The 230,686-nt window shown below is 71.3% G+C and carries 164 protein-coding genes, 1 tRNA gene and 3 pseudogenes (1 of these 168 cut by a window edge); 61 read left to right on the forward strand and 107 right to left on the reverse strand.

Annotated features, from left to right (window positions below):
• On the forward strand, positions 1-1,416 hold the full coding sequence (gene dnaA / locus WMF28_RS00005) for a chromosomal replication initiator protein DnaA (protein ID WP_437599911.1): 1,416 nt from the start codon (positions 1-3) through the stop codon (positions 1,414-1,416).
• An 84-nt stretch (positions 1,417-1,500) separates the two neighbouring features.
• On the opposite strand, the gene WMF28_RS00010 is transcribed toward dnaA, so the two are convergent.
• From WMF28_RS00010 to grpE, 3 genes are all read right to left on the reverse strand, one after another.
• The gene (locus WMF28_RS00010; protein WP_437599912.1) at positions 1,501-5,424 is read right to left on the reverse strand and encodes a serine/threonine-protein kinase; all 3,924 of its coding nucleotides are present in this window, start codon (positions 5,422-5,424) and stop codon (positions 1,501-1,503) included.
• 120 nt (positions 5,425-5,544) lie between these two features.
• A complete protein-coding gene (gene dnaK, locus WMF28_RS00015) occupies positions 5,545-7,407 on the reverse strand; it encodes a molecular chaperone DnaK (protein ID WP_437599914.1) in 1,863 nt (620 codons plus the stop codon).
• 188 nt (positions 7,408-7,595) lie between these two features.
• Positions 7,596-8,180 (reverse strand): nucleotide exchange factor GrpE, encoded by a 585-nt coding sequence (gene grpE, locus WMF28_RS00020; protein WP_437599915.1) that lies wholly within the window; start codon positions 8,178-8,180, stop codon positions 7,596-7,598.
• A gap of 238 nt (positions 8,181-8,418) precedes the next feature.
• Between grpE and WMF28_RS00025 the strand changes: the two genes are divergently transcribed.
• The gene (locus WMF28_RS00025; RefSeq protein ID WP_437599917.1) at positions 8,419-9,681 is read left to right on the forward strand and encodes an aspartate aminotransferase family protein; all 1,263 of its coding nucleotides are present in this window, start codon (positions 8,419-8,421) and stop codon (positions 9,679-9,681) included.
• A 1-nt stretch (position 9,682) separates the two neighbouring features.
• On the forward strand, positions 9,683-12,118 hold the full coding sequence (locus tag WMF28_RS00030) for an HAD-IC family P-type ATPase (RefSeq protein WP_437599918.1): 2,436 nt from the start codon (positions 9,683-9,685) through the stop codon (positions 12,116-12,118).
• A 32-nt stretch (positions 12,119-12,150) separates the two neighbouring features.
• Here the strand turns inward: WMF28_RS00030 and WMF28_RS00035 are convergent, their stop codons facing one another.
• From WMF28_RS00035 to WMF28_RS00045, 3 genes are all read right to left on the reverse strand, one after another.
• The gene (locus tag WMF28_RS00035) at positions 12,151-12,663 is read right to left on the reverse strand and encodes a Fur family transcriptional regulator (protein ID WP_437599919.1); all 513 of its coding nucleotides are present in this window, start codon (positions 12,661-12,663) and stop codon (positions 12,151-12,153) included.
• An 83-nt stretch (positions 12,664-12,746) separates the two neighbouring features.
• On the reverse strand, positions 12,747-13,817 hold the full coding sequence (locus WMF28_RS00040; protein ID WP_437599921.1) for a hypothetical protein: 1,071 nt from the start codon (positions 13,815-13,817) through the stop codon (positions 12,747-12,749).
• Between the two features lie 70 nt (positions 13,818-13,887).
• A complete protein-coding gene (locus WMF28_RS00045) occupies positions 13,888-14,682 on the reverse strand; it encodes a hypothetical protein (RefSeq protein WP_437599922.1) in 795 nt (264 codons plus the stop codon).
• Between the two features lie 304 nt (positions 14,683-14,986).
• Here WMF28_RS00045 and hrcA point away from each other — a divergent pair, with 304 nt between their 5' ends.
• Complete coding sequence (hrcA, locus tag WMF28_RS00050; RefSeq protein ID WP_437599923.1) at positions 14,987-16,030, forward strand: heat-inducible transcriptional repressor HrcA; 1,044 nt, start codon at positions 14,987-14,989, stop codon at positions 16,028-16,030.
• Here hrcA and WMF28_RS00055 read toward each other — a convergent pair.
• Positions 16,023-17,096 carry an RluA family pseudouridine synthase gene (locus WMF28_RS00055; RefSeq protein WP_437599924.1) on the reverse strand — a complete coding sequence of 358 codons (1,074 nt, stop codon included), beginning with the start codon at positions 17,094-17,096 and terminating at the stop codon, positions 16,023-16,025. The genes hrcA and WMF28_RS00055 overlap by 8 nt on opposite strands.
• A 185-nt stretch (positions 17,097-17,281) precedes the next feature.
• Between WMF28_RS00055 and WMF28_RS00060 the strand changes: the two genes are divergently transcribed.
• Positions 17,282-18,112, forward strand: coding sequence for a response regulator transcription factor (locus tag WMF28_RS00060; RefSeq protein ID WP_437599926.1), 831 nt, complete (start codon positions 17,282-17,284; stop codon positions 18,110-18,112).
• Positions 18,113-18,230: 118 nt separating this feature from the next.
• On the forward strand, positions 18,231-20,945 hold the full coding sequence (locus WMF28_RS00065; protein WP_437599927.1) for an ArnT family glycosyltransferase: 2,715 nt from the start codon (positions 18,231-18,233) through the stop codon (positions 20,943-20,945).
• A gap of 324 nt (positions 20,946-21,269) precedes the next feature.
• On the opposite strand, the gene cobA is transcribed toward WMF28_RS00065, so the two are convergent.
• Positions 21,270-22,928: a uroporphyrinogen-III C-methyltransferase gene (cobA, locus tag WMF28_RS00070; protein ID WP_437599928.1), complete on the reverse strand. Its 1,659-nt coding sequence runs from the start codon at positions 22,926-22,928 to the stop codon at positions 21,270-21,272.
• Positions 22,929-23,071: 143 nt separating this feature from the next.
• Between cobA and WMF28_RS00075 the strand changes: the two genes are divergently transcribed.
• The 3 genes from WMF28_RS00075 to WMF28_RS00085 all read left to right on the forward strand — a co-directional run bounded on the left by WMF28_RS00075 (position 23,072) and on the right by WMF28_RS00085 (position 25,117).
• Positions 23,072-23,443 carry a DUF4339 domain-containing protein gene (locus WMF28_RS00075; protein WP_437599929.1) on the forward strand — a complete coding sequence of 124 codons (372 nt, stop codon included), beginning with the start codon at positions 23,072-23,074 and terminating at the stop codon, positions 23,441-23,443.
• A 174-nt stretch (positions 23,444-23,617) separates the two neighbouring features.
• Complete coding sequence (gene hemB / locus WMF28_RS00080) at positions 23,618-24,601, forward strand: porphobilinogen synthase (protein WP_437599931.1); 984 nt, start codon at positions 23,618-23,620, stop codon at positions 24,599-24,601.
• A 3-nt stretch (positions 24,602-24,604) separates the two neighbouring features.
• Positions 24,605-25,117 (forward strand): hypothetical protein, encoded by a 513-nt coding sequence (locus WMF28_RS00085; RefSeq protein WP_437599932.1) that lies wholly within the window; start codon positions 24,605-24,607, stop codon positions 25,115-25,117.
• Here WMF28_RS00085 and WMF28_RS00090 read toward each other — a convergent pair.
• Genes WMF28_RS00090 through nusG form a run of 3 tightly spaced genes read right to left on the reverse strand, consistent with a single transcriptional unit; the run spans position 25,114 to position 30,291 of the window.
• Complete coding sequence (locus WMF28_RS00090) at positions 25,114-27,030, reverse strand: ABC transporter ATP-binding protein (RefSeq protein WP_437599934.1); 1,917 nt, start codon at positions 27,028-27,030, stop codon at positions 25,114-25,116. The two genes, WMF28_RS00085 and WMF28_RS00090, sit on opposite strands and share 4 nt — an antisense overlap.
• A 29-nt stretch (positions 27,031-27,059) precedes the next feature.
• Positions 27,060-28,856 carry an ABC transporter ATP-binding protein gene (locus tag WMF28_RS00095; protein WP_437599935.1) on the reverse strand — a complete coding sequence of 599 codons (1,797 nt, stop codon included), beginning with the start codon at positions 28,854-28,856 and terminating at the stop codon, positions 27,060-27,062.
• A 25-nt stretch (positions 28,857-28,881) separates the two neighbouring features.
• Positions 28,882-30,291 (reverse strand): transcription termination/antitermination protein NusG, encoded by a 1,410-nt coding sequence (gene nusG, locus WMF28_RS00100; protein ID WP_437599936.1) that lies wholly within the window; start codon positions 30,289-30,291, stop codon positions 28,882-28,884.
• A gap of 387 nt (positions 30,292-30,678) precedes the next feature.
• Between nusG and WMF28_RS00105 the strand changes: the two genes are divergently transcribed.
• Positions 30,679-31,281 carry a zinc-ribbon domain containing protein gene (locus WMF28_RS00105; RefSeq protein ID WP_437599937.1) on the forward strand — a complete coding sequence of 201 codons (603 nt, stop codon included), beginning with the start codon at positions 30,679-30,681 and terminating at the stop codon, positions 31,279-31,281.
• A 117-nt stretch (positions 31,282-31,398) separates the two neighbouring features.
• Here the strand turns inward: WMF28_RS00105 and WMF28_RS00110 are convergent, their stop codons facing one another.
• From WMF28_RS00110 to WMF28_RS00120, 3 genes are all read right to left on the reverse strand, one after another.
• Complete coding sequence (locus tag WMF28_RS00110) at positions 31,399-33,291, reverse strand: serine/threonine-protein kinase (protein WP_437599938.1); 1,893 nt, start codon at positions 33,289-33,291, stop codon at positions 31,399-31,401.
• A gap of 182 nt (positions 33,292-33,473) precedes the next feature.
• Positions 33,474-34,328 (reverse strand): HAD hydrolase family protein, encoded by an 855-nt coding sequence (locus tag WMF28_RS00115; RefSeq protein ID WP_437599940.1) that lies wholly within the window; start codon positions 34,326-34,328, stop codon positions 33,474-33,476.
• Between the two features lie 10 nt (positions 34,329-34,338).
• Positions 34,339-35,538, reverse strand: a complete 1,200-nt coding sequence (locus tag WMF28_RS00120; RefSeq protein ID WP_437599941.1) for a class I SAM-dependent rRNA methyltransferase — start codon at positions 35,536-35,538, stop codon at positions 34,339-34,341.
• A gap of 236 nt (positions 35,539-35,774) precedes the next feature.
• Here WMF28_RS00120 and WMF28_RS00125 point away from each other — a divergent pair, with 236 nt between their 5' ends.
• Both WMF28_RS00125 and lnt read left to right on the forward strand, forming a co-directional pair.
• The gene (locus WMF28_RS00125) at positions 35,775-36,707 is read left to right on the forward strand and encodes a hypothetical protein (RefSeq protein WP_437599942.1); all 933 of its coding nucleotides are present in this window, start codon (positions 35,775-35,777) and stop codon (positions 36,705-36,707) included.
• Positions 36,708-36,824: 117 nt separating this feature from the next.
• On the forward strand, positions 36,825-38,600 hold the full coding sequence (lnt, locus tag WMF28_RS00130; RefSeq protein ID WP_437599943.1) for an apolipoprotein N-acyltransferase: 1,776 nt from the start codon (positions 36,825-36,827) through the stop codon (positions 38,598-38,600).
• Here the strand turns inward: lnt and WMF28_RS00135 are convergent.
• The 5 genes from WMF28_RS00135 to WMF28_RS00155 form a co-directional block, all read right to left on the reverse strand.
• Entirely contained in the window at positions 38,587-38,895 is a 309-nt protein-coding gene (locus WMF28_RS00135; protein ID WP_104976744.1) for an HU family DNA-binding protein, read from the reverse strand. The two genes, lnt and WMF28_RS00135, sit on opposite strands and share 14 nt — an antisense overlap.
• Before the next feature lie 64 nt (positions 38,896-38,959).
• On the reverse strand, positions 38,960-39,568 hold the full coding sequence (gene ybeY, locus WMF28_RS00140) for an rRNA maturation RNase YbeY (protein WP_437599944.1): 609 nt from the start codon (positions 39,566-39,568) through the stop codon (positions 38,960-38,962).
• A gap of 8 nt (positions 39,569-39,576) precedes the next feature.
• Positions 39,577-40,227, reverse strand: a complete 651-nt coding sequence (fsa, locus tag WMF28_RS00145) for a fructose-6-phosphate aldolase (RefSeq protein WP_437599945.1) — start codon at positions 40,225-40,227, stop codon at positions 39,577-39,579.
• 125 nt (positions 40,228-40,352) lie between these two features.
• Positions 40,353-43,388, reverse strand: coding sequence for a preprotein translocase subunit SecA (gene secA / locus WMF28_RS00150; RefSeq protein WP_437599946.1), 3,036 nt, complete (start codon positions 43,386-43,388; stop codon positions 40,353-40,355).
• 354 nt (positions 43,389-43,742) lie between these two features.
• A tRNA-Leu gene (locus WMF28_RS00155) sits at positions 43,743-43,827 on the reverse strand.
• 550 nt (positions 43,828-44,377) lie between these two features.
• On the opposite strand from WMF28_RS00155, the gene WMF28_RS00160 reads away from it, so the two are divergent.
• Positions 44,378-45,013: a response regulator gene (locus WMF28_RS00160; protein ID WP_437599947.1), complete on the forward strand. Its 636-nt coding sequence runs from the start codon at positions 44,378-44,380 to the stop codon at positions 45,011-45,013.
• On the opposite strand, the gene WMF28_RS00165 is transcribed toward WMF28_RS00160, so the two are convergent.
• Entirely contained in the window at positions 44,967-45,179 is a 213-nt protein-coding gene (locus WMF28_RS00165; RefSeq protein ID WP_437599948.1) for a helix-turn-helix domain-containing protein, read from the reverse strand. The two genes, WMF28_RS00160 and WMF28_RS00165, sit on opposite strands and share 47 nt — an antisense overlap.
• Positions 45,180-45,522: 343 nt before the next feature.
• On the opposite strand from WMF28_RS00165, the gene rpoN reads away from it, so the two are divergent.
• The 3 genes from rpoN to WMF28_RS00180 are packed head-to-tail and all read left to right on the forward strand — an operon-like array spanning position 45,523 to position 49,147.
• The gene (gene rpoN, locus WMF28_RS00170) at positions 45,523-47,043 is read left to right on the forward strand and encodes an RNA polymerase factor sigma-54 (RefSeq protein WP_437599949.1); all 1,521 of its coding nucleotides are present in this window, start codon (positions 45,523-45,525) and stop codon (positions 47,041-47,043) included.
• Positions 47,044-47,102: 59 nt separating this feature from the next.
• Positions 47,103-48,089 (forward strand): hypothetical protein, encoded by a 987-nt coding sequence (locus WMF28_RS00175; protein WP_437599950.1) that lies wholly within the window; start codon positions 47,103-47,105, stop codon positions 48,087-48,089.
• Between the two features lie 59 nt (positions 48,090-48,148).
• Positions 48,149-49,147 carry a hypothetical protein gene (locus WMF28_RS00180; protein ID WP_437599951.1) on the forward strand — a complete coding sequence of 333 codons (999 nt, stop codon included), beginning with the start codon at positions 48,149-48,151 and terminating at the stop codon, positions 49,145-49,147.
• Between the two features lie 52 nt (positions 49,148-49,199).
• On the opposite strand, the gene WMF28_RS00185 is transcribed toward WMF28_RS00180, so the two are convergent.
• Positions 49,200-50,462: a bifunctional nucleoside/nucleotide kinase/histidine phosphatase family protein gene (locus tag WMF28_RS00185; RefSeq protein ID WP_437599952.1), complete on the reverse strand. Its 1,263-nt coding sequence runs from the start codon at positions 50,460-50,462 to the stop codon at positions 49,200-49,202.
• Between the two features lie 10 nt (positions 50,463-50,472).
• On the reverse strand, positions 50,473-51,285 hold the full coding sequence (gene pgeF, locus WMF28_RS00190) for a peptidoglycan editing factor PgeF (RefSeq protein ID WP_437599953.1): 813 nt from the start codon (positions 51,283-51,285) through the stop codon (positions 50,473-50,475).
• Between the two features lie 86 nt (positions 51,286-51,371).
• Here pgeF and WMF28_RS00195 point away from each other — a divergent pair, with 86 nt between their 5' ends.
• Both WMF28_RS00195 and WMF28_RS00200 read left to right on the forward strand, forming a co-directional pair.
• On the forward strand, positions 51,372-52,559 hold the full coding sequence (locus WMF28_RS00195) for a serine/threonine-protein kinase (protein ID WP_437599954.1): 1,188 nt from the start codon (positions 51,372-51,374) through the stop codon (positions 52,557-52,559).
• A gap of 120 nt (positions 52,560-52,679) precedes the next feature.
• Positions 52,680-55,466, forward strand: a complete 2,787-nt coding sequence (locus WMF28_RS00200; RefSeq protein ID WP_437599955.1) for a PBP1A family penicillin-binding protein — start codon at positions 52,680-52,682, stop codon at positions 55,464-55,466.
• Positions 55,467-55,569: 103 nt separating this feature from the next.
• Here WMF28_RS00200 and WMF28_RS00205 read toward each other — a convergent pair whose 3' ends face one another.
• The 15 genes from WMF28_RS00205 to fadI all read right to left on the reverse strand — a co-directional run bounded on the left by WMF28_RS00205 (position 55,570) and on the right by fadI (position 74,169).
• Entirely contained in the window at positions 55,570-56,901 is a 1,332-nt protein-coding gene (locus WMF28_RS00205; protein WP_437599956.1) for an alkaline phosphatase PhoX, read from the reverse strand.
• Positions 56,902-57,059: 158 nt separating this feature from the next.
• On the reverse strand, positions 57,060-57,767 hold the full coding sequence (locus tag WMF28_RS00210; RefSeq protein ID WP_437599957.1) for a hypothetical protein: 708 nt from the start codon (positions 57,765-57,767) through the stop codon (positions 57,060-57,062).
• A 239-nt stretch (positions 57,768-58,006) separates the two neighbouring features.
• Positions 58,007-59,188 (reverse strand): zinc-dependent alcohol dehydrogenase, encoded by a 1,182-nt coding sequence (locus tag WMF28_RS00215; RefSeq protein WP_437599958.1) that lies wholly within the window; start codon positions 59,186-59,188, stop codon positions 58,007-58,009.
• Between the two features lie 6 nt (positions 59,189-59,194).
• Positions 59,195-59,995 carry an SRPBCC family protein gene (locus WMF28_RS00220; RefSeq protein WP_437599960.1) on the reverse strand — a complete coding sequence of 267 codons (801 nt, stop codon included), beginning with the start codon at positions 59,993-59,995 and terminating at the stop codon, positions 59,195-59,197.
• A 281-nt stretch (positions 59,996-60,276) separates the two neighbouring features.
• Complete coding sequence (locus WMF28_RS00225) at positions 60,277-61,290, reverse strand: tetratricopeptide repeat protein (RefSeq protein WP_437599962.1); 1,014 nt, start codon at positions 61,288-61,290, stop codon at positions 60,277-60,279.
• Positions 61,277-62,731 (reverse strand): protein kinase domain-containing protein, encoded by a 1,455-nt coding sequence (locus WMF28_RS00230; protein WP_437599964.1) that lies wholly within the window; start codon positions 62,729-62,731, stop codon positions 61,277-61,279. The genes WMF28_RS00225 and WMF28_RS00230 overlap by 14 nt, the downstream gene beginning before the upstream one ends.
• Positions 62,732-62,903: 172 nt before the next feature.
• Complete coding sequence (locus WMF28_RS00235) at positions 62,904-63,263, reverse strand: hypothetical protein (protein ID WP_437604393.1); 360 nt, start codon at positions 63,261-63,263, stop codon at positions 62,904-62,906.
• Positions 63,169-63,564, reverse strand: a complete 396-nt coding sequence (locus WMF28_RS00240) for a M14 family zinc carboxypeptidase (RefSeq protein ID WP_437599965.1) — start codon at positions 63,562-63,564, stop codon at positions 63,169-63,171. The genes WMF28_RS00235 and WMF28_RS00240 overlap by 95 nt, the downstream gene beginning before the upstream one ends.
• A 163-nt stretch (positions 63,565-63,727) precedes the next feature.
• Entirely contained in the window at positions 63,728-64,708 is a 981-nt protein-coding gene (locus tag WMF28_RS00245) for an SDR family oxidoreductase (protein ID WP_437599966.1), read from the reverse strand.
• A 252-nt stretch (positions 64,709-64,960) separates the two neighbouring features.
• The gene (locus WMF28_RS00250) at positions 64,961-66,322 is read right to left on the reverse strand and encodes a cytochrome P450 (protein ID WP_437599968.1); all 1,362 of its coding nucleotides are present in this window, start codon (positions 66,320-66,322) and stop codon (positions 64,961-64,963) included.
• 135 nt (positions 66,323-66,457) lie between these two features.
• Positions 66,458-67,522, reverse strand: a complete 1,065-nt coding sequence (locus WMF28_RS00255) for a terpene synthase family protein (RefSeq protein WP_437599969.1) — start codon at positions 67,520-67,522, stop codon at positions 66,458-66,460.
• 55 nt (positions 67,523-67,577) lie between these two features.
• Complete coding sequence (locus tag WMF28_RS00260) at positions 67,578-68,606, reverse strand: hypothetical protein (RefSeq protein ID WP_437599970.1); 1,029 nt, start codon at positions 68,604-68,606, stop codon at positions 67,578-67,580.
• 522 nt (positions 68,607-69,128) lie between these two features.
• Entirely contained in the window at positions 69,129-70,181 is a 1,053-nt protein-coding gene (locus WMF28_RS00265) for an STAS domain-containing protein (protein ID WP_437599972.1), read from the reverse strand.
• Between the two features lie 446 nt (positions 70,182-70,627).
• A complete protein-coding gene (gene fadJ, locus WMF28_RS00270) occupies positions 70,628-72,862 on the reverse strand; it encodes a fatty acid oxidation complex subunit alpha FadJ (protein WP_437599973.1) in 2,235 nt (744 codons plus the stop codon).
• The gene (gene fadI, locus WMF28_RS00275; RefSeq protein WP_437599974.1) at positions 72,859-74,169 is read right to left on the reverse strand and encodes an acetyl-CoA C-acyltransferase FadI; all 1,311 of its coding nucleotides are present in this window, start codon (positions 74,167-74,169) and stop codon (positions 72,859-72,861) included. The genes fadJ and fadI overlap by 4 nt, the downstream gene beginning before the upstream one ends.
• Before the next feature lie 264 nt (positions 74,170-74,433).
• On the opposite strand from fadI, the gene WMF28_RS00280 reads away from it, so the two are divergent.
• Positions 74,434-74,658, forward strand: coding sequence for a hypothetical protein (locus tag WMF28_RS00280; RefSeq protein ID WP_437599975.1), 225 nt, complete (start codon positions 74,434-74,436; stop codon positions 74,656-74,658).
• Complete coding sequence (locus WMF28_RS00285) at positions 74,655-74,864, forward strand: hypothetical protein (protein WP_437599976.1); 210 nt, start codon at positions 74,655-74,657, stop codon at positions 74,862-74,864. The genes WMF28_RS00280 and WMF28_RS00285 overlap by 4 nt, the downstream gene beginning before the upstream one ends.
• A 281-nt stretch (positions 74,865-75,145) precedes the next feature.
• Here the strand turns inward: WMF28_RS00285 and WMF28_RS00290 are convergent, their stop codons facing one another.
• The 4 genes from WMF28_RS00290 to WMF28_RS00305 all read right to left on the reverse strand — a co-directional run bounded on the left by WMF28_RS00290 (position 75,146) and on the right by WMF28_RS00305 (position 80,837).
• Positions 75,146-77,089, reverse strand: a complete 1,944-nt coding sequence (locus tag WMF28_RS00290) for a CBS domain-containing protein (protein WP_437599977.1) — start codon at positions 77,087-77,089, stop codon at positions 75,146-75,148.
• Between the two features lie 77 nt (positions 77,090-77,166).
• On the reverse strand, positions 77,167-78,060 hold the full coding sequence (locus WMF28_RS00295; RefSeq protein WP_437599978.1) for a hypothetical protein: 894 nt from the start codon (positions 78,058-78,060) through the stop codon (positions 77,167-77,169).
• Positions 78,061-78,104: 44 nt separating this feature from the next.
• Positions 78,105-78,923 carry a hypothetical protein gene (locus tag WMF28_RS00300; protein ID WP_437599979.1) on the reverse strand — a complete coding sequence of 273 codons (819 nt, stop codon included), beginning with the start codon at positions 78,921-78,923 and terminating at the stop codon, positions 78,105-78,107.
• A gap of 102 nt (positions 78,924-79,025) precedes the next feature.
• Complete coding sequence (locus WMF28_RS00305) at positions 79,026-80,837, reverse strand: hypothetical protein (RefSeq protein WP_437599980.1); 1,812 nt, start codon at positions 80,835-80,837, stop codon at positions 79,026-79,028.
• Positions 80,838-80,916: 79 nt separating this feature from the next.
• On the opposite strand from WMF28_RS00305, the gene WMF28_RS00310 reads away from it, so the two are divergent.
• The 3 genes from WMF28_RS00310 to WMF28_RS00320 all read left to right on the forward strand — a co-directional run bounded on the left by WMF28_RS00310 (position 80,917) and on the right by WMF28_RS00320 (position 84,227).
• Positions 80,917-82,245 (forward strand): hypothetical protein, encoded by a 1,329-nt coding sequence (locus tag WMF28_RS00310; protein WP_437599981.1) that lies wholly within the window; start codon positions 80,917-80,919, stop codon positions 82,243-82,245.
• 240 nt (positions 82,246-82,485) lie between these two features.
• On the forward strand, positions 82,486-83,322 hold the full coding sequence (locus WMF28_RS00315) for a DUF4215 domain-containing protein (protein WP_437599982.1): 837 nt from the start codon (positions 82,486-82,488) through the stop codon (positions 83,320-83,322).
• The gene (locus WMF28_RS00320) at positions 83,226-84,227 is read left to right on the forward strand and encodes a lamin tail domain-containing protein (protein WP_437599983.1); all 1,002 of its coding nucleotides are present in this window, start codon (positions 83,226-83,228) and stop codon (positions 84,225-84,227) included. The genes WMF28_RS00315 and WMF28_RS00320 overlap by 97 nt, the downstream gene beginning before the upstream one ends.
• A gap of 34 nt (positions 84,228-84,261) precedes the next feature.
• Here WMF28_RS00320 and WMF28_RS00325 read toward each other — a convergent pair whose 3' ends face one another.
• The 6 genes from WMF28_RS00325 to WMF28_RS00350 all read right to left on the reverse strand — a co-directional run bounded on the left by WMF28_RS00325 (position 84,262) and on the right by WMF28_RS00350 (position 91,946).
• Complete coding sequence (locus tag WMF28_RS00325) at positions 84,262-84,930, reverse strand: hypothetical protein (protein WP_437599984.1); 669 nt, start codon at positions 84,928-84,930, stop codon at positions 84,262-84,264.
• A 413-nt stretch (positions 84,931-85,343) separates the two neighbouring features.
• Complete coding sequence (locus tag WMF28_RS00330) at positions 85,344-87,008, reverse strand: SBBP repeat-containing protein (protein ID WP_437599985.1); 1,665 nt, start codon at positions 87,006-87,008, stop codon at positions 85,344-85,346.
• Positions 87,008-87,994 carry a tetratricopeptide repeat protein gene (locus WMF28_RS00335; protein ID WP_437599986.1) on the reverse strand — a complete coding sequence of 329 codons (987 nt, stop codon included), beginning with the start codon at positions 87,992-87,994 and terminating at the stop codon, positions 87,008-87,010. Before WMF28_RS00335 ends, WMF28_RS00330 begins: the two co-directional genes overlap by 1 nt.
• An 8-nt stretch (positions 87,995-88,002) precedes the next feature.
• A complete protein-coding gene (locus WMF28_RS00340; RefSeq protein WP_437599988.1) occupies positions 88,003-89,511 on the reverse strand; it encodes a protein kinase domain-containing protein in 1,509 nt (502 codons plus the stop codon).
• Between the two features lie 275 nt (positions 89,512-89,786).
• Positions 89,787-91,142 carry a cyclic nucleotide-binding domain-containing protein gene (locus WMF28_RS00345; RefSeq protein WP_437599989.1) on the reverse strand — a complete coding sequence of 452 codons (1,356 nt, stop codon included), beginning with the start codon at positions 91,140-91,142 and terminating at the stop codon, positions 89,787-89,789.
• A gap of 129 nt (positions 91,143-91,271) precedes the next feature.
• On the reverse strand, positions 91,272-91,946 hold the full coding sequence (locus WMF28_RS00350) for a dienelactone hydrolase family protein (RefSeq protein ID WP_437599990.1): 675 nt from the start codon (positions 91,944-91,946) through the stop codon (positions 91,272-91,274).
• A 322-nt stretch (positions 91,947-92,268) separates the two neighbouring features.
• Between WMF28_RS00350 and WMF28_RS00355 the strand changes: the two genes are divergently transcribed.
• Positions 92,269-93,009 (forward strand): hypothetical protein, encoded by a 741-nt coding sequence (locus WMF28_RS00355; protein ID WP_437599991.1) that lies wholly within the window; start codon positions 92,269-92,271, stop codon positions 93,007-93,009.
• A 30-nt stretch (positions 93,010-93,039) separates the two neighbouring features.
• Here WMF28_RS00355 and WMF28_RS00360 read toward each other — a convergent pair whose 3' ends face one another.
• The 4 genes from WMF28_RS00360 to WMF28_RS00375 form a co-directional block, all read right to left on the reverse strand.
• Positions 93,040-93,867: a hypothetical protein gene (locus WMF28_RS00360; RefSeq protein ID WP_437599992.1), complete on the reverse strand. Its 828-nt coding sequence runs from the start codon at positions 93,865-93,867 to the stop codon at positions 93,040-93,042.
• 185 nt (positions 93,868-94,052) lie between these two features.
• Positions 94,053-95,237, reverse strand: a complete 1,185-nt coding sequence (locus WMF28_RS00365; RefSeq protein WP_437599993.1) for a PLP-dependent aminotransferase family protein — start codon at positions 95,235-95,237, stop codon at positions 94,053-94,055.
• A 377-nt stretch (positions 95,238-95,614) separates the two neighbouring features.
• Positions 95,615-96,433: a cellulose binding domain-containing protein gene (locus WMF28_RS00370; protein ID WP_437599994.1), complete on the reverse strand. Its 819-nt coding sequence runs from the start codon at positions 96,431-96,433 to the stop codon at positions 95,615-95,617.
• Between the two features lie 560 nt (positions 96,434-96,993).
• Positions 96,994-97,797 carry a nucleotidyltransferase domain-containing protein gene (locus tag WMF28_RS00375; protein WP_437599995.1) on the reverse strand — a complete coding sequence of 268 codons (804 nt, stop codon included), beginning with the start codon at positions 97,795-97,797 and terminating at the stop codon, positions 96,994-96,996.
• Positions 97,798-98,465: 668 nt separating this feature from the next.
• Between WMF28_RS00375 and WMF28_RS00380 the strand changes: the two genes are divergently transcribed.
• Together WMF28_RS00380 and WMF28_RS00385 are read left to right on the forward strand one after the other, a co-directional pair.
• Positions 98,466-100,091 carry an FAD-dependent monooxygenase gene (locus WMF28_RS00380; RefSeq protein ID WP_437599996.1) on the forward strand — a complete coding sequence of 542 codons (1,626 nt, stop codon included), beginning with the start codon at positions 98,466-98,468 and terminating at the stop codon, positions 100,089-100,091.
• An 87-nt stretch (positions 100,092-100,178) separates the two neighbouring features.
• Positions 100,179-100,814, forward strand: coding sequence for a TetR/AcrR family transcriptional regulator (locus WMF28_RS00385; protein ID WP_437599998.1), 636 nt, complete (start codon positions 100,179-100,181; stop codon positions 100,812-100,814).
• A 31-nt stretch (positions 100,815-100,845) separates the two neighbouring features.
• Here the strand turns inward: WMF28_RS00385 and WMF28_RS00390 are convergent, their stop codons facing one another.
• The 3 genes from WMF28_RS00390 to WMF28_RS00400 all read right to left on the reverse strand — a co-directional run bounded on the left by WMF28_RS00390 (position 100,846) and on the right by WMF28_RS00400 (position 108,095).
• A complete protein-coding gene (locus tag WMF28_RS00390) occupies positions 100,846-101,712 on the reverse strand; it encodes an Hsp33 family molecular chaperone HslO (RefSeq protein ID WP_437599999.1) in 867 nt (288 codons plus the stop codon).
• A 270-nt stretch (positions 101,713-101,982) separates the two neighbouring features.
• Positions 101,983-106,254, reverse strand: a complete 4,272-nt coding sequence (locus WMF28_RS00395; RefSeq protein ID WP_437600000.1) for a hypothetical protein — start codon at positions 106,252-106,254, stop codon at positions 101,983-101,985.
• Between the two features lie 14 nt (positions 106,255-106,268).
• Entirely contained in the window at positions 106,269-108,095 is a 1,827-nt protein-coding gene (locus WMF28_RS00400; RefSeq protein ID WP_437600001.1) for an OmpA family protein, read from the reverse strand.
• A 361-nt stretch (positions 108,096-108,456) separates the two neighbouring features.
• On the opposite strand from WMF28_RS00400, the gene WMF28_RS00405 reads away from it, so the two are divergent.
• On the forward strand, positions 108,457-109,053 hold the full coding sequence (locus WMF28_RS00405; RefSeq protein ID WP_437600003.1) for a superoxide dismutase: 597 nt from the start codon (positions 108,457-108,459) through the stop codon (positions 109,051-109,053).
• A gap of 289 nt (positions 109,054-109,342) precedes the next feature.
• Here WMF28_RS00405 and WMF28_RS00410 read toward each other — a convergent pair whose 3' ends face one another.
• Entirely contained in the window at positions 109,343-110,683 is a 1,341-nt protein-coding gene (locus tag WMF28_RS00410; protein WP_437600004.1) for an acetylglutamate kinase, read from the reverse strand.
• Positions 110,684-110,688: 5 nt separating this feature from the next.
• Complete coding sequence (locus WMF28_RS00415; protein WP_437600005.1) at positions 110,689-111,690, reverse strand: N-acetylornithine carbamoyltransferase; 1,002 nt, start codon at positions 111,688-111,690, stop codon at positions 110,689-110,691.
• A 590-nt stretch (positions 111,691-112,280) separates the two neighbouring features.
• On the opposite strand from WMF28_RS00415, the gene WMF28_RS00420 reads away from it, so the two are divergent.
• Entirely contained in the window at positions 112,281-112,592 is a 312-nt protein-coding gene (locus WMF28_RS00420; protein WP_437600006.1) for a hypothetical protein, read from the forward strand.
• A 61-nt stretch (positions 112,593-112,653) separates the two neighbouring features.
• Here the strand turns inward: WMF28_RS00420 and WMF28_RS00425 are convergent, their stop codons facing one another.
• The 3 genes from WMF28_RS00425 to WMF28_RS00435 form a co-directional block, all read right to left on the reverse strand.
• Positions 112,654-112,941 (reverse strand): hypothetical protein, encoded by a 288-nt coding sequence (locus WMF28_RS00425; RefSeq protein ID WP_437600007.1) that lies wholly within the window; start codon positions 112,939-112,941, stop codon positions 112,654-112,656.
• Between the two features lie 248 nt (positions 112,942-113,189).
• Positions 113,190-113,816 (reverse strand): Uma2 family endonuclease, encoded by a 627-nt coding sequence (locus tag WMF28_RS00430; protein ID WP_437600008.1) that lies wholly within the window; start codon positions 113,814-113,816, stop codon positions 113,190-113,192.
• Between the two features lie 80 nt (positions 113,817-113,896).
• Complete coding sequence (locus WMF28_RS00435) at positions 113,897-117,523, reverse strand: UvrD-helicase domain-containing protein (RefSeq protein WP_437600009.1); 3,627 nt, start codon at positions 117,521-117,523, stop codon at positions 113,897-113,899.
• A gap of 381 nt (positions 117,524-117,904) precedes the next feature.
• Here WMF28_RS00435 and WMF28_RS00440 point away from each other — a divergent pair, with 381 nt between their 5' ends.
• Genes WMF28_RS00440 through WMF28_RS00455 form a run of 4 tightly spaced genes read left to right on the forward strand, consistent with a single transcriptional unit; the run spans position 117,905 to position 121,233 of the window.
• The gene (locus WMF28_RS00440; RefSeq protein WP_437600010.1) at positions 117,905-118,864 is read left to right on the forward strand and encodes a prenyltransferase; all 960 of its coding nucleotides are present in this window, start codon (positions 117,905-117,907) and stop codon (positions 118,862-118,864) included.
• Positions 118,861-119,604 carry a ferrochelatase gene (locus tag WMF28_RS00445; RefSeq protein WP_437600011.1) on the forward strand — a complete coding sequence of 248 codons (744 nt, stop codon included), beginning with the start codon at positions 118,861-118,863 and terminating at the stop codon, positions 119,602-119,604. Before WMF28_RS00440 ends, WMF28_RS00445 begins: the two co-directional genes overlap by 4 nt.
• Positions 119,601-120,518 (forward strand): prenyltransferase, encoded by a 918-nt coding sequence (locus WMF28_RS00450; protein ID WP_437600012.1) that lies wholly within the window; start codon positions 119,601-119,603, stop codon positions 120,516-120,518. Before WMF28_RS00445 ends, WMF28_RS00450 begins: the two co-directional genes overlap by 4 nt.
• Before the next feature lie 13 nt (positions 120,519-120,531).
• Complete coding sequence (locus tag WMF28_RS00455) at positions 120,532-121,233, forward strand: lycopene cyclase domain-containing protein (protein WP_437600013.1); 702 nt, start codon at positions 120,532-120,534, stop codon at positions 121,231-121,233.
• 115 nt (positions 121,234-121,348) lie between these two features.
• On the opposite strand, the gene WMF28_RS00460 is transcribed toward WMF28_RS00455, so the two are convergent.
• Positions 121,349-123,868, reverse strand: a complete 2,520-nt coding sequence (locus WMF28_RS00460) for a glycoside hydrolase family 31 protein (RefSeq protein WP_437600014.1) — start codon at positions 123,866-123,868, stop codon at positions 121,349-121,351.
• A gap of 222 nt (positions 123,869-124,090) precedes the next feature.
• On the opposite strand from WMF28_RS00460, the gene WMF28_RS00465 reads away from it, so the two are divergent.
• Both WMF28_RS00465 and WMF28_RS00470 read left to right on the forward strand, forming a co-directional pair.
• Entirely contained in the window at positions 124,091-124,264 is a 174-nt protein-coding gene (locus tag WMF28_RS00465) for a transposase (RefSeq protein ID WP_437600015.1), read from the forward strand.
• A gap of 537 nt (positions 124,265-124,801) precedes the next feature.
• A complete protein-coding gene (locus WMF28_RS00470) occupies positions 124,802-125,833 on the forward strand; it encodes a rhamnogalacturonan acetylesterase (protein WP_437600016.1) in 1,032 nt (343 codons plus the stop codon).
• Between the two features lie 51 nt (positions 125,834-125,884).
• Here WMF28_RS00470 and WMF28_RS00475 read toward each other — a convergent pair whose 3' ends face one another.
• The 4 genes from WMF28_RS00475 to leuC all read right to left on the reverse strand — a co-directional run bounded on the left by WMF28_RS00475 (position 125,885) and on the right by leuC (position 131,213).
• Positions 125,885-126,349 (reverse strand): hypothetical protein, encoded by a 465-nt coding sequence (locus WMF28_RS00475; RefSeq protein WP_437600017.1) that lies wholly within the window; start codon positions 126,347-126,349, stop codon positions 125,885-125,887.
• Between the two features lie 269 nt (positions 126,350-126,618).
• Positions 126,619-128,517 carry a hypothetical protein gene (locus WMF28_RS00480; RefSeq protein ID WP_437600018.1) on the reverse strand — a complete coding sequence of 633 codons (1,899 nt, stop codon included), beginning with the start codon at positions 128,515-128,517 and terminating at the stop codon, positions 126,619-126,621.
• Positions 128,518-129,158: 641 nt separating this feature from the next.
• Positions 129,159-129,776, reverse strand: a complete 618-nt coding sequence (gene leuD, locus WMF28_RS00485; RefSeq protein WP_437600019.1) for a 3-isopropylmalate dehydratase small subunit — start codon at positions 129,774-129,776, stop codon at positions 129,159-129,161.
• Between the two features lie 27 nt (positions 129,777-129,803).
• Positions 129,804-131,213 (reverse strand): 3-isopropylmalate dehydratase large subunit, encoded by a 1,410-nt coding sequence (leuC, locus tag WMF28_RS00490; RefSeq protein ID WP_437600020.1) that lies wholly within the window; start codon positions 131,211-131,213, stop codon positions 129,804-129,806.
• Between the two features lie 216 nt (positions 131,214-131,429).
• On the opposite strand from leuC, the gene WMF28_RS00495 reads away from it, so the two are divergent.
• Complete coding sequence (locus WMF28_RS00495; protein ID WP_437600021.1) at positions 131,430-132,341, forward strand: LysR family transcriptional regulator; 912 nt, start codon at positions 131,430-131,432, stop codon at positions 132,339-132,341.
• Between the two features lie 113 nt (positions 132,342-132,454).
• Here the strand turns inward: WMF28_RS00495 and WMF28_RS00500 are convergent, their stop codons facing one another.
• Positions 132,455-133,999, reverse strand: coding sequence for an IMP dehydrogenase (locus WMF28_RS00500; RefSeq protein WP_437600022.1), 1,545 nt, complete (start codon positions 133,997-133,999; stop codon positions 132,455-132,457).
• Positions 134,000-134,526: 527 nt separating this feature from the next.
• On the opposite strand from WMF28_RS00500, the gene WMF28_RS00505 reads away from it, so the two are divergent.
• Positions 134,527-135,447 carry a transposase gene (locus WMF28_RS00505; protein ID WP_437600023.1) on the forward strand — a complete coding sequence of 307 codons (921 nt, stop codon included), beginning with the start codon at positions 134,527-134,529 and terminating at the stop codon, positions 135,445-135,447.
• 399 nt (positions 135,448-135,846) lie between these two features.
• Here WMF28_RS00505 and WMF28_RS00510 read toward each other — a convergent pair whose 3' ends face one another.
• The 3 genes from WMF28_RS00510 to WMF28_RS00520 all read right to left on the reverse strand — a co-directional run bounded on the left by WMF28_RS00510 (position 135,847) and on the right by WMF28_RS00520 (position 138,383).
• A complete protein-coding gene (locus WMF28_RS00510) occupies positions 135,847-136,968 on the reverse strand; it encodes a DUF4185 domain-containing protein (protein WP_437600024.1) in 1,122 nt (373 codons plus the stop codon).
• Positions 136,969-137,094: 126 nt separating this feature from the next.
• Complete coding sequence (locus WMF28_RS00515) at positions 137,095-137,433, reverse strand: four-helix bundle copper-binding protein (RefSeq protein WP_437485296.1); 339 nt, start codon at positions 137,431-137,433, stop codon at positions 137,095-137,097.
• A gap of 293 nt (positions 137,434-137,726) precedes the next feature.
• On the reverse strand, positions 137,727-138,383 hold the full coding sequence (locus tag WMF28_RS00520; protein WP_437600025.1) for a ferritin-like domain-containing protein: 657 nt from the start codon (positions 138,381-138,383) through the stop codon (positions 137,727-137,729).
• A gap of 79 nt (positions 138,384-138,462) precedes the next feature.
• Between WMF28_RS00520 and WMF28_RS00525 the strand changes: the two genes are divergently transcribed.
• Both WMF28_RS00525 and WMF28_RS00530 read left to right on the forward strand, forming a co-directional pair.
• Positions 138,463-139,446, forward strand: coding sequence for a hypothetical protein (locus WMF28_RS00525; protein ID WP_437600026.1), 984 nt, complete (start codon positions 138,463-138,465; stop codon positions 139,444-139,446).
• A gap of 311 nt (positions 139,447-139,757) precedes the next feature.
• Positions 139,758-140,585 (forward strand): MOSC domain-containing protein, encoded by an 828-nt coding sequence (locus WMF28_RS00530; RefSeq protein WP_437600027.1) that lies wholly within the window; start codon positions 139,758-139,760, stop codon positions 140,583-140,585.
• A gap of 466 nt (positions 140,586-141,051) precedes the next feature.
• Here WMF28_RS00530 and WMF28_RS00535 read toward each other — a convergent pair.
• Together WMF28_RS00535 and WMF28_RS00540 are read right to left on the reverse strand one after the other, a co-directional pair.
• A pseudogene (locus WMF28_RS00535) lies at positions 141,052-141,360 on the reverse strand (dienelactone hydrolase family protein); the annotation flags it as partial.
• Between the two features lie 95 nt (positions 141,361-141,455).
• Positions 141,456-142,440, reverse strand: a pseudogene (locus tag WMF28_RS00540) (TauD/TfdA dioxygenase family protein).
• A gap of 341 nt (positions 142,441-142,781) precedes the next feature.
• Here WMF28_RS00540 and WMF28_RS00545 point away from each other — a divergent pair.
• Together WMF28_RS00545 and WMF28_RS00550 are read left to right on the forward strand one after the other, a co-directional pair.
• Positions 142,782-143,360 carry a Uma2 family endonuclease gene (locus WMF28_RS00545; RefSeq protein WP_437600028.1) on the forward strand — a complete coding sequence of 193 codons (579 nt, stop codon included), beginning with the start codon at positions 142,782-142,784 and terminating at the stop codon, positions 143,358-143,360.
• A 720-nt stretch (positions 143,361-144,080) separates the two neighbouring features.
• A complete protein-coding gene (locus WMF28_RS00550; RefSeq protein ID WP_437600029.1) occupies positions 144,081-145,742 on the forward strand; it encodes an amidase in 1,662 nt (553 codons plus the stop codon).
• Positions 145,743-145,763: 21 nt separating this feature from the next.
• Here WMF28_RS00550 and WMF28_RS00555 read toward each other — a convergent pair whose 3' ends face one another.
• From WMF28_RS00555 to WMF28_RS00570, 4 genes are all read right to left on the reverse strand, one after another.
• Positions 145,764-146,624: a class I SAM-dependent methyltransferase gene (locus WMF28_RS00555; protein ID WP_437600030.1), complete on the reverse strand. Its 861-nt coding sequence runs from the start codon at positions 146,622-146,624 to the stop codon at positions 145,764-145,766.
• A gap of 152 nt (positions 146,625-146,776) precedes the next feature.
• Entirely contained in the window at positions 146,777-147,190 is a 414-nt protein-coding gene (locus WMF28_RS00560) for a PilZ domain-containing protein (RefSeq protein WP_437600031.1), read from the reverse strand.
• 271 nt (positions 147,191-147,461) lie between these two features.
• The gene (locus tag WMF28_RS00565) at positions 147,462-151,562 is read right to left on the reverse strand and encodes a DUF3344 domain-containing protein (protein ID WP_437600032.1); all 4,101 of its coding nucleotides are present in this window, start codon (positions 151,560-151,562) and stop codon (positions 147,462-147,464) included.
• The gene (locus WMF28_RS00570) at positions 151,559-153,412 is read right to left on the reverse strand and encodes an OmpA family protein (RefSeq protein WP_437600033.1); all 1,854 of its coding nucleotides are present in this window, start codon (positions 153,410-153,412) and stop codon (positions 151,559-151,561) included. Before WMF28_RS00570 ends, WMF28_RS00565 begins: the two co-directional genes overlap by 4 nt.
• 841 nt (positions 153,413-154,253) lie before the next feature.
• Here WMF28_RS00570 and WMF28_RS00575 point away from each other — a divergent pair.
• The 3 genes from WMF28_RS00575 to WMF28_RS00585 all read left to right on the forward strand — a co-directional run bounded on the left by WMF28_RS00575 (position 154,254) and on the right by WMF28_RS00585 (position 155,896).
• Positions 154,254-154,385 (forward strand): hypothetical protein, encoded by a 132-nt coding sequence (locus tag WMF28_RS00575; protein WP_437600034.1) that lies wholly within the window; start codon positions 154,254-154,256, stop codon positions 154,383-154,385.
• 33 nt (positions 154,386-154,418) lie between these two features.
• Entirely contained in the window at positions 154,419-154,565 is a 147-nt protein-coding gene (locus WMF28_RS00580; protein WP_437600035.1) for a hypothetical protein, read from the forward strand.
• Between the two features lie 452 nt (positions 154,566-155,017).
• On the forward strand, positions 155,018-155,896 hold the full coding sequence (locus WMF28_RS00585; RefSeq protein WP_437600036.1) for a hypothetical protein: 879 nt from the start codon (positions 155,018-155,020) through the stop codon (positions 155,894-155,896).
• Between the two features lie 467 nt (positions 155,897-156,363).
• Here the strand turns inward: WMF28_RS00585 and WMF28_RS00590 are convergent, their stop codons facing one another.
• The 4 genes from WMF28_RS00590 to WMF28_RS00605 all read right to left on the reverse strand — a co-directional run bounded on the left by WMF28_RS00590 (position 156,364) and on the right by WMF28_RS00605 (position 162,914).
• Positions 156,364-157,527 (reverse strand): IS481 family transposase, encoded by a 1,164-nt coding sequence (locus tag WMF28_RS00590; RefSeq protein WP_437600037.1) that lies wholly within the window; start codon positions 157,525-157,527, stop codon positions 156,364-156,366.
• 215 nt (positions 157,528-157,742) lie between these two features.
• Positions 157,743-159,116: a hypothetical protein gene (locus tag WMF28_RS00595; RefSeq protein WP_437600038.1), complete on the reverse strand. Its 1,374-nt coding sequence runs from the start codon at positions 159,114-159,116 to the stop codon at positions 157,743-157,745.
• 133 nt (positions 159,117-159,249) lie between these two features.
• Positions 159,250-161,352: a methionine--tRNA ligase gene (gene metG, locus WMF28_RS00600; RefSeq protein ID WP_437600039.1), complete on the reverse strand. Its 2,103-nt coding sequence runs from the start codon at positions 161,350-161,352 to the stop codon at positions 159,250-159,252.
• A 149-nt stretch (positions 161,353-161,501) separates the two neighbouring features.
• Positions 161,502-162,914, reverse strand: coding sequence for a serine/threonine protein kinase (locus tag WMF28_RS00605; protein WP_437600040.1), 1,413 nt, complete (start codon positions 162,912-162,914; stop codon positions 161,502-161,504).
• 200 nt (positions 162,915-163,114) lie between these two features.
• Between WMF28_RS00605 and WMF28_RS00610 the strand changes: the two genes are divergently transcribed.
• Together WMF28_RS00610 and WMF28_RS00615 are read left to right on the forward strand one after the other, a co-directional pair.
• Positions 163,115-164,041 (forward strand): hypothetical protein, encoded by a 927-nt coding sequence (locus tag WMF28_RS00610; protein WP_437600041.1) that lies wholly within the window; start codon positions 163,115-163,117, stop codon positions 164,039-164,041.
• Between the two features lie 8 nt (positions 164,042-164,049).
• On the forward strand, positions 164,050-168,057 hold the full coding sequence (locus tag WMF28_RS00615) for a serine/threonine-protein kinase (RefSeq protein ID WP_437600043.1): 4,008 nt from the start codon (positions 164,050-164,052) through the stop codon (positions 168,055-168,057).
• A 25-nt stretch (positions 168,058-168,082) separates the two neighbouring features.
• Here WMF28_RS00615 and WMF28_RS00620 read toward each other — a convergent pair whose 3' ends face one another.
• A complete protein-coding gene (locus WMF28_RS00620; protein ID WP_437600044.1) occupies positions 168,083-169,048 on the reverse strand; it encodes a hypothetical protein in 966 nt (321 codons plus the stop codon).
• 160 nt (positions 169,049-169,208) lie between these two features.
• Here WMF28_RS00620 and WMF28_RS00625 point away from each other — a divergent pair, with 160 nt between their 5' ends.
• The 3 genes from WMF28_RS00625 (at position 169,209) to WMF28_RS00635 (ending at position 172,694) form a co-directional block, all read left to right on the forward strand.
• Positions 169,209-170,375, forward strand: a complete 1,167-nt coding sequence (locus WMF28_RS00625) for a hypothetical protein (RefSeq protein ID WP_437600045.1) — start codon at positions 169,209-169,211, stop codon at positions 170,373-170,375.
• Positions 170,372-171,475 carry a metallophosphoesterase family protein gene (locus WMF28_RS00630; RefSeq protein ID WP_437600046.1) on the forward strand — a complete coding sequence of 368 codons (1,104 nt, stop codon included), beginning with the start codon at positions 170,372-170,374 and terminating at the stop codon, positions 171,473-171,475. Before WMF28_RS00625 ends, WMF28_RS00630 begins: the two co-directional genes overlap by 4 nt.
• A 73-nt stretch (positions 171,476-171,548) precedes the next feature.
• Positions 171,549-172,694, forward strand: coding sequence for a trans-sulfuration enzyme family protein (locus WMF28_RS00635; RefSeq protein ID WP_437600047.1), 1,146 nt, complete (start codon positions 171,549-171,551; stop codon positions 172,692-172,694).
• Between the two features lie 234 nt (positions 172,695-172,928).
• Here WMF28_RS00635 and WMF28_RS00640 read toward each other — a convergent pair whose 3' ends face one another.
• The 3 genes from WMF28_RS00640 to WMF28_RS00650 all read right to left on the reverse strand — a co-directional run bounded on the left by WMF28_RS00640 (position 172,929) and on the right by WMF28_RS00650 (position 176,556).
• Positions 172,929-174,848 carry a hypothetical protein gene (locus tag WMF28_RS00640; protein WP_437600048.1) on the reverse strand — a complete coding sequence of 640 codons (1,920 nt, stop codon included), beginning with the start codon at positions 174,846-174,848 and terminating at the stop codon, positions 172,929-172,931.
• A gap of 370 nt (positions 174,849-175,218) precedes the next feature.
• Entirely contained in the window at positions 175,219-175,833 is a 615-nt protein-coding gene (locus WMF28_RS00645) for a LysE family translocator (RefSeq protein ID WP_437600050.1), read from the reverse strand.
• 126 nt (positions 175,834-175,959) lie between these two features.
• Complete coding sequence (locus tag WMF28_RS00650; RefSeq protein ID WP_437600051.1) at positions 175,960-176,556, reverse strand: hypothetical protein; 597 nt, start codon at positions 176,554-176,556, stop codon at positions 175,960-175,962.
• A gap of 164 nt (positions 176,557-176,720) precedes the next feature.
• On the opposite strand from WMF28_RS00650, the gene WMF28_RS00655 reads away from it, so the two are divergent.
• Entirely contained in the window at positions 176,721-177,038 is a 318-nt protein-coding gene (locus WMF28_RS00655) for a putative quinol monooxygenase (RefSeq protein WP_437485370.1), read from the forward strand.
• On the opposite strand, the gene WMF28_RS00660 is transcribed toward WMF28_RS00655, so the two are convergent.
• Entirely contained in the window at positions 177,019-177,966 is a 948-nt protein-coding gene (locus WMF28_RS00660) for a LysR family transcriptional regulator (RefSeq protein WP_437600052.1), read from the reverse strand. The two genes, WMF28_RS00655 and WMF28_RS00660, sit on opposite strands and share 20 nt — an antisense overlap.
• Positions 177,967-178,422: 456 nt before the next feature.
• Between WMF28_RS00660 and WMF28_RS00665 the strand changes: the two genes are divergently transcribed.
• The 3 genes from WMF28_RS00665 to WMF28_RS00675 all read left to right on the forward strand — a co-directional run bounded on the left by WMF28_RS00665 (position 178,423) and on the right by WMF28_RS00675 (position 182,388).
• Positions 178,423-180,105 carry a DUF1588 domain-containing protein gene (locus WMF28_RS00665; RefSeq protein ID WP_437600053.1) on the forward strand — a complete coding sequence of 561 codons (1,683 nt, stop codon included), beginning with the start codon at positions 178,423-178,425 and terminating at the stop codon, positions 180,103-180,105.
• Positions 180,106-180,127: 22 nt separating this feature from the next.
• Positions 180,128-181,507 carry a DUF1552 domain-containing protein gene (locus WMF28_RS00670; RefSeq protein WP_437600054.1) on the forward strand — a complete coding sequence of 460 codons (1,380 nt, stop codon included), beginning with the start codon at positions 180,128-180,130 and terminating at the stop codon, positions 181,505-181,507.
• A gap of 107 nt (positions 181,508-181,614) precedes the next feature.
• Positions 181,615-182,388 (forward strand): DUF6748 domain-containing protein, encoded by a 774-nt coding sequence (locus WMF28_RS00675; RefSeq protein ID WP_437600055.1) that lies wholly within the window; start codon positions 181,615-181,617, stop codon positions 182,386-182,388.
• A gap of 292 nt (positions 182,389-182,680) precedes the next feature.
• Here WMF28_RS00675 and WMF28_RS00680 read toward each other — a convergent pair whose 3' ends face one another.
• Complete coding sequence (locus WMF28_RS00680) at positions 182,681-183,685, reverse strand: hypothetical protein (protein WP_437600056.1); 1,005 nt, start codon at positions 183,683-183,685, stop codon at positions 182,681-182,683.
• A gap of 113 nt (positions 183,686-183,798) precedes the next feature.
• Positions 183,799-184,440 (reverse strand): lamin tail domain-containing protein, encoded by a 642-nt coding sequence (locus WMF28_RS00685; protein ID WP_437600058.1) that lies wholly within the window; start codon positions 184,438-184,440, stop codon positions 183,799-183,801.
• A gap of 251 nt (positions 184,441-184,691) precedes the next feature.
• On the opposite strand from WMF28_RS00685, the gene WMF28_RS00690 reads away from it, so the two are divergent.
• Positions 184,692-185,891, forward strand: coding sequence for a hypothetical protein (locus tag WMF28_RS00690; protein ID WP_437600059.1), 1,200 nt, complete (start codon positions 184,692-184,694; stop codon positions 185,889-185,891).
• A gap of 36 nt (positions 185,892-185,927) precedes the next feature.
• Here WMF28_RS00690 and WMF28_RS00695 read toward each other — a convergent pair whose 3' ends face one another.
• From WMF28_RS00695 to WMF28_RS00710, 4 genes are all read right to left on the reverse strand, one after another.
• Complete coding sequence (locus WMF28_RS00695; RefSeq protein WP_437600060.1) at positions 185,928-186,242, reverse strand: rhodanese-like domain-containing protein; 315 nt, start codon at positions 186,240-186,242, stop codon at positions 185,928-185,930.
• Between the two features lie 185 nt (positions 186,243-186,427).
• The gene (locus WMF28_RS00700; RefSeq protein ID WP_437600062.1) at positions 186,428-188,377 is read right to left on the reverse strand and encodes a family 2A encapsulin nanocompartment cargo protein cysteine desulfurase; all 1,950 of its coding nucleotides are present in this window, start codon (positions 188,375-188,377) and stop codon (positions 186,428-186,430) included.
• Positions 188,364-189,272, reverse strand: coding sequence for a family 2A encapsulin nanocompartment shell protein (locus WMF28_RS00705; protein WP_437600063.1), 909 nt, complete (start codon positions 189,270-189,272; stop codon positions 188,364-188,366). Before WMF28_RS00705 ends, WMF28_RS00700 begins: the two co-directional genes overlap by 14 nt.
• Positions 189,273-189,876: 604 nt before the next feature.
• Positions 189,877-190,971, reverse strand: a complete 1,095-nt coding sequence (locus WMF28_RS00710; protein ID WP_437600064.1) for a CAP domain-containing protein — start codon at positions 190,969-190,971, stop codon at positions 189,877-189,879.
• A gap of 230 nt (positions 190,972-191,201) precedes the next feature.
• Here WMF28_RS00710 and WMF28_RS00715 point away from each other — a divergent pair.
• A pseudogene (locus WMF28_RS00715) lies at positions 191,202-192,080 on the forward strand (PA4780 family RIO1-like protein kinase); the annotation flags it as partial.
• A gap of 806 nt (positions 192,081-192,886) precedes the next feature.
• Here WMF28_RS00715 and WMF28_RS00720 read toward each other — a convergent pair.
• A complete protein-coding gene (locus WMF28_RS00720) occupies positions 192,887-193,678 on the reverse strand; it encodes a hypothetical protein (protein WP_437600065.1) in 792 nt (263 codons plus the stop codon).
• 265 nt (positions 193,679-193,943) lie between these two features.
• Between WMF28_RS00720 and WMF28_RS00725 the strand changes: the two genes are divergently transcribed.
• Entirely contained in the window at positions 193,944-194,936 is a 993-nt protein-coding gene (locus tag WMF28_RS00725) for an amidohydrolase family protein (protein WP_437600066.1), read from the forward strand.
• A 23-nt stretch (positions 194,937-194,959) separates the two neighbouring features.
• Here WMF28_RS00725 and WMF28_RS00730 read toward each other — a convergent pair whose 3' ends face one another.
• From WMF28_RS00730 to WMF28_RS00745, 4 genes are all read right to left on the reverse strand, one after another.
• A complete protein-coding gene (locus tag WMF28_RS00730; RefSeq protein WP_437600067.1) occupies positions 194,960-196,597 on the reverse strand; it encodes a hypothetical protein in 1,638 nt (545 codons plus the stop codon).
• A 75-nt stretch (positions 196,598-196,672) separates the two neighbouring features.
• Positions 196,673-197,707, reverse strand: a complete 1,035-nt coding sequence (locus WMF28_RS00735) for a hypothetical protein (RefSeq protein ID WP_437600068.1) — start codon at positions 197,705-197,707, stop codon at positions 196,673-196,675.
• A gap of 65 nt (positions 197,708-197,772) precedes the next feature.
• On the reverse strand, positions 197,773-199,047 hold the full coding sequence (locus WMF28_RS00740) for a FecR domain-containing protein (RefSeq protein WP_437600069.1): 1,275 nt from the start codon (positions 199,045-199,047) through the stop codon (positions 197,773-197,775).
• Positions 199,038-199,670, reverse strand: coding sequence for an RNA polymerase sigma factor (locus WMF28_RS00745; RefSeq protein ID WP_437600070.1), 633 nt, complete (start codon positions 199,668-199,670; stop codon positions 199,038-199,040). The genes WMF28_RS00740 and WMF28_RS00745 overlap by 10 nt, the downstream gene beginning before the upstream one ends.
• A 488-nt stretch (positions 199,671-200,158) precedes the next feature.
• Between WMF28_RS00745 and WMF28_RS00750 the strand changes: the two genes are divergently transcribed.
• Positions 200,159-202,735, forward strand: a complete 2,577-nt coding sequence (locus WMF28_RS00750) for an ATP-binding protein (RefSeq protein ID WP_437600071.1) — start codon at positions 200,159-200,161, stop codon at positions 202,733-202,735.
• Positions 202,736-202,850: 115 nt separating this feature from the next.
• Here the strand turns inward: WMF28_RS00750 and WMF28_RS00755 are convergent, their stop codons facing one another.
• Positions 202,851-204,275 (reverse strand): M20 family metallopeptidase, encoded by a 1,425-nt coding sequence (locus WMF28_RS00755; RefSeq protein ID WP_437600072.1) that lies wholly within the window; start codon positions 204,273-204,275, stop codon positions 202,851-202,853.
• A 450-nt stretch (positions 204,276-204,725) separates the two neighbouring features.
• Between WMF28_RS00755 and WMF28_RS00760 the strand changes: the two genes are divergently transcribed.
• Positions 204,726-207,737, forward strand: a complete 3,012-nt coding sequence (locus WMF28_RS00760; RefSeq protein WP_437600073.1) for a PEP/pyruvate-binding domain-containing protein — start codon at positions 204,726-204,728, stop codon at positions 207,735-207,737.
• A 152-nt stretch (positions 207,738-207,889) separates the two neighbouring features.
• On the opposite strand, the gene WMF28_RS00765 is transcribed toward WMF28_RS00760, so the two are convergent.
• From WMF28_RS00765 to WMF28_RS00790, 6 genes are all read right to left on the reverse strand, one after another.
• A complete protein-coding gene (locus WMF28_RS00765; RefSeq protein ID WP_437600074.1) occupies positions 207,890-208,483 on the reverse strand; it encodes a hypothetical protein in 594 nt (197 codons plus the stop codon).
• Positions 208,484-209,351: 868 nt separating this feature from the next.
• A complete protein-coding gene (locus tag WMF28_RS00770; protein WP_437600075.1) occupies positions 209,352-210,380 on the reverse strand; it encodes a hypothetical protein in 1,029 nt (342 codons plus the stop codon).
• Positions 210,381-210,530: 150 nt separating this feature from the next.
• Entirely contained in the window at positions 210,531-211,403 is an 873-nt protein-coding gene (locus WMF28_RS00775) for a single-stranded DNA-binding protein (RefSeq protein WP_437600076.1), read from the reverse strand.
• A 526-nt stretch (positions 211,404-211,929) separates the two neighbouring features.
• Complete coding sequence (locus tag WMF28_RS00780; protein WP_437600078.1) at positions 211,930-213,081, reverse strand: hypothetical protein; 1,152 nt, start codon at positions 213,079-213,081, stop codon at positions 211,930-211,932.
• A gap of 187 nt (positions 213,082-213,268) precedes the next feature.
• Complete coding sequence (locus WMF28_RS00785; protein ID WP_437600079.1) at positions 213,269-214,489, reverse strand: IS4 family transposase; 1,221 nt, start codon at positions 214,487-214,489, stop codon at positions 213,269-213,271.
• 736 nt (positions 214,490-215,225) lie between these two features.
• A complete protein-coding gene (locus WMF28_RS00790) occupies positions 215,226-218,645 on the reverse strand; it encodes an AgmX/PglI C-terminal domain-containing protein (protein WP_437600081.1) in 3,420 nt (1,139 codons plus the stop codon).
• Between the two features lie 284 nt (positions 218,646-218,929).
• Between WMF28_RS00790 and WMF28_RS00795 the strand changes: the two genes are divergently transcribed.
• Positions 218,930-219,445 carry a GFA family protein gene (locus tag WMF28_RS00795; protein WP_437600082.1) on the forward strand — a complete coding sequence of 172 codons (516 nt, stop codon included), beginning with the start codon at positions 218,930-218,932 and terminating at the stop codon, positions 219,443-219,445.
• Positions 219,446-219,540: 95 nt separating this feature from the next.
• On the opposite strand, the gene WMF28_RS00800 is transcribed toward WMF28_RS00795, so the two are convergent.
• Positions 219,541-220,869: an amidohydrolase gene (locus tag WMF28_RS00800; RefSeq protein WP_437600083.1), complete on the reverse strand. Its 1,329-nt coding sequence runs from the start codon at positions 220,867-220,869 to the stop codon at positions 219,541-219,543.
• 168 nt (positions 220,870-221,037) lie between these two features.
• Here WMF28_RS00800 and WMF28_RS00805 point away from each other — a divergent pair, with 168 nt between their 5' ends.
• The gene (locus tag WMF28_RS00805) at positions 221,038-221,889 is read left to right on the forward strand and encodes a dienelactone hydrolase family protein (protein WP_437600084.1); all 852 of its coding nucleotides are present in this window, start codon (positions 221,038-221,040) and stop codon (positions 221,887-221,889) included.
• A gap of 282 nt (positions 221,890-222,171) precedes the next feature.
• Positions 222,172-223,224 (forward strand): protein-glutamine glutaminase family protein, encoded by a 1,053-nt coding sequence (locus WMF28_RS00810; protein WP_437600085.1) that lies wholly within the window; start codon positions 222,172-222,174, stop codon positions 223,222-223,224.
• 38 nt (positions 223,225-223,262) lie between these two features.
• Here WMF28_RS00810 and WMF28_RS00815 read toward each other — a convergent pair whose 3' ends face one another.
• The gene (locus WMF28_RS00815) at positions 223,263-223,658 is read right to left on the reverse strand and encodes a type II toxin-antitoxin system PemK/MazF family toxin (protein WP_437600086.1); all 396 of its coding nucleotides are present in this window, start codon (positions 223,656-223,658) and stop codon (positions 223,263-223,265) included.
• Between the two features lie 78 nt (positions 223,659-223,736).
• On the reverse strand, positions 223,737-224,300 hold the full coding sequence (locus WMF28_RS00820; protein WP_437600087.1) for a hypothetical protein: 564 nt from the start codon (positions 224,298-224,300) through the stop codon (positions 223,737-223,739).
• 500 nt (positions 224,301-224,800) lie between these two features.
• On the opposite strand from WMF28_RS00820, the gene WMF28_RS00825 reads away from it, so the two are divergent.
• Complete coding sequence (locus WMF28_RS00825; protein ID WP_437600088.1) at positions 224,801-226,153, forward strand: serine hydrolase domain-containing protein; 1,353 nt, start codon at positions 224,801-224,803, stop codon at positions 226,151-226,153.
• Positions 226,154-226,213: 60 nt separating this feature from the next.
• Here the strand turns inward: WMF28_RS00825 and WMF28_RS00830 are convergent, their stop codons facing one another.
• The 3 genes from WMF28_RS00830 to WMF28_RS00840 form a co-directional block, all read right to left on the reverse strand.
• Positions 226,214-227,782 carry a PAS domain-containing protein gene (locus WMF28_RS00830; RefSeq protein WP_437600089.1) on the reverse strand — a complete coding sequence of 523 codons (1,569 nt, stop codon included), beginning with the start codon at positions 227,780-227,782 and terminating at the stop codon, positions 226,214-226,216.
• A 282-nt stretch (positions 227,783-228,064) separates the two neighbouring features.
• The gene (locus WMF28_RS00835; protein WP_437600090.1) at positions 228,065-229,801 is read right to left on the reverse strand and encodes a glycoside hydrolase family 43 protein; all 1,737 of its coding nucleotides are present in this window, start codon (positions 229,799-229,801) and stop codon (positions 228,065-228,067) included.
• Between the two features lie 95 nt (positions 229,802-229,896).
• A protein-coding gene (locus WMF28_RS00840; RefSeq protein WP_437600091.1) for a DUF1552 domain-containing protein crosses the window boundary here: on the reverse strand, positions 229,897-230,686 show its 3' portion. The gene runs 587 nt beyond the window's last position; the window shows 790 of its 1,377 coding nt (coding positions 588-1,377); its start codon lies beyond the right edge, outside the window; its stop codon occupies positions 229,897-229,899.

Below are 230,686 nucleotides of genomic sequence, written 5' to 3' on the forward strand. Positions count from 1 at the left end.
ATGACGATTCCGAAACACGAGCCGCGCGAAGTCTTCGATCAGGCGATCGAGCATACGCGGACGCTTTCGCCCGCAACTTTTGATCAGTGGTTCGGGGGAGTTCAGTTCGATGATCTGACCGACGGCGTGCTCACGCTGCGCGTCCAGAACGAGTTCGTCCTCGAGTGGGTCAGGGACAACTTCCTGCCGTCGCTGACGGACAAGATCCGCGAGCTCACCGGCTGGTCGGTCCAGGTGGCGTGGACGGTCGATCAGCACCTCGACTCGCCGATCGCGAAGCGCGTGGAGCTCACCCCGGTGCGCCCGCGGGCGCTCGTGGTGCGTCCGACGAGCACGGCGCCGGCGCCGGTGCCCCGGCCCGAGCCGTCGCTCCGGCGCGTCTCGTCGCTGCCGGACGACCTGAACCCGAAGCACACCTTCGCGAGCTTCGTCGTGGGCCCGTCGAACCAGCTGGCGCACGCGGCCGCGATCGCGGCGGCGGGCGGCGGAGGCCGCCGGTACAACCCGCTCTTCATCTGCGGCGGCACGGGGCTCGGCAAGACCCACCTCATGCACGCGATCGCGCACCGCGTCTTCGAGGGCAGGCCGGACGCGCGGATCATCTACGTCTCGGCCGAGAAGTTCACGAACGACTTCATCACGGCCATCCAGCACCACCGGATGGACGAGTTCCGCGCGCGGTACAGGTCGAACTGCGACGTGCTGCTTGTCGACGACATCCAGTTCCTGGCCGGACGCGAGCAGACGCAGGAGGAGTTCTTCCACACCTTCAACGCGCTCCACACGCTCGACCGGCAGATAGTGGTGACGAGCGACAAGTACCCCCAGAACCTCGAGCGCATGGAAGAGCGCCTCGTCTCGCGGTTCTCCTGGGGGCTCGTCGCCGACATCCAGGTGCCGGAGCTGGAGACGCGCGTCGCGATCGTCCGGAACAAGGCGGCGCTCGAGGGCATCGCGCTCACCGACGACGTGGCGCTCTACCTCGCGCAGATGGTCCGCTCCAACGTCCGCGAGCTCGAGGGGACGCTGATCCGGCTGGCGGCCAAGAGCTCGCTCACCGGTCGCCCCGTGGACCTCCCGTTCGCGCGCGCCGAGATCACGGCCACGTCGCCGCCGCGGGCGCAGATGATGAGCGTCGAGGACATCCAGCGCGCGGTGTGCCACCACTTCCACCTGCGCTCGATCGATCTCACGTCGAAGGACCGCCACAAGAGCGTGGCCTTCGCGCGCCACGTGGCGATGTACCTGTGCAAGCAGCGGCTGAAGTGCAGCTTCCCGGAGATCGGGCGGGCCTTCGGCAACCGCGATCACACGACGGTGATGAGCGCCGTCCGCAAGATCGAGGCGCAGCGCGACTCCGATCCGCAGGTCCGCGCCCACCTCGAGGCGCTCGAGAAGAAGCTCGCCGACGAATAGGGCGCGCCGCGCGCCGAAGTAGGCGCGCCGCGCGCCGAAGTAGGCGCGCCGCGCGCCGGAGATCCTGCCGCAGCCGCTGGGCGGTCAGAGCTCCGACAGCGCGGTGCGCGCGTCGTCGGCGACGAGCTTGTTGCTGTACGCGGAGGCGAGCGCGAGCACCTCCGCGAGCTCGCCGCGCGCCTCCTCGACCTGGCCCCGCTGCTTCAGGAGCGCGCCGAGCAGGTACCGGCTCTCCAGGGCGTCCGTCCGGTAGGAGCGCGCCTCGGCGTAACGCGCGAGCTCGCGCAGGAGATCGCCGGCGCCGGCCGCGCCGCTCAGGCCGTCGAGGTAGGCGAGGTGCGCGCGGTTGATCGAGACGAGGCGCTCGTGGCCGCTCTCCTCCGCGAGCTCCTTCGACTCGGTGAGCGAGGCGTAGGCGCGCGGCAGATCGCCGAGCCGGCGGCTCGCGTCGCCGAGGTTGTGCAGCGCGGCGGCGGTCTCGAAGCGCAGGCCCGCGGACCGGGCGAGGTCGACGGCGCGCGCCGAGGTCTTCACCGCCGCGGCGAAGTCGCGGAGGAAGACGTGCACGAGGACGCGCTGCTTCTCGCGCTCGCTCGCCGCCGCGAGATCGCCCGGGTTGCCGAGCGCCTCGGCCAGATCGAGCGCGCGGATCGCCGCCTCGATGTCGCCCGTCGCCGCGCGCGTCTGGGAGATCGCGAGCAGCAGCCGCTCGTCGTCGATGTCGCCCATCGCCTCGAGCTGCTCGACCGCGCGGACCGCGCGGGTGAAATCGCCCGTCCTCACGCCGATCTCCGTCTCGCACGCGAGCGCCTTGCGGCGGAGGTCCTCCCGGTCGCCGGTGAGGGCGTACGCCTCCTCCAGCCGCGCGTACGCGTCGGCGAAGAGGTCCACCGCGCCGAGGGCGCGCGCCACGTCGACGCGCGCCGAGAGCTTCTGCTCGGGGGTGCCGGCCTCGTCGATGCGCCGGAGCGCGCGGGCCGCGACGTCGCCGAGGTCGGGCGCGGAGCGCACGCGCACGACGACGTCCGCGAGCGCGCCGAGCCACGCGGAGAGCTCCGCCGGCGAGCGGTGGGCGTGGTCGCCGAGGTCGAGCGCCTGGGAGATGAGCCGGAGCGCCGGGTCGAGCTGGCTCGCGCGGATCTTGTGGAGCGCCGCCCGCGCGTGGAACGTGGCGGCCCGGTCGCGATCGCCGGCCTGGTAGAAATGCTGCCCGATGCGCTCGGCGTGCTCGGCGCTGTCCTCGCCCACGACCGCGAGGTACGCCGCCGCGGCCGCGGCGTGCAGCTCCCGGCGGAGCTCCGGCGGGATCGCGTCGAGGACGATCTCGCCGTGCATGGGCGACGCGAAGCTCGCCTGCTCGGGGCCCTTGAGCCGCAAGAGATCGCGGGTCGCGAGCCCCGAGATCGCGCGGTTCACGAGCGAGAGCTTCTGCTGGAGGAGCGCCGCGAGGACCTCGGTCGGCACCGGATCGCCGAGGATCGCCGCCGCCTGGAGCACGGCGCGGTCGCTCGGGTCGAGCCGCCGCACCCGGGTGGCGATGAGCGTGCGCAGCGAGCGCGGCACCGCCGAGGCGCCGTCGAGCCGGGCCTTCACGGCGCCGCCGACGACGCTGAGCGCGCCGGAGTCGCTCAGCTCCTTGATGAGCTCCTCGAGGAAGAGCGGGTGGCCGCCGGCGCGCTCGCGGCAGAAGGCGAGCACCTCGGGCGGCAGGAAGGTCGCGCCGATGCGCGCCGACATGAGGCGCGCGCTGTCGCTGTCCGAGAGCTCGCCGACCTGGATCCGGTAGAAGTGGGGGTGCGCCTCGAGCAGCGGCGGCGGGTCGCTGCGCGTCGCCAGGATCAGCACGGCGCGGAGCCCGCCGGCGCGGCCGGCCGTGGCGAGGAGGGTCTCGGCGGTGAGGTGGTCCATCGCCTGCGCGTCGTCCCAGGCGAAGCAGTGGAGCCGATCCTCGCAGAGGCTCTGCACCATCCGCGGGAAGGCCGCGCGCAGGATCGCGGTCGTCCCCTGCGGCGCCCGCTGGTCGACGAGCGCCGCGCCGAGCTGGCCGAGCACCGCCGCGGACTCGTCCTCGCGCAGGCCGAGCGCGCGCAGCCGCGGCAGCACCGCGCGGATACGCTCCTCGTCGTCACCCTCCTGGATGCCGCAGAGCACCTGCAGCATCGCGGTGAGGCCGCTCCACGGGACGTCGGCGCCGTTGTGCGGGCACGACGCGACGTAGACCCCGACGTTGTAGTCGCCCTTCGAGAGCCGTCGCTCCATCTCGGCGAGCAGCCGCGTCTTGCCGATGCCGCGCTCGCCCTGGATGACGGCGATCTGCGCGCGCTTCCTCGTGGCGTCGGCGAGGATGTCCCCGAGCTGCTTGAGCTCGTCGCGGCGGCCGACGAAGCGGCCGTACGCGCCGTCCGGGGGCTGCGCCGAGGTGACCACGCGGCCCCCCTCGGGCGCGGTCCGGCCCGCGCCGGGCAGCTCCTCGGTCGTGAACGTGTTGCGGAGGACGCGCCCGGTGAGGTGTGACACGGCCACGTGCGACTCGGTCGCGCGGGCGAGCGCCTGGGCCGAGGCGATGAGCGACGTGAGCCGCTCGTCCCGGATCGGGGCGCCGCCGCTGTCGACCAGGATGCGGGCGAGGTGGATGCCGGCCGAGGCGGCCGCGCCCCCGCCGCGCGAGCGCAGGATCACGAGGGCGGCGCGCACCGCGGCCTCGGTGTCGCGGCCGTCGGCGTCGCCGAGCCCGAAGACCGCGACGAGCTGCGACGCCTCCTGCTCGAGCAGGAGCGCGCCGTAGCGCGCCAGCACCTCGCGGGCCCGCCCGATGCGCCTCGCCGCGTCGTCCTCGGGGCCCGTGAAGATGAGCACGAGCGCCGTGACCTCGCGCCGCTCGCCGAGCCCGCGCGCGGACGGGCTGCTGTCGGCCTTCTCGAGCAGCTGGAGGAGCCCCGACGCCGTGCGGCTGCGCGTGCTGCTCGTCGTGTGCGGCACCTCGACCGGCGTGCGCTCGTTGGCCCCGATCGGCTCCTCCTCGAGCACGGCGCTCGCCTCGAGCGCGGCGCCCGCCTTCTCCTCGTGGAACGGCTCCAGGAACTCGGCGAGGTCGTTCGCCCCGAACCGCTCGCCCGTCGCGTAGAAGAACCCGAGGAGCGCCTCGTGCAGCCGCCCGGCGTCGGGGACCCGATCCTCGACGTTCCTCGCGAGCATCGTGCTCACGATGTCGACGAGCGAGCTCGGCGCGTCGGGGCGCACGAGCGCGAGCGGCGGGTACTCGCTCGCCTGCAGCCGCCGCATGACCTCGAACGCTGTCGGCGCCGCGAACGGGTTCGAGCCGGCGATCATCTCGTAGAGCACCGTCCCGAGCGAGAAGAGGTCGCTCCTGCCGTCGATCGCGTCGGCGCGCGACTGCTCGGGGCTCATGTACGCGAGCTTTCCGCGGATCCTGCCGGCGCGCTTCTCGCCGACCTCCTCCTCGGTCATCGACTGCGTCGCCTTGGCGATGCCGAAGTCGGTGACCTTCACCTCTCCCTCCCAGGAGAGCAGGATGTTCTGGGGCGAGATGTCGCGGTGGACGATGCCGAGGGGGCGCGACTGCTCGTCGCGCCGCCGGTGGGCGTGGTCGAGCGCCTTCGCGATCTCGGCCGTCATGAAGACGGCCATGCCGAGGGGGATCGGCCGCTTCAGCCTCCGGCAGCGGGCGAGCAGCGTCGCCAGGTCGAGCCCGGGGACGTACTCCATCGCGATGAAGTAGCTGGTCGGATCGCCGTTCGGATGGTCGACGCGGCCGAGGTCGAACACCTGCACGATGTTCGCGTGCGAGAGGCGGACGGCGAGCTTGGCCTCGTGCACGAACATGTCCACGAAGCGCCCCTGCTCGGCGAGCTTGGGGAGGATGCGCTTGATGACGAGGACCTTCTCGAACCCCTCGACGCCGAAGCTCTTGGCCTTGAAGACCTCGGCCATGCCGCCTTCGCCGAGGCGCTCGAGCAAGCGATAGCGTCCGAAGGTCTCGTTCAGCATCGTCCCGTCGAAGCCCCGCGCAGCCTAGCGTCTAGAGCGCGCGCGGCGCTCCGGAGGGGACGGCCTCGGATCGGCGAGCGAGCCGGTCTTTGCTCCCCGGCTGCGTCGCCCGGCCGCGCGTCACGTCTCGACCGCCTTGTTCGCGCCGGCGTCATCGTCCCCTCCATACATCGACTCGGCGATCCGGAACGCCGCCCCCTCGAGGCGCGCGTACGCCGCCCGGAGCGTGTCGAGATCGCCGCCGCCGTCGAGCAGCTTCCGCAGCGCGGCGCACTCGGCGTGGACCTCGCCGAGGAGCTCGGCGTCGAGCAGATCGCCGTAGCCCTCGAGGGCCTGCTCGGTCGTGTAGGCGAGGGTCTCGGCCTGGTTGCGGATCTCGGCGAGCTCGCGCCGGAGCGCGTCGGTCTCCTTGAACCGCTGGCCCTCCGAGACGAGCCGATCGACCTCGTCCGGCGTGAGGCCGCTCGTCGGGGTCACCCGGACCTCCTGCACCCGCCCCGTCCCGAGATCCCGCGCCTCGACGCGCACGATCCCGTTCTCGTCGATGCGGAAGGTGACCTGGATCTTGGGCAGCCCGCGGGGCGCGGGCGGGATGCCGGTGAGCTCGAAGCGGGCGAGGCTCCGGCAGTCGGCGGCCATCTCGCGCTCGCCCTGGAGCACGTGCACGGGGACGAAGCTCTGGTTGTCGACGCTCGTCGTGAAGATCTCGCTCCGCTCGGTCGGGATCGTGGTGTTCCGCGGGATGAGCTTGAACATCACGCCGCCGCCGGTCTCGACGCCGAGCGACAGCGGCGTCACGTCGAGGAGCAGCACCTCGTCCACGTGCCCCGAGAGCGCGGCGCCCTGCAGCGCCGCCCCGACCGCGACGACCTCGTCGGGGTTCACGCCCTTGTTCGGCTCCCGGCCGAAGAACTCGCGCACCGCCGCCTGCACCGAGGGCATCCGCGTCATGCCGCCGACGAGGACCACGGTGTTGACGGCCGAGACGGGGAGCTTGGCGTCCCCGAGCGTCGCCCGGCAGACGTCGATGGTCCGCCGGATGAGGCTCTCGCAGAGCATCTCGAGCTCGTTGCGCCGCATCGTGCGCTCGAGGTGGAGCGGCCCGCCGCCCGGGCCGACGGCGATGAAGGGGATGTTGATCTCGGTCTCGAGCGACGACGAGAGCTCGTGCTTCGCCTTCTCCGCCGCCTCCTTGAGCCGCTGCAGCGCCATGCGATCCCGGCGCAGATCGATCCGGTGCATGCCGTCGAACTCGTCGGCGAGCAGGTCGATGAGCCGCTGGTCGAAATCCTCGCCGCCGAGGTGCGTGTCGCCGCCGGTCGACTTGACGCTGAAGACGCCGCTCGCGATCTCGAGGATCGAGATGTCGAACGTCCCTCCGCCGAGGTCGTAGACCGCGATCGTCTCGGCCTTCACCTTGTCGAGGCCGTAGGCGAGCGCCGCGGCGGTCGGCTCGTTGATGATCCGGCGCACCTCGAGCCCGGCGATCCGCCCCGCGTCCTTCGTCGCCTGCCGCTGCGCGTCGTCGAAGTAGGCCGGGACGGTCACCACCGCCTCCGTCACCGGCTCGCCGAGGAACCGCTCGGCGACCTGCTTCATCTGGCCGAGGATCATCGCCGAGATCTCGGGGGGCGAGTAGCTGCGCCCCTTGACCTCGACCCAGGCGTCGCTGTTCGACGCCTCGACCATCTTGTACGGGGCGAGCAGGACCTGCTTGCTGACCTCGGGCGCGCTGAACTTGCGGCCCATCAGCCGCTTCACCGCATAGATGGTGTTCTGCGGGTTCGTGACCGCCTGGCGCCGCGCCACCTGCCCGACCAGGCGCTCACCGCTCGCGGGGAAGCCGACCACGGAGGGGGTCGTGCGCGCGCCCTCGGCGTTCGGGATCACCCGCACGTCGCTGGCCGAGGCGACCCCTGCCCCTTCGACGACCGCCACACACGAGTTCGTCGTCCCGAGATCGATGCCGATCACCTTCCCCATATGCGGCGAAAGATACTACAGACCTGGATGCTCGCTGGGTGGGCAGACGACCGTGGCGCCCGCGATATTTGGGGAGATCGTGCGGTGAGGTGGCGGGGCACAGCAGATCCCGGAGAGGACCACCGCCCTGATGCGCATGAGGCAGGAGGTGTGCGCCGGGGGAACCGGCGCGCGCCGCCGCTGGAAGATCAGCCCGCTTCGGAAGCCGGCTCGCCGGGCGAGCCCTTCGAGACGACGACCATGGCCGCGCGGAGGAGGTAGTCGCCCTGAATGTATCCCGGCTGGACCTCCGCGATCACGACGCCGGCCGGGTGCTCGGTCGACTCGATCTGCTGGATGGCCTCGTGCACGCTGGGATCGAAGGGCTTGCCGACGGCGGCGATGCGCTTGATGCCCATGCGATCGAGCGTGTCGACGAACTGCTTCGCCACGATCCGCACGCCCTCGGCGACCGACTTCGCGTCGGGCGCGCTCTCGGCGTGGCTGGCGGCGCGCTCGAGGTTGTCGAAGACCGGGAGCAGATCCTTCAGGATCGTCTCGCGACCGCGGCGCTGCGCCTCATCGACCTCGCGCCGGGAGCGCTTACGGAAGTTGTCGAAATCGGCGGCGGTGCGCAGCAGCTGCTCGCGCATCCGCGCGGCCTCCGCCTGCGCCTCGCCGAGCTTGTCTTCGGGGGTGGGGGCTCGCTGCTCCGCCGGCTCTGCGCGTTCCGCCTGCGCTTCCGCCGTCTCCCCCGTGTTCTGGTTCGACCCATTTTGTTCCGAATCGCTCATAGGACGGCCGGCACTATAGCCAGCCGCGATCCGCTGGCAATCTCCAGGCCGAAGTCGGCCCGCGGCGGGCGAGCGCCGGCGCGTCCGGCCGGCCGCGCCTCCCGGGACCGGCCGCGGGCGCTCGCCGGTGTCCGTGACCGGGCGCTCTGGACGCGCGTTTCGCCCAGGTCTCGGCGATCAGCAGCGGCCATGCATCCACCGTTTGCTCCGACCCCCTGCCCGGCGTTAGATCGGCCCCATGAGCATCGCCACGAGCCCGGGCGGCGACCCCGCCCCGGCGAACGCCTCGACGCCCGCCAGCTCGCCGCTCCTCGCGGCGCAGAAGCACCTCCTCGGCAACTACCGCCAGCCTGCGTTCGTCCTCGACCGCGGCCGGGGTTGCGAGCTCTTCGACACGGAGGGGCGCAGGTATCTCGACATGTGCGCTGGGGTGGCGGTGGCGTCGCTCGGGCATGCTCACCCGCGGCTCGTGGCGACCATCGCCGAGCAGGCGGGCCGCCTCATGCACGTCTCCAACTACTTCTTCAACGCGGAGAACCTCCGCCTCGCCGAGGAGCTCTGCGCGAAGACCGGCTTCGACCGCGCCTTCTTCTGCAACTCGGGCACCGAGGCGAACGAGGCGATGCTCAAGCTCGCGCGCCGCCACTTCTTCAACCGGGGCGAGACGGAGCGCTACCGGATCGTCGCGTTCGAGAACGCGTTCCACGGCCGCACCCTCGGCGCGATCGCCCTGACCGGGACGCCGAAGTACCGCGAGGGGTTCGGCCCGCCGCTCGCGGGCGTCACCCACGTGCCTTACGGGGACGTGGCCGCTGTGCGCGCCGCCATGGGCCCGGACGTCGCGGGGATCCTCGTGGAGCCGGTGCAGGGGGAGGGCGGCGTCCTGCCGGCCCCGGCCGGGTTCCTCGCCGAGCTGCGGCGCATCGCGGATGAGCACGGCGCGCTGCTGCTCCTCGACGAGGTGCAGACCGGCATCGCGCGCACGGGGCACTGGCTCGGCTCGATGGTCGACGGTGTCCAGGGCGACGCAGCGGCGCTCGCGAAGGGGCTCGGCGGCGGCTTCCCTGTCGGCGCGCTGGTGCTGCGGGAGCGGCTCAACGGCGCGCTGCCCCCGGGCTCGCACGGCTCGACCTACGGAGGCAACGCGCTCGCCTCCGCCACGGCGCGCACGGTGCTCGCGGTCATCGAGGAAGAGAAGCTCTGCGAGGCCGCCCAGAAGCGCGGCGAGCAGCTCGGCCGCGGCCTCGCCGCGATCGCCGCGCGGCTGCCGGGCATGTGCGCCGGCGAGCGCGGGCGCGGCCTGCTCCGCGGGCTCATCCTCGCGCCCGGGGTGGACGGGCGGGCCGCGCTCGGTCGCGCGCGCGACCGGGGCGTGCTGCTCACGATCGCGGGCAGCAACGTGCTCCGGTTCACGCCGCCCCTCATCGTGAGCGAGGCGCAGATCGACGAAGCTCTGGCCGAGGTCGAGGCCGCGCTCGCCGAGACGCCGGCTGCGGGTTGAGGTGGTCGCGTCGCGCGCAGCCGGGCCCACCGTCGCGCCCCTCCCGTGCTCGGGCTGCAGCAAGCTGATCGATCCGCTGCGCGCGGGGCACGTCGCGATCTTCGACCAGCGCTTCCACTATTTCTGCAACGCCCGGTGCCGCCACACCTTCCTCGGTGAGGCGTCGCCCGCGCCGGGCGACGTCCGGCCGCCTGGCCTCGCGGCGCACGGCGCGGCGTTCTTCGGCGCTGCTGCTCGAGGGAGCTCGCCGGGGACGCCACCGGGCGTCGCCGGGCCGTACGCCTCAGCGCCGCGCGCCGAGCCCGCGCGGGCGGGCTCGGACGAGGGCGCCACGCGCATCGCCGATCTCGACGCGCCGATCGTCGACGCGTTCCCGCCCGTGTCGCTCGACGAGAAGCTCCCGGACCTGCCCCTCCTCGACGACGATCGCGCGCTGCTCGAGCCGATCGGGAACACCATCCTGAGCGAGGAGCCGCAGCGCTACGAGGCGGTCGAGGCGCGGGACATCGGCGCGCTCCTGCTCGTGCTCGCGATCATCGCGGGGACGCTCGCCGTCGCGCTCACCCTCGCCGGGGACGCGAAGCTCGTCATCGGCGCCCGCATCGTGCTCGCCACGGTGAGCGCGGGGATGCTCCTCGGCCGCGCCGCGACGACCGCGCGCGACGCCACGGACCCGCACCCGGCGCCGATGCTCGCTCCCGTCCTGGGCGGGCTCGTGGCCGCCGTCTGGGCCCTCTTCGGTCAGGATCGCGCGCTCGCGGCCGAGGCCGCGTCGCTCGCGGGCGTGATCGCCACCGCCAGCGCGATCAGCGCCTGGCTCATCGAGAGCGCCCGCCACCGCGTGTTCGCGGAGCGGGGCTGGATCGCGTCGGTGCTCTCCGCGCCGGCGCGCTGGCCGCCGGGCGCGTGGGCGCCGAGCCCGGCGCCCGCCGACCGAGCCCTTCCGCGCGGCGACGACGGCGCCGCCGAGGGCGCCGGGGTCGAGCTCTACGAGCTGCGACCGGGCGAGAGCGTCCAGGTCGACGCGGGGGATGTCGTCCCCGTCGACGTCGTGGTCACGGGCGGCGACATCGAGGTGCTCCCGTGGATCGGCGCGACCACGCCGGCCCGTCGCCGCGACGGCGACCCGGTCATCGCCGGGGCCACGGTGGTCCGGGGCCGCCTCGTCGGCGCGTGCACCTTCTCCGGCGGCGATCGCGCGGTCGCGCGCGTGCTGCTCGACGCTCGCCGGCGCGCGGACGCCCTCGCGCCGATCGCGCAGGCCTCGCGCGCCCTGACCGAGCGCTGGGCGTTCGGCGCCGCGGCGATCGGCGCGCTCTCCGCGTTCGTCGCCGGGCGAGCGCCCGTCGAGATCGCGATGACCGCGGCCGCCGTGCTCGCCGCGATGGCCACGGCGATCACGGCTTCCATCGCCTCGGTGCACGTCGCGCGGGGCATCCTGCTCGGGCTCCGCCGGGGCATCGTCTACAAGAGCGCCGACGCCTGGGATCGCGCAGGCAGGATCTCGGTCGCCGTGTTCTGCGCGCGCGGCACGCTGCTGCTCGGCGAGCCCGAGCTCGCGGAGCTGGAGGCGACCGGCCAGAAGCTCACGCCGAGCGACGTGCTCGCGCTCGCGGCCGGGGCGGAGCGCACCGAGGAGCACCCGGTCGCCACGGCGATCGTCCGCGCCGCCCGCGTCCGCGGCCTGCGGCCCGACGGGGTGCGCAACCCCAACTTCCACCCAGGCCTCGGCGTGACGGCCGTCACCTCGTCCGGCGAGGAGCTCTGCGTCGGCAACCGCGCGCTCATGCTCGAGCAGCGGATCTCGATCGCCGCGGCCGAGAGCCGCGTCGCCGAGCTCGAGGCGCTGGGGCGCACCGTGGTCCTCGTCGCGGTGGGCGCCCGCCTCGTCGGCGTCATCGGTCTGCAGGACGGGCTGCGCCCCGGGGCGCGGGCCGCCATCCAGCACCTGCTCGACGCGCAGATCGAGCCCGTGCTGATGTCGGGCGACGCGCGCGAGACGTGCGAGGCGATCGGCCGCTCGCTCGACATCGACCACATCCGCCCCGAGGTCCTCCCCGCGGATCGCGGCGCCGAGGTGCGCCGCCTGATCGACGCGGGCACGAGCGTCGCCGTCCTCGGCCACGCCGGCGTCGACGACGCCGCGCTCGGCGCCGCGGACGTCTCGGTGGCCCTGGGCGCGGCCGGCTCCGCGCCCGCCGACTTCTCCACGGTCCTCGCCTCGGACGACGTCCGCGACGCTGCGCTCTCCCTCGCGCTCGCGCACCGCACGCGCCTCGAGGCGCGCGTCGGGCTCGCGCTGAGCGTCGCCCCCGCGCTCGTCGGCGCCGCGGTGATCTCCGCGTTCGTGCTCCCGCCGGCCTACGCCCCCATCGCCTCGCTGCTCGGCGGCGTCATGGCCGTCGTCCACGCCCGCGCGCTCGACGCGAAGAGCTGAGCGCCGCGCGCGGCCTGCAGCGCCGGCGCGGGCTACGAGATGCTGGAGGCCGCGTCCTTTGTGTCGCGGCAGTCCAGGCAGACGCCGTACATCTCGTGCTTGTGCCAGGTCACCTCGAAGCCGTACTTCGCGGCGATCTCCTCCTGGAGGGCCTCGATGCGTGGCTCCTCGAACTCGATGATCTTCCCGCAGCTGACGCAGATCAGGTGGTCGTGGTGCGCGCTGGCGTCGTCCGCCAGCTCGTAACGGCTGAGGCCGTCGCCGAACCGGCGCTCCGAGGCCACGCCGCACTCCGCGAGCAGCTTGAGCGTCCGGTAGACCGTCGCGTACCCGATGCCCCGGTCGTGCGCGCGCACTTCCGTGAGCAGGTCCTCGATGGTCATGTGCGGCGCGCCCGAGAAGAAGGTGTCGACGATCAGCCGGCGCTGCGCCGTCGACCTCAGCCCCTTCTTGGCCATGTACGCCTGGAGACGGGCGCGCAGCCGGTCGAGGGCAACTTTGTCGACCTGGGTCACGCTGTCCCCCTCCCTCGCGATGACGGCCATGACGAGTTTATCCCGTTCGCGGCGAACCGCGTCAAGGCCGGCGACCGCGCCTGCTCGGCGCGACCGGGCAAGCCCCCCTGTCGCTACTCGCCGACCTGCGCCATGTAGCTGACCTGCGCGGCCGAGCCTCCCAAGGGGCTCAGCAGCGTGACGGGCGGCGCCACCATCCCGGCCGCCGACGTGTTGTCGATGACAACGTAGTAGAGGCCCGGGCGCAGCGCATAGCGGCGCGTCTCGATGATCCCGGGCTGGAGAGGGCCGCCCGCCTGCACCGGGCCGGGCGGGGGACCGAGCGGCTTGCCGGTCTGATAGGCCTCGCGCCAGGCGTCGCCCGTCGGCTTGTCGACGATCATGATGTCCACGGGGGCGCCCTGCACGCTCACCTTGAGGTAGAGCGCCTGGTCCGAGTCGGCGATCTCGAACGGCCCGAGGTAGTCGCGCTGGTGCGCGTGCACCTCGACGCTCTCGTTCGCGAACGTGTAGCGCTCGTCGTCCTCCACCTCGAACGGGTGGTGCGGCCGCTGGGGCGGCATGAGGATCCCCAGCGTGAAGTCCTTCCCGGTCTCCTCGTTGTAGAGGACGGTGAACCCGCGGGTCATCTCGCCCGCGACGATCTGGTTGCCGATCAGGTTGGCGATCCCTCCGAACGGCGCGACGTTCGCCATCACGTCGATGACGGGGTTCTCGACGTAGCCGAGCTGGAAGCTCGGGCCCTGCACGATCCGGTTCAGCCGTCCCCACACGTAGACGTCGTCGCCCGCGATCTGGAAGTCGGGCCGGTACTCGACGGACGTCGTGAGGGAGAAGCCCACCCGCTTGGCCGGCTGCATGTAGCCGTACCCCGTGCCGGTGATGTGCACGGTGACCGTCTGGGCCGAGTCGTTGACGTCGTACGAGCACTGCATCGGGAAGAACCGCCCCATGGCCGACGATCGGTCCTGCAGGCGCAGGGAGACCCCGCTCTTCAGCATCTCGGGGCAGATCTTGCTGGCGCCGAAGTTCGAGAACAGAAACCAGCGGAGGCCGGGGCTCGCGTTCACGGGACCGCTGATGCAGGGGCAGCCGACGAACGTGAACGACAGGGCGACGGCGGCGAGCGTCAGCGCGGCAGACGCGGTGGACGCGCGGGGGAGCGGGGAGCTTCGTGCGGGCACGCGGGTTAACATAGCGGGTCGACCTCGGGGCGAGAGCGGGTTTGCGCCGGGGAGGACGGCCGGTCCCGCCTCAGCGCACGAGATGCCATTGGACGCCGGGAGTGACCTCCAGATGCAGGTGATTTTTGTGCGCCCGGTCGTAGTTGGGGGTGAGGATCGACGTGAAGATGTGCTGATCCGCGGCCTCGCACACGATGGAGCGCAGCTCTCGCGCCGTCGTGTCCGCCGGAGGGCTGCCGCTCGCACCCCTGCCGGCCGCCCTGGGCTTCCCGGTCGCCCTGGCGCCCTCGCCGCACACCGGCGCGCCGCGCCTGCCGACGAAGTCGCGCTCGACGTCGAGCCACTCCTCCGCGAGCCCGTCGCCCACGCGCTCCTTGACGAACCGGTAGGGGTCGATGGCGAGCCCGCCCGGGTGCCTCGGGGCCAGCTTGCCCTCGGGCCACATCCTCGACGGAGGTCGCCAGGCCGAGAACATCAGCACCTCGACGATGTCGTGCACGCGCAGGATCCGGCTGAAGTCCGAGAGCGCGAGCGCGAGGCGGCAGTCGAAGACGTCGTTCGGGTTGTCCGCGCGCCGGTGGGTCGGCAGCGCCGTCCGGTAGAGGACCCCGCCGACCCCCTGCATCAGCCGCACCGGCGCGAGCACGCCCGGCGCGCGCGGCACCGGCTCGAACGCGATCTTCCGCCGCGCGAGCGCCGCGCGGCACTGCTCCGCGCTCAGGGCCGCGTAGCGCGCCGACGGGTGCTTCGCCCAGTCCTGATGGAACCGCACCTTCGGCTTGCCCTGCGCGCTCGGCGCGGCGGCGAGCGGGCCGAGCGCGAGGGCGAGCGCGGCGGCGGTGGCGGCGTGACGTACGGACGGCATCGTTGCGGGGTCGGCCTCGCGCGGGCAGGCGAAGCGCCCGCTGGAGGAGGCGGAAAGCTGGAGGCGCCCGCCGGTGAGCGGGGCGCCGCGGAATTGCGCGCGGCGGCGGCGCCCATCCTACCGCGCCATTTGACCGGGCCGTGCGATCGCCTCAAAATAGCTCGCATGCGCATCCGTGGGCCCGGCGCCCGCTCGCGCCTCTTGATGTATGGGAGCGAAGGCCCGGCCCGCACGGCTTCCCGGTCCGGGCGGTCCCTGGGCCAGGTAGCCACAGCAGCGCACGCATGCGCCGCCTGCAGTTGACATGGGAGATTTTTCCAATCGCGCTCGAAAGATCCTTTTCGCAGCGGTCACCGAGTTCATCGCGACAGGCGACCCCGTAGGCAGCAGGACGCTTGCGCGGAAGTACGGGCTCGATCTCTCGGCTGCCTCGATCCGCAACGTGCTCGCGGACCTCGAGGAGGCCGGCTACCTCCACCAGCCGCACACCTCTGCTGGGAGGATCCCGACCGACCGCGCGCTCCGGTTGTTCATCGACGCGCTCGTCGAGCTCCGGTCGCTCTCCCCCGAGCAGCAGGCCGAGCTCAGCGCCAGGTTCACCGAGATCTACACGGTGGCGAGCGATCCGCTCCGCGAGACGGGGCGTTACCTCTCGGAGCTGTCCGGCGCCGCGGCGGTCGTCGCTGCGCCGCGGGCGGAGATCCGCGCCCTCTCCCAGCTGCGCTTCATCCCGACGAAGCCCGGGCAGCTGCTCGCCGTGCTCGTCTTCGCCGACGGCTCGGTCGAGAACCGCTTCCTCTCGATCGGCGAGTCGATCAACGAAGGGGAGCTCAACCGGATCCACAACCTGCTCGCCGACGTCATCGAGGGGCGCACGCTGGGCGAGATCCGGGACCTCTTCGCCCGCCGCCTCGCCGATGAGCGCCTCCAGATCGACGCGCTGAGGCGCCGCGCCTTCGAGCTCGGCAGCAAGGCGACGGCCGACGTGACGCGGCGGAGCCAGGTCGTCATCGAGGGGCAGAACCGCCTGATCGATCTGCCCGAGTACGCCGACGTCGACCGGCTCAGGAAGCTGATGAGGGCGCTCGAGGAGCGCGAGGAGCTCGTCGATCTGCTCGACCGCACCCTCGCCGCCGGCGCGGGCGAGGTCACCGTCTTCGTGGGCAGCGAGGCGGGCGATCTCGGCGGCGGGCAGCTCAGCCTCGTCGCCGCGCCGTACATGGAGAACGGGCGCGTCGCAGGGACCGTGGGCGTGCTCGGCCCGACGCGGATGGACTACGCGAAGGTGATGCCGCTCGTCGACGCCACCGCCGCGGCCATGAGCGAGGCGCGCGGCAAGGTCAAGTAGCGCCCTTCCGGCGCGCCTCGCGGAGCCGCTCGAGCACCTCGTCGAAGTCGGGGGGCGGCGGCGCCTGGAACCGCATCGGCCGGTCGTCTGCAGGGTGATCGAAGCCGAGCTCGGCCGCGTGGAGCATCAGCCGCGGGGCGGGGATCCTCGGCCCGCGGTAGTCCCGCACGTAGACCGTCTCGCCGACGAGCGGGTGCCCGGCCTCGGCGAGGTGGATGCGGATCTGGTGCGTGCGCCCCGTCTCGAGGCGGCAGGCGACCAGCGTCACGCCCGCGGCGCCGGTCCCGTCCTGCGGCCCCGGGAGCGTCTCGATCGGCTCCACGTGTGTCACCGCGAGCTGCCCCTCGCGCCGTCCCCCCCTCGCCGAGCCGCGCAGCCCGTCGCCCCGATCCTCGATGAGGTAGCTGCGGTGGGTGCCGCGCGGGACGGCGCCGTGCGCGAGCGCCAGGTACTGCCGGTGCATCGAGCGGACGCGGAGCTGCTGCGCGAGGTGCTTCTTCGCGGCGAGCGTCCGCGCGAAGACGAGCACCCCGCTCGTCCCCTTGTCGAGGCGCTGCACCACGCCGAGCGGGGCCCGTCCGCGCAGACGGTCGCGCCGGGCCAGCACCTCCCGCACGAGCGCGTCGAGCGTCGAGGCCTGCTCCGCGGGGTCCTCGTCGCCGTAAGGGATGGTGCTCACCCCGGCGGGCTTGTTCACCACCACGACGCTCGCGTCCGCGTAGACAACGAGCTCGCTCTCGAGCTTGCGCCGCCGCACCGTCTCGGGCCGCGGCGCGTGCAGGCGGACCTCGATCGGCTCCCCGCGGAGCACCCGCCGCCGGGCGCTCGTCGCCACCGCGTTCCCGACCAGCACCTTGCCGGTCTCGATCAGCCGGCGCGCGTCGGACCACGAGACCGAGGCCAGCACCCGGACGGCCCCGTCGAGAGGCCTCCGATCCAGCTCTGCCGGCACCGTCCAGCGGCCATCCTGTGGGGGCCGGACCGGGGCGGTCGAGTCGGCGCCGAGCGGTTCGGCGTCCTGGATCTGGGGCGGCGGAGCGGGAGCGGCGGGTCGGAGCGGGCGCATGAGAGCTCGTTGAGGGCGCCTCGGCTCCGCCCACCGGCGTGGGGCCGGGCTCTACCGGCGCGGAAAACGCACATCCGCGGGGCTCGCGAGGCGAAAGACACCGCGAATGTTGACACATCGCGCGACCGGGGCCGAAGATATCGGAGCCGTCATCGCTTTCTCGCCATCTGAGAGGAGACCCGTTCGTGGCCAGCACCCTTCTCGCCGTAGACGACAGCGTGACCATGCGCAAAGTGCTCGAAATCACCTTTGCGGGTCAGGATTTCCGCGTCGTGACGGCGAGCAGCGCCGACGCTGCGCTGCAGAAGCTCAAGAGCGATAAACCCGACCTGGTGATCGCCGACATCACGCTCGAGCCGAAGAATGGCTACGAGCTGTGCAAGGCGATCAAGCAGGCCTCACCGGCGACGCCCGTCCTGATCCTGTCGTCCAAGCAGAACCCGTTCGATCCCGCGAAGGGCTCGAGCGCGCAAGCCGACGACCACATGGACAAGCCGTTCGACACCCAGCAGATGATCGACAAGGTCAAGAAGCTGCTGGCGTCGCGCGGCGAGGCGAAGCCCGCCGCCGCGGCTCCTGCGGCGGCGACGCCTGCGCCCGCGCGCACGCCCGCCGCGGCGCAGCCCGCCGCCGCGGCGAGCCCGCTCCAGCGCGCGAAGACCCTCATCTACACGCCGAACGCGCCCGCCACCAGCGCCGCGCCGGCCCAGGCCTCGGTCAAGACGGCGCCGGGCGGTGCGGGGAGCGTGCCGGTCACGACGACGATGGCGTTCTCGCCGACGCCGGTGTCCGGCGTGCCGAAGACGGCGTCCGGGCCCGCGGCGGTGGCGGCCACCGCCGCGGTCCAGGTCAACGGCCAGATGGCGAGCAAGCTCGAGGGCCTCGGGCTCACGCCCGAGCAGGTGGAGGCCGTGATGGCGCTTTCCCGCGACGTCGTGGAGCGCGTCGTCTGGGAGGTCGTGCCCGTCCTCGCCGAGACGATCATCAAGGAAGAGATCGCGCGCCTGACGAAGTAGCCGCGCGCCGCGGCCGCCGCGCGGCCGCGCTGCGCGGGAGCATGCGCGACCGCTGCTTTGCCCGGCGACGTGGAGTTGCTACGTCAGGGCCGCGCCTCGTTCCGCGTTCGGCGCAGCCATGAACGACACGCACGACAAGAGCAGCGGTGCGCCCGCGGATGCCGGCGACGAGACGGACGCGCTCGAAGCCGACGAGGTGCGCCTCGTGCCACAGGGCAACCCGCTCCGCTGGCGCGGCGCTGCTGTGTCCGCCGTGGGCGCCCTCCTCGCGTTCGTCGTGATGGCGCTCGCGCCTCAGCTTCGCTGGGGGGTCCCGCTCGGCGCGCTCGGGATCGCCGTCGCGGCGCTCGGCCTGCTCGATTTGCTCGGCACGTTCGACGACCCGCCCGAGCGCGTCGCCGCGCGCGTCGGGATCCGCGACCTCCTCGGTCCGCTCGCGCTGCTCGGGGGCGGGCTCGTCGCGTTCTTCGTTCTCATCACGCTCAGCGTGGCGGGCTACCTCTCGCCGAGCTCCCTCTCGCGGGACGGCGCGCCCACGCTGCTCTCGCTGGCGGCGTCCGCCGTCGCCGTCCCTGCCGCGTTCCTCACGGCTGTGGTCGGCGTGTTCCGGCTCGGCGAGCGCCTCGGCCCCTGCCGCGTCGACGAGGCGGGCGCCCCGCGCCCCCTGATCCGGCGGCATGGCTTCTGGCTCGTCTCCCTCGTCACGCTGCTCTACCTGCCCATGCTCGGGAGCCACTCGCTCACCGACCCGTGGGAGACGCACTACGGCGAGGTCGCGCGCGAGATCCTGGCCAGGAACGACTGGATCTCCCTCTGGTGGGCGCAGGACGGCTGGTTCTGGTCGAAGCCGGTGCTCGACTTCTGGATGCAGGCGCTCGCGATGGCGGCCTTCGGCGTCCGCTACCGATCGGGAGAGATGCTCTCGGCGGTCGCCGAGGGGCGAACACCGTGGCCCGAATGGGCGGTCCGGCTGCCCATCTTCGCGCTCACGCTCGTCGCCGTTTACCTCCTCTACAAGGCCATCGCGCGGATCTTCGGCCGCCGCGCGGGGCTGCTCGCGGGGGTCGTCCTCACCACGATGCCGCAGTGGTTCATGGTCTCCCACCAGACCATGACCGACATGCCCTTCGTCGCGACGATGGCCGCGGCCATGGCGCTCCTCCTGCTCGGCATCCACACCGACGAGGCGGAGGAGGCGCGCGTCTACGAGGTCGAGCTCGGCGTGCTCAAGGTGGGCCTCTCGGTCTACCACCTCGTGCTCGGGGCGATCGTCGCCTGCGCGCTGCCGCAGATCCTCTACCTGCTCTCGCGTCACGTCGAGATCCACGCGGCGCCCTTCGGCCTGCGCCTCCACGGCGACGTCTTCAGCTCCGGCTCGCCGGGCAACTGCGGGCTGCCCGGCAACGAGGCCTGCCGGTCGGTGCTGCCCGTGCTCCCCGGCCTGCAGCCGGTGCTCCAGGCGATCATCTGGGCGCAGACGCTCGCGATCGTCCTGTACGCCAGCTGGGGCGAGCGGCGCGTGCAGCGGCTCCTCTTCCTCGCGGCGTGGTTCTTCGCCGCCCTCTCCACGATGGCCAAGGGGCCGGCCGGCTTCGGGCTCCCGGTGCTCTGCGCGCTCGGTTACGTCGTCGTCTCGCGCCGGTACCGCGACCTGCTCAAGATGGAGATCCCTGTCGGGCTGCTCGTGCTCGCGTGCGTCGCGCTGCCCTGGTTCGTCGCGATGTACGCGCGGCACGGCCAGCCGTTCACCGACAGGCTCCTGTTCCACGACATGTTCAAGCGCGCCTTCACCCACGTGCACGACACGAACGAGGGCGACGACGTGAGCTTCCGCTACTACGTGTGGCAGCTCGGCTACGCGATGTTCCCGTGGACGGGGCTCGTGCCCGCCTCGCTCGTGTGGTGGCTCCGGCGGCGCGAGGGGGGACCCCCGGGGGAGCCCGGCTCGGCCGAGGCCCGCCAGAGCGACGCCTCGGTGTTCCTGGCGATGTGGTTCATCTTCGGCTTCGCGCTCTTCTCGCTGATGCTGACGAAGTTCCACCACTACATCCTGCCGGCCGTCCCGCCGGCCGCGATGCTCACGGGGATCCTGCTCGACGACATGCTGCGGCTGGAGCGCGGCGCGGGCGGGCTCGCGCCGCGCTCGGGCAGCGCCTCCGCGCCGGCGCGCTCGCCCTCGACGGTCAGCTACGAGCGCGCGATGCTCGGCGCCGTCGCGATCGGCGCTGCGCTCCTGGTCTTCTTCGTCGGGCGCGATCTCGCGATGGCGCGTGAGGGGCAGGCGAGCCAGGCCAGGCTGCTGCACCTGTTCACGTACAACTACAAGCGCCCCTGGCCGCAGTCGCTCGATTTCTCCGCGACCCTCTGGGCCTTCACCGCCGCCGCGGCCGGCCTGTGCTTCTTGCTCATGGTCGCGCGCTGGCGCCGCCTCGTCCTCTACGCGCTCGTCTCGCTCGCTGTCGCGTTCACGGCGTGGGGGCTCGACGTGTACTTCGTGCGGACATCGCCCCACTGGGGGCAGCGCGAGACATTGCTCGCCTACATGCGCTCGAGCCAGGAAATCCCAGGGCCGCTCGTCGCCTACCAGATGAACTGGAAGGGCGAGAACTTCTATGCTGGCAACAAGCTGGCGGTCTTCGTGTCGAGCGGAAAGAAGTTTCAGGACTACATCAATGAGCAGAAGAAGAAGGGCGTGAAGACCTTCTACTTCGCCACCGAGCATGGGCGCATCAGCTCCCTGTCGAACGAGCTCGGCAATCCCCGCATCTTCGAGCGGCTCACGTCCATCGAGCTCAACAACAAGTTCCTCGTGGTTCGAGCAACATTCGAGTGATCGGGCGCGCCTGAAGGCGTTTATCTCACCGGCGCCGTCCGGCTGTGACGCTGTGTGCCTGCTCCGACCTGAAGACGGCGCTTGTAGATGTTCAACGGTACTGCTGCATCGGGAAATTCCTTGCACCTCTGTCGCGAGGGGAGCGCAGGAGCGCAAGGGAGCTCCGGTTCCGACGTCCTAAGTACCTGAATTCACTCCAGGAAGGTGCAGGCACGCATCGTGCTCTCTGTGAGCTCGAGCGTCGCGGCGGAGACCTCCCCCCCAGGTCCGCTGCGACGCTTTTTTTGCGCCGTGGAGCTCGCCGCACATCGTGCGACAAGCGCCTCAGTTGTCGGCGCTTGTTGGGGCAGCTTGCAACGCAGCGAAATGTCGATCCAGCGCGTCCAGGAGACCTGCTGTGGTGCTCACCTCGGCGGTCACGCCGACCCGGAGCCCCCGCTTCTCGGCGGTCGTGGTCGTGATCGGGCCGATGCTCGCGAGGAGCACGCGGTCGAGGCGCGCTGCGGCGCCCTCGCCGAGGAGATCGCAGAGGCTATCGACGGTGCTGCTCGACGTGAGCAGCACGACGTCGATCTTGCCCGCCGAGAGCGCCCGGAGCAGCTCCTCGCGGCGCTCGCTCGACGCGGGGCGGGTCTCGTAGACGGGCACCACGTCAACCTCGCAGCCGGCGGCGCGGAGGCCCTCGGGGAGCACTTCGCGGGCGACGAGCGCGCGCGCGAGGAGGACGCGGACCGGGGGGCGCGCCGCCCTGCGCTCGGCCAGCGCGGGATCGGCGAGGATGGCCTGCGCGAGCTCCTCGCCGCGGAACTCCTTCGGGACGATGTCGGCGCGGACGCCGCGCGCGGCGAGCGCGGCGGCCGTCCCGACCCCGACCGCGGCGAGGCGGGCCGAGCCGAAGGCGCGCGCGTCCAGGCCGAGCCGCTCCAGCTCCTCGAAGAAGCAGGCCACCCCGTTCTCGCTCGTGAAGACGACGGCGTGGTACCCGGAGAGCCCGCGGACCGCCTCGGTGACCCGCGCGGGGTGGGGGGGCGGGTGGATCTCGATTGTCGCGAGCTCGACCGCCTCGCCGCCGTGGAGGCGGATGAGACGCGACGTCGAGCGCGCCTGGTGACGCGGCCGGGTCACGAGGACCCGCTTGCCGAACAGCGGCTTCCGGTCGAACCAGCGCAGCGCGTCGCGCAGGCCGGTGACGGCGCCGACGACGATGACCGCGGGGCTCTGGAGCCCCGCCTCCCTGACGCGGCGGGGCAGCTCGTCGAGGCGGCTCGAGACGACGCGCTGGTCGGCCCGCGTGCCCCACTGGATGGCCGCCGCCGGCGTCGCGGGATCGCGCCGCCCCGGCCCTATCAGCCCCGCGACCACCGCATCGAGCGCCTGCATGCCCATCAGGACGCAGATGGTCCCGCGGACCGAGGCGAGCTCGCTCCAGTCGAACGCTCTGCCCGCTCGGGTGACGCCGCTGACGATCATCACGCTGGAGGCGATGTTCCGGTGCGTCAGCGAGATGCCGGCGTAGGCCGTCGCGCCGAGCGGAGAGCAGACGCCCGGCACCACCTCGAACGGCACCCCGGCCCGCGCGAGCGCCTCCGCCTCCTCCGAGCCGCGCCCGAAGAGGAACGGATCGCCGCCCTTCAGGCGCACCACGCTGCGGCCGGCGAGCCCGAGCGCGACGAGCTCCGCGTCGATCTCCGCCTGCTTCGCGTCCTTCACCACCCGATCGCCACCGCGCTTGCCGACCGAGCGCACCTCGGCGCCCTCCCGGACGCCGTCCAGCAGCGCGGGGTGGACGAGCTCGTCGTGCAGCACGACGTCGGCCGTGGCGAGGAGTTCTGCGCCGCGCAGCGTGAAGAGCCCCGGGTCCCCCGGGCCCGCGCCGACGAGGTACACGACGCCCGGCCTGGCCGCGGCCGGCCCCCCGCCCGCGGCCCGCAGGGCCGCCACGCCGTGGCCTCCCTCCGAGGGGTCGTCACGCCTGGGAACCATCGTCAAACTCCCGTCGTTCTCTCGTTCATTCATGGCAGACGTTGATTGTCATAGCGATTCTGTAGTCAGGTTGACTCGGTGCGTTAATGGTATAGAATCGCACCCGTTCGATTCAACGTCCGACGGTTTCTGGAGTCCATTCGATGAGATCTGTGAAACTGTTCGAGGAGCTGCGGAGCTCAGAGCGCGGCTTTCCGGACCGATGGTACGTCACCAACGGCGAGCGATCTGTCGGGCCCGTCAAGCTCGACCAGCTCGCGCGCGGCATCGAGAGCGGAATCGTCCCGCTCGATAGCTTCGTCCGCAATGAAACCTGGACCGTGTGGTGCCCGCTGTCCGACATTGCAATGGTCACGGTCGCCGCCGCGGAGACGCCTGCGGAGCAGCCGGACGAGGTCTCGGACGCGGACGACGACGATACGGTCCCGCTCTCGTCCCAGCAGACGCCCCTGACCCCGCCGCGTTCCGGGCCGGCGGCGCGCTCGAGCGCGCGCCCCGGAGCGGCCCAGCGCTGAGCGATCTAGGCGCGGCGGGGCGGGCGCGGCCGGAAGAAGGGAAGTGGATGGCCGGTCTCATGCTGGCGGTTTCGGGCGAACACTAGCCGATTCCTGCGCTCAGGCGATCCACGGATCGCGCGCGGCGAGACCGGAGCGGTCCCCGCGGGCGAAGGGCTGCTATGCTCCGCCGCCGTGTTCCCCACGAAGAGACCGCGCCGGCTCCGCCGCTCGCCCGCCCTCCGCGCCCTGGTGCGGGAGACGTCCCTCAACCCGGGGGATTTCATCCTCCCCCTCTTCTTCAACGAGGCGCTCGACGCGCCTCGCCCGGTCGGGACGATGCCGGGCGTCTCGCAGCTGCCCGTGAGCGCCGCGGCGGCGCAGGCGCGGCTCTGCAAGGAGCTCGGCATCGGCGGGACGATCCTGTTCGGGCTCCCGCGCATCAAGGACGCGTCGGGATCGAGCGCGTACGACGCGGACGGCCCCGTCCCGCGCGCCGTGAAGGCGATGAAGGAGGCGGTGCCGGAGCTCCTCGTGATCACCGACGTGTGCGTGGACGAGTACACAGATCACGGCCACTGCGGCCTGCTCCGGCAGGACGCGTCCGGCGCGGTGGACGTCGACAACGACGCGACGCTGGAGGTGCTCGCGCGGGCGGCGCTCGTCCACGCCAAGGCGGGGGCCGACGTTGTCGCGCCGAGCGACATGATGGACGGCCGCGTCGCCGCCATCCGGCGCGCGCTCGACGCCGAGTCGCTGGCGGGGACGGCGATCCTCTCCTACGCCGTGAAGTATGCGTCCGGCTTCTACGGGCCGTTCCGCGAGGCGGCGGACTGCGCGCCCAAGTTCGGCGACCGGGCGGGCTACCAGATGGACCCAGGGAACGCGCGCGAGGGTCTGCGCGAGGCGGCGCTCGATGAGGAGGAGGGGGCTGACATGCTCATGGTCAAGCCCGCGCTTGCGTACCTCGACGTCATCGCGCGCGTGCGCGAGGCGACGACGCTGCCGCTCGGCGCCTACAACGTCAGCGGCGAGTACGCGATGATCAAGGCGGCCGCGGAGCGCGGGATGATCGAAGAGAAGCGCGCGGTGCTCGAGCTGCTCACGTCGATCCGGCGCGCCGGGGCCGACTTCATCCTCACCTACCACGCGCTCGACGCCGCGCGCTGGCTCGGCTGATCCATGCGAAGCCAGGGCGCGGGCGGAGGTGCTGCGCGGCGCTCGGGGTGGGCCGCCGCCTGCGCGGTGGGGGCGTCGGCCGCGCTCGCGGCGGGGTGCGCGCCGAGCCGGTGCGACCGGTCCGAGAGCGCGAACCCGCCCATCGAGTTCACCGAGGCCGCGCCCGAGGGGGGCGTCTACGAGACGTCGGCGCCGGACGGCGAGCTCCTCTATTTTCCGGGCGGCATGCGGTACGCGCTCAAGCACGGCCTCGGCGCGCGGCCGCGGTGGTGGCAGGTCTACCTGTCGTTCGAGAGCGACGGCACGAAGCGCGGCGGCACGCTGGCGCACGCGGCGGGCAACCAGGCCGAGGTGACCTGCGTGGACGACGAGCACCTGATCGTCATGAACGACAGCTGCTCCGAGTACTGGATGCGGGTGGTCGCCGGAGGCGCGGACGGCGCTGACGAGGGCGCGACGGGAGGCGCCGTCGCCGGCAAGTGCTACGGCGACGACCCGGAGCCCGCTGAACCCTAGGCCTGCGCCACCGCCTGCCGGGCGAACTGGAGCCGGTACAGCTTGCTGTAGACGCCGCCTGCGGCGAGCAGATCCTCGTGCGTGCCCTGCTCGACGACGCAGCCCTTGTGGAAGACGACGATGCGATCGACGGCGCGGATCGTCGAGAGGCGGTGCGCGATGATCAGCGCCGTGCGCCCCTCCATGGCGCCCTCGAGCGCGCGCTGCAGGCGCGCCTCGGTGTCGCTGTCGACGTTGGCCGTGGCCTCGTCCAGGATGAGGAGCGGCGGATCGCGGTAGAGGGCGCGGGCGAAGGCGATCAGCTGGCGCTCGCCAGCGCTGAAGTTGCTGCCGCGCTCGAGCACCGGGGCGTCGAGGCCGTCCTCGCGGCGCTCGAAGAGATCGAGCGCGCCGATGCGGTTCAGCGCGTTCACCACCTTCGCGCGATCCGGGGTCGCGTCGCCGGCCGCGATGTTCGTGAGCACCGTGCCGGGGAACAGGAACACGTCCTGGGGGACGACGGCGAACTTGCGGCGCAGCTCGTCGCGAGGGTACGCGCTCACGTCGCGGCCGAAGACCCGCACGGCGCCCTCCTCGACGTCGTAGAGGCGGAGCAGCAGCGACGCCACGGTGCTCTTGCCGGCGCCGGTCGCGCCGACCAGCGCGACCTTCTCGCCGCTCCTCGCAGCCATCGAGACCTGCCGCAGCACGGGCGCGCCCGGCTTGTAGCCGAACACGACGTTGTCGAGCTCGAACGCGACGCCCTCGTCCGCGGCCTTCGCCGCGCCGCTACAGCTCGCCGTCGCCGTCGCGTCCTCGTCCTTGTTGTCGAGCAGCTCGAAGATGCGCTCCGCGCCGGCCATCGCTGACTGCAGCAGCGTGTACCGAGCCGAGAGATCGCGGATCGGGACGAAGAACATGTCGATGTAGGCGACGAAGGCGAACAGCGTCCCGAACGAGATCTCCTCCTTCAGGCTCTTCACGCCGGCGTACCAGAGCACCGCGGCGATGCAGACGCTCGAGACCATCTCGATGGCGGCGTCGAGCGTCGCGTCGAGCACGATGGAGCGGTTGTTCGCGCTGCGGTAGGCCGCGTTGATCTCGTCGAACTCCTCGGCCGAGCGCTCTTCCCTGGCGTAGGCCTGCACGACGGCCATCCCGGAGACCTGCTCGTTGAGGTACGCGTTCATCCTGGCCGTCTTCGCCCGCACCTCCCGGAAGGCGTCGCGGATCCGGCGCCGCGTCCAGTTGACGCCGAGGGCGACGGGGGGCACCGCCGCGAAGGCGAGCAACGACATGCGCCAGTCGAGCGACACCATCACCACGACGATGACGGCGAGGCGGATCAGATCGCCGAACGCGTTGAGCGCGCCGGACGCGAACATCTCGCCGATCGCGTCCACGTCGTTCGTCACCCGCGTGACGAGCCGGCCGACCGGCGTGCGATCGAAGAACCCGAGGCGCCTCGTATGCAAGAACCCGAAGACGCGCACGCGCAGGTCGGCCATCGCGCGCGCGCCGGCGAGCTGCATCAGGTAGAGCTGCGGGAACGCGAGCGACTGCTCCGCGAGCATGATGCCCGTGAGCAGGAAGCCGTTGCGCGTGAGGCGATCGAGCCCGCCGGGCGAGTCGAAGGCGTCGAGCGCGTCGCGCATGATGAGCGGGCGCATGAGCGCCAGCAGGGCGGTGACGATGAGCAGCGACAGCGAGAGCGCGAGGTGCTTGCTCTGCGGGCGAACGAACGGCCATAGCCGCAGCAGCATGCGCGCGTCGTACGCCTCGCCGAGCTGCGCCTCCTCGTGGAAGCGGCTCAGCACGTCCTCGGTGCGGCTCGCCTTCTTCGCCCCGCGGCCCCTGTCCGCCGCCTGCGCCGGCCGCCGCGGGCTCGCGCCCACCTCTCCGGCGGCCGAGGGGCCGCTCGATTTCGACCGCATCGTCGCGCTTTCTCCGGGGCTCGGTTGCGTCACGAGAGCCCCACCGGCTGCGAGGACGGCGACGCCTCGAGGGTCGCGAGATCCTCTTCGAGCTGCTGCTCCTCGGCGAACGAAGCGTACAGCCCGCCCGCGCGGACGAGCTCGTCGTGCGTGCCGCGCTCGATGACCTGGCCCTGCTCCAGCACGACGATCGCGTCGCACCGCCGCGCGGCCGCCACCCTGTGCGTGATCAGGATGACGGTCCGTCGCGCCGCCTGCCGCTCGATCGCCTCGAGGATCGCCTGCTCGGTCTTCGCGTCGACGGCGGAGAGCGGATCGTCGAGGACGAGGATGTTCGGCTCGCGCACGAGCGCGCGCGCGAGCGCGACGCGCTGGCGCTGTCCGCCGGACAGCTGCACGCCCCGCTCCCCGACCACCGTGTCGAAGCCGTCCGGCAGCGAGAGGATCTCGTTCAGCACCTCGGCCTCGGCCGCGGCGGCGCGGATGGTCTCGGACGAGGCGGGCGAGTCCGGATCGTCGAGCGAGTAGCCGATGTTGCGGGCCACGGTGGTCGAGAAGAGGAACGCGTCCTGCTGCGCATAGCCGATGCTGGCGCGCACGGTCTCCAGGGGCAGATCGCAGATGTCGATGCCGTCCAGGAACACCGCGCCGCGCGGCGTGGGCATGAGCCGGGCGAGCAGCGTGGCGATGGTGCTCTTGCCCGAGCCCGTGCGCCCCACGATGGCGAGCGAGCCGCCCGCTTCGACCTCGAAGCTCACCCCGTCGACCACCTTCCTGGCGCCGTGGGAGAACGTCAGCTCCTTGACGGAGAGGGCGCCGCGGATGACCTCGGGGGACGGCGTCGGGCCGCTCACGACCTCGGGGATGGCGTCGAAGATCGCCTTGAGCCGCACGTAGCCGGCGCGACCGCGCTGGACGATCGCCGCGACGAAGCCGAGGGCGAGCATCGGCCACGTGAGCCGCAGCAGCGCCAGCCAGAAGGAGACGAAGTCCCCCCTCGTCATCTGCTTGTCCAGCACGAGCTGCCCGCCGTACCAGAAGACGATGAGCACGCCGACCGAGCTGATGGCCCCCATGAGCGGCCCCATGGATCCGCGCAGCTTCGCGAGGGTGAGGCTCTTCTCGAGGTAGGCCTGGTTCGTGCTCGTGAACGCCGCCATCTCGGACGCCTCGAGCGCGAAGGAGCGGACCACCCGGACGCCCGCGAGGCTCGCGAGGACGCGGTCGCTCATGGCGCCGATCGCCTCCTGGTTGTCGCGGGTGCGGACGAAGAGCTTGCTCGAGAACGAGCGGGTGACGAGCATCAGCGCGGGCATCGTCAGGAGCGCCGCGAGCGTGAGCCGCTTCGAGATGTGCAGCATCACGTACAGGGCGCTCGCGAACGCGAAGACCGAGCCGACGACGTTCAGCAGGCCGAAGCCGAGGAGGAGGCGCACCTGCGTCAGGTCGTTCGTCGCCCGGCTCATGATCTCGCCGGTCGGCATCTTGCGGAAGAAGGCCGGCCCGAGCTTGTGCAGGCGCGCGAGCAGGATCGCCCGGAGCTCGTACTCGACGTTGCGGCCCGCCGTGAAGATGGTGACCCGCGAGAAGACGCGCATGACCGCGGCGCCCACGCTCACCGCGAGCATGATGAGCGCCGCCCGCGAGGCCTCGTCCGACTGGAGGCCCACGGCGGCGTCGACGGCATCCTTGACCAGGAAGTCGCGCTTGGCCATGAGGAGCTGCTGCATCGCGAGCAGCGCCGCGCCGGCCAGGTAGAACGGGAGTTTGTGGCGGAACTGGGCGGCGAGCCCGACCGGGTAGGTTGAAGGATCGCGTTTGACCATTGAGGAGAGTGCCGCGCGGCGACGCTCAGCGCGCCTTGCGGGGCGTCGGCGCGAGCGGCTTGCGGTGCGACGTCGAGAGCGCAGGCCGATCTCGGGCATCGGCCACGAGATCGAGCTCGTCGAGATCGAGCCTCGTCGAGAGCAGGCCGAGCAGGACGCGCGCCCCTCCGCGCCCGTCGAGCTCGCTCACCACACCGATCTTGTCGCCAAAGGGCCCCCGCCGCACGCGCACCCGGCTGCCCTTCTCGAGCACGCCGCCCTTCGCGGGCTCCGGGGTGGCCTTCGCCGTGGCGTCCGGCTCGCCGGACGGGCCGCGCTGCGCCCGCGGCGCGTGCTCGACCGGCGGCTTCCGCGGAGCTTCGGCCTTCGTCGGCTGCTCCGCCTCGCCGTGCGGCGCTCGCCGGGCCGGGGAGCCGCCCTCTCCGCCGTGCCTCGGCGAGGGCCGCGGCTCTCCTCCGCGACCGGCGCCGGCCGCCGCCTTGAACAGCGTCGCCAGGGTCGGCCGGCGGGCGGGGAGGGCGGCCTCGACGCGCTCGTCGCCGCGCGCCCGCGCCTGCTCCATCGATCGCTCGCGCGCCCGGGCCTGCTCGGAGCGCCACCGCTCGTTCTCGGCCTCGATCTCGGCGTGGGCGCGCGCCCGCTCCTGCTCGATGCCCTCGAGCTTGTGGTCGAGCGCAATGCGGTCGTTCTCGCGCGACCAGGCGACGAGCCGGTAGATGGGGGTGAGCGCGACGAGCGCGTCCTCGAGCTGCTCGTCGAGGATGTCGGCGTGCTCGACCGCGGTCTCGCGCGGGACCGACCAGCCGATCCAGAGCGGCACCTGCCCGTCGGCGGCGCGGCGGAGCATCTCGGCGATCGCGTCGGGCGTGGCCGCGCTGCAGGCGACGCGATCGCCCCCGCCGGCGCCGAAGGAGAACTGCTCCGGGAGCGCGTGGAGGGCGCTCGTGAGCTCGGCGGCGAGCGGCGAGGCCGGCTCGCCCGTCGCCTCCTCGGTCGCCGAGAGGCGGGCCCGGAGGTTGTCGACGTCGACCTTCGCGTCCGGGTGGACCGCGAAGCACACCTGCACCTCGCCCTCCGAGATGCGCAGCGCGAGGAACGCGTGCCGCGTGTAGGGGCTCGGATCGTCGATCGCGTCGGAGATCGAGCGGCCGCGGTCGAGCAGGCGGTCGAGCTCGTCGCGCGCCGCCTGATCACGCCAGAAGAAGACCCACTGGCAGTCGGCCCGGTGCTTGTTGCGGATCGAGGGGTGCTCGTCCGAGCCGTGAACGTCGACCGAGATGCCGAGGTCGCCCAGCCGGGCGACGACGCAGCGCGCCCAGGCGAGCGCGCGCTGCTTCACCTCGAGGCGCGGGCGTGAGTAGGCCTTCGAGGTCGCTTTTTCGGCGGCGTACGCGTCGAAGTCACGAGCGGTGAGATGCAGGGAGGGATGGCTCATTGCTTCGACTGGCTGCGAGGCGCGGCGTGGGCGGGGGCTGCCCTTGGTGGGTCACGGGAGTCGCGGGAGGAGCTGCGCTCCTCGTGAAAGTCGCGCGGATGGTATCGTGAGGAGCTTCGAAATCAAAGCCTCCGCGCCGCGCGATCGATCCCGGCGATGCGTGGAGGCGGCACGCTTGACCGCCATGACAAGCATGTCACCGTAGGCACTCCCGTGCCCCATCAAGAGGGCGATCCCACCAATATCACCTAGATCCCCGCGTAAATTGCGCATCTCCGGCGCAGCGGGGCCGCTCCCGGGCGCTCCTGTTCCCCGCGTTATCCGAGCTTACCCGAGCACCCGAGCCCGTGAGCCTGCGAGGCCCGTCGGCCTGACGAAAGAGGAATCATGGAACAGCATCGAGACGAGCACATTGTCTGCGCGAGCTGCGGCACGTCGTTCCTATTCTCGGCTGCGGAAGCCGCCGTCTACGCCGAACGGAAGCTCGCGGCCCCGCCGAAGCGGTGCCGGACCTGCCGCCGCGCGCGCAAGGACAACCGAGGGGAGCACGAGAGCGCGCCGACCGCTCGCGCGGCACAGAACCAGCGCCCTGGGCCGGCCCGGAGCGCCGGCGGGTACCGCGGCGCGGCGCGCGGTGACGGTCGGCCCCGGAAGCCCCACTACACGGGCGACGTGAACGAGTACCGCAGCCCGATGCAGGACGCGTACTCGGGGCTTGCGCCCGCGTGGACGGCGCCGAGCGCCTACCCGCACCGTCCGCGCGCCGGCGCGCCCGTCCGCGACGACGGCAACTACCGCGCGCCGTCGTTCGCCGGCGAGCGCCGAGCCGTGCCGCAGGGCCGCGGCGCGCCGCAGCAGCAGCAGCGCAACCGTCCGACGTTCTCGATCACCTGCAAGTCGTGCGGCTCCGAGGGCGAGGTCCCGTTCAAGCCTGTCGAGGGCCGCGACGTGTTCTGTCAAGCGTGCTACCGCGCGCGCAAGCCCTCCTGAGAATCCCGTCAGCGCAGCGGCCTCGAAGCGGCGCAGAGGCCCGGCCATCGTTGGCCGGGCGCCGGGCGCCGGGCGCCGGGCGCCGGGCGCCGGGCGTCGGGCCTCTGGCGAGCGGAGCTAGAGGCTGATCTCGCAGGCGAGCTCGGAGGTGAAGCCGAGCTCGCCGAGCGTGATCGTGACCTTTACGCCCCCGCCGGACGCGCGGCGCGCCGTCTCCTCGACCATCCCCACGACCCACAGCCGGAGCGGCAGCGAGGCAGGGTCGAAGTCGCCGATGTGGAGCGTCACCCGCCCGGTCGGTCCGGTCGCCACGCGCCATGAGCCGAACGTGAAGAGCCGCGACCAGATCGAGGTCCCGCGGCGCATGAGCGACGCGATGTCGGTCAGCGGGCGGGCGAACAGCGTGCGCACGAGGCTGTGCAGCTCGCCGCCCACGCCGAGCCTGCCGATGTCGCGCCAGCGCTCGAGATCGCGCAGGACCAGCGACGTCGCGAGCTCCATGTACGCGTCGAGCGCCTCGAGATCGTATCCGACGAGCGCGTTGATCGAGTCGTGCTTGAAGTCGTCGGCGTAGCGGAGCGGCATCTGCGCGACGACCTCATCGCGGGCGCTCCTCCCGTACTCGTCGACGATGGTGCGATCGACGCTCCGCAGGACGGGGCCGCGCACATGGTACTGCCCCGCGAAGCGCGCCGGCAGCGGCCGGACCGGGGTGACGTTGGGCCGCCGCGTGTCGCGCTGCCGGTTGAGCAGGGCGCCGAAGTCGGCGCTGCGCACGGTCGGCTCGGCGCGGAGCCCGAGGTCGGCGCTGCGCACGGTGGGCAACGACTCGCCGCGCTGCGAGAGCATCGAGGGCTCCGAGCCTCGGTTCCGCAGCGCGTTCGAGAGCGTCGCGCCGGGCGCGGGCTTCGCCGGCTCGGACGACGGCCGCATCATGGGCGGCGCCTCGGTGACGCGCCCGCCCGACACGAGCGGCGGCGAGATGCGCATCGGCGGCGGAGGGTTCATGTCGAACGCCGTGCCCGCGCGCGATCGGTCGCGCGAGGACGAGAGCCGATCGCGCTCGTTCTCCAGGGCGCCCCCGAGGCTCAGGGCCATCCGCCGCTGCACGTTGATGAGCCTGCCGAGCGCCGCCGTCCGTCGCGGCGGATCTGGCGCGACGCGCTCGAGCTCGCGGACGACGTCGCCGGCCGTCTGGAAGCGCTTCGCGGGATCCTTCTGCAGGAGCCGCTGCACGATCGCCTCGAGCCGCGGGTCGACGGTCACGCCCGCCGAGGCGAGCGTGGGCACCTCCGCGTGCACGACGCGGAACGCGGTCGCCACGGCGGTCGGCGCGCGGAACGGCCGCGTGCCCGTGAGCACCTCGTAGAGCAGGACGCCCACGGAGAAGAGATCGCTCCGCCCGTCGAGCGGCGACTCCCCCGTGGCCTGCTCCGGCGACAGGTAGTCCGGCGTGCCGAACACGACGCCCGTGCGCGTCCGCGGCGAGGGGCCGTCGGAGTCGAGGACCTTGGCGATGCCGAAATCGAGCAGCCGGACGACGGCCGAGCCGCGGCTGGGATCGAAGGCGATGAAGATGTTCTCGGGCTTGAGGTCGCGGTGGATGATCCCCGCGCGGTGCGCGGCGTCGAGCGCCTCCAGCACCGGGAGCGCGACCCCGACGGCGGCCTCCATGTCGAGGCGGCCGAAGCGCGCGAGCGCCATGCCCAGCGACTCGCCGTCGAGGTGCTCCATCACGATGTACGGACCGAGCTCGCCGACGCCCGCGTCGATCACGTCGACGATGTTCGGGTGGCGGATCCGGTTGACCGCCTGCGCTTCCTGGAAGAACCGGTGAGAGAGCTCCGAGTTGTCCGCCAGCTCGGGGTGGAGGAATTTGATCGCAACGGCGCGACCTGCGAGCACGTGCTCCGCCCGGAACACGTCGCCCATGCCGCCCCCGCCGATGCGCTCCGCGAGGCGGTACTTGTTGTCGACGAGGAGGCCGGGGGTCGGGGGTCGAAACGCCATCTGCTGCCGCTGGCGGGCGAGGGACCAAGATCATGGTCCCCGAGAACACGCGCCCCTGTAAAGGGTTGGGAGGCACGCCCCTCCCGAAAGCTCGATCCTATTCCTTCGGTGCACGTCGCGGCTAGGTTACCTGCTCCAGGTGTGGGGCGGATCGCAGCGTGAGGCTCCTTGCCGAGGGGAGATCACGGCTCAGGTGCATTCTTCCGCAGTTCGACGATCCGGTGGGTGATCTCCGCGAACCCGCGGCCCATGGGATGGGAGGCCACGAACCGCGGCGGCACCGACAGCTTGCCGAGGTGGGCGCGCACGTTGGCCACGCCGAAGGTCAATGTAAATGCAGCGAAGGCGACGCCGTCGTTGCCGCTGTCGCCCACGAAGGCGTAGCGGTACCGGGCCCGGGTTGGATCCTCTCCGAACCGGGTCGAGAGCAGGCGTACGGCGCCCGTGGCCTTGTCGGCCGGGTCGCGGGTGAGGTGGAGGTGGACGCTCGAGACGAGCGTCCTCACCCCCCGCTCGCGCAGCATGGCGCGCATCTTCTGCACGTCCTCCGGCGGGACGCGCCGGTGCTCTCCGATGTCGATGGTAACGTCGGTCACCCTCTGGTCGTTGTCGTCCGCGAGCGCAGCCGCAGGAAAACGACGCACCATGTCATCGGCGAGCGCGACGAGCTCGGCCCGACGGGCCCGCCGTGTGTCGCGGTCCAGCGCGTCGAGCTTGACGACGCGGCCTGCGCCGGCGCTCGGGGCGAGCCCTTCTCCATGGCCGGCGATCGGACCGGCCTGCTCACGGACCAGCGCGACGGCTCCGTTCTCGACGATCGTCGCGTCGATCGGCCATTGCCGCTGGATCACCTCGCCCCATCCGGCGGGCCTGCCGGTGCAGGCGATCAACGCGAGCCCCGTCTCGCGCAGACGGAAGAGCGCACCGTAGGCGACCTCGGTGAGGGCGCCGTGATCCAGCACGGTGTCGTCGAGGTCGAAGATCACCCCGGCGAGGCCGCGCGCGTCGTCGGGGGTCAGCAGGGAGAGTGGTTTCATCGGGCGATCGTCAGAGCGCGTCGATGCGCGCGATGAGGCTCTTCAGGTAGAGCCCCTCGGGGAAGGCCGCGGGGACGGGGTGGTCGCCCCCCTGGAAGTGCCGGTCGAACACCGCTGCCTGCATGCGGGCGTCGCGCGCGCCGAGCGCGAGCGCCCGGGTGAGGTCGTCGAGGCTCACGGCGCTGGAGCAGGAGCAGAGCACGAGGATGCCGCCCGGTCGCGTGGCGCGGCACGCCCCGGCCGCGAGGCGCCGGTAGGCCGTGAGCGCGGCGTCCTTGGACGCGCGCGTGCCTGCGAGCTTCGGCGGGTCGCAGAGGACGAGGTCGAAGCCGCCCTGCATCGACGCGCTCTGCAGCGCCTTGCGGGCGTCGTCGCGCGTGAAGCTGATCCGGTCGAGCAGCCCGTTCTCCCGCGCGCACTCCGCCCCGACCTCGAGCGCCGTCGCGCTCTCGTCGATCGCGAGGACCTCGCTCGCCCCGCCGCGGGCCGCCGCCATGGCGAACGTGCCGACGAAGCAGAACGCATCGAGCACGCGCCGGTTGTGGGCGAGCTGCTCGACGCGGGTCCGCAGCGTCCGCTGGTCCAGGTAGAACCCGGTCTTGTGGCCGAGCGCGAGCGGGATCGTGTACCGCAGCCCTCGCTCGACGAACTGCAGCCGATCGAGCCCGGGGTCGCCGCGCACCACGCCGGTGTCGGCGGTGAACCCCTCGAGCTTGGCGAGGGATTCCGGGGTCCTGTCCACGATCGCGCGCGGCGAGAGGGCCGCCTGGAGGGCGTCGAAGATCACCCCCTCGCGGCGCTTGACCCCGATCGTCCCGAGCTGCACGACCACCGTGTCGCCGAACAGATCGACGATGAGCCCGGGCAGTCCGTCCCCCTCCGCGTGGATCAGCCGGAAGGCGTCGGTCTCGTGGCCAGGCGCCCGGCCGGGCAGGCCGAGCTCGCGGCGGTGCGCGATGGCGCGCTCGATCCGGTGCCGGAACAGGGCCGCGTCGATCGGCCTGTCCTCGCGCGTGTACATGCGCACCGGGATGGCCGAGCGCGGGGTGTAGAGCCCGCGGCCGAGCACGCTGCCGTACGGATCGGTGACCACGACCTCGTCGCCGGCCACGGCGCCGCCCTCGATGCGCGCGATCGCCTGAGCGAACACCCAGGGATGCCCCGACCACACGGGCCGAACATGACCCTGCTTCAACGTAACCGTAGGCATGATGGAACCCGATTGCTCTCGATGTTGGCAGGGCTGCCGACGGGGGCGGCCGTGCCGTGACGTTTGCCGTGGGAGCTAGTACCCTGCGGGACGGCGCGCGTGTGAACCTTCCGCCACAGCGCGCCGTGGCGGCCTATGCACGCCGGCGTGCTTCGCGGCCATGGTGACGACAATTCAGCGAGATGGTCGATGGCATCCCGGTTGCTAACTTCCCTGCACCGAAGAGGAGTCGCCCGATGCGCCGTTGCTTGACCCATGCCCTTGTTGCGGTGGCGATGACCGCGCCGATGAGCGCGCTCGCCCAGGAGAACAACAACTGTCCTCCTGGCGCGTGGTTCTGTGAGGACGTGGAGCCGCCCGGCGATCCCGCCGCGGGGCCGCCTTCCGCCGCCCCTGCCGAGGCCCTCCCGGCCGAGGCGCTGCCCCCCCCATCGCCGGCCCCACCCCCGCCGCCGGGCAGGCGCGCGACCCGTCCGGCTCCGCCGATCGTCGTCTACCAGACCTCGCCGCCCGGCCAGCCGCCGCAGGTCATCGTCGTGACGCCCGGGTCCGCTCCTCCGCCGCGTGTGATCGTGCGCCGCGTGGCCCCGCCGGCTCCGCCTCCGCCGCCGAAGCTGCGCTGGCGGCGCCAGTGGGGCGTCAACTTCCGCATGCAGGGCCTCATGATGAGCCGTGAGCACGGCGGCGCGGAGGACGCCGGCATGGGCGGCGTCGGCATCAGCCTGCGTTACCGGCCGGTCCCCGCGTTCGCGCTCGACCTCGGCGCCGACATCCTCGCGGGCAACGACTACCACGGCTACCAGCGGACCGAGGTGCCGCTCTCGCTGAGCGGGATGCTGTTCGTCAACCCGCGCAGCCGCACGCAGTTCTACTTCATGGGCGGCCTGAACATGTCGCACGCCGACGTCGAGCGACCCCTGAGCGAGGCGGCGGCCGGCGGCGAGGCGTACGTCTCGACCACCGAGTACGACTACTTCGGCGTGCAGGGCGGCATCGGCCTCGAGTTCCGGCTCTCCCCCCGCCTCGCGCTGAACATCGACGCGCTCGGCTTCGTGCGCAGCCGCACGGACGACGGTGTCGTTCCCGAGTTCAGGGATCCCGTGACCGGGCGAACGACGGATACGTCGGGCGGTGGGCTCTTCCGCGGTGGGCTCAGCGTCTACTGGTGAGCGTCTCGTCCTAGCCTCCTGTCCGCCCTGACCGTGCAGGGCTCGCGTCGGCCTCGATCTCCTCGGGGCTGCCTCCTCCGCGGTCCGGGCTGCTCCCACGCGGTATAACGCCGCATCGTGCCCCAGGCCTCGACCCTACGCGCCCGTCACAGCCGCGCTCCGCTGCTCCTCTCCGTCGCCGGCGGTGCGACGTTCGCCCTCACGGCCCCGCCGACGGATCTCTATCCTGCCGTCATCGCTGGCCTCGCCCTGCTGGCGGCCGCCGTCCACGACGCCCCGACGGTCTGGCGCGCATTCGGGCGCGGCGCCGCCTGGGGAACGGCGGCGGGCATCGTGGGCCTGCGCTTCGTGCCGGAGGTCATCCAGCGCTTCACGCCGCTCGGCTCGGCGGCCTCGTACCTCGCGCTGGTCCTGCTCGCCGCCGCCCAGTCGCTCGTCTGGGCGGTCTGCGGAGGCATCACGAGCGTGCTCCTCCGGCGCTTGCGCGCACCGCTCGAGCTCGCCTTCGCGGCGGGCGTGTTCGCCGCCGTGGGCCTCCCGACGGTCTTCGGGTGGACGCCGGCGGGCCTCATGAGCCCATGGCCGGCGCTCGTGCAGCTCGCCGATCTCATCGGCGAGCGCGGCGTCTCGGTCCTGTTCGCCGTGGGGGCAGCTCTGCTGGCCCGTGCGGGGCTCGCGGCCTTCGGGGTGGCGCCGGGCGGGCGTCCGCTCGCGCGCGCGCCTGCGCCGGAGCCGCGGTCCGCCCGCCGTCGGCTGCCGCGCGCGATCCTCTACCCGGCGCTCTCGAGCGCCGCGCTCTTCGGGCTGCTCGCGGCGCACGGCGCGCTGCGGATGGCCGCGGTGGAGCGCGCCAGCGCGGGCCTGCCGACGGCGCGGGTCGCGCTCGTCAACCAGGCCGTGGGGCCTCACGAGCGCTGGCAGGCGAAGAACCACCGGCGGATCCTGCGGACCCTGCACGAGCTCACCCGGAAAGCCGAGGCCGGCGGCGCCGAGCTCACCCTCTGGCCCGAGGCGGCATATCCCTACCCCCTCCCGCACAGCGCCCGGCAGGCGCCGCGCGGCGGTCGAGCGATCCTCGGGCCGGGCGTCCGCGGTCCGGTCCTCGCCGGGCTCATCACCCATGCGCCGCCCGTGACGGCCGCCGACGGCGTGGAGGAACGGAACAGCTACAACTCTGCCACCCTCGTGCTCCCTGACGGGACCATGCAGCCGACGCAGGACAAGCTGCAGCTGCTCTGGTTCGGCGAGACGGTCCCGGGCGGCGCCTACCTGCCCTGGCTGCGGCGCATCTTCCAGAAGAGCGGCGGGCTCGTCCCGGGCGCGGAGCCGCGCGCGCTCACGCTTCCCCGAGAGCAGGGGCCCGCGCTCCGGATCGGGGTGCTCAACTGTTACGAGGACACACTCACCGGGGTGGCGCGGCGGATCACCGGGACGCTCACCCCGAACCTCCTCGTCAACATCACGAACGACGCCTGGTTCACCGGGAGCGCCGAGCCCGAGCTGCACGCGCGGCTCGCGGTCATGCGCGCCGTCGAGCTGCGCCGCGATCTCGTGCGCGCCGTGAACCTGGGCGTCGTGTCATGGATCGACGCCCGCGGCGTGGTGCGCAGCCGCGAGGAGAGCGCTGCGCCGGGGGTGACCTTCGCGACCCCGGCGGTCAGGGACACGCCCCTGACGCTCTACACCCGCCTGGGCGACGTCCCGCTGGCGTCGCTGCTCGCCCTCGCGATCGTCGTGTGCGCGCTCAGGGCGCGACGCTCCACGACGAAGGCGTCGCGCAAAGCTCGGGGCCTGGGCGCGGAAGCGCGCCCGCTCGCAGGAGCACCGGAGCTCGCGCCGCCGGATGCGGCCACGCAAGCTGCGGTTACCGACGTCCCGCTCAGCCGTCCTTGAGCGCCTTCACGGGCGCCGCGCGGAGCTTGCGGCTCGCCGGCTTGCCTTTGATGGTCATCGGCTGCTTGGTGAACGGATTGATGCCTTCCCGGTCCTGCGTGGCCGGGATCTCCTTCGCCTTGATCTTCACGAGGCCCGGGACCGTGACCTCACCCGGCCCCTCCGGACCGAGCTCTTTCTTTACCAGCTCGCCGAGCGCATCGAGCACGCTGGCCACGGACTTCTTGTCGAGGTTGGTGGCCTCGGCAAGACCAACGATCATCTGCGCCTTGGTCAGCTTGTTCGAACCGGGCATGTTTCCTCCAAGTCGAAAGGGGGCGTCCGTTTAACAAGCGAGGTTTCGTATCGCAAGCGATAAGTCATTGTGCCCCCGTCTTATTCGGCCTCGCGACGCCGCTGCGGGGCCGGATTCCAGTGGAACTGCTGCCCCGCAACGCCGCGGCGGCCTCGAGCTCCCGGGTCAAGGCCGTCATCTCCCGCTCCTCCGCGTCGGTCTTGTGGTCGTAGCCGAGCAGGTGGAGCAGGCCGTGCCCGAGCAGCATCGTGATCTCGTCGAGCAGCGGACGGTCTCGCTCGGCGGCCTGCCGGGTGGCCGTGTCGATCGAGACGATCACGTCGCCGAGCAGGCCGTGCCACACCGACGGATCCACAGGGCCTCGCCGGCCGCGCCGGCGTGACGTGGCTCCGTTCTGGTCGATCATGGGGAACGCGAGCACGTCGGTCGGCTTGTCCTTGCGCCGGTAATTGCGGTTCAGCTCGTGGATGGCCTCATCGTTCACCAGCGCAACGGAGAGCTCCACGCCCTGCAGCGCGAGGTGGGCGAGCATCTTGCTCGCGCGCCGGCGTACGACCGCCGCCGACACCCCCTGGAACGGCCCGCCCTGCGTCGTGATGGACACGACCGCGGGGGCCGCTGGGCGGCTCCCGCGTCGCTTCGTTCCCGCGCTCCCCTTGTCCTTCTCGGCCACGGGATCCGCTATACCAGCTCAGGGATCTTCTTCGCATCCGCCAAGAACTGCGCGAGCCCGACGTCGGTCAGCGGGTGCCTGGTCAGCTGCTTGATGACCTTGAGCGGCAACGTCGCGGCGTGCGAGCCGATCATGGCGGCCTGCACGAAATGGACGGGGTGCCGCACGCTCGCGGTGAGCACCTGCGTCGGGAAGCCGTAGTTCCTGTAGATGGTCACGACCTGAAGGACGAGGTCCATCCCGTCGCCCGCGGCGTCGTCGACCCGCCCCACGAACGGCGAGATGTACGTGGCCCCGGCCTTGGCCGCGAGCAGCGCCTGGGCGGCCGAGAAGCAGAGGGTGACGTTCGTCCTGACGCCCTCGGCGGCGAAGATCCGGACGGCCTTGAGCCCGTCATCGATGAGCGGGACCTTGACCACCACGTTCGGGTGAATCCTGGCGAGCTCGCGACCCTCGCGGAGGATCGCGTCCTTCTCGACCGCCACCACCTCGGCCGAGACCGGGCCGTCGACCACCTCGCAGATCTCGGCGATCACCTGCCTCGTCGGCCTGCCGCCCTTGGCGAGGAGCGACGGGTTCGTGGTCACGCCGTCGATGACCCCCATCGACTGTGCTTCCTTGATTTCCGCGATATCCCCTGAGTCGATGAACACCTTCATGGTCCTGCCTCCCGAGCCGATGAATCGGCCCTCCGGCAGTGTTCATGCTGGGATCAGACGCAGGAGCAAGGGCCCGGCGGGGGCCCTTGCTGCCACGTCGCGGTTCTCGGGCGAGCGGCGCCGGCTCAGGCCGTCGCCTCGTCCTCGACGCCGTGGCACGTGTTGAACGGCTTGCCGCTGCCGCAAGGGCACTCCTGCTCCTGCATGACGGCGGGCTGCGGCCGCGCCGGCGCGGGGTTCGCGCCGATCGGGAGGGACTCGTCGTGCTGCGCGACCGCGTCGAGCAGCGCCGCCGCGTGGCGCTGGCGATCCACCGCCTCGATCTGCGCCTCTTCCTGCTCGGCGCGCCGGACGTTCACGCTGAAGAGCTTCGTGACCACGTTCGAGGAGACGCGGGCCACCATGTTGACGAACATGTTGTAGCCCTCCTTCTTGTACTCCTGCTTCGGGTCCTTCTGCCCATAGCCGCGCAGGCCGATGCCGTCGCGGAGGTGGTCCATGTCGGTCAGGTGATCGACCCAGGCCTTGTCGAGCTCCTCCAGGTAGAGATGCCGGAAGATGCGCAGCGACAGCTCGATCCCGATCTCCTCCTCGCGCTTCTCGTAGGCCTTCTCGGCGCGCTCGTAGAGCTCGCGCGCCAGCGTCTCCTGATCGCCGATGTGCGAGACCTCGTCCGGCAGGTCGACGCCGAAATGCTCTCGGAAACCCTGGAAGATGCCGCCCCAGTCCCACTCCTCGGGCGGCTTGCGCGATGGGCACGACTCCTCGACCATCGCGCCGATGATCCGATCCATCAGATCGAGCAGGCGCTCCCGCTGCTCCGTGAGCGCCTGGGGCACGAGCGCGGCGCTCTCGTCGTAGATCTCGAGGACCTTGTCGGCGCGCGACTCGAGCTCGACCTTCACGCCCCAGCGCGTGTAGATCTCGCGCTGCAGGTTCTCGAGCTCGACGAACCGCTCCGTCTCCTCGAAGTCCTTTCGCACGATCTCACGGCGGTTGCCGTCCGCGTCGAGCGGCATCACCGGATCGTTCGCGAACATGCCAAGCAGGTAGCCGACGTCCGGCCGGACCAGCTCCACGATCGACGCGAGCGGCTTGATGGCCCGCTTCTCGCCGGTCGGCTTCCCCTCCTCGTCGAGGATCTCGGGATAGTAGCGGCCGACGAGCAGCGACTGGCGCATGTCGTAGATCGTCTTGCGCTGCGCGCTCATCACGTCGTCGTACTCGAGCAGGTTTTTGCGGATGTCGAAGTTGCGCTCCTCGACCTTCTTCTGCGCGTTCTCGACGCTCTTCGTCACCCAGGGGTGCTCGATGGGCTCGTCGTCGGGCATGCCCATCCGCTCCATCAGGTTCTTCACCCGATCCCCGGCGAAGATGCGCATGAGATCGTCCTCGAGGGACAGGTAGAACTTCGACGTTCCGGGATCGCCCTGGCGGCCGGCGCGGCCGCGCAGCTGGTTGTCGATGCGGCGCGACTCGTGCCGCTCGGTGCCCAGGATGTACAGCCCGCCGAGCTCGCGGATCTCGTTGCCCTCCGCGGTGCACTCCTTCCTGATCTCCTCGATCAGCTCCTCGAACGCCTCGGGCTCCGCCTCGGGCTGGCGGTTCTGCTCCTTGAACTTGAGCTTCGCGAGCATCTCCGCGTTGCCGCCCAGGATGATGTCCGTCCCGCGCCCCGCCATGTTGGTCGACACCGTGATGGCCCCTTTGCGGCCCGCCTGCGCGACCACGTAGGCCTCGTTCTCGTGGTGCTTCGCGTTCAGCACGTTGTGCTTCACGCCCCGCTTCGTCAGGATCCGGCTGATCGCGGTGCTCTTCTCGACGCTCGTCGTGCCCACCAGGATCGGCTGGCCAAGCTCGTGCTTCTCGAGGATCTCGTTGATGACCGCCGTGAACTTCTCCTTCTCGGTCTTGTAGACGAGATCCTCGTAGTCGACGCGGACCACCGGCTTGTTCGTGGGGATGATGACGCAGTCGAGCTTGTACGTGCTGTGGAACTCCGCCGCTTCCGTGTCCGCGGTGCCGGTCATCCCGGAGAGCTTCTTGTACAGCCGGAAGAGGTTCTGGAAGGTGATCGTCGCCATCGTCCGGCTCTCCTCCTGGATCCGGACGTTCTCCTTCGCCTCGACGGCCTGGTGCAGGCCGTCCGACCACCGGCGACCCGCGAGGACGCGGCCGGTGAACTCATCGATGATGAGCACCTTGCCGTCGCGTACCATGTAGTTGACGTCGCGCTTGTAGAGCGTGTGCGCGCGCAGGCACTGGTTCAGGATGTGCAGCGTCTCGAGGTTCACCGGGTCATAGAGGTTCGTGCCCTTGAGCACCGTGAGCGCCGTGAGCAGCCGCTCCGCCGTCTCCACGCCCTCGTCGGTCAGCGTCACCGAGTGGCCCTTCTCGTCGACGGCGTAGTGCTCCTCGTTCCGGAGCTGGGGGATGACCTCGTTGATCGAGCGGTACTTGTCGCTCGAGCGCTCCCCCTGGCCGCTGATGATGAGCGGAGTCCGCGCCTCGTCGATGAGAATGGAGTCGACCTCGTCGACGATCGCGTAGTGCAGCGGGCGCTGCGCGTACTCGAGCGCCGAGAACTTCATGTTGTCGCGCAGGTAATCGAAGCCGAACTCGTTGTTCTGGCCGTACGTGATGTCACAGCGGTACGCGTCGCGCTTCTCCGCGTCGCCCTGCTGATTGACGACCACGCCCGTCGACAGGCCGAGGAAGCCATAGAGCTTGCCCATCCACTCGGCGTCGCGCCGCGCCAGGTAATCGTTCACCGTGACGACGTGGACGCCCTTGCCCTCGAGGGCGTTCAGATAGCAGGGGAGCGTCGCGACCAGCGTCTTGCCCTCGCCGGTGCGCATCTCGGCGATGCTGCCGTTGTGGAGCACCATCCCGCCGATGAGCTGCACGTCGTAATGGCGCATCTTGAGCGCGCGCTTCGACGCCTCGCGGCAGACCGCGAACGCCGGGACCAGGATGTCGTCCAGGGTCGCCCCGTTGGAGAGCTTCTCCTTGAACTCCGCCGTCTTCGCCCGAAGCTCGGCATCCGAGAGCTTCTGCAGCTCCGGCTCCATCCTGCCGATCGCCTCGGCGCGGGGTCGCAAGCGGCGGATGGCACGCTCGTGCGAGGTGCCGAAAATCTTCTTCATCGCCCAAGTGAACATCTTACGTGCCTTGGCTCCGCGGCGGTCAGGTGGGAGGAAAGGGTCCGGCCGAGGAACGCGAACGTAGTCGCGCCGCGGGCGTCGCGCAATTCCTGGACCGCGCGCTCCGTCGACGACGCCGCCGAGGCGATCCGCCCGAGGCTCCGCCGCCCGGCCTCCGCCTCCTCCGCCGTCGGACACGCGCTCCGGCGCATGCTCGCTCCCGCACGCCCAGCGGGCGGCGTCCACGCACCCGGCCGACCACGCCCGCGCACCGGCGACCCCGCTCGGCCCGAGCCGCCCCGGCGAGCCGCCCCGGGAAACGACGGGGCGCGTCGCGCCGCAGGGAGGTCGACCCCTCCAGGATTTAAGCCGTGGTGCACGAGGGGGGACTCGAACCCCCAAGCCTCGCGGCGCCGGAACCTAAACCCGGTGCGTATACCAATTCCGCCACTCGTGCGCGCGCACGCTTGTGGCACCCCACGCCAGCCTCATCAAGCGGGAAAATGAGTTTGCTGCGCTGCGTCGATCGCATCAGGGCGGAGGGGCAGGAGCAGCCCGGACGGGAGGCCCCGGCCCTGGAAGCCGAGCCTGGAGCAACGGGCGGATCGGCGGACAGCACCGTCCTGGAGGGGTCGCAAACCTGGGCTGGCCCGTGCGCACGAACCGCGCACCGGCGGTCGGGGACGCGGTGGGCAAGCCGACAGCATGGGGGGGCGCTCTTCGCCGGGGCGGAGAGGCCTTGCGGAGGGAGCGCGAAATGGGCACAGCGCCGGCCCCGGGAGCGGCGGGGCGGCCTCACCGGCGGCGTCGCTCGAAAGGGCCGCGTTGACGCCGAGAACCGGGGCCGACGAGGGGCGGGCGACGGCGGCGCCACGCTGTCGGCACGTGCGTTGCGAAGAGGGAGGACCGTCCGCGGACGCGGATGCTGCCGCTGAACGGTGGGGCGCGCGCGCGTCGCCGTCCCCGTCGATGCGGCGCAATTCGACTGCAAGCCGCAGGGAACCCCGATGACGTACCAACCGAACGTTCTCCTCTTGGATCAGGACCATGTCCTCCGGAGGGCCACGGGGCTCCTCCTCGGCAACCGCGGCGCCCTCGTCAGCCCGGCCGCGACGCTGGAGGAAGCGATCTCCCTCTCCCTCGAGCGCGTCTACGACGTCGCGCTGATCGATCTCGCTCCCGGGACCCAGGGCGCCCGGGAGATCCTGGGCCGCCTGCGGCGCGAGGGCACGATGCCGCGGCGGGTCGTCTTCTGCGCCGACGAGCCGATCTCGTGCGACGGAGCGGACGACGTGAGCGAGGTCCTCCTCAAGCCGTACGCCTTCGGCCGGCTGCTCAGCACGATCTTCGTCGACCTCAGCCCCCGGCCATCCACGAGGTCCGGGGTCTTTCCTCGCCTCCGGCTGGTCCGCGGCGGGCTCGACAATCCAGAGCGGAGCGGACCGGGCGAGCGAGGCGCGTGCGCACCCGGCCGGGCCGCCCCCGGCGCGGTAGATCGCCCGGCCGAGCCGCGCGGCGGCGACGTCGTCGGGGCGAGCGGCGCCGCCGTCGTCCGGCTCCAGCGCAGGACGCGCAGCGGCCCCTCGGGGCGCACGCTCAGGTCGCCGCGGCGCGCGCCGCGAGGTGCGCGCCATCCCGGATGACGATCCGCCGCCGGTCGAACGAGATCAGGCCGGCGCGCTTCAGCTTGCCCAGCAGCAGGGGGACCGCCTCGCGCGTGGACCCGATCCGCCGCGCGATCTCGGAGGAGCCCGTCCCCGTCGTCGAGCACGGTCGCGCTCTCCGACGCGACCGGCGGGCCCATCCCATCGCGCCGTCACCCAATTTTTCGGGATTTCAAGCCTCCCGATCGGGAGCCGATGGTGCAACGATCCATTGGCGGGGGCCAATTCTAACAGGCCGAGATCGCGCTCCGGGCAGGGCGGATAATTCCACCATGGTGGAGCCTGATACCGTGTTCAGCGGTACAGGAGGCAGGCCCTGCGCTATTTTTTGGTGCAGACGTGAAAGCAAGACCCGGGCCGCTGCCCAGTTCGATGCTACGTTGGGGGTGAGGCCACCAATGAAACACTCGATGGCACGAACCTCGCGCAATGCCCCGGCCCCCGTTCGGCGGGTGGCGCAGGCGGCGAACTGAGAGAAGGAGCTCCTCATGGGCATGGAGATGAAGCTCCAGTTCAAGCTGTCCCAGCAGCTTGTGATGACCCCGCAGCTGGTGCAGGCCATCCGGCTGCTCCAGCTCTCGCGGCTCGAGCTGGTCGACGAGATCAGGAAGGAGCTGGACGGCAACCCGGTCCTCGCCGACGACATGACCGACCCGAAGGCGCGGGACGGGGAGAAGGGGGATCAGAGGGGGAGGAACGCCGACCTGCCGACAGAGCAGCGGCTCGAGAACGGCGAACGGTTCGACCGCGACACCGACATCGCGGCGCGCGAGACGGAAAAGCGGGTCAAGGAGGTCGACTGGGAGCAGTTCCTGGAAAACCGCCAGCTGCAGCAGGCCATGCCCGCGCACCGGGGCGGCTTCGAGGAGCTGCCGCCGATCGACCAGAACCTGACGAAGCCGTCGAACCTGCGCGACCACCTGCTCTGGCAGCTCCAGATGAGCGATTTCGTCGAGAACGAGCGGCAGTTCGCCCTGCTCGTCATCGGCAACATCGACGAGAAGGGATACCTCGACCTCAAGGGGGGAGAACGTCCCGACGGCACGAAGGGCCCCGACATGAGCCTCGCCGACCTGGCGCGGGAGGCGGAGCTGCACCCCGAGGACGCCGAGGAGGTGCTGGCGATGATCCAGCGCTTCGATCCGGTCGGGGTCGCGGCGCGCGATCTGTCGGAGTGCCTGCGGGTGCAGGCCGAGGTGCTCGGCTTCGACGAGATCGAGATGGCCATCATCAAGGACCACCTCCACAACGTGGAGCGGCGCAACTTCCCCGCGATCTCCAAGGCGCTGAAGATCCCGCTGGAGGAGGTCTACGACGCGGTCCAGGAGATCCAGAAGCTGGAGAGCGTGCCGGCGCGCAACTTCGCCGAGGTCGACGAGAAGACGATCGCCATCACCCCGGACGTGTACGTCATCAAGGACGGCTCTCAGTTCGTCGTCACCGACAACGACAAGGGGCTCCAGCGGCTCTACATCAACGAGAACCTCGCCCAGCGGATGCTCAAGGACCCGAAGGCGAAGGAGTTCATCAGCGAGAAGCTCCGGAGCGCGCAGTGGCTGATCCGGGCCATCGAGCAGCGGCGGCGCACGATCATCAAGGTGACCGAGTGCATCGTCGAGAAGCAGCGCGAGTTCCTGGAGCGCGGCGTGGGCTACCTGAAGCCCATGATCCTGCGGGACGTCGCCGAGTCGGTGGGCATGCACGAGTCGACCATCTCCCGCGTGACGTCGAACAAGTACGTGCACACGCCCCAGGGGCTCTTCGAGCTCAAGTACTTCTTCAACTCGTCGATCCACAGGGTGGCTGACGAGGACATCGCTTCGGAGAGCGTCAAGCAGGCGATCAAGAAGATCATCGCGGCCGAGGACAAGTCGAATCCCTACAGCGACCAGGCGATCGTCAAGATCCTCGAGGAGACGGACGGCATCAAGATCGCCCGCCGCACCGTGGCGAAGTACCGCGAGATGCTCGGCATCCTGAGCTCGTCGAAGCGCAAGAAGATGTTCTGAACGGCGCCGGACGCGCCCGCTCGACCCCCGTTCCAGCCCCCCTTTCCCGGCCTCCTGCCATGCCCGCCGAACCGATCACGGCCGCCCAGCTCTTCGAGCGCTTCTTCGCGCCGCACTACCCGCCCGACGCGCTCGCCGACCTCGCGGCCGTGCGCTCCACCGACGCAAATCCGGCTGGAAACCCGTCGATCTTGGCCCAGATCGAGCACGCGGCGGAGGTGTTCGCCCGGCTCGCGCCCGGGGCGTTCGACGTGCCCGACCTCGGGCTCGATTTCTCCGATGCGTCGGTCCACCGGCTGGGCGCGGCGCTGACGCGCGAGCGGCGCGACGCCTGGCTCTCGCCGGCAGGAGGAGCGGGCGGCGGGACGCGCGGCACGTCGACGGCGAGCGGGGCCGGCGAGCCGTCCATGCTGCTCACGCTCGTGACGCACGGGGCGCTCTATGTCGGCGCGTGCGTCGTCAAGAATCACGGGGGGAAATGGCAGGTCCGGAGGCCGCTGTGGGAGTCGCTGGTCCGGCTCGAGTCGAGCGCAGGGACCGGCGATCTCGCGCTCTTCCAGTGGTGGCTCAAGGCGCTCAGCGACGAGGAGATCGGCCGCGGCAGGCTCGTGGATCGCTACCGCACCCACGTGGAGGTGCCGACGTTCGACGCGGAGCGGTTGCCGGTCATCGCGGCGGGCGACCGGCGGATCCCGAGGCTCGCGAAGGTGCGCTACGACACGCTCTACAAGCACCTCCGCGCGCACCTGCCGGAGCTCAGGTCGGTGGGGGAGGACTTCCCGTCTCCGGAGCGCTTCGAGGAGATGGCCTTCAAGAGCATGGAGTTCGCGCTGCTCGGCGGCGGGCGGATGCTCCTCATGCACGGGGCGACCGCGGAGGGGGTGCACCTGTTCTGGCTCGACGCGAACGGCTTCGCGAAATCCGTGTACTACCCGGCCGACAGCTTCCCCGCCCACGTGGTCCAGGTCGAGGGCCAGAAGATCCGGGTGATCGTGCCCGTCCGCGGCGAGACCCAGGCGCACGAGATGCTCTGGTGGGGGGCGTAGCCGGCCGCGTCGCCGCGCGCCGGGCTGACCGGCGCGCGTCCCGGGAGTAGGCTCGCCCCGTGCTGTCGCCCGACGTCCGCTTCGAGGGGTTCACCGCGACCGACTGGATCCGCGTGCTGTCGTTGTTCCGGCCCAGACGCACGGGCATCGACGAGCGCGAGGCCGACCGGCCGCGCGGCGGCGTCGTCGCGGTCCGCGCGGGCGGCAAGCTCAGGAAGCTCGTGCACACCGACGCCGGCCGGCTCCGGATCGACGACGCGCAGCGCGCGGCCACGCTCTCCGCGGAGGAGCTCGCCGCGTCCCACCACGCGAGCTGGGCCGCCGTGATCGAGGCGGGCGCCCTCGAGGCGATCGTGGAGCGGTTCGGGGCGCGGGTGCGGCGCGGCGACGACCTCATCGCCCAGACGCTCCTCCTGCTGCAGCTCGCGCGCGAGGAGCTCCTCGTCGGGACGATCGATCTCTGGCCGGCTCGGCTGCGCGGCGTGCCGATCCCGTCGCCGGGCGTCGTGCGGGGCACGCTGGAGTCGCTCGCCGGGGTCGGCAAGACGACGGTGATCGGCCTGTTCGAGGGCGGGGAGCTCTGGACGAGCGTGGCGCTGCGCCGCGACGCGCGCGGGATCAGCCTGATCCTCGGGCCGGACGAGGTGCGCGAGGACATGGGGCTGCTCGCCGGCGACTGGCGCCGCGACTACCGGCACCTGTCGCGCGCCATCGAGGAGCGGGCAGGGGAGCTGTCGCTCGGCTGCTTCGCCGAGGCGGAGACCATCCGGAAGCTCGAGGTCGATCCGAGCCCGGGCGCCTGGGCCCGGGCGGTCGCGGTGCGCGACGTGATCCTCGCGCCGGTGCCGGCGGCGCTCGCCATCCCGCTCGGGATCGACGCGGGGCGCGCGGCGCTCAGCGCCCTCCGCGCGATCGCGGAGCGGATCGATCCGATGGGGATCGTGGGGCCCGCGATGCGGGCGGTGCTCGAGCGGGCCGGGACCGACAGCGAGATGGCCGCGATGCTGCCGTTCCACCCGCTGGAGCTGCTCCGCAAGCTCATCAGCCGCGAGCGCTGACCCGGCGCGGCCGCGCGTCGCCGCGGCCGCGCGCGTCGCCGCGATGGAAGCCTCAGGGGTGCGCGGTGCTCGAGTCGCCGCCCTGGACCGCCGGGGCGAGCTGGAAGCGGCGCTCCTCGCACGCGTACGCGGTGGGGGTCAGCTCGATGACGGTGTGCAGCGGGATCGGCAGCGTCGGACACGAGGGCGCGGGGCGATCGACGAGGTAGGCGTAGAGCGCGCGCAGCACCGCCTGGTGGCCGATCACGAGCACGGGCGAGCGCTGGCGCTCGAGCTGGATGATCAGCGGGTCGAGGCGCTGGATGACGTCCTCGTACGACTCGCCGCGAGGGTAGCGGTAGCGGAACTTGTCGGCCGCGCGCGCGTTGAAGACCTCGGGCATTTGCTGGCGGATCTCCTCGTAGGTCATGCCCTCGCAGACGCCCGCGTCGATCTCGTCGAGGGCGCGCCACGCGACGTGGTTCTGCGTTATCGGGCGCGCGGTCTGGATCGTGCGGCGCAGGGTGCTCGTCCAGACGTTGACGTGCTCGTCGTCGGAGCGCTCGCGGATGAAGCCGGCGAGGTTCTTCGCGTACTCGTCGCCGCGCGCGCTGAGATCCGAGTCGCCGCCGAGCAGGCCCTTCTCGTTGAACACGCTCTCGCCGTGGCGGGTCAGCCAGATCGGGTGCGGCGTGAGGTGCATGTTCATCAAGAGCGGGACGAGGCGCGCCGGCAGGTAGCCGTGGATGCGGTTCAGCACGACCTGGCGGCCGACGTCGATGATCTTGATGTAGCTCTTCTCGGGTTCGCCGAGCGGCTCGTACGCGCGGGCGTAGTGCGCGATGCGCGCGCGGAAGTCGCGCAGCGCCGCCTCCGGATCGACGCCCTGGTAGTCGGGCGAGCGGAGCTTCGTCTCGCGGACGTTGGTCTCGATGATCGACTCGTCGTTGCAGATCGACTCGATGAAGACGACCGGGAAGCCGTGCGCCTGGCAGCGCTCCATCACGAGGTTCCGGCGGGCGCGGGTGCTGTTCGTGGCGTCGTAGATCGCCACCTCGCCGCCGGAGCTGAGCCAGCCGATGAGATCGTCGAGCGCCGTCATCGCCATGCCGAGCAGCGCCTGGCGGCCCTCGGAGTTGTCCGGGTCGAAGAACTGGTGCGGCTGCGCGGTGCCGAGGTGCGCCCGGCGGTAGTTGCCCACGTTGAAGAGCCGCGTGGGGTGGCCGAGCCACGAGAGGTAGCGCGCGATTTTGCGGGCGATGGATGTCTTTCCCCGCGCGGGCAGGCCCACCATGGCGAGGACGATCGGCGACGAGTCGCGCGCGAGCGAGACCATGGGGAGCGTTCTAGCCGATGACGGTACGGCCGGCGACGACGACGGAAAGCAGCCGGCCGCTTCGCTGTCCGTCGCGCCGGTACGAGAAGAAGCGGGCGGGGTCACACGCGGTGCACCCCGGGACGTCATCGACCGAGGTTGCGTCGAGGCCGGACTCGGCGAGCTGGGCCTTGAGGATGCGCCGGACGTCCGCATGCGGGCGCGCGCCGGGGGCGCCGCGGACGATGGCGGCGTCGCCGGCGCTGGAGCAGGCGGCGAGATCGGCGGCGACGTCGTCGCCGATCTCGAAGCAGCAGGCCTCGATGTGCGGGCCGATCGCCGCGACGAGATCCGCGCCGGGGCCGGCGAGCGCCCTGAGCGCGCGGGCCGCCTCGACCACGACCCGGAGGACGGTGCCGCGCCAGCCGCTGTGGACCGCGGCGACGGCGCCGCTCCGGCGATCGGCGAGGAGGATGGGGGCACAGTCGGCGCTGCGAACGCCGCAGCCGACGCCGGGCACGCGTGCGAGGGTAATGTCGCCAACCTCACGGACGACGTCGTCACGATCCTCGTCTCCGGTGAGCACCCGCGCCGCCACGCCGTGGACCTGGCTGAGGTAATAGAGCCGCGCCGCCGGGATGCCGAGGCGCCGCGCGGCGCGCTCCAGGTTCTGGCGGACGGCGGCGGGGTCGTCCCCGAGCGCCACGGCGAAGCTCAGGGTGTCCCAGGGGGGGGCGCTGGCGCCGCCGCGCCGGGTGAAGAAGGCGTGCGAGAAGCCGGCGGAGGCGAGGAGCGGGCTCTCGAGCGCCTCGGCCGCCCCGGGGATGTCGATTTTTACGGTCATTTGGGGCGCCACGAACGATCGGATGCGTCGGCTGCTTCGGTCATAGACGATACGGGTGGGTTGCGTGGTATTTTCCCGCTCCACGCATGGCCGCCGGTCCGGACCCGAATATCGGTCGAGATCTGCTCGGGGGGCAGTTCCAGATTCTTCAGAAGATCGGCTCCGGTGGCATGGGGTCGGTCTACAAGGCCACGCAGCCGGCGATGAACCGGATGGTGGCGGTGAAGATCCTCCACCCGAAGCTCGCGAACCGAAAAGATCTTGTCTCTCGCTTCCGCCGCGAGGCGCGGGCGATGAGCCACCTCACGCACCCGAACACGGTCAAGGTGCTGCTCTACGGCGAGCTCGAGGACGGCTCGCTGTACATCGTGATGGAGTACCTGGAGGGCAAGAACCTGAACCAGGTGGTCCGCAAGGAAGGGCCGCTGCCCGTCGAGCGCGCGATCCCGATCCTCATCCAGGTCTGCGGCGCCCTGCAGGAGGCGCACATCCAGGGGATCGTGCACCGCGATCTCAAGCCCGAGAACATCTTCCTGTCGACCAACGGCGGGCTGAAGGATTACCCGAAGGTGCTCGACTTCGGCCTCGCGAAGGTGACGGAGCGCGAGCTCCGGCCGGGGTCGGTGATGCTCACGCAGGAGGGCATGGTCTTCGGGACGCCGGAGTTCATGTCGCCCGAGCAGGCGCAGGGCAAGGTGCTCGACGCGCGCAGCGACATCTACTCGCTCGCGACCATCCTGTACGAGGTGCTCACGGGCAAGCTGCCGTTCGAGGCGCGGACGCCCATGGAGTACATCCAGCACCACGTGACCAGGAATCCGATCCCGCTCGACGAGCGCGTGGCCGGGAAGCACTTCCCGCCGGGGCTCGGGGTGGTGCTCGGCAAGGCGCTCGAGAAGCGCCCCGAGGATCGGTTCGAGTCGGCCGCGGAGTTCGCCGACGCGCTCAAGCCGTTCGCAGGGGGCGCGGGCAAGGGCTACACGGCGATGATGCCGAAGAAGGCGAACCCGGCGCTCGAGCAGGCGGCAAAGCAGCACGCCGCCGCGCTCCAGGCGAGCAGGCCGCCCGGGTCGCCGCCGTTCAAGTCGCCTGCGAAGACGGTGCAGATGGCCCAGCAGCCGCAGGCGCCCGCCGCCAGGCCGGCGCACGCGCCCCTCGCCAAGGCGCCGGCCAGGGCGGAGGCGAAGCCGCTGCTCCTCGTCGGCATCGCAGCGGGGTGCCTGATCGCCGGCATCCTGATCACCATCGTGGCGATGCGGCTGTTCCACGGCTGAGCCTCCGCGGCTGCGCCCTGGATCGAGGCGAGCCTCCACGGGCGTGCTAGCGTCGCCGCTCCGGCGCGCCGGGCGCGCTGGATGCGCATCGCCTGCGCCAGCGTTCACGGGGACGTCGTCATGGCCTCGGAGCAATCAGGGAACCCAGGAGGAAACGAGAACGATCCGGCCAGGAGGGCCGATTCGCCGCGGCAGGCGTCGGAGCCGCCGCGGCGGGCGTCGGAGCCGCCGGGGCGGGCGTCGGAGCCGCCGGCGCGGAGGTCCGGACCGCCGGGGCGAGGGAGCGAGCCGCCGCAGCGGAGCAGCGCGGCGGCGCGGCCGGTGAGCGCGCCGCACATCGATGTCCCGTCGCGCCCGTCGCGCCCGCCTCCCCCGCCGGACGACGCGGCCGCACAGGAGCGGAGCGCCAGGATCGCCACCTGGGCGAAGCGCATCGGGATCGCGCTCGCGGCGCTGCTCGTCCTCGCCGCCGCCGCCGTCGTGCTCGTGGTCCGACATTACGAGGCGGATCTCCCCTCGACCCGCGAGCTCAAGGACTACCGGCCCCCGCAGGTGACGCGCATCCTCGCGCGCGACGGGACGCGCCTCGGCGAGCTCTTCACCGAGCGGCGCACCGTCGTGCGCATCGGCGAGATCCCGAACCAGGTGAAGCTGGCCACGCTCGCCGCCGAGGACGCGGGCTTCTACGAGCACGCCGGGCTGAACTACCTCGGCATGCTCCGCGCCCTCGCGGTGAACCTCCGCTCGACCCAGACCCGGCAGGGGGCGAGCACGATCACGCAGCAGGTCGTGAAGAACGTCCTGCTCACGCCGGACCGGACCTACAAGCGCAAGGCGCGCGAGATCATCCTGGCCCGCAGGATCGAGCAGGAGCTCACGAAGGACGAGATCCTGGAGCTCTACCTCAACAAGATCTACTTCGGCCACGGCCGCTACGGGGTCGAGGAGGCGAGCCGCTACTACTTCGGCAAGAGCGTGCGCGACGTGACGCTCGCCGAGGCCGCGCTGCTCGTCGCCGTCGTGAAGGGGCCGTCGGTGTACTCGCCCCGGGCGAACCTCGAGCGCGCCGTGGGGCGGCGCGACTTCGTGCTCGACCAGATGCAACGCAAGGGCTTCGCGGACGAGATCCAGGTCGAGCAAGCGAGGCGGGAGCCGGTGGTGCTCGCCATCGAGACCGAGTCGCTCGCCGAGCTCGCGCCCGAGGTGGTCAGCGAGGCGCAGCGCGTGCTGCGCGAGGTCGTCGGGCCCGCCGCGCAGCAGGGCGGCTACACGATCACGACCACGATCGATCCGGCGCTGCAGGCGGCGGCGCGCGCGGCCGTCCGCAAGAACCTCGACGCCTACGCGAAGCGGCACAAGCTGTTCGGCCCGCTCGCGCGGACCAAGAAGGAGCCGCCGCCCTTCGATGGGACACCGGCCGGCCACAAGGTCTTCCGGGGGATCGTGACCGGCGCCGACGACGCCCGAGGGACGCTCTCGGTGCGCGTGGGCACGCTGGAAGGCACGGTCGCGCTCCGCGGCGCGCAGCGGTACAACCCGAACGGGCTCGCGGCGAGCAAGTTCGCCGACGTCGACAAGGTGGTGCGCGTCAGCCTGATCGGCCCCGCGCCGGAGCCGGTCGTCGAGGCGGTCGCGCCGGGACAGGAAGAGGACGAGGACGCCGCCGCCGGCGAGGCGGCGCGCGCCGCGCCCGCAGGCAACCCGGCGAAGCCGGCGGCGCCGGTGCCGCTGCGGCTCGAGCTCGGACCCGAGGGGGCGCTCGTCGCCGTCGACGTGCGGACGCGCGAGATCGTCGCCCTCGTCGGCAGCTACGAGGCGGTGCGCGGCGGGCTCGACCGCGCGACGTTCGCGCGGCGGCAGCCCGGGTCGACGTTCAAGCCGTTCGTCTACGGCTACGGGATCCACGCGCGCACGCTGACGCCGTCGACGATCCTCGAGACGAACCCGCTGTCCATCGTCGATTACAAGCCGCAGAACCACGACGAGAGCGAGGGGAAGTCGCCTGCGCGGCTCCGCGAGGCGGTGGCGCACAGCGTGAACGTCGCCGCGGTGTCGGCGCTGTCGCGCGTCGGCGCCTCGAACGTGGTCGCCTTCGCCGGCGCGCTCGGCATCCAGTCGAAGCTCGGCGCGGACCTGTCGCTCGCGCTCGGCGCCTACGAGGTCACGCCGCGCGAGATGGCGGCCGCGTACGCGAGCATCGCCGCGGGCGGCGTCTACGAGCAGCCGGTCCTGATCACGAAGATCGTCGGGCCGGGCGGGGCGGAGATCCCGCTGCCGCCGCGCCCGCCGGCGCACCGCGTGATGGACGAGTCGGAGGCCTACGTGCTCACGAACCTGCTGACGTCGGTCGTGCAGAGCGGGACCGGCAAGCAGGCGCGCGCGCTCGGGCGGCCGATCGCCGGCAAGACGGGGACGACGAACCAGTCGAAGGACACCTGGTTCGTCGGTTACTCGACCGACATCGCGTGCGCGGTGTGGACCGGCTACGACGACGCGGCGCCGCTCGGCAAGGGCGAGGCAGGCGCGACGTCGGCGCTGCCGGCGTTCGTGGATTTCATGAAGCAGGCGCACGGGAAGCGCCCGGTGGCCGACTTCCCGGTGCCGAACGGCGTCGTGCGCGTGAAGATCGATCCGCTGACGGGCCTCCTCGCGCGCGAGGGGCAGGAAGACGCCATCGAGGAGGTGTTCGTCGCCGGGACGGAGCCGGCCGACGAGGCGCCGGTCCCCGAGGCGGACGCGGGCGCGGAGGGCGCCGGCGGCGGAGCGCCGGAGGAGCTGCAGGGCGTCGTGCCGGCGCCAGGCGAGGGGCCGCGGCCGCCAGAGCCGGGGACGGCGCCGATCGAGCCGGAGCACGCGCCGGAGCCAGGACCGCTGCCGGCCGGCGACACGGCGCCGCCGCCGTTCTGAGCGACGCGCGGCGCGTGAGCGCCCCGGATCGGCTCGAGCGCCGGAGCGCCGGAGCGCCCGGAGAGCTCCTTCATCTCCCGGCGCACCGGCCGTGGTCGCCGCTCTACCCGGCGCCCGGTCTCGCCGTCCCTGTCGGGATCGAGCCGCTGGCGCCCGCGGCGACCTCGGGGAACGGGCCCGTGACGGCCAGCGTGAGCCCGTCTTCCTGCAGGTTCACGAAGAGCGCCTTGCCGTCGGGCGAAAAGCACACGCCGGCGAGCTCGCTCAGGCTCAGCGCGTTGCGCGCGAAGTCGAAGATCTGCCCGTCCTCCGTCACGCCTCGAAGATAGTTCCCCCGGCTGCCGTCCTCCGCCAGGAAGAGCTCTCCCCAGGGAGCAAGCGTGATGTTGTCGGGCGCGTCCAGATCCTCCGTGTCGGTCGCGTGGGCGATGACCTGGAGCGTGCCGCCGTCCTCCGCAGGGACCAGCTGGAAGATCTGCCCAGCGCCGGCCGGGCCGCCGCTCGTCGCGCAGAGGTACACGACACCTTGCGAGAGGCAGATGCCCTCCCCGCGCCGGAAGACGGCGGCCCCCTTGGCCTGGGCGTCCTTCCGGACCGTGTCGTCCTGCGGATCGGGATCGTCGACATCCACCCACGCGATCTCGCGGGGCTCCCCCAGCGCCCAGCCCGACGTATCGACCTTGCGGGCCCCGACGACGGCGAGCGCCTGGAGCCGACCCTCGAACGGAGCGGCGGGGTCCGTCGGCTTGAAGCGGTAGAAGCAGCCGTCCGCCCGATCCTCGGTCAGGTAAGCGATGTTCGTCGCGGGGTCGACGACCGCCGCTTCGTGGACGAAGCGGCCATAGCCGCTCAGGCGCTGCGGCGGCGCCACCCTGGACGCGTTCGCCGCGCACACGAAGACATAGCCGTGGCGAGCGTCGAGGTTCTCCTCGCAGGTGAGCCAGCCCCAGGGGCTCACGCCGCCCGCGCAGTTCCGGTTGGTGCCGACGAGCACGAGGTTGCTCGAGCGGCGCTCGAACGTCGCGGCGTCGAGCACGAGCCTCGTGACGCCGCCCATGCTCGCCGCGTCGTACGCCTCCGCCGGCGCATCCTGGCCGGCTCGGTACGGTCCGATCTTCTTGTCCGCCGGCTCGTTCTCGTGATTCCTGAGCAGAATCAACGTGTTATCCGGACCGGAAAAGCACCCCATTCCATCCGGACGGCCGGGCACCTGGTAGCCGTCCTCCATGTCGCCGCCGGCGCGCTCGAGGATCCGGTAGGTGAAGCCCGCGGGGAGGTCGAGGATGCCCGCTGGATCGGGCACGAGGGGCCCGAACCGGCCGGCCGCCTTCTTGGCCGTCCTCCGCGCGAAGATCAGGGAGAACGGCAGGGCCAGGGCCGCGGCGGCAGCCCCGCCGATGCGCAAGAAGGATCGCCTCGGGACGCGTCGCTTCATGACCATGATCTACGTCGAGCGACCACCGCGCGAAAGCCGTCGAGCGGGCGCGCCATGAGGCCGCCGCCGGGGTGATGCACAGGACGAGCGCCGGCCCGCGCGCGTTGACGGTTCGAGTTCGCGACAGCGCTCGTCAGGACGCGCGCCGCCGCGCGGCGTCACCCCACCTGGCTTCCGTCGGGAACGGGACGGATCAGGATCTTCGAGGACACTCGGCCCACGAACCGTCGCAGGAGCTGCTTCGCTCCGATCGCGCCGCCCGCGCCCACCGCGAAGACGAGCGGCGCCGCAGCGCCGCCGGTGACCGCGACGAGACCCGCCGCGAGCAGCACGCCGGCGCCGATGGCCACCGCGCCCGTCGAGGCCTCCTGGGCCGCGTGCGCGATCGCTTCGTTCTTCGTCATCTTGCCGCGCTGATAGGCCGTGACCCCCTCGTACGCGCCGAAGGCGCCGTCGATGACGAACCCGATCCCGGCCGCCTTGCCCGCGCCTTTCAGGACCTCCCGGCCCGCGGTCTTCATCACCTCGCGGGTCAGCGCCCTGGCGACCGCAGCCGACGCGCCGTCGGTGAGCGCCGCCTGGCCCACCTGCCGCGCCGCCTCCTGCGCGACGAGGGCGCCTGCCTGCTTTCCGCCCTGATCCACGATGATCTTCGCCGTTGCCTGCGCCCCCAGCGAGAGCCCGGGCGCGAACACGTCCACGATCGCCGTGGTGTTCTCGACCATCGCGCGCCGCAGGCCCTCCCGCGCGCCCTCGTCGAGCAGCCCCTTGCCCGCCGCCGAGAACAGCGCCTCTGCCGCCCCGCGGACGGCGACCGCGCCGCTCCCTGCCACCGAACCAAGGATCTTGTCTCGCCGTGAGCTCATCTCGACCTCGCCGTCTGCCTGCGCGCGCCCGTGCCTCGTCAAGGGGTAGCGTCCCGGGGCGGAAAGACAAGCTCAGCGCCGCGCGCTCTCACGTCGCGGCGCGGCCAGATCCGTCCCGGCGCGCGCCTGCGACGACGCGACGAAGCGCTCGACCGGCGGCGAGCAGAGGTCGCGGTCGCGGCGCGCAGATCGATCTGCGCAGCCTTGCTCGTGCGCTCGTCGTGGCTCGCAGCGCTGGCTCAGGCGCTCGCCGCCGGCGTGAAGACGACGCGCATACAGCCATCCTGCTTCTTCTTGAAGAGCTGGTATCCGCGCGGGCCCTCCTCGAGGCTCATCGGGTGTGTCACGAGGAACGACGGATCGATCTCGCCGCGCTCGAGGTGCTCGAGCAGGCGCGGGATGTAGCGCTGGCCGTGCTGCTGCCCCATCCGGAAGACCAGGCCCTTGTTCATGGCCGCGCCGATCGGGAACTTGTCGATGAGCCCGCCATAGACGCCGACGATCGATACCGTGCCTCCCTTGCGGCACGCCATGATCGCCTCGCGCAGCACGAACGGGCGATCCGTCTCGAGCCGCATCGCCTGCTTGGCGCGGTCGTAGGCGTACTCGACGCCGCGCCCGTGGGCCTCCATCCCGACCGCGTCGATGCACGCGTCGGGGCCGCGGCCGCCCGTCATGTCGCGGAGCGCCTCGCGGACGTCCACCTCCTCGTAATTGAGCACCTCGGCGCGGCCGCGCTCCCTGGCCACCCGGAGGCGCTCGGGGAGCCGGTCGATCGCGATGACCCGCTCCGCTCCGAGCAGGTAGGCGCTGAGGATCGCCATCTGTCCCACGCCGCCGGCCCCCCAGATCGCGATCACGTCGCCGGGGCGGATCCCGCACATGTCCGCGGCCATGTAGCCCGTCGGCAAGGCGTCGGCCGCGAACACAGCGCGGTCGTCGGGGATCGCCTCCGGGACCTTGAAGGCGCCGTGATCGGCGAACGGGACGCGGACATACTCGGCGTGGCTGCCGGCAATGCCGCCAAAAGCATGGCTGTAACCGAAGATGGCGGCGGTCGTGTCGCCAAATGCCTTGTCGAGCACGGCGTGGCTCGGGTTCGAGTTGTCGCAGAGCGACCAGAGCTCGTGCTCGCAATAGAAGCAATGCCCGCAGCCGACGATCGAGCAGACGACGACGCGGTCGCCCTTTTTCAGCTTGCTCACGTCAGGGCCGACGTCGACGACCTCGCCGACGAACTCGTGCCCCAGGATGTCTCCCTTCTTCATCGTGGGCACAAACCCGTCGATCAGGTGCAGATCCGAGCCGCATACGGACGACATCTGGACGCGAACGATGGCGTCGTGCGGGGCGAGGATCCCCGGATCCGGCACCGTCTCGACGCGGAGATCGTTCACGCCATTCCAGCAGAGCGCGCGCATGGAGCCTCACCCCCCCAGCGCGGCCGATCTCCGGCCGCTGGGCTGTCCTTCGATCGTCGGTATCTCGCCGGCCTCCATCAGCTGCTTGAAGTGGCGGAGATCGTCCCTGAGCTGCTGATCCGGCGCCTCGCCGAAGACCTTCGCGATCGCCCGGCCGAGCGCGCCGGCAGGCGCCTCGTGGTCGATCGTCACATGGACCTCGGTGCCGCGGCCGCCCGGCGCGGGGACGAACCGGACCGAGCCCGCGTTCTCGATGTCGGCCGGCTCGCGGGAGCGCCACGCGATGAGCTCGTTCTCCCGATCCTCGATGATCTCGGCCCGCCACGACACCGAGCCGCCGGGCGCCCTCGCCTTCCACCGCGAGCGGCTGCCGTCGATGACCTCGACCTCGGTGAGGTGCTCCATGAAACGTGGTAAGTTCTCGAAATTACGCCAGAATTTGTAGAGCTCGTCCGCGGGCCTGGCGACGGTCACGGTGCGCGCGACGCGCGTCGCCGCGGGGGCCAGCGCGTCGAACAGGCGGCCGGCGCGATCGCCGGCGCGGAGCAGCGGCGCGCGCGGGGCGGCGCGATCGCCGGGCGATCGAGCGGCACCGCGGCGGCCCGAGACGCCGTGCTGGATCAGCGCTCCGCCCGCGAGCGCGAGGACCAGGCCGGGCACGCTGCGGCGAGCGAACCCGTACGCCACGAGGGCGCTGCCGCCGATCGTGGAGAGCAAGCGCTCCGCCCTTCCAGCGGCTCTGTGCGCCCCAGCCTGGTCTCGCTCGGCCAGCGGCGGCACCTTGGAGATCGGTTCGAGCATCGTCATGGCATCACTCCTCCGCAACCTCGGTCAGCTCGCCTGCGCGCGCCGATGAGGGCCTCCGCCAGCCGAGCGCGCGGCCCTACGCCGCCGCGCGGGGGCGCGACCTCGTCCGGGGCGCGGCTCGATGAGGGCGAGGCGCCCTGTGCACACGCAGACGTCAGCTCGTGTTCACGGCGAGGTGAGGCAAGGCCCGCGCCTGCTCCGATCCAACCGCCGGGGGGGCTCCGGTCGTGTCGCGAACGCGCGGCCCGCCGCGTGTGCGCCGCCGCGCCGTGCGCCGGACCTCAGAACCTCATGAGGAGGCGCGAGCCGAGGCCGCCCGGCGACGGCGTGAGCGAGAGCTCCGCCACGGGCGGCTTGCCGGGCGCCGGCGAGGCAGCCTCGGAGGGGCTCAGCAGGAGCAGCGTGACGCCGGCGCCGATGCCGACCAGCCCGACGCCGGCGAACACGCCCGCGAGCGTCGTGGCGGTCATCCCCGTCTCGTAGTCCCCTTGCAGCGACCGCGGGCACGTGTAGCCCCCGCCAGCGGCAGGGGAGCACCCGTCCTCGACCGCGGACAGCGCGCCGGCGCGCACGACGAGCGCCACCACGGTCGCGATCGCGCCCGCGCCGCCGACGCCGAGCGCGATGTAGCCGCCCGTGCGAAGACCGCTGGAAGCGGGCGGCGCGGCGGGGCCCGGGGGGGCGTCCGCGTCGCGCGCAGAGAGCGGCGCGGGCACGGTGAGCGGCACGTCCCGATGGGCGCCCGGGGTGAGCTCGATGCGCTCCGTGATCGGCGCGGCGCCGCCGTAGAAGAGCTCGACCGTGTGCGCGCCCAGATCGCGCTCGAGCGCGACGCCGAGGAGCCTCGGATCGAGCGGCTTGCCGTCCAGCACCACCCGCACCGACGACCTCCCCTCGGCGCCCTGGAGGCGGACGGTCAGCGTCCCGACCTTGTTGCCGAGCGCCCGGTAGCGGAGCTCGGCGTCCTCGCTCCACCCGGCATACTTCGCTTCATTGGACTGGAGCGCGGCGCGCCGGAGATCCCACCAGTCCCGCCTCGCCGAGGCGTAGCGGCCCATCTCCTCCTCGCACTCGGCGATGTTCCGCAGCGCGCCGAGCCCCTCGGGGTAGATCTCCAGCGCGCTCCGGAAGGCGATGACCGCCTGCTCGCACTGGCCGGCGCTCCGCAGCTCGCGGCCGCGGGCAAACAGCGTCTTCGCGTCCTCCTCGGCCCCGATGGCGAGCGCCGGGGCCGGCGCCGCCGCGAGCAGGGCGGCGCTGCACAGCGTGATGAGCTGTCGCTCAAAGGATCTCACTCTTGTCGATCTCCTTGCGGCGCCGGGGCACGGGGGGCGGCGGCGCGGACTTGGCGGGCGCCGTGGCGCGGGGAGCGGCCCCGTCAGGACGAGGCTGGGTCGAGCGCGGCCGCGAGGACGCGGGCGCCGTGGCGCGGGGAGCGGACCCCTCCGCCGGCGCGACGCCGGCAGCCGGCTCTGCCGGCGCGACGCCGGCAGCCGGCTCCGCCGGCGCGACGCCGGCAGTCGGCTCCGCCGGCGCGACGCCGGCAGCTGGCGCCGCCGCGTCGGCCTGCGGTTGCGGCGGCGGCGAGCGCGGCGCCTCCTGGAGCGCGCCGCGCATGCCGGGGGACAGGTGCCGCGCCGCCTGATCCGGGCGCGGCCGATCGAGCAGGCGAAACGCGAGCGCGGCGGTGCCCACGAGCGTGCCCAGGCAGGCGACGACCACGGCGGCGAGCGCCGCCGGCCGCGCCGCCGGCCACCGCCTCGGCGGCGCCTCCGCGGGCTCGGGCGGCGGCGCCGTGAGCGCGGCGCGGTAGGCCCGCACCATCTCGCGGATCGAGGCGAACCGCTTCGCCTGCTCCTTCGCGAGGGTGCGCGCGAACCAGCCGTCGAGCCCCCGGGGAAGCGACCGCCGGACCGCCGTGGCAGGCTCGAAATCGCGGGTGCTGACCGCCACGATGAGCTCGGCGATGGTGTTGCCCTGAAACGGCGGCCAGTCGGTCAGCACCTCGTAGGCCAGCACGCCGAGCGCCCAGACGTCGGCCCGCGCGTCGACCGAGAGCGGCGTGGAGAGCTGCTCCGGGCTCATGTAGTTCGGAGAGCCCAGCATGACGTCGGCCTCCGTCTCACGCGGCCGATCGAGGCCGAGATCGCCGTGCAGCGCCTTGGCGATGCCGAAATCCGCGACCTTCACCGTCAGCTCCGCGCCGGGATCGTCGATGAGCATCACGTTCGAGGGCTTCAGGTCGCGGTGCACGATGCCCATGTCGTGCGCGACGGTGAGCGCGTCGGCGATCTGATCGAGCATGTCCGCGAAGCGCATCGGATCGAGCGGCCCCCGCTCGCGCACCTCCGCGAACAGCGTTCGACCCCGGATGTACTCCATCACGAGATAGGGGATGTCGTCGTGAATGCCGGCGTCGTGAACGGCGACGATGTGCCGCGTGCGCGCGCCCAGGCGGGCCGAGATCTGGGCCTCGAACCGGAACCTCTCGAGGACGGTACGGCTCCGCGCGGGGTCGCCGGTCAGCGAGGCGCTGAGGAACTTGATGGCGAGCTCGGTCTTGAGCGTGACGTGTACGGCGAGCCACACCTCCGCCATGCCCCCGCGCCCGAGCGGCCGGACCAGGCGGTACTTGCCGTCGACGATCTCGTCGGCCTCGTGCTGCCAGTGGTCCGACTCGTCGGCGCCCGTCGGGCGCTCCACCGCGCTGGGGCTGACCCTGACGGTCGTCGGCATGCGGGGCGAGTCAGCGTCCACACGCGAAGGATAGTGGATGCAGCGTGCGGGACTGGCACTTTTTCACAGGGCCCGCTGTCGGTCCGTGTCCGCGTGTCCGCGTGTCCGCGCATCCGGCGAGCGCGAGACCGCGGTCGCGGTCCGCCGCGTGTCGGCGGCGAGCGCGGCCGTGTCACTCGGCGGCGTCGGCGAAGAGAGCCGCCGGCGGCTGCTCGAGGTGCGGCGGCGCCTGCGGGGCCGCCCGGCCCACGCCGCGGTCGAGCGCATCGCGGAGGAGCGCGCCCACGCCGGGGACGACGTTGTCGATCGCCGCGTCGGCCTCGCGCGGGTTCAACCACCAGAACGGGTTGAGCAGCCGGCGGAGATCGCGGAGGGAGCGCGTTGGGCGGCTGACCTCCACCGTGAGGGCCAGCGTTCCCAGGTTGGCATCGAGCCAGTCATCCATGTCGCCGACCGTGGGGTACCAGTGCGCCGCCTGCCGGACCTCGTACCGCTCGCGCGGCAGCGCGCGGCAGCCCGCGGCAGAAGGCATCCCCGAGCGCCCGATACAGCGGTGCGCGCGGGTTGGGCGCGCCGGTGTGCGCCCACGGATAGAGCAGGAGGTTGCCGCAGCTGTGGAAGCCGAGCGCGAGCGCAGGCCGCGTCTCCAGCGCGACGTCGCGCAGCGCGCGCGACTCGGGCTCCGAGAACGCATGCGGCCCCGTGTCGTGCGGCGACCACCTGAGCCGCGAGCCCGCGAACGGGTGTAGCGCGCTTCCGAAGAGCGCCGCCTCCAGTTCCATCAGCGTCGAAAAGTCATCGCTTCGGAGCGTGCGCGCCACATAACGGCTCATCGTTGCGCCTCCTTATTTCAATTGAATCGTTGATCGGGGCGCAGCATGCCGGTGCTCGGTGGAGAACACGTCACAGAACCCCCGAGGTTGAGAGACACCCCGGGGACGCGGGCGCGTCGGAATGGCCGGGAGATCGCATACGGAAGGTGCCAGATCGGCCACGTCATCGTGGCTTGAGGCGCCCTGCCACCGCGGCCGGGACCTCGAGCGCGAGGCCGGCGAAGGCCCGGGCGGTGTCGAGGAGCGCGGCGAGGCCCGAGGACGCGCGCCACCCGCCGGTCACGCCGGTCCAGTGCTTCATCGGAAAGAAGATGTTGCCGTCGGTGTGCGGCGCCGCGCGATCCAGGAAGGTCGCGCGGGTCGTGTACGCGGCGAGCAGCCGCTCCGTGAGGGCCGGGAAGGCGACGAACGCCGCGGCGGTGATGCGGCCGGCGACGCCGACGTACGTGTCGCGCCGCGGCCGCTCGGCGAGGGAGACCATCGCGGCCGCGACCCGCTCGGGGTCGACGATCGGCCGGATCGGCTGGACGGCGCGGCCCGTGTAATTGCCGGCGTGCTGGTAGATCGGGGTGTCGACCGACGCGGGAAGGAGCGTGCAGACGTGAATGTCCGGGGTGCCGGCGAGCTCCTGTCTCAGGCAGGACGCGAGCCCGAGGATCCCGAACTTGGAGATCACGTAGGCGCTCATCGTCGGCGCGCCGAACTTGCCGAGGGCGGAGACGTTGTTGATGAGCACACCGGCGCCCTGCGCGCGGAAACGGGGCAGCACGGCCCGCACCCCGTGCACGTAGCCGAGCAGGTTCGTCTCGATGACCTGGCGGTAGGTCTCGTAGGGCGCCTCGTCCGCGCGCGCGTAAAGGAACACCGCGGCGTTGTTCACCCAGACGTCGATCCTGCCGAACACGTCGATCGCGGCGCGGGCGAGGGCCCTGACGGCGCACTCGTCCCGCACGTCCGTCGGGACGGCGAGCGCGCGCGCGCCGACGCTGGCGCACTCGGCGGCGACCTCCTCCAGGGCCGACGCGTTCCGCGCGGCGATGACCACCCTCGCGCCGCGCCGCGCGAACGCGATCGCCGCCGCCCTGCCGATCCCCGAGGACGCCCCGGTGATAACGACCACCGAATCGCGAACGCACTTCCGCATGACTGACAACCTCCCGCGCGGTCTGCTGCTCGCCGAGAGGAAAGCAACGCGCGGGCCACGCTGGCTCGGATCGTGTACAGGGAATCCGAGGTAGCGCGCGATTCCTCGCATGCCGCGGGGGGACGTTTGCGCCCGTCACGCCATGCGCCGACAGAGGGCATGTCGTCGACACCGCGCCGCTTTCTCCAGGAGGATGGGTGGCCCGGAGAAGGGGTGCTCCGCCCGCGGAGGACCCCTGGGCCGCGTGCCCGCTCAGGGCGGGCTGCGCCGCGTCACCCGGAACGGCGTCCCGTTCTTGATGCGCAGGGCTATCGACAGCGCCGGCACGGCGGTCTGGCGCGGCGAGCCGGCGGCGAACGTGTAGCGCTGGACGAGGCGCGCCAGGATGAGCTGCGCCTCGGCCAGAGCGACCGTGCTGCCAATGCACTGGCGCTGGCCCGTTCCGAAAGGGATCCAGGCCAGCTTGTGGCGCGACGCCGTGCGCTCCGGCGTGAAGCGCCCCGGATCGAAGCGTTCGGGATCCTCCCAGCAGTCCGGATGACGATGGATGGCGTACGTCGGGGCGAGGACGAAGGTGCCCGCCGGGACATGAAAGCCGTCGATCTCGTCATCGACGACGGCGACCCGCACCAGCCACCAGAGCGGCGGGCGCACGCGCAGCGCCTCCTGGAAGACCATGCGGGTATAAGACAGCCTGGCGAGGTGGGAGGCATCCGGTCGGCTCCGGCCGACCACGCCATCGACCTCGGCGCGCAGCTCCGCCATGACGGCGGGCTCATGCAGCAGCAACTGCAGTGTCCACGCGAGCCCGGTCGAGGTCGTCTCGTAGCCAGCCAGGAACAGGGTCACGACCTCATCGCGCAGCTGGTCGGCGGTCATCCGCTGGCCGGTCTCGGGATCGACCGTGCTAATGAGCGTCGCGAGCAAGCCCCCGCTGTCCCCGGCGCGCTGCTGCCGGCGCTGGCTGCGCTCGATGATCTTGAGCAGGACCGCGTCCATGTCGCGGAGCGCCTGCTGGTAACGGCGCCTCCCGGGGACAGGGACCCAGGCAGGCAGCTCCTGCGCGACGATGCCGCGGAAGACGTAGTTGAGGGCGAACGTCACGCGGGCGGTGAGGAGCTCGATCTCCTCGCGGTCGATGTCGCCTCCGAGCACCGCTCTCGTGATCAGCTTCATGATGATCGGGCTGACGGCGTGCATCGGGTGGAGCGGTGAGCCCGTCCTCGCGGCGATGTCCCAGACCTCGAGCTCGTCATCGATGGCATCGACCATCACGCCGACGAGCTCGTCGATCCGCTCGCGGTGAAAGTGCGGCTGCATCATGCGGCGCTGGCGCAGCCAGTAGTCCCCTTCGCTCACGCCCAGGCCGTTGCCCAGCAGGGTCCTGATCGAGTCCCACAGCGCGCCGCCCTTCCCGTACTTCGAGCTGCAGTCCCGGAGGACATGCTGGACGTGCCTCGGGTGATTCACGACGATCATGCTCAAGGGACCGAGCCGCAGCCTGTACACGTCTCCGTGTCGCGCGCGGGCCCTCGGGAAGAACTCGGCTTGCTGGCTGAGCAGCGCCGGTAGCGACCCGAGCAGCGGCAGCCCGCCGTCCACGAGCGGCGGCATACGCGGGGCAGTGAGCGGTCGGCTGTCCGGAAACAGCGCAGAATTGGCTCCGATGTTCAAGGCCACTCGTCCTCCTGTTCCCTTTCCCTGCTCCGCCGACGGGGCCCTCCTCTCGACGGAGGGCCGGCGTGCGCTTCACAGCGAGAAATATTTCTCGTTCGAGTACCGGTGGGTGATCATGTACCAATCGAAGGTGCCGCGGATGACCGTGTACCCCGTACGAACGTACCTCGTGATCGCCTCCGCCATCCCCTCGTACCCGTCGACGAGCTCCGGGAGATCCCTCTCTATCTGGACCATGGCCTTCACCATGTCGTCGGCGAGCTTGCCCGCCAGGTCGCAGGCGCTCTGCAGCCCGATGCCGTGCTCGCGCTGAAGGAGGGCGACGAAATTGGCCTCCCCGCTCTTCACGTCCTTGTAGAGCCCGAGGAGCTCGTTGTGGATCACGATGACGAAGGCGACGAGCTCGGTGATGCTCTTGATGTATTGATCCTCCAGCACGGGCTGCATGCGCAGCCCGTGCGCGCGCTCGAGGAACACCGCGGCGAGCGGCATGAAGTAGCTGCTGCCGATGTTGTCCCGCCTCCGCATCAGGTGGGTGGTGGGTCCGAGGACGGTGCGCCGGTCCTGGAGCGCCTGGACCCTCAGCCCTTTGAGGTGGAACTGGAGGGCCCCGGCGAAGGCCTTGAAGAGCGGCGGCGACGCGAACGCCTCGATCTCCTTGAACCACCGGTGCCACGCCCTCACGATGTGATCGTCTCCCGCTGCAGGCGAGTCTCCGCGGGCGATCTGTCCGACCCTCCGAATGTAATCCAGCTTCTTCGAGGCGTCGGCGTTCACGTTGTCAATGACGTCGTCGATCGCGAAGAACAGCGCGAGGGATATCGCCCCGTACAGCACGAGCTCCTTCGGATGATCTGGGAAGATCAGCGCAGAGCAGTCGTCTAGCTTCATGCCCACCAAGACGTCATGACCGTCGGTCCCCCGTTCGATGAGCTCCGCGCTCACCATCCAGTCAATGTACGGGGCCCGTATCTGCTCCAGGTGCTCGCTCACCTTGTACTTCCCCGGGAGGAGCAGCTCCGGGGGCCTGATCTTCTCGAAGTCCGGGAAGTCGATGTCCATGCCACGCAAACGTTCGCCGAACTCCTCGGCCCTGTCCGATCCCTGGATCGCCCCAAACGCGGCTCGCTCGTTCATCTCGTTCTCCTCTCGGCGGCGCCACCCCGCGAGCCCGCCGGTCGTGCGTTCTGGCTCAATCGCCGTCGAGCGCCTTCAGGGCGAACGCGGTGACCAGGGCCTCCGAGCCGACGTAGATATCGGAGCGGCCCAGCTTGTAGATGGGTGATATAGGCCACGAGCCGTCCGACTTCTGCGCCCTTCGCAGGGCGTCCCTCTCGGATGCGTTGTCGACACGCAGGCGGTTGGCCGCGATGACCCTGAGCGCGAGCTCCAGGGGGACGCCGCTGCTCCCGATTCGCGCCCTCAGCAAGCCCTCGACGACGTGCGCATACTTCTGCGTGAACCTCTCGAAGTCCAGCAACCTCGACGCCCAGTAGAGGAGCACGTCCGGAGTTAGATAGTAATAGAAGGCGTCCGGACGCGCGATCTTCTCCGGGCGCAGGGAGTCGATCAGGTACTCCTCCGTGGGCCGCGCCTCGTCCTCCCTCCCCAGGAGGTAGGCCAGGTACAGCGCATTGGCGCAGGGGATCGGGTCGATCCTGCAGCGCCCTTCCCGCTCGCCCCTCGGGGGCATGTACACGTGGATGATGCCGGCTTCGTCGACGTTCTGCAGCACCTTCGAGACGGCCGAAAGAGCGACTCCGATGGGAGCGGCGCCGACCTTTATCAGGACCGACAACGCGAGCCCAGTGTCGTCCACGTCGCGGGGGAGCAGGCTCGCATCAACGAAGTACGAGAAGAGCCCGTCATCGTGGCTCTCGCCGAGAAACTCCGTGAGACGGCGCTTTACCCTGGAGCTCAGCCTGCTGTTCATCAGGAGGTCCAAGATGATCGCGGAGGTGAAGATCTCATCCGGCATCTCGATGCGGGACGTGAAATCCGGCGCCCGGCTCAGCGTGGCCTGGTAGCAGCGGTCGACGTCGAAGGTCTGGCTGAGGTAGCGATAGCCCCGGTCGATCGGGTCTTCATCTCTCCTGCCCAGCGCGCTCAACCGCTTCAGTATCCCTGCCTCCCCCTCTCGCGGGCTCAACATGTCGGCCTGTGTCGAGCACATGCTAACGGTTGACTGTCCGTCGGTGTGAAACGCGCGATCGCTCAGCATAGACGAGCCTCCTGCGGCATGCTGCGGATGCTGACAGCTCCATTCAGTCCACGACAAAATCGCGGAACGAACCACCAATGTCAACGCCCATGCGTGGGCTTGTGGTCGATGCCTACATGTCCGCTCAGCTGCGTCTACGAAGGAGCCAATGACGGCGCCTTCGTTATTTGTGTTATGATAACGTGGGCTTGTGCGATGACTCGCCGCAGGTCATTTCAGCGTTCTGGACACTGAAATGTTCTGGCGCTGAACGAGCGCCGCGCCGCGAGTCATGCATCTGGGACGGGAGCGCTCGCGCGATGTTGCCCGCCCGGGATGGGTGCGCATCACGTTTGCGGCTTCGGGGCGTGGCCCAGTTTGCCTTGGACAGAATCGATTTGCGGGGCGGACGGCAGGCGGACGATGGATCGATCGATCCTGACCGCATGCTCGAACCCGGTCACCGCCGGGCGTCTCGTCGCGCGCGTCCGCGGAGCCGCGGTCGGACCGCGGCGTCGGCGCTGCATCGCGCGTCGGCGGGCCTCAGCGCCGCGCGGCGACCTGAGGCCGGGACACGACGGCGTGGGTCACATCCACTTCCGCCTGCATCATGCGCAGGCAGGTCTGCAGGCCGTGCCGGAGATTGCGGAGCGTGAGCATGGGGCCGAGATCCACGCGCAGCGCGGTGAGCGTCTGCGCCACCGCAGGCCGGACGCCGGTCAACATGCACCGGGCGCCGAGCAGCTCCACCGCGCTCACCAGCCTCAGGAGCCGATCCGCCGTCGAGGAGTCCATGATCTCGACGCCGGTCACATCGATGATGACGAAGCGGGACTGCTTCCGCGCGATCTCCTCGAGCAGCTGGTCCGTCACCTCGCCGCTGCGCCGTGAGTCGAGCATGCCGATGATGGGCAGGACGAGGACGTCATCCCAGATCTCGAGGATCGGAGTCGAGAGCTGCTGGACGGTGAGCCGCAGGCGCTCGAGCGTGTCATTCCTCTCCTTCTCGCGGACGAGCTGCTGATCCATCTCCTGCTCCCACCGCTTGCGCTCGCTGACGTCACGGAACACGGCGACGGCGCCGACGAACGAGCCCTCGGGATCCAGGACCGGGCGCGCGCTCACGAGGAGCCAGCCGCCCTTCGGGTTCTTGTTGTTCCGGAAGAAGATCTCCTGCGCGGTGATGATCTCGCCTCGGAGCGCGCGGGCGAGGGGTAGATCGGTCGGGGGAAACGGCGTCTCCCCATCGACGTGGTAGAGTCCGTACCGCTTGCTCCACTCATCCGGCGAGCTATCGGCGATCGTGAGGTTGATGACCAGCTCGGCCGCCTGGTTGGAATACACGATCTTCCCGTCCTGCTGGCTCACCACCACGCCGTCGACGATGTTGTCCAGGATCGCCTGCTGCGCCCGCGCACGGTTCTCCAGCTGTTCAAGCGTGCTGGCTAGCTCCGCCGGCGAGGCGCGCTTGCCCTTGTCAGCTACGCGGCCGGCGGCCTTCTTCGCGCTGGTGCGCGCCTGCTTCTTGACCTCATCCGACTGGCGGGTGGGATTGGGAGAACGGTCCTTACCTTCGTTTCGGCGAACAGGTTTCATTCCAACGTCTCCTGCTGGCTACGGCACGAAGCTTTAGATGGGTTTCCAGGGCCAGCTCCATCGACCGGGACCTTCAATCCAGACGCAGGATCATCGAGAGCTCTGCCCTTCTGATGACGTACGCGGCTCACGCTATTATCGGCGTTCTGAGCCTTCCAAGACCGCGTCCCAGCTTGCCTCAATTCGAAAGAGGCTAAACCAGTGATGGTACGCGATCAATGGGCCATCTTACAAAAAAAGGTGTGTGGAACCCGGCTCTATGGCCGCGCGTTGACCACACCCCGGCTCGCACGTCGTCCGCATAGATCGCGAAGGTTTTGCCGGTCGAGGAGCGCGCAGCCCGGCAATGCATGGCTGGCGGTGCGCAGGTTCCTCACCTCGCTGGTGCGCCTCCGCGCGGCGACTGCCAGCGCGAAGGCGAGCGGCCACGCCGCGCCCAGGAGGCGTCAGGCGTAGAAGGGCTTGCCGGTCCTCGCCGCCTCGACGAGGGCCGGGGCGGGCGTCCAGCGCTTGCCGAAGCGGCGCTCGTAGACCTCGATGCGGCGGAGCACCTCGGCGGCGCCGAGGGCGTCGACGTAGCGGAACGGGCCGCCGCGGAAGGGCGGGAAACCGAGGCCGAAGATCGCGCCGATGTCGCCGTCGCGCGGGCTCCGCAGGATGCCCTCGCCGAGGCAGTACAGCGCCTCGTTCACGAGCTGGAGCGAGCACCGCATCTGGATCTCCTCGACGGCCACCGGCGGCTTGTCCTTCGCCCTCGGCACCGGCAGCCCGAGCACGGCATAGACGCTCTCGTCAGGGTGCTTCCCCTTGCCCTTCTTCCTCGCCGCCGCGCCGTACAGGTACATCCCGCGCTCGTTCTTGCGGCCCCGGCGGTCGTCGGAGAGCAGCTTGGCCATCGTGGGCGGCGGGGACATGCGATCGCCGAACGCCTCGATCATGATCGGGCCGATGTGCGCCGCCACGTCGATGCCCACCTCGTCGAGCAATGCCAGCGGGCCGACCGGCCAGCCCCACGCGACGAGCGCCCGGTCGACCTGCTCGATCGCCACCCCCTCGGCCAGGAGCCAGCTCGCCTCGTTCATGTACGGCCCGAGGATCCGGCTCGTGTAGAAGCCGACCCCGTCGTTCACGACGATGACCGTCTTGCCCTGCCGCTTGCCGACCGCCACCGCCGTCGCGACCACCTCGGGGGACGTCGCCTCCGTGCGGATGACCTCCAGCAACGGCATCCTGTGCACCGGGCTGAAGTAATGCATCCCCACCACGTTCTCCGGCCGCCTCGACGCGGCCGCGATCCGGGAGATCGGGATCGAGGACGTGTTCGACGCGACGATCACGCCGTCCTTGCCGTTCGCCTCGATGTCCCGCACGACCGCGTGCTTCACCGCGAGATCCTCGAACACCGCCTCGATCACGAGATCGGCGCTCCTCAGGCCCGAGCTGTCCGTCGTCGTCGTGAGCAGCGCGAGCTTCTGGTCCCGCTCGATCGGCGTGAGCTGCCGCTTCTTCACCCGGTCGCCGAGGATGTCGGTCACGACCTTGAGCCCGCGGCCGAGCGATGCGTCGTCGCGATCCCGGAGGCGCACCGCGATGCCGGCGTTCAGGCTGACATAGGCGATGCCGGCGCCCATCAGGCCGGCGCCGATCATCGCGATCTTCTCGACCTTCCTCGGCTGCACGGACGCATCGTCCACGCCGGTGTCCTTCTTCATCGCGTTCGTCGCGAAGAAGAGCTCCATCAGCCGGTGCGCCGTGCTCGACACGACGAGCTCGCCGAACGCCCGCGCCTCGACCTCCCTCGACGCGTCGAAGCCCCGGTCCGCATAGGTCCTCAACACCTCGATGATCCGCTCGGGCGCCGGATAGTGCCCGCCGGTTTTTTCACGCGTCTTCTTCTGTGCTTGATGGAAAAGTACGGTCCTGCCGAGCGGGTTCTGCTCGAGGGCCGCGCGGGTGAGCGTGGCGGCGTCGAGCTTCGGCCCCTTCTTCGCGGCGCCGCCAGGGCGGAAGGGCGGGCCGCCTCCGACACGCGCGAGCTCCAGGGCGAGCGCCGCGGCCGTCTCCTTCAGGATGGGCGCGGGGACCACGTCGTCGGCGACGCCGAGCTGCCGCGCCTTCGAGGGGCGCATGTTCTTGCCGGTGAGGCCGTGGTCGAGCGCCGCCTGCAGGCCGGCGCGCTCCGCGAGCCGCTGCAGCCCGTTGATCCCGGGGAGCAGGCCGAGCTGCACCTCGGGCAGGCCGAGCACCGTCTTCCTGTCGTCGCTCAGCACCCGGGCGTGGCAGGCGAGCGCCACCTCGAGGCCGCCGCCGAGCGCGGCGCCGTGGATCGCGGCCACGATCGGCTTGGGCGAGCGCACGATCCGCAGGATCGCCTCGTGGCCGGCCCGGCACATCGCCTCGGCCTGGGCCGCCGTTGTGACGCTCTTCAGCATGTCGATGTCGGCGCCCGCGATCCAGGTGTCGGCCTTGCCGGACACGAGGACGGCGGCCTTGATGAGCGGGTTGCTGGCGATCTGGCCCATGATCCGCTCGAGATCGCCGGCGAACGTGGGCTTCAGCGTGTTGACCGCCTCGCCCGGGACATCGTACGTGACGACGCCGACGCCGTCGGGGCGCACCTCCAGGGAGACGGGGCTCTTGGCCGCGGGGGCCGGCGTCACGGGGTCGATCGTCGTCGTCATGCTGCCTCCAGGACCACGGCGGCGCCGAGGCCGCCCGCCGCGCAGACGGTGAGGAGCGCGTGCTGGCCGCCGCGCTTCTTGAGCTCGCGGAGCGTGGAGAGCACCATGCGCCCCCCCGTGGCCGCGAACGGGTGGCCGAGCGCGATCGAGCCGCCGTTCACGTTGAGCTTCTCCGGGTCGATCTCGCCGACGGCGGCGGACCGGCCGAGCTTGTCCGCGGCGAACGACGGCGACGCGAGCGCCTTCAGGTTGGATGCGACCTGCGCGGCGAAGGCCTCGTGCATGTCGACGAGGTCCATGCGGTCGAGCGAGAGGCCGGCGCGATCGAGCGCCCGCGGCACGGCGAGCACCGGGGCCATGAGGAGCTGCCAGCCCGGGTCGACCGCCGCGTAGGCCCACGACTTCACGTACCCGAGCGGCTGGTAGCCGAGCGCCCTGGCCTTGCCTTCGCGCATGAGGAGCAGGGCGCTCGCCCCGTCGGTGAGCGGCGACGCGTTGCCCGCGGTGATGGTGCCGTGGCGGCGATCGAACGCCGGCGACAGCTTGGCGTAGGCGTCGAGGGTCGAGTCGTCCCGGACCACGTTGTCGCGCTCGACCGGCTTGTCGTAGGGCGGGGGGATCACGTGCATGACCTCGGCCGCGTACGTGCCGTCGCGCCAGGCGCGCGCGGCGTTCGTGTGCGAGCGGTGGGCGATGGCGTCCTGCTCGGCGCGCGTGATGCCGTTCTGCTTGGCCATCTTCTCGGCGGCCTCGCCCATCTGCTCGCCGGTGGTCGGCTCGCGCGAGAAGCCCGGGATCGGCGGCACGATGTCCTTCAGCGAGAGGCGGGAGAGGATCTCGAGCCGGGCGCCGAGCGTCCTGGCCTTCTGGAGGTCGGTCAGCGCGGAGGCGAGCTTCCGGGAGACGCCGAGCGGCACGTCGCTCATGCTGTCGGCGCCGCCGACGAGGGCGACGTCGTGCTGGCCGGCGAGCATCGCCTCGGCCGCGCTCGTCATGGCCTGGAGCGACGTCGCGCACGCGCGCGAGACGCTGTAGGCGTCGATGTCCTTGGGCAGGCCGGCGCGCAGCACGACCTCGCGCGCGATGTTGAGCCAGTCGAGCGTCGGCACGACCTGGCCGTAGACGACAAGCGTGACGTCGCGCGGGCTCACCTCGCTCCTCTGGAGGAGCTCCTTGACGACCGTGGTCGCGAGATCGACGGTGCGCAGCGCCTTGAGCGCCGTCCCCGCCTTGGTGAACGGCGTGCGCAGCCCAGCAACGACCGCCACCCGGTCCTTGCCGCTCTTCCCATTCTTGCCTGAAGCCATGTCGACTCCTCTGCTGCCGGAGAGCCCACCGCGGGCCCGCCCCGCGCGCCCCGCGCAGCCCCCCCGGATCCCGGCTCGCCGGTCGGGTGAAATCCCTTAGGTGCGCTGACGCGACGTGTCAACCTCGCTCGGTCGCTCGGGGATGGCTCGGGGGTGGAGAGAGGGACAGCGCGCTCCAGGAGTGAAGTGAGGATGGAAGATCGGTCGAGTCGTTACTATATCTAATTTGGCCCACACAGGATCTTCCCGATAGCGTTACTTGCCATGGGGAAACTACTTCAGTTCAGTGCGCTGCTCTGCGTCGCTGCGGCGATCGCGGGGTGTGCGACGACGGGCGCCAGCTCCACGGCCCCGGCGACGCCGGGCTATGTGTATGTCACCGGGCACCAGACCACGTTCGGGTTCACCACGCCCGAGGTGTGGAGGTGCCCTGAGCAGGCCGGGAAGGGCGAGTGTACGCGGGTCGAGGTGACGGAGGAGGGCGAATGAAGCGTTCTTTGAAATGGTGCCTGCTGCTCGCGGCGATCGGCTCCACGGGGTGCCAGGCTGTTTACACCGACATCCGGCACGTGGACGGAAACCGGTACATCATCACCCGTAACAAGTCGGGCCCCTTCACCAAGGCCCACGGCACGGTCCTCGACTGCCAGGCGAACGGCGACGCGATGACCTGCGCCGAGATCAGCGACCTTTAGAGCGGCGGGCACCCGCTTCGGATACGGGCCCACCTCGACGTTTTCAATGCTCAGCGCACTGGAGTGCGCTTCCGCGCCGAAAACGCCGATCTGGGCCCGTCTCCTGTGCGGGGGACCGCCGCTCTGGCTAGATTTTTGACGGAGGCGAAAGAACGTAAAGGCGGGGGGAAAGATTCTTTTCTGACCTCCTCTTGCGCCCTTGCGACTCTGCGGCTTTGCGCCTCTGCGTTGAATCCTCTCTCTGCGGCTTCGGCGCGCGACTCGCCGGTAGGCGTGCACGCTCACGCCTCGCGTAGGAAGGCCTCGAGCAGCGTTGCGGATACGTCGAGGAGATCGCGCTCCGTCACGATGCCCACGAGCCGCTCGCCCGCGACCACGGGCAGGCAACCGACGCGCTGCTCGCGCAGGATCCGCATCGCCTCCAAGGTCGGCGTCTCAGGGGTGATCGTCACGGGATCGGTCCGCATGATGGACGCGACCGTGGGCGGGCCGGGACCGTTCGCCGCCGCGCCGCCGCGGGCGACCAGCCGGAGCAGCGCGCGGTGCGAGACGACGCCGACCAGCCGGCCCTGGTCGTCCTCGACCGGCACGTGGCGCACGTGCCGCCAGTCCATCACGCTCGCGGCGAAGTCGATGATGTCCGTGGGCCGCACCGTGAAGAGATCGGTCGACATGAACTGGCCCACGGTCCGGTAGCTGTCGCGCAGGAGGCCCCGGTCCGCATCGAGCGCGGCAGGCTCCCAGGTGTGCACCGGGCGACCCGCCCCGCCGCTCCCGGCCTCCTCCTGCTGGCGGGCGAGCATCGCGGCGCAGAGCGCGCGGCACTGCAGCTCCGAGGTGCCCTGCCCGGCCATCGAGGCGAGCGAGCCGAGCGCCCACTGGGCGCCGGTCTGGCCGCGGCGCACGCGCTCCTCGACGACGCCGAGATAGCGGTCGATGTCGGCGGCGTCGATGCCCGCGGCCGCGAGGCCCCCCCGGGCGGCCGGGAGGAGGCGCGACAGGATGAGCTCCGGGGCGGGGAAGCTCCGCCCACAGGTCCACGCGAGCTGCGCCTTGAGGCCGTGGCGCGCCGCCGCGAAGAAGTTCGTCTTGGCGTCCTCGAACGGCATCTCGAGGTCGATGCGCGGGTGCTCGGCGGCGAGGCCGGACATCAGGCCGAAGAAGAAGGCGGCGTTCGCCACCTCGTCGAGGATCGTGGGCCCCGCGGGCAGCGCGCGGCTCTCGATGCGCAGGTGCGCGACCCCGCCCGAGACGCCGTAGCAGGGGCGGTTCCAGCGGTAGACGGTGCCGTTGTGGACGCGCAGGGCCTTGAGCTCCGGCACCTCGCCGCGCGCGAGCACCGAGAGCGGCGGCTCGCCGGTCTCGGCGGTCATGATCACGCGGAACCGCGCGATGTCCTCGCGGAAGAGCTCGAGCGCGCCGCCCTGCACCCAGCCGTCGCCGAAGTGGACGCGGGGCTTGTGCTGGCGGACCTCGCGCGCGCTCGGGCGGGTGTCGACCGAGCTCTCGAAGAGGGCGATCCGCGTCTCGTGCCAGAGCCGCTGCCCGAGGAGCAGCGGCGAGTTGACCGCGGCGGCGAGGACGGGCGCGGTCACCGCCTGGGCCAGGTTGTAGAGCGGCGCGAACTCCAGCGCCCCGACCTGGAGGTGGACCTGGAAGCTCGTGTTGCACGACTCGAGCAGGATGTTGTCGTGGGTCATCTCGAGCTCGTCGAGCCCGTGGATCGACACGCGGAAGTGGCCCTGGCGCAGCTCCAGGAGCGCGCGGTTGAGCTCGTGGTAGCGCGGCGCCGGCGTGAGGCTCTCCAGGCGGAGGTCGCCGGCGCGCAGCGTGGGGAGGATGCCCGCGAGCAGCACGTCGGCGCCGACGGCGCGCGCGGCCCCGGCAGCCCGGCCGACGACGTCGGAGAGCTCGGCCTCGAGCCGCCGCAGGCAGTCGCCGCCGAACGGGAGCGGGGTCAGGTTCGCCTCGAGGTTGAAGCGGGCGAGCTCGGTCGTGAGCCGGTCGTCGGCGGCCCGCTCGAGCACCTCCAGCGCGAGCGGCGCGGGGCGGAGCGCGCGGTCGACAAGGAACATCTCCTGCTCGGCGCCGATCCGGCGCACGCCCGACTCGATGCGATCTTCCTGGATGAGGCGCTCGAGCGCCTCCACGTCGTCGAGCAGCGCCCGCATGAAGGACCGGAGCTGCTCGTCGTTCGCCTGCTCGGAGACGTGGTGCTCGCCCATGGTGATCCGCCCCCTCCCTTCGCCCGCCCCGCTCCCGCTCCGCCGAAGCCTACGCCGAGCGGCGGCGCGGCGCGCGCTCAGAACCTGTGGCCGACCGCGAGCCGCAGCGTGGCGACCTTGTCCTCGGCGAGGCCGAACCCGAGCGGCGCGTCGAGCGCCACGAGCAGCCCCGCGCGGCCGTAGAAGCCGGGCTTCTCCGGCGTGTAGCTGACGAACGGCTCCAGCGCGAGCTGCGCCATGTCCTCGCGCGTGAGCGTCAGCGCGGCCTGGAGCCGGAGCCCGCCGCCCAGGGCGCCCTTGCCGCGCATCTCGAGCTCGTTGCCCTGCTCGAGCACGAGGTCGACGTCGCTCCCGCTGGTCGGGAGGGCGAGCATCACCGCGGTGTCCGCGCGGTAGACGAGCCGCGTGGCGAGCTCCGCCTCGACGCCGCCGCGGGCCCTCAGGGGAAAATGCTCGGGGATGAGCCGGTGCAGATCGAAGTAGGCGCGCGCCGGGGCGGTCGCCTGCAGCGTGGCGCGCGCGTCGGCGTTGGGGTCGGTGAGGACGGGGATCGAGAGCGCGCCGCCGCCGAAGACGGCGAGCTTGCGCGACATCGCGCGCGCGTAGTGGGCGCCGATCGTGGGGTTGCCGAAGAGGAGGCTGCCGGCGCTGCTGCTCTCGTCGACGCCGAGCCGGGACGACCGGAACGTGGCGGAGACGTTGCCGTAGGCGAGCGGGAGCTCCGCATCGAGGTGGAGCCGCTTGCGCCACTGGAGCTGACCGACGAAAGCGAAGCTCAGGCCGAACGTGCTCACCTCGGACTCGACGTCAGCCATCGACCACCCGGCCGACTTGCTCAGGACGTCCAGCTCGAGCGCCGCGTGGGAGCCCTGGCTTTTGATCCAGCTGTTCTTTTCCGCTGATGTGGCGATCGGAGCCGCCAGCCAGAGCGAGAGCAGGACGGCGGAGGAAAGCAGCGGTTTCGCGTTCAAGCGGTCCCAGCTGCGATGACTAACATGGTCCGGCCCGCCCGTGTTTACCGAACGGCGCGGTCGGCGCCCGCCGTCTCCTCGCCCTCTTCTTCCTCGTCGTCGCTGTCGTCCTCGTCGTCGCCGTCGTCCTCGTCCGCTTCCTCGTCGTCGTCAGCCTCGCTGTCGCCTTCGAAGAGCAGGGAGGGGGCGCCGCCGGCGCCGTGCTCCGCGAAGATCGTGTCGGCGGCGATCACGAGCTCCTGGAGGCGCTCCGCGTCGACGGGGCCGTACACAGCGAGCGCCATGGCGCGGTCCTGCACGAACAGCCACGCGTCGGGGAAGTCGCGCAGCGCATCGCGGACGCGCGCCGAGAGCCACCGGCCGATGGCCTTCGCTTCCGGCCCCTCGACAAGGAACTGCTCCATGAAGTCCGGGTCCTTCTTGAACTGGACGCCGGTGTTGGGGGCGCGGTTGCCGTCGATGATGGGCAGCGGGGAGACGGTGAGCCGGGGCGCCGCCTTGGCCAGCTTCGCGAGGACCACCTGGTACTCGCTGCCGTTCTTCGCGTCCGGCCCGGCGACCACGACGTAGGCGAGCTTCGGGACGAGCTCGTAGCGGGCGACGACCGCGCCGCCGCCCGTCTCCTCCAGCATGCGCTCGAGGCTGCTCGGTGACGAGCGCACCGGGCGAGGGCCGTCGATGTCGGCGATGGTCTTCCGGGCGTCGCGGTACGCCCCGGGGCGGCGAGCGGCCGCCTTCGGGGTCATCAGCGTACGCCAGCGCACGAGCTCGCCGTCGCGCCGCACCTCGTGCCGACCGCGCAAGCCGGTCAGGTACCAGACGACGAGCAACGCAAGGGGACCTACGTACCAGAGCCAGGGCATGGGGCGGCGATGCTAGCAAACCTCGCGGAGCGGCGGTGGGGTCACGCGCATCCGCGGTGGGGTTGCGCGCATCCAGGGCGGCATCGCGGGCGGCGGCGACGCTCAGGGCGCGGCGCCGGGGGCGGCGCCCGCGGGCACCGGCGCCGCGCCCGAGGGCGCCGGCGGCGCGTCGTCCCGCCGCTCGAAGATGCACCAGTAGCCGTTCTTGCTGTGACGGACCTTCCCGGCCACCTCGTAGATGCCCCGGAAGCGCCGGTCCTTGCGGAGCTTCTCCTGCGCCGGGAACGGGAGCTTGTCGCACGTGTCGGCGCCGCCGATGAACACGAAATAGCGCGGCGCCTTGTCGAAGACGCGCTGCACGTAGCCGGGGCCCGTCTTGCGCGTGTAGCCGCCCGGGAGCTTGGAGATCACCGGGTCGACGAGGCCGAGGAGATCGAGCACCGGATAGTCGGTCGCGTACCCGATGTACCCGATGTCGCCCACCGCGACCTCGCCGGGCTTGCCGTGCTGCTGGAACCACGCGGCCGTGCCGCCGGCGGCGCTGTCCCAGAACCGCTTGTCGTCGTCGAGGATCCGGAGCTGGGCGCGATCGAGCCGCTGCGCCCGGAAGGCGCCCAGCGCGACGAGGCCGCCGACGGCGAGCACCCCGGCGCCCGCGGCGAGGGCGATCGCGCCGCCGGCGCGCGACTCGGCGGCGCGGGCCGAGAGCGCGGTGAGCAGCGGCTCGAGCAGCGAGCGGGCGCCGAGGCCGGCGAGGAGGAAGCAGAACGGCTCGAACGGGCTCATGAAGCGGTAGAACGGCATCCAGTCCCCGCCGACGAGGAGCACGTAGCCGCCCACCGCGAGCGCGAGGGCCGCGACGCACAGCGCGTCGCGGTGGCGCGAGACGATCGCCACGCAGAGGCCGAAGAGCGCGAGCAGGAGCACCGGCGAGGTGTGCGCCGCGTACTCCGCGAGGTAGTGCCGCCCGCCGGCCAGCTGCTCCGCGAGGCTGCCGGTCTTGGCGCTCAGCGTGTTCGGCAGCCACGTGCCGTAATAGCTGTACCGCCAGAGCATGTGGCACGCGATCGGCGCGGCGAAGACGACCCCGCGGAGGAGGTTCTGCCGCCCGAAGAAGCGCAGGCCGAGGAACAGCATCGGGATGCCGAGGAACATCGGCGCTTCGGGGCGCGTGAGGCCGGCCAGCCCGAAGACGAGGCCCGAGTACGGGAAGCCCGTCCCCCGGTCGCGCTCGCGGAACATCATCTCTGTGCCCGCGAGGACGAGCAGGAGGAAGAGCGGCGTCTCCAGGCCGAAGACGGCATATCCGCTCAGCACGATCGAGGTCGCGAACAGCCACGTGGCGATGCACGGGATCGCGCCGTGCGGGCGCAGCCGGGCCGAGAGGAGATAGACCGCGCCGAGCGAGCCGCAGGCGGCGAGCCCGCCGAGCGCCTTGGCGACGACGTCGGGGTCGAGGCCGAGCTTGATGCCGACCGCGAGCAGCACGGTCCAGAGGAAGTTCGTGTACCCCTCGATGTGCTCGCCGGTGTTGTAGACGAGCCCGAGGCCCCGGGCGAAGTTGCGCGCGTAGCGATAGGAGATGTACGCGTCGTCGATCGTGAACGAGCGCACCCGCACCATGTTCGCGACGAGCAGGAGCGCCGGCAGCACGAGGCCGAGCGCGAGGTGCAGGCGGCCGGAGAGCGGCGCGCCGCGCAGCCAGTCGCGCAGGCTCCGGGCAGGGGGCGCGTCCTGCGCGTCGCCGCCCGCCTCATCCACCACGTCGCCCACGTCGCCGTCGGCCGCGCCGCCCGGAGGAGCGACCTCGCCGCCCGGAGGAGCGACCTCGCCGCCCGGAGGAGCGACCCCGCCGCCCGGAGGAGCGACCCCGCCGCGCCCGCGCCCTTCTTCGTCCAGTTCCAGGGAAGCCATGTGCGCGTCTCCCTAGCATGGTTGGTCCATGTCCGGGTCGTTTCTTGGTCGAGCCGGTCATCCCAGCTATCCTTGAAACATGCGTGCAGCCATTGTCGCTCTCGTCGCCTCCTCCGCGCTTTTCCTCGCGGCCCCCGCGCTCGGCGCGCGGGGCGTGCCGTGCGGCTTCTATGGAATCGATCCGGGGGCGCCCGTCGAGGAAGGGAAGGTGATCCTCGACGAGGAGCTCGCGGAGCAGCTCGCGCGGGCAGGCGCCGGCGCCGTGCGCGTCGAGTTCCGGCTCGACGACGCCGAGGCGTGGGACCCGGACAAGCTCGACGAGGTCGACGCCGTCATCGACGCTGTCATCGACGCCGGCCTCGAGCCGCTCGGGCTGCTCTCCCACCGCACGCTCGGGGAAGGACAGGATCACTGGAACGACGATCGGGACGGGGACGGCAACAACGCGTATGTGGAGGCGTTCGCCGCGAGGGCAGAGGCGTTCATGACGAGGTACGCCGGGCGCGTCGAGCGCTGGGAGATCTGGAGTCAGCCGAACTGCTTCGAAAACCCCGATTACGCGCTCGATCCCGAGAACGCCGGCTGCACCTACATCCTGCCCCGCGTGCTCGCGCAGATCCTCGCCCAGATCCGCATCCGCAACGAGGCGCTCTTCAACGTCGGCGAGCTCTCGCTGATCACGGGCGGCCTGCTCGCCTCGGACGACGACGCCGTGCCGTTCTCGGGGGTCGATTACCTGCGCGAGCTCTACGATCAGCCCGTGTGGGACGAGCTCGCGCTGCGCTACGGCGAGCGGACGCCGTGGTCGCACCTCGGCCATCAGCTGTTCGTCGATCAGTTCCGCGAGGTCGATCCGAGGGGGCTCGGCGACTATCTCGACGAGGTGCGCGAGATCGCCGAGCAGGAGGGGGACGAGAGCCCCTTCTTCGTGACCGGGATGGCGTGGTCGACGACGCTCGTCGGCGAGGAGCTCCAGGCGGCGAACCTGACCACCTCGCTCGATCTGCTCTCGAAGCGGCGCGACGTCGCCGGCGCGGTCTGGGCCAGCTTTCAGGACGAGCCGCTCGACGACCAGCGCTACGGTCTGACCGACGAGTTCGGCGTCGCCAAGCTCGCGCTCGCCGCGCTCCGCGGGGCGGCCGCGGGCTGCGAACCCGAGCGAGGCGAGGGGACCGGGAGCAACGGCGGCGGGAACGGCTCGAGCAGCGGCGGCACGGTGGGCGCACCGCTGCCCGGCAGCAGCGGCCAGGGAGGGCGACCCATCGACGGGACGCGGCGCGTGAGCTCCTGCAGTTATGCCGCGGGCGTCCCCCGCGCCCGCGGCGCGTTGCCGGATGTCGCCTGGCTCGCGTTGCTCTCGGCATCCGCGATCGCGATCGCGATCGCGCGCTCCCGTCGCGTCATCTGAAGGCAACACAGGCGAGCGCGGGCATCGCTACACTCGAGCCGTGCCTCACAGATCGATGCGCTTCGCGCGGCTGATGGCCGTGCTCGTCGGTGTCTTGTTCTGGAACGGCTGCGGGGGCGACGACGGCGGCGACAACCCCTCCGGGGTGTGCGGTGACGGCGAGGTCGACGCGGGCGAGGTTGCGACGACGGCAACACGGCGGAGGGCGACGGCTGTTCGCCGACCTGCCATCACGAGGAGGTGCGGCCCCGCTGCGGCGACGGCGCGCTCGACCCCGGCGAGGCGTGCGACGACAGCAACGCGGCGGACGGCGACGGCTGCTCGGCGGCGTGCGAGATCGAGGTGCCCCCGCGCTGCGGCGACGGCGCCCTGGATCCGGGCGAGCCGTGCGACGACGGGAACGTCGCGTCCGGCGACGGCTGCGAGGTCGACTGCACGAAGACGCCGGCCCAGGAGATCGTGGGCGAGGCGCTGGCGCCGTTCGCGCAGGGGACGTGCGAGGTGGTCGCCGGCGCGGGCGCCACGCTGATCCGGGGCACCGTGCTCACGCCGGGCGCGGAGAAGCCGGTCAAATTCGACACCTTCCCGCTCGACGACGCGAGCGGCCGCGAGCTCGTGAGCGGCTGCGGCTACCCGGGCGACATGGTGAGAGGCGAGGACATCGACGGAGGGGACGCCTATTGCCCGCACATCGCCGAGGGGATCGAGGCGTCGGCGCGCAACGAGTTCGTCTGCTTGCACGCGGAGCCCAACGACGTGCTGCTGCCGCAGAGCGCGTACATCCACGGGATCGGCCTGACCGCGCCCGACTACGCGGCCATGGCGGCGAAGGGGACGGCGCTCATCTGGTCTCCGCGCTCCAACATCACCCTCTACGGCGACACGGCCGTGGTGACCGCCGCGGCCCGCCTCGGGGTGCAGATCGCGCTCGGCACGGACTGGATCGCGACCGGCTCGATGAACCTGCTGCGCGAGCTCCGGTGCGCGTCCTCGACCCGGTCGAGGCGCCGGCGCTGGCCGCGCTCGACCCCCCGTCGGCCACGGTGGCGCCGGGCGGCACGGTGTCGTTCACCGTGACGCTCGACATCCCGTCGCCGTCGGAGGGCGCCGTCGTGGCCCTCGCGCTCGAGCCGCCGGGCGCTGGCACCCTCCCGGCGTCGGTCGCGATCCCGGGCGGGCAGCAGAGCGCCACGTTCGACTACGTGGACGGCGGTTCGGCAGCCGGCGCCACCGTGACGGCGACGCTCGGGGCGATCTCGCTCTCCGCGACCGTCGAGACGGTCACGGTGACGGGACGACTCGTGATCAACGAGGTGGATTACGATCAGGAGAATACCGATGGTGCCGAGTTCATCGAGATCTACAACGGCACGGGCGGGCCCGTGGACCTCGCCGGTCACGCGCTCGTGTTGATCAACGGCGCTTCGGAGCTTCCGTCCGCCGACCAGACGTTCGATCTGAGCCCTGCCGGGACGCTCGCGGCGGGCCAGTACCTCGTGGTCGGCAGCACGGCGGTGGTCGGCAGCGACACCCTGCCGGAGGGGGCGCTGACGATCCCGTTCTCGGGCGCCCAGATCAACCGGGTGCAGAACGGAGCGCCCGACGGCCCCGACGGGATTGCGCTGGTGAACACGACGACGGGGAGCTTGATCGACGCCCTCTCCTGCGAGGGGAGCATCACCGCTGTCACGATCGGGGAGGTCAGTGTGAGTCTCGTCGAGGGCGAGCCATTGCCACGCCTCCGTGGCGGACGTAAACAATGCTCCTGGCTCGCTCTGCCGCCTGCCCGAGGGGACGGACACGAATCAGGCCGCGGCCGACTGGGCGTTCTCCGCGACGATCACGCCCGGCGCGGCGAACGTGCCGTGAGCCGCGGCCGAGGCGCGCAGCGCGTCCCGGCGGCCCTCACGGGTCCGGCTCCGCCGCGCGGCGGAGCCGGTGTCCTGGTGCTGTCAACTGGATCTGGACAGGAGAAGCCCTGAGCTGCTGCTCACGGGAGAGGCCCTGAGCTGCTGCTCACAGGCAGCCGCAGAGCGGGTCGCCCTGCTTGCACACGCACTTGCCGCCCTTCTTCGCCGACATCCCCGCACGGGCGCCCCGCGCGGCCTTGGTCGGCGCCGCCCGGCCGCGCTTGACCGCGGCCGACTTGGGCGAGAGCTTCGACGTCTTCGCGTCGGCTTCGTCCTCGCCCTCTGCCGCGGCCCTTGCCTCCTCCTCGGCCTTGTAGGCGGTGAACGCCTTCTGCGCCTTCTCGGCGTCGCTCTTGGCGGTGTCGAGCGCGAGGGTCAGCTCGGAGATCTTCTTGTTGCGCTCCTCGATCTGGAGGTTGAGCTGCGCGATCCTGTCCTGCTCGGCGACGCGCGCGGCCACCGCCTCGGCCTGGGCCGCCTCGGCCTCCTTCACCTTGCCGGCGAAGGTGGTGACCGTGACCGCAGCCGCGCCGGCCACGAGCAGGCCCATCACGACCGCGAACCGACCACGCCGCTTCTGCCGCACGCCCTGGGCGAGCGCTTCGAGCTCGCGGTCCAGGTCGTCCGTGGTCGACATGGGCGGCACGCTGGCCGCCACCGGCGCGATGCTGGGAGGCGCCTGGAGCGCCGCGTGAGCGCCCACCCTTGGCCCCTGAACGTACGTATCGACGGGATAGGGGGGGGGCACCCCAGCCCTCTCTTGAGTGTGGTTCATCGCGCGAGACCTCCTCCTCCGTGAGCGGCTCCTCAGCAGGCAAATGTGGTGCCCGGTACGAAGACCTCGCCACGGTATCGCACGCACCGCCCAGGAGCGCGCAGAGAAGGCAAAACGAGGGATCTCGAGGCGCTCCAGGGGCGGGTCGCGCTCGATCCGGTGGATCAGTTGTTCTGGTACATGGAGCTCTCACCGGACCATCGCGTGTCCCCCCTGGTCCACCGGAGGTCCTGCCCTGCGCGGCGGAGCTCCCGCGCTGCTGGCAGGCACGGAGATCCGCCTCTGCTCGGTGCAGCACGAGCAGACCTTTCGTGAGTTTACCGCCTGCCAGGACGTGTCAATCGCCGTGCACCGGGCACCTTCGCGGGGAGCGCCGGCGTGGCGGCGGAGCGCGCCTCGACGTGGGGCGGACGTCAGGGCTGCAGCTTGGCGACGAACGCGTCGCTGCCCCCGGCGCTCGTCAGGGGGGCTCCGCCGAGATCGATGCTGCCGCTGAAATTGCCCGTCAGCGCGATGAACCCCAGCGGATCCACGTCGACGGCCGCGGCGCTCTGCGTCGTCGCGTCGCCGAACGACATGGCCCAGGCCGTCGTGCCGTCCGGTTTGAGCTTCGCCAGGAAAGCGTCGAAGCCGCCGCGGGACTCGAGCTGCGGGGGCTTGAGATCGATGGATCTCTCGAACTCTCCGGCCACGAGGACGTTGCCCGCCGGGTCGACCGTCACCCCGAGCGCCCGCTGATTCTCCGCATCCCCGAACTGACGGCTCCAGACATGCTTGCCCTCGGAGTCGAAGGCAGCGACCACCGCGTCGGACCCTCCGGCGTGCGGCGGGGGTGATCCGTCGAAGCTCATCTGTCCTTCGGTCATCCCCGCAACGAAGATGCTTCCCTGGGCGTCCACCGCGACCGACACGAACTCCTGGTCCATGTTGTCGCCGAAGGTCTTGGCCATGAGCGGCTCCCCGTTCTTGTCGAGCTTCGCCATGAAGGCGTCATAGCCGCGGGGGATGAGGTCCGTCTCCCCGAAGCGCATCGGGCCGGCGATGCTGCCGACCAGGACCACGCTGCCATCGGGCGTGAAGGCGGCGTCCAGTGCGACCTGAGGGCTCGTATTGCCGAAGTTCTTGCTCCAGATGTGTCCCCCCTGCGCGTCCATCTTCACAACGAAGATGTCCTCTCCGCCGAAGCTGACGAGGTTGGCCGCACCCAGCACCTCGGCCCGGTCGGTGAAGCTGCCGGCGACGACGATGTTGTCGTCCGCATCCACCGAGAGCCCGCGGACGGTGTCGGCCCCGGGACCGCTGATGCGCTTGATCCAGTCGAGATCGCCCGCCGCGTCGAGCTTCGCCACGAACACGTCCGTGCTGCCGGCGCTGGGGAGCGACGTCCCGTCGAAATAGAGGGTGTTCCCGTAGGTCCCGGCCAGGACCACGAGGTCGTTCTTGGCGTACGCCACGCGCGTGCAAACATCCGTGCCCGACCCGCCGAACGCCTTGTTCCAGATCGGGGTCCCGTCGGGGGCGAGCTTGACGACGAAGCCGTCGGTCGAGCCCTGGCTGGCGGCGAAATCCACGCTCCCGGAGAACCGCCCCGCGATCAGGATGTTCCCTGCCCTGTCGAAGGCGATGTCTTCACCGTGCTGCTCGCCGTCTCTTCCGATCTTGATGCTCCACTCGAGCGTTCCGGTGCACCTGGGCTCACCGTCGCAGCTCTCGTCGACATCATCAACATTGTCAGCGTCCACCGTGCAGCCCTCGGCCGTGGGGATCACCTGACCGACGCACGACCCGTCTCGCAGACAGCCGCCCTTGCACACGCCGACACCCTCGGTCATGGGGGGGCCTTGATAACAATACTCGCACGGCTCCATGCCGGTGGAAGAGGTCGTCGTCCCGCCGGCGCCGCCCTCCGCGCCGGTGCCGCCGCCGCCGCCGCCGGTGCCGCCGCCGCCCTGGCCGCCCGTCCCGCCTTGCCCGGCGCCGCCGACGTTCGCCGCGATCACGCCCTTGTCGAAGCACCCGCCCAGCGCGCCGGCCACGCCGAGCGCGCCGGAGAGGACCAAGAAGTCGCTGCGTCTCATCAAAACACCCCCGCGATCCCCGCGCCCCACGGCGATATCCACGGACGCGCCGTCGCGCCCCCGGGCCTCGACGCAGACGGCATGGTGAGGAGCAGCGCGACGCCGCTCGCAGCGAGCGCCCCGCCCGCGATGAACGCCGGCGCAGGGATGAGGCGCAGGGTGTTGTACGAGCTCAGCGTGTCGCGCGTCTCCGGCGTGTCCGGGCACACGACCTTCTCGGTACACCCGAGATCGATCAGGTCGCTGTGCAGCGCGCTGGTGACGCCGAACGTGATGCCGCCGAGGACGAGCGCCGCCGCGCCCGTGCCCACCGCGGACCAGCCGAGCACGCGCTGCGCGGTCGGCTGCGCGGGGGCGGCCGGGGAGGGGACGAAGACGGGCCGGCGGACGTCGGGGAACGCGAGCGCGACCGCCGTCTCCTGGCGCTCCTGCAGCGTGATCTCCTGCCGGACGACGCGGCCCCCCCACGCGCCCTCGACAAGGTGCTTGCCAGGATCGACAGGCCGGCTGACCCCCACGAGCGCCGGTGGCATGGGCTTGCCATCGATGGAGATCTGCACCTCGCGCTCCGGGGCGCCGCGCACCCCGACTGCGAGCTTGGGGATCCGTGGTTTGAGATCGCTATACGCCTCCTCGGCGTCGGCGACCGCCGCCCTGAAGACGTCGCTGGCCGAGGCGTCGAGCGGCGTGCGGCTCACGTGAAGGTAGCGCTCGGAGGCCTCGATGAGGCGCCCGAGGTGCTCGAGGCACCGCGCCGCGTACAGGCCGATCGTGGGCGCCTGGATCAGCTCTTCCGCGCGCCAGAGCTTGTCGAGCGCCGCCGCATACTCGCCCTTGTCGTAGAGATCGAGGCCCTCCTCCGCGAGCGCCCGGGCAGCGTTCACGGTGGCGGGGTCGACGTCGGCCGCTCGCGCGGGGGTCGCGAGCGCGATTGCAAATGCGAGCGCGACGGTGGTGGTGCCCAGAGCCCTCAATCGCGGGTGCATTCGTCTCCTCAGAAGCCGAGGCGGTCGGCCTTGGGCCGCGTCGCGCTGGAGGCCGAGGGCGCGGCCGCGGATGAGGAGGTCCTGGTCCGCTGCGCGGAGGAGGCGGCCTTGGCCGGTCGAGCGGGCGCCGCGGTCCAGGAGGCGGTCGCGGCGGGCACCCTGGAAGCCTGCGCCGCGCCGGCGTCGCCCGCAGGCACCGAGGTCGCCGCGGCGGCCGCGTCCCGGGAAGGCGCGATCTCGGGCGCCCCCGTGGCCGGAGCCGTCTCCGCCGGCGGATCGTTCGCCGGAGGAGCGGCCGGCGGCGCCTCGATCGCCGCCGGCGGCGACGCCGCGCCGGACGTCGTCACGTGCGCGTTCGGGTCGCTCCCCAGGGCGCGCCAGCCCACGAAGAGCACCACGCCGACGGCCGAAGCCGCGAGGCCGAGCACGAGGGCGGCGACCGGCGCGGCGCGGCGAGGCTTGCCGTCGACCTCCGCCCCCTCGTCGACGATGGGCGGCAAGGCCGCGCCCCCGCCGGGCGAGACGGAGACCGGCGGGGCGGACATCGGCGGCGCGGACATCGGCGGCGCGGACGCCGGCGGGATGGAGATCGGCGCGGCGGTCGCGGGGGCGGGAGTGGAGCTCAGCGATGCCCTCTCGGGCTCCGGCGCCTCGCCCTCCGGCAGGAGCGCCTCGCGCAGCGCCTCGACCATCGCCGTCGCCGAGGGGAACCGCGCGCTCGGATCGCGGCTGCACGCCTGGAGGAACCAGTCGTCGAACGCCGGCGGCACGGGCACGGACGCCACCCGCGAGGGGACGGGCAGCGGCTCACTGCATATCTCGAGGATCATCGCGCCGGGCGCCTCGGCCTTGATCGCCGCGCGGCCGCACACGCACTCGAAGGCGATGACCCCGAGGGCCCACAGGTCCGACCGGAAATCGACGGTCACCCCCTGCGCCTGCTCAGGGCTCATGTACGGCAGCGTCCCGATCAGCACGCCGGCCTGGGTCCCCATGCCCTCGCTGCCGTACAAGCGCGTCTTCGCGACGCCGAAGTCGAGGACCTTGGCCACCTCGCGGTCGTCGTCGCGGGCGAGGAAGATGTTGTCGGGCTTGAGGTCGCGGTGGACGATGCCGGCGTCGTGGGCCTTGCGGACGGCGCGCGCGACGTCGGCGAAGATGCGCGCCGTCTCGGCCGGAGCGAGCGCGCCGACGCGCCCGAGCCGGTGCGCGAGATCCTCGCCCTCGAGCAGCTCCATCGCGATGAAAGGGACGTCGTTGTCGACGCCGTGATCGAGGATCTGCACGACGTTCGGGCTGCGGAGCGCCGCCGCCGCCTGCGCCTCCTGGTGGAAGCGCGCGCGGACCGTCTCGTCCTTCGCGTACAGCGGGCCGAGCATCTTGATCGCGACCGGTGAGCCCAGCGTGAGATCGGCCGCGCGCCAGACGGTGCCCATGCTGCCCGAGCTGAGCGGGCGGATCAGCCGATACCGGCCGACCAGCACCTGTCCCTCCAGCCCGAACGCGTTCGTCGTCATTGTCGCAGGACCTGTCGTGCGCGCGTGGCCTACCCTACGCTGGTGATTGTTCAGTGCTGGTCAACAAGAACAACGGATAGACCTAAAGTCTACGGGGCATGGCGCGCTGCGTCAACCGGCGCACGCGCCTCGCGCTCGCAGGACGCAGCTAGAGCACCGAACAGGTTGAATCCCCTTGCAAGAGAGAGTTTGAACCACAGAGGCAGAGAGGGAACAACAACAAAAACTCTGCGCAACCGTGGCGTATTTCTCCGTCTCTCGAGCGGTCCGGTGATCTAGATGAGCACAAAATCTTCGGCCACGGAGACCTCCTCCGCCATGATGCTCGTTGTCTCGTCGTCGCGCTGGACGGCGAGCTTGTAGAGTTGTGCCAGCACGGCCGGGTGATCCTCGACCAGCCCCATGAACTCGGTGGCCGGCAGGTACAGCGTCACGGTGGGGTGGACGGCGATCACGTCGGCGTTCGCCGCGCGGCGGAGGACCATCGCGATCTCGCCGGCGACGTCGCCCGGGCCGAGCGTCGAGAGCACGAGCGGCTCGCCTCGGGCGTCGTCCGCGGCGTCGCGCCGGACCACGGCGACCTCGCCGGAGGCGATGAGGAACAGGCCGGGGGGCCGCTCGTCCTGCACGAGCAGCCGCTCGTTCTTCTCGAACGTGCGCGTGCGGAAGCGCTTCACGAGCACGGGCCTGTCGGTCTCGGGGACGACGCGGAGCACGTCGCTCATCCGGACGAGGTTCTCGACCATGCGGTCCCTGCAGTAGGCGGCCAGCTCCAGGCCCACCTCGGGCTCGCGCTGCGCGATCTCGTCGATCGCGTCGCGCTTCACCTCGAGGACGATGGACGGCCGCGTGGCGACGACGCTCCCGGTGCGCGGCGCCCGCGAGAGCAGCGCCATCTCGCCGAACATGGCGCCGTTCGTGAGCCGCGCGAGGAGGGTCTCCTCGTCCCCGCGCCGGCGCCGGGCCACGAGCTCGCCGCGCGCGACGAAGTACGCCTCGCTGCGCGCCGCGCCCTGCTCGATCACGGTCGTGCCCGCCGGGACCCAGATGGGCGTGAACGCGGCGCACAGGGCCCGGAGCGCGTCGCGCCCGATGGACGAGAATACCGGCTGGGGCGCGATCCCGGGGTGGTCGGTCTGGGCGACCAGCCTGCGCGTCGCGTTGTGGATGATCTCGGTCGCCTTGTTGAGCAGGAGCGCGCCCTGGAGCACGGCGGCGAGCGGCTGGAACGCCTCGGCGGTCGGCAGGGGCGGCGGCGGGGGCGCGCCCTCGCCGAGCCGCGGCGAGTCCCTGCAGAACGAGTCGGCGATCAGGTCGAGCCCGGGGCCGGGATCGCCGCCGAAGCGCTCGCTCTCGCGCGCGGCCGCCACGGCGAGCGGCAGGTTCTCCAGGTCGATCGCGCGGATGACCGCGGTGGAGCACGCCTCGCGCGCGGTCTCGTGCCGGTTCAGCTCGCCGAGGAGGCGGCCGCAGAGGCAGAGCGCGGACGGCATGGTCGGGTCGTGCCGGACCAGCGCCGCGGCCCAACGGAGCGCGGCGTCGCGCTCTCCCGCGAGCGCGAGCGCGAGCGCTCGGTCGATCGGCGACTCCGCCTGGTGGGTCGAGCCCGGGAGTACCGGGGGGAGGGCCATGTAAGCGTGTATATCAGGGTTCCTTGAGCGACGGCAAAGAAGGCCGATCCGGTCGCAATGCGGCGGCTCGGCCGTCGCGGCGGCGCGCGGCCGGCGCTGCGCCTCGCGGGGAGGGGCCGGGCGCTGCGCTCAGCCGAGGTGCTGCTTCAGGAACTCGATGCTCCGCTCCCACGCGAGCTTGGCCGCATCGGGGTTGTAGACCTCGGGGCGCGTGTCGTTCGCGAACGCGTGGTCGGCGTCGTAGACGTGGAGCTCCATCGACTGGCCGCGGGCGGCGAGCTCCTTCCGGATCGCCTCGGCGGCGGCCGGCGTCGCCCACGCATCGCGCGAGGCGAAGTGGGCGAGGATCGGCGCCTTGATGCGCGAATAGTCGGGCGCGGGGCTCGGGACGCCGTAGAAGGGCACGACGGCCGCGAGCTCCGGGACCGTCGCCGCGGCGGCGAAGCTGAGCGCGCCGCCCAGGCAGAACCCGATGACGCCGACCTTGCCGTTCGATCGCTCGTGCGCCGACAGGAAGCGGACGGCGCCGGCGATCTCCTCGAGGGCGCGCGGCTTGTCGAGCTCGGTCATGAGCCGGTTGGCCTCGGCCGCGTCCTGGGTGGTCTTGCCGCGGTAGAGGTCGGGGGCGAGGGCGATGAACCCGGCGGCGGCGAGCCGGTCGAGCAGCGAGCGGATGTGGTCGTTCAGGCCCCACCACTCCTGGATCAGGACGACCGCAGGCGCCTTGCCGCCCTGCTTCGGCCAGACGATCGCGCCGGTCGCCGGGGACCCATCCTTCACGGGGAATGAAACCTTCTCGGACATGCGACTCTTCCCTTCAAGGCGGGGCGGCGGCGCCGGCCCCAGTGGACGAACGGGGCTCGGCGTGCGCCGGCCTCTGTGGACGAACGGGGCTCGGCGTGCGCCGGCCTCTGTGGACGAACGGGGCTCGGCGTGCGCCGGCCTCTGTGGACGAACGGGGCTCGGCGTGCGCCGGCCCCTCTGCCGGGCGCAGGATAACCGCGCATCGCGTGATGCGCATCGCGCATCGCAAGATGCCGGGCGCGCGCTCCACGCCGGCGCGCGGGCGATGTAAAATGACGGCGTGGATCCGCTGGCGGGACGATGGAGGCGAGCCGTCTCTTCCTTGAAGGAGCTCCGGCTTCGGGTCGCGTTCGTGCGGAGCGAGATGCTGCGCGCCGAGCCCGCCTCCGTCGCCCGCGCGCTCGACGACCTCTGCCGCGACGCCGAGCAGGCCGACCCCGGCGCGCGCGACGTGCTCGGCGCCGTCGTGCCGGTCCTCGCGGATCCGGCGCTCTCCGAGCGCGTCGCGCAGCTCCGGGAGCTCGCCGCCCCCCTCTCCCTCCTGTCGCTCTCGCGGCTCCTGCGCCGCAAGGCGCGGCGGCACGAGGCGCAGCCGGCCTCGCCGGCGCCCGACGAGCGCCGCCTCGCCACGTCGAGCGCGGGCCGCGCGCTCTCGCTCGGCGAGCGGCGCGCGCTCGCGCGGCGGCCGACGCGCGCAGCCTTCGACGCCCTGCTGCGGGACCCGCACCCGCTCGTCATCCGCAACCTGCTCGCGAACCCGCGTCTGACCGAGGACGACGTGGTCCGCCTCGCGGCGCGGCGCCCGGCGAGCCCGGAGGTCATGACGGAGCTCGCGCGGCACCCCGAGTGGCCCCAGCGCGCGCGGGTGCGCATGGCGATCGTGCAGAACCCGGGCGCGCCGCCGGAGCTCGCCGTGCCCATGGTGCGCCTCCTCCTGCGGCCCGAGCTCCTGCAGCTCGCGGCGGCGGCGGACGTGCCCGCCGTCGTGCGCGCCGCGGCGCGGGAGCTGCTCGAGCGCCGTCCGCCCGTCCCGCACAAGCCGGGCGGCGCGCTGGAGCAGTGAGCGGCCCGCGCGGCCCGGGGACGGCACCCGTCACCGCCCGGGCACGCAGCGGCGCCGCGCTCGCCGCGCCGCGGCCGCGGCGAGCGCCGCCGCAGCGAGGCCAGGCAGCGCGCCGCGCGCAGGGCCGGCGGCGTGCGCGCAGGCCGCCGCCGAGGCGCCGTCCCCGGGCCGCGCGGGCGCCGGGCGGCGCGCGCGCGTGCAGGGCGCGCTGAGGTCGGGCGCCGTCCAGGGCTGGTGGAACGCCATCGCGCGTTCCACCGGGTCGTCCACGTTGCTGAGCTCCTCGCTCGGCTCCTCGCCGATCGCGATCCAGAGCCGTACGCGGCGCGCCTCCGGGCTCCACGCGACGAGGTGATAGCTCCCGGTCTCGGGCACCTCGATCCGCTGCTCGAGCAGGAGCCAGGAGCGGGCGCCGGTGACGGGCTCGCGGACCACCTCCGCGTCGTGCACGCTCCGGGTCGCGAAGATCCGCGCGCCGAGCCCCGCGGGCGCCGCGAAGGGCAGCGCCGCGGGCCGCGGCAGGCCGGGGCCGAGCAGCGCGAGGGAGGGGCGCTCGCGGCGGAGCGCGTCCATCTCCGGCATGCCGAGCTGCACGCGGAGCGTCTCTCCCTGCGCGGCGCCGAGCTTCAGCCACACCGGGCGGCTCGGACACCCGAGCTCGGAATACACGACGCGAGCAAGGTGGAGTTCGGAGAACTCGAGGGCTTCCTCGGCGCTCGAGTGGTCTCCGTAATCGAAGAACGTCTGGCGTGCGCGCGCGGGGGACGCCGACGCGAGGAGGGCCGCCAGCGTGATCGCCACGAGGGCGAGGCGCTCGAGGCGCCCGCGGAGCGTCGCGCGGCGGGTCCGGGGGATCATGTCTCTCGACAGGATCCCTGGGGCCGAAGATCGATCTGTCGACGCCGAACGCGCCGCGCCGCGAGGGGGAAATTGTCAGTTATCGCCAGTTACCGGTGGTTACCGTCAATCGCGGGGAAGGCGCCGGGAAGAGGAGAACGAGCACGATGGGTGGCGCCGGCCGCGCTCGCGGGAGCCGGCGGGGGCTACGCGACCTCGGCCCAGCACCGCGCGAGGCGGCGGACCCCCTCGTCGAGGTCCTCGTCGCGCGAGACCGACGAGAAGCACAGCCGGAGGGCGAACGGGGTCACGGCGCCGTTCGCGCGGAACAGCGACCCTGGGTCGAAGGCGACGCCGTGCTCGATGGCGGCGGCCAGGAAGAACGCCTCGTTCGGCTCGGCGTCGGGCTCGACCCAGAGAGCGAAGCCGCCGGCCGGCGACTCGAACCTCCAGCCGGGCAGGTACCGGCGGAGCGCTTGTTCCATGCGGGCGGCGCGGCGGGCGTAGAACTCGCGCAGGCGCGCGAGCCGCTGATCGAAGTCCTCGTTGCGGAGGTAGTCTTCCAGGATGGCCTGCGGCAGGCTGGCCGCCTGCAGGTCGTCGGCTTGCTTCAGCTTGAGGACATCGGCCCGGAGCGCGCGCGGGGGCACGAGCCAGCCGACGCGGAGCCCGGGGCACAGCGTCTTCGAGAACGTCCCGACGTGGAACACGCGATCGGGCGCCTCGGCCAGGAGCGGCCGCGGGGCGGCGCCGTCGAAGCAGAGATCCGCGTAGGCGTCGTCCTCGATGATCGGCCGGAGGGTCGAGAGGACCTTTGCCCGCTCGTGTGGCGACAGCCTGCGTCCACGGGGGTTGGAGACAGCGGGCATGAGGTAATAGGCATCGACGTGGCTACCGTCGTCGACGAGCGTCGCGCGGCGCGCCTGGAACAGATCGAGCGCGCCGGGGTAGCTCTCGGGGTCGACGCCGATCCTGGCGCCCGGCGCGCGGACCATCTGCGCGGCGAGGGACACGGCCTGCTGCGCGCCGCTGGTCACGATGATGTCGTCGCGAGCGACGCTGGCGCCGCGCCGTCGCAGCTGCCCGGCGATCCAGGAGCGGAGGTCCCCGTCGCCCTCGGGCCAGCCGTACTGGAGCGCCGGACAGCTGGGGATCTGGAGCGCGCGGACGAACGACGCCGCGAGCTTGGACCGCGGGAACTCCCCCGGCGCCGGCAGCCCGCCCGCGAAGCTGATGAGGCCCGGTGTGTCCGCGGCCCGCCGCGTCAGGGCGTCGAACCGGCCGAGGCCGAGCCGCGTCCCGCTCCGCGGCGGATCGCGCGAGATCGGGGCCTGCGACGGCCGGGTGTGGGATGACGGAGGCGGATGGGTTGCGCGCGCGGTGACGTCCATAGATTTCAGGATCCGGACGCGTCCCATTCAAGGATGGTGCCGCCTGCGCTGTCCGTCTCCAGACGGAGTGGAGACTCTCGGGCCCCGCGGCAGGACGTATTTCCCTGGAAAATTGGTTACATCGCGGCAACGCCGGATGGGCGAAGGCGCGCTGGTGGGTGTGGCGTGCTCGCGCGGCGTGTCAGGCTGCCACAGCGCGCCGACGGGCCTGCGGGGGTGCCCTCCGGGCGGACATGGCCTGGAAATACGGCCGTCTTCGTCTGGTCGATGAGATGTCCTGCCAGGAGATCTGTATCCGCAGCGCACGCTGCTCCGAGCGTGGCGGGCGCTCGCGAGGTGTTTCGCCCGGGCCGGCCGTCGGGGAGGTGTGCTCTGGGCTAGGGCTCGATGCCCCAGGCGAGCATGCGCTCGTGGTACACGGTGATCTGCATCGACGGGATCCAAGCGGTCGTCGCTTCAAACGAGTAGTCGTCGGTCTGCGTCATGCGGTCGTACACGTCGCGGTTGTGGATGCGGACCTGTACCGGTCCGGTCGTGGCGCCCGGGGAGATGCTGCCTGCGGCGGCGAGGAAGCCGAGCTCCAAGTAGTGATCCGCGTCCGTGCCCGACGCCTTGTCGAACGTGCTGGTGACGACGTTGGCGCATATGCTGGTGGTCAACGCGAAGTCGCAGTCGCTCTTGAGATCCACCTCCGTGACGTCGGCCGTGAACCAGTAGCGAATCGTCAGATCGCTGAGCGCGATGCTCTCATCTCCGGTGTTCTTGACCCGGACCTGGAACGACAGCTCCGAGGACTCGGCGGCCGTCGCTCTGGCGGCGTACTGCAGCTCGAGCGCCGGCGTGGTGATGCCGCCGGTGGTGGAGCTCGCGGTGGTAGAGCTCGTGGCGCTGCCGCCGCCGACCCCCGTCGAGCTGCTCGCCGTGGAGCTGACCGAGCTGCTCGCCGTGGAGCTGACCGAGCTGCTCGCCGTGGAGCTGACCGAGCTGCTCGCCGTGGAGCTGACCGAGCTGCTTGTCGTGGAGCTGACCGAGCTGCTCATCGTGGTGCTCGTCACGTCGGCTCCGCCATCCCCGCCGGCGCCGCCGATGCCGCCAGCGCCGCCCAGACCGCCGGCGCCGCCTTCCCCGCCGACGCCCGTCGTGCTGCTCGTCGCGGAGCTGGTCGTGCTGCTCGTGGTCGAGCCTGTAGACCCCACGCTGCTCGAGCTGGACGAGGACGCCCCGCTCGAGCTCGATGTGGCGCTGCTCCCGCCCCCTCCGCCATCGCCGCCCAGACTGGAGCCTTCGGCACACGCCACGAGCATCAGAAGGGAGGCGGCAGAGAGAGCCCTCGTTCCCTTCAGCCAGGAGCGCGACTCTACAGCTCGATTGCAGCCACTGCCCTGCAGGAGCTGCGTTCCTGAGCTCGTCGACATCCTCATCCGAGGACCCAGGAACCACGCTGCCTCGGACGTCTTCGGGCCGAGCAGCGACGCACACCTTGCCATCGGTCGCATCTTGATGACTCCTGTGAGCGCCCGACCAGGTCCGAAGGTCGAACGGAAGGAAGTTGAGACCAGAAGCTTATACAGATCTCCTCGGCGCCAGCAAGGGGTTTGGGGGCAAGCAAGAGATCTGTCGTGGTAACTTTCTGCTGATGTCGTAGTCGTGTGTGGAGTTTTCCTGCGCACAGGTAGGGCACGAACACTGGCCGACTCCGGGTGTTCTCGCCGTTCTCGCCGCGCTCACCACCTGTGTCCCGGCCCGCGGGATCGCCTCAGGCGTCCTCGAGCGGAGGCGGCGTGTGGAGCCAGTTGAGCTCGGAGTCCTCCATGAACCGTGTCTGCCACTGTGCGGGCTTCTCCCAGTCACGAAACGAGAGCACCGCGCCGCAGAACGCTTCGCCCGTCTTCTTGCCAGGCGCACGGATCAGCTCGTCGGCGAGGTGCAGGAGATCCGCCGGCCTCTCGGGCGCGTCCGCCACGAAGGCCCTCACCCACTTGTGGTACGGATACAGGATGCGGTTGTGCGCCAGGATCAGCCGGTAGCCGAAGAGCACCGCGCGCGCCGAAGCCCAGGTCAGGAGATACCGGTTGTCGTGCTGCTCCGCCGACTCGAGATAATAGCGCATCGCCTCCAGCTGGGCGATGAACCCCAGCATCTTGTGCGCGCGCTCGTGCTCGGGATAGGCCGAGATCGCGCGCACCAGGCCGTCGATGTCCGGGCGCCGCGACCAGGCGACCGTCGCGCCCAGGAACGCCGAGCGCGCCGGCTCACTGCCGCGCTCGCGGGTCTTCTCGAGGAGATCATGGCTGATGATCTTGCCGTCGACGTAGCCGCCTGGATAGTCAACGAGGCCCGGGTCCCAGGCGACGTAGACCAGCTCGCCGGCCGCATACCGCCGCCTGTGCTCCTCGTCGGTGACCACCCAGAAGAAGTCGACGTCCGACGTCTCCTTCCCCAGCCCCTTCGCCTGGGAGCCTCCGATGATGATCGCTACGGAGCAGGGGTCCGCGCTCAGCCGCTCGACGAGGCGCGATACGGTCCGGAGATGGTGCGCGTGATAGTTGGGTTCTCGCATCGAGGTCATCCACTCTTTCTTGAACTGACGAGTCTGCTGCCCGGCGGTCCGTCGCACGGTAGCGCAGCTCCTGGGAAATTTCCCGCTCGGCGCGCCGCCGAGACCCGGACCGGTCTCCCCGAACGCGCCCCTCCCCCCGCGGCAGGCGGCCATGGACGGCACGCTCCAGCGAGGGTAGAGGTCCGCTCTGCCGCAGTTCACGTACAGGGGAAGACCGTCGACGTAGCCGGTGGACGTGGCCCCCCTGCGCCGTTGATGCCGTGCACTTATCCGCCGGCCCAGGAGCGAAGCCGCAGCCCAGGTTCGGCCGCGAGAGGTGAAAGGATGGGGCGCGGGCGCGGCCACATTCGGCGGACTGACGATCCTGTATTTCACCATTGGTGATAATCCCGGGCGCGAAAATGCAACGCATTGAAATGCTACGAATCTGACGTATCCATGGCCTCCGCGAGAGGCCGGTCCCGACAGGCAGGTTGGACCGGCAGGAGGACTTTGTCGTGAGCGCCGCATCCCGGACTGCCAGATCCTCGCGAGCAACGCGAACCAGGACGCCTCGGGATCCTGGCGATCTCGCGCCTGCGGCGCGCCCGCGATCCCGCCCCCTCTTGCCAACCCGGTCGCTCCTGTTATAGTGAGTGAGTACTCACTCACCACGCTGGAGGCGGGTCATGGCGAGAGCACTCGATGCGCTGGTCGTCGGGGGAGGGCCGACCGGGTTGACGATGGCCGGGGAGCTCGCCCGGCGAGGGCTCGCGGTGCGGATCGTGGACAGGGCGCTGGAGCCGCCCGCGGATCACTCGCGGGCGCTCGCCGTGCAGGCGCGGACGATGGAGATCTTCCGCAGGATGGGGATCGTCGATGCTGCCCTGGAGCGCGCCGTGCGCGTGGGAGGGTTCAACGTCCTCCTCGCGAACGGACAGCGCGCCCGGCTGCCGATCTTCGATTTCCCGGAGCTGTCCACGCCGATCCCGGGCATCTTCGTCATCCAGCAGCTCGACACCGAGCGCGTCCTGGCCTCCCGGCTCCCCGGGCTGGGCGTGGCGCTCGAGCGCGGCGTCGAGCTCGCCGCCTACGCGCAGGACAGCGACGGTGTCACGTGCACGCTCCGCCGGGCCGACGGGAGCCTCGAGGAGGTGCGCGCCGGGTGGCTCCTCGGCTGCGACGGCGCGCGCAGCGCTGTCCGCAAGGGCGCCGACATCGCCTTCGAGGGGGACACCTACGACGATCACTGCATGCTCGGCGACCTCGTCCTCGACTGGCCGCTGCCGGACGGCGAGATCTATCTCAGCCCCTCGCGCCGGGGCGTCCTCGCAGCCTTTCCAGTGCTCGGCAGCCACCGCTTCCGGGTCATCCTCATCCGGCCCGAAGCGCCGCCGGAGCACGGCGCGCCGGTCTCGCGCGAGGAGTTCGAGGCCGCGATGCGCGAGATGATCCCGGTCCCGTTCGAGGTCCAGAGAGCGATCGTCCTCTCGCGCTACCGGCTGCACCACCGCGTGGCCACGCGGCTGCGCAAAGGACGGGTGTTCCTCGCCGGAGACGCGGCGCATATCCACAGCCCGGCCGGCGGGCAGGGCATGAACACAGGAATCCAGGACGCCTACAACCTGGCGTGGAAGCTCGCGGCCGTCGAGCAGGGCCGGATGCCGGCGTGGCTGCTGGACACCTACGAGATGGAGCGGCTTCCCGTGGCACGCCGGCTCGTCGACTTCACCGACCGCCTGTTCGGTCTCCTGGCCGGGCACGGTCCGGTGGGCCGGACGCTGCGCGCGGTCGCGCCGCGCCTCATGGCCCGCGCTTTCGGCATCTCCGTCGTGCAGCGCAGGATCCTGGGATTCCTGTCGCAGCTCCAGATCCGCTACCGGAAGAGCCCGCTGTCGGTGCAGATCGGAAGCCCGCCGGAGCACGGGCCCCGCGCCGGGGATCGCGCGCCGGACGCCGTGGTTCGCGGCGCGGCGGGCGAGCAGGTCCACCTCATCGACCTGATGCGCGGCGCCGGATCCACGCTGCTGCTCTTCACCGGCCCGCAGGCGGACGGCGGAGCCCGCGAGCACGCCCGGAAGCTCGCCGCGCAGCTCGGCGGGCCCGACCTCGAGGTCCTGGTCATCGGCGCGCCCGAGGCCGGAGGGTACGCCGATCCGGACGGCCACGCCCACGCGGCGTACGGCGTCTCGTCCTCGGCCGCCGTCCTCGTCCGGCCGGACGGCTATCTCGGCGTGCGCAGCGATCCGCTCGACGAGGACGAGCTCCGGCGCGCCCTCGACCGGCTCTTCACGCGCAGGGCCGGATCCGCCTAGCGCCCTTGCCGATCGCGGCGCGGCGGCGGCCGAGATCCGTCGGGATCGCTGGCGCGCGGCACCAGAAGGTGAGCAGAAGGAACGCCGATGAGCCGACGACCGCGCTCGAGCGACACGTTGACCGAGGCGCAGAAGAAGATCGTCGAGGCCGCGGTGACCGCCTTCGCAGAGCACGGCTTCCACGGGACCGCGACCCGGGACATCGCCCGGCGCGCGGGGGTCGCGGAGGCGACGATCTTCAAGTACTTCCCGACAAAGAGGGATCTCCTCCTGGGGGTGCTCGGGCCCGCCATCGAGCAGCTCGTGGGGCCCGCGATGGCGCGCTCCATGGACCCGCTCTTCAGCGCGACGTACCCGACCTTCGAGGCGTTCCTGCGGGCGCTCCTCGCCGAGCGCGCCGCGTTCGTGCGCGCGCACCCGCAGCTCGTGCGCATCCTGGCGCAGGAGCTGCCCTTCGACGCCGATCTGCGGATCGGCATCGCCGGCCGGGTGTTCGCGCCGTTCCTCGCGAGGGGGATCGCCTTGATCGAGCGCTTCCAGCGCGAGGGGCAGATCGTCGGATGGCCGCCCGCGCTCGTCCTCCGCTGCGTCGCCTCGACGTTCGCGGGGTACATCCTCCACCGCGTGTTCATCGCTCCCGACGCGGCGTGGGACGACGAGGCCGAGATCGAGCAGGTCATCGCCTTCGTGATCCGCGGCCTCTCGCCCGGCCAGCCGGCGTGACCCCGCGCGGCGCGGCGCCGGCGCGCCGCGATCAGCTCGTCATCAGCAGCGAGCGGAGCTGCGACGGCGACACCTGGTAGTCCTTGCCGCAGTAGTCGCAGCGGATGTCGAGGAGCTTCCCGTCCTCGACCATCTCCTCGATGTCGCTCCGCGGCAGGCTCGCCAGCGTGGTCATGACCCGGAGCTCGCTGCAGCGACAGCTGAAGCTGAGCGGCGAGGCGTCGAGCCGCGAGAACGGCATGCCGTGGAGCAGCTCCTCGAGCAGCACGTCCGCCGAGGCGCCCTCCTGCGCGAGCACGTCGTCGAGGCGCTCGAAGTCCTTGAGCCGCTCGGTCATCACCATGAGCGGACCGCGCTCGACCTCCGGGAGCAGCTGCACGAGGTACCCGCCCGAGGTGCCGACGCCGTCCTCGCCGATCAGCGTCGCCACCGCGATCATCGAGACGACCTGCTCCGACTCCTGCATGTACGTCATCAGGCCGCCCGAGATGCCGCCCTCGGCCGGGACCTCGACGACCCCCTGGTGGAGCATGCCGTTCGGCAGCGTGCGCATCACCTGCAGCAGCGACCCCGCGCCGATCTCCACCGCGCTCTTCTTCGTCGCGCCCTTGCCCAGGTTGACGAGGCCGCGGCTCGTGCCGTCCGGGTGCGAGTCCGCCACCAGGGACCCGTGGCCGGCCGCGCCCTTGACGATCGCCTGCACGCGCAGGTTCGGCGCCATCGCCTCACGCACGAGGATGGCGCCCGTGATCAGCTCTCCCAGCCGCTGCGCGGTCGCGCCGGTGGCCGTCTGCACCGCGATGGCCCCTCGCACGGTCTCGGTGGTCAGCGCCGTGATGACGCGAAAGGCGCCATCCATCGTGATGGCGCGGACGACGGAATCAGAAGGTCGGAGCAAGATGCACTCTCCCGTGAGGAAATATCGTTAGGCCACGGACGGCGGATGGCAACCCGCGGCGCATCCGACCCGGGCGGGTCGCGGCGCCCCGGACCCGTCGGCCCCGGCGGCAACCTGGGTCGGGTCCGCCTCGGCCCCGGCGGCAACCCGGTCGGGTCCGCCTCGCCTCGCAGGCAGAGGCGCCTGATAGACGAAAATCTAGTTATTTCAAGTATTTGTTGAACAGGCGCCCCCGGCCTGCTCCGGGCGGGGGCGCCGTCGGGGAGGGGCTCAGCCGCGCCGGCGGCGCCGGTGCAGCGCGGCGGCGCAGGCGCCGGCCGCGAGCAGGGCCCAGGGCACCGACGGGCTGCCGTGGCCGTCCGCGCCTGCCGTGCAGGCGCAGCCGCCGCCTTGCACCACGACGCCGTCGCCGGGCGGCGCCGTGGTGCACGGACCGATGCTGTTGTCCGGGTTGCGGCAACCCGGGACGCACTCGTTCGTCGTCGCCTCGTCGCACACCATGCCGGCGCCGCAATCGCCGTCCTGCTCGCACGCCGTGGGCTGGTCGTCCGCAGGGTTGTTCGGATCGCGCTCGCCCGCGTCGATCATGCCGTCGTGGTCCGCGTCCTCGTCGCCGTCGGCGGCGCCGCCGCCGTCGGTATCGGCCTTCGTCGGATCCGTCGTCGTGTCGCCGCTGTCGCCGTCGGGCACGCAGGTCTCCGCGTCGGCGTCCGTGTCCTCGTGCGAGCAGTCCAGGCCCAGCTCGGTCCCATCGAAGAGCCCGTCCCCGTCGCTGTCGGGATCGAGCGCGTTGATCTTCCCGTCCTCGTCCGTGTCGGCGCCGGGCTCGATCTCGTCGCCGTCGAGCACCCCGTCGTCGTCGCTGTCGGCGTCGTCCGGATCGGTGCCGAGCGTCGCCTCCTCGCTGTTCGAGAGGCCGTCGTCGTCGCGATCGCCGCGGTCGTCCCCGGGGTTGTTCGGGTCGGTCTCGTTGCTGCCCTCGTCGATCGTGCCGTTGTGGTTCAGGTCCTCGTCGCCGTCGCTCTCGCCGCCGCGGTCGGTGTCGGGGTCCAGCACGCTCGTCGTCGAGGCCCCACCGTCGGCGTCCGGCGTGCAGGTCCCGGCGTCGCCGGCGGTGTCCACGTCCTCGCAGCCCTTCCCCGCCTCGGTGCCGTCGAAGAGCCCATCCCCGTCGCTGTCCGCGTCGAGGATGTTCGGCTGCCCGTCGCCGTCCGTGTCGTCGCTGGGGTTCGGCTCCTCGCCGTCGAGCAGGCCGTCGTCGTCGGTGTCGCGATCTCCCGGATCCGACCCGAGGAACGTCTCGAGGTCGTCGCCTACCCCATCGCCGTCGCTGTCGACGGTCTGGCCGTCGTCGTCGCCGTGGCCGGCGGTCGGGTCGGTCTCGTCGGCATCGAGCGCGCCGTTCAGGTTGGCGTCCTCGGAGCCGTCTGTCGCGCCGCCCCGGTCGCTGTCACGGCGCACCGCCGACGTCGTCGTGGCCCCGCCGTCGGCGTCCTCCGTGCAGTGCCCAGCGTCGGCGTCGGTGCCGGGGCCGTCGCAGCCGAGGCCCATTTCCGTGCCGTCGTAGAGGCCGTCGTCGTCGCTGTCGACGTCGAGCGCGTTGATGAGCCGGTCGCCGTCCGTGTCGTCCGACGGGTTCGGCTCCTGCCCGTCGGGCACGCCGTCGTCGTCGGTGTCGGCGTCGTTCGGATCCGTGCCCAGCGTCTCCTCGAGATCGTCGCTCAGCCCGTCCTCGTCCCTGTCCGCGTTGTTGCTGTCGTCGTCGCCGTGCCTGCGGGTCGGGTCGCTCTCGCCGTTGTCCACGACCCCGTTCAGGTTGGCGTCCTCCGAGCCATCGTTCACGCCGCCGTTGTCCGTGTCCGCGTCGAGCGGCGACGTCTTCGTGGCGCCGGCGTCCGCGTCCGGGGTGCAGCGCCGCGACGGCGCGTCGGTGCCGGGGCCGTCGCAGCCGAGGCCGAGCTCGGTCCCGTCGAAGAGGCCGTCGTTGTCGCTGTCGACGTCGAGCGCGTTGATGAGCCCGTCGCCGTCCGTGTCGTCCGCCGGGTTCGGCTCGAGCCCGTCGGGCACGCCGTCGTCGTCGGTGTCGGCGTCGTTCGGATCCGTGCCGAGGTACAGTTCGAGGTCGTCGCTCAGCCCGTCGTCGTCGCTGTCGGCGTTCAGCCGATCGTCGCCTCCCTGGCCCGCCCGGGGATCTGTCTCGCCCGCGTCGACCACGCCGTTCAGGTTGGTGTCCTCGGAGCCGTCGGTCACGCCGCCGCCATCGGTGTCGGCCTCGAGCGGCGACGTCCTGGTGGCGCCGGCGTCGCCGTCGGGGATGCAGTTGCCCGCCGCCGCGTCGGTGCCCGGTCCGTCGCAGCCGAGGCCCATCTCCGTGCCGTCGAAGAGGCCGTCGTTGTCGCTGTCGACGTCGAGCGCGTTGATGAGCCCGTCGCCGTCGTGATCGTCCGTCGGGTTCGGCTCGATCCCGTCGGGCACGCCGTCGTCGTCGGTGTCGGCGTCGTTCGGATCGGTGCCGATGTACCGTTCGAGGTTGTCGGCGAGCCCGTCGCCGTCCGTGTCGACGATCTGGCGGTCGTCGGCGCCGTGCCCGGCCCTCGGATCCGCCTCGCCCTCGTCGAGCACGCCGTCCAGATTCGCGTCCTCCGAGCCGTCGAGCACGCCGCCGTTGTCGGTGTCCTCGTCCAGCGGGTCGGTCGTCGTCGCCCCGGCGTCGCCGTCGGGCACGCAGTGCCCCGCCAGCGGGTCCGTCCCCGGGCCGTTGCAGTCCGTCAGCCCGCGCTCCGTCGCGTCGAAGAGGCCGTCGTTGTCGCTGTCGACGTCGCGCGCGTTGATGAGCCCGTCGCCGTCGGTGTCGAGATCCCAGAGGTCCTCGTCGCTGTCCTTGATGCCGTCGTCGTCGGAGTCGGCGTCGTTCGGGTCCGTGCCGGCGCGCTTCTCCTCGCCGTCGCTCAGCCCGTCGCCGTCGCTGTCGACGAGGATCCTCGTGGGCGGCGCGCCCGGCTCCGCGCCGTTGCCGTCCGTCGGGTACGCCTGGGCGGCCCCTCCCTCCGGGCTCTGCGCGGCGACGGTCGCCTGGTTCGCGATCTCGCCGTCCGTGCCCGGGTCGATGGTGACGCGGAACCGCACCGTCGTGGTCTCGTCGACGCCGAGCGACCCGCCCTGGGCCGCGTCGGCGCCGTCGCCGAGGCGGATGCGGACCGTCCTCGTGCCGTCGATGTACTCGCCCTCGTCGTCGCCGGGGTCGTCGGTCACGCCGCCCATGCTCGGGCCGGCGGTGATCTCGAGCGAGCCCGGGACGTAGGTGACCCCGGGGGGCAGCGGGTCGTTCAGCACGACCGCCGCGGCGTCGTCGTCCCCGGTGTTGGCGACGATGATCGTGTACTCTAGCGTGTCGCCCGGCGTGACGCCGCCGCCGTTGAGGTCCAGGACCCGCTTTGTCGACGTGGTGAGATCCGGCAGGCGCGTCGGCACCGACGCGATGAAGCCGCCGAGCAGGTAGCCGTCGGAGGTGGAGCCGATCGCCTTGATCTGCGCCGACGTGTCGCCGGTCCTGAGCAGGTTGGACGGGACCCGGACCACGTCGATGTCGATGCTGCTCATGCTCAGCGGCGCGCCGGTGAGCCGCGGCAGATCGCCCGCCGACGACGACGGCGCGCCGAGGAACGAGCGGGAGCTGTTGAAGAAGTTGTTCGCCGGGTTCTGCTGGTCGAACAGCGCGGTCCCGTTCCACTGGATCGCGTCGCCGGTCGAGCTGTCGCCGTCGTAGCCGATGACGCCGAGCTTCGCCTCGCCCGCGCCCGAGGGGACGACGAACCCCGAGATCGGCCAGGGCGCCGTCGCGTCGTTGGTCACCGTGTCCAGCCCGTCGAAGACGGCGAGGTAGCGCGCGGGCGCGGTCGTCAGCTCGTAGAGCACGACCATCCACCAGCCGGCGAACGTGAAGGCCTGGTTCTGGTTGTCACCGTCGAGGCGGGCCGCGTTGCTGATGCCGCTCAGGCGATAGGCCCCGGCGCCGCGCGCCTGCACGATGGAGGTGACGTCGGCGACCACCTGGGCGTGGGTGAGATCCGAGCTCGCCTGTCCCGAGAGCGCGCCGGTCACGTTGCTGGTGAAGGTGGTGCCGGGCCGATCCAGGGTCACGCTGAGATCGGCCGTGCCCGTCTCGCGGCTCGCCGCCCAGTAGAGGTACGCGTGGGTCACCCGCGAGCCCGGGGGGAGGTTGAGGACCGCGGTGCTGCGGGCCGCCGAGGGCGCTATCGTGGTGTTCGCCTCGGCCTGCCCCGCGAGCGGGCTGTCGGATCGCCAGTAGATGTCGGGCGCCGAGTCCCCGAGCGTCGCGGCGTCGCCGCACGCCCCGACCGTGCCCACCAGCGGCGCGGGCGTGGAGGGCGCGCAGTCGTGCGCGAGCGTGTTGCCGATGAGGACGAAATCGCCCCGCTGCGCCACCTGGACCCGGTTCACCTGGGCCGCGTGCGAGGTCCCCGAGAGCGCCCCGAGGAGCGCGGCGCCGGTCAGCCCCGTGATTGCCAATCGCTTTGCCATCGACGCCTCCAGCCCTATGGCTGCTTCTTTGCCTTCTCGATGATGTTGAACTGGACGCGCCGGTTCTTCTGGCGCCCCGCCTCGGTCTTGTTCTCCGCGATCGGGACGTCGGGGCCGTAGCCCTTCGCCTGCATGCGATCGGCCGCGATGCCGTGCGCGACGAGCGCCTTCAGCACCGACTCCGCGCGGGCCTGGCTCAGCCTCGTGTTGAACTGGCGCGTTCCGCGGTCGTCCGTGTGCCCCTGGACCTCGATCTTGACGATCTCCGGGTGGTCCTTGAGCACGCCGGCGACCTCCTCGAGCAGCTCGTTGCTGACCGGCCGGATGGTCGCCTTGCCGATGTCGAACTGCACCTGCTGCAGGATGACGATCTCGGTCTCGGTCACCCGGACCGCCGTCGGGCACCCGTGCTGCTTCGGGTCCTCGTTCGGCTTGCCCTTCTCGTTCGGGCAGCCGTCCTGGTCGTCGCGGATGCCGTCACCGTCGGTGTCGCCCGGGCAGCCGTTCGTGGTGGGGTCGGTCGTGGCGATGCCGGGCAGCTCCGGGCACGCGTCCGAGGGATCGGGGATCGTGTCGCTGTCGCGATCGGGCGGCGGCGGGCAGCCGTGCTTCTTCGGGTCGTCGCTGGTCGGGCCGGCCTGCTCCGGGCACGCGTCGACGTCGTCGGTGATGCCGTCCTTGTCGAGGTCCCCGGGCGGCGGGCAGCCGTTCTTCTTCGGGTCGGGGGAGGCGACGCCGGCCACGGCGGGGCAGGCGTCGTCGGCGTCGAGGATGCCGTCACGGTCCGCGTCCTTGGGCGGCGGACAGCCGTTCTTCGCGCGCTCCGCGCTCCGGACGCCCGCGACGTCCGGGCACGCGTCGGCGTCATCGAGGATGCCGTCGCCGTCCCGGTCCTTCACGGGCGGCTTCACCTCGGGCGAGTAGGCGACCATGGCCACCGCGCGGAACGAGGGCGTGCCGACGCCGGCGGTGAGGCCGGGGCCCACGGCGAGCCCGGCCTCGAAGTCGCTGGCGAAGCGGTAGCGCCCGCCGAGCAGGGCTTCGAGGTTGGTCGTGCGCTGCTGGACATCGGAGACCGTGATCGCGCCGGTGATCTCGGGCCCGATCTGCAGCCGCCGCTCGTCGTCGAGCAGCAGCCCGACGCCGGCGCCCCAGTGCACCGTCGTCCCCTGCTCGACGTTGGCGAACTGCCGGTTCGACCTGAACTCGGGCCCCGCGGCGAGCGACCACACCGCGCGATCCAGGTGGCCGCCGAGGACGAGCTGCGGACCGCCGCGCACGTCGCCGTCGCCGGAGTACGCCTCGGGGTCGCCGGTCGGCAGCCACACGTAGCCTGCGAGGGCGATCTGGAACGGATCGAAATAGTCGCCGTAGAGGGTCGCGCGCGCGCCGAGCCGGAGATCCCCGAGCGCGCTGCGGGTCGGCGGCGGGAGCACGGCCCCCGAGGCGGCCCCGCCGTCGCCGGACTGGAGCGCGAGCGGCAGATCGACGTTCACCGTGAGGTGCTTCCAGAGGGAGAGCGAGGCGCTCAGGTGGAGCAGGAACTGGCTGCCGACGACCTTGCCGTCGCCGAGCCCCTCGTTCCCGTCGAGCCGCCGCAGCACGAGCGGATCCTGGGCGTAATCGCCGAGGATCATGATGTGGGGCGATGCGTCTCCTGCTGTGTAGGCGGACTGGACACCGAACATCCTGTCGCCGGCCGGCGCGGGGTGGAACCTGTCGAGCGCGAACCCTTCGGGTCTCGCGGGTTCCTGCGCTTCGGCCTGAGCCGCTGTGCCGAGCAGGCACAGCGCCGCCGCGAGCGCGGCCGTCGGATGGGTCCCCTGTGTACGAGCCGGCATGAACGAGGTCGCCTCCCTGCGCGAAGGAACAGCAAGCCCGAGGAGTATCGACCGAAACGCCTGCGGCGTTCAACGTTTCACCAGGTTTTCACGCGCGCGGCGTGCGATCGAGCCGGCTCGAGGGAGGCGCTGTGTGCGCTGCGGCGCGGGCCTGGTCGCGGCGGCCACGTCGCGCATTCGCGGTGCGCCTTGAGCTGGCGTACGGCGTTTCCCGCATGGAGGTCAGGCCCGCTGGCGTCGTGCGGCCGCGCGGTGTCTTCGCGCACGGCAGGGTTGCTACCGGAGGGCAGCGGCGGTAGAGCGGCCATCTAACCCTGCGGCACGCGTTGGCGTTGCTCGCGGCACTCGTTTAGGAGGCACCATGGCCCGCGAACCCAAGAACTTCGACAATCTCCTCGGCGGCAACGCCAAGGGCTTGAGTGATCTGCAGCTCAAGGCGCATTTCACGCTCTACCAGGGCTACGTGAAGAAGCTGAACGAGATCTGGGAGCAGCTCGGCAAGGCGGATCGCAGCGCGCCGAACTACTCGTACAACGTGTACAGCGAGCTCAAGCGCCGCGAGCCTGTCGCGTTCAACGGCACGGTGCTGCACGAGCTGTATTTCGAGAACATCGGCAACGGCTCGACGCAGCCGAGCGCCCAGTCGAAGCAGCTCATCGAGGCCTCGTTCGGCAGCTTCGACAACTGGCTGGCGGACGCGAAGGCGGCGCTCCTGAGCGCGCACGGCTGGACGGTGCTCGTGTACGACTACCAGGAGAAGAAGCTCTTCAACAACCTCATCCGGACCGAGCACGATGTCGGTCTGTTCGCGAACACGCATATCATGGTCGCCGTCGACGCCTGGGAGCACGCCTACTTCGCGGACTACCAGACCAAGAAGGCGGACTACGTGTCCAACGTGCTCTCGGGCCTGAACTGGGACGTGATCAACGCGCGCCTCCAGCAGATCGGTCAATAGTCTCACGGCGGGGGCACGCGCCCCCGCCGCCCCACCGAGCTAAGCTCGGTGGGGCCCCACCACCCCGCGATCCACACGCGCCACCCGGAGCGTGATGCCGCTTCGGGCCTGACGTTCGTCGCAGCCTGATACGAGCGCCTTTCGGGGCGTGATGCCGCTTCGGGCCTGACGTTCGTCGCAGCTTGATACGAGCGCCTTCTGGTGCGTGATGCCACTTCGGGCCTGGCGTCCGTCGCAGCCTGGTACGAGCGCCTTCTGGGGCGTGGGGTGTCGGGCCTGGCGTTCGCGGTCAGAGCTCGGCTGAGCCGTGCTGGCGTAGGGTCGTCGGCAACGACAGGGCGTGATCGATGCAGGCACGGATGTCGTCGAAGTTGGTCAGGCCGTACCAGAACACCGTCCAGTTCTCGTTGCGGTAGCTGCCCTCGGCCTGCTGAAAATACCAGGGGTTGATCTCGTTGCCGTTCCGGGCGCGCCAGAACAGCTTCGGGTTCTCGTTCTTCATCCGCGTCCAGAGCGAGCCGCCGATCCCCACGCCCTGCGCCTCCGTGGTCACCGCGAACTTGTCGAGGTACGGCGTCAGGGGCGCCCTCTCGCCCGCGTCGAGCGTGAGGATCGCCGTCGCCCGGTACGAGTCGGACAGGTAGATGCGGTAGAACGGCTTCTTGTCGAAGTAGTGCTCGTCGAGCTTCCGCTCGAAGCACGCCTCGAGCAGATCGCGCAGCCGGTCGCGATCGATGCCGTCCAGCGTGTCGTGCCGCAGGATCCGCTCGCCGCGGCGGACCAGCGTGCCGGACCCCGTGTGCGTGAAGAGCTCCTTCGCCAGGTGATCCGGCGATGTGATCGACACCGAGGAGGTCGCCGGCAGCCCGTCGAGCAGGAGCTTGATCTCCTGCAGCTTGAGCCGCATGCCCCCGGTGAGCCAGGGCTGGGTGACGAGGCCCGCGTAGTCCTCCTCGAGGTTGATGGCCGAGATGATGCGCCCATGCTCGTCGAGGAGGCCGCCCGTGCTCGTGAGGAAGATCATCTTGAACGGCTGCGTCGCGAGCGCGAGCTCGCGCGCGGCCACGTCGGCGTTGATGTTGACGATCTGCCCGCCCGGCGTCTCGCCGAGGCAGGCGAGGATGGGCAGGTGCCCCGCGCGGAGGCTGGACCTCACCGCGTCGACGTGGACGCGCTCCACCCTGCCCACCAGCCCGAGGCGCCCCTCGTCCATCAGCGACGCCTCGAAGACGCCCGCGGTGATCGGCCGCGTGCGCGTGCCCATCTCCTCGAGCGCCTCGACGAGCCGCAGGTTCTCGCGGAGGAAGACGCGGCGAGCGATCTCCAGGACGCGGGGCGTCGTGACGCGCAGCCCGTCGACGCGCTCGGTCGGGATGCCCGCCTCGGCGAGCGCCCGATCGAGCTGCGGCCCGGCGCCGTGGATCACGATGGGATACAGCCCGACCTGGTTCAGGAACACGAGCGAGGTCGCGAGCGCCTCGATGTCCTCGTCGAGGATGGCGCCGCCGACCTTGATGACGGCGAACTTCTGCTGATCGACGGCCGCGTACTGCTTCAGGTACTGCTCGACCTCCTTGCGGCTGCCGAGGTTCCTGAGGAGGCGGACGATGACGTCTTGCGTCGAGCCCATCGTGGTCACCACCCGTTGGCCAGCACGTCCATCACGGCCTTCTGCACATGCAGCCGGTTCTCGGCCTCGTCGATGACCATGGATGCGGGCGAGTCGATCACCGCGTCCGTGACCTTGACGTTGCGCCGGGCCGGCAGGCAGTGGGAGAAGAGCCCCCCCGCGGTGAGCGCCATCTTCTGCTCGTCGACGATGAAGTGCTTGTGCCTGTCGCGGATGGGCTTCTCCTGCTCCCAGCGCCCGAAGTAGGGAATCGCGCCCCAGCTCTTCGCGTACACGACGTGGGCGCCCCGGTAGGCGGACTCGATGTCGTGGGTGATCGAGAGCTTCCCCCCGCTCTCGGCGGCGCTCTTCCTGGCGGCGTCGAGGTAGCGCTCGTCGAGGTGGTACTCCTCGGTGGGGCAGAGGAGGGTGACGTCCATGCCGAGCTTGGAGGCGATGAGAACGGCCGAGTTGGCGACTGCGGTGTTGAGCGGGCGCGGGTGGTACGTCCAGGTGAGGACGAACTTCTTGCCGTCGAGGCGGCCCAGGCGCTCCTTCATGGAGAGCGCGAGCGCGAGCTCCTGGCACGGGTGGGTGATGGTCTCGAGGTTCACGACCGGCACGGTCGCGTGACGGGCGAACCCCTGGAGCACCTTGTCCTGGCGATCCTCCTCCCAGCGCTGGAACTTGGGGAACGCGCGCACGCCGATGAGGTCGGCGTAGCGCGAGAGCACGCGCGCGACCTCCTGGACGTGCTCCTCCGGCTCGCCGTCCATCACGGCGCCGTCCTCGAACTCGATGGGCCACGCGCCCCGCCCAGGCTCGAGGATCACAGCGTGGCCGCCGAGCTGCCGGATGCCGACGTCGAAGGAGGTGCGCGTCCGCAGCGAGGGGTTGAAGAACACGAGCGCGATGGTGCGATCCTTGAGGCTCGAGCCGATCGGCCTCCGCTTGAAGCGCTGCGCGCGCTCGAGGAGGCCCTCGATCTCGGCGCGTGTGTAGTCCATCGTGGTCAGGAAGTGCCGCATCGAAAGCCTCCTCGTCTGCGCAGCGCGGAGCGGGCGCTCGCATTGGAGCAATCCTGGCGGCGATGTCAACGATGCACGCAGGCCGGCGCGGCGCGCGCCGTCAGACGGAGTCGAGCGCCGGATCCGCGCGGCGGCCGCGCTCCCCGGCGGGAGCGGCGCACGCCGCCGCCGAGCGGCTGGGCTCAGCCGACGACGTCGGGCCTCGGCGGCAGGTTCGGCGCCACGCCCGGAGGCCGCTCATGATATCACCTCTCGTGCATCGGCACGACGCCGCTGGGTCCTCTGCGCGCCCCGCGCATCCACGGCGCGATCGAAGGCGGCCGCCTCCGGAGGGGTCCCCCCGACCGTGCACGTGCACGGTCGGGAAGAAACAGATGCCCTGTCAGGATTGCACGGGCTGATTTCAGGATCGAAAGGATGGACACACGTCCCCTACGAAAAATGCGCGGAAATCCACGGGGTAACGCTTGGTCCGCATCCTGCTAAACGTGGAGACGGAGCGCCCGTGACGGTTTCCCCCCCCCACCGTCGAATGGGCGCTCTTTTTTTGTGCACCTGCGGCGGCGTGGCGTGAGCACGCGGGGGTTCCGGTGACGCTGGTCGTGATCCTCACGGTGCGGTGCGAGGCGCTCGACGCGTTCCGCGCGTACGAGAGGAAGGCTGCGGCCGTGATGGCCCGGTACGGCGGTGCGATCGAGCGGACCGTGGTGACCGCGCCCGACAGTTCTGGGCGCAGCCTGAAGGAGATTCACCTCGTCACCTTTCCGGACGAACAAGCCTTCTCGGCGTACCGCCGCGACGGCGAGCTCGGCGCGGTGGCGCACCTGCGGGACGCGTCGGTCGTGCAGACCGAGATCCTGCGCGGGGAAGAGGGGCCGGACTACCACGCTGCCTGCGGCTGACCGGCGCCGCGCGGCCGAGCGCGCGCCTCGACATCCCGGGGGTGCAACCCCGGTGAGCACCTCAGCTGCGAACGATCGAGATCCGAGGATCCGAGAGCAACCAGAAGTAGATGCCCAGCTGACCCGCGATGAGGGCGAACGCCACCGCGAGCCCGACCGGCCCGATCTCCTTGAAAACGTCGCGCCCCACCGCGGCGATCAGCCCGATGCCGATCATCGAATAGGATTGAAATCGCCTCACCTTCTGCGCGTGCGCGACGAGCGCGTCCCGGGCCAGGTAGGGGCTCACGAACCCGAGCGCGACGCCGGGCAGGGTGGGCCAATACGACAGCGCATGCACGGTGAGCATGACGGCGCCAATCATTCACCGATCCAGAGCGGCCGGGCTGGAACAAGCGCGCGCTGGATCGCGCTGCGCAGGATGCTGAAGGAAGTCGCCTGGGTGGCGAGGTTCGTCGCCTCCGATCACCGAAACGCTGGCCGGGTTTCGCCGTTATTTGCTGCCGCTTGCGAGGTGCCGAAGAAGCGGCGCTCCAGGGCGAAGCCGGCCGGCCGAGGCGCCCGCGGCCGCGCCACCGCCGGCCTGACGCCCCCGGCTCACCTGTCGCCGCTCTCGTCCCGCTCCGGCGCGTCGTCGTCCAGGAGCGGCGCCACCTCGGCCCAGAGCGCGTCCAGATCGAGCTCCAGCCCGTCCAGCCCCGGTACGCGCACCTTGCCTTCCGATGCGGGCAGCCGCTGCACGTAATACCCGTCGGGGCCGAGCTCGCACAGCTCGAAGAGCTGCGCCTCGGGATCCACGAGCCAGTACCAGCGCACCCCGAAGCGGGCGTACTCGATCGCCTTCTCCATCCGGTCGCGCCGCACGTCGCGCGGCCGCTGCGAGAGCACCTCGACCACCACGGTCGGGGGGATCCGGGAGAGCGCGTCCCGGCCGCGAAGAGGCGCGCCCTGGGCATACATGCACACGTCGGCCTTGCGCCCGCGGCGCGCCGACACGCCGAGCTTGTACTCCGAGCCAAACACCCAGCCGCCCCGCGGTCGGGCCCATCCGCGGAGCACCTCGATCAGCCAGCTGACCACCGCTTCGTGCAGCGTCGTCGGCACCTCTTCCTCCACGAGATGACCGTCCAGGAGCTCACCCGGCTGGTCCTCCTCCAGGTCGGCCCACTGCTCCAGCGTCATCAGCTCAGGTCGGAGGAGCTCCGCTGTCGCTGTCGAACCCATGCCACCCATCGTACCACCCTCGGGCCTCCCGCGACGCGCCACGCATGGCCCACCCCCCGCGCCATGCCCGGTGGCGCCCCTCACACCCGGAGCACCACCCCTCTCGCCCGCTCGCCCGTCGCCTCGGCGATCGCCTGCACGTAGAGCCGCACCTGCGCCTCCTGCGCCGCGTGCGCCGTGCCCGCGTCCGAGCCGGTCTTGAAATCGACCACGGTCCAGACCCCCACGTCGCCCACGCTCTCCCGGAACGAGAGATCGACGACGCCCTCGGCGATCGTCCCGTCCTCGAGCCGCAGGAGCAGCGGCGTCTCCCGCTCGCATCCGCCGCGCGCCGCGCTCTCCGCCGCGCGCCGGAGCAGCGGGTGCTCGAGCGCCGCGACCGCCGCCGCGACCGCCGCGTCGACCTCCTCGGCCGGCGCCCCCAGGAGCCGCGCCTGCGCCGCGGCCACCGTCCTCACCTCGTCCTCGCCCGCCCGGAGGTCCACCTCGGCGAGGACGGCGTGCACAAGCGTTCCGAAGCGCTTGCCGTAGGGCCGGCCCTCGCGCGCGATCGCCGTCTGCTCGAACGAGATCACCGGCAACGCGTCCGCCCGATCTCGCCGCTCCGCCCCGGCCACCGCCGCTTCCGCCGCCTCGTGGCTGATCTGCGTCGCCGTCTTCACGCGCAGCGCCGCCACCGCGCCATCCAGGAGCGCCCGCTGCCGCGCCTCCAGCCACACCTCGTGCCCGCGCTGCCCGAGCTCCCCCGCGCCCGCCGCCGCCGCCCCGGCCCCGCTCGCGTCCGCCTGCAGGATCCGCTGCTGCCGGAGCCCGGCCTCCGGCTCGCGATCCAGGTCGAGCGTGCCCGGATCCCACCACACGACGCGGTGCGACCCCGCCATCGGCGTGTGCTCCCCGGGCGCGACAGCGTCGCGCTCGTCGGCCTCGCACCGCGCCGGGCGCTCCAGCACCGTGTCGGTCCCGAACGGAGGGCAGCCGAGGTCCTCGCAGCGCCGCGCGCTCCGCCGGTCGCGCGGCGCCGGGTAGAGCACGGGGTGCAGCACGTCGAGCCAGCCGTCGCTCGATCCGTCGCCCGGGCGCGCGTCGCCCACCGCGGGCACCACGAGCAGCTCGCGCGCCCGCGTCGCCGCCACGTACGCGAGCCGCACCGCCTCCTCGCGATCGCGGCGCAGCACCTCGTCGCGGCGCTCGCAGAGCTCCGCGGGCACGCAGCCCGCGATCGGCTCCGCCCACAGGCCGAGCTCCTGATCCACGTGCCGCGACGGGTGCTGGTGCACCGCCGGCGACGCCGGATCCGCCAGGATCACCACCGGGAACTCGAGCCCCTTGGCACGGTGCACCGTCATGATCCGCACCCCCTCCGTCCCCTCCTCGACGACAGGCGCCTCGGCGACCTCGCCCCGCTCGGCGTCCACCTCGAGCCGCTCCACGAACGCCCGGAACGACGTCGCGCCGCCCGACTCGAACCGCCGCCCGAGATCCATCACCCGCAGCACGTTCGCGAGCGCCTGCTCCCCCGTCGGCCAGATCGCGATGCCCGCGTGCGCGCGCGTCTCGTCGAGGAGCCCGCCGATCGTGTCCGCGATCGGCCGCCGGTTGCGCTCGCGGTGCAGGCGCCCGAGCACCGCGAGCGCCTCCGCGACCTCCCGGAGCGGCCGCGCCCCGCCCTCGGCCACGAGATCGAGCGCCCCGTCGTCGGGCTGAAACAGCGGGTGCAGGCGCTGGAACCTGTCGCGGTACAGGAGGAGCACGTCGTCGGTCAGCGCGAAGAGCGGCCCGCGCAGCGTCGCGTACACGCTGAGCTCGTCGTCCGGCCACTCGATCGCGAGCAGCGCGCTCCGCACCGCCATCACCTCCTCGCGATCGTGGAACGACCGCCCGCCCACGAGCACGTGCGGGATCCGCCGCGCCTCGAGCGCCCGCACGTAGGCGCGGGTCGCGTCCTCGCCGAACGTCTGGAAACGCTTGAACAAGAGGCAGATGTGCCGCGCTTCGATCGGCACCCGCTGACCCGGGCGCTCGCGCTCGGTCACCGTCCATCGCGGGCGGCTCATCGTGCCCCGGCCGCCGTGGATGAGCTGGTGGACGAAGGCGCCCACCGCGTCCGGGATCGACTGCCGCACCCGGTAATCGGAGATCTTCCCGAAGTCGCCGTACGGCCGCGGCACCGGGAGCGCGATCACCGTCGGCTGGCCCACGGGGTCGTCCCGGAACCGCTCGAGCGCGACGTACCGCGCCTGGCTCGCCGCGCCCTCGCCGGACCCGCCCTGCATCCGCGGCGCGAACGCCGCGTTGACGGCCTCCTGGATCGACGGGGCGCCGCGGAAGCTCGTCGAGAGGTACAGCACGCTCGCGCCGCACGCGACGAGCCGGGCCTTCGTCGCCTCGTAGAGCGCGACCTCGGCGCGGCGGAAGCGGTAGATCGACTGCTTCGGATCGCCGACGACGAACAGCTTGCCGGGCACCGGGCGCGCCCGCGTCCAGTCGATCTCGGCCGGGTCGTCGGCCGCGAGCAGGAGCAGGAGCTCCGCCTGGAGCGGGTCGGTGTCCTGGAACTCGTCGACGAAGAGGTGCGAGAAGCGGAGGTTCAGCTCCTCGCGGACGGCGCGGCTCGAGCGGAGGAGGTTCCTGGCGCAGAGGAGCAGGTCGAGGAAGTCGAGCTTGCCGGCGCGCGCCTTGAGCGCGTCGTAGGCGTCGATCGGCGGCCGGAGCTCGCGCGAGAGGCAGGCCGCGAGGTCGGCGCTCGCGGCCGTGAGCACGGCGTCGAGCTCGGCCTTCACCCGGTCGCGCTGCGCGAGCACCTCGGCGCGCGAGAGGTCCGCGCCGAACGCCTTGCCCGAGCCTTTCCAGCGCCATTCCTTCCAGCGGGCGAGCTCGCCGAGCTCGGCCTCGAGCCCGTCGTGATCGCGCCCGCCCGTCACCTCCTCGCGGCGGCGGAGCTCCGCGAGGTACCGGTCGAGGTTCCTGAGGCTCTGCGCGAGGTAGTCGCCCTCCCGGTCGGCCTCGGCGCCGAGGTCCGCGAGGACCGCGAGGCGGCAGAGGATCTCGTCGATGGCGCGCTCGCGATCGAACGGATCGCGGCGCCAGGGGCGCGTGAAGTCGCGGTGCTCGGCGAGCTTGAGCGCCGCGCTCCGGAGCAGGTCGCGCGGGCCGTGCGCGCCGTCGCGCGGGCGCCGGCGCAGGATCCGGCGCACGCCCTCGGGCGGGTCGTTCAGGGTGCGCTGGAACCAGGCGTCGAAGGCCTGGTCGAAGAGCGCCTCGGCCTGGTCCGCGGCCGCGACCTGGAACAGCGGGTCGACGCGCGCCTCGACCGGCCACTCGCGCAGGAGGTCGGCGCAGAACGAGTGGATGGTGCCGATGCGGGCCGCCTCCAGGTGCGCGAGCGCCTCGTCGAGCCGCGCGCGCTCGGCCGGGCCGGACCTCGCGTCGCCGCGCGCCCGCTCGATCTCGGCCCGGAGGCGCAGCTTCATCTCGCCGGCCGCCTTCTCCGTGAAGGTCACCGCGACGATGCGATCGAGCGTCCCGCCCCCCTCCTCGGGCGCCCTCCGCAGCACGGCGACGATCCGCGACACGAGCGCCGTCGTCTTGCCGGTGCCCGCGGCGGCCTCGACGACGAGCGTCGTCCCGAGATCCTCGCGGATGCGGCGGCGGGCGGGCTCGTCCACGAGCTCCCGCGCGCCGCGCGCCCGGGCCGCGTCGGCGCTCACGCGCGCCTCCGAGCGGGATCAGCGCGCTGCGCGGGGCGGCGCTGCGCGGGGCCGCGCGGCGCCGCGCCGGCCAGGCTCGGGGAGGGGAGGAGTGCGTGCGGCACGAGTCGCGTGTCGGAGCTGTCGGGGGGGATAGGGTGGCTCAGATCGGCGTGGAGGGAAACGCTGCACCGACCGCCCTTCCGGGGCCCCGGTCCGGGCGCCGCGCCGCACCGGAGCGCCGCGCCGGGGAAACCGGAGCGCCGGGACGCATGGGCGCAAAAATACTGAGAAATCTCTGGTTTGCGTCTTTGCGTCTTTGCGTCTTTGCGTTGAAATTCTTCCTCGGGATCCCTGGCCAGATCTCCGGCACGCTGTACTAGCAGCAGGAAGACCTGATCCATGCGCGTCGAGTCGATGAGCCCTGGAGCGCGGTGGTGGTACGCGCTCAAGCCCGCGAGCTGGCCCAAGGTGCTCGTCCCGGCCGTGTGCGGGCAGGCCGTGGGCGCGGCCGTCGCCGGCCGGGTGTCCGCGGGCGCGCTCGCCTTCGGCGCGCTGTGGATGATCGCGGACGTCGTCTTCGTCGTGCTCCTGAACGACTGGGGCGATCGCGAGGTCGACGCCCTCAAGCGGCGCATGTTCCCGGACGGCTGCTCGCCGAAGACCATCCCGGACGGCATCCTTCCGGCCCACGCGCTCCTCCTCGCCGGCCTCGGGGCCGGCGCCGCCGCGCTGATCGTCGCCGGGGGCGCCGGCATCGCGCTCGATCGCCCGCTGCTGCTCCCCCTGGCCGCGGTCGGCCTGCTCGTCTTCGCCGCGTACACGTTGCCGCCGCTCCGGCTCAATTACCGGGGCGGCGGCGAGCTCCTCGAGATGATCGGCGTCGGCGGGGTGCTGCCGCTGCTGCACGCGTATGCGCAGTGCGGCGCGTGGGCGCCGGCGTGGCTCGCGGCGCTCCTGCCGGGCCTGCTCGCGCTCGCGCTGGCGAGCGCCCTGGCCAGCGGGCTGTCCGACGAGGAGAGCGACCGCGCCGCCGGAAAGCGTACCGTGACCGCGCTGCTCGGCAACGCGATCTCGCGCCGGGTCACGGAGGCCCTCGCCGGCCTCGGCCCGCTCCTCTGGCTCGGGGCGCCCCTCGTCGCCGGGGGCGCCCCGCCGACCTGGTCGGTCGCGCCGGCGGCGGCCATTGCGCTCTGGTTCAGGGAGCGGCTCGTCGAGAAGAGCCCGGAGGCGGTGACGAACGCCTTCGCCGCGCAGGCGGCCTACAAGCTCGAGCTGCACCGCGCGATCTGGTGGGGGACGGCCGCCCTGTCGGCGGCCGTGCTCGCCGCCGGGCTCGCCGCCGGCGGGGGGACGAGGTGATCGGCGCCCCGGCCGTCCCCGCGATCCCCGCCGAGGCGCGCGACGAGCTCGCGCGCCTCACGCCGCTCCTCGGCGCGCGGGCCTCGGTCGCGCCGGGCCGGCCGTGCGCGCCCACCCCCGTCGCGCTGGTCGAGCAGGTCCTGGGCGGCAGCGAGGACACCGAGCGCGCGCGGGCCTTCGCGCGTGGGCTCGCCGAGGTGATTCGCGCGGTCGCCGATAACTTCCCCGACAACATCTTCTGGGACCTCGACTACCTGGCGTGCTGCCTGTGGCAGGCCGGGAGCGCCCCCGCGATCGGCGACTTCGCCCGCCGCGTGGTGTCGCTCTGCGTGGGCTTCGGCAACAAGTCGAAGCTGCGCTTCCGCTACGCGCACGACTTCCTCTACGGCTACGACTGGGCCCGCTGGGTGATGCGCAAGCCGGACGAGCGCGCGGGCGTCGGGCCGTTCGACCTCGCGTTCTTCGACTACCTCGACGGCCGGCAGAAGGCGCTCGTCGAGCTCGTGGCCAGCAACGATCGCAAGTACTCCCAGCTGAACGGCCGGGAGTACCGCAACCCCTTCACCTTCCTCCGCGAGCCGCCCGAGGAGTCGCAGCTCCACTACCTGCTCGCCCAGGTCGACCTCATCCCGCTCAAGGCGTGGCGCCTCGACGGCGAGCGCCGGTGGGACCTCCCGTTCACCGATCTGCGCGCCAAGCTGGCCGAGCGCCTCGGCCTGTCGCGGGGCAGCGGACGATGAGCGCGACGAGCGGCCGGCCGGGGGCGCTCCGGGCCTGGCTCGCGGCGTCGCGGCTCCCGTCGCAGCCGACCCTCGCGCTCCCGCTGCTGCTCGGGCAGCTGCTCGGCGCGCGGACGGCCGGCCGCCCGCTCGACCTCGGGACGCTCGCGGCGGTCCAGCTCTTCGGCCTCCTCGACCAGCTCTTCATCGTCTACGCGAACGACGTCGCCGACCAGGAGACCGATCGCCGCAACCGGACCGCCTCCCCCTTCTCGGGCGGCTCGCGCGTGCTGGTCGAGCGGCGCCTCTCGCCCCGCGCGCTCGGTGGCGCTGCCGTCGCCTGCGCCGCGGCGCTCGTGGCCGTCTCGGCGGCGCTCGCCGCGGCGGTGGGCGCGCCGCTCCTCGTGGTCCTCGCGATCGCGGCGCTCCTGCTCCTCTGGGCCTACAGCTACCCGCCGCTCCGCCTCTCGTACCGCGGCGGCGGGGAGCTGCTCCAGATGGTCGGGGTCGGCGCGGTCCTGCCGCTCTACGGCTACCTCGCGCAGGGGGGCGACCTCGAGCGCTTCCCGTTCGCGCTGCTCGCCTTCCTGCTGCCGAGCCACCTCGGCTGCGCGATCGCCACCGCGCTCCCGGACGAGCCCTCGGATCGCGAGAGCGACAAGCGGACGCTGCCCGTGCGCGTGGGCGGAGAGCGGGCCGCGCTGTGCGTGGCGCTCCTGAACGGGCTCTCGCTCCTGCTCGCGCCGGTCGGCCTGGGCGCGGTGGGCCTGCGCCCGGGGCCGGGCCTGCTCGTGCCGGCGGCGGCGGCGCTCGTCGTGCTGCTGGCCCGCCCGGCGCCGCCGGGCTCGCGCCTGCTCCTCGTCCGGGTCGCGGCCGCGGGGACGGCGACGCTGTCGCTTGTCGCCATCACCGCCCTCGCGCTCGCCGCGCGCTGAGGAGGGCGGGGCGGTGACCCACGAGTTCCTGCTGCTCTCGCTCCTCTTTCTCCTGCCAGGGGGCGTCATCTGGCTCGCGCGCCCGGATCTGCGCTCGCTGATGAAGCGGATGGCGCTGGCCTCGCTGCCGTTCGCGGCGACCGAGCGGCTGTTCTACCCGAGCTACTGGACGCCCAAGTTCCTGTTCGACCTGGCCGATCGGATCGGGTTCGGCATCGAGGACGTGCTGTTCGTCGCCGGTCTCAGCGCCTTCTCGTCCACCGCGTATGCCGTGGTGTTCCGCCGCGCGCCGGTGCCCTGCGCCGCGCCGGGCGCGCGACCGTGGTTGCGGGCGGCGGCGGGGATCGCGCTCGCGCTCGCGGCGGCCGTGGCGCTGCTCGCGGCCGGGGTGCCGGTCCTCTATGCCGCGGTGGCGGCCATGGGCGCGGTCGCCGTGGCGCTGCTCGCGACGCGCCGCGACCTGATCGTGCCGAGTCTGCTCGGAGCGCTCCTGTCGGCGACCGTCTATCTCTGCCTGTGCCTCGTCTTCGCGGCGCTCGTGCCCGGCGTGTTCGAGCGCACGTGGCGGCCCAGCGCGCTGCTCCCGGGCAAGGCGCTCCTCGGCGTCCCGCTCGACGAGATCCTGTACGGGCTCGGCGCGGGCCTCGTGGCCACGGTGTTCCCGGCGTGGGCCTTCGGGTTCAGGTACGGACACGCCGGAGGCGCCGGGGATTGAAGTTCCCCCGGCGCTTCCGGCGCGTCTTTTCTTCCGTCGGAGCGGAGTTGCTCAGGGCGGCGGCGGCCGTCGAGCGGCCGCCCCATCCATCAGCCTGAGCGTCAGCAGCTGTTGCTCAGTTTGCGGTTACAACCACCTCTGAGCCGTTGTACGTGACCATTTGATCTGGAGCAGCAGTGACGTCGACGCCGGCGCCATGATCGGAGCCTACCAGCACGACCCTGAACGTCCTGCTGGCCGGCATTCCGGGATAGCTCCCCTTCCTTGCGCCAATGGTCAACGCCTTGGCAGAGTCGTCCCATGTGAGTGGGATTGTCGAGTGTTGACCTTCCTCATAGTTATAGGTGTCGCCCTCGTCCTCATAAATAGTGAAGGACCCGTCTTGGCCTGTATAGATCCGGATCTCCAGCGGGTCGATGCTCTGCGTTGCATACTGGATGCTGGGACCCATGGGAACGATCGAGCCCGCTTTGACGTAGAGCGGCATCTCGCTCAGCGGCGCGGGAGCCGAGACCGTACGCCCGCCGTCTGTCGTCGCGCCTGTCCAGAAATCGTACCAGGTGCCCGCGGGGAGATAAACGGAGCGGCTGGTAGCGCCCGCGGTGATCACTGGATTGACCAGGAAGGCAGGGCCGAACAGGAACTGATCCTTGATGCCGAATACCTTCTCATCATTGGGATAGTCGAAGACCAGGTGCCGCATCATGGTGTAGCCTTCGCTGGTCACCTTCCATGCCAATGAGTAGATGTAAGGCATCAGCCGATAGCGCAGGTTGTCGATCTTGAGGAGATTGGCCTTGGTGGCAGCGCTCCAGCTGTTGCTGTACAGTTCCCTTGTACCGCCGCCATGTATCCGGAAAATCGGGTTGAAGGCGCCATACTGAAACCAGCGGGTAAAGAGCTCATTGTTCGCGCTGGTGGTCCAGTCCACGTTGTGGCCCCAGTACCCGCCTATGTCAGTTGTCCAATAGGGCATCCCCGCGATCGAGAAATTGAGCCCCGCGGGGATCTGCCTGGCAAAGGTTTGAAAATTGCTGTCAATGTCTCCCGACCAGCACGTCGTGGCATATCGCTGCTGGCCGGCAAAGGCGCTGCGGCTGAGGACGTAGACTCGCTTCTGTTTCGGACCGGTGGCGCGCCAATGCTCGTACAACCCCTGGGCGTGTCCCAGGGGATAAGCATTCACGTACAGCGCCCCCTTGCCGAGCTCGGTATCAGCCGCCCGCACATTGACGGGGTCCGGATAGCCCTGAGGCTCGGTGTTGTCGGCCCAGATGCCGTCCCAGCCATGCGGCCCCAGCAGGCGATCATGGATCTGCTGGTACACCAGAGCTCTGGCGTCGGGGTTGAATGTGTCATAGAAATGGTGTGTGCCGCCGCTGGCGAACAGCGCTCCGATGTCGTCGAGCGCATTGAAGTTGTCCATCTCTCCCGCCTTCATCTCCGTGTTCACGCGTTCATACAACGGCCAGATCGATATCATCGTATGAATGTTGGCTTCGTGCATCTCGGAGACGAGAGCTGCTGGATCTGGATAGCGTCTTTGCTCCATGAAGTGGGAGCCCCATGCGTACGGATTCCAGTAATCCCAGTCTTGAACGATGCAGTCGACCGGAATGTTGTTGTTGCGGTAGCCGTCCTTGATCCTTAGCAGCTCAGCCTGGCTACCGTACTTGTCCTTCGACTGGAAGAGACCGTAAGCCCACTTCGGGAACAATGGTGCTGCGCCGGTTGCGGTGCGGTATCGGGCTACGACCTGGTCGATGCTTGGACCATAGAAGAAGTAGTAGTCCACCATCTCGCCGGCTTCGGACGAGTAGCTGTACTTGGTGTTGTTGGACCTGGTCCCGTCGAAGGTCGAGGCGGAATAGTTGTCCCAGAAAATTCCGTAACCCCTGTTGGACACCAGCACCGGAACGTTGATCTCCGTGTTGGCGTTGATGATACGTCGAGTCGTTCCCTTGCGATTCATTGCGTTATCCTGGTGCTGGCCAAGGCCGAACAACGCTTCGTTGGCGGGTGAGTTGAAGGCGGTCTCGACGCGATTCGTGCTGACGCCCTCGACGGTCGCGGGTGTCAAGGTTTTGCTATCTTCCGCCAGGATGACGCTATCGTTCAAGTCGGTATAGGTGACCAGGCCGTTGGTCGTGTCGACGTTGGCCTTCAGGCGTGATGTGGTAATGGTCACGGTCCCCGAGTTCTCTGCGATGCAAAAGCTCGGTGTGTCCCACTTCTTATTGACAGACAGAGAAGCCTTGTCGGGGAGTGAAGGAGCAGTGGCGTACTGGACTCTGATTATGCTCTCGTTGCAAACTTCCAGTCTCAGCAGGCCGGTTTCCAGGTTGAAGGTGATGCCGTTGGCGTCGGCAGTATAGAGCCCAGTCTCCGGAGGTGCAGGCGGGCATTCGAGCTGGTCGCCGCCGCCCTCGCCGCCGGCGCCGCCGCCGCCGCCGCCGCCGCCGATCCCGGTCGTGCTGGACGCACCGCCTCCCATCCCGGTCGTGCTAGCGGCGCTGGTCGTCGTGCCGCCGGCGCCCGGACCGGGGTCGGACCCGCCCGAGCATGCGCCGCCAAGCGGCAAGAGACCGACCAGAGCCGCGTATAGATAATGATTGATCGACTTCAACTTTCGCATGACTCCTCGCGAGCAACCGAGTCCACAATGGTCTTCATTGCATTCGTCGATTTGTGCAAAATGTAAGAGTGTTTGCTGTCGCCGTGCGGTTGGGGCAGGGAGCTGCTTCCGCCTACGCTTCGCACCGCTGACTCAGGGCAAGAGCACCCAACAGCAGCTCGCTGAGACCGCTCCCTTGAGAGGGGCGGAGGGGCGACAGAATACGGCGCGGGCAAGCTGCTGGTGCCGGACGAACTCCGGGGGCGAATTCAACATCTACTGCCGAAGACGGAGCCGAAGCCGCAGGGCGGCCGGCCGCGGGCGCCTGTTCGGAGCGTCCCGACGGGGATCTTGTTCGTGCTCAAGACGGGGATCCCTTGGAAGTACTTACCGCAACATAGGTTATCCCGTTCCTAAGGTTGCCATCCGGCGCGCTTCGCCAGCATCGCCGGAGAAGAGCTCATCTCTGGTGGACAGGCCCCCAGGATTTCATGTCAGTCGTCGAGTGACGGAGGATTGTCGCGTCCTCTGGTGGATCAACCTGACAAAACGCCAATCACCATCGATCCGCAATCGCTTCAGCGACGGCCGAGCGAACGGAATCGGTGCAAAAATCGACCGAAATTCATCAGATGATGAACGTCTCGATGCGCATCACGACCCGAGTAAGGCGGACGAAGAGATGCCCCTCGATCAAAATGTGAACGATCACATGGCCGATGTCAACGCCGATCGACCGGCCCGCGGGTACCCTCGAGCCCGAGCGAGGACAAGGCTGGCGGGGCTCCTCCGGAGCGCCGCGTCAAGAGGGGTGGGCGCCGGACCGCGAGCATCGCGGGATAGCATCCTGGAACAATCTCCTGTCACGGAAATGTGAAGGAGTGGCACGCAGCTTCGCAACTCTTCGCTGATGACTGACCAGGAGCGATGAGTAAGCTCGCGGAGAGGTTGGCGATGACCAAGAAATATCCCGTGATCGGGCGGGCCATGTGCGGTTTCTTGTGCAGCGTTCTCGTGGCTTGCAGTAACGAGCCCGCGGCCGATGGACTTGGCGAGGCGGGCCATGGCGGTTTCGGAGGTGCGGCAGGTGCGGGTGCAGCCGACGGGGGCGGTGCGGCCGGTGGCGGCGGGGCAGGAGGCGTGGCCGGTGGCGGCGGGGCAGGAGGCGTGGCCGGTGGCGGTGCGGGTTCGGGAGCGGACGCTGGTGGCGGAGGCTCGGCGGGTGACGGCGCGGGCGGCAGCGCGGGCTCGGGCGGCTCCGGCAATGCGCTCTGCACCGGGACGGCGGCGAAACCCGTGAAAATCTACATGATCGGCGACTCGACGATGAGCGTTTATGGGAGCGACCTGTATCCGCGCATGGGCTGGGGGCAGCCGCTCGGCAGCCTGTTCGATGCCCGCTGCGCGACCGTCGTGGACAAGGCGCTCTCCGGGCGAAGCTCGAAGAGTTTCTTCGACGAGGGGGCCTGGACGCCGATCAAGAGCACGCTCCAGAGCGGCGACTACGTGATGATTCAGTTCGGGCACAACGACGAGAAGAGAGACGACCCGACGCGCTATACGGATCCGCAAACGACGTACAAGCAATACCTGACCACTTACGTGAACGACACGCGCGCGAAGGAGGCGACGCCGATCTTGTTGACGTCGATCAATCGCAACAAATGGAGCGGGGGCCAGCTGTCAGACACGCATGGCGCCTATCCGCCCGCCGTTCGCGAGCTGGCGAGCTCGCTCGGCGTCGACTTGATCGACCTGACCGCCCTGACCGAAACGTACTTCGAGCGGATCGGTCAGGACGAGACCGCCAAGCTGTTCCTCATCTTGACTGCCGGTCAGTCTCCGAACTATCCGAGCGGCGTCACCGACAACACACACCTTCAAGAGACGGGGGCACGCGCGATCGGACAGCTAGCGATGGCGGAGGCGTACCAGCAGGAGCTCACGCTGGCGAGCAATCTCAAGGCCATACCTGTCGCGCCCTGAGCTCGGTCCTCACGGCGGGTTATCCGACGAGCAGAGCGCCCCGCGGGCGGCTCAATCGACAGATTCGACGCAATCCACCCCGTCGCTCACGGCGTGGTCGGCCACGATCGTGTCGTCCATGGATATCCAGACGTCGTCGCTCGATTCGAAGGAGAAAGAGCTCCCCCGCGCGTAGGTGAACGGCACCTCGAGCTCGACGGTGAAGCCGAAGTTGTGCGCGTAGCCCTCGTTGCCGAAGCCACGGCCGTCGAGGGAATAGGAGCTCCTGCCGCCGAGCTGGCCACGGCCGCTCCGGAGCTCGAGGTGGATGAGCTGGTCGAACGTCTTGTTGACGACCGGGTCGTCGTGGAACCGTTCGTTGAAGCTGTCGTCGTCGCCGCCGGCGCCGTTCGCGGGTGGGGTCCCGACGACAGGCTTGCCGTTCCGGAGCTCTGTATCGGGCTTGAAGCTCTTTCCCCCGGTGGTCTGAGAGGGCCCGAGATCCGGGTGCTTCTCGGAGAAGTCGCGCACGGTCATGGGGAAGCTCGCCGTGCAGAGGCTCGTGTCGGGGGGCCCGGGACGAGGTCTGCCAGGAGCGCTGCCGCCGACCAGGAGAGCTCGGCCGCGCAGGGCCGCCGCGGCTCCCTCGCGGACCGCTGGTGCGCCAAAAAGCGCCACGGGATTGGAATTTCCCGGGCGCTTCTGGTGCTTTTCTTCAGTCGGAGCGGTGAGGGTTCAGGGCGCGGGCGATGCGGTCGTGTTCCAGACGCCTCCCGTGGCCGGGGGGATCGCCCGCGCCCGCCGCGTCACGGGAGCATCAGGACGCACTCGGTCCGGCAGACCGGGGGTGAGCCGCCGCCGGCCGGCTGCTCGCAGATGGTTCGCTCGATCGATTCGGGGGGGCAGTTGGAGCCCTCCACGCACTCGGTCCAGCACTCGCCGGGGTACGCGGCGTCGCCCATGCCGGTGCCGGTGCTGCCCGCGCCGGAGCAGACCTGCTGCTCGATGCTGCCCGGCGGGCAGTAGGGCTCCACGGGCACGCACTCGAAGAAGCAGCCGCCCCAGCCGCCGCCGCTGCCGCTGCCGCCGTAACCCGTGCCGACGCTTTCGCTGGGCTCGGGCATGCCGTCGTAGCAGACCTGCTGCGCCTGCGTGCCCGGAGGGCAGTAGGGCGCCACGGGCACGCACTCGGTCCAGCAGCCGCCCCAGCCGGTGCCGCTGCTGCCGCCGCTGCCGCCGGTGCCGGTGCCGGTGCCGGTGCTGCCGACGGAGACGGCGCTGCCGCTGCAGACGGTCTGCGGGATGGTGTCCGGCGGGCAGTAGGGCTCCACGGGCACGCACTCGGTCCAGCAGCCGCCCCAGCCGGTGCCGCTGCTGCCGCCGGTGCCGCCGCCGCCGGCACCGCCGAAGCCGCCGGCGCCGACGCTGGTGCTGACGTCGACATCGGGGCCGCCATCGCAGGCGGTCTGCGCCTGCGTGCCCGGCGGGCAGTAGGGCTCCACGGGCACGCACTCGGTCCAGCAATCGCCGGGGTAGGGGGGGGCGACCAGGTTGGCCCCGCCGTCGGAACCGCCGACGCCGACGCTGCTGCTGGCGGTGACGGTGGTGCCACCGCAGACGGTCTGCGCCTGCGTGCCCGGCGGGCAGTAGGGCTCCACGGGCACGCACTCGGTCCAGCAGCCGCCGGTGCCGCTGCTGCCGCCGCTGCCGCCGTAGCCGGCGCCGCCGCTGCCGCCGTAGCCGGTGCCGCTGCTGCCGCCGCTGCCGCCGTAGCCGGTGCCGGTGCTGCCGGGGCCGCTGCCGCCGTAGCCGGTGCCGGTGCTGCCGGGGCCGCTGCCGCCGTAGCCGGTGCCGGTGCTGCCGGGGCCGCTGCCGCCGTAGCCGCCGGCGCCGACGCTGACGGAGGAGCCGCCACCGCAGACGGTCTGCGCCTGCGTGCCCGGCGGGCAGTAGGGCTCCACGGGCACGCACTCGGTCCAGCAGCCGCCGGGGTTCGGCGGGATCGCGACCCCGCCGGCCCCGCCGGTGCCCTCCCAGGCGCCAGCGCCGCCGGAGCCGCCGGAGCCGCCGACACCGACGCTGACGGCGATGGTGGTGCTGCCACCGCAGACGGTCTGCGCCTGCGTGCCCGGCGGGCAGTAGGGCGCTACGGGCACGCACTCGGTCCAGCACTCCTCGGGAGGAGGCATCGGCATCATGCCGCCGGTGCCCCAGCCGCCGACGCCGCTGGTGCTCGCGCTGCCCCAAGCGCCGGCACCATCGCTGCCGCCGGTCCAGCCGCTGCACACGGTCTGCTCGATGGTGCCCGGGGGACAGAACGGCTGCGGCGGGACGCACTCGGTCCAGCACCCGCCCGGATCGACCGGCATGGGGCCGCCGCCGGCCATGCCGCCCTGGCCCACGGAGGTGGTGGCGCTGGTGCTGCTGCCGCTGCAGAAGGTCTGCTGACTCCATCCAGGAGGACAGATGTTGTCGGGCACACACTGCTCCTCGCACATTTCGCCGATCTCGCACGGCGAACAGACCGTCTCCCAGTGGAAGCCAGGTCCGCAGTCGGGATCGGGCGGCGGCTCGCTCACGGACCCACAGCCCTGCCCCTTGGCACCGGTGAGCACCACGAGCGCGGAGAGCGCGACGAGCCCTTGGAGCGAGGAGCGAGCGGTCGACGAACGCGAGACAAGAGAGGAGAAGATCGCGAATCGCATGGGAATACTCCGTCCTGCGTGCCGGTGACAGACACGCGATCAAGGAACGATGGCTCTGCGCCGCGGCATGCGGAGCGCTGCTGCTCCGCGGCTTCGCTGCGCCACTCGGAGAGCTCGCGTGGAGCTAAAGCACTGGACGTGCCATGCTCGTCCGCCCGCTCGACGGTGCCTCCGCCGCCGGGCGTAGGCGTTTTGGCGGGCTTTTCGATGGGGTTTCGAGGGAGGAGGGCTCCCCTGTGCGACGCCGCAGAGCGTGGCCGGGCCACAGTGCGACGGAAGGAGCCGATCAAGTGCCAGATTGCGCCAACTGTGCCGCCGGGCCATGGGCGGGCGACCCAACCCAGGTTGAGGTCCGGGCGACCCGGCGACCCGGGGCGACCCGACCCAGCCCAGGTTGAGGTGCCCAGGTGCCCGACCCAGGTTGAGGTGCCCCAGGTTGAGGTGCCCGGCCATGCCGGCGACCCGACCCAGGTTGAGGTGCCCGACCCAGGTTTGAGGTGCCCGACCCAGGTTTGAGGTGCCCCCCGGCGACCCGACCCAGGTTGAGGTGCCCGCCGGCGACCCGACCCAGGTTGAGGTGCCCGGAGGTGCCCGACCCAGGTTGAGGTGCCCCGGTGCCCGGCGCCGATCGAGCCGCGGGGCTACTGCGCCGCGGCGCGCTGCACGTACGGCAGCCGCGCCGCCAGCTTCTGGACCTCGTCCGCCCCCTCGAGCAGCTGGGCGATCGGGTCCCACGTGCCCCGGAGCAGCGACTCGCGCGCCCCCGGCTTGATGGTGAACGGCACCGCGAGATCGCTCCCCGCCCGGACGACCTGCTCCTGCAGGTCGATCGTGACGAGCGTCGTGGGGTCGGCGCTCACGCGGGCCACGAGCGCGGCGCGGTGCTCGGGACCCACCGAGACGCAGGGGATGCCGAGCGTCGTCGAGTTGCCGAAGAAGATCTCGGCGAAGCTCTCGGCGATGACCGCCTTGAAGCCGGCCTTGGCGATCGACTGCGGCGCGTGCTCGCGCGACGACCCGCAGCCGAAGTTGCGGTCGGCGATCAGGATCGCGGCGCCCGCGAAGCGCGGGTCGTTCAGCGGGTGCTCCCGCTTCTCGCCGCGCTCGTCGAAGCGCACGTCCCGGAAGAGGTGCTCGCCGATGCCGTCGAAGGTGACGCACTTGAGGAAGCGCGCCGGGATGATGCGGTCCGTGTCGATGTCGTCCCCAGGAACGTGAACGGCGCGGCCGGTGACGGATTGGATCAAGTCGAGTGCCATGGAGATCTCCCTCGGGTGCGAGCGTCGTCAGATTCCGAACACGTCACGAGCATCGGCGATCTCGCCGCGAACCGCGGCGGCGGCCACCATCACCGGGCTCATGAGCACGGTGCGGCCCGTGGGGCTCCCCTGCCGGCCCTTGAAGTTGCGGTTCGACGAGGACGCGCACAGCTCCTCGCCGATGAGCTTGTCGGGGTTCATCGCCAGACACATCGAGCAGCCCGGCTCGCGCCACTCGAAGCCAGCCTCGCGGAAGACGCGATCCAGCCCCTCCGCCTCGGCCGCGCGCGCCACCTCCATCGACCCGGGGACCGCCAGCGCGCGCACGTGCGCCGCGACCTTGTGCCCCACGATGCGCCGCGCGACCTCCCGGAAATCCGAGAGGCGGCCGTTCGTGCAGCTGCCGATGAACGCGACGTTGATCTTCGTCCCCTCGATCGGCTTGCCGCCCTCGAGGCGCATGTACTCGAGCGCCTCGCGGATCAGCGCCCGCTCGGACTCGTTCGCCGCGTCCTCGGCCGCCGGGACCTTCTCCTTCACCGAGATCGCCTGGCCCGGCGTGATGCCCCACGTGACCGTCGGCGCGATCGCGCTCGCGTCGATCCGGACGACATCGTCGTAACGCGCGTCCTCGTCCGACGCGATCGAGCGCCAGTACCCGAGCGCCTCCTCCCACGCCTCCCCCTTCGGAGCGTACGGACGGCCCTTGATGTAATCGAACGTCGTCTGATCCGGGTTGACGTACCCGACCCGGGCGCCGCCTTCGATCGACATGTTGCACAGGGTCATTCGCTCCTCCATCGAGAACCCCTCGATGGTCGAGCCGCCGTACTCGTACGCGTAGCCCGTGCCGCCGGACACGCCCAGCCGGCGGATGATCTCGAGGATGATGTCCTTGGCGTAGACCCCCGGGCCGAGCTTGCCCTCGACCTGGATCCGCCGGACCTTGAGCCGCTGGAGGCTCAGCGTCTGCGTGGCGAGGACGTCGCGCACCTGCGTCGTCCCGATCCCGAACGCGATCGCGCCGAACGCGCCGTGCGTCGAGGTGTGCGAGTCGCCGCACGCGATCGTCATGCCAGGCTGGGTGAGGCCGAGCTCGGGTCCGATGATGTGCACGATGCCCTGCCGCCCTGACTCGAGATCGAAGAAGGTGATCCCCTGCTCGGTGCACGCCTTCCTGAGGGCGTCGACCATCCCCTCGGCCAGCGAGTCCTTGAACGGCCGCTTGCGGTTGTCGGTGGGGACGATGTGATCGAGGGTCGCGAACGTCCGCTCGGGCATGCGCACGCGCAGGCCCAGGTCGCGGAGCATCCCGAACGCCTGCGGGCTCGTCACCTCGTGGATCAGGTGAAGGCCGATGAAGAGCTGGTCCTCGCCGTTCGGCAACGTGCGGACTTTGTGGAGGTCCCAAACCTTGTCATAGAGACTCTTACCCATGATGGCCTCTCGCGATGCGGCTGAACGCGGCTGAAGGGAACGGCGTGCGAAGCGGGCCGGCCCGAGCGCAGGCGCCGGGGCGCGGCGGCTGCCTCTCCGGAGACGGCCGCCGCGCCCCGAGCCGGCGATCCGGCGTCGGGCAGGCGGGAGGACTATGCGTGCAGGGGAGAATTAAGTCGAATGAAACTTTTTTCACGATGGGTTAAGTAACGCTACATGGATGCGTCGCTCCTCCCCGCGCTCGAGGATGTGCTGCTGGTGGCCCGGTCGGGCTCGGTCGCCGAGGCGGCGCGGCGGCTGCACAAGACACCGTCGGCGGTGAGCCAGCAGGTGCGCCGGGTGGAGGAGCATTTCGGGGTGGCGATGTTCGAGCGCGACGGGCGCGGGGTGCGGCTGAGCCCGGCGGGCGAGGCGGCGCTCGGCGCGATCACGCGGCTGTTCGACCAGGCGGAGGGGGTGTTCGAGCTGCTCTCGGAGCTGGCGGGGGAGCCGTCGACGACGCTGCGCCTCGCGGCGAGCGACTACCTCGGCAAGGGGCTGCTCGTGCCGGTCATCCGGCAGATGCTCGACAAGCGCGCGCCGGTGCGGTTCGCGATCACGACGGCGAACTCGATCGACGCGGCGCGGTGGGTCGAGCGCGGGGAGGTGGACCTGGGGCTCGCGTCGGCGTCCTCGGCGGGCGGCGACCTCGTGAAGCAGCCGCTGTTCGTGCAGCCGTTCCTCTGGGTGGGGCCGCGGCTCAAGGGCAAGGCGCCGGCGCTGCGCGAGCGCCTCCGGCACGAGCCGCTGCTCCGGCTGGCGCCGGGCAGCGTGGGGCGGCGGATGCTCGACGCGTACCTGGATCGCGAGCGGATCCGGCCGATCTCGACGATCGACGTGTCGAGCGTGTCGCTCCTCGTGTCGTACGTGTCGGGAGGGCTCGGCATCGGCCTCGCGCCGGCGCTCGCGCTGACCGAGGTTGCACGCTCACGGCTGGACGTGGAGGTCGCCGAGGTGGAGCCGCTGCCCGTCGAGCTGATGACGCGTGAAAACTTCCGTCGCAATCCGGTCATCGAGCGCTTCATCGACCGGCTGGCGACCGAGGGGCGCCGCGCGGAGCAGCGGACGCGGGCGCTGCTCCGGGCGTAGCAGGCGCAGCGCTCGACGGACGCGCGCCGCGCGTCGCCGGAGGGGACGCCGAGGCGGATCGAGGGCGAGCAGCGGGGGCAGGAGAGGCCGGCGCGGCCGGGGCCTCCGGGGGCTCAGGCCTCGCGCGGGCTGCTGCGCGTGTCCTTCAGCGTCACGTCGTGGACGCCGCCCTCGTGGATGCTGACCGCGGAGGCGACGGTCAGGCGCGCGCGCATGTACAGGTCACGCAGCGAGATGGCGCCGCAGTTGCACATCGTCGAGCGCACCTTGGCGAGCGTGACGTCGAGGGTGTCCTTCAGCTTGCCGGCATACGGAACGTAGCTGTCGACCCCCTCCTCGAACTCGAGCTGGTCCTTCTTCTTGCTGGCGTCGCCGTGGTCGTAGCGCTGCCAGTTGCGCGCGCGGTTGCTCCCCTCGCCCCAGTACTCCTTCATGAACTGGTTGTTCACGCGGACCTTGCGCCCGGGCGCCTCGTCGAAGCGCGCGAAGTAGCGGCCCATCATCACGAAGTCGGCGCCCATCGCGAGCGCGATCGTGATGTGGTAGTCCTGGCTGATGCCGCCGTCGGAGCAGATCGGCACGTAGATGCCGGTCCGCTGGAAGTACTCGTCGCGCGCCTTGGCCACCTCGATCACGGCCGACGCCTGGCCCCGGCCGATCCCCTTCTGCTCGCGGGTGATGCAGATCGAGCCGCCGCCGATGCCGACCTTGACGAAGTCGGCGCCCGCCTCGACCAGGTAGAGGAAGCCCTCGCGATCGACGACGTTGCCGGCGCCGATATAGGCAGGCTTGCTGTGCGACTTCACGAAGGCGATGGTGTCGCGCTGCCACTCCGAGTAGCCATCCGACGAGTCGATGCAGAGCACGTCGGCGCCCGCCTCGACGAGCGCGGGCACGCGGTCCTTGTAGTCGCGCGAGTTGATGCCGGCGCCGACGATCAGCCGCTTCTCGTGGTCGACGTTCTCGATCGGGTGCGCCTGGTGCGACTCGTAGTCCTTGCGAAACACCAGGTATTGCAGGTGCTGTCGCTCGTCGATGACGGGCAGGGTGTTGAGCTTGTGATGCCAGATGAGCTCGTTGGCCTCCTGGAGATCGACGCCGACCTTGCCGCAGTGGATCGACTTGAACGGCGTCATGATCTCGCGCACGGGCGTGCTGAGCGGCGTCTTGCCGAGCCGGTAATCGCGGCTCGTGATGATGCCGACGAACTTGCCCGTGGGGGTGCCGTCCTCGGTGATCGCGATCGTGGAGTGGCCCGTGCGATCGGTCAGCGCGAGCACGTCGCCCAGCGTCGCGTCGGGGCGCAGGTTCGAGTCGCTCACGACGAACCCGGCCTTGTAGTTCTTCACGCGCCGCACCATGGCGGCCTCCTCCTCGATGCCCTGCGAGCCGTACACGAACGACAGGCCGCCGCAGCGCGCGAGCGCGATCGCGAGATCGGCGCCCGAGACCGACTGCATCAACGCGCTGGTGATCGGGACGTTGATCGTGAGCGGCGCGCGCGTCGGGTCCGGCGGGCTCGCGCCCCGATCGGCCTTGAACCGGACGACGGGGGCCGTGAGGTCGACGTTCGCAGGGACGCAGTCCTTCGTCGTCAGATTCGGGACGAGCAGGTACTCGCCAAACGTCCTGCTCGGCTCATCGTAGATGAATGCCATGTCGGCTCGTAGTGCAAGCGTTTCGCCCTGTCAAATGCGACCGGGGCGAGCCTTCGCAGAAATGCATGTAAAATCGTGGATTTGTGGGCGCGTAGAGGCGGCGGGAAGGGGTCCCGGGGGGAGCCGCTCCGGGGCGGCCGGGACGACCGGACGCCTGCGCGGGCGGGGCGGGGGTGGAGCGGCGCGGAGGTCCGGCCAGGGGGCCGGACCTCCGCCGGGCGCAGCTAGAGCGGGCGCATGGGCATGCGGGCGGGCGACCCGACCCAGGTCGGCGACCCGACCCAGGTTGAGGTTAGGCGCGACCCGACCCAGGTTGCGTGACCCGACCCAGGTTGGGGAGGAGGGAGGCGTGACCCGACCGAGGTTGGGGAGGAGGTAGCCCAGGTTGGAGGAGCAACCGCAGGTTGGGCGAGCCCAGAGAACTCCCAGGTGGCGGACCACCTGGCGGCGCCACCCACGGGGCAATGTAAAGCCTTGAAATCATTCGTCGCAACCCCCGGCACGGCCTTTGTCATTGTACGCCGGCCATGAGCCAGCCCCGCGAAATTGCTGCAGGCGCTACCTACCTCATCACCCGTCGCGTCCTGCGCAGGCATCTGCTCTTCCGCCCGGATGCAGCCATCACCCAGCTCCTGCTTTACTCCCTCGCCGTCTCGACGCGTCGCTTCGGCATCGAGGTCCATGCGCTCTGCGCGATGTCAACGCACCTGCACCTCGTCGTGACCGATACGATGGGCGTCTTGCCGCGCTTCTTGCAATTCTTCCATCGCATCGTCGCGCTCGGAACGAAGGTGCTCCGCACGTGGGAAGGGCCAGTGTGGGACCACGAGGCCACGAGCGTGGTGCGGCTGCTGACGCGCGCGGCGGTGGTGGAGAAGATTGCCTACGTCCTCGCGAACCCGGTGGCTGCTGGCCTGGTCCGACATGCGCGTGAGTGGCCGGGCGCCAAGGTGGATGTGGACGAGCTCGGCTGCGGCGTGCTGCGCGCGCTGCGGCCCTCGGCATATCTCGATCCGAAAAACCCCCAGTGGCCCGAGGAAGTAACGCTCACGCTCGCGCTGCCCCCCGCCATCGAGCAGGACGGCGGCGACGGCTTTCGATGCGAGGTCGCTGCGGAGCTCGAGCGACACGAAGCGCAGGCCCGTGCGGAGGTGGAGCGGCAAGGGATGCGCGTCCTTGGCGCTGAGCGCGCCAGGAACGTCTCCCCTTACGAGCGCGCCACGAGCTTCGAGGCGCTGCGCGGTCGCAATCCGACGTTTGCGGTCGGGCGCGAGCAGGGGGATGCATGGCGAATCGCTGCCGCCGCCGTGCGTGCGTTTCGCGCATCGTACCGCGCGGCGCTCGAACGGTGGCGCGGCGGGGTACGCGGCGCTGTATTCCCGTCGGGGACGTGGTGGATGCGCACGTTTCACGGCGCCAGCGTGACCGACGTCGTCTTCACGGTGTAGTCACTGCGTCGGGTGTGGCACGGCGAGGCGGGCGGGGAGGGCGACGGGGGCGACGCGTCGTCGTGGGGCACGTCCGTCGGAAGATGGCGGAGCGGGCCGCTAAACGCGCGCATGGTGTGGAGTGCATGGCGACGTACGAAGGCATGCCAAGCCGAACGCTCACGACGCGGCGCCGGAGGCTGGTTTTTGTAGGCTCGGCTTGATCGAACAGGATCGTGCGTGCCGGTGGCCGGGCCCAATTGATAGATCCACCCAGGTGGGTTCTCCCGACAGCTCAACCTGGGTCGGGTCGCGCTCAACCTGGGTCGGGTCGCGCGGGTCGGGTCCTCAGGTCCGGTCAACCCGGGTCAGGTCCGGTCAACCCGGGTCAGGTCCTCACGGGTCGGGTCCTCAGGGGCCTCATTCGAGCTCCAGCTCGACGAGCCGGATCTCTCCCTCCAGAAATCCCGTCTCCCGGAAGTACGTCACGTACTCCACGCGCCCTCCTTCCCGCGCGAGCTCCGCGTGCCCGAGGCCGGCATACGGCCATGCCTCCGGGTTCGGCGGGGACTCGGCGGTGAACACCACCGCGCTGTCGGACCACGGGCCCTCCGGTGCGGGGGCCGTCCGCAGGGAGATCTCGGACGATACCGGCTTGCTGTATAGCGCGATGTACCGTCTGGCGTGCTCGTTCCAGTGCACCGACATCATCGGCGCTCCCGCCATGATCGGCTCCGCCTCGCCATGGCCCTCCACCCAGCTGCCGTCCGAGAAGAACCGCCACGCCCCGCGCTCGGTCGCTTCCGCGAGCGGGGCGCGCGCGACGAGGCACGGGCACGTGAGCCCCGAGCACGCGCAAGCATAGGCATAGAGCGTCCCGTTGCGCACGAGCGCCGCCGCCGTCAACGGAGGCTCGTCCGCGCCGAAGAGCAGCGTGGGATCCGTGGCGTCCGGGCGCACCTCCGGGCGTTCGAGCGGCCCGTCGAGGCGCTCCCAGATCGCGATGGACGAGCCCAACGCGTCGAAGTTGAACGCGCCAGGCCGCGCCATCAGCTTGCTGTAGAAGACGAGCGCGCGGCCGGTCGCCTCATCGGCGACGATCGGACCAGGCCACAGCGCATAGCGCGCCCCGCAGTCCTCCTTGCACGTCCGTTCCGCCTGAGGACCGAAGTGCGCGAGGTTGAACGCGAGCTCCTCGTCGGTGAACGGCAGGAGCTCCCCCGGCGCGCCGGCCGCGTCGAGCGGCTCGGCGAGCGACGAGAGCCCGTTCGACGCGTCCAGATCGTCGGTCGAGCAGAAGGTGCTCGATCTCCAGTTCGAGCCGTCCGACCCCGGCGCCTCCAGGGTCGTATCGCCGAACACCCACACAGAGCGGTCGCCCCACCGCGCGCTGTACCCGCCGTCCCGACCGCGGATCACCGGCTCGAAGGCCAGCCGGCCCAGGTCGCGCGCCGCGCGCACCCCGGCCTCCGGCGCGCCCGCGCCGCACCCGGCGCACAGGAGAGCGACCCCGGCCGCTCCCATCCTCCTTCGATAGCGCATGCGCGCGAGGGTATCATGGCGAGGCCGATAGCCAGCGTCGCGCTCCGCTGCCGGAACGCGCGGCCGTGAGGGCTCGAGCCGGAAGGCCCGACGCGCAAGGTCGGTGGGCTCCGCCGCTCCGCCGCTTCAGATCTGCCGGCAAGCGGTGGCGCAGCGGCGGCACTCGTCCGCGCACGCCTTCATCTGGGGGTCGCCGGCGAGCTTGTCGCAGCTCGCCGCGCACAGGTCACAGAGGCTCGCGCACGCGCTCGTGATCTGGGCGCGCTGCGGCGAGCTGCGCAGGAGGAGCTTCGAGGCCGCCTCGCAGATGTCGGCGCAGTCCTGGAGCAGCCGCACGTGCGTGGCGTCGGCGTGAGCGCCGCCCATCTCGAGGCAATACTGGCTTGCATGGGTGCAGATCGAACCACAATCCTGGGTGAACCGGGCCACCTCCCGGAATGATCTGTCCCCCGGAAACCTGCTCATGACAATCCCCCTCGGTCAACTGGGCCGCTCTCCGCCGCGGGGGTATCTCGCGACAAAGAGGCAACCTTGGTATCCAGAGGTTGAATGGATCGAGCGGCCTTCGCACGTCGGGCCATCCCGCATATGGGCCTCAGAACAGCGACCGACGCGCCGGGACGCCGGTGTCCCGAACGCGCCGCGCGAGCGGCTCGTCGCCTGGAGACGCACGCGATCGCGGTCCGAACGGCCGCTCCCGCCCGGGTCGCTCGTTCATGCCGAGCCGTGGACGCGGCGTCCTCCGCGTCGCGAGCTGGCTAGCACCCCGGCGCGCGGCAGATACCCATCTTGATGCGCGCGATCTCCTGGAGCTCCTCGGCGATCTCGAGCGTGCGCATCGCGGCGGCGCGCGCGAGCGCCTGGGCCTCCTCGGTGTTCGCGAGGCGCGCGAGGAGCCGCCGCCCCAGCTCGTGGTGGTGGCCCTCGTCGGGCTGGATGACGTCGCGGTAGAGGCGCGCCGTCTCGGCGTCTCCCCGCGCCTCGCAGTACTCGATGAAGGCCTGGTTATGCACCTTGGCCAGCGCCTCCCGCGTGAACTGGCCCGCTGCGACGCGCTCGACCGTGGAGCCGAGCCCCTTCAGGTACACGAACATCGGCGTGGGCGGCCCGAACCTGGCCGGCATCGCCGCCGGATCGACGCCGAGCGCGCGGAGGCGCTCGGCGATGAGCCGGTAGTGCCTCGCCTCGTCGCCGCACTGGCGGGCGAGGGCGAGCTTCACCTCGATGTCGGTCTCGGTGGTGAGCCAGAGCGCAGCCTCCTCGGTCGCCTCGAGCTCCTTCTTGAGCGCGGTCGCGAGCAGCTCCGGGACGCCGAGCCCGCTCCCTGGCTCCGCCGCGCCGGCCGCGGCCCCGATGCGGGCAAGGCGCTCTCCGACCCTCTGGTCGAGATCGTCGAGGAATTCCTCTGGGTTCATGGGAGGTATGATGGGCGTGCCCCGGGCGGCAGGTCAATAGGCCGCCCGTCGACGGGCGAGATGGGTGTACCCTCCCTGAATGGCCTGGCGCTTCCTGCCCCCGTGGCTCGATCTCGAGGCGGTCTCGATGGCGTTCGAGCTTCCCGCGCGCACCGTCCTGAAGCGCACCGGGGTGGCCACGCTCGGCACGTCGAGCGCCACGGCGCTGCGCGTGACGCTCGCGCCGACGCTCCTGCGCGTCGCCTTCGAGCCTTACCTCGTCATCGACCTGCCGCCGCCGCTCGGCGACATGGGGTTGCAGCAGGTCGAGTACGATTTGCGCTCAGGCGCCATGACGCCCAACGTCTTCTACACGGGAGGGCTCGTCCGGGTCGGGAAGGGCTCGGCCGAGGACGAGGCCCGCGCCTTCATGCGCGCGCTCGTCACCTCGACGCCCATGGCCATTCCCCCGTACGATCCGACGAGCGACCCCGATCTCGTCGTGACGGTGCGCCAGTTGCTCCTGAACCTCGAGTCCGACAGCGGCGGCCCCGCCGTGCGCGGCGCCCGCGTGTCCGCGCGGCTGACGCTGCGCGAGGAGCTCGCGGGCGCGGTGGGCTCGGACGGGTTCCGCATCCCGGCCGGCGCGACCATCGCGGCCAGCGTCGACGTCGAGGGGACCCGGCAGGAGATCGAGACGGCGCCGCGCGTGCAGCGCATCGAGGTCGACTGCTCGTCGGCGGTGCTCCGCAAGCACGGGGTCGACCAGGCCGATCTCCGCCGCTTCGTCGTGAAGCGCGGCGGGGAGATCGCCGTCGAGCGGGTCGAGCCGCTCGGCGCCGCCGGCCAGGCCGCGGGCGTCGAGTCGCTCGTGCGCCTGTTCGGCGCGCTGGCCGCGGGCGGCGGCGTCGCGCTCGACCCGCAGCGCCTCGGGCCGAGCGTCGTCGAAGGACTCGTGAAGGAAGAGATCGCGCGCGCCCTGGGCCCCGTGCTGGTCGACTGGGTGCGGCAGAACGCCGAGATCATCGTGGGGATGGACCTGCGGCAGGTGCTCGGGATCTCGGAGGGAGACGGCGTGGCGTGAGCGCGAGGGGAGCGGCGGGATAGGGGCCCGGACGCCGTGCTCGCGGAGGGGACTCGCGTGATCCTCGCGGCGGAGACGCTCGACGACGACGGCTCGACGGAGCACACCGCGCAGGTGGCGGTCGTCCTCGGCGAGACCGAGGCCTGGGGGCGGCCCTCGCATCGACGACACGGAGACCTGCGGCGCCCCCGGCGACACACCGTGTTGCACAGGCTGAGCGATGCTGCCACCGAGGAGAGCGTCACCCGCGGGCGCGGGGGCGCGCGGCGCCGGAGCCCTCGGCGGACCAGAGAAGTGTTATAAGGCCACGAATGCGACTCGCCGCCATCCACGTCTATCCCGTCAAAGGCTGTCGGGGCCTCGCGCTCGACACGGCGGCCGTCGACGAGCTCGGCCTCGCCGGCGACCGGCGGTTCATGGTCGTCGACCTCGAGGGCAAACCCCTCACGCAGCGCCCGCTGCCGCGCATGGCGCTCATCGAGACCCAGCTCTCCGAGAGCACGCTCACGCTCGGCGCCGCCGGCCGCCCGCCGATCTCCGTGCCGCGCGCGGCGCCGTCGGCGCAGGGCGCGCGCCTGCTCACCGTCGAGGTCTGGAGCAGCACCGGCCTCCTGGCCGAGGACTGCGGCGATGAAGCCGCCGCGTGGCTCAGCGACTTCCTGGAGCACCCGGCGCGGCTCGTCCGCGCCGGCGAGGCGTTCCGGCGGCCCGTCTTCAAGGCTCCGGTGGCGCGCCAGGAAGATGTCGTGTCGTTCGCCGACGAGTTCCCGTTGCTCGTGATCTCCGAGGCCACCCTCGCCGATCTGAACGCTCGCCTCGAAGGCAGGGGCGCCGCGGCGTTGCCGATGGACCGCTTCCGGCCCAGCCTCGTCGTGAGCGGCTGCGCTGCCTTCGATGAGGACCGGTGGAGCCGCATCCGCATCGGCGACCTCGTGCTCCGCGCCAGCGGCCCATGCGCCCGCTGCGTCGTCACCACGACCGATCAGCGCACCGCGGAGCGCGGCCTGGAGCCGCTCCGCACGCTCGCCACGTACCGGCGCGATCCGCAGAAGCCCAGCGACTTGAACTTCGGTCAGAACTATATCCACGAAACGAAGTCCGGCACATTGCGCGTGGGCGACGGGGTGACGTTCGTTTGACGGGGCGCGCGAGACGCCCGTGCGCGCCGCCGCCTGCGCTACCGCCGGTAGACCAGGAAGCCGGCGATGGCGTCGAGCAGCGCCCGCGGCTCGTCGGCGCGCACCGAGTGGCTGCTGCGCTCGAAGCGTCATAGGCGAGCTGCGCCCGGTCGGCGAGCGGCGTCATCCTACCCTTGTGCGAGGAGTGATCGGCGCCCGGCCCGCCGTGCACGACCAACAGCACCGGCTTGTCGCGCATCCGCGGGCCGTCGGGGACGAGGCTCATGACCTCGACGTCGAAGTCGAGCACGGTGTCTCTGATCCTCGCGCGCACGGCGTCAGGGTATCCGATCGGCGGCACGGGCGCGGAAGGGCGAAAGGGGGCGCGGGTGCGTGTGGAGTAGCAGCGGAGGCGCAGGATGCTGCCGGGGCACAGCAGCGGCCGCGGCGGCGCGGTCGCGGCTGGCCTGCCCCGGGTCAGCCAGTCGAGCTGGCGCCCCCAGGCGTCAGGGGCGGCCTTAGGACGGTAGCTCGGCCGGTAGTCGGCGCAGAAGGCGTGCGGTACGTCGGGGTAGCCCCGGATCTCGGAGCGCGCGGCACCGGGCGCGCCGCTGGCCTCGGAGGCCGCCTGGAGGGCTTGCAGGTGGCCGACCCGGGTTGAGGTGGCCGACCCGGGTTGAGGTGGCCGACCCGGGTTGAGGTGGCCGACCCGAGTGTAGGTGGCCGACCCGGGTTGAGGTGGCCGAGGTGGCCGACCCAGGTTGAGGCGACCCGACCCAGGTTGAGGCGACCCGATCGCAGTGCATTACCTGAAATTATGTACTGGACGCCACACGCGCTGCCCGTGAGGACCCTGAAACCACGTCCGCTCGGCGCCTGCGCTCGCGGCGGTCACGCCTGCGCCTCCGCCTCAGGCGCCTTGTCTTTCCGGGCGGCCTTCAGCTTGCTGGGAGGCCGCTTGCCGAACGGCTCCCCGGCCACGATCTCGGAGCGGACGCCGTCGACCCCGACCGGGATGTCCCCGGTCAGCGTCACGCGGTAGAGCACGCGCTCGACGTCGAGGTACCCGAGATCCTGCGGGCCGAGGTGCGCGGGTGGCCCGGTTGTCCCAGAACGCGACGCTGCCCGGCTCCCACCGGAACCGCACCGTGTAGGCCGGGCGGCTGATCTGCTCGAAGAGCAGGTCGAGGACCGCGCTGCTCTCGCGCGCGGACAGGCCCACGATGTGGCTCGTGAACCCGGGGCTGACGAACAGCGCGCGCTCGCCGGTCTCGGGGTGGACGCGCACCACGGGGTGGATCGAGATCAGCGGGTTCTCGCGCACCTTGCGCAGGTACGGGCTGTCCTGGTCCTGCGGGGCGAACCGCAGCCCGAAGCGGTGCTCGGCGCGCAGGCCGTCGACGAGCGCGCGCAGCGGCCCGGACAGCCCCTCGTAGGCCGCCACGAGGTTGGTCCAGGTGGTGTCGCCGTCGTAGGGCGGCAGGATGTGCGCCCGCAGGATCGACGCCGCCGGCGGGTTCACGGCCGCGGTGACGTCGGTGTGCCAGCGGTTCTCGTAGCTGAAGCGCTTGCCGTAGCGCCGATCGTAGCGGCGGCTGTCGATGGCGAGGATCTCCGGGTGCTCGTCGAACGGCTCGTCCTCATGCGGGTGGGCGTAGGTCACGTCGCCGAAGCGTGCCGCAAAGGCGATCTGCTCGGCGTGGCCGAGCGTCTGGTTCCGGAAAAAGACGACCTTCCACTTCAGCAGCGCCGCGCGGATGGCCGCCACGGACGCGTCGGGCAGCGGCCTGGAGATGTCGGCGCCGTGGATCTCGGCGCCGGTGTGCCCTGCGAGCGGCTTCACCTGAATGGCTTGATCGGATGGTCTCTGGCTCATGGGTCTCCTCCGCGTGGTCCCCCCGTCACGGTCGACGGCGGCCGGGTATGCGGGTGCCGTGCCAGGGAGCGGGCGGCGGCGAGCGCGCGTGGACACAGCAGGATGGGGGGCGGCCAGCGGAAGCTCGTTTTGCTGGGCGACCGAGGTAGCTGGGGCAGCGCGCAGTGCCGTGGTTGCCGCCCTTTCTCGATCCAGCCTGGCACCGGTGGACGAGCCGAGGAGGAGACGCCGAAGGCGAAGCGGCGATCGGGTCGCACCGGCGGTGGGTTGCCCTGGGAGGGCCGCGCTCGAGCGCCTGCTACCCGCGGCGAACGCCGCTCGCTGTGCCATACTGCGTGGCCATGGTCGCCCCGGCCCATCGCATCCACTACACGTACGCCGATTACCTGGCCCTCGAGGCGTCCAGCAACGTCAAGCACGAGTACCTCGACGGCCAGATCTACGCCATGGCGGGAGGCACGCCCGAGCATGCCGCGCTCGCTGCGGCGGTCATCGGCCTCCTCTTCGCCGAGCTTCGCAGAGGTCGATGCCGTGCTTACGACGCCGACCTTCGCGTGCGCGTGCCCTCGACTGGCCTCGCCACCTACCCCGACGTCACGGTCGTGTGTGGGTCGAGCGAGCGCGACGCCCTGGACGAGCAAGCCGTGACGAACCCCACGCTCATCGTCGAGGTGCTGAGCCGCAGCACCGAGGAGTACGACAGAGGCGACAAGTTCGAGCATTACAAGAGCCTCGCTTCATTGCGCCAGTACGTCCTCGTATCGCACCGGGAGCGCAGCGTGGAGGTGTGGACGCGCGGCGTTGACGGCGGCTTCACGTCTGCCACTGCGCGCGAGGGCGACGTCGCGCACCTCGCGTCGATCGGCGCCCGGCTCGACGTCCGCGAGCTCTACGAGGCTGCGGCCGAGCCGGAGGCCTGAGGAGGGCATTGTCGACAGAGCGCCGTGCCAGACCCGGTGCTCGGGGGCGCATACCCGGTCGCGGGCAAGGACCGGGGCGATGTTCCTTATCGCCAGCGACAGCGCCAGGGGCTATGCCACTGAATATGGTGTCTGCAAAGCTGAATTTTCGATGAGATGATTGGTCGGGTGACCGGCTATGAACATGGAAGCACATGTGATGCTCATCGCGATGCCCGAGGGCAGGCCCGCGATTGTGCCAATGGTTGCGCCGGCAACCATGCTGGCCACTTCTGCTGAGCCGACCAGCGGCGACGGCATAGGTGTCCCAATGGCTGTAAGCGTACTGGGTAGCGGTCCGATGCTGGTCAGTGTGGCTGTCAGAGCTACGAGCGACATTCGTCGCACGTAAGCTGGATGGATCGACCGCTCTCCCTCCGAGGCGAGCCACAGCCGCCATCCGGGATCGCTCGGCTCGTCTGTTCCGCAGGAAAGGAGCCGCCGGCGCAACCTCACGGGCATCCTGAGGAACATCCACAGAAGCTCCCAGTACCCGAAGCTTCGCCCCCTCCCGGCTCACTTCTCCTCCTTGACCCACTCGACCAGCACCTGTCCGAAGGGCTTGCCCTCCTCCGTCGCCGCCCCCCGCCGCCGCAAGCAGCGTCGCCGCGGCGCGATCTCGACGCGCTCCGCGAACGCGGCCCGTCGCGCGACGGGCCCCGTCGAGTAAGCTGCGCCGCCATGAAGGTCCCCCGACTCACGGGCCGCGCGCTCACCGCAGCGCGCCTCGCCGCCGAGGCGCCCGGATCGTCCGTCGCGCTCCGGAACGTGCTGAAGCGCACCATGGGCATCGATCGGCTCTCGTCGCTCCCGGACGCCTGGCGCGACGAGGTCCCCGCGCAGGCCCGGCCGATCCAGGCCGCGGCGCCGCGGAGCTGGGACGACGCCGGGCTCGGCGCGCTCCCGCTCCGCGACTGGCCCAGGACCTCGCTCGCCTATGCCGCGGCGTACCGCCGGGGCGCCACGACCCCGCGCCGCGTCGCCGAGCGCGCCCTGTCCGAGATCGACGCGCTCGCCGCGCAGCGCCCGTGCATGAACATCGCCGTGGCCGCCGCGCGCGAGGCGACCCTCCGGGACGCCGACGCCGCGACCGCGCGCCACGCCGCGGGAAGGGCGCGGGGCCCGCTCGACGGCGTGCCCTTCCTGGTGAAGGACGAGTTCGACGTCGAGGGCCTCCCCACCACGCTCGGCTCGCGCTGCGGCCCGCTCTCCCCCGCGCCGCGCGACGCCGCGGTGGTCGCCCGGCTCCGGCAGGCGGGCGCCGTGTTCCTCTGCAAGACGGTGCTGACCGAGTGGGGGATGTCGCCGATCGGCAACAGCGTCCACCAGCGCATGCCCCACAACCCGCACCACAGCGGGCGCGCGGCCGGCGGCTCCTCCACCGGCTCCGCCGTGGGCGTCGCGCTCGGCCTCGCGCCGCTCGCGGCGGGCGGCGACGGCGGCGGCTCGATCCGCACGCCCGCCGCGCTGAACGGCGTCTTCGGCATCAAGCCGACCTTCGGCCGGGTGAGCCGCGCCGGCGACGGCTTCAAGGGCTCGGTCGCCCACGCCGGCCCGATCGCCTGCAGCGCCGCCGATCTCGCCCTCTTCCTCGACACCGTCGCGAGCGAGCCCGACCCGGACGACGACCTCACCGCGTGGGCGCCCCCGCCGCCCCCCGGCGGCTTCGGCGCGCTCCTCGGCGCCGGCGTGCGCGGCCTGCGCATCGGCGTGGACGAGGCCGAGTGGCGCGACGCCAGCATCCCGGTCGCGAGCGTGTGCCGGGGGGCGCTGCGCGAGCTGGAGCGCGAGGGGGCCGTCCTCGTGGACGTGCAGATCCCCATCGCGCGGTACGCGGCGCAGATCGGCTACCTCGTCATCGGCCCCGAGTCGCTCGCGGCCCACGAGCGCGCCTTCCGGGAGCAGCGCGACCTCATCAGCGAGGACCTGCGCGTCACCTTCAGCGTGCTCTCGGGCGTCACCGCGCGCGAGCAGCGCGACGCCGCGCGCCTGCGCGCGGGGATGCGGCGCGACGTGGCGAGGGCCCTCGCCGGCGTCGACGTGCTCGCGCTCCCGACGACCGCGATCACCGCGCCCCGCTACCTCCAGGCGGAGGAGGAGCGCGCGTTCCTGGATCCCGCGGCCCTCGACGGGCTGTGCCGCTTCGCCTTCCTCGCCAACCTCACCGGCCTCCCTGCCGGCACCGCGCCCGTCGGGAGCGACGCCGAGCGCCTGCCCATCGGCCTGCAGATCGTCGGCGACGCGTGGGACGAGGCGGCCGTCCTCGCCGTCCTCGCCCACCTCGAGCGGTCGGAGCTCGCGGTCGCGCCGCGGCCCCCGGGAGGGATCGACCTGCTCCGGTAGCGGGCCCGCCGCGCCTCTCCGTCAGTCCACGGCCGCCGTCACGACCCACACGGCGCCTCCCATGCGCACGCCCTCGGGGCCCGCATGGGGCGCGATGGCCTCGCGCAGATCGGCCCGCACGCGATCGACGAGCTCCGGCGCGGCGTTCGCCTGGCGCAGCGCGGCGGACGCCGGACCCATCTGCAGGAGGAAATCCACGGTCTCGTCGAGCGATCTCCCGCCTGCCACCGAGAGCTCCCGGTCGATGGGCTCGTGATGCACCCGGACGAACCCCGCGCGCGAGAGGATCGCTCCGATGCGCGCTGCGTCGGCGAACGCGAACGGGCCGGGCGCGTGCGGATCGGGCTGCGGCAGGGGGAGGTGCCTGGCCACGGCCAGGGTCGGCACGAAGAGCCAGGGGTTCTCCTGGAGCGAGCGCCAGCAGACGAACGCGAGCCGCGCGCCGGGCCGCAGCGCCTTCCGGAGGTTCGCGAAGGCCGCCGCGGGGTCGGCGAAGAACATGACCCCGAAGCGCGAGTAGAGGACATCGAATGGCCCGGGCAGCGCCGCGGTCTGCGCGTCCGCGTCCTCGAAGGCCACGTTCGCGGCGCCCGCCGAGAGCGCCGCCGCGCGCGCCCTGTCCAGCATCGGCGCGGACACGTCGACGCCGACGACGGCGCCGCCGGGGCCGACGCGGCGGCCGAGCTCGAGCGTGGTCTCGCCGATACCGCAGCCGACGTCGAGGACGCGCTCGCCCGCGGCGAGCCCGGCGCGATCCATGGCGAGGGCGCCCAGCGGCCGGATCTGCGCCGAGATGACGTCGTGGAGGGCCACCCACTTCGGCCCGGCGACCTCGTTCCAGTACTGGATCTGGTCGGCGTTCGGGCCAGAGACCTTGATCATCGCTCGAGCTCCTTTCGATGCGCGCGCGGCGGGCTTCCCCGGCGGCCCCTGAGAGCTACCTCCCTTCGGCGTCCGGTTCCACGCTCCTCGCGGTCGCGCGCTGCGGGCAGCACCTGCGCCTCGGCCGGAGCAGCGACGGCGCAGAGGAGCGATCAGCTGAGCGAGATCATCGCGGCCGTCGCCGCGTAGTCGACGCGCTGCGCGCGGTACGGGTAGGTCGGCGGGAAGCGCTCGAGCGCCGCCCGGAGGCGCCGGCTCGACGCGCGGTCGAGCGGATCGAAGCGCAGGCCCACGGCGCGGCCCGGGTCGCCCTCGCGCCGGCCGTGCAGGGTGCGCGCGATCGTCGCCGTCGCGTCGACCCAGAGGTCCGTGCCCGGGATCCGGAACGAGACGATCACCGGCTCACCCGTGAGCGCCCGGGCGCCCGTCAGCACGAGCATGCCGTCGATGGACAGGTCGATCGCCCGGGTCCCGAGCAGCCGGAAGCCCCGCTCGCGCACGGCCTGGCACTCCACGATCGCGGCGCGGCGCGTGACGCGGCGCTCGCTGGCGAGCAACATTTCCATGGTCGTCCTCCTCGGTGCGGTACGCTACGGAGGAACGCTACAGGCGGGCAATAAACTTACATGGGAGCCCTGCGCTGCGGCAGCGTCGAGGGCGAACGTAGGTGGGAGCGGGTGGGGTCTCTCGGTGCCTCCTGAGGAGGCCCACCGCGTCCTGAGGAGGCCCACGGCGTCCTGAGGAGGCCCACGGCGTCCTGAGGAGGCCCACGGTCGCTGGAGGGGGCCTCCCCCCGCGAGGCGGGGGGAGGCGCGGCCGTGGGCTCTCTCGTTTCCGCTAGCGGCCCGCGCGGCGGCGCCGGCGCAGGGCGAGGCCGGCGAGGGCGGCGAGCATGGGCAGGAGCGCGGCCGCGCGGAGGTTGCCCGCGGGGCCGGGCCGCGCGGCGCAGAGGCCGTTGCCCTCGGCGAAGATGCCGCTCGGGTCGTTCGCCGCGGGCCCGCAGGTGCCCGGCGAGCTGTCGATCGAGCTGCACGCCTCGCCTGACGGGCAGCTGTTCCCGTCGGCGCCGCGGCAGCCCTCCACGCAGGCGTGGTTCTCGCAGATCATCCCGCTCGTCGGCCCGCCGCAGTTGATGTCCTCCCGGCAGGTCTGGGGCTGATCGTCGGAGCCGTCGTTGGGATCGGTCTCGCCCTCGTCGACGGCGCCGTTGTGGTTCGCGTCCTCCACGCCGTCGGGCACGCCGCCGTCGTCGGTGTCCGCGTCGAGCGGGTTCGTGGTCGTCGTGGGATCCGCATCCGGGATGCAGGTCTCCGCCGCCGCGTCGGTCGCCGCGTTGGCGCAGTCGCGCCCGAGCTCGGTGCCGTCGAACAGCCCGTCGCCGTCGCTGTCCGGGTCGAGCGCGTTGATGAGCCCGTCGCCGTCGTGATCGTCGCTGAAGTTCGGCTCCTCGCCGTCGAGCACGCCGTCGTCGTCGCTGTCGGCGTCGTTCGGATCGGTGCCGAGGTGCTCCTCGAGGTCGTCGCTCAGCCCGTCGCCGTCGGTGTCCGTCGGCGGCACGTCGTCCGCGCCGTCGTTCGGATCGGTCTCGCCCTCGTCGATGGCGCCGTTGAGGTTGAAGTCCTCCTGGCCGTCGGGCACGCCGCCGTCGTCGGTGTCCGCGTCGAGCGGGTTGGTCTTTGTCGCCCCCTCGTCCGCGTCGGCGCGGCAGTGGCCCGCGGCGGCGTTGGTGGCCGGGTTGTCGCAGGGCAGGCCGAGCTCGGTGCCGTCGAACAGCCCGTCGTTGTCGCTGTCCACGTCGAGCGCGTTGATGAGCCCGTCGCCGTCGGTGTCCTCGCCGGGGTTCGGCTCCTGGCCGTCGAGCACGCCGTCGTCGTCGCTGTCGGCGTCGTCCGGATCGGTCCCGATCATCTCCTCGACCGCGTCGGGCAGCCCGTCGCCGTCGCGATCCTCCCCCACCGCGTCGTCGTCGCCGTTGTTCGGATCGGTCTCGCCCTCGTCGATGGCGCCGTTGTGGTTCGCGTCCTCCGCGCCGTCGGGCACGCCGCCGTCGTCGGTGTCTGCGTCGAGCGGGTGCGTGGTCGTCGTGGGATCTGCATCCGGGATGCAGGTCTCCGCCGCCGCGTCGGTCGCCGCGTTGGCGCAGTCGCGCCCGAGCTCGGTGCCGTCGAACAGCCCGTCGCCGTCGCTGTCCGGGTCGAGCGCGTTGATGAGCCCGTCGCCGTCGTGATCGTCGCTGAAGTTCGGCTCCTCGCCGTCGAGCACGCCGTCGTCGTCGCTGTCGGCGTCGTTCGGATCGGTGCCGATCGTCTCCTCGAGGTCGTCGCTCAGCCCGTCGCCGTCGGTGTCCGTCGGCGGCACGTCGTCCGCGCCGTTGTTCGGATCGGTCTCGCCCTCATCGATGGCGCCGTCGAGGTTGAAGTCCTCCACGCCGTCGGGCACGCCGCCGTCGTCGGTGTCGGCGTCGATCGGCGAGGTCTTCGTCGCCCCTCCGTCCGCGTCGGCGCGGCAGTGGCCCGCGGTGACGTCGGTGGCGGCGTTGTCGCAGGGCAGGCCGAGCTCGGTGCCGTCGAACAGCCCGTCGTTGTCGCTGTCCACGTCGAGCACGTTGATGAGCCCATCGCCGTCGGTGTCGTCGGCGGGGTTCGGCTCCTGGCCGTCGAGCACGCCGTCGTCGTCGCTGTCGGCGTCGAGCGGATCGCTCCCGATCGTCTCCTCGAGGTCGTCGCTCAGCCCGTCGCCGTCGGTGTCCACCGGCGGCACGTCGTCCGCGCCGTCGTTCGGATCGGTCTCGCCCTCGTCGACGACGCCGTCGAGGTCGAAGTCCTCGTGCCCGTCGGGCACGCCGCCGTCGTCGCTGTCGGCGTCGAGCGGATCGGTCTTTGTCGCCCCCTCGTCCCCGTCGGCGCGGCAGTGGCCCGCGGCGGCGTTGGTGGCCGGGTTGTCGCAGGGCAGGCCGAGCTCGGTGCCGTCGTAGAGCCCGTCGTTGTCGCTGTCGGGGTCGAGCGCGTTGATGAGGCCGTCGCCGTCGGTGTCCTCATCGAAGCTCGGCTCCTGCCCATCGGGCACGCCGTCGTCGTCGCTGTCGGCGTCGTTCGGGTCGGTGCCGGCGGCGATCTCGGTGGGATCGTCGATCCCGTCCTCGTCCGAGTCGCAACCGTTGTTGATCACGCCGTCGCAGTCGTTGTCGATCGCGTCGCCGCAGACCTCGGCCCCCGAGGGCTCGCACACGCAGGCGTTGCCCGCGGGATCGCACGTCGGCGCGAGCGGCCCGCAGTGGGCGTCGGTGAGGCACTCGACGCACGTAAAGGGCGGCGCCGTCGTGTCGCAGTACGGCGCCGGCGCGGCGCAGTCCGCGTTCGTCTCGCACTCGTCGACGGACACCTCGGTCGGCGGCACGCCGCCCTCTGGGCCGTTGCCGTCGGTCGGCGTGTCCTCGGCCGGCGAGCCCTGCTGCCCGGCGGCGTTGACGATCGCCTGGTTGGCGATGAGGCCCGAGACGCCGGCGTCGACCCTCACCTGGAAGGTGATCGCCGTCGCCGCGCCGGCGGCGAGCGTGCCCCCCGCCGTCCCGTTCGCGCCGGCGCCGAGCCGCACCCGGATCGTGCGCGTCGAGGCGTCGAACTCGCCCTGGTCGTCGCCGGCCGCGTCCGTCTTCGCGCCCGTGTTGGCGCCGGCCGTGACCGAGAGCGATCCCGGCACGTACGTCACGCCCGCGGGCAGCGGATCGGTGAGCACGGTGCCGACCGACGCGTCGTTGCCGCTGTTGACGACCTCGACCGTGTACTGGAGCACGTCGCCCGGGCGCAGCCGCCCGCCGTTCACGTCGGTGACCGTCTTCGTGGAGGACGTGAAGTCCGGCTTGAAGGTCGAGATCGACGTGATGAAGCCGGCGAGGAAGTAGAGGTCCATGGTGCTCGACGCCCGGATGGGCGCCGAGGTCAGCCCTGGGGTCACGCTGGGGGTGATATCGAAGACGTCGATATCCATGCCGGCCATGCTCCCCGCGGTCCCGGCGAGCTGCGGCAGGTCCCCGACGTTCGACACCGGCGCGTTGAAGTACGAGCGCGTGCCGTTGAAGAAGTTGTTGGCCGGGTTCAGGTCGTTGCCGAGGGCGGTCCCGTTGAAGAAGAACTGGTCTCCCTCGTGGGCCACGTCCCCCTCGAACGCGACCATCCCGATCTTCGCGTCGTAGCCCGCGTTCGGCACCAGGAACCCGTCCAGGGTGGCCTCCCGGGCCGACCCGCTGGCCACCGTGTCGAAGCCGTCGAAGAGCGCGAGGTTGCGCGGCGGCTCGGAGGCGAGCTCGTAGAACACGACCAGCCACCACCCGGCGAAGTGGTTGTCGAAGTTGTTGTTCGTGAAGCTCGCGCTGTCGACGCCGCTCACCCGGTACGCGCCGGGCCCTCGCGCCTGCACGAGGGCGGTGATGTCCGCGACCGACTGGTAGTAGACTCGGCCCGAGCTGATCGTCTCGACGCTGTCGATGGCGGTCACCTCCTCGGCGAAGCCGCTCGCGCCGGGCCGCTCCAGGGTGACGGCCGTATCCGCGTCCCCGGTGGTCCCGAGGTGCGCGCCCCAGTACAGGTACGCGTGGGTGACCGCCGCGCCGGCCGGCAGCTGGAGCACCGCGGTGCTGCGCGCCTGGGCGGCGGTGATGCTGGTGCTCGCCTCCGCGTCCCCCTCCGCGGGCGAGTCGGCGCGCCAGTAGGTATCGGGCGCGCTGTCGCCCGTGTTGTTCCCGCAGGGGCCGACATCACCCACCAGGGGCGGGTCGATGTCGTCCCTGCCGCACTCGTTGCCCAGCGTGTTCCCGATCAGGGCGAAGTCGCCCCGCTGGTCGACCTGCACGCGCAGCTCGGGCGCGGCGTGCGCGGTGCCGCCCTGCCCGCCTACCCAGGCGAGCCCGACTAGACCACCTATCGCGTAACGTCTCTTCACGGCGCCTCCTGCTGCTGCTTCGGCTTCTTTTCGAGGATCTTGAACTGCACGCGGCGGTTCGTCTGGCGTCCCTCGTCGGTGTCGTTGTCCGCGATCGGGACGTCGGGCCCGTAGCCCTTCGACGCGAGCCGATCGGCCTCGACGCCGCGCTGGACCAGCGCCTTCGTGACCGACTCCGCCCTCGCCTGGCTGAGCTTGATATTGTACGCGCGTCCGCCGCGCGGATCAGTGTGCCCTTGCACCTCGATCCTGGTGATCTCCGGGTGCTCCTTCAGCACACCCGCGACCTCCTCGAGGAGCTCGTCGCTCGCCTTCTTGATGGTCGCCTTGCCGGTGTCGAACTGCACCTGCTGGAGGATGACGATCTCCTGCTCGGTCACGCGCACCGCGACGGGGCAGCCGTTCTTCGCCGGATCCGAGTTGGGCTTGCCCTTCTCGTCGGGGCACGCGTCCTGATCGTCGCGCACCGTGTCGCCGTCGCGATCGCCGGGGCAGCCGTTCGTCGCCGGATCCGAGGTGCGGATACCGGGGATCTCGGGGCAGGCGTCCTCCGCGTCGATCACACCGTCGCCGTCCTTGTCCGGCGGCGGCGGGCAGCCGTGCTTCTTCGGGTCCTCGTTGCTCGGGCCGGCCTCGTCCGGGCACGCGTCGACGTCGTCGGTGATGCCGTCCTTGTCGCGGTCCCCTGGCGGCGGGCAGCCGTGCTTCTTCGGGTCGTCGTTCGCGATGCCGGCCGTGTCCGGGCACGCGTCGACGCGGTCGAGGAAGCCGTCCTCGTCGCGATCCGAGGGCGGGCAGCCGTTCTTCTTGGGATCGTCGTCGCGGACGCCGGGCACGTCCGGGCAGGCGTCCTGCGCGTTGAGGATGCCGTCCTTGTCGCGGTCGGGGTCCTCGCGCCGGACCTCGGGCGAGTACGCGAGCATCGCGATGGCGCGGAAGTCCGGGGTGCCGATGCCCGACGTGAAGCCGGGGCCGGCGGCGACGCCGAGCTCGAAGTCGCGCAGCGTCGGCGCGAAGCGGTAGCGCACGCCGAGCAGGGCCTCGACGTTCGTGTTGCGCGCCTCCGGCTCCTCCAGCACGGTCGACACGGTCACCTCGGGCCCGATCTGGAGCTGCTCCTCGGGCAGCAGCAGCAGGCCGACGCCCGCGCCGCCGTTGAACATCAGGCCTTGCCGCACCTGCGCGAACGTCTGCGCGGGGCGCAGGTCGACGCCGGCCGCGGCCGACCAGACGAAGCCCGGGATCCGGCCGCCGGCGATGAGCTGGGGCATGCCGCGCACCGAGTCCTCGCCCACGAACGAGCCTTCGCCGCCGCCGGTCGGCAGCCAGACGAAGCCGCCCACGGCGAGCTGGAACGGGTCGAAGTATTCGCCGACCAGGCGCAGGCGCAGCCCGACCCGGAGGTCGCCGAGCTGGGCGCCGCTCGGCGAGGCGAACGAGAGGCCCTCGGCTGCCGGGCTATCGCCCTCCTGCAGCACGGCGAGCGGGGCGTCGACGTTGATGTGCAGCCGGTCCCAGAGCGAGAGCGACGCGTTGAGGTGCAGGAACAGCTGGTGGCCCACGATGGCGCCGAGGTGGTCGTCGGTGCCCACGCGCGTGAGCACGAGCGGGTTGTGGGCGTAGTCGCCGAGCAGCGCGAGGTGGAGCGTCGGGCTGCCGTCCTGGTGCGGCGAGGCCGCGTACGGCGACGGCACGCTGAACATCCGGTCGCCGGCGGGCGCGGGGTTGAAGCGGTTGAGCGCCAGGCCGCGCGCCGGTCCCGCCTCCTGGGCGGACGCTGGCGCGGCCCACGCCGCCGCCGCTAGCACGGCGGCGCCGCAGAACCATCGAGGGGGGAAATGGGCTCTCATGCGCAGGATCACCTTTGAAGTGCATTGGGCGAGCGGCCGTCGGCTGCACCGGCGCGCAGGCACGTTGGGGAAAACACCGCGTCCTCGATGTGGGGGGAGCGGCGTGGAATCCCGGGCCGTCTTATATTCTCCGCCGGACGCCATCGGTGGACTTTTCGATGGGCGGCCGGCCGAATTCGGATCGGCCTCAACTGGGCGGCTCCTCCTGCAACCCGGGCTTCGCAGCGCCGCCCTTGCAAGCGTTGTGCACGCCTCTCCGCGCGCGGCGCCGGCTCGTTCCGGCGACTTCGCGCGTCACAGCGGCTCCGCGGCGGGGCGATAGAGGCCTACAGACATCAGCGCTGCGGCCCGGGTGCATCGGGTGCCGGCGGGGTGCGCGCTTCTCTCGCGGCCGCCGCCGCGCCTGCGCCACGCGGTTTCCGTGGAGCGGCGCCCATCTCGCCAGCCGGCGGGCCGCCCCACGGCGCCTCCGACGAGCGACCCCTCGGGAAGCTCCGCTCCGTTCACGCCGTGCACGGCGCTTCGCGCTGTTCCACGTGGGGAGCGGCGCGCTCCTCCTGATTCACGCGCATCATCGGCGCGGTCATCGCGGGTTGGCAAGGCTTTTTTGCTCTCGTCCCCGTTTGGACTGGCGGGCTCTGCCGTGCTCACGGCCTCTGCGCTGCGCCCCCGGGGCCTGCGGATCGCGCTTCATCAAGCGCGCCATCCCCGGCCGGATATCCTGGCATCGTCTCTCTGCCGGCGGCAGCTCCCGGCGATTCCTCACGACGGAGGTCCTGGCGAGGAACCTTTCCGTGAGGGCGAGGACGGCTCGAAACCTGGGGGAGACTCGTCTCGGATCGTGGAGCGCTTTCGGGGCCTCGACCTGTTCGTGCGGCGCGGGCGCGTGGTCCTTTGCCGCGGCGATTCAGGCGCGAACACGCTGCCCTCCGGCGTCGACCTCGTGGGGAGCTTCGACTGCATGAACGATTGAAAGCGGAGGAGCAACGGCCTCGATCCATGCATCATGGCATTCCCCCTGGGTCTCGCGTTGACGATCGGGCCCGCGAGCCCCGGCGACACGGGGGCCGCGGACGGCGTCTCGACGCTCGTCAACTTGCGGATCGGGAGCGAGAAGGACATCGGGCTCGAGACCTTCCGCTCTCCCGAGTGAGCCGCCTGGGCGCTTGCCCTGATGCGGCTGTTGGGCCGCGGATAGGAGATGTTCGCGCACCTTCCGCGGGTCAGCCGTCGCGGCGCATTCGGCCCTGCGACCCGGCCCGGCGCGGCGTTCCGCGCCGTCGCGATGCGGCCGTCCGTAGGACGCGTCCCCTCGGACGTGGCGCGGCCGGTTCATGGAGTCCCTCGGTGCCGGCAAGGCCCGCATGCGGTGCTCGACGTGCAAACGCGTCGTGACGCGCCGGCGGAAGCGTTGCGCAACGGCGCAATCCGTTGCGGTTCATGGCAGCGCGTTGCGCTCCCCTCCTCGCCGTCTCGAGCCGCTGCGCCGGGACCTCCGGTGCACCTCGCGGAGGCACGTCTGTTGCCGCTCCGCCGCCCCGCAACGACGGCGTGCCGCCGCGGCGGCAGGCCAGATCCCATGAGACATCGCAGGAGGTTTTCCCCGTGAGTGAATCATTTTCGACCATGGTCCTCCCCCCGGAGCTCGTCGCGGACGACGTGATCGGGCTCCGAGATCAGGTGAGCGCGCGGATCGCGGCGGTGCTTCGGCCGAAGGGCGGTAAGCGCAGGGAGGGCGACGCGTCGCTGCCCAAGGGGGTCGAGCCCCTCGCGGCGCTGCCGCCGCACATCGACAGGCCGTGGAGGCGCTTCGACGCGGCCGCGACAGAGCTCCAGGGGTTCCGCGGCGTGCGGGCGAGCGCGCAGGCCGACCAGCGCCATTCGGCGACGAGCGAGGCCGAGCGGGGTGCGGCGAACACCGACAGCGACGACCGATGGCGCGCGTTCGAGAAGTGGAACGCGGGAGCCGCCGGGCTCTCCGACGACGGGGAGACGCCGTCGCCGTCCGAGGCGCGCTGGCTCTACGCGCAGCTCTTCCCGGCGCCCGAGGGGCTTCGCTTCATCACGCGCCGGCCGCGGGTCCAGTGGGCCGCGATGGTGCAGCGGATGAAGACGCTGGAGGAGAAGCGCGCGCAGGCGGTGATCGCGGGATTCGGCGGGACGCGGCATGTTCGGCAGCTCGTCGCCGCCCACGCGCGCTTCGGCGAGGCCTACGGCTTCACGGCCGTTGTCATCGCAAACGATGGCGGGCCGACCGATGGCCGGCCGCAGTGGAGCGCCGCCCGGGATGCGCTGCGGAGCCTGATCCAGAAGATCGAGGGCCACGCCGATCCGGACATCCCGGGGAGCGAGGCGCTGGCCGCGTTCCTGCTGGCGCCCTACGTCGCGATGGTCGACGACCTCGCGAGGCCCCGTCGAAGAGCCCCCGCCAGGAAGCCCGAAGCCGTCCCGGTGCCCCCGCCCGGGGCGGTCGGCATGCCGTGAACCCATCCGCGTGAGCCGGCGCGTCCACGCGGGAGATGGGTGGCACCCGTCTCCGGGTGGACGTGCCTCCAAGAAAAGATGGGTGGCACCCGTCTCCGGGTGGACGTGCCTCCAAGAAAAGATGGGTGGCACCCGTCTCCGGGTGGACGTGCCTCCAAGAAAAGATGGGTGGCACCCGTCTCCGGGTGGACGTGCCTCCAAGAAAAGATGGGTGGCACCCGTCTCCGGGTGGACGTGCCTCCAAGGTACGAGCGGAGCCCTGGTAACACTTCAGACCGGGAGCCGCGGTGACACTTCCTCGAGCCACGGCCCCGTGCTCCGGGAGGACTGGAAACAGGGGCCGGATCCTTGTCGACGCGACACGCTCGCCGCGCTCTCTCGGACCACCAGGATCTATACACGAACCACTCCCCGCGGTCTCGGTACACACGAGCCTCTCCTCACGGTCCGGCGTGCGAGCGCGCAGGTCACCGCCTCTTGGAGAACTGCACCTCCTTGTTCTTCAGGGTGACCTGCGCGAGCAGAACAGGGCCGTAGTACAGTTCCCAGATGTCGTCCGCGATCGGCAGCAGCCCTACGGGCTCGCTGGCGATCAGCGTGGAGACGAAGGTGGACGCGCCCCCGAACTGCAGCTGTCCCGTGGTGCCGATGCGTCGAACGGCCATTGTATCCGGGTACTCCGGCGACGAGGGCTTGCTCGGCATCGAGCGGCGCGACGGCGTGTAGCGCGAAGCCGGCGTCCTCTGGCCGAGCGCCTCGTGGGGGCGCTGGTCATTGTACTCATGCCGAAAACGGTCGAAGACGCGCTGCTGCGCCGCGAGCGTGGCTTCTGGCGGCGAGGTCGCCTCCGCCTTCAGCGTCTTGTGCATGCGCTCGTGGCGGCCGTTCTGCTGCGGTTTACCGGGCTCGATGCGCTCGGGAGACACGCCGAGCTTGATCCAGCTCACCGACAGCGCTGAGAGCCCACCGACGCCCAGCGTGGCGAATGGCGGGCCGTTGTCCGAGCGGATACGGTTCGGCAGACCGAACTCGCGGAACGCGCGCTCGAAGTGGGGTCGTACCGAGGCATGGTCGGGCGTCGCCACGCCCTCACATTTGAGCAAGTACCGCGACGCCTGATCCGTCAGCGTCAGCGGGTAGCACCGGGTCTTATCGCCGAGTGCGAAATGCCCTTTGAAATCGGCGCACCACGTGTCATTAGGCTGCTCCGCAGGAGCCAGCGTCGACGGCATCGCTGACGTCGGCGTCACCACGCGGCGCCGACGGGGCCGAATCAGCCCGTGCTTCTTGAGCAGCTCGCCGATGGTGCTCGTCGCCGGCAGCCCATTGATGCCCAGGCTCTCCAGCCGGGCGCGCAGCTTCTTCGGGCCCCACGTGGGTCGATCCTTCCGCAGCGCGAGCAGCGCATCGACGACCTCTGCAGGCGTTGCATGCGGAAACGTGTGCGCCACGGGCCGCCGCTCCTCCAGGCCGCGAGGCCCGGCCTGCTCGTAGCGCTCCACCCACTTGTACCCCGTCTTCCGGCTGATGCCGAACCGCCGGCACAGCTCCGCGAACGTCTCGTCCGACTCGTTGACCTGCGCGATGAACTGAAGCCTCTCGTCCACTGAACATGTCTCTTTCCAGGGCACCAGCGATCCTCCGTCGCCGGTCCTCTACGACATGTGTCACCTAAGCTCCCGGTTTGTCCGGGTGCTACCCAGGCTCCCGGTCTGAACCGTTACCCAGGCCACCGGTCCGTACCCAAGAAAAGATGGGTGGCACCCGTCTCCGGGTGGACGTGCCTCCAAGAAAAGACGGGTCGCGCCCATCGCCGCGGTCCCCCGGCGACGTTCTGGACGCGGGCTCAGGGCCCCTTCTTCTTCTTCCACTTCTTCTTCGGGCGCGGCGGAGGCTTCACCTTCTTCGGGTCCTTGGGCGCCCACGGCACGCGCGTGTCGACCGGCAGGATGTCCTCGTGCGGCAGGGCGCGCTCGCCCTCGCGCTTCACCGCGAACGACGCCGAGACCACGTTGACCCTGTGCGCCCCTACATCGGATAGATCGGCGTTGATGCGGAGCCCGATAGGGATGCAGAAGAGCCTCTTTCTCTCCTCCTCATCCATGTCGGCCGCCGGCGGCGCCCCGCCGCCCAGGCCGCGCCGATCGCCGAGCATGTTCGGGTTCTCCATCGCCTGAGCGATCTGCTCGAGCACCTCCTCGGCGCACACGAGCTCCGGCTTGGGCTTCTTCCTGCTGCCGGATGGATACTGCACCTTGGACTGGACCTTGACCGTCACGGTCACCGGCTGCCGGTCAGACCCCATCTGCAGCGCGCCCCCCGCGAGCGCGCCCTTGGCCGCGTCCACGATGCGATCCCACGTGGGGCCGTCGCCGGCCGACGCGCTCACCAGCCGGACGCCGAGGACCTGGCCGTCGGCGCCGAGCTTGACCTCGAAGGTCGCGCGCGCGTCGAGGGGCGCGGTCGAGGAGCGCACCGTGTCCGCCAGGGTGCTCGCCACCACGCCCGCGGCCGGGACGCTGATCCCCACGCTCCTGTCCTTGCCGTGCAGCGTCTCGGTCAGCACCTTGCCCGCGATCGCCGGATCCACGGGCAGAGCGCGCGGCGCGGCCGTCGGGGCGGCGCGCGGCGCGTCGGGGCCGGGGAGCAGGCCGGGCACCGTCCAGAGGGGCGTCCCGATCCCGGGCGCGAGCGCGACGTCCCCGCCCGCCGCGGGGGGCGGCCCGCCGTACTCGCCACCGGGCGGCGCTGTTGTCGGGGCACCCGGCGCCTCGGCCACGGGCCCGGACGCCTCGGCCGCAGGCCCGGCCGCCTCGGCGGCGGGCGCCGCGGCCTCCGGCGGTTCGGCCTCCGGCGCCGCCCTCGGCTCGGCGGCGGGCGCTTCAGGCGCGGCCGGCGCCGGCCTGGCGCGCTCGGTCGAGGCGACCTTGGCGGCTGCGGCGCCCGGCGCGGGCGCCTGCGTCTTCTCGGCGGGAGCGGCCTTGCCGACCTCACCGGCCTCCTCCGGATCGCTCGCGACCGCCTCGCCTCCGGCCGGCGCCGCCGCGGCGCCCCGGGAGGCGGGCGGTTCGAGCTCGAGCTCGATGCCGTCCACGAGCGCCGGCGGCCCGGCCGGGGCCTCGGGGGGCCGGTCGGGCGTCGGCGCGGCGAGGATCGCGAGGTGCGCCGCGACCGCCATGGCCAGGGCCACGGCCTCGCGTCCCCGCAGCGAGATGCTCACCGCCTCCTCGAGCCAAGGCGACTACGCATCGAGCAAGGCTAGCATGTCCCCCGGCGCGCGGACCGGCTTCCCCGGGAGGCCCCCGCCCGCCGCCGCGGAAAGCACGATTGCGGCGCGGCGGCCACGCGCGGTGTCAGAGCACCGGTGTGCCCGGCGCGGCGCCGTCGACCGTGAGGGTGCGGACTCGCCCCGCGACCTCGGCGGTCAGCAGCATGCCCTCGGACACGAGCCCTTTGCCGAAGTCGCGCGGCGGCAGGTTGCAGAGGACGACGACCCGCTGGCCGACCAGCTCCTCCGGGGCGTAGCTCGCCGCGATGCCCGAGATGATGCGCCGGGGCGCGCCGTCGCCGGTGTCCACGCGCAGCTCGAGCAGCCGGTCCTTCTTCTTCACGCGCTCGGCGCTCGTGACCACGCCGATCCGGAGGTCCAGCCGGGCGAAATCGTCGAACGCTACAGGCGTCTTGGCCTGGTGTGCCGGCTGGGCGGCCGCCTCGGCGCCGCCGCTCGCCTCGGGCGTGACCTTCGCCTCCGGAGCGGCCTTCGCCTCCGGAGTGCCCTTCGCCTCCGGAGTGCCCTTCGCCTCGGGGATGGCCTGGGCCGTCTCGACGTCCGGCTGCGGCGGGGCGAACCGGGCGAGCAGCTCGGCCTCCTTCTCCTTCTCGAGGCGCGGGAAGATGGGCGCGCCCTTGCGGAGCTTCTCGCCGGGCCTGCGCGCAGGGGCGTTGAACGGCCACTGATCGCTGCCCACCTCGGGCGCGATCGGCGGCAGCCCGAGCTGCTCGCGCATCCTGCTCGCCACAACCGGCATCACGGGGGAGATCATCAGGCTGATCGCCCCGAGCTGCTCGATCAGGGTCCCGACGATCGTCCCGAGGCGCTTCGGGTCGGTCTTCTTGGCCACCCACGGAGCGGCCTTGTCGACGTAGAGGTTCGCCGCCGCGACCACCGTCCAGATCGCGTCGAGCGCGCGCGTCGGCAGGTGCGCGTCGAACGCCCCCGCCGCGGCCGCCGAGGCCTGCTGCTGCGCGCTCCTGAGCTCCTCCTCGAGCGGGCCCGGCGCCCCCTTCTCGGGGACCTCGTCGGCGAACGGGAGCACCCGGTTCAGCAGGTTGCCGAGCGCATTGCCGAGCTCCGAGGCATACCGCGACAGCAGGTCCTGGATGCTGAAATCCCCGTCCTGACCGAACGAGATCGCGCGCATGAGGCAATAGCGCACCACGTCCACCCCGACGGGCGGCGCGCCGGCCGTGGCGCCCGGACCGCCGGGCAGGGCCGCGGCCGCCGCCTCGGAGAGGGCCTCCGCCACCTCGACGGGGCTGATGGTGTTGCGGAGCGTCTTCGACATCTTCTGTCCGCTGTAGGTGAGGAACCCGTGGGCGAAGACCTGGCGCGGCAGCTCCGCCTCGCCGTAGCCGGCCGAGAGCAGGAATGCCGGCCAGTAGACAGCGTGGAAGCGGAGGATGTCCTTGCCGACGAGGTGCACGTCCGCGGGCCAGAAGCGCGTGTTGTCCTCGGGGGCCATGAGGGCGGTCAGGTAGTTCGCCAGCGCGTCGAACCAGACGTACATGACGTGCTTCGGGTCGCCGGGGACGGGGATGCCCCACTGGAACGTGGTGCGGGAGACCGACAGATCCTGGAGCCCCTCGCGCACGAAGCTCGTCACCTCGTTCAGGCGGCTCGCCGGCTGCACGAAGGTCGGGTTGCGCTTGTAGTAGTCGAGCAGCGCGTCTCCGTACCTGGACAGGCGGAAGAAATAGCTCTCTTCCTTGACGCTCTCGACGGGCCTGTGGTGCAGCGGGCAGACGTTGCCGGGCTGCTTCAGGTCCTTCTCGGTATAGTAGGCCTCGCACCCGACGCAGTAGAGCCCCTCGTAGTGGCCGAGGTAGATGTCCCCGCGCGCCTGGATGCGGCGCCACAGCTCCTGCACGGCCTGCTTGTGGCGCGGTTCGCTCGTGCGGATGAAGTCATCCGGAGCGCAGCCGAGCTTCGGCCACGTGGCCCGGAAGACGGCGGCGATCTCGTCGGCGTGGGGGCCCGGCGCGACGCCGCGCGCCTCGGCGGCGCGCTGGATCTTGAGGCCGTGCTCGTCCGTGCCGGTGAGCATGCGGCTCTCGTGGCCGCGCATCCGGTGATAGCGGCACAGCACGTCCGCGGCGATCGTCGTGTAGGCGGTGCCGAGGTGCGGGACGTCGTTGATGTAATAGATGGGCGTCGTGACGTAGAAGCGGCTCGCCATGGGGGCGCTCTCTTACCATGCGGCGCTCTCCCGCGGCGAGGCGGCCGAGCGGCTCACTGGAGAACAGCGGCCCTTGCCATGGGAGCCGTCCTGGATGGAGAGGGACCGAGGAACGGGCGGGCGACGCAAGCGGGGCGCCGTCACCGCCGTCATCGAACGGGCGTCGGGTCTGCCGGGATGCTGATCGTCAGGCCGGCGGTCGCGCTCGGCGTCGCGAACACGCCGTGCACCTCGCCCGCCGGCGCCCATTGCCCCGCGTTCATCAGCGCGCCCCCCGTGATCTCGGGCTGCGGCCCGGGGCGCGCCTGCACCTCGTCCGCGTGGACGCACACGTTGACGTGCACGCGCGCGTCCGCGTCCGGGCGCTGGACAAGCATCTCGTGGAGCGCCGCCGCGGCATCGAGCGCCGCGCGTCGCTCCCGCCGCTCCTCGATCGCGGCGCTCGGCAGGAGGCGCACCCCGAGCACCTCGTTGCCGGTGATCGACGCCAGGATGAAGCCCGCGCGCGCGAGCTGCGCCTCGGTGAGGTCGAGCACCTGCCCGATATCGGCCGCCAGCGCCTCGTCGAGCTCGTCGGCGCCGCCGCGCGTCCGCACCTCCAGGTAGACCGCCACCGCCGGCAGCCTCGGCTCGGGACGGCTCGACACCGCCGACGACGGTCCGCCGATGGCGTCGCTGAGCGCGCGCATCAGCTCCTCGACCGAGCCGTAGCGCCGCTCCCGCTGCTTCTCCATACACCGCAGCACCACCGCGTCGAGCTCGGGAGGCAGCGGGACCCGCACGCTCGGGGGCAGCGGCATCTCCTCCAGATGCTTCCGCACCATCTCGTCCGTGTCATGTGTGTGGAATGGTAATCGACCTACCAGCATGCGATGGAGAAGTACCCCGAGAGCATAGATGTCCACACGCGCATCGATGGGGCCGCCAAGGATCTGCTCCGGGGCCATGATCGATGGTGTCCCGGGCATACGTCCGGCGGTGGTGAACCAGGTCGAGCTCTCCTCGGGTGCCAGCATCTTCGCGATGCCGAAATCGAGCAGCTTCACGGTGCGCGGCTGGCCCGAACTGATGAAGATGTTGCTCGCCTTGACATCCCGGTGGATGATCCCCGCTGCGTGCGCAGCGCCCAGCGCGGTGCATACAGGTTCCATCAGCTCGAGCACATCGCGGAGCGCGAGCCGGGTCTCGGCCTTGATGAAGGCGTCGAGCGTCTGGCCCTCGAGGCGCTCCATCGCATAGAAGGGCCGGTGATCGTCGAGCTTGTCGACCTCGTAGATCTCGACGATGTTCGGGTGGGACATCCTGCGCAGGACCTCGATCTCGCGCGCGAACCGCTCGAGCACGCGGGGCGAGTGGGCCACCGCCTCGTTCAGCACCTTGACAGCGGCCCGCCTCCCCGAGCGGCTGTGCCGCGCCGAATAGACCGCGCCGCAGCCGCCTCGAGCGATGAACTCCTCGAGGATGTACTCGCCGGCCAGGGTGCCCGGCGGGAGCTCGCCGCGCGCGGCGAGCCTTTCAGAATACAAGAAGGTTCTGGTCTCGGCCTCGTCGTCGTCGGTCATGTCGCCTCTTCGCATGGTGTGTTGACGTCGCACCACCTGCGCGTGCGTTGCGCGAGCTGCGTGAGTTTAATAAAGCAATAGTTTTCTGATCGGGTAATAGTTTTTATAAAGTTGTTAAGAAGGCATACACAGGAGCGTTTCCAAATGGTAACTTAAACTTTCCCATAGCTCGACCTCGTTCCAAAAACCCGCGATGAAAGGTGGAGACCGTCATGGAACTTTGCTGTACGCGTCTCGTTGCTCTTCTCGTAGTACCTCTGGTTACCACCGCCTGCATCGGCGCCGAGCTCGACGAGGAGTCGGAGGCGCTGCTCGCTGAGGCCGAGAGCGCGATCGAAAGCAACAACGGCTACTTGCCGAACGCGCTGAGCCTCAACGCGCTGAGCCTCAACGCGCTGAGCCTCAACGCGCTGAGCCTCAACGCGCTGAGCCTCAACGCGCTGAGCCTCAACGCGCTGTCGGCCATCAAGAATCCGGGAGCGAATGGCACAGCGTCGAGGGAGGTTCTGCGCTACGTCGTGAGCTGTGCGCTGCGCCCCGACCAGATGTTCTCGTTCTCGTGGACCGACAGCGCCGGGGTCGTCCGCCAGGAGGTGTACCGCGGCGACCTCGGCTACGCGCACTGGTGGCCGACCACCCCCCTCGGCACCGCCTACAGCGACAACACATATGTTCAGAGCCAGATCACGGCCTGCCTCGCCGCGCGGATGAACTGGTACGGTATCTCGGTGAGCATCTCCCTGCGCAACAACGAGATGACGTCGACTTCGGCGGAGCGCGCGGCCTATCCGGTGAGGGAGGGCGCGTTCTGGGGCAACGTGTTCGCCAACACGGAGGCACCCTTTCTGCGGGCCTGCTACTCATCAGACGCAGGAAGCATCGCGCGCGCGCGCCAGGTGCAACGCGACTGTGCGGTCGGCCACCTCAGCGTCGACCCGGTGACCGGGGCGACAACCGTTCAGCAGTGTGGTCCCATGGTGATCGTGGGCTCCTGCGAGACGGTGTGCAACGGGTCGGACAACACGAACGGCTTCTACAGGGGGTGTCTCAAGAATCCTTCGGTCTCGCCTTGGGAACGCTGGGACCAGGTGATGACCACGTTCTTGACGCCCGCCCCCTCCCCCTAGGAGCGTGAATGCGCTCGGAAGCGCTGCGAGACGAGGAGCCGGAACGCCCGACGAGGGAAGCGGGGCGCTGTCCGGCTTGCGGGCGGCGGAACCAGGGCGCGTGCCCCGAGTGCACGCTGTCCGCCCGGCCGCCCGCCGGGCAGTCGTCGATCCCTCCGGACATCACGGCGATCGTCCCCGTCGCCTTGCCTCGCTTCCCCGGCTACTGGACCCGCAGGACGCTGGGGCAGGGCGGCTTCGGTCTCGTCTTCGAGGCCGAGCCCGAAAGCGGCGGGGCGCGCGTGGCCATCAAGCTCGCGCGCGTCGATCGGCGCGGCGCAGGCCAGCGCCTCCGGGGTGAGATCGAGGCGCTCGCGGCCGTCGGTGCCCCCCATGTGCCGGCCGTGCACGGGTGGGGGGCGCTGGAGGACGGCTCGCCCTACGCGGTGATCGAGCACATCGCCGCGCCCACGCTCGCCGCCCGGCTCGCGGCGCGGCCGGCGCCGAAGCTCGAGGAGGCCGCCCGGCTCGGGCTCGCGACGCTCTCGACCCTCGAGGCCGTGCACGCGCGCGGCTACGTGCACTGCGACCTCAAGCCCGAGAACATCCTCGCCGAGGAGGCGAAGGCGACCCTCATCGACTTCGGTATCTCCCGCGTCGTGGGGCGGCGCTACGACGGGCAGGACGAGGATCTCGCCGTGGGGACGGCCGAGTACATGGCGCCGGAGCAGTCCGCCGGGGGGGTCGACCTCGACGCGCGCGCCGACATCTATGCGATGGGCGTCATCCTGTACGAGCTCTTCGCGGGCCGACCCCCGTTCTGGGGGCCGCGCGCGGCGGTGCTGGAGGACCACCGGAGCCGCAGGCCGCCGCGCCTCTCGGCCAGCGTGGCCGTGCCGCGGGCGGTCGAGGAGGTGGTGCACCGCTGCCTGGCCAAGGAACGGAGCGAGCGGTTCGCGAGCGCGACCGAGCTCCGCGTGGCGCTGGAGCGTGCGCTCCGGGACGAGCTCACGACGAGCGCGCGCGAGGCGCCGCGCTCCGTGGCCGGCATCGAGCGCCGCGTGATGGGGCTCCTGTTCTTCGAGAGCGCGGCCGATCGCGTCGCCGTGCAGCGCAGGCTCCGGGCGCTCGGCGGCGAGCTCGCGCACGCCTCCGGCGCGCGCTACGTGGGCGCGTTCCCCCAGGAGGGCGCGGCCAGCCCCGCGTACCGCGCGCGGCGCGCGGCCGACGAGCTGCTCCGACGCGGGACGTGCGCGCGGGTCCTCATCGATCTCGCGCCCGTGTCGATCCAGGCGCGCCCGGACGGGGCGCGGCGGCTCCTGAGCCCGCTCTTCTCGCGCGCCGAGCGGTGGCCCTCCGCCGCCGGGCCGCCCGGGCCGTTCCTCACGCCCGAGGCATCGGCCGCGCTCCCGGAGCCGTCGCGCGCCCCAGCGAGCGACGAGCTCCCGCCGGGCATCGAGGACCAGTCGCGGGAAGCGACGCGCCCCGGCGCGTTCGTCGGCCGTCGCGACATCCTCGATCAGCTCCTGGAGAGCGCCGAGGAGGCGCTCCGCCTGAAGCATCCCACGGTCGTCTCCGTGACGGGCGGGCCCGGCCACGGGAAGAGCAGTCTCTTCGTCGAGCTCGGCAAGCAGCTGCGGGAGCACCTGCCGCACGCCCACATCATCGACCTCCGCGGGCACGAGCCGACGAGCGCCGCCTCGGACGCGACGCTCCACGAGCTCGTGCGCGAGGCGCTCGGCATGCCCGAGGAGCCCCCGAAGAGCGGCGTCCGCGCGGCGCTCGCGGAGCGGCTCGGCCCCGCGCTCGGCGAGGAGCTCTGCTCGGGGATCGCGATGGCGCTCGGGTGGGTGGACGAGCAGACGGGCGTCGATGTCTTCCCCGAGCTCGAGGCGCTCCGGGCCGCGCCCGGCGCGCTGCGCTCGGCGCGCGTGCGGGCGGCGGGCGAGTGCCTGCGGCGGCGCGCGGCCGCGTCGCCCGTGATCGTGATCCTCGACGACGCGCACTTCGCCCACGACGCGACGCTCGCGGCGCTCGAGTACGCGGCGCTGGCGGACGAGGCCACGCCGCTGTGGATCTGCGCGATGGGGCGCCCGGCGTTCGCCGAGGCGCACCCTTCCTGGGGCGAGCGCGCCGCCCGGCGCGAGGTGTTGCGGCTCGATCCGCTGGACGACGAGAGCGCGCGGGCGCTGTGCCGGCGGCTGCTCCTGCCCGCGCGGGACGTGCCGGAGCCGGCGATCGAGCGCCTGCTCGAGCGCTCACAGCGGGTGCCGCTGCTGCTGGTGGAGCTCGTGCACGGGCTCAAGCGCGAGGGGATCCTGCGCCGGCACCCGCGGGGAGACGCGTGGTACCTGGCGACCGACGAGCTCGATCGGCTCCCCGCATTGCCGGCGCTCGATCCGCTGGCGCAGGCGGAGATCGCGGCGCTCGGGCCCGCGCTCGGGGCGCACGCGCGGCTCGTCTCGCTGCTCGGCGCCGAGGTGTCGATCGACGAGATCGCGGGCGTGCTGCGCCACCTGGACGAGCGCGGCGAGGGCGCGGCTTTCCCGCTCGACGCGCGCGTCGGGACCGAGCGGCTGCTGAGGGCGGGGGTGCTGGTCGGCGATCGGAAGGGCGGGCTGCGCTTCCGGCACGCGCTGGTGCGGGAGGCCGTCGCGCAGGACGTCGCGGAGTCCGAGCGGCGGCGGATCCACCAGGCGGCGTACGAGCACCACCGCGAGGCGAATCACGAGGGCCGGGAGCAGCGGCGGTTCAAGATCGCGCACCACGCGGCCGAGGCGGGGCTCGCGGACGTCGCGGAGGAGGCGTACCTGGCGATGGCCGAGCGGGCGCGGGGGCGGCACGCCTACGTGGAGGCGGAGCTCCACTACAGCCGCGCGCTCGCGCAGCCGGCCACGGAGCGCGGCGAGCGGCGGAGGACGGCGTACCGGGGCCGGGGGCTGATGCGCTACCGGCTGGGTCGCTACCACGATGCGCTCGGGGACCTCGATCGCGCGCGCGCGATGGCAGTCGAGGAGGGCGACGTGATCGAGCAGATCGAGATCCTGCTCGACGAGGCGACGGCGCTCGATTGGATGGACGACTACGGCCGATCCAAGCAGCGCGTGGAGGAGGCGAGGGCGCTCGTCCACGGTGATCTGCCGCCCGCGCTGGCGGCGCGGCTCTCGATGGCGGCGGCGCGCTCGCTCCACCGCGAGAGCCGCGATGAGGAGGCGGCGCATCAGTTCGAGCGCTCGGCGGCGCAGGCAGAAGGCGTGGGCGACGAGGGCTACGAGACGCTCGTGGTGTCGCTGCTCCTCCTGGGCTTCATCTACCCGGGGCTGGGCAAGCTGGACGAGGCAGGCGCGGTGCTGGATCGGGCGATTCGCATGTGCGAGGAGCGCGGCGATCTCCTGCACCTCGGACCGGCGATCAACGGCCGGGCGCTCCTGCGGGCCTGTCTCGGGGACAGCGCGGGGATGATCTTGGATTTCTGTCGACTGCTCACCATCTCGCGCGAGCTGGGTCTCGGGACGGTGGAGCTCGTGAGCGAGTTCAACCTGGGCGAGTACCTTTACCTGATGGGTGACCTGAACGCGGCCGTGCCGCACGTGGAGCGGGCCATGTCGCTGGAGCGCCAGCGGCGGGGGGAGGAGATACGGCCGGTGGTGCAGCTCCTTCAGGCGAGGCTGCTCCTTTACCAGGGCGAAGAGGGCAGGGCGCGGGAGATCATCGAGCCCATCCGGGCTCAGCAGACGAATGCCGCCGCGGCGGGGGGCGAACAGACGGCGATGACCCCCGCGGAAGAGGTGCTGTGGTCGATGATCGACCTGGCGACGCGGGAGGCGAGCGACGAGGAATGGGACGAGCTCGAGCAGCGGTCCACTCGCCATTTCGTGGGGCAGGAGCAGATCGAGGTCATCGAGGCGCGGGCGCGGGCGCGCTCGCGGCGCGGCCGAAACGAGGAGGGGAAGGCGGCGCTCGCGAGGGCGATCGAGGCGGCGGGGAGGATCCCCAACGTGATGCGGGAGCGGCTCGAGCGGCAGCGAGGAGCGTAGTTGGCCGAAGCAGGAGAGGCACGCCTCAGTCGCAGTCGAGGCACCTCCACTCGACCTGGCCATCCGCGGGCACCCCGAACCGCTCGACCGTGTACTTCTCGATGTCGATCAGGAATCCCGAGGGCCGGGCGTTCTCGGTGCAGCACCCGCTGCAATCGGAGTCGGCGCACATGTCGTACACCGTGACGTCGATCTCCTTGCCATCCTTCCGGAGACGCAGGGTCTTCAGCTTGTAGGCCTCGAAGTCCTTGGAGTGGACGGCCGCGATGTTGTGCTCCTGGACCCAGCTCTCCGACTGCTGCCCTTCGAGCGCCGCGAACTGACCTGCCCACATGCACCCGTTGAATTTGATGCACTCCTCGCTGCCTGGGTCGGGGTACGACTCGAACTCTGTCAGGCTGGCCGTGCGCCACACCACGCCGGTGTCGCCCCCTGAGCCGGTGTCGCCCCCTGCGCCGGCGCCGCCCCCTGAGCCGGTGGCGCCCCCTGAGCCGGTGTCGCCCCCTGCGCCGGCGCCGCCCCCTGAGCCGGTGGCGCCCCCTGAGCCGGCGCCGCCCCCTGAGCCGGCGCTGCTCGCTGAGCCGGCGCCGTCACAGCTCGGATCCGTCAGCTCGATGCTCGAGGGGGTGAACGAGGCCGCCGAGGTCGTGGAGAAATGGAACGTGAACGACGCGCCCGGACCCACCGATACGCTGGAGGTCCTCGAATACGTGCACGTGGACCCGGATTGCGTGTGGGTCCAGCCCGCCTCGTCATAATCGCACGTGGCGCCGCTCGGCACCCCGAACGCGACCTCCGGCCTCGTCCAGCCGGTCGATCCGGTATTCTCGATCCCGATCGTGCCCCAGTAGTCCGGACTCCCGTCGTAAACGCTCGTCGTGACTCTGTACGAGCAGGATGCAGGATGCTGCTGCACGTCGGAGGAGGTGCCGGACGGAGGCGCTGGGTCCGTCGAGCAGGCGACGAGCGGAGAGAAGATCGCCGCCAACACGATCGGAAGCCCCGGTACCCGTAAAGTTCGACCCGTACTCATGCGAATATTCCCTTCTTGTTGGATGCAACGTATGGGCTCAAGAAACGATGAAAAGCACATCCACCGCCAGAAATCCGGCGCGGCCGTGCCACGGTAGACGTCCGCCACGCAGAGCTCGATGCTGAGGCCCCCGCGTACGACAGGCCATCTCCACGCCCTGCTGCTCCTCCTCGTGACCGCGCCGGCCCAGGCCGACGCGGGCGAGGGCGAGGCCGCGCCGGGCTCCCCCGCCATGACCGCGCCGGGCGAGGCGCCGGCGACCGCGGCGCCGGCGAGGAAGGACGTCTCCACCGGGCGGCGCGCCCTCGCCGCGGCCGGCGCGGTGTTCCCCGGAGTCCTCGCGCACGGCACCGGGCACCTGATCCTGGGCGAGCCGCGCACGGGGTGGACCCTCCTGGCGCTCGAGGGCGCGGGGGCCGGGCTCGCCGTGGGCGGGCTCGCGGGCGCGGCGGTCTCCGGGGCCTCGCGGCGCGTCATCGCGCCGATCGTGCTCGCCACCGTGACGGGCGTGGGCCTGTTCGGGATCTCCCTTCTGGCGGACCTCTATGGCGTGCTCGCCCCGGAGGGCGGCACCGGCAGCCCTCCCTCGTCGCTGCCCTGGGTCGAGACGCAGATCGGATTGGCCTACGTCCACGACCCCACGTTCGCCTACCGCACGTTTCTCGTGCCGGGCATGGATCTGCGCCTGAGCTCGCTCCGCCTCTCGGGCTCCGGCTGGTTTGGCCTGAACGACGACAATGCGCGCCTCCGCGCCGAGGCCGCGCATCGCTTCATCGGCCCCGGCACGCCGGACGGCCCGCGCGCGGCGGACGGCTCGTTCCTCGAGCTCGAGGGCGCGCTCACCCATCACCGCTACACGTCCGACGACTTCTCGATCACCACCGGCGAGGTCACCCTCCAGGGCCGGCTCGATCTCGCCCACATCGGGCGCACGCTGCGGGGCTCGTTCGCGGAGATGGGGTGGGGGATCGCGATCGAGGGCTACCGCAACGGCGGCCGGCCGTTCGAGGGGAACGAGCTCTTGATTCCCCACTTCGCCTTCGGCATGTACCTCGGGCACGCGGGGTATCCGCGCGGCGAGGCCAAGGTGGTTTACGGCCACCGGCACGACGGGTACGCTGGCGGCGCGAAGATCCCCGGCCTCGGCAGCGGCGTCCCGGGCCACCTCGGCCTGCAGGGCCGGCTCTACGCCTCGCCCCGCTGGGGACTGCTCGCCGACGTGCAGGCGGGCTCCGCGTACGTCGGGCGCCTGTCGCTGCTCTTCCGCCCCGGAGACTCGCCATGATCCCGAGAGACGCTCTCCTCGCGCTGCTCGCCCTCACCGCGCCGCTCGCCCTGTCCTGCCTCGACGTGGCCGAGGGCCGCGCGCGCCGCGATCAGGAGGTAGGAAAGGCCTCACGGGGCCAGGCGCGCGTCGCCGTGGACGAGGGGCTCGCGGCGATCCGCCGCCTCGAGCCGGGAGAGCTCTCGCTCTGGGCGAGCGCGCCCGCGCTCTCGATCCGCCTCACCGACGAGGCGGGCGGGCCGTGGACGGTCACGATCGAGAACATGCTCGCCGACGCCGAGCTCTCGGCCCGCGTCGGGGACGAGCGCGTGCCCGTGGAGCTCGTCGACGCGCCGTTTCCGACCCAGCGCACCTTCCGCCTCTCCCTGCCGCCCGGCGCCGAGGCGACCCTCTCGCTGCGCCCGCCGGACGAGGCGCGGCGCGCGCCGTGGCGGTTCGCGGTCTTCGCCGACGTCCAGGAGGAGATCGACCGCGTTCAGGACATCTACGCGAAGATGAACGAGGCGGAGGGCGTCCGCTTCGCGCTCATCAGCGGCGATCTCACCTCGCAGGGCTCGGCCGAGCAGCTCGAGCGGTTCCAGCGCGAGATGAAGACGCTCCGTTTCCCCTGCTATGCGACGCTCGGCAACCACGAGCTCGGCACGCGGGACGACCTCTACCATGAGTGGTTTGGCCGGGGGAACTTCCGCTTCGTGTTCCGGGGCGTGCAGTTCACGATGCTCGACTCGGCGAGCGCGACGATCGATCCGCTCGTCTACGGGTGGCTCGACGGCTGGCTCGCCGAGGGGCAGGAGCTCTTGCACGTGGTCACGATGCACCTCGCGCCCCTCGACCCGGTGGGCTCCCGCAACGGCGCGTTCGCGAGCCGCGCCGAGGCGAACAAGCTCCTCACGATGCTCGCGGACGGGCGCGTGGATCTCACGTTCTACGGCCACATCCACTCGTTCTATGCGTTCGAGAACGCGGGGATCCCGGCGTACATCTCGGGCGGCGGCGGCGCGATCCCCGAGCGGCTCGACGGCATCGGGCGCCATTTCGTGACGGTCGACGTCGAGCCCCCCGGCACGATAGCGCAGGTCGCCGTCGTCCGCGTGGATTGAGCCGAGGGGCGACCGTCCCGCCGGTCGATCCACCCCTGGGGCGCGCCGCGGCGCCCGCGCTATCCTCGGGCCCATGACCTCTCCCGAGACGCTCGCCGCGCAGGCGCGCCACTTCGTCGACGACGCGACCGGCGCGGTCGTGCCGCCGCTGCACGCGAGCACGACATACGCGCGCGACGAGGGCTACCGCCTGCCCGCCGCGCACGAGTACACGCGCGACGACAACCCGACGTACCGCGCGCCCGAGGGGCTGCTCGCGGAGCTCGAGCGCGGCGCCGACGCACGCCTGTTCGCGTCGGGCATGGCCGCCGCGACCACGGCGGTGCAGGCGCTCTTGCGGCCGGGCGCGCGCCTCGTCGCCTCGCGCGCGATGTACAATGGCCTCCGTCTCTGGATGACCGAGTGGTGCGCGACATGGGGTGTCGACCTCGAGCTCGTCGACGCGACCGACCTCGACGCCCTCCGCGCGGCCGTCCAGCGCGGTCCGACGTCCCTCGTCTGGATCGAGACGCCCGCGAACCCCACCTGGGACGTTGTCGATATCGCCGCCGCGGCCGACATCGCGCGCGCGGGCGGCGCGCGGCTCGCCGTCGACTCGACGGTCGCCACGCCCGTCCACACGCAGCCGCTCGTCCTCGGCGCCGACCTCGTGGTGCACGCGGCCACCAAGGCGCTCAACGGCCACAGCGACGTCCTCGCCGGCGCGATCGTGGCCGCGCGCGACGACGAGGCATGGCAGCGCATCCGCCACCTCCGTCGCGTGCAGGGCGCGGTCCCCGGTCCGTTCGAGGCGTGGCTCCTGCTGCGCGGCATGCGGACGCTCTTCGTGCGCGTCGGCAGGGCGAGCGCCACCGCCCTGGAGCTCGCCCGCCGGCTCGCGGCCCACGCCGGCGTGGAGCGGGTGCTGTATCCAGGGCTCGAGTCGCACCCCGGTCATCCGGTGGCGGCGCGGCAGATGAAGGGCGGGTTCGGGTCGATGCTCTCGGTCCTCGTGCGGGGCGGCGCCGAGGACGCGCTCCGCGCCGCCGGCCGCGTGAAGGTCTTTCTCCGCGCGACCTCGCTCGGCGGCGTCGAGAGCCTTGTCGAGCACCGGGCGACCGTCGAGGGCCCGCGCACGCTGGCGCCGCCGAACCTGCTCCGGCTCTCGATAGGCCTCGAGTCGATCGACGACCTCTGGACCGACCTCGACGAGGCGCTCCGGGCGCGCTACTCGCCATGAAGCTCGAACGACGCGTGCTCATCCGCCGGACCTCGAGCGCCGCCGCCTTGATGTTGCCCATCGGCGCCGCGGTCGCTGCGAGCGCGCCGACTCCACACGAGCCAGGGCGGCGACGAGGAGACGACCTACTCCCCGGGCGTCAGCGCCTGGACGACGGACCAGACGCCCACGATCGACGTCTCGATGTGAGGCGGCCTCGAGCGCTGCCCGCGCGCCTCTCGAGGGGGACCGGCGTCAGCGCGAGCCGAGCGCGATCGCGTCGTGGATCGCCGCGAGGGGCAGCCGCACGCGGGCGGTGACGCGGGCGGCGCCGGAGCCGAGCACCTCGGAGGTGACCGCGAGCGGGATCGCGACCTCGCCGCGCGCCGGCAGCGTCGCGAGCCCGGCGAGCTCCTTGGCGGCTTCGTCGATCGCCCCCGGCGTGTCCCCGCGCGCCGCCAGCAACACGAGGCCCGCCAGCGAGAAGAGCCCGCCGGCGAGCGTCCCGGGCTGCCGCAGCGCCTCCAGGCCCGGCGCCGCGGCGAGCGTGCGCTCGTCGCGCCCCGGGTCGGCGGCGACGCGCAGCCGCGCCACCACGGCGGCGTCGTTCTCGCCGATCCCGAACCACGTTCGCTGGCCGGCGGGCACGACGTAGAAATGGGTCGTGTGCGCGGGCGGGGCGTCCTTCGTGAGCGGTCTGGAGCGCAGCTCGATGTGCAGCGTCCCCGCGGGCAGCGTGGCGGGCGCGCGGACGATCACGGGCGTGGTGCGCTCCTTGTCCTCGTCCTTGCTCGCGCGGCCCCCCGGCGCGCCGCCGGGCGTGCCCGCGCCGCCGGGCGTGCCCGCGCCGCCGGCCGCCTCCGGGCTCGCCTTGAGCCTGTCCAGCTCTTCGCCGAGCAGGAGCAGCTCCTTCATCCCCGAAATCCAGGTCTGGGCCGGCTCCTCGACCGCGACAAGGATCCAGCTCTGCAGCGCGCGGTGCACCGCCTTCTGCGAGCGCGCTGCGCCCTTGCCGCGCTGGTGGGCCGCGAGCGCCTGCTCCGCCGCCGCGCGATCCCCGCCCGCGCCCATCACGATGGGGCCGCCCGTGAGGGCCAGCGTGTCGAGGCGCTCGATGAGCCGATCGAACGCCGCCGCGTCGTAGCCGTCGTCCACCATGTCGTCGCGCAGCGCCGGGAAGATGGCCTCGCGCAGCGGGGTGAGCTCCGCGCGCGACGCGCCCTGCGTGTAGAAGGCGACGGCCGTGTCGCCCGGCAGGCGCAGGAAGGCCGGCGGGGGGGCGGCGTCCGGCGCCACGGCCGGGGCGAAGGCCCGCGTGAGGGGCGAGCGCCGGCTCGCGAAGCGCATGCTGAAGCCGATGTCGACCTCCGCGCGGCCCCACCTGAGGTCCATGCTCATGCTCTCGAGGTCGCGCATGAACGCGTCGCCGATCTCCTGGCCCAGCGCCCCCGAGCGGCCGTCGTCGCCGTCCGCGTCGTCCTGGCTCTTCATGACCTGGCGGAGGGTCCACTCCATGATCTCGATCCGCGCGTCCGCCTCGATCGGCTCCCGGCCCACGACCTCCACGAGGTAGGGCGCGGCGGCGTCGATATCCTTCGCGTCCTTGGCGCAGAGCAGGCGCGCGCCGCCCCGGCGCTCGCCGGGCTCGAAGGCGCAGCTCTGGCGCGGTGTCTCCTCGTCGGGATCCGCGTCGCGCGCGCGCTCCACGCGCAGCATGCCTCGGTGCTCCTCGAGCACGAAGCGCTCGTGCAGCCGCGACACCTCCTGCTCCGCGACCGACAGGGAGACCACGGGGCGCAGCTCCGGGTCCGTGATGCCGAACCAGGCGACGTCGATCGGCTTGTCCAGATCGACCACGTCGGCGAGCGCCGGCCCCAGCGCTTGCTCGAGCAGCATCTCGGGACCCATCGGGCCCGCGCTGAACAGCAACACGCCGAAGGGCGTGCTCGCCATGAGCTGCGTGACGTGGCTCCAGCTCCGCTGCGGGTCGGCGATCCGCAGCACCGCGGAGAGCCCTTCCGGCGCGGTCACGGGCTGCGCCGCCGCGGGGGCGGGCTGGGCGCGCGCCGCGCGGGGCGCCGGAGGCAGCGGCGCGACAGGGCCATGCTGGGGAGCCGGAGCGCCGGCGCACGCGGCGACGAGGGCGATCGGGAGCAGGAGGGCGGCGCGTCTCATGAAGCGCCGATCGTCGCGCCCGAACGGCACGCGTGGCAAGCGATCTCGGCAGGCGCCGGGCGCCGCGCGCGGGAGCTTCATCACCGTGCCGGCGGCGCTGTTCGTCCAGTCATCGAATGCTCGTCTGTCCTGTCGCTACGTCGCGCCGAGGGCCGCGGCGATGCCGGAGCGCTGGGTGCTGAAGGTGGCGATGCCGCGTCGCACCTCGCACGCTCGCGCCGGCCTGTCACGGGCCGATGTGCGGCGGGAGCACCTCGGCGGTCCTGCCCCTGGAGCGCTCTCGCTGGCGAGCTTGCGGTGCGGCGGCGCGAGCGCGTCATGGGACGAGGGCGGCGCGGGCGCGACATCGGCCTACGTGGCCGGGCCTGCGCTATCCGCGGAACAGCACGTACACGCCGGTGCCGAGCATCACCGTTCCGGCGGCCATGTTCAGCCTTCTTCTTGCCGTGGTGTTCTCGAAGAACGATGTCGCCCTCTCGGCCGCGTACGCATAGCCGAGCTTCACCCCGCCCACGACGCCGGTGGCGATCGACATGAGGATGGCCGTGTCGGCCAGGGACACCCTCGACAGGTCCAGGAACGCGGGGAACAGACCCATGTAGAAGAGGATGGCCTTGGGGTCCGCGAGCGTGATGAAGAAGCCGCCGAGGAAAGCAGAGAACCGGGCAGCGCCGGCCGCCCGCCCGGCGAGGGCGACATCGGGCCTGGCCCTCCACAGGCCCGCTCCCAGCCAGATGAGGTACGCGGCGCAGGCGTATTTCGCCAGGACGAACAGGCTGCCCATCGCCTCGGCGATGGCCGTCAGGCTGTAGACAGCCAGCGCGATGAACACGAGGTCGGCGGCGACGATTCCGCCGACCATGAAGAGCGCGCTCGTGAATCCCGATGCAGCGGACCTCGCGACCACCGCGATATCGCTGGGTCCGGGGACGACAGCCAGCACGAGCATGGTTCCGAGCAATGCGACGATGTTGTCAGGGGCCATGGGGTCGGATCCGGATCAAGGAAGAGGCGCCGCGAGGGCTGCGCGACCGTCCGGACGCCGCAGACGACGACGAGACGGCCTTCATGGATACAGGGTCCGGCTTGCCCGAGCCACGAGGCGCGCGCCTCAGCGCGCCGGTTCCGTGCCCCTGTCGTCGAGCTCCGGCCAGGCCGGCCGGAGCGGGATGATGAGCGCATCGAACCGAGCGGGCAGGGAGACGGGGGTCGCGGCGTGCAAGCAGAGCTCCCGGCCGGGCCCGAGCACCATCTGGCGCATCCACAGGCCGGCGCTCGCATGATCCAGGACCGGCGTGAGCTGAGCGAAGAGCTCACCGTAAGACATGCCGTCGGGTTTGCCGAACCAGTGGGCGTACCCGGGCGTGCGCAGCGCTGCTCCGGCCCGCAGGCGATACAGTCCACCGGCCCCGCCGCTGGCCGCTGCGGCCGCCGCGTCGTGCGGCGCCGAGCGGCTGGCGGAGACCGCGGCCTCGTTCAGCGCGCCGAGCGCACCGAAATCTTGCACCAGGTACCAGTCCTCGTAGACGTCGCCGCCGCCGGCCGCCCAGGGGGCCCCTGAGAGCCCGACGCTGAACGACCGGAGAAAGCCTGACGAGGGCGCTGCAGCGAGCGCCGCGTGGAAGGCCCGCTGTCGGCGCTCGTACTCCTCCGCGGCGGTCTGTGGCTGTCGCCAGTGCCAGAACACATAGGCCAGGGGAGGGCTCACGGGCGCCGAGAGCGTAGAGGTAGCCGCCGGGAGGGTCAAGAAGCCGGCCATCGGCGCCGCTGATGGATCCATCAAGAACAGCGATGGGCGGAGCGGCCGCGCGGTCGTCATAACCCTCCCTATCAAGCGCGGCGCGCAGCGCGCCGCAGAACAAGGAGACCCTCATGACGACTACAAAGCTCCCTGCCGTGACCCGCTCCCTCCTGGTCCGGATCGAGGCAAAGCCCGGCAAGGAGGCCGAGGTCGAGGCCTTCCTCCGCAGCGCCATCGGCCTCGCCGTCGAGGAGCAGCGGACCATTCACTGGTTCGCCCTGCGGATCGGCCCGTCGACCTTCGGTGTCTTCGACACCTTCGTCGAGGAGGACGGCCGCAAGGCGCACCTCGAGGGCCCGATCGCGGCCGCGCTGATGGCGAAGGCGCCCGAGCTGCTCGCGACCGCGCCCGTCATCGAGCGCGTCGACATCATCGCCGCGAAGCCTTGACGCCGCTCCCGGGAGGGCGCTCGCGCGGCCGGGCGCCGCCTGCCTGCGGCTCGAGGCGGGCGGCGCGCGCGAGCATCGTGTCCCAGAAGCGCTGGAGCGCGGACGTCGGCGTGCGATCCCCCGAGCGGACCAGCGCGATCGTGCGCTGGAGCGCCGGGTCGATGAGCGGCCGCCGGGACGCCTCGGCGAGCAGCACCGAGTGCTCCGGCATGAAGGCGAAGCCGAGGCCCGCGTGGACGAGGCTCTGGACCCAGTCCTCGCGCTCGGTCCGATACGCCGCATACAGCTCGACGTCGCGGGCCGCGCACGCGGCCGTCACCGACTCGCGCATCTCGCACGCGAGCCGATCGAGGTACGGCTCTCCCCTCAGATCCTCGATCCGGAGCGCCTCGCGCGCCTCCAGCCGATGGCCGGGCGGCAGGACGACGACGTACCGCTCGTCGTAGAGCGGGGCGACGACGCACCAGTCCGGGACGGCGACACCGAGGCTCGTGATGACGACGTCGACCTCCGCCTCCTCCAGGCGCCGCAGGGTCTCCGCGTGCATGGCGACCGAGATCTCCAGCTCCACGCCCGGCGCCTCGCCGTGGAACGCCGCGAGCGCCCGCACGAGCCGCGCCGGCCCGATGGTGCACAGGGCGCCGACGCGGAGCGGGACCTGCTTGAGGCGTCGGTGGTTGTCCGCGATCACCTGCACGGCCTGCGTCTCGTCGTGTAGCCGCTGGAAGCGAGGCAGCACGTGCTGTCCGAGCGCCGTCAGCTTCGCGCCGCCGCGCTCGCGCAGGAGGAGCGCGCCGCCCAGCTCCTCCTCCAGCTTCTTGATCGCAGCGGTGAGCGCGGGCTGCGAGACCGCGCAGCGCTCTGCCGCGCGGGTGAAGCTGCGCGTCTCGGTGACCGCCAGAAAATAGCGGACCTGGTGGATCTCCATGGACGCCCATCTTCGCCCGGTGCCGGAGCGTGCGCCACCGGGTGCGCCCGGTCGAGGTGCGTGAGCCCACCTCACCGTGGGCTGCGTCCGGAGCGGTCACCTGAGCGCGCCGTCGCGCAGGACCCGCGAGACCGCTGGATACTATGCCCGAGCAATAGATTTACGATGCACATGCGCGCATCAATCCATCGGGCTCGAGGAGAGCCGCTGGCGGGCCGATTGGAGTAGACATCGTCCATGGGGTCGCTCACATTCGAACTGAAGGGGCACCGCTCTGCTCGGCTCTGGATCGGTCGTCCTGCGCAGCGGGACCTTCGTCATCCACTACAGCGCGACAATGAGGCTGTACGTTGGTGAGCGGCTACAGGAAGCTTGATTTGCGAATAGCGTTTGGACTCTGGCCTCCTCGAGGGAGCGGTGTCAGTCGAGGCGCGCGTGCGCATGTGGAGATCCGATATGAGTGTTCGATCTCTCGGCTGGATCTGCGGTCTAGGTCTGTGGGCGCTCGCCTGCACAGGGCAGATCGGCGATCCGTCCTCGAACACGGCGGCCGGCGGAACCGGCAGCGACATTCCCGCGCCGCAGGCCGACGGCAGCTTGCCGTACGCGGCGCCTCAGCCGGTCTCCGCGGCGCTGCGCGCCCGCACGTGGCTGCTCACCCCGGAGGAATATGGTCGCTCCGTCCAGAGCGTGCTCGGCGTGCCGGTCGACGTTTCCGACATGGAGCCCGTGCCGGACAACGGCGTCTATCCGAACATGTCCACCAGCGGTCTCGTCCGCGTGACCCTGGCCGAGCAGGTTGCGGCCAAGGCCGAAGCCGCGGTGCTCGCGCTCAGCGAGCAGCAGCTCCGCGCATTGATTCCGTGCGGCAAGGTGGACGCGACGTGCAAGGCGGACTTCCTGCGTGCGGTGGTCAGCAAGGCGTTCCGGCGGCCCGCGACGGCGGAGGACCTGACCCATTATGGCGAAGTGTTCGATCTCGCCGCCGAGTCCGGGGATCCGGCGCTGCCGTTCCGCTGGGCGCTGAAGGGCGTGCTGAGCTCGCCCTATTTCCTGTACCGGACCGAGATCGGCGCGCCGAGCGACGAGGCGAACGCCGCGTTCCGGCTGACGAGCCACGAGATCGCGACCTTCCTTTCGTACAGCGCGCTCGGCGCGCCGCCCTCTGCGAAGCTTGTCGCCGCCGCCGATCGCGGTGAGCTGGCCGATCCCGCGCTGCTCCCTGGTCACATCGAGCAGCTGCTCTCGACGCCGGGCGCCACCGACCAGCTCGGTCATTTCCTCGTCCAGTGGTTGCGGTTGCACACGTTCGAGGCCGAGGTGGAGAAGTTCGAGGACGTGTTCCCCGGCTTCGCGGAGGTGAAGGCGGCGATGTTCGCCGAGACGCAGCGCTTCCTCCGTACGAACGGAGGCATGGAGGGCTCGATCGCGAGCCTGTTCACGGCGCCTGTGCCAGAGGCCGATCCCGCGCTCTCCGCGTTTTATCGCAGCGACGCATCGGGCGCGACGGACACCGCGCGGAGCGGCCTGCTCTCGCTCGGCTCCGTGCTCGCCAAGACAGCCAAGCAGTACCTCACGTCCCCGACGCTCCGCGGCCTGTTCATCCGCGATCAGCTGCTGTGCCAGCACATCACGTTGCCCGAGAACTTCACGCCGCCGCCGATCGAAGAGAGCGAGCAGCGCATGGCCCCGAAGACCACGCGCGAGCTGTACGAGACGCACGCCGCGCAGTCGGCCTGCAAGGCTTGCCACGCGCTGACCGACAACGTCGGCTACATGCTCGAGAATTTCGACGGCGCGGGCCGCTATCGGACGCTCGAGCAGTACAAGAGCCCGTCGCTCACCGCGCCCGTGGCCGGGCCGCAGCCGATCGACGCGGTGGGCCGGCTGCTCAACACCGACGTCGACGGCGAGTATGACAGCGCCGCCGAGCTGGGGGAAGCGCTGTCGCGCAGCTCCTGGGTCCGCGAGTGCGTGGCGCGGCAAGCCTTCCGCTTCTATTTCGGCCAGGCCGAGTCTGCGCGCGGTATCCCGCCGGTCGTGCAGGGCACCGCGGCGCTGGATCGCACCGGTCTCCTGCGCGACCTGCTCGTGGCGCTCCTCTCTTCGCCGAGCACGGTGGAGCGCGTGCGCGAATAGCTCCGGCCATCGAGGATCGAACATGCCCAGGCCCTTCGACGTATCCAGACGAGACATCCTGAAGACGACGCTCGGCGCGATATTCCTGGCGCCGCTGCTGCGCCACCGCGAGGTCGGGGCGCAGACCGTCGTGCCCAAGCGGCTGGTGCTGATCTTCACGCCCGACTCGCACCCGCCCGAGTGGTGGCCGACCGGCAGCGGGTCGACGTTCCAGCTCCAGGAGCCGCTCGCCGATTTCCGCGGCCTGGAGAGCGACATGCTGTTCTTGCGCCGGCTCGACCATGCCTGGACGGTCGGGAACCATCACGAGGCGGGCATGGCGCAGCTGTTCACGGGCGCGCGCTTCAGCGACGACAGCTCACGCCACGCGAACGGTCCCTCGCTCGATCAGATCCTGCTCAAGAGCTCCGACCTGCGCGGCGGCACGCCGATCGCCAGCATCCACCTGTGCGTCGCCGATCGCGGCGGCGCCGACAAGCGCCACATCATCTCGTACAGCGGCGCCGGCCAGCCCATGACGCACACGGCCGATCCCGCGCGCGCGTTCAGCACGATCTTCAGCGGCGTCACCTTCGGCGGCGCCGCGCCGACGCCCACCGCGATGCCGGACGCCGTCGCGGACGCGAAGCGCAGGGCCGACCAGCGCATCCTCGAGATCAACACCGGCGAGCTCAAGACCCTCCAGCGCTTCCTCGGCCAGGCCGAGCGCCAGAAGCTCGAGCTCCACGTGGAGGCGCTGTTCGAGCTGCAGCAGCGCATCGCGGGCATGGGCAGCGGCGCGTCGGTCCCGGCCGGTGGCGCGTGCGAGCGCGTGGATATCTCGGGCTACAACGGCAGCACCAACAACGCGACGACGATCACGCGCTGGGCGCAGATCCAGGCCGACATCATCGTCAACGCGTTCACGTGCGATCGCACGCGGGTCGCGGACTACCACTTCAGCTTCTCGGGCGGCCACCACGAAGGCCTGCTCGGCTTCGGCCAGAGCTGGCACGACGTTGTCGCGCACGTCAGCCGCACGAACGACAGCATCACCGTCGGCGGTCAGTCGATGACCACGCGCGAGGCCTTCATGAAGTTCGATCGCTTCTGGGCGAGCCACGTCGCGTACCTGGCGAAGAAGCTCGCCGGCATCCGCGAGGGCAGCGGCACGATGCTCGACAACACGATCCTGCTCTGGGGCGTGGAGAGCGGCACGAACCACAACCACAGCCCGCGGGACATGCAGTACCTGGTCATCGGCGGGAAGAACCTGGGCGTGAACGTGGGCCAGTACATCAACAACACCACCGCGCAGAGCGCGAACAAGCTGCTCACGTCGGTGATGAATGCGCTCGGCCACGCCGCGACAGGCATCGGCATCGAGCCGAGGTGCGGCCCGCTGCCCGACTTCCTCGCCTGACGCGCGCATCGTGGAGGGCGAGCTTCCTGGAGAACGTGCCCGAGAGCGCGCGCGCTCGCGAGGCGCCCGTGCCAACGTCACCCTGTGTCTGCTCGTGGAGAACACCGATGCTCAATTTCACCCATCACCGCGTCTCGCTGCTCACCCTCGTCGGACTCTTGACCCTGCCAGCGTTGGCCTGCGACGTCTCGGGCGGGGACGTCGTCGTGCGGGACGAACCTCAGGCCGAGCTCGCCGTCGAGGACGCCCCCGGCGCGCTGACCAAGGCCAAGGTCGCCGTGGCCGACTATTACATCGTGACGCACCCTGACTACCGCAGGTGCGTTTCACCGCTCTGCGGCGGCCATTTCGTCGCCCGCGTCAACACGAGCGTGACCCCTTGCGCCGATGGGACATGGCAGGAGGAATGCCATATGTTCGAGCTCGATCTGTCGAGGCTCGGGCTCGACCCATCGACCGAGGACAAGGCCAAAGAGGCGTTCGCCGCGGGGACGGCGCTGGTCCGCGGCGCGCTGAAGCAGGTCGACCTCGGCGACCTCAGGGGGTGGCCGGCCGACGTGCTCATCGCCAGCGAGATCTGGCTCGGGGCGACCGGCAACACGCCCGAGGGCCATTTCTCTCGCGTCGATGAGACCGGGATCGTCTGCATAACCCACCCGTGCCCCTCCCTCTCCGAGCTGAGCCTGAACACAAACCTCAGCGCTTCGCTCGACAGCATCGATCTGTCCGCGTCCGGGGCCACGCCGGCGCAGGTCGACACCGGCATGCGCGCGCTCTACGAGAGCGGTCTCTTGATCGCCGGCGGGCACGCGGTGGTCACCGGTCCGGCCGGCTCGATGAACCGCCTCGACGCGGCGGAGTTCTACCTGCGCCTGCAGTGAGGCCGGCGCGGAGGGCTGTGACCGCCGCGGCGTGACAATCCTCACCTTCATGAGCGCCTCCTCGGGATCATGCGCCTCATCGGACCGGACCCGCGATGACGACGTGGATCCACGGGTGGACGGAGATCCGATGAGACGCGCTCAGAACAACGGGAGGCGGCCCGTGTCGATTCCAGAAGCGGGAGGAGCTACCGTGGAGGGACGGTGGTGGGCGCGTGCGAGAGCCGAGGAAGCGAGCGCGCCCGGGGGCCGCGAGCAACGACCGGCGCGGCCTCGGGACCTCGGGCGCCGCTCAGGGCGCCTGGCAGGACACGCGGTGGACCGGCTCCTCTTTCCCTTCGCCGATCGTCACGTAGTCCCATCCGCCGGGCACCCACGCGATCGCCTCGGCCTGCTCCTCGTCGGGTGACGGCAGCACGCAGGGCGAGCCGGCCAGGGCCTGCGCCACGGTCTGATCCGGTGTCATCGGGTAATAGAGCACGTGCGAGGAAGTCCGCAGCAGCACGCCCGTGCCGTCCGGGCGCACGTCGCCGCCCGTGAAGCGCGCGCTCCCGGCGGGCGGCTCGATGGAGCCGGCTCCGACGAGCGTCGCCGGCGCGCCCGGGGCGGGCAGCGCCGGCAGCTCGTAGATGCGAGAGATGCCCTTGTTGACCTTCGTCACGAGGGTGAGCGCCCCGGTGGTGGGGTGAATGAGCAGCGTCTCCGCGTCGTGCCTCCCGTCGGGGTACGAGAGCACGAACGCCTCGGCGGTCGAGGGGCGCGGCGCTCCTCCGAGCGTGTCCGGCTCCTGCACGCTGTACACGGCATAGCTGTCGCGCTCGCCGTCGTTGTCGCCGATGTCCGCGAGGAACAGGCAGCTGCCCCCGCCCGTACGGCAGGGACCGCGCGCGATGTCCTCCCAGTCGATGGCGGCCGCGCCGGCCACCTTCACCTCGGCCCGCAGCGCGCCGTCGAGCCCGATCGCGAAGAACCGGGGGTCGTCGCCGCGGTCGTTGTGCACATAGAGCGCGTCCGGGTGCAGCCCGCCGGCGACCACGCCGGAGCACTCGTCGATGTCGCCCCGCGGAAGCGCGCCGACCTGCGCCGGCCCGGCGCAACGAGGGCAGCCCGAGACCCGCACCTCCGGCGGCTCCGGGGCCCCGCAACCCGACAGGAGCAGCGAGAGCGCGAGCGCTGGCGGCGCCGAGCGCCGCGCCAGGGCCCCTGGCGCAGGCCCGCCACGCGGACGGGACGCCCGGAGGGGACGCGGCTGCAGCAACGGGGCGCGGAGGATCTCGATCGCAGGCGTCGGTGACATCAGGTCTCCTGTTCGGTGAGGTGCTCGCATGCTTCGCTGCTGCTCGACGCGGCGGGATCGGTGTGTCGACGACCGGCGGGCGCCGGGGGGGGCGCCGCGGCCCCCCCGAGGCGCTAGGGCGCCGCGTTCGCCGCCCCGGGGGTGGGCGCCGTGACGGTGCCCTCGCCGGTCAGATCGGGGAGCCTGCCCCACGTCTGCCCATCCGCTGCCGCCTCGATCGGGTACTCCAGCTGGGTGAGCACCTGGTCGTTCGGCGAGATGAGGGAGACGGTCTCGCCCCTGGAGGCGCTCACCTTCCAGGTCACATAGAAGCAGCTGCTCGGGCCGCCTACCGGCAGGCACGTGGTGTGGGGCCCAAAGCCGGCCTCGACGGCCTGATCGCCGAGGACGAGCAGGTACTCCCCTGGGGCGAGCTGCGTGCCCGCGGGGAACGTGAGCGCGTCGGACGTGTTGCACTGCCCGGTCTCGTTGGCGTCGCAGAGGCCGAACCCGCCGAGGTCGGCCGATCCCGGGCCCGGGTTGCCAAGCTCGATCCAGTCGCCGTCCTTGGCCGAGATCTCGTTCACCACGACGGTCGTCGTCGCGGCCCCGCCGCCCGTTCCCCCTTGCCCGTTGCCGCCGGTGCCGCTCGATCCCTGGGACGCGCTGGTCGCGCCCGTGCCCGGCGCGCCGGTGTCCTCCGGCTCGTCGCCCGAGCCGCAGCCTCCCGCGCAGAGCGCTGCGACACAGAGCAAGGTGAATCGAAGTTGTGCCATCACGATGTTCTCCTCGGCGCACAGCACACGGCGGTCCCGGCGCCATGTCAATGGGGCGGCGCGCGCGGGCTCCCCGGCCGCGGGGCCGCCCCCTGCTCGTTCCGTCACCCGGATCGCGTCGGGGCCATCCCCCATCGGCTCGCGGGGCATCGCCGCGGAGCTTGGGGTACCATGCCTTCAGCCGTGTCGCGGCGAGAGCGGCCCGAGAGCGGTCGACGCCGCTGCCCGCATACTTTCGGGGTGAGGAGGACATGATGCGACGACCGCTGGAGCTGATCTTGTGCCTGTCGATGGGGACCGTGCTCGGGGCCTGCGGGGACGACGCGAGCGGGGGGGAGGGGACGACCGACGCGGGCGGCACCGGCGCGACGAGCGCGTCGGGCGCGGGCGGCGCGGGCGCAGGCTCGGGCGGCGCGGGCGCAGGCTCGGGCGGCGCGGGCGCGGGATCTCCCGCGCATGCGGGGGGCGGCCCGCCGGCGGGCAACCCCGACGGGCGCTGCGCTGTGCCGGCCGAGGCGCGGGCCGCCGACACCTCGTCCCCGACGACGGTGATCGGCGACGGGACGCCGGCGAGCTGCACCTCGGAGGCCGTCGTCCGCGCCGTCGCGGCCGGCGGCATCATCACCTTCGACTGCGGCCCCGACCCGATCACGATCACGCTCGAGGAGACCGCGAAGATCTTCAACGATACCGGCCCCGAGATCGTGATCGACGGCGGCGGGCTCGTGACCCTGAGCGGCGGCGGGCAGCGGCGCATCCTCTACATGAACACCTGCGACGAGGCGCAGGTCTGGACGACACCGAGCTGCGACAACCAGGATCACCCGCGCCTGACGATCCAGAACCTCACCTTCATCGAGGGCGACTCGACAGGCGATGACGACGAGGGCGGCGGCGCCGTCTTCGCGCAGGGCGGGCGCCTGAAGGTCGTCAATTCGCGCTTCTTCAACAACGCGTGCGACGCGGCCGGCCCCGACGTCGGCGGCGCGGGGATCCGCGCCTTCATGCAATACAAGGGTCTGCCGCTCTACGTGGTGAACAGCACCTTCGGCGGCGCCGAGGGCCACGGGAACGCGTGCGCGAACGGCGGCGGCATCAGCAGCATCGGCGTCTCGTGGACGGTCGTGAACAGCCTGTTCTCCCACAACCGCGCGCTCGGCAACGGCGGCAACCCCGCCGAGGCGGGGACGCCGGGCGGCGGCAGCGGCGGGGCCATCTACAACGACGGCAATACCATGACGCTCACGCTCTGCGGGACCCGGATCGAGCGGAACGAGGTGAACGCCCACGGGAGCGCGATCTTCTTCGTGAGCAACGACCACACGGGGAACATCGTCATCGATCGGTCGGTGATCACCGAGAACGCCGGCGGCTCCTGGTACCCGACCTACCCGCAGATCTCGAACCACGACGACACGCCGATCGCGGTGACGGACTCGGTCATCGAGTGAGCCCCGCCCGGCTCGACGGACGCGCTACCCAGCAGCTCAGCTGTGCTCGAGCGGAAGCCCCGCCTTCACCCAGCCGCTCGTGCCACCGTCCAGGTTGTAGAGCTGGTTGAACCCGAGCCGCTCCGCAAGCTTCGCCGCCGTCAGGCTGCGAGCGCCCTTCGCGCACACGAAGACCACCCGATCGCGCGGCAGCGCACGCTGCGGATCCGCCCTCAGCTGATCGAGGGGCACAAGCCGCGCGTGCGGCACGTGCCCGACCGACCACTCGCGCGGCTCACGCACATCCACAACGTCCACCTCTCCGCTCTGGATCAGAACGTCCGCGTCCCTGGGAGAAATCGTCTGGATCATTCGTCCACTATAACGGACATGTGCCCGGCTGGCAACCCGGGGGACACAAGTTCGCCGCCACGACGAAATCCTCCGAAATCCCGTGTTTCTGGCTTGTTTTGAGGATCCCGGCGCGGGGGCCTGCGGCGAGGGCAGATCGGCAGGGAGGGCGTGGCCTCCGTCTCAACGGACAACCGCCGGTCAGGTCAACGCGAGCGCCCGACCTGGATTCGACGCAGTGCGTCAACCAGCGCGTCGATGTCCTCGCAGGTGTTGTAGGGGGCGAGGGACGCGCGCACGGTGCTCTCCAGGCCGAAGCGACGCAGGATGGGCTGCGCGCAGTGGTGGCCCGAGCGCACCGCGATGCCCTCGCGATCGAGCGCCCCGCCCACGTCCTCGGTGCGCTGCCCGTCGAGGACGAAGGAGAGCACGCCCGCCTTGTCGGGCGCGGTGCCGATGAGCCGCAGCCCGGGGACGGTCATGAGGCGGTGGGTCGCGTAGTGGAGCAGCTCGTGCTCGTAGCGGCTGACGTTGTCGATCCCGATCCGCGTCACGTAGTCGAGCGCGGCGCCGAGGCCGACCGCGTCCGCGATGTTGCCGGTGCCGGCCTCGAAGCGGGCCGGCGGCGGCTGGTAGACCGTCCGCTCGAAGGTGACGTCCGCGATCATGTTGCCGCCGCCCTGCCAGGGCGGCATCGCGTCGAGCACCTCGCCCTTGCCGAAGACGACGCCGACGCCCGTGGGGCCGAACACCTTGTGGCCGGAGAACACGTAGAAGTCGCAGTCGAGGAGCTGCACGTCCGCGCGCATGTGCGACACCGCCTGAGCGCCGTCCACGACCACGCGCGCGCCGTGCCGGTGCGCCATGGCCACCATCTCGCGGGCGGGCGTGATGGTGCCGAGCGCGTTCGACACCTGCGTGAGCGAGACGATGCGCGTCCGCGGGCCGAGCAGCTTCTCGTACTCCTCGAGGATCACCTGCCCCCGGTCGTCCACGGGCGCGACACGGAGCCTGGCGCCCTTCTCGGAGCAGAGCTGCTGCCACGGTACGATGTTGGCGTGGTGCTCGAGCCACGTGATGACGATCTCGTCGCCCGGGCCCACGTTCCTCCTGCCCCAGCTCTGGGCGATGAGGTTGATTCCCTCCGTGGTGCCGCGCACGAACACGATCTCGCGCGTGGACGGGGCGTTGAGGAAGCGGCGCACCGCCTCGCGCGCCGCCTCGTACGCGTCCGTCGCGCGGGCCGCGAGCGTGTGCGCGGCGCGGTGGATGTTGGAGTTCTCGTGCTCGTAGAAGTACGAGAGACGATCGATGACGGCCCGGGGCTTCTGGGTCGTCGCCGCGTTGTCGAGCCAGATGAGCGGCTTGTTGTGGACCCGCTCCTCGAGGAGGGGAAAGTCCCGGCGGATCGCGTGGGCGTCGAAGATCCCGGCGGAGGCGCCCAGGCCGCGGACCAGCTCTGGATCGACCGCGCGGATCTCGTGGGCCTCGATCCGGGGAGCGCCGACGGGCGACTCGATGCCCAGCGCCGGCGCGCCGGGCACGAAGTAGGGGTCGGCGCCACGCGCCGCGAGATCGCCCAGCACCGGGATGCGGAGCACCTCGTCGACGGCTCCCAGGCTCAGCGGCTCGGAGCCCACGAGCGGGACGCGCACGAACCCCGCGTGAACCGCCGAATCCGGCAGCGCCGCCTCGCCGGGGTAGGCGGGGGTCGAGCCGGAATGAGCGGGGGCCGAGCCGGGAACCGCGGGGGCCGAGCTGGAATACGCGGGGGTCGAGCTGGAATACGCGGGGGTCGAGCCGGGGACCACGGGGGCCGTCGCCGCGGAGGGCTCCGTGGCAGACAACGGCGCCGCTCCAGGCGCCAGCGCGGGCGGGGCGGGCGACAGCGACGGCGCGGCGCCGGGCAGCGGCGCCGCGGGCAACGCCGACGCCCCCTGCTTGATCGGCGCGCCGAGCATCTCGTTCGCGAGCTGCGCGATCATCGCGGCCATCGCGTCGGCGTCAAAGCCGGGGACGCCGGGCGCCGGCACGTGCGCGGCGCCCGGCGCGGAGAGAGGCGCGGCGAACGGCGCGCCCCCAGAGCTCCCCACGGTCCGGGTCACCTGCGGCAGAGCGCCCTGGAGATCCGTCGTGTGGAGCTCACTTATACTCATAATAGCTGTCCACCTCGACGCCCTCGAGCACGCCGAGCGCATCCTCGGTCAGAACGGCCGCCGAGCAGTAGAGGGATGCGAGGTACGAGGCCGCCCCGGACTGATTGATGCCCATGAAGCGAATGGACAGGCTGGGGCTCACCTCGCCGGGGATCCCCGGCTGGAACAGGCCCACGACGCCGCGCTTCTTCTCGCCGGTGCGGACCAGCAGGATATCGGTCTTGTTGCCCGCGAGGTGCAGCTTGTCGGTGGGGATGAGCGGGAGGCCGCGCCACGTGAGGAACGGCGAGCCGAACAGGGTCACCGTGGGCGGCGGAACGCCGCGCTTCGTGCATTCGCGACCGAACGCCGCGATGGCCCGCGGGTGCGCCAGGAAAAAGGCCGGCTCCTTCCACACCCGCGCGATGAGCTCGTCGAGATCGTCCGGCGTGGGGCCGGCGCCGCGCGGCTTGACCCTCATGCTGCCATGCACGCTGTTGAGCAGGCCGTAGTTGCCGTTGTTGAGGAGCTCGTCCTCCTGCTTCTCCTTGAGCTTCTCGACGAGGACCGTGAGCTGCTCCTTCACCTGATCCATGGGGCTGCGGAACAGGTCGGAGATCCGGGTGTGCACCTGGATCGTCGTGGTCACCGTGTTCAGCACGTACTCGCGCGGCTGCTCGTCATAGTGGATGTGCGCCACGGGCAGATCGGCAGCGTCATCCGGGCTGCAATCGACCGCGAAATCGTTCTCGGCGACCCGGTTGAGCCGGTACACGCCCGCTTCGACCGGCGTCCAGGGAAGCAGGTGTACGAGCCAGCGCGGGGTGGCTCCGGCCCACTGCGGCGGCGTCTTGCTCGTGTTGGCGTGTTGGCGTGCGGCACGCTCGCCAAGCAGGTGGCCTTCATGGTTGCTCATGGCAGGGCTTTTCCTCGAGCTTTGGCACGTGGGGGGAATGTCTACGCCAAAGCTGATTCCATGACTACACATTCCCCACGGGGCACCGCAATGGCGCCGGTGATCTCCGGGACACTTTCCTCCTGTAAAACAGAGGTGACTTCCACGATAGTGGACTGTTGTGACCCGGAGGTAACCCGGAGGTTTCCTCCATGATGCACGACGATAAAGCGCGACCGCGCGCGCCGGGAGGGGGGGACGTCAGCGGATATCGGCGGACGTCAGAGCCCACCGACCTTGCGGCGTCCCTGGGACGTAACTGGGACGTAAAAGGAGAGGCGCCAGGCGAGGGAGCGCCGACCCCGAGCCACGAGGCGCCGTCGACCGGGGCGGAAGGAGACAAATGGCTCGGCGGTGACCGTCCGTTATGTTGGGCGTTATATCCGCTGGTGTTTCAGGTGCCGCATTCGCTGCCCGCTCGACGTCCCCCGAGCTCGGGGCCGCGGGGGCGCGCCGTCGCACCCCAGAGGCTCCATGTCGAACGTCCCACGCGGCTGGTTCGAAGACAGCGAGGGCAAGACGATCGTGGTCATCCTCCCCGATTCGGGCGAGCTTCTGCCCCGCATCACTCGCACGGGATGATCTCGACCTCGTAGTCGATGGGCTCGCTCACGCCGGTCACATGGATGGCGTAGGTGTGACCGGCCTGGGCACTCCAGCCCTGCGGGTTGAAGCGGAGCGCGAAGGCGCTGCCGAAGTTCGGGTCGAGCTGCGTCACCTGGACCGGGAGGTTCTCCCCGGCGTCGGTCACCGTCACCTGCGCGTCGCGGAGGTCGATCCGCGAGCTCTGGATTGTCCAGCCCGTCTCGTCGAGCGGCGCGTAGGAGGCGTGGAGGGCCCCCGAGGGGAAGGGGCCCGGCGCGGGCCATGCGATGAACGGCTTATCGCCGGAGCCCGACCCGCCGAGGACCACGATGCAGGAGTAATCGCTCGTGGAGCCGAGCCCGATCGGGCCGAGCTCCTCGGAGAGGAGCCAGCGGCGGTGGCCGATCGTTGTCTCGTTGCCGGGATCGGCCATGTAGAGGTCGAGGCTCTCGACGCCGGGAGTCGGCGAGATGACGCTGGTCGCGGCCCCCTCGGCGCCGAGCTCGGTGTAACAGGTCCAGCTCCGCGGCGGGCTGTGCGACAGCATGCCGTTCGCGTGCATCATCAGCGCGCACGCCTGCGCCTTCTCGTCGCGGAGCGGCTCGGTGGTGACGGGGGGCAGCCCGGCGATGAAGCGGTAGAGGTTCAGGAGCTTGACCGCGTTCACCCGCCCCGCGGCCGGGACCTCGCCGCCCACGCACGAGCTCACGTCGCCGTTCCAGGCGCCTTCCTTGACGTCGCTCCGGTCGGCGTTCCAGCGAGCGCACACCTGCTCACCCGTCGAGCCGCCGCCACCGCCCGCGCCCACGCCCGCCCCGCCCGCGCCCGCGCCCGCATCGCTTGCGCCCGCCCCGCCCGCACCCGCATCGCCTGCGCCCGCGCCCGCGTTGCCCGAGCTCGCGTCAGTCCCTCGGCCGCCAGCGCCCCTCTCGCCAGCGCCCTCGCCCCCCGTGCCGTCCTGTGGACCCGCGTCTCCCGTGGCCGTCGGGGCTCCCGCGTTGCCAGTGCACGCGGCGGAGAGGGCGAGCAGGAGAAGCGCCGTGCTCGGCGCAACAAGCTCTGTGCGATATCCCATGGTGTAAGGCTCCGGGCCGCTCGACGTGAGCGGGCAGCCATCCAGCCTACATGGGCGCGCGACGGGCGTAAACGCACGGCTCCTCGCGCGCGAGCGCGGCGCCCCGCCTCCTGGCGCCGCCGCGGGGCCGCGGGGCCGCGGAAGCGGGGGAGGACCAATCCAGTTGCGGCGCCCCACGTGGTGCGACTAAAAAGACGGCGAGCGATCCCCGGCGGAGAAGCAAGAACGACATGCGAATTCCCAGCAGCCTCACGTCTCTGGCCGACCAGGGGCTCATCGAGGAGGTCGTGCGCCCGCTGATGAGCGGCAAGGAGGCGGAGGTCTTCCTGGTGCGCGCCGGCGGCGAGCTTCGGGTGGCCAAGGTCTACAAAGAGGCGCAGAACCGGACCTTCAAGAACCGGGCGGAGTACACCGAGGGGCGCAAGGTGCGCAACAGCCGCGATCAGCGCGCGATCAACAAGCGCTCGCGCCATGGTCGTGCGCAGGATGAAGCCGCGTGGAGATCGACCGAGGTGGACATGATCTTCCGCCTGCGCGACGCGGGAGTGCGCGTCCCGATCCCCCACCATTTCATCGACGGTGTGCTGATCATGGAGCTCATCACCGACGCCTACGGCAACCCGGCCCCGCGGCTCGCCGAGGTGAGCCTGAGCCCCGACGAGGCGGTGAGGGTCTTCGACCGATTGCTGGCAGAAGCGGTCCGGATGCTGAGCGCCGGGGTCGTGCACGGCGATCTGTCCGACTTCAACGTGCTGATGGGGGCGGACGGGCCGGTCGTCATCGATTTTCCGCAGGCAGTGGACGCTTCCAGCAATCAGAACGCGCGAAAGCTGCTGCTGCGCGACGTCGACAACCTCCAGCGCTTCCTCTCCCGGTTCGCTCCCAACCGGCAGCCTCGCCCCTACGCGCAGGAGCTGTGGGAGCTCTACTCGTGCAGCCAGCTCACGCCCGAGACACGGCTGAGCGGTCGCTTCCGGGCGTCTTCGAGGCGGGCCGATACCGAGGCGGTCCTGGAGCTCATCAGCGATGCCAACCACGACGAGCGCCGCCGCCGTGAAACGCAGGGGCTGAACATGCGGGGCGTATCGCCCCCGCCTCGCAAGGTCGAGGTGGTGATTCTACCGAGCGGCCCGCGAGACCGGGCGCGCCGGAACGCTCAGGAAGCACAGGCGGGCGGCGGGGAGAACGCGCGCCCAGGACACGCGGGAGGCGGGGCGAACACGCGCCCGGGACAGGCGGGCGGCGGGGCGAACGCGCGCCCGGGACAGGCGGGCGGCGGGGCGAACGCGCGCCCGGGACAGGCGGGCGGCGGGGCGAACACGCGCCCGGGACAGGCGGGCGGCGGGGCGAACACGCGCCCGGGACAGGCGGGCGGCGGGACGAACACGCGCCCGGGACAGGCGGGCGGCGGGGCGAACACGCGCCCGGGACAGGCGGGCGGCGGGACGAACACGCGCCCGGGACAGGCGGGCGGCGGGACGAACACGCGCCCGGGACAGGCTCGCCGCGCGGGCGGATAAACGTAGAGCTTTCGCTCGTGTCAAGCCTCGCGGGGACGGCGCCTGGTGAGCCGTTCTTGGCTCACCGGACACCCGCTTGCCCCGTCGCAGGGCTGGCGCGGCGTGCTCCGAGCGCAGCTGTGGCTCGACGACCGCGGCGAGCGCTCGCCATGACGGGGGTGGGTCGTGTGCCCAGCTACTCGGCGGTGAACCCGAACGCCATCGGTTCCCACGTCGGGTGAAGTGATTGATGTCGCCGACGAGCTACCTCTCGTCCTCCGCGAGCGTGAAGTCGATGACGGGAACAACTTCCGCAGACTCCGGCCACGAGGTGACGAGCTGAATAGCTGCCTGGAAAACAGGGCTCACTCAGGGGGCATGGTCCCGAGCATGGATCTGACCGAGCTCACCGACGCTCAGCACTCGCACTCGTCCTCTCCTTCGTAGGACTTGGCGATGAACGTGATGTCGTACGGATAGCTCGCCTCGGGCGGCCCATAAATGCGGAGGAGCAGATCGTCCGCCGAATCCAGCCCCTCGCCGTCGAGCCACACCCGTCCATGGTCGCTCTGCTCAGATCCGATGAGATTCATCGTGGCAGCGCTATAGACCTCCACGAACAGCGTGTTCTCCGGACGGGATGGGGGAGTGTACTGCTCACAGCTCGCGCCGCAGAGCTCTGCCCCGGCGGCCAGGACGCGAAGCTTCCAGTAGACCTCTTCGAACCCGAGAGACGTGTCGAGCAGGTACCAGTCTTCGTCTCCCTGGCAGAGGACAAAATCGATCCTCGAGAACCACGCGTCGGGAGATCCGCTGCCCCCCGCTGTATAGGCGAGCGGCGCCGCGGAGAGGGCCCCGTCATTCCCCTCGTAGGCGTCATCTGCGCAAGCCGCCGCTCCGCCGCTCCCGGTCTCGGCGCTGCTTCCACCGGCTCCACCACTGTCGCTGCTGCTGCCGCCGCTGCCGCCGCCGCCGCCGCTGGTGCTGCTGCTGCCACCGTCTCCGCCGCTGGTGCTGCTGGTGCTGGTGCTGCCACCGTCTCCGCCGCTGGTGCTGCTGGTGCTGCTGGTGCTGGTGCTGCTGGTGCTGCTGGTGCTGGTGCCGCCGCCGCTGCTAGCGCCTCCAGTGCCGGGGCCCACGTCGTCGTCCGGCTCACGCGAGCAAGACGTCGTTCCCAGCAACAAGGTGTAGAGCGCTGCCAGACCCATGAGACGAATCGAGCTACGGATGGACGACATAAAGATTCCTTTGGGCACGGGTGAATAACGACCTTCAAGGCGAGGCTTCGCTGTCGAAGCGCGAGCGTCGAACGTCGAACGAACCAGGGTTGGATGTGGATTGTCAATCACATCATTTTCTCATGCATCCCTCCATTCCTCGTGGCGCCAGCCCGGCTGCCGCGTATCCTTGTCGGCCATGGATCCGCATCGCTCATGTCGCTCTCGTCGCTCGCGCCGTCGTCGTCCTCTATCGATGGTCTCGCACGCGGAACGCTGGGCTCGCGTACGCGGCGTGGCGTGGGGAGCCGCGCTCGCCGCCGTCCTGGGATGCCGCTCCTCGCCGGCCCCGTCGGCCGGTAAGGAGGTCATCGACGTCCATGTGCACCTGACGCAGGCCGACGCGGTGGCACCATTGCTCGCCCACATGGCCAAGCATCGGATCGATCGCGCCGTCATCCTGGCAAGCCCGGACCTGACCAGCGGCCGCGGCGGATCCGGGCTCTCCGGCTACCGCGCAGGCAACGAGATCGTCCTCGACGCGGCGACGGCTCACCCCGGGAAGCTCATTCCGTTCGTCACCGTGGAGCTGGGGCACGACGACCTCCCGTACCTCGCCGAGCTCCGCCGCCGAGGCGCCTGCGGCGTGAAGCTCTACCAGGGGCACAACCTCTTCCACGAGCGTCCCCTCGACGACCCATCGCACCAGGCGATGTGGCAGGCGCTCGCCGATCAGGCTCTCCCGGTTCTCCTTCATGCCAACACCGTCCGTTACCGGAGCGAGCTCGAGGCGGTCCTGCGCGCCTTCCCCAGCCTGCGGGTGGCGTGCGCACACCTCTGCGGCAGCCGCACCGATCTCGCGCGCGTGGAGTCCTTGATGCAGGCGTTTCCCCGCCTCCTCGTCGATACGAGCCATGGCTCTGCCGGCCCGGCGGCAGAGGGGTTTGCGAACCTCGAGCGCGAGCGCGCCCAGCTCCTCGGGCTGTTCTCTCGCTGGCCCGAGCGCTTCCTGTTCGGGACCGATCTCGTGACGAGCGGGCTGAACCCCACGTCCACGGAGATGTGGGACCTGCAGGCGGAGTCGAACATGGGTCTCTTGAAGGCGGAGAATTTTCGTTTCTTTCGTCGAACCGAAGGTCAATCAGCCCGCGTCCTCGGCACCTATCAGGGCCTTCATCTTCCCCCCGAGCACCTCGACCCCGTCCTCGGTCAGAACGCCGCGCGGTGGCTCGGCCCCTGCCTGCGGTGAATGTCGTCCCGCCGCCCGCGGCCTCAGGGGCCGAACTTCGCGAGGAAAAGATCCAGGGCGAGCCTCGGATTCACCAGCGGCCCCGTGCCAAAGTCGATCGTGCCGAGGAACGGCCCGGCGGCGAACACGTTGCCGGCCGCGTCCATGCCCGTGGAATAGCCGTACTGGTCCCCCCTGTCGCCGGTGTGCTTCACCCAGCGCACGGTGCCCGTCGCATCGAGCTTCGCGACGAAGGCATCGCCATAGGTGCAGGCCATCAGGCCCGTGCCGAAGTCGACGTCGCCGTACATGAAGCCGGTGATGGCGATATCGCCGTCCACGGTCGTCGCGACGTCCAGCGCCGTCTGTGGCCCATGCTGCCCGAGGCGCTTGGCCCAGAGGAGCTCGCCTGCCGGGTTCAGCTTGGTCACGAAGGCGTTGCCGCCCCACGTGATAGAGCCGGACTCAAGATATTCGAACCCTCCTGCGCTCACCAGCGGACCTCCGCCGAAATCCACGCTCCCGAGGAACGTCCCGCTGATGACGATGTCTCCAGCGCCGTCGACCGCGACGCCGTACGCCCTCTGGATCGCGGCGTCGCCGAACCGCTTGCTCCAGAGGTGCTCTCCGGCAGCATCGAGCTTCGCCACGAAGATATCGTCGCGGCCCGCGGAGAACAGCGGCCCGCCGCCGAGGTCGAGCGCCTCGACGAGGTAGGAGCCGAAGCTGCCGGCGAGGACGATGCTGCCCGACGCGTCGAGAGCGACGTTGTGGATCTCCGTATAGCCGTCGAAGTGCTTGCTCCAGAGGCAATGCCCCGCAGGGTCGAATTTCACGATGAACGAGTCGAGCTCATCGGTGCTGGTCAGCGTGGCGCCGCAGAGGCTGATCTGTTGATGGAAGCTCCCTGCCACGACGACGTTCCCGGCTGCGTCCATGGCGATGCTGTCCGCGTATTGATAGGCGTCAGCGCCGAACCGGGTCGACCATACGTGATCTCCGTCTGCCGTGAAGACGGCCACGAAGGCGTCGAGCGATCCGTCCGATCCCACGAGCGGACCGCCTCCGAGATCGATGCTGCTGGCGGAAACCCACCCCGTCGTCGCAATGAGCCCCGCCTGGTTGACCGCGATGTCACGCGCGTAGGTGAAACGGGAGAATTCCTTGTGCCAGAGGACACCTCCTTCGCCGTCGAATTTCGCGAGGGCGAAGGCGTCGCTGCCCCCGGTCGAGAGCGGACCGTCGCCGAAATCGACGCCATCGGCAATCCCCGTCGCGAGGACGACGTTGCCGGCTTCCTCCACGGCGATGCGGCTGCCCGCCCAGAGGCTGGCTCGGTCTGCGTTCGCGCTGAGTTGCCGGCTCCAGAGAGAATCGCCGGTGCCGGGTGCGCCGCCGCTGCCGCCATTGCCGCTGCCGCCGCTGCCGCCATTGCCGCCGTCGCTGCCGTCGCTGCCGCCATTGCCGCCGCCGCTGCCGCTGCCGCTGCCGCCATTGCCGCCGTCGCCGGCGCCGTCGCTGCCGCCATTGCCGCCGCCGGCGCCGCCGCTGCCGCCGCTGCCGCCTCCTCCCGTCGCATCACCTCCGGCGCCATGGCCGTGAATGGGATCGAGCGGGATCCTGTCGCACGCGGTGGCGAGCGCGACGAGTACAATGCATCCAGGTACGATGAGCTGTTTCAAGGAGAACCCTCCGCTCGCGTTTGAACAAGCACGCGTGTCGTGCTTCCATGAATGGCCGCCCGTCGTCGCGGCGGCTCATCGCTGGACGACGACGCCGAGCGAGAAGGACGCGAGCGGGCTGAACGTCGAGATGACCCGCCCTGCGATCCGGATGTCGACAGGCGGGATCGCCGCGCCGCCGAGCGCGCCTGCCGTGAGATACAAGGAGTCGATGAGCCGAAAACGCGCCTCGCCTCGCCCATACACGAGGGCGGTGAACGTGGACTCGTCGCTGTCGACGTAGGGCGGTCTCGCGTCGCCGGACGCGCTCACATAACCGAGACCCAGGCCGGGGGAGAGGACGAGCCCGAAGCGACGGCTCCTCGCGATGGGCGCGAGGACGAGCTCGGCGCCGAAGAGCGCGGGGAGAAAGCCGACCTTGCCCTCCGACGCCTCGATATCCGGGCCGACGACTGGCACTTTCGCCAGGAGCCCGACGCCGATCCGGGCCGAGGGCCAGATCCGGAGCGAGGCGTCGAGCGCCAGCGACGCGCCCGGCGCCTGCCATCCGACGGCGATCGCGACGCCCACATCGACGAGCGCGGCCCTGGGCGCCGCGGGCACCGGGAACGGCGGCGGGGGCGGCGCCCAGGCGCGGAGCGGAGGGCTGCGCCACGCCTCGGCGGGCACAACGGCCGGAGGCGCGACGGGCGCGACGGGCGCGGGCGGGAGCGGCGCCGGCACGACGGCCGGCGGCGTCGCGCCGGCGGGGGCGCGGGCCACCGACCGGAGCGCCCGCACGAGCTCCGCCGCGCGGAGCACTCGGGTGTCGAGCGGGCCGTCGGGCGCCACGCTCGCGACGAGATCCGCCCGTCCGCCCGACTCCGACCAGATCTCGATGGCCCCCTCCTCGCCCTCGGGGACGACGATGAGCAGCCCGCCGGGCGCCACCGCCGTTGGGCTCGCCTCGACCTGCACCCGCAGGCCCGCCGCCTCGAGCTCCTGCGAGAGCCGGTGCGCCAGCGCCCCGCGCGCGCCCGCCACGACGGTGACCGGCGACGGCGCGTCGGCGGCGCACGGCGCCGCGAGCGCCAGGAAGGCGGCGAGCGCGCCGCACGTCGAGCTCGCCACGGCGCGTGCTCCCGGCGAGCTCCGCCGGCGCCGGCCCGACCCCCGTGATCTCCGCGGGCGCAGGCTCAATCCGCCCCACCGGCGAGCGCCGCCGCGAGCCCGGCGTGGGCGCCGTTCGGGTAGGCCGCGAGATAGCGCGCGGCGAGCTCGCGGGCGCGCGCGTGGAGCCGGAGGTTCCTCGCGCACTCCAGGGAGCGGCCGAGCGCCTCCGGCGCGAGCGCGCCGCGGGGCCGCTCCGCGAGGTACACCGCGAACCAGCGCTCGGCCTCCGCCCACGCGCCGCGCCCGTCGAACGCCATGCGGCCGAGGTGGTACGCCGCCGCCGCCGCCGCGTCGCTCCCGGCAAACCGCTGGCGCGCCGCCTCGTAGAACCGGGCCGCCAGGTCCGGCTTGCGCGCCAGCCGCGCCGCGGAGCCGAGATCGACAAGCTCCGCTCCGCCGGCGCGCCCGAGCACCGTGTCGACGCCCAGGAGCTCCACGTCCGCGAGCGCGTCGCCGAGCTTGCCCGCGGCGAGGTGCGCGCGCCAGCCGGCGGAGTGAGCCTCGGCCAGGGGCGCCGCCGCGCGAGCCGGCGGCGAGGCAGGGGAGGCGGGCGCGGCGGCGCTCGCGCTCGGGAGGAGGGCGGGAGCCTGCGCCGACGGGCTCGCTTGCGGATCAGCCGCCGGAGGCGCGGCGGCGCGAGGCGCCGCGCACGTCAGCCGTATCGACTCGGGCGCGGCGACGGCGCGCCCGGACGGCTCGACGCAGGGGCCCAGGACGCGCACCCGGCCGGCGATCATCGAGACCGCGAGCTCCTCGGCTTCCGTGTCCCACGTGACGTCGAACTCCGTGCCGATCACGTGGACCTCGAAGGGCCCGCCCGCCACCACCCACCGGGTGTCGCCGCGGTGCACGACACGCACGCGCAGCGATCCGCGCTCCAGGAGGACGCCCGCGCCCAGCGGGCCGACCTCGGTCACGCGGGCGCGCGTCCCCGGCGCGAGATCCACGCGCGACCCATCCGAGAAGTCGAGCCCGACGCGCGACGCGTCGGCGGCGACCCACCGGCCGACGGCGCCCGGCGACCCTTCGACCCGGTAGGTCAACGGGTCGCCCGGCCGCGACAGCGCGAACACGAAGACGAGCGCGAACGCAGCCGCGACGCACGCCGCCGCGAGCGCGAGGCCGACCCGCCGCGAGGAGGGAGCCGCGCTGGCGCGCAGCGAGAGCGCGGCCTCCTTGCGGTAGATCGCCTGGAGCCGATCCGCGGCCCGGGGCCGCGCCAGCCGCTCGAGCGCGGCATCCTGGTGCGCGGCGATCCGGCGCCCCAGGGCCTCGACGTCTTTGGTCCTCAGGTCCATCGGTCGCCCTCCTCGAGCCAGCTGGAGAGCGCCTCGTCCTCCTTGCAGCGCTCGACGAACGCGAGCTCCGCGCGGTGGATCCGGCGCTTGATGGTCGCCAGCGACACGTTGCACGCGGCGGCCACCTCGGTGAGCTCCTGGCCCTCGACGATCCGCAGCGTGAAGGCGAGCCGCTCGTCGGGATCGAGCGTCTCCAGCGCCCGGTAGAAGGCGCGCACGCCCTGCCGCGCCTCCGGATCGACGCTGGCCGCGATCTCCGGCAGCTCGTCGCTCGCGAAGAACGCGAGCCAGCGGTGACGCCGCTTCCTGCGGATCGCCTCGCGCGCGACGAACACGGTGACGCCGGTGATGAACGGCTTCAGCGCCTCGGGCTCGCGCACGTCGTCGATGCGCGAGAACACCCGGGCGAACACGTCCTGCACCAGGTCCTCCAGGCTCCGGATGTCGCCCAGGATGCGAAACAGCATCCGCTCGACGAGGCCCGCATACGCGTCGAGCAGGCGGCGCTCCGCCGCGGGATTCCGGGCGTGCAGGCCGCGCAGGAGGTCGGGCGAGGTGGGCTGCGCGCCGGCAGGGCGGTCCGGTGGACGAGGCTTTCGGACGACGCGGAGGTGCACGGACATCGCGGTAGCCCGTTAGATGGCCGGACCCCGTCGCGACGGCTCATCCAGGGCGAGCCGCGCCGCCCGCGCCCACGATCGGCGTCCTGTGGCCCGGCCGCTCCCGCCCCACATCGCCCTTCCCCCGCACCTCCTCCTCGCTCATGACTTAACCGGTTCATCTAATGACACGCTCCGCGGGACGCCCCGTCCGGCTCCCCCCGATGCGATGTCTCCCACCACCGCGCCTCCCTGCCGACACACCGCGGCTCGCCGCGCCTGCTCGCGCGTCCCCGGGCCGCATTGCCGCGACGCCCCCGGTCCGCGCGGCGCCCCGGCCCCCGAGGGTTTGCGCGGGAGCCATTGCGTGAGATAGGATGCTCAACGGGTCTCAGATCCATCCCCGGCGGCCCGCGGAGCAGCCAGACTGCAGGGAGGTCGCGTGGGGGCCGCCGGTCAGGAGCGCCGCGCGGACAGCCACGGAGAGCTCCGCCCGTCGTCACGGCCTTCCTATGTCGGATTCGAAAGAGCGAAAGCGCAAGCAGCCGAGCCTGGCCGAAACCCACCAAGAGCAGCTCTTACGGCACATCATCTCGACGTTTCCTTACAGCATCTGGTGGAAGGACCGTGACTGCATCTACCTCGGCACCAACGAGATGAGCGCCCGGGGAGCGGGGCTGAGCCGCGCGGACGACATCATCGGCCTCACCGACCACGACCTGCCCTGGACCCCCGAGGAGGCGGAGAACTACATCCGCCTCGACAAGGCCGTCATGGCCTCGGGCGAGCCGATGCTGAACATCGAGGAGACCCAGCGCCAGGCCGACGGCAGCCAGCGGTACCTGCTCACGTGCAAGGTGCCGCTCAAGGACGAGAACGGCGAGGTGTTCGGCATCCTCGGCTCCTGGACCGATATCACCGATCGCAAGCACACCGAGCTCGCGCTCGCCCGCGCCAAGGACGAGGCGGAGCGCGCCAACAACGCCAAGAGCGACTTCCTCGCCACGGTGAGCCACGAGCTGCGCACACCCCTCACCCTGATTCTGTCCCCGCTGGAGCGACTCCTCGAGACCCAGCACACGGCGTTGCCGGGCGATGTGCGCGACGAGCTGGAGCTCATCCGCCGCAACACGGCGCGGCTCCTCAATGTGGTGAGCGACCTCCTCGACTTCTCCAAGGCGGAGGCGGCGCGCATGGAGGTCGACTGGGAGCCCGTGGACGTTAACCGGTTCACTTCGCTGATGCTGAGCGATATCCGGCCGAGCGCGGTGGCCCGCGGGCGGACCCTGGCCATGACCGGCGACGCGGTCGGCGTCGTCCTGCTGGATCGCTACAAGTACGAGCGCATCCTGCTCAACCTCATCAGCAACGCGCTGAAGTTCTCCCACCCCGGGGGGCACGTCGAGGTCGCGCTGCGCGCGCTCGACGACGCGTGGTTCGAGCTCAGCGTGCGCGACGAGGGGATCGGCATCCCGCGGGGCGAGCTCGGCAAGCTGTTCTCGAAGTTCACCCAGGTCGACGGCTCGGTGAAGCGGAGGTACGAGGGCACGGGGCTCGGGCTCTCGCTGGTCAAGCAGTTCGCGGAGCTCATGCGCGGCTCGGTCGCGATCGAGAGCGAGAGCGACCAGGGGACGACCGTCCGCGTGCGCCTGCCGCTTGCGGTCGACGACGCCGGGCCGGGGTCGCGCAGCGAGAACAGCACCGCGCAGACGCGGCGCTGGCTCAGCTCGCTGCCGCCCGTGGCGATCTCGGCCGGCGGCGGCGGGCCGGAGGAGGGCGCCGGCGCGCCGCGCGACGGGCGCCTGTCGAGCAGACCGCCGGGGCCGCCGTCCGCCGCCCGGCCGGGCGCGGAGGCGGACAGGCCGCTGCTGCTGCTCGTCGACGACAACCCGGACATGCGGCAGTTCATGCGCTCGCTGCTGTCTCCGAGCTACCGCCTCCTGGAGGCGACGAACGGCCTCGAGGCGCAGCGGCTGATCGAGCGCTCGCCCCCGCAGGTCATCGTCTCCGACATGATGATGCCGCTGATGTCGGGCATCGAGCTCATCGCCTGGCTGAAGGCCCACCCCGTGCTGCGCCACGTGCCGGTCATCCTCGTCACGGCCCGCGCCGACGACGAGGCGGTCGCGTCGGGGCTCGACGGCGGCGCCGACGAGTACCTCGTGAAGCCGTTCTCCCCGCGGGAGCTCCTGGCGCGCGTGCGGTCGATGGTGCGGCTGTACCGGTCATACCAGCAGCTCGGCGCGGAGCAGGCCGAGATCGCGCGGCACTCGGGCATGGCGCAGGTCGCGATGGACGTCCTCCACAGCGTGGGCAACACGCTGAGCAGCGCCGGGGTCACGGCCGAGCTCGTGCGGGAGCGCCTCGGGAGGTCGCGGCTCCCGCGCCTGACGAGGGCCCTCTCCGAGCTGATGAGGGGCGGTCCGGAGGTCGCGGATCCGGCGGACGAGCCGCGCAGCGAGAGCCTGCGCCGCTACGTCGACCTGGCGCTCGCCGCCCTGGAGCAGGAGCAGGCGGAGACCGCGGCGGACGTCGAGCGCGTGCGCGAGCAGCTCGACGTCATCCGCGACGCCATCCGCGCGCAGGAGCGGTACGCGTACAGGAACGCGTACCGCACGGAGCGGCTCTCCGTGAGCGAGGTGGTCCAGGAGTCGCTGCACGTGCACGGGGTGGCGCTCGTGAGCGCGCGCGTCGCCCTCCGGCTCGATCTGCGGCCGATCGACGACATCGTCGCGAACCGCCATGATCTGCTGACCATCCTCTACAACCTCCTCGACAACGCGCGGGCGGCGTTCGGCGAGGGGGAGACGCGCGAGCCCTGGATCGAGATCGCGACATGGCAGGACGGGGCCGAGGTGTGCTGCGCCGTGGAGGACAACGGGCCAGGCGTCCCCGAGGGCGCGCGGATGCAGGTGTTCCAGTACGGGTTCACGACCCGGGAGGGAGCGAACGGCATCGGGCTGCACTTCTCGGCGAACCGGATGAAGAGCTTCGACGGATCGATCCGGATCGAGGAAGGCCGCGAGCGCGGGGCGAGGGTCGTGCTCACGTTCGCGTCCGCCCCCGGCGGGGCCGCGCGCGCCCGCTGAGGGGCGTGGTCCTGCCTGAGACCGAAGGCCGGAAATTGGAAGAAAAGCTCAATGATCTTCCCGCCTTCCAGCCTTCATGCGCGCTCTCTCCGGGCCGATGCGACCGCGACCCCGCTCAGCGCGGCCGCGCGGCGTGGTCCGCGATCACGCTCGCCACGCAGCAGGTCAGCTTCTTCCCCATGCCGAGGTGCAGGAACTCGTTCGGACCGTGCGCGTTCGATTGCGGCCCGAGCACGCCGGTGATCAGGAACTGCGCCTCCGGGAACTTCTCCCCGAGCATCGCCATGAAGGGGATCGTCCCGCCCTCGCCGATCCCCATCGCCGGCCGGCCGAAGAACGCCTGCGACGCCTTGCTCACCGCCGCTTCCAGCCAGGGCGCCGTCGCCGGCGCGTCCCAGCCGGGCGACGGCTCGCTCACGTGGAACCGGACCTGCGCGCCGTACGGCGGGTCCTGCTCCAGCGTCTGCTTCAGGGCCGCCGCCGCCTTCCTCGGGTCGACGCGCGGCGGGATGCGCATCGAGAGCTTCGCCCTCGTGAACGGGCGCAGCACGTTGCCCGCGCTGGCGAGGGGCGGGAGGCCGTCGGCGCCGGTCACCGAGAGCGCCGGGCGCCAGGTGCGGTTCAGGAGGAGCTCCGCCACGTCGCCGGTCACCGGGCCCGCGCCCTGCACCCACGGCAGCTCGCTCACGACCGTCGCGCCGAGCACCTCGGCCGCGGCCCGCGCCTGCGCCACGCGCTCGTCCGGGATCTGCACGTGCAGCGCGTCCACGAGGACGCGCCCGGTCCGCTCGTCCTCGACGCGCGACAGGAGCTGGCGCAGGACGCGGAAGGTCGAGGGGACCACGCCGCTGCCGACGCCCGAGTGCACGCCCTCGCGCAGGATGCTCACCTCGAGGGTGCCCTGGAGGAGCCCGCGGAGCGACGTCGTGGTCCAGAGCTGGTCGTAGTTGCCGCAGCCGGAGTCGAGGCACACGACGAGGCTCGGCTTGCCGATGCGGTCCGCGAGCGCGTCGATGTAGGCCGGCAGGTCCTGGCTGCCGCTCTCCTCGCAGCCCTCGATGAGCACCACGCAGCGCGCGTGCTTCAGCCCCTGCTCGTGCAGGAGGCGCAGCGCGGCGAGCGACGCGAAGCCCGAGTAGCCGTCGTCGGCGCCGCCGCGGCCGTAGAGCCGGTCGCCGTCGCGCACCGGCTCCCAGGGGCCGAGCCCCTCGCGCCAGCCCGTCATCTCGGGCTGCTTGTCGAGGTGGCCGTAGAGGAGCACCGTGTCGTCGCGCCGGCCCGGCACCTCCATCAGGATCACCGGCGTGCGGTTCGCGATGCGCACGATCTCCACCGTGAGCCCCGGGATCGGCTGCGCCTTGCACCAGGCGGCGATGAGCGACGCCGCCTTCTCCATGTGGCCGTTCTCGCGCCAGGCGGGGTCGAAGGCGGGCGACTTGTTGGGGATACGGATGTAGTCGTGGAGCGCGGGGACGATCTCCTGCTCCCAGCAGCGCTCGCAGGACGCGACGGCTTCACTCTCGTCGAGCTTCGTCAGCATGGATCTCTCCAGGGGGTTGAGGACGGCGGTGATCTTCGGGACGGACTCTACAGCGCCGGCGACGCGGGGGGGCCGACGACCGGGGAGGTCTGGCATCTTCGGCGGGGCGCCGCGCGGAGCGCGCGCAGGCGGACGGGCTCCGCACGCGCCGAGGTACAGGCATTTGCCCAGAGAGGTTTCGCATGGAAACGGGAGTGATGTACGGGGGAGTCGCTGCTGGCCAATCGAGCGGGGATGCCCCCTGACGGTGGCCGCGCGTGAGCTGGCACAGCTCGGCGCATGGTACGCTGGGTCATGAGTATAAATTATTGAATTTATTGACTTTTGTCGGTTGTGCCGGCCGCCGGCCGCCGTGGCATACACCATGCTGACGGAGCGGGCATGACGGCAAGCTCATCCCTCGATCGCCGCCCCCCTCGTTCGCGCCGTGCGCGTGCGGGGGCGAGCCTCTTGTCGTTGGCCCTCTTCGTCGGCTGCTCGGGCGAGACGCTCGACCCACCGCCGGAGCCGCCGGACCCGCCGGAGCCGCCGAGATGCGACTTCGTGGCTCCTGCGGGCGGCGCGCCCGCGCCGAGCGGCGGCCTGCGCATCAACGAGGTGATGACCGGCAACGACGGCGCGTGGGTCGATGAGATCGGCGAGACGGACGATTTCATCGAGCTCATCAACATGGGCGACCGCGCGCTCGATCTCGGGCAGTACTTTCTGGGCGACAAGCTCGGCAAGGCGACGCGGCTGCCGGAGCTGGCGCTCGAGCCGGGTCGAGCGGTGCTGTTCTGGGCCGACGACACGCCCGATCAGGGCCCGCGGCACCTGCCGTTCAAGCTCTCGAACTCGGGCGCGCGCGTGCTGCTGTGGTCGGCGTCGTGCGAGCTCGCCGACGTGATGGAGGTGCCGGAGCTGCCGCGCTCCGAGAGCTACGCGCGGCTGCCCGACGGCACGGGCGAGCCGTCGATCTGCCGCTATGCCACGCCCGAGCGCGAGAACGGCGAGACCTGCGATCCGCCGGAGCCGCCGAACCTCGACGACGGCATCCACTTCGCGCCTTTCCCGTGGCCCGAGCCGTTCCCGGCCATCGCCGGGCCGCTGGTCATCTCGGAGCTCTCGCTGCGGCCCGCGGGGTTCGTCGAGGTGCTGAACGCGAGCGACGAGGCCGTGACGCTCGACGCCTTCGCGCTGAGCCTCGCGACGCTCTCGCCGGGACAGGCGATGCCCGGCGCCGGCGTGGGCGTGCTGCTCGCGTGGCCAGAGCCGTCGGTCACGCTCGCCCCCGGGGAGCGCGTGAGCGTTCCGGTGAGCGCGGGCGATACGGCCGAGCTCGAGGCCTCGCCGGATTTCGAGGGCATCGTGACGCTGCGGCAGGTGGACCGGCCGGTGCCGAGCGATCGGGTCGACTTCATGGCATGGCCGGAAGGCGCCTCGCTGGCCCGCGTGCCCGACGCCACCGGGACGCCGCGCTTCTGCGCAGCGGCGAGCCCCGGCGCCGCGAACGAGGGCTGCGCCGAGCTGCCGGGGCGTGCGCTCGCGAGCGGGCGCGCGCGTCGGCTGGAGACCGCCGGCGATTTCGCCGAGCTGGCCAGGGGCGGCACCGAGGTCGGCGAGGCCGGCGTCAAGTTCGTGATCGACATGGCCGCGAACGACACCGTGCATCTGTTGAGCACGCGCCAGTGGGCGCTCCACTACACCTTCATCCGCGAGCAGATCCAGAGACTGCCGCACCTCGATCGCTGCGACCCCGAGCAAGCCGCGGAGTTCAACCTCGGCTGGGGGCTGTTCAGCCAGACCGAGTACTTCAGCGTCGAGGGCCGGCGCTACCTCCTCGGCACGCTGGTGGAGCACACGAACGGCACAAAGACCGTCGAGTTCTCTCCCGGCGACAAGATCGTCGGCGAGCAGATGCGACGCGCGTTCTTCGCGGTGATGAAGGCGGTGCCCGACCCGCAGGCGTGGGCGATCCGGCCCACCGAGGCGCGCCAGATCGCCGAGCTGCGCGCGATCGAGGGGAGCGCGCCGCTGGTCGGGCCGAACGCGCCCTACAAGGGGCTCACCTACCAGCCGCTCAACCCGGTCGAGGGCTTCGGCACGCTGACGTTCGTCCCGGCGCGCGACCTGGAGACGGCCGAGCTCGGCCCGAACGTGATCGTGGTGACGGACGACGTGCCGAACGAGACGGCGTTCATGGGCGGCCTCATCACCGAGGCGTTCCAGACGCCGCTGGCGCACGTGAACGTGCTGGCGCGCGGCCGGGGGACGCCGAACATGGCCCTGCGCCGCGCGCGCGACGACGAGCGGCTCAAGGGCCTGTTCGGCAAGCTGGTGCGGCTCGAGGTGCGGGCGTCGGACTTCGACCTCCGCGAGGCGACCGCGCAGGAGGCGGACGCTTACTGGGAGGCGCGCAAGCCGACCGGCGAGCGGCTCGCGCCGGCGCTCGACCTCTCGGTGCGCGGGATCGTGTCGCTCGACGCCGCGGGCTATTCGATGAGCGACAGCATCGGCTCCAAGGCGGCAGGCATGGCCGAGCTGTACCGCGTGAGCGGCGTGGGGCCGTATTGCCCGACCGACCTGGTGCCGCTATACGTGCCGCCCGCTGCGTTCGCGATTCCGTTCGCGCATTACATGGATCATTTCCAGGCGAGCGGCGCGGCGGAGCTCCTGGCCGACCTCGAAAAGGATCCCGAGTTCCGTGCCGATCCGCACGCGCACGCCGAGGGGCTGGCGCAGGTGCGCGCGCGGATGCTGGCGCACCCGGTCGATCGCGATCTCATGGGCGAGGTCACGGCCGCCGTCAAACGACGCTTCGGCGGCGACCGCGTGCGCCTGCGCAGCAGCAGCAACACCGAGGATCTGGCGACCTTCAACGGCGCGGGGCTGCACACGTCGACGAGCGGCGAGCTGGACGCGGCGTCGAGCTCCCTCGAGGGCGCGCTGCTCACGGTCTGGTCGAGCCTCTGGAACACGCGCGCCTACGACGAGCGCGAGTTCGGCCACGTCGAGCAGGCGAGCGCGGCGATGGCCGTGCTCGTGCACCAGGCCTGGCAATCGGAGCGCGCGCAGGGCGTGGGCATCAGCCGCAACGCGCTCGATGCGACCCGCGACAGCCAGTACTACATCAACGCCCAGATCGGGGAGGCGTCGGTCACAAACCCCGCGCCCGGCGTGAGCAGCGACGAGATCGTGTACACGCCGCCGCCCCGCACGATCAAGGCGGAGTACCACGCGCGTTCGAGCCTGTCGCGCGGGCGCGACGTGCTGTCGTTCCCGGAGGTCCAGCGGCTCGGCTGCGTGCTCAAGTCGATCCACGACCATTACAGGCCGCTCGTGGACCCGGACGGGGAGAACCGGCTGTACGCGATGCAGATCGAATGGAAGCTGATGGGGCCGGAGCGCCGGCTGCTGGTCAAGCAGGCGCGGCCCTACAGCTTCGGCGCGCTCCAGGCGCCGGGCGACTGCCGCGAGTACTAGCCCGTTCCCGTCCCGCGAGTCCACGCGAGCGGCGGGCTCGACGTTCGGCCCCGGCTCGCTCACCCCTCCGGCAGCCCGAGCAGCCGACCGATCGCCTCATTCTTGACAGGCCGGAATGGCTCTGCGCGGGCTATCCTGCGGCGGCGCCGCGATCACAACCCGGTGTAGATGGTGGCGAAGGAGGCCGCCTCACCGCGGAGCAGCAGGCTGAGCCGCGGGTTCGGCACCTTGAAGCTGTGAATCTTGGCGTTCCGCACGTCGAGCACCGCGAAGGCGCCGCCCGGCGTGCTCTCCGCGAGTCCGTTCATGAGCAGGTTCAGCACGACCGAGACGCGCTTGGCCGACAGAGGCTCCCCGCGGAAATACATCTTGATGACATGGGGCGTCCCATCGATGACGAGCCCGAGCTCCGGGTTGACGTTGATCTCGAGATCGCCGAGGCGATACGTCGACACCGGCGGCTCGAACCACGTCATCCTGGCCGAGGCGAGGAACTTGCGATATCCGTTCACCACCGACGGGTAGATGCGGCGGCGCCGCTCGTCGTGCTGGGCGGCGAGGAAGCCGTCGAGCACGCTGGTGGGCTCTCCGCTCCTGTGCATGTCGACGATCGCCTCTCGCACCTGCCTGTAAAAGTCCGTGTGGAGCTCGTCCTTCCGGTCCTTGAGGTCCCTGACGCCGGTCAGCTTGGGCGTCCCGGCCTTGAGAACGAAGTCGACAAAGTACGTGAGCGAGATTTTTTCCATGAAGTCTCCTCCAGAACGAAGCATTCCGGCGCGCCATTCGCGCGCGTCGTGCGAGAGACACGCCGTCGCGCCGCGTCCTTGATGTCTACCATGGATAGTCATCTTCGACCCGTCGGGGAAGGGATCGCTCGGACGGACATTGTCCCAACCCGTCAGGGGTGGATGGTGGCGCCCGTGGTCAGAGAAATCGTTGTGATTACGCGTATTTACATCGAGCGATGGCGCCGGTCTCCCCTGCGGCGCGGGGCTCCGCCAGGGGGTGCGAATGGCCATGACGAGGAGAGACACGCGCGGCGAGGGTAATCGACAGAATCCAGCTGTTGTCCAGGGGATGTCCTGTGGAGAACGCCTGTGGAGAACTGGAGAGGAAGGGGGCGCTATCGAGGTGTCGACCCGGTCGGACATGGTCTGTCATAGCCACGCGCTCTTTGGCGCTTGACGCTGCTCGCGGGCGGGGGATGGAGCCGGACGCACTTGTCCGTCAGGGCGGCGGCTCACGCCGTCACATCGCCGCGCGCCTCGCGCCGCCAGGAGGCATGTAGCTCTCGCGCATCCGCGCGAACCCGAGCGCGGCGGAGAGGACGAGAACAAGCTCTCGTACTGGAGAGAGGACTGGGAGATCGACGCGTGGCACAACAACCGCTGTTGACGTCGACTTCGATTCGAGCTGCGGGTACTGGGTCCCTACCGTGGAGGAGACGGACAACAGCTCGTTCAACGAGGACGAGGTGCGCAGGAGCTGGTGGGATGGTGGCCTCCTTCGCTCCTCCTCCTCCTCCGCAGTGACGGCTCCGCTATTGCGCTCGGCCCCGCGCACCACTTCGACCCCTGGGTCTACTCCGCCTGCGCCGCCAGCGAGAAGCGATGGTCAGGGGGGCGGGTCCGGGGCACCCGGGGGCGGGTCGTACGTCATGTTCCCATCGCAGAAATAGACATGCCCGCTGGATCCTATCTCGCGACCGTGCTCGGTGGCGTACCCCCCGGAGCCTTGCACCGTGAAAACCACGCCCGCCACGTTGTCAAGCTTGGATACTCCGATAAAGAATGAGCAGCATCCTTCACCTTTACACGGCCATTCATTCTGCACGAAGCCGATCCATCCGGAGGTCGTGGGCAGCTGCATCGTGCTGAACAGGCTCTGCTCTGCGTGCTTGTTGGTCGTGGTGCGCCTGTTGGCATTTTGCTTGGGTTTGGTATGTGTTGCCGGGGTCCAGCGTTTGCTGTTGTCGTTGTAACGGAACGCGCTGGACCACAGCGTCTCCTTGCTGGGCTTCTTGGGCGACCTGGTGGACTGCTTCTGCTTCCACACCTGTTGGCGGGCGGTCACGGCGTTGTCGAAAAACTTCGCCTGTCGACCGGGGTCATAATTCCTGAAAGCCCCCAGGATCCGATTTTTGTAGGCATCCCAATCTTCGTTGTCGAGCTTGTCGTTGGCCGCGAGGTGAGCTTTGAAGGCAGTGAACTTCCACGTGGCTACGTCGTAGGTCGCTTCCGCCCGCTGAGCCACGGGGGACCGAGCGATGAGGGCCTGATGCGGCGCCTTCGGCTGCGCGACCGTCGCCGGGTGAGGCGGCCGCCCCTTGCCCGGGGCGGACGCGAGACGCGGCGCCTTCGGCTGCGCGACCGTCGCCGGGTGAGGCGGCCGTCCCTTGCCCGGGGCGGACGCGAGACGCGGCGCCTTCGGCTGCGCGACCGTCGCCGGGTGAGGCGGCCGCCCCTTGCCCGGGGCGGACGCGAGACGCGGCGCCTTCGGCTGCGCGACCGTCGCCGGGTGAGGCGGCCGCCCCTTGCCCGGGGCGGACGCGAGATGCGGCGCCTTCGGCTGCGCGACCGTCGCCGGGTGAGGCGGCCGTTTGTTCGGCGCCTGGCGGCGCCCGCTGTGGGTCCCATCGCTCATCGCGACACCTCGACCATGGTCCCGCGATTCTCCTCGCCCCGTCCTCCTGGGTCAACTTTGGCCAACGCCATCCGGCGCTCGAGAGCGCCTCTGGCATGCTTCGTTGGCGGAGCTTCGCGGCGAAGGAGCGCTGGCTTTGTCTCCCGGCGATCAGAACGGGATGTCGTCGTCCTTCCCGAAGCCGCCCCCGCCAGTGTCGTAGTCGTCGGCCGGCGGCGCTTCCTGCGGCGCCGGGCGTCCCCCGCGAGGCGCGCTCCCACCGCCGCCGGCCGGCGCTCGCCCCCCGCCGCTGCCGGTCGCGATCGATCGCGCGCCGCTGCCCGCGCGCCGCGCCAGCTCCGCGTCGATCGCCGCGAGCTGCCCGCGCGCCTTCTCGTGGAACTGGGCCTTCGACCCGTCGGCGAGGTCCCTCTCCAGCGCCCCGCGGAGCCACGAGAGATCCCCGACCTCGCTGATCCGCTTGCCCTTGTCGCGACCGAACTTCACCTCGAAGTCCCCCGCGCTGGCGGCGGAGCCGCCCGCCGAGGAGCCGCTGCTGCGGGCGTATCCGCCGGCCTGGGGCGCGCCTCCACCTCCGCCGCCGCGTGGCGCGTACCCGCCGCCGCCGCCGCCGCCGCCGCCGTAGCCTTCGCCCTCCGCTTCGTACCCGCCGCCATCGGGCACGAAGGTCTCGTCGCTGCTGCCGCTGCCCTTGCCTCGGCCGGTGAGGATGATGTTGTTGGCGTTGATCTCGGTCTTGTAGCGCTTGTTGCCGTCCTTGTCGTCGTAGCTCGACGTGCGGAGCGAGCCCTCGATGAAGACCGACGATCCCTTCGTCAGGATCTTCGCCAGCGCCTCGCCGCGCTTGCCCCACGCGACGACGTTGTGCCAGTCGGTGCGCTCGACGCGCTCCTTGTCCTTGTTGAGGTACGTCTCCGTCGTGGCCAGGCGCATGTTGAGCACCGCCTGCCCGCTCTGCGTGAACCGGAGCTCGGGGTCGGCGCCGAGGTTTCCGAGCAGCATCACGCGATTCAAACCGTCCATGGTAGCGACCCTTTCGTGAGGAGGTACGCACGCCCTCGCCCAGTGCAGGGGGTCCCTGTACGCCGAGAAGCTCGCCCCGGCGAGGGCAAGGTGCAGGCGCTGCGTCACCGGCCTGGCCGGCTCTGCTGCGATCGGGGGGCGACGGGCGGCGCCCCCTCGCTCGGCGCCCTCGCTCGACGGGGCGCTTGACAGGGGCGGCGGTCTCGGTTCTCGCTCTCTCCCCCCCGAGGCTCCCCACGGAGCGCGGGGCGCCGGAGGTCTCGCTCCCGGGAGCGGCGATACCATGAGCCACGACCAGCTCCTCGAGATGAGCCAGCGGGTCAGCGTCCGCCCCGCGACGTCGATTGACGATCTGCATCGCATCGGCGCTCCGCTACAAGGGATATCGCCTCTTCGACAGCGTCACCTCCGCGCTGGATGATCTCGACTTCGCGGCCAACTGCCTGCTGCTCGTCGCGGAGACGCCGCAGCGGGGCAGCTCCCCGCGATCGGCCTTGTTCGTCTTATCCCCCGGGGCGAGGATCCCTCAATCGTCGAGGTCTAGCAGCGTGCTCGCTTCGGCCTCCCACTCGGGGAGGGCTTGGTAGTCGTCGCTCTCTAGGACGACCTCGCAGCGGCAGCCGACGTCACGCTGCCAGACGTCGCCGTGCTTGCTCGCGTAGGCACGGAGCTCCCAGCCCACGCGCGCGATGGCCACCCAGATGGCATTGGGGCCGACGGGGCGGTAGACGAGGTACATGTCCGCGTCGAGCTCGAACCGTATCTGGGCGAAGTCGTCGTCGAACCCCTGAGCCGGGCTGTCGCTGGCCTCCCACCGCCCCACGCCGGCCTCGATGTCCACGGAGTCCCCGTAGGGAACGTCGCTGTCGAGGTAGTTCCTGTTGTTCGCCCCGTCGACGATGAGCGCCTGCCCGTGATCGGGGTGAATCTCCAGGTGATACCGCGTGAAGACCTGGATGCCGTTGAACGATCCGGTGAGGTTGGGGTTCTGGAACTCGAACACGAAATCGATCCCGTGCGGTCCGTGCGGGCTCCCCGCGACGATGTACTCCGTCTCGTCGATGGTCCTGATGTCGACACCTCCCGGCGTGTGGCCGTCGGCCCGGTGGGCGACGGGGCCGGCGACGTCGCACGCCCGCGCCGTCTGGAGCTGGCCCCCGTCGGCCGTCGTCACGGCGACGCTGACCTGGTACTGACCAGGACGGGTCCAGTAGAAGGTGACGATCTGAGCCTCGAGATCGTCGTCGTCGAGCTCGATGATCGAGCCTAGAATGCTGTCGGCGACATATCCGGCGATGGGGTTGCCGCCGAGCGTCCACTGGGCCGACTGGAACACCGCATCGTTGACATCCACCCGGACGCAGATCCGTTGACCGACGTTGTAGAGCTCTTCCTCCGCCTCGTTGCCGTTTGTTCCCTCGCCCAGGATGGTGAGCGTGAGGGAGGGCACCACGTCGGCGCGCTGCACGGCCCCGCCATCGCGCGGCCGAGCGAGCTGCGGCTGCGCCACGGCGGGGTGCGGAGGCCGAAACCGCGCCACCGTGGCCGCGTGCGGTGGCTGCTTGCGCTGGACCGCGGCCGCGTGCGGTGGCTGCTTGCCCGGCTGCTCGTTACGCTGGATCGTGGCCGCGTGCGGTGGCTGCTTGCGCTGGACCGTGGCCGGGTGCGGTGGCTTCACCCCGTGCGCGGGAGCGCCCTTCGGCTTCGTCTGCGCGATGGTGGCCGGGTGCGCCGGGTGCGGTGCGGGGGCCGCCGGCCGCGCCCTGGGCTGGACGACGGAGGCCGGGTGTGGCGGAGCGCTGGGCCTCGCAGTTACGGCGGGTGACCTCGGATTGGCTTTGGGGATCGTGGGCTGGGGAATCCCCTCAAATAATGCCGAAAATCTCGCGGAAGACGGCGTGCTCCCGGACGATGCGATCGAAGGCCGTCATGAGAGGCCGAAGCCAGTCCTCGCGCAGGGTGGGAATGCAGTCGTACCAGTAGAGCCCCTGGCGGTAGAGCGAATGTGTGCGGCGCTTGACGGTGTTGACCTTCAGATACCGATCGAGGCCGGCCTCCTCGCTCGCAGCGCCGAGCAGCGTCAAGAGTGCATGGGCGATGGCCGCGAGCAGCAGCAGGCGATCGCGCCGGTCGGCGTTGTGGATGTGCGTGGCGGAGAGGCCCATCCCGAAGTGGTTGTCCTTGATGTCTCGAAACGTCTCCTCGATCGTGAACCTCTTGCCGTAGAGCTTGACGATATCGCCCGCCTTGCGGCCCGAAAGCGTTGTGGCCAAACACCACGGCTCCTTCATCTTCGGCGCGTGGACAAGGACGACGGCCGGGACCTTCGCGCGGTCGGCGGTGACGCGCACCTCGCGCAGCATCGTGGCGCGGCGGCTCGTCGGCACCCACGCGCTGGCGGACCTCGCTTCCCCGGCCGCGTTCTCGACGACGATACCCCCGCGGAAGCGGATTACGAAGTCCCAGCCCATGAACTCCAAAAAGTCGTAGAGCTTGCGATCGCCGAAGCCCCGGTCGGCGAGCAGAATGACCTCGACCGTCTCGTCGATGGCCCCGTGGAGCCACTCGATGAGCTCGTATTCGTGGTCCTTCTGAGTGCCTTTCAACGCGGACTTCTTCACCGTCTTCCATGCCAGCGGCGTGGCACGACCATGCCGCGTCACAAGGTAGGCGCAGAGCGTCGTGTGATCGTCCTTCTCGAAGTCCGTCCAGTCCAACGCGATAACGATCTCTTTGCGGACCCCGATCACGAACTCTACCCACGACTTCAGGGAATGGAACACGTCGATGCCGGTATTGCTCAGCAGCCGGTCGACCTGCTTGACCCCACTCTTCGGCTTGACGTTTGCGACCTTCGCATACGCTTGGCCGATGGCATGGATGGCCAGCACCGCCGCGTGCAGGACGCCAACGACGCCGTTCGCGAGCGACAGGACGCGCATCGCGTGCAGGTCATCGCCGAACAAATTCTCGACGAAGGTCTGGATGTACTTCGGGTCGACTTTCGGGCGATTGGTCTGCGTAGATGGCGCAGGTGCGGAGTCATGTGTGGCAGGCTGATGCGCGTTCTTCGCGAAAGTCGTCATGATGTCGCTCGGACCAACGGCGCATGCGCTAGGCTCGCTGGTCGCCTCCTACCAATATATATTCCGGTCAGCGACGACGATTTCTCACTCGCACGGCACAATTATTCGTTTCGAGGTCCATGAAGCTCAAGATTTCGATGACTCATGTCACCAATGGACCTACGCATGCCGACCGTGGAGCAGCTCTCTGCGACCACTAATTTCCGCCACGAAAATGAGGGGATCCCTCAGGATCGTGGGAGGTGGCATGGCGTCACTGCTATCGGAGCACCTCGACCGTAGGTCGGGCAAAGTGTCGACGGCTTCCGCAAACCACGACGGGAATACTGCCGCAGATTTTTTGATACCCGCCCGGGTGCCCCGCTTGAGGTCTGCCCGCAGATCCCGCTGCTTCAGCAATTTCCCCGTATTTAAGAGCAAGGCGCATGCCGGTACTGGACCGGGCCTCGCTGCCCTCCCGCGCCGTTTTGCAGCGCCCCGTCCGGCTTCGTTCAACCCGACGTTTGCGGGACTGCGCCGGGACCTCGCCGCCTCTGTTGCTCAGGCGCAGTCCCGCAAACGCCTATTCGTTGGGCCCGGGTTGGGCCCACGCCCACCGACGGGCTGCGATGCGTCGTAACGCCTCGCTGAAACCCGGGCAAAGCACCGGATCGCGACGGTTCGCTCCCGCGGAATCGTCCCGCCGGGAATTGCTGATGCACGGAACGAGACTGGAGAGCAGCGGCGTTCCGGCGCTTCAGCGCGTGACCGCGCCGAGATCCACGAACGCGCGGTCGATCATCACCACGAAGGGCCGCTCCTCGAAGCTCAGGCCGCCCTTGCCGTCGTGATCGACGATCTGCAGCTTGCCCATGCCGTAGCCCATCGGGCCGCGCGAATAGTAATGCGCCTGCAGGGTGTACCGGCTGGCCCGCTGCTCCCGGGGCGCGCGAATGGTGAAGCACTCGGGCCCGTAGCCGGTGGTGACGTCGGCATAGAGGCGCCCGCCGCCCGGCAGCGTCGGGTTCTCGTAGGAAGCGTGGCCGCCGCGGTCGTCCCGGATGTGAAAATCGACGTCGTTGGCGTCGGTCTCCCAGCTCAGCACGAAGCGGAGCGAGGGCGCCCGTTCGAGCGCGGCGCCGGCCTTCGCGAGCCGGCCCAGGACGCTCGCCCGGCGCGCCGGATCCGCCTTGAGCCACGCCGCGGCGATGAGGCCGAGGTCCTCGCGCAGGACGCTCTCCACGCCGGCAAAGCGTCCCGGCGGGTAACGGCGCTCGAGGCCCGCCGCGAGCGCGTCGAAGGCGGCGGCGTGCTCGCCCCGCTTGAGGCGGGCGAACGCGAGCAAGCGGTGGCTGGAGGGGTGGTCGGGGCGCTGCTCGCGCGCCTTCTCGTAGGTGTCGACCGCCAGATCGAGGCCCGCGCCGGGCGGGAGGCGCTCGAGGCGCCCGCCGGCGAAGCGGCGGAGGTCGGCGCGCGCCGGGAACAGGTCGATGAGCGAGCCGTACGCGCGGGCGGCGCCCGGCGCGTCGCCCGCGGCCTCGAGCGCCTCGCCGAGCGCGACGAGGGCGAGCACGTCGCCGGGCGCCTCGGCGCGCCAGGCCGAGGCGTCGCGCACCGCGGCCGGCGCGTCGCCCCGGGCGAGGAGGTCCTGGATCCGCTTGAAGCGGCCGGTATACGGCTCGCTCGGCGGCTCTGGCGGCGGCGCGGCGGCGTCGGAGGCGTCGGGGGCGTCGGGGGCGTCCGGCGGCGCGAACAGGATCGGGTACGCCACGTCGACGCTCCCGGCCTCGGGCGGTGGGAAGCTCAGCGCGTGGAAGGAGCGGAGCACGCAGGAGACCACGGCCCCGTCGGGCAGATCGGAGCCGTCGTCGCGCGCCTTCGCGACCGCACCGCGCTGGTCGATGGTGAAGCGCACGGCGACGCGGCCCTGCAAGCCGGCGTTCCGCTGGAGCCCGCGCTCGTAGCAGAGGCGGAAGCGGCCGAAGTTCTGGCGGACGATGCGCTGGATCACCTCCGGCGGAAGGCGGCCGCTCACCTGGACGGCGCCCATGCGGACCGAGGGCGCCGCGCCCCGGTGGCGGCCGCCGAGGCGGCCGTGCCCGCTGCCGAAGCCCTGGCCGGCGCCCGCGGTCGGCGCGGCGCTCGGCGCGGGCGCGGAGGCCCCGTGGCCCAGGGTGCCGATCGCGCCGAGGCCGATGCCCTCGCCGCGGCCGCCGCCGCCCTCGCCGATGCCCGACAGCCCGAGCCCGCCCGCGCCGAGGGACGCTTCGGCTTGCGCGCCGGGAGGAGATCCAGGCGGCGCGGGGGGCGGGCGCAGGGCCGCGGTCTGGCCCAGGGAAGTCTCGGCGTCCGGGCGGGCGGGCGGCGCGGCGCGCTGCGGCTTCTGGGCCGGCGGCCAGGAGCGCTTCTGCACGGAGACGCGGCCGCCCTCCACGGTCAGGATGTCGGCGAGGCCGCGCCGGGCGATGTCGAAGCGCGCGTAGTCGCCCTCGGTCTCCAGCACGAGCAGCGCGGTGTACGGGCTCAGCACGCGGTGGGTGATCGAGAGGTCGATGATCTGCCTGCGGAGGGCGGTCGGGTCGCCGCCCGACGTCTCCCGGGCGAGGAGGCCGTCGATCTTCGCCCGCGCCCAGGAGCGCTGGAGCAGCGGGCGCTCCACGCCGCGGAGATCGGGCGCGGTGGTGCGGCCGTCCACCGTGATCCGGACCGGCAGCTCGGCGGGCACCTCGGCGTAGACGAGCGCCTCGTCGCCAGGCTGCACGCCGTCCAGCGTGCGGGGCCAGACCCAGCGGGCGCCCTCGACGTTCACGGCGATCCCCGAGCGGGTGGCGGAGGCGAGGCGCCGGTCGAGCTCGGCGACGCCGCGGGCGCCGTCGATCACGGCGCCGTCGCGCGGCAGGCCCGCCGTGACGAGCTGCCGGAGGACGGCCTCGTCGCGGATGCCGCCGAGCGCGACAGCGTCGAGCCGCTCGACGCCCGCGTCGCGCAGCGCCGCCGCGGCGCCGCGCAGGGCGCCCGGCGCGACCTCGCCCGCGGTGGCGATGCCGTCCGAGAGGAGCACGACGCGCCGCTGCCCGCGGGCGGGCGCGCGCTCGCCGGCCCAGCGGAGCGCGCGCCCGAGATCCGAGGCGCCGAGCGCGTGCCGCTCGCGGATGCGCCGGAGCTCCGCCTCGCCGAACGCCGAGGCCGGGCCGTCGAAGATCGGGGTGACGGTCTGGTCGTAGCAGGCGACGGTGAGCGGCGCGCCCGGGCCGCCTGCCCGCGCGGTCGCCTGCGCGACGGCCGCGAGCAGGCCGAGCTGCTCGTCGAGGCCGAGCGCCCGCGAGGCGCTCGTGTCCACGAGGATCACGGCGGAGGCGAGCGGATCGGGCCGCGCTTCCACCGGTGCGCGCACGCGGGCGAGCACGAGCTCGCCGCTGCGCAGGCCGCCCCGCGCCTCCATCGACCCGAGCCGCGCGGGATCCACCGCGAAATCGGCGTCGGGCGCCGCGTCGTTCCGCTTGAGCACGTGGATCGGCGCGGCGGCGCCCGCGACGGTGGCCTCGAGGTCGAGGCGCCTCATCACGGGCAGGCCGCGCAGGGGGACGGTGAAGGGCGCGTCGGGGCGGAGCTCCTGGGAATACGAGAGGACGATCTCCTTCACGCCGCGCGCCGGGATGGGGAACACCCGCGCGCTCACCTCGTTGCCCGCCGCCTGCTCGAGCAGCGCCGGATCCTGCTTGCGATGGAGGAAGTCCTCGTACGCCTCGCGCGCGCGCTGGCGCTCGACCACCTCGCCCTCCTGCCAGCGATCGCCGATCCTCATGGCGAGGCGGCCGAGGCTCGCGCCGGGCGGCAGGGTGACGCGGAAGGTGCCCTCGAGCACGCGATCCTCGGGGTTCTCGAAGGTGAGGTGCAGCTCGGTGAGCGCGAGCGGCGCCTCGATGACCGCGCGGCCGGTGAGGGCGGCGAGGCGCAGCCCCGTGCCGTCGGCAGCGGTGAGCTGGATCGGCGGGGCCTCGGGGCGGCGCGCGGCGAGGGCGAGGGGCGGCACGGCGGGCGCGGCGGGCTCGGGACCGCGCGAGAGCGAGCCGGGTGTCGCGGGCGGCGAGGTGCTGTCGGCGCAGCTCGAGAGCGCGGGGACGAGAACGGCGATCGCGGCGAGCGCAGCGCGGCCGCGGAGGAGGGAGCTTCGCACGGGGGGTCTCCGGTCGTGGCACGGCGGGTCGCGCCTGAACGCGGGCCCGCCGGCTGTGGGGTAGGGGGATCGACAGCCGGGCGGGCCGGAGGTTCCCGTCGCAGCCGCGGTCGAGTCGTCGCCGGCCTCCGCATCGAGCACCGCCGGTTGCCGGCGTGCGCCAGCCTTTGAGCTACGCTGCGACGCCATGATCGCCCGCCGGCCCGCCTACCTTGGGTCGATGCCAGCGCACCGCGAGCAACAGAAGCCCACGTCGCTGGGCGCCACCAGGACAGGACTGACGGATGTCTGAACCGGCGAAACATATCACGACCGCTCGGTGCTCATGCGGGAGCGTCGAGCTCGAGGCCACCGGCGCTCCCATCCTCGGCGCCGCCTGCTACTGCGACGATTGCCAGGCAGGCGCCCGTCAGATCGAAGCGCTGCCGGATGCGCTGCCCGTTCGAGATCCCGACGGCGGTACCGCATACCTGCTCTACCGGAAGGATCGCCTCCGATGCTCGAAGGGAGACCAGCTCTTGCAGGGCCACAAGATCAGAGAGACGTCGCCAACGAGCCGAGTCGTCGCCGCCTGCTGCAATTCAGCGATGTTCCTCCGGTTCGATGGCGGGCCGCACTGGGTTTCGGTGTACCGAGCGCGGTTCGAGGGAGATGCTCCGCCCTTGCAGATGCGCATCAACACGAAGTTCAAGCCGGGGAATGGCGATGTCCCGAGCGATGTGCCCAGTTACTCGACCTTCCCCCTCAGGTTCGTCGCGAAGCTCGTCGCTGCCAAGATCGCGATGCTGCTTCGTCGATGAGGCGCGGCGCCCGACCCATCGATCGGCCGGGAGCCGCCCTCTCGCAGACGACGGTCGCCGCGCGGGCGAACACGGAGATGGCCCGATGGATCACGTCATCCGTTGTACTCGCGCAGCGCCGTGCCCCTCGCGCGGGCCAGCATGGCGAACGCGCGGCGCTCCGCCTCCCAGAGGATCCGCTCCTCGTCGAGCGTGAGGAGCTCATGGTCCTTCATGACGAGCCGGCCCGCGATGATGGAGTGGCGGATATCGCTGGACCTCGCCGAGTACACGATGTTGCCGACGAGGCTGTTGCGAGGGCGGAGGTGAGGGCGGTGGAAGTCGAAGAGGATGATGTCGGCGGCGGCGCCGGGGGCGATGACGCCGCTCGCCTCGAAGCCCAGGGCCCGCGCGCCGTTCCGCGAGGCCAGGCGGAGCACGGCGTCGCCGGGCAGGGCCTCGGCGTCGCGCAGGTGCGCCTTCTGCAACAGGGCCGCGAGCTGCGCCTCCTCGAGCATGTCGAGGTTGTTGTTCGAGCCGGGGCCGTCGGTGCCGAGCGCCACGTTCACGCCGCGGGCGAGGAGCGCGGGGACGGGCGTCACCCCCATCCCGAGCTTCATGTGGCAGCCGGGGCATTGCGCGACGCTCACGCCGCGGCCGGCGAGGATCGCTGTGTCCTCCTCGGTCACCGAGATGCAATGGGCGGCGAGCTTCTGGCCGGGGACGTCGAGGAGCCCGAGCGCGTCGAGGAGCGCGGGGGGCGTCTTCCCGTGGCGCTTCCGCGATGCCTCGACCTGCTCGTCGCTCTCGGCGAGGTGGATATGGATGCCCAGGCCCTCCTTGCGCGCCGTCTCGCCGACGCTCCTGAGGAACTCGGGCGGGCAGGTATAGGGCGCGTGCGGGCCGAGGCACGTCTTGATCCGGCCGCCGGCCGCGCCCTGAAAGCGCCGGGCGAAATCCACGGCCCCGGAGAGATCCGCCCCGACCTCGCTGGAGAGGCCGAAGACGCACCAGGCGAGGAGCGCTTTCATGCCGCTCTTCTCGACGACGTCGGCGACGCGGTGCATATGAAAATAGTGATCCGCGAAGCCGACCGTGCCGCTCCGGATCATCTCGGCCGCGGCGAGATAGGCGCCCCATTCGACGTCGTCTGCGGTGAGGGCGCGCTCCGCGACCCATATTTTCTCATTGAACCAGCGATCGAGCGGCAGGTCATCTCCGAAGCCGCGCACGAACGTCATGGCCGCGTGCGTGTGCGCGTTCCAGAGGCCGGGCAAGGCGACAAGATCGGTGCCGTCGAGCACCTCGCCGGCGAGGAAGCCGGGGGGCGCCTGGCCGACGGCGACGATCGCACCGCCTTCGATCGCGATATCGACGCCGCGGAGCACATCGCCCGCGTCGTTGAGGGTGATCACATCGGCGGCCTTGATGAGGATCGACGGCATGATGCTTTAAATCATTCTTCGCGCGAGGGCTCAAGGCCCGCGCCGGCCACGTGGGCCTGTCGTGGTCTGAGCCGTGGGCTCATGCCGTCGAGCACCGGGTGTGCGGCGTCCGGGACGTAGATGTGCCCCAGGCTTTACCGCGCGCGCGTGCTGTGATGCAGTGTCGCCGTGACCGCACCGAGCCAACCCAGGGCGCCCGAGGGCGATCTCGCCACCTTCCAGCGCGAGCGCGTCGCGCGCGACGGAGAGACGCGCGATGTTTATCGAAAAGGGAAGGGCCCCGCGGTCCTCGTGCTGACCGAGATGCCGGGCATCTCTCCCCAGGTGCTCGGGTTCGCGGACCGGGTCGTGGCGCTCGGCTGCACGGCCGTGCTGCCCGACCTCTTCGGCACCGCTGGCCGCGACCCCCTGCGACCCAGGCTCTCGGGCGTGCTCTACGGCCTCTCGACGATGGCCAAGGCCTGCATCAGCAAGGAGTTCACCTGCTTCGCGGCGGGGCGCTCCTCGCCGGTCGTCGACTGGCTCCGGGCCCTCGCCGCGTCGGAGCACGAGCGCTGCGGCGGGCCGGGCGTGGGCGTCGTGGGGATGTGCTTCACCGGCGGGTTCGCGCTCGCCATGGCCGCAGACGCTCGGGTGCTGGCGCCCGTCATGTCGCAGCCCTCGCTCCCGTTCCCGCTCACGAAGAGCCGGCGGCGATCCGTCGACTGCGATCCTGCGACCCTCGACGCGGTGGCGCAGCGCTGCGACCGAGAGGGCCTCCGGGTGATGGGGCTCCGCTTCAAGGGCGATCCCCTGGTGCCGGAGGAGCGGTTCCAGCTCCTTCGCGAGCGCCTCGGCGACGGGTTCGTCGCCGTGGAGCTGGAGCAAGCCGACGGGCACCCCGAAGGGCCCCTCAGGAAGCATCACTCGGTGCTCACCGGCGCGTTGATCGACGCGCCGGGCGAGCCGACGCGCGCCGCGCTCGACCGCGTCCTGCAGCTCTTTCGCGACAAGCTGCTGGTCACTTCGATCAACGCCTGAACGACGTGCGCTCGGCGACGCGCTCGCCCCAGGGCGGGTCGGCGGGCTCGAGCACGACGGGCACTCTCCTCGCGACGCGTGGTCACGCACAGCAAGAAAACGACGCAGTCGGGGCGATTCGCGTGAAGGACGACCGAGGCTGCCGGCATCCACCAGCCAACCGTCAGGTTTTCATGCGGGTCAGTCTCTCGAGACGGCTCGTATCTCGCACGCTCGGAGAGAAAATTCATGAGACAGCGGTATCTTGCTTTGGCGAAATTATTCTGTATCACGGCAATGGCCATGGCCTCGTCGGCGTGCGGCGGCGACGGAGGGCCCGATTCCGAGCCGGAGCTCGACCTCGAGCGCTCGGATGTGGAGGCGCCGCTCCAGGGAAGCGCCGGGAGCGGGAGCTGCCCGCTGCTCGACGGTCCACACGCGTACAACGAGCTCAAGGGCCCGCTCGAGGCTCTGCCGGTCGACTGCGTCCCCAGCTGGACCGAGGCGCAGCTGAGCCATGGATTTGCCGCGATCCGTGACACGCGGCATCCGGAGCTCGCCTTGCCGGCGCAACCCGGGTTTCCGCGGCGGATTCCCTGGCTCGATCCTGAGAACGGCTGCGAGGAGCGGGCCCCGGCGGCGGCCTACTTCCTCCACCAGTGGGACTATCCGACGCCCTGGTTTGCCAGGGTGACCGGGGATTTGACCTTGCAAACCGAGAACGAGCCGGACGGAGAAGTGTCGTGGAGCGGCCACGTTGCGCCCGTGGTCCGGGTCGGCGGGCAGCTCATGGTCCTCGACCCTGCCATCGAGCCGGCTGGGCCTCTCCCGATCGCGGCGTGGCTCTCTCGGTTCGTCGCCGGCGAGGCCGACATGGCGGTGTGCCGCGATCACGCTCTCGGGGACGGGTGCTTCGCGGCCGAGCCCGTGGCGCCGTCGCTTCCCAGCATGGCGTCCGACTACGAAGGAATACGCATCCGGCTGGTCTCCGAATGGCGAGTTCAGGAGCTCCTCGGACGCGACCCGTACCGCTCCCTCGGCGACTGCCCGCCGTGGGTAACCACCTGCCCGCCCGAGCCCGCGCCCGACCCGAACCTCCCGCCGACCCTCCGGCGATTCGCGTCGGACCGGACCGACATGCCCGTCTGGTATCCCATCTACGTCATCGGAGACAACTTCGTCCCGGGCTTGACGACCGTGCGCATTACCGGGAACGGTATCGACGAGCTGGCTCCCATCTCCGAGATCAACAAGCGCAGGATCCTGATCGAGCAGGAGTATCCGTTCGGCGTCTACCAGGTGACGGCGTCGAACGGAGCGCACGCCAGCCCGCCCCTGTCCCTGACGATCGAGTGATCCGGAGGACCAGGCACATGCGCCGGCGGTCGAGCTATCTACCGCCCGAAGAACGACACCTGCTGGAATCGCAGGCCGGCCAGGATCTGCTCCACCCGCGTGTCGGACAGCGACCCGATCCGTTCCCCCAGGCGGGCCTTGTCGACCGAAGAGATCTGCGACACGACCACGACGCTCTGCCTGGGGAGGTCCCCTTCGCCCACGTCGAGCAGGACATTCCCCGGCTCGTTCGCCCGGTGCAAGTTCGACGTCAGCGCGCACACGACCACGGTCGTGATGCGCGAGTGGTTGAAGAGGTCGTCCTGGACCACCACGTGGGGATGGGAGTAGCTCGGGGCAGGCCCTCGCGAGTCATCTGGCCCTATCCAGAACACGTCCCCGCGGTTGATCTTCACCGGAGGTGTGTCCGCTGGTTCTTCTGCGCTCGCCGTCATGTGCGCTCGCGAAATTGGCCTGAAGAATGCGGCATTGCAAGAATTATGAGCCCGCCGGCCGATGCCGGCGGGCTGCTATCAGAGGCACTCGACGAGGCCGTCGTACAGCGACCTGTCCGTCCCGGGGAGCGCGGTGTCGATCGCCCGATCCACCGGCGCCGAGAGCGCCTTCACGAGGTCGACCACGGCGGTCTCCGGGGCGACGGGCATCTCGCAGAGGAAGACCCTGGCGTCCACCTCCACATCGCCCGTGGAAGGGAGGATCTCCTCGTTGCTCGCCGCGAAGACCCACACGCAGCTGCCTATCGTCCCGGCGTGCTCCTCGACGGAGCAACGGAATCGAAGCGGCTCGTAGTTGCTGTACTCTCCTTCGCAGAAGGTGTCGCCGCACACGGCGTCGAAGTCGTCGTCCAGAACGCGGAGCAGCCCGTACCAGGCGTCGATCTCGGCCGCGCTCGTGAAGTACGACCCGGCGTCGACGAAGCGCTTCGCGCCGGTCGAGCCGGCCGGAGCCCCCGCACCGTCTTGCCGAGGAGCGGTGCTCTCCGGTCGCGGCAGGGCGGCGCCTTGCGCGGCAGAGCAGGCGAGCGCGAGGACAGGGAGAAGCAGGAACAGGGAGCGATGAGAGCGATGAACCAACATGCGTGCCTCCATCCGAGCGCGACGCGCGGCGCCGGCTCGAGCTATCACGCCGCGTCCGGGCCTTTGCGCTGTCCCGCAACGGCGAGGCCAGCGCGAGGTCGGCCCTCGCGGCGTTTCGATAGGCGCTCTTTGCGAGCGGCGTGCCGCGGCGTTTTTGCCGGATCTCGCGGCCCTCGCCGCGCCCCGGGACCTGGCGGCCGCCACGCGTGCCGCCAGCTCCGCCAGCTCGGCGGCGAGCGCCGCCGCCGATGACGCCCTGCCCGGCGCCGGTGGCGTTTTGAAGAGAATCTCGCCTCTGGGCATGAACGATCCTCGCGAGTCCGGGAACAGAGTCACGCACACGAACGGAGCTCTCCAACCGACGCAGTGATGCCCGGCGGCGCGAGCCGACGGCGCGCGGCGGTGACCCGAGGGCGCCCGCACACGACCAGGAGCCGATCATGAATTCCCTGCACCCTCCTTTCACTTCTCCGCGAACGCATGTTGCCGGCGCAGCCGCGATGCGCTTGCGAAACGTCCTCTCGACGGTCCTTGTCTCGACGCTGCTCGGCTCCTCGGCCCTGCTCGCGGGCTGCTCCGACGGCGGCGGGGCGCCGGCGAGCACCGAGGCCGGCAGCGGCGGCGAGGACGCCGGCAGCGGCGGCGAGGACGCCGGCAGCGGCGGCGATGGCGGCAGCGGCGGCGGCGAGGACGCGGGCAGCGGCGGCGATGGCGGCAGCGGCGGCGAAGGCGCCGGCAGCGGCGGCGGCGACCCGTGGGGCGAGTGCACCGACGAGTCCACGAACGGCGCCAACACCGACCCGGACGACCCCGTGCAGCAGGCCGTGGATCGCCTCGGCGACGGCAAGTACCCCGCCGTCCTGGCCACCGTCCGTGACGTCGACGGGAAACTCCGTCACTACGCCGCCGGTGTCCGCGATCTGGAGACCCAGGCGAAGGTGCCTGTCGACGGGCTCGTGCGCATCGGCAGCAACAGCAAGACGTTCACCGCCGTGGTCGTCCTGCAGCTCGTCGGCGAGGGCAAGGTCGACCTCGACGCGCCGGTCGAGACGTACCTGCCGGACCTGGTCCGCGGCGAGGGCATCGACGGCCGCGAGATCACGGTTCGGCAGCTGCTACAGCACACAAGCGGGCTGGCCGACTACGACGACGTGCTCCTCGCCGGCGGCGTCTTCCCGGTGCAGCACACCTACTTCGATCCCCACGCTCTGCTCGACATGGGGCTGTCGCAGCCGGCGAAGGCCCCCGGCTCCGAATGGGCGTACAGCAACACAAACTATGTCCTCGCCGGCCTGATCATCGAGAAGGTCACCGGCCGCCCGCTGAACGAGGAGATCACGAAGCGGGTCATCGAGCGCATCGGGCTGCGCAGCACCTATCTCCCCGGCGTCGGCGAGCAGAGCATGAAGGGGTGCCATCTCAAGGGCTATCACACGGACGTGCCCCTGGAACCGCTGCAAGACGTCACCGAGCTGGACACGTCCTGGGGATGGGCCGCAGGACAGGTGATCGGGAGCCCGAGCGACCTCAACCGCTTCTATCTCGCCCTCTTCGGCGGCGAGCTCCTCGAGCCGGCGCAGCTCGAGGAGCTGCGCACCACCGTCGACGCCGCCATGTGGCCCGGCGCCCGGTACGGCCTCGGCGTGGTCAGCACCCCGCTCAGCTGCGGCGGCCTCGTCTGGGGACACGGCGGCGACATCCCAGGCTACCATACCCGCGGCGGCGTCACCGACGACGGCCGCGCCATCACCGTCGCCGTCACGGTGCTGCCGTACTTCCTGTACGGCGAAGGGGCCGCCGATCAGGCCTACCTCGACGTTCTCGACCTCGTCGACGCCGCGCTGTGCGAGTGAGCCCCCGGGCGCGCCCTTGCGCCTCTCCGGCGGCGGGAAGCGCCCGGACCGCGCCGCGCCTCAGGCCCTTCGAGCCGCGCGCGGCGCGATGACATACCCCTTGCGCGCCAGCGCGTGCCGGAACCCGGCCTCCAGGTCCCGGTGCGTGGTGAGGTTGCCGAGATCGAGGCCGAGGTCGATCACGGTGCGGGCGATGCCGGGCGAGGCGCCGACGACGCTGCACTCGGCCCCGAGGAGCGCCGCGGCGCGCGTGGCCTGGAGCAGGTGGTTCGCCACCGCGGTGTCGACCGAGGTGACGCCGGTGATGTCGATGATGACGAACTCGGCATGGTGCCGCTCGATCGCGCCGACGAGCGACTCCATGAGCTGAGCGCCGCGGGAGCTATCCATCTGGCCGATGAGCGGGACGACGAGGATGCCCGGGTGGATGGGGATGCTCGGCGTCGAGAGCTCCTGGATGAGATCGAGGAGCCGCCGCTGGGTCTCGAGGAGGATCGCCTCGTGGCGCTTGGCGTCCTCGATCTTCTTGCGCTCGGTGATGTCCTCGCCGAGCCCGAGCAGATAGCACCCCTTGCCCTTCGAGTCCTTCATGGGGATCCACCGGGAGTGGCAGATGCGCTCCCCGAAGCGCGCCGAGGGCACGCGGAGCTCGGGGATCTCGACCGGCACGCCCCCCGCCAGGACGGCGCGGCTCTCGGCGTCGATCTTGTCGGCCACCTCCTGCGGCAAGTAGTCAGCGATGCGCTTGCCGATCAGGTCCTCTCGCGCGTGGCCATGAAACTCCTCGAACCTCTTGTTCACCCGCACGTAGCGGAGCTCCGCTTCGTCCTTGACAAAGAGCATGAGCGGGAGGTTCTCGATGATGCCGTCGAGGAGGATGCGCGCGCGCTCGAGCGACTCCTCCGTCGCCCGGCGCTCGGTGATGTCGTCGTAGATCACGGCGAGGCCCCGATCGCCCACGGGAAACGACCAGGTCGTGATGACGCGCGAGCCCGCCTCCGGGGGGAGGACCAGCTCGTCCTCGGCGGAGCGGCCGCTGCGGATCAGCTCCGCCAGGAGCTGAGGAATGCCGAGCTGGCGCAGGCTGGGGGCGCTCTCGTCCACGGTCCGTCCGACGAGCTCCGCCATGGGCCTGGTGGCGAGCCGCGCGGAGGCCGGGTTCATGTAGACGTAGCGGAGCGACCGGTCATCTGCGGGGGTCTCGAGGGAGAGGAACGCGCAGCCGAGCTGCATCGTCTCGATCACCTGCACGCAGCGGCGCTGGTGCTCCCGCGCGCGGCGCTCGTCCAGATCGATGAAGCGGAGCAGCGCGCCGCGGCCGCCGCCGATCGTGCAGGAGAGCCCGCGGAGCGCCCAGCGCGGCGCGCCGGAGCCCTCTCCCGGGAGGTCGCTCTCGCCCCGGTCGCTCTCGCCCGAGAGCAGCGCCTGGAGCCAGGCGAGGTCGACGGCCGCGGGCGCCGGCGGCAAGAGCACGCGATCGCCCTCCGGCGACAGCGGCAGCATGGGCGCCCCGGGCCCCGCGAGGAGCCGCGCGAGCGGCTCGTTCTTGCACCGGACGGCGCCCCGCGCGTCGATGACGAGCGCGGGGTCGTCCAGGGTCTCGACGAGCAGCCGCGGATCGATGCACACCCTCTCTTCTCTGTCTTCAGCTGCCGTATTCACGAATCCACCCCGGCGAGCCTTCCGCGTGAGCCGATCGCGGCCCGCTGTCCTGGAGGCTCACCCCGAGGGCATCATCGCTCCGATCGTGAAATTCTGCACCCCCTGGTGAGCCTCTCCACCGAAAAGACGGAGCGGGCGTCGCGTCCGGAGCCGCCGTCACCACCTCCGCTGGCGCCGAGGTCGGCAGGAGCGCGCCGCCGACCGACATGGTTGTCTGTGGGGGCCACGACGAGCGGCACGACGTGCGGTTTATCCCAGATTCGAGCTCATCGCTCCCGGGCCACGCCCCCTTCGGTCGCGCCGCCGGAGCCCCAGGGACGCCGCGAGCAGCGCTGTCAGCACGAGGGCATTCCCGGACGGGGCGCGGCTCGCCGAGCGGCAGCTACAACCGGCTGGGTCGCCTGATTCCCCGCCGGAGGTCCCCCCCGACGTCTGGGCGGGCGGCGCTGAGCCCGACGAAGCCCCACCCGTACCCACCGTGGACCCTCCGCCGGAGCCGGCTCCACCGCCACCGCCACTGCCGCTGCCGCTGCCGCTGACGGTGCCGCCGCCGCTGGTGCTTCCAGCCGTGCCAGCCCCGCCGGCTCCCTCGCCTCCGATGGGCGAGAATTGCCAGGAGTTCACGTTGAAGAGGTACGACTCGCCACCGGTGAAGACCAGATAAAGGTCGTGCACGCCGGTGGCGCCGTCGACATCACACGACGTATCGCTCCACGTCTGCCAGCCCCCCGTCCCTTCGACCGCGCAGGTCCCCACGAGCATGCCGTCGGGCGCATCCAGGTGGAGCTCGATGCTGCCTCCCGCCGCGGCGCTCGCGACGCGCGCGCTGAAGCTCTCCGCCCCTTCGCCGAAGTCGACGCCACGGAGACGCACCCAGTCTCCGTCGTGGATGTTGGCGAGGTTCATCCCGCCCTCCTCGCAGGGCTCGGTCTCGATGCCCCTCTGTGCGTTGAAGGTCTCGGCTTCGACGCGCGCGTACGGGTCGAGGTGCCCGATCTGTTTGAGCCCGTCCGTCGTGTAGGTCACCGGCACGATCGAGCCGTCGGCTTTGTAGGTGAGCGACTCCAGCGCGAGGTTCCGGCGATAGCTTGTGGGCTCTCCGGCGTCGTTGGCGACGGAGCGATTGTGGTAGGCGTGGTACCAGGAGCCGCCAAACTCGAAGATCGCCGCGTGGTTGTTGTCGCTGTTGTTCTTCGGCGGCTGCTGCGCCACCGTGCCACCGTACGTGAAGCCGGACGTGGGGCTCTTGCTCGTGAGGTAGTCGATCCGTATGCCGTTGGCGGGGTTCGTCGAGTACGACAGATAGTAGACGCCGTCGCGCTTGTGCATCCAGGCGGCCTCGAAGAAGTACGGGACCGTGAGCGCGATGGCCGACCCCGAGACGCTCACCATGTCGTCGTTCAGCTTGCTGATGCGCGCGTTCTGCTCGCCGTTGCCGCCGAAGTAGAGGTACGCCTGGCCGTCGTCGTCGACGAAGACGCCCGGATCGAAGAGCCACATGTTGGGGCCCGAGGCGCCGGGTGTGCTCGACGTGATCAGGGCGCTGCCCTTCGCGTCCTTGAACGGTCCGGTCGGGCTGTCGCTCGAGGCGACGCCGATATTGGACCCGCCATTGCCGAAGTACATGTAGATGGTGCCGTTGCGCTCCGTGAGCGCCGGGGCCCAGGAGAGGTTCGCCCAGGAGGCGTCACGGGGCATGCGCATCACTTCCCCGTGATCGGTCCAGTTCTTCATGTCGCTGCTCGAGACGGCCACGATCGAGGCCATCTTGTAGCCGTCGTCCGAGCCGTCCGCCTTGACGCTGTCGTCGTCGTTCGAGCAGTAGAGGTAAATGCGCCCGTCGTGCACCAGCGAGGCCGGGTCGGCGAGGTAGCGGTGCGAGGCGATGGGGTAATCGGCCAGCGCGGAAGGGCTCGCGAAGAGCCCGGCCAGGACGAGCGCGCCCCCGCGCCATGCCGCTATCGACAATTTTCGTGAGGAATGCATGTTCACCTGATCGGTTGGGGTCCGGAGCCGTCGATCACGGCCGTTCGGGCGGCCGGCGCCGGTTCCTTCGTGTACGAGTGAGGATGCCTTCTCACTCAGGCGATGATCGGGTCGACGAGCCCGCCTGCGAGGCTCTCGTCGCCGAAGTCGTCGAGCGGGCCTCCCTGGCTGTTGGTGCAGCCGACGGCCGCGCCGATCGTGTTGAGCAGCTTGTTGTTGGTGACCTTGACGTCGACGAACTGGCCGGTCTTCAGGTAGCCCGCGGCGCCGCCGGCGAGGATGTACGGAACCTTCTTGAAGGAGTGGAACTTGTCGGCGTTGTCATTGAGCCACACCGCCACGCCGTGGTCGAGCAGCGTCCCCGAGCCGAGCTCGTAGGACGAGAGCCTGTCGAGCAGGTGCTTGAAGTGCCGCGCGTGGATCCGGTCGATCTGATGGTGCAGCTCCTGCGCGCCCTCGATCGGCGGGCCCGAGGTGCCGTCGCTGTCGATGCGGTGGGAGATCTTGTGGAAGCTCTTCTGCCGCACGCCGTTGATCGTGTACTCGGTCCCGTCGTTGCCGTCGCCCACCTGGAGAGTCGCCGCGCGCGTCACGCCGCACGCCATCGCGAGCGCGATGATGTCTATCTGCATGCGGGTGACGGTCTCCACGTTCTCGGAGCTGCCGACCTTCGGCGAGATCGCCTCCATCTCGGCGACCCGCTCCTCCGGCAGCTTGCAGGAGAGCGCTACCTCGAGGTCGCGGATGCTGTCGAAGTGGAGCTTCAGCCGCTCGCGATCGCTCTTGCTGAGGTCCTTCCGGCTCATGAGCGCCTGCATCTCCGCGCGCACGAGATCGTTCACGCTGGTGCGGCGCTCGGTCAGCGACTGCTTGACCTCGGTGTCC

It is taken from the genome of Sorangium sp. So ce590, assembly GCF_051521365.1.
In the GTDB taxonomy this organism is placed as follows: Bacteria; Myxococcota_A; Polyangia; order Polyangiales; family Polyangiaceae; genus Sorangium.

Excerpts from the sequence above, each read along its gene's own strand:
- dnaA (WP_437599911.1), top strand. The coding sequence starts at position 1 with ATGACGATTCCGAAACACGAGCCGCGCGAAGTCTTCGATCAGGCGATC.
- WMF28_RS00010 (WP_437599912.1), bottom strand. The coding sequence starts at position 5,424 with ATGCTGAACGAGACCTTCGGACGCTATCGCTTGCTCGAGCGCCTCGGC.
- dnaK (WP_437599914.1), bottom strand. The coding sequence starts at position 7,407 with ATGGGGAAGGTGATCGGCATCGATCTCGGGACGACGAACTCGTGTGTG.
- grpE (WP_437599915.1), bottom strand. The coding sequence starts at position 8,180 with ATGAGCGATTCGGAACAAAATGGGTCGAACCAGAACACGGGGGAGACG.
- WMF28_RS00025 (WP_437599917.1), top strand. The coding sequence starts at position 8,419 with ATGAGCATCGCCACGAGCCCGGGCGGCGACCCCGCCCCGGCGAACGCC.
- WMF28_RS00035 (WP_437599919.1), bottom strand. The coding sequence starts at position 12,663 with ATGGCCGTCATCGCGAGGGAGGGGGACAGCGTGACCCAGGTCGACAAA.
- WMF28_RS00045 (WP_437599922.1), bottom strand. The coding sequence starts at position 14,682 with ATGCCGTCCGTACGTCACGCCGCCACCGCCGCCGCGCTCGCCCTCGCG.
- hrcA (WP_437599923.1), top strand. The coding sequence starts at position 14,987 with ATGGGAGATTTTTCCAATCGCGCTCGAAAGATCCTTTTCGCAGCGGTC.
- WMF28_RS00055 (WP_437599924.1), bottom strand. The coding sequence starts at position 17,096 with ATGCGCCCGCTCCGACCCGCCGCTCCCGCTCCGCCGCCCCAGATCCAG.
- WMF28_RS00065 (WP_437599927.1), top strand. The coding sequence starts at position 18,231 with ATGAACGACACGCACGACAAGAGCAGCGGTGCGCCCGCGGATGCCGGC.
- cobA (WP_437599928.1), bottom strand. The coding sequence starts at position 22,928 with ATGGTTCCCAGGCGTGACGACCCCTCGGAGGGAGGCCACGGCGTGGCG.
- WMF28_RS00075 (WP_437599929.1), top strand. The coding sequence starts at position 23,072 with ATGAGATCTGTGAAACTGTTCGAGGAGCTGCGGAGCTCAGAGCGCGGC.
- WMF28_RS00085 (WP_437599932.1), top strand. The coding sequence starts at position 24,605 with ATGCGAAGCCAGGGCGCGGGCGGAGGTGCTGCGCGGCGCTCGGGGTGG.
- WMF28_RS00090 (WP_437599934.1), bottom strand. The coding sequence starts at position 27,030 with ATGCGGTCGAAATCGAGCGGCCCCTCGGCCGCCGGAGAGGTGGGCGCG.
- WMF28_RS00095 (WP_437599935.1), bottom strand. The coding sequence starts at position 28,856 with ATGGTCAAACGCGATCCTTCAACCTACCCGGTCGGGCTCGCCGCCCAG.
- nusG (WP_437599936.1), bottom strand. The coding sequence starts at position 30,291 with ATGAGCCATCCCTCCCTGCATCTCACCGCTCGTGACTTCGACGCGTAC.
- WMF28_RS00105 (WP_437599937.1), top strand. The coding sequence starts at position 30,679 with ATGGAACAGCATCGAGACGAGCACATTGTCTGCGCGAGCTGCGGCACG.
- WMF28_RS00110 (WP_437599938.1), bottom strand. The coding sequence starts at position 33,291 with ATGGCGTTTCGACCCCCGACCCCCGGCCTCCTCGTCGACAACAAGTAC.
- WMF28_RS00115 (WP_437599940.1), bottom strand. The coding sequence starts at position 34,328 with ATGAAACCACTCTCCCTGCTGACCCCCGACGACGCGCGCGGCCTCGCC.
- WMF28_RS00120 (WP_437599941.1), bottom strand. The coding sequence starts at position 35,538 with ATGCCTACGGTTACGTTGAAGCAGGGTCATGTTCGGCCCGTGTGGTCG.
- WMF28_RS00125 (WP_437599942.1), top strand. The coding sequence starts at position 35,775 with ATGCGCCGTTGCTTGACCCATGCCCTTGTTGCGGTGGCGATGACCGCG.
- WMF28_RS00135 (WP_104976744.1), bottom strand. The coding sequence starts at position 38,895 with ATGCCCGGTTCGAACAAGCTGACCAAGGCGCAGATGATCGTTGGTCTT.
- fsa (WP_437599945.1), bottom strand. The coding sequence starts at position 40,227 with ATGAAGGTGTTCATCGACTCAGGGGATATCGCGGAAATCAAGGAAGCA.
- secA (WP_437599946.1), bottom strand. The coding sequence starts at position 43,388 with ATGTTCACTTGGGCGATGAAGAAGATTTTCGGCACCTCGCACGAGCGT.
- WMF28_RS00160 (WP_437599947.1), top strand. The coding sequence starts at position 44,378 with ATGACGTACCAACCGAACGTTCTCCTCTTGGATCAGGACCATGTCCTC.
- WMF28_RS00165 (WP_437599948.1), bottom strand. The coding sequence starts at position 45,179 with ATGGGATGGGCCCGCCGGTCGCGTCGGAGAGCGCGACCGTGCTCGACG.
- rpoN (WP_437599949.1), top strand. The coding sequence starts at position 45,523 with ATGGGCATGGAGATGAAGCTCCAGTTCAAGCTGTCCCAGCAGCTTGTG.
- WMF28_RS00175 (WP_437599950.1), top strand. The coding sequence starts at position 47,103 with ATGCCCGCCGAACCGATCACGGCCGCCCAGCTCTTCGAGCGCTTCTTC.
- WMF28_RS00185 (WP_437599952.1), bottom strand. The coding sequence starts at position 50,462 with ATGGTCTCGCTCGCGCGCGACTCGTCGCCGATCGTCCTCGCCATGGTG.
- pgeF (WP_437599953.1), bottom strand. The coding sequence starts at position 51,285 with ATGACCGTAAAAATCGACATCCCCGGGGCGGCCGAGGCGCTCGAGAGC.
- WMF28_RS00195 (WP_437599954.1), top strand. The coding sequence starts at position 51,372 with ATGGCCGCCGGTCCGGACCCGAATATCGGTCGAGATCTGCTCGGGGGG.
- WMF28_RS00200 (WP_437599955.1), top strand. The coding sequence starts at position 52,680 with ATGGCCTCGGAGCAATCAGGGAACCCAGGAGGAAACGAGAACGATCCG.
- WMF28_RS00205 (WP_437599956.1), bottom strand. The coding sequence starts at position 56,901 with ATGAAGCGACGCGTCCCGAGGCGATCCTTCTTGCGCATCGGCGGGGCT.
- WMF28_RS00210 (WP_437599957.1), bottom strand. The coding sequence starts at position 57,767 with ATGAGCTCACGGCGAGACAAGATCCTTGGTTCGGTGGCAGGGAGCGGC.
- WMF28_RS00215 (WP_437599958.1), bottom strand. The coding sequence starts at position 59,188 with ATGCGCGCGCTCTGCTGGAATGGCGTGAACGATCTCCGCGTCGAGACG.
- WMF28_RS00220 (WP_437599960.1), bottom strand. The coding sequence starts at position 59,995 with ATGACGATGCTCGAACCGATCTCCAAGGTGCCGCCGCTGGCCGAGCGA.
- WMF28_RS00230 (WP_437599964.1), bottom strand. The coding sequence starts at position 62,731 with ATGCCGACGACCGTCAGGGTCAGCCCCAGCGCGGTGGAGCGCCCGACG.
- WMF28_RS00235 (WP_437604393.1), bottom strand. The coding sequence starts at position 63,263 with ATGCCTTCTGCCGCGGGCTGCCGCGCGCTGCCGCGCGAGCGGTACGAG.
- WMF28_RS00240 (WP_437599965.1), bottom strand. The coding sequence starts at position 63,564 with ATGAGCCGTTATGTGGCGCGCACGCTCCGAAGCGATGACTTTTCGACG.
- WMF28_RS00245 (WP_437599966.1), bottom strand. The coding sequence starts at position 64,708 with ATGCGGAAGTGCGTTCGCGATTCGGTGGTCGTTATCACCGGGGCGTCC.
- WMF28_RS00250 (WP_437599968.1), bottom strand. The coding sequence starts at position 66,322 with ATGCCGCCGCTCGTGGACGGCGGGCTGCCGCTGCTCGGGTCGCTACCG.
- WMF28_RS00255 (WP_437599969.1), bottom strand. The coding sequence starts at position 67,522 with ATGAACGAGCGAGCCGCGTTTGGGGCGATCCAGGGATCGGACAGGGCC.
- WMF28_RS00260 (WP_437599970.1), bottom strand. The coding sequence starts at position 68,606 with ATGCTGAGCGATCGCGCGTTTCACACCGACGGACAGTCAACCGTTAGC.
- WMF28_RS00265 (WP_437599972.1), bottom strand. The coding sequence starts at position 70,181 with ATGAAACCTGTTCGCCGAAACGAAGGTAAGGACCGTTCTCCCAATCCC.
- fadJ (WP_437599973.1), bottom strand. The coding sequence starts at position 72,862 with ATGACGACGACGATCGACCCCGTGACGCCGGCCCCCGCGGCCAAGAGC.
- fadI (WP_437599974.1), bottom strand. The coding sequence starts at position 74,169 with ATGGCTTCAGGCAAGAATGGGAAGAGCGGCAAGGACCGGGTGGCGGTC.
- WMF28_RS00280 (WP_437599975.1), top strand. The coding sequence starts at position 74,434 with ATGGGGAAACTACTTCAGTTCAGTGCGCTGCTCTGCGTCGCTGCGGCG.
- WMF28_RS00285 (WP_437599976.1), top strand. The coding sequence starts at position 74,655 with ATGAAGCGTTCTTTGAAATGGTGCCTGCTGCTCGCGGCGATCGGCTCC.
- WMF28_RS00290 (WP_437599977.1), bottom strand. The coding sequence starts at position 77,089 with ATGGGCGAGCACCACGTCTCCGAGCAGGCGAACGACGAGCAGCTCCGG.
- WMF28_RS00300 (WP_437599979.1), bottom strand. The coding sequence starts at position 78,923 with ATGCCCTGGCTCTGGTACGTAGGTCCCCTTGCGTTGCTCGTCGTCTGG.
- WMF28_RS00305 (WP_437599980.1), bottom strand. The coding sequence starts at position 80,837 with ATGGCTTCCCTGGAACTGGACGAAGAAGGGCGCGGGCGCGGCGGGGTC.
- WMF28_RS00310 (WP_437599981.1), top strand. The coding sequence starts at position 80,917 with ATGCGTGCAGCCATTGTCGCTCTCGTCGCCTCCTCCGCGCTTTTCCTC.
- WMF28_RS00325 (WP_437599984.1), bottom strand. The coding sequence starts at position 84,930 with ATGAACCACACTCAAGAGAGGGCTGGGGTGCCCCCCCCCTATCCCGTC.
- WMF28_RS00330 (WP_437599985.1), bottom strand. The coding sequence starts at position 87,008 with ATGAGACGCAGCGACTTCTTGGTCCTCTCCGGCGCGCTCGGCGTGGCC.
- WMF28_RS00335 (WP_437599986.1), bottom strand. The coding sequence starts at position 87,994 with ATGCACCCGCGATTGAGGGCTCTGGGCACCACCACCGTCGCGCTCGCA.
- WMF28_RS00340 (WP_437599988.1), bottom strand. The coding sequence starts at position 89,511 with ATGACGACGAACGCGTTCGGGCTGGAGGGACAGGTGCTGGTCGGCCGG.
- WMF28_RS00345 (WP_437599989.1), bottom strand. The coding sequence starts at position 91,142 with ATGGCCCTCCCCCCGGTACTCCCGGGCTCGACCCACCAGGCGGAGTCG.
- WMF28_RS00350 (WP_437599990.1), bottom strand. The coding sequence starts at position 91,946 with ATGTCCGAGAAGGTTTCATTCCCCGTGAAGGATGGGTCCCCGGCGACC.
- WMF28_RS00360 (WP_437599992.1), bottom strand. The coding sequence starts at position 93,867 with ATGATCCCCCGGACCCGCCGCGCGACGCTCCGCGGGCGCCTCGAGCGC.
- WMF28_RS00365 (WP_437599993.1), bottom strand. The coding sequence starts at position 95,237 with ATGGACGTCACCGCGCGCGCAACCCATCCGCCTCCGTCATCCCACACC.
- WMF28_RS00375 (WP_437599995.1), bottom strand. The coding sequence starts at position 97,797 with ATGCGAGAACCCAACTATCACGCGCACCATCTCCGGACCGTATCGCGC.
- WMF28_RS00380 (WP_437599996.1), top strand. The coding sequence starts at position 98,466 with ATGGCGAGAGCACTCGATGCGCTGGTCGTCGGGGGAGGGCCGACCGGG.
- WMF28_RS00385 (WP_437599998.1), top strand. The coding sequence starts at position 100,179 with ATGAGCCGACGACCGCGCTCGAGCGACACGTTGACCGAGGCGCAGAAG.
- WMF28_RS00395 (WP_437600000.1), bottom strand. The coding sequence starts at position 106,254 with ATGGCAAAGCGATTGGCAATCACGGGGCTGACCGGCGCCGCGCTCCTC.
- WMF28_RS00400 (WP_437600001.1), bottom strand. The coding sequence starts at position 108,095 with ATGCCGGCTCGTACACAGGGGACCCATCCGACGGCCGCGCTCGCGGCG.
- WMF28_RS00405 (WP_437600003.1), top strand. The coding sequence starts at position 108,457 with ATGGCCCGCGAACCCAAGAACTTCGACAATCTCCTCGGCGGCAACGCC.
- WMF28_RS00410 (WP_437600004.1), bottom strand. The coding sequence starts at position 110,683 with ATGGGCTCGACGCAAGACGTCATCGTCCGCCTCCTCAGGAACCTCGGC.
- WMF28_RS00415 (WP_437600005.1), bottom strand. The coding sequence starts at position 111,690 with ATGCGGCACTTCCTGACCACGATGGACTACACACGCGCCGAGATCGAG.
- WMF28_RS00425 (WP_437600007.1), bottom strand. The coding sequence starts at position 112,941 with ATGCTCACCGTGCATGCGCTGTCGTATTGGCCCACCCTGCCCGGCGTC.
- WMF28_RS00430 (WP_437600008.1), bottom strand. The coding sequence starts at position 113,816 with ATGGGTTCGACAGCGACAGCGGAGCTCCTCCGACCTGAGCTGATGACG.
- WMF28_RS00440 (WP_437600010.1), top strand. The coding sequence starts at position 117,905 with ATGCGCGTCGAGTCGATGAGCCCTGGAGCGCGGTGGTGGTACGCGCTC.
- WMF28_RS00450 (WP_437600012.1), top strand. The coding sequence starts at position 119,601 with ATGAGCGCGACGAGCGGCCGGCCGGGGGCGCTCCGGGCCTGGCTCGCG.
- WMF28_RS00460 (WP_437600014.1), bottom strand. The coding sequence starts at position 123,868 with ATGCGAAAGTTGAAGTCGATCAATCATTATCTATACGCGGCTCTGGTC.
- WMF28_RS00470 (WP_437600016.1), top strand. The coding sequence starts at position 124,802 with ATGACCAAGAAATATCCCGTGATCGGGCGGGCCATGTGCGGTTTCTTG.
- WMF28_RS00475 (WP_437600017.1), bottom strand. The coding sequence starts at position 126,349 with ATGACCGTGCGCGACTTCTCCGAGAAGCACCCGGATCTCGGGCCCTCT.
- WMF28_RS00480 (WP_437600018.1), bottom strand. The coding sequence starts at position 128,517 with ATGCGATTCGCGATCTTCTCCTCTCTTGTCTCGCGTTCGTCGACCGCT.
- leuD (WP_437600019.1), bottom strand. The coding sequence starts at position 129,776 with ATGGCACTCGACTTGATCCAATCCGTCACCGGCCGCGCCGTTCACGTT.
- leuC (WP_437600020.1), bottom strand. The coding sequence starts at position 131,213 with ATGGGTAAGAGTCTCTATGACAAGGTTTGGGACCTCCACAAAGTCCGC.
- WMF28_RS00495 (WP_437600021.1), top strand. The coding sequence starts at position 131,430 with ATGGATGCGTCGCTCCTCCCCGCGCTCGAGGATGTGCTGCTGGTGGCC.
- WMF28_RS00500 (WP_437600022.1), bottom strand. The coding sequence starts at position 133,999 with ATGGCATTCATCTACGATGAGCCGAGCAGGACGTTTGGCGAGTACCTG.
- WMF28_RS00505 (WP_437600023.1), top strand. The coding sequence starts at position 134,527 with ATGAGCCAGCCCCGCGAAATTGCTGCAGGCGCTACCTACCTCATCACC.
- WMF28_RS00510 (WP_437600024.1), bottom strand. The coding sequence starts at position 136,968 with ATGCGCTATCGAAGGAGGATGGGAGCGGCCGGGGTCGCTCTCCTGTGC.
- WMF28_RS00515 (WP_437485296.1), bottom strand. The coding sequence starts at position 137,433 with ATGAGCAGGTTTCCGGGGGACAGATCATTCCGGGAGGTGGCCCGGTTC.
- WMF28_RS00520 (WP_437600025.1), bottom strand. The coding sequence starts at position 138,383 with ATGAACCCAGAGGAATTCCTCGACGATCTCGACCAGAGGGTCGGAGAG.
- WMF28_RS00525 (WP_437600026.1), top strand. The coding sequence starts at position 138,463 with ATGGCCTGGCGCTTCCTGCCCCCGTGGCTCGATCTCGAGGCGGTCTCG.
- WMF28_RS00530 (WP_437600027.1), top strand. The coding sequence starts at position 139,758 with ATGCGACTCGCCGCCATCCACGTCTATCCCGTCAAAGGCTGTCGGGGC.
- WMF28_RS00545 (WP_437600028.1), top strand. The coding sequence starts at position 142,782 with ATGGTCGCCCCGGCCCATCGCATCCACTACACGTACGCCGATTACCTG.
- WMF28_RS00550 (WP_437600029.1), top strand. The coding sequence starts at position 144,081 with ATGAAGGTCCCCCGACTCACGGGCCGCGCGCTCACCGCAGCGCGCCTC.
- WMF28_RS00555 (WP_437600030.1), bottom strand. The coding sequence starts at position 146,624 with ATGATCAAGGTCTCTGGCCCGAACGCCGACCAGATCCAGTACTGGAAC.
- WMF28_RS00560 (WP_437600031.1), bottom strand. The coding sequence starts at position 147,190 with ATGGAAATGTTGCTCGCCAGCGAGCGCCGCGTCACGCGCCGCGCCGCG.
- WMF28_RS00570 (WP_437600033.1), bottom strand. The coding sequence starts at position 153,412 with ATGAGAGCCCATTTCCCCCCTCGATGGTTCTGCGGCGCCGCCGTGCTA.
- WMF28_RS00580 (WP_437600035.1), top strand. The coding sequence starts at position 154,419 with ATGGCATTCCCCCTGGGTCTCGCGTTGACGATCGGGCCCGCGAGCCCC.
- metG (WP_437600039.1), bottom strand. The coding sequence starts at position 161,352 with ATGGCGAGCCGCTTCTACGTCACGACGCCCATCTATTACATCAACGAC.
- WMF28_RS00605 (WP_437600040.1), bottom strand. The coding sequence starts at position 162,914 with ATGACCGACGACGACGAGGCCGAGACCAGAACCTTCTTGTATTCTGAA.
- WMF28_RS00615 (WP_437600043.1), top strand. The coding sequence starts at position 164,050 with ATGCGCTCGGAAGCGCTGCGAGACGAGGAGCCGGAACGCCCGACGAGG.
- WMF28_RS00625 (WP_437600045.1), top strand. The coding sequence starts at position 169,209 with ATGCTGAGGCCCCCGCGTACGACAGGCCATCTCCACGCCCTGCTGCTC.
- WMF28_RS00630 (WP_437600046.1), top strand. The coding sequence starts at position 170,372 with ATGATCCCGAGAGACGCTCTCCTCGCGCTGCTCGCCCTCACCGCGCCG.
- WMF28_RS00635 (WP_437600047.1), top strand. The coding sequence starts at position 171,549 with ATGACCTCTCCCGAGACGCTCGCCGCGCAGGCGCGCCACTTCGTCGAC.
- WMF28_RS00640 (WP_437600048.1), bottom strand. The coding sequence starts at position 174,848 with ATGAGACGCGCCGCCCTCCTGCTCCCGATCGCCCTCGTCGCCGCGTGC.
- WMF28_RS00645 (WP_437600050.1), bottom strand. The coding sequence starts at position 175,833 with ATGGCCCCTGACAACATCGTCGCATTGCTCGGAACCATGCTCGTGCTG.
- WMF28_RS00655 (WP_437485370.1), top strand. The coding sequence starts at position 176,721 with ATGACGACTACAAAGCTCCCTGCCGTGACCCGCTCCCTCCTGGTCCGG.
- WMF28_RS00660 (WP_437600052.1), bottom strand. The coding sequence starts at position 177,966 with ATGGAGATCCACCAGGTCCGCTATTTTCTGGCGGTCACCGAGACGCGC.
- WMF28_RS00665 (WP_437600053.1), top strand. The coding sequence starts at position 178,423 with ATGAGTGTTCGATCTCTCGGCTGGATCTGCGGTCTAGGTCTGTGGGCG.
- WMF28_RS00670 (WP_437600054.1), top strand. The coding sequence starts at position 180,128 with ATGCCCAGGCCCTTCGACGTATCCAGACGAGACATCCTGAAGACGACG.
- WMF28_RS00675 (WP_437600055.1), top strand. The coding sequence starts at position 181,615 with ATGCTCAATTTCACCCATCACCGCGTCTCGCTGCTCACCCTCGTCGGA.
- WMF28_RS00680 (WP_437600056.1), bottom strand. The coding sequence starts at position 183,685 with ATGTCACCGACGCCTGCGATCGAGATCCTCCGCGCCCCGTTGCTGCAG.
- WMF28_RS00685 (WP_437600058.1), bottom strand. The coding sequence starts at position 184,440 with ATGGCACAACTTCGATTCACCTTGCTCTGTGTCGCAGCGCTCTGCGCG.
- WMF28_RS00690 (WP_437600059.1), top strand. The coding sequence starts at position 184,692 with ATGATGCGACGACCGCTGGAGCTGATCTTGTGCCTGTCGATGGGGACC.
- WMF28_RS00695 (WP_437600060.1), bottom strand. The coding sequence starts at position 186,242 with ATGATCCAGACGATTTCTCCCAGGGACGCGGACGTTCTGATCCAGAGC.
- WMF28_RS00700 (WP_437600062.1), bottom strand. The coding sequence starts at position 188,377 with ATGAGTATAAGTGAGCTCCACACGACGGATCTCCAGGGCGCTCTGCCG.
- WMF28_RS00705 (WP_437600063.1), bottom strand. The coding sequence starts at position 189,272 with ATGAGCAACCATGAAGGCCACCTGCTTGGCGAGCGTGCCGCACGCCAA.
- WMF28_RS00710 (WP_437600064.1), bottom strand. The coding sequence starts at position 190,971 with ATGGGATATCGCACAGAGCTTGTTGCGCCGAGCACGGCGCTTCTCCTG.
- WMF28_RS00720 (WP_437600065.1), bottom strand. The coding sequence starts at position 193,678 with ATGGGTCTGGCAGCGCTCTACACCTTGTTGCTGGGAACGACGTCTTGC.
- WMF28_RS00725 (WP_437600066.1), top strand. The coding sequence starts at position 193,944 with ATGGTCTCGCACGCGGAACGCTGGGCTCGCGTACGCGGCGTGGCGTGG.
- WMF28_RS00740 (WP_437600069.1), bottom strand. The coding sequence starts at position 199,047 with ATGGACCTGAGGACCAAAGACGTCGAGGCCCTGGGGCGCCGGATCGCC.
- WMF28_RS00745 (WP_437600070.1), bottom strand. The coding sequence starts at position 199,670 with ATGTCCGTGCACCTCCGCGTCGTCCGAAAGCCTCGTCCACCGGACCGC.
- WMF28_RS00750 (WP_437600071.1), top strand. The coding sequence starts at position 200,159 with ATGTCGGATTCGAAAGAGCGAAAGCGCAAGCAGCCGAGCCTGGCCGAA.
- WMF28_RS00755 (WP_437600072.1), bottom strand. The coding sequence starts at position 204,275 with ATGCTGACGAAGCTCGACGAGAGTGAAGCCGTCGCGTCCTGCGAGCGC.
- WMF28_RS00765 (WP_437600074.1), bottom strand. The coding sequence starts at position 208,483 with ATGGAAAAAATCTCGCTCACGTACTTTGTCGACTTCGTTCTCAAGGCC.
- WMF28_RS00770 (WP_437600075.1), bottom strand. The coding sequence starts at position 210,380 with ATGAGCGATGGGACCCACAGCGGGCGCCGCCAGGCGCCGAACAAACGG.
- WMF28_RS00775 (WP_437600076.1), bottom strand. The coding sequence starts at position 211,403 with ATGGACGGTTTGAATCGCGTGATGCTGCTCGGAAACCTCGGCGCCGAC.
- WMF28_RS00785 (WP_437600079.1), bottom strand. The coding sequence starts at position 214,489 with ATGACGACTTTCGCGAAGAACGCGCATCAGCCTGCCACACATGACTCC.
- WMF28_RS00795 (WP_437600082.1), top strand. The coding sequence starts at position 218,930 with ATGTCTGAACCGGCGAAACATATCACGACCGCTCGGTGCTCATGCGGG.
- WMF28_RS00800 (WP_437600083.1), bottom strand. The coding sequence starts at position 220,869 with ATGCCGTCGATCCTCATCAAGGCCGCCGATGTGATCACCCTCAACGAC.
- WMF28_RS00810 (WP_437600085.1), top strand. The coding sequence starts at position 222,172 with ATGGCCTCGTCGGCGTGCGGCGGCGACGGAGGGCCCGATTCCGAGCCG.
- WMF28_RS00815 (WP_437600086.1), bottom strand. The coding sequence starts at position 223,658 with ATGACGGCGAGCGCAGAAGAACCAGCGGACACACCTCCGGTGAAGATC.
- WMF28_RS00820 (WP_437600087.1), bottom strand. The coding sequence starts at position 224,300 with ATGTTGGTTCATCGCTCTCATCGCTCCCTGTTCCTGCTTCTCCCTGTC.
- WMF28_RS00825 (WP_437600088.1), top strand. The coding sequence starts at position 224,801 with ATGCGCTTGCGAAACGTCCTCTCGACGGTCCTTGTCTCGACGCTGCTC.
- WMF28_RS00835 (WP_437600090.1), bottom strand. The coding sequence starts at position 229,801 with ATGCATTCCTCACGAAAATTGTCGATAGCGGCATGGCGCGGGGGCGCG.